This is a genomic window from Roseovarius halotolerans, assembly GCF_900172255.1.
GTDB lineage: Bacteria > Pseudomonadota > Alphaproteobacteria > Rhodobacterales > Rhodobacteraceae > Roseovarius > Roseovarius halotolerans.
Genome location: NZ_FWFU01000001.1, coordinates 619,660 through 841,436, shown reverse-complemented (window position 1 = coordinate 841,436; position 221,777 = coordinate 619,660). Strand labels below are relative to the sequence as shown.

General features: G+C 63.7%; 221 protein-coding genes, 1 tRNA gene and 2 pseudogenes (2 of these 224 only partly in view). 87 read left to right on the top strand and 137 right to left on the bottom strand.

Annotated elements, in window-relative coordinates; translation table 11 throughout:
- The 3 genes in view from ROH8110_RS04130 to ROH8110_RS04120 are tightly spaced (at most 49 nt apart) and all read right to left on the bottom strand, a layout consistent with a single transcriptional unit that may run on beyond the window.
- A protein-coding gene (locus ROH8110_RS04130; RefSeq protein WP_085816441.1) for an MFS transporter crosses the window boundary here: on the bottom strand, positions 1-954 show its 5' portion. Its footprint begins 300 nt before the window's first position; only the first 954 of its 1,254 coding nucleotides appear in the window; the start codon lies at positions 952-954; its stop codon lies off the left edge, out of view.
- A 49-nt stretch (positions 955-1,003) separates the two neighbouring features.
- Entirely contained in the window at positions 1,004-2,056 is a 1,053-nt protein-coding gene (gene queA / locus ROH8110_RS04125; RefSeq protein ID WP_085816440.1) for a tRNA preQ1(34) S-adenosylmethionine ribosyltransferase-isomerase QueA, read from the bottom strand.
- Complete coding sequence (locus ROH8110_RS04120) at positions 2,053-5,403, bottom strand: AsmA family protein (RefSeq protein WP_085816439.1); 3,351 nt, start codon at positions 5,401-5,403, stop codon at positions 2,053-2,055. The genes queA and ROH8110_RS04120 overlap by 4 nt, the downstream gene beginning before the upstream one ends.
- A 108-nt stretch (positions 5,404-5,511) precedes the next feature.
- On the opposite strand from ROH8110_RS04120, the gene ROH8110_RS04115 reads away from it, so the two are divergent.
- The 5 genes from ROH8110_RS04115 (at position 5,512) to ROH8110_RS04095 (ending at position 9,524) form a co-directional block, all read left to right on the top strand.
- Entirely contained in the window at positions 5,512-5,973 is a 462-nt protein-coding gene (locus ROH8110_RS04115) for a peroxiredoxin (RefSeq protein ID WP_085816438.1), read from the top strand.
- Between the two features lie 20 nt (positions 5,974-5,993).
- Positions 5,994-6,797: a ferritin-like domain-containing protein gene (locus ROH8110_RS04110; protein WP_085816437.1), complete on the top strand. Its 804-nt coding sequence runs from the start codon at positions 5,994-5,996 to the stop codon at positions 6,795-6,797.
- Positions 6,798-6,990: 193 nt separating this feature from the next.
- Positions 6,991-8,307, top strand: a complete 1,317-nt coding sequence (locus tag ROH8110_RS04105; protein WP_121143624.1) for a M23 family metallopeptidase — start codon at positions 6,991-6,993, stop codon at positions 8,305-8,307.
- On the top strand, positions 8,297-8,866 hold the full coding sequence (locus ROH8110_RS04100; RefSeq protein WP_085816435.1) for a bactofilin family protein: 570 nt from the start codon (positions 8,297-8,299) through the stop codon (positions 8,864-8,866). Before ROH8110_RS04105 ends, ROH8110_RS04100 begins: the two co-directional genes overlap by 11 nt.
- Positions 8,867-9,116: 250 nt before the next feature.
- Positions 9,117-9,524, top strand: coding sequence for a hypothetical protein (locus tag ROH8110_RS04095; RefSeq protein ID WP_139837381.1), 408 nt, complete (start codon positions 9,117-9,119; stop codon positions 9,522-9,524).
- Positions 9,525-9,535: 11 nt separating this feature from the next.
- On the opposite strand, the gene ROH8110_RS04090 is transcribed toward ROH8110_RS04095, so the two are convergent.
- The 4 genes from ROH8110_RS04090 to ROH8110_RS04075 all read right to left on the bottom strand — a co-directional run bounded on the left by ROH8110_RS04090 (position 9,536) and on the right by ROH8110_RS04075 (position 13,474).
- Positions 9,536-10,219, bottom strand: a complete 684-nt coding sequence (locus tag ROH8110_RS04090) for a dimethylsulfonioproprionate lyase family protein (protein WP_085816433.1) — start codon at positions 10,217-10,219, stop codon at positions 9,536-9,538.
- An 83-nt stretch (positions 10,220-10,302) separates the two neighbouring features.
- Positions 10,303-11,226 (bottom strand): sulfite exporter TauE/SafE family protein, encoded by a 924-nt coding sequence (locus tag ROH8110_RS04085; RefSeq protein WP_085816432.1) that lies wholly within the window; start codon positions 11,224-11,226, stop codon positions 10,303-10,305.
- 238 nt (positions 11,227-11,464) lie between these two features.
- Positions 11,465-12,520 (bottom strand): Hint domain-containing protein, encoded by a 1,056-nt coding sequence (locus ROH8110_RS04080; RefSeq protein WP_085816431.1) that lies wholly within the window; start codon positions 12,518-12,520, stop codon positions 11,465-11,467.
- 369 nt (positions 12,521-12,889) lie between these two features.
- Positions 12,890-13,474 (bottom strand): HNH endonuclease, encoded by a 585-nt coding sequence (locus tag ROH8110_RS04075; RefSeq protein ID WP_085816430.1) that lies wholly within the window; start codon positions 13,472-13,474, stop codon positions 12,890-12,892.
- Positions 13,475-13,699: 225 nt separating this feature from the next.
- On the opposite strand from ROH8110_RS04075, the gene ROH8110_RS04070 reads away from it, so the two are divergent.
- Complete coding sequence (locus tag ROH8110_RS04070) at positions 13,700-14,131, top strand: VOC family protein (RefSeq protein ID WP_085816429.1); 432 nt, start codon at positions 13,700-13,702, stop codon at positions 14,129-14,131.
- Positions 14,132-14,135: 4 nt separating this feature from the next.
- Here the strand turns inward: ROH8110_RS04070 and ROH8110_RS04065 are convergent, their stop codons facing one another.
- From ROH8110_RS04065 to ROH8110_RS04050, 4 genes are read right to left on the bottom strand one after another with little or no spacing between them, the layout of a single operon-like run.
- Positions 14,136-14,801, bottom strand: coding sequence for an alpha/beta hydrolase (locus ROH8110_RS04065; protein ID WP_085816428.1), 666 nt, complete (start codon positions 14,799-14,801; stop codon positions 14,136-14,138).
- Complete coding sequence (locus ROH8110_RS04060) at positions 14,798-15,427, bottom strand: DNA-3-methyladenine glycosylase family protein (RefSeq protein ID WP_085816427.1); 630 nt, start codon at positions 15,425-15,427, stop codon at positions 14,798-14,800. Before ROH8110_RS04060 ends, ROH8110_RS04065 begins: the two co-directional genes overlap by 4 nt.
- On the bottom strand, positions 15,424-16,158 hold the full coding sequence (locus ROH8110_RS04055) for a cobalt-precorrin-6A reductase (protein ID WP_085816426.1): 735 nt from the start codon (positions 16,156-16,158) through the stop codon (positions 15,424-15,426). The genes ROH8110_RS04060 and ROH8110_RS04055 overlap by 4 nt, the downstream gene beginning before the upstream one ends.
- Positions 16,155-17,201, bottom strand: a complete 1,047-nt coding sequence (locus ROH8110_RS04050) for a cobalt-precorrin-5B (C(1))-methyltransferase (protein ID WP_085816425.1) — start codon at positions 17,199-17,201, stop codon at positions 16,155-16,157. Before ROH8110_RS04050 ends, ROH8110_RS04055 begins: the two co-directional genes overlap by 4 nt.
- 136 nt (positions 17,202-17,337) lie before the next feature.
- Here ROH8110_RS04050 and cobA point away from each other — a divergent pair, with 136 nt between their 5' ends.
- The 3 genes from cobA to ROH8110_RS04035 are packed head-to-tail and all read left to right on the top strand — an operon-like array spanning position 17,338 to position 20,726.
- The gene (gene cobA / locus ROH8110_RS04045) at positions 17,338-18,189 is read left to right on the top strand and encodes a uroporphyrinogen-III C-methyltransferase (protein ID WP_085816424.1); all 852 of its coding nucleotides are present in this window, start codon (positions 17,338-17,340) and stop codon (positions 18,187-18,189) included.
- On the top strand, positions 18,186-19,469 hold the full coding sequence (locus tag ROH8110_RS04040; protein ID WP_085816423.1) for a cobyrinic acid a,c-diamide synthase CobB: 1,284 nt from the start codon (positions 18,186-18,188) through the stop codon (positions 19,467-19,469). Before cobA ends, ROH8110_RS04040 begins: the two co-directional genes overlap by 4 nt.
- Before the next feature lie 39 nt (positions 19,470-19,508).
- Entirely contained in the window at positions 19,509-20,726 is a 1,218-nt protein-coding gene (locus ROH8110_RS04035; RefSeq protein ID WP_085816422.1) for an MFS transporter, read from the top strand.
- A gap of 19 nt (positions 20,727-20,745) precedes the next feature.
- On the opposite strand, the gene ROH8110_RS04030 is transcribed toward ROH8110_RS04035, so the two are convergent.
- From ROH8110_RS04030 to cysS, 3 genes are all read right to left on the bottom strand, one after another.
- Positions 20,746-21,531, bottom strand: coding sequence for a phytoene/squalene synthase family protein (locus ROH8110_RS04030; protein ID WP_085816421.1), 786 nt, complete (start codon positions 21,529-21,531; stop codon positions 20,746-20,748).
- Between the two features lie 9 nt (positions 21,532-21,540).
- Positions 21,541-23,172, bottom strand: coding sequence for a citramalate synthase (gene cimA / locus ROH8110_RS04025; protein ID WP_085816420.1), 1,632 nt, complete (start codon positions 23,170-23,172; stop codon positions 21,541-21,543).
- Positions 23,173-23,266: 94 nt separating this feature from the next.
- Positions 23,267-24,673: a cysteine--tRNA ligase gene (gene cysS / locus ROH8110_RS04020; RefSeq protein ID WP_085816419.1), complete on the bottom strand. Its 1,407-nt coding sequence runs from the start codon at positions 24,671-24,673 to the stop codon at positions 23,267-23,269.
- A gap of 307 nt (positions 24,674-24,980) precedes the next feature.
- Between cysS and ROH8110_RS04015 the strand changes: the two genes are divergently transcribed.
- Both ROH8110_RS04015 and ROH8110_RS04010 read left to right on the top strand, forming a co-directional pair.
- On the top strand, positions 24,981-26,153 hold the full coding sequence (locus ROH8110_RS04015; protein ID WP_085816418.1) for a pyridoxal phosphate-dependent aminotransferase: 1,173 nt from the start codon (positions 24,981-24,983) through the stop codon (positions 26,151-26,153).
- A gap of 227 nt (positions 26,154-26,380) precedes the next feature.
- Complete coding sequence (locus ROH8110_RS04010; protein ID WP_085816417.1) at positions 26,381-27,919, top strand: trimethylamine methyltransferase family protein; 1,539 nt, start codon at positions 26,381-26,383, stop codon at positions 27,917-27,919.
- A 5-nt stretch (positions 27,920-27,924) separates the two neighbouring features.
- Here the strand turns inward: ROH8110_RS04010 and ROH8110_RS04005 are convergent, their stop codons facing one another.
- Positions 27,925-29,556 (bottom strand): acyl-CoA dehydrogenase family protein, encoded by a 1,632-nt coding sequence (locus ROH8110_RS04005; RefSeq protein ID WP_085816416.1) that lies wholly within the window; start codon positions 29,554-29,556, stop codon positions 27,925-27,927.
- 137 nt (positions 29,557-29,693) lie between these two features.
- Between ROH8110_RS04005 and ROH8110_RS04000 the strand changes: the two genes are divergently transcribed.
- The 4 genes from ROH8110_RS04000 to ROH8110_RS03985 all read left to right on the top strand — a co-directional run bounded on the left by ROH8110_RS04000 (position 29,694) and on the right by ROH8110_RS03985 (position 33,957).
- Positions 29,694-29,993 carry an FtsB family cell division protein gene (locus ROH8110_RS04000; RefSeq protein WP_085816415.1) on the top strand — a complete coding sequence of 100 codons (300 nt, stop codon included), beginning with the start codon at positions 29,694-29,696 and terminating at the stop codon, positions 29,991-29,993.
- A gap of 158 nt (positions 29,994-30,151) precedes the next feature.
- Positions 30,152-31,162: a pyruvate dehydrogenase (acetyl-transferring) E1 component subunit alpha gene (pdhA, locus tag ROH8110_RS03995; protein WP_085816414.1), complete on the top strand. Its 1,011-nt coding sequence runs from the start codon at positions 30,152-30,154 to the stop codon at positions 31,160-31,162.
- 16 nt (positions 31,163-31,178) lie between these two features.
- On the top strand, positions 31,179-32,582 hold the full coding sequence (locus ROH8110_RS03990) for a pyruvate dehydrogenase complex E1 component subunit beta (RefSeq protein WP_085816413.1): 1,404 nt from the start codon (positions 31,179-31,181) through the stop codon (positions 32,580-32,582).
- A gap of 13 nt (positions 32,583-32,595) precedes the next feature.
- A complete protein-coding gene (locus tag ROH8110_RS03985) occupies positions 32,596-33,957 on the top strand; it encodes a pyruvate dehydrogenase complex dihydrolipoamide acetyltransferase (RefSeq protein ID WP_085816412.1) in 1,362 nt (453 codons plus the stop codon).
- Positions 33,958-34,037: 80 nt separating this feature from the next.
- Here the strand turns inward: ROH8110_RS03985 and cysE are convergent, their stop codons facing one another.
- Positions 34,038-34,862: a serine O-acetyltransferase gene (gene cysE / locus ROH8110_RS03980; protein WP_085816411.1), complete on the bottom strand. Its 825-nt coding sequence runs from the start codon at positions 34,860-34,862 to the stop codon at positions 34,038-34,040.
- An 84-nt stretch (positions 34,863-34,946) separates the two neighbouring features.
- On the opposite strand from cysE, the gene ROH8110_RS03975 reads away from it, so the two are divergent.
- Positions 34,947-35,285: a TraR/DksA family transcriptional regulator gene (locus tag ROH8110_RS03975; protein ID WP_085816410.1), complete on the top strand. Its 339-nt coding sequence runs from the start codon at positions 34,947-34,949 to the stop codon at positions 35,283-35,285.
- A 37-nt stretch (positions 35,286-35,322) separates the two neighbouring features.
- Here ROH8110_RS03975 and ROH8110_RS03970 read toward each other — a convergent pair whose 3' ends face one another.
- The 8 genes from ROH8110_RS03970 to fabD form a co-directional block, all read right to left on the bottom strand.
- Positions 35,323-37,695, bottom strand: a complete 2,373-nt coding sequence (locus tag ROH8110_RS03970) for a baseplate megatron protein TIM-barrel domain-containing protein (protein ID WP_085816409.1) — start codon at positions 37,693-37,695, stop codon at positions 35,323-35,325.
- A 10-nt stretch (positions 37,696-37,705) separates the two neighbouring features.
- The gene (locus tag ROH8110_RS03965) at positions 37,706-38,056 is read right to left on the bottom strand and encodes a hypothetical protein (RefSeq protein WP_085816408.1); all 351 of its coding nucleotides are present in this window, start codon (positions 38,054-38,056) and stop codon (positions 37,706-37,708) included.
- Positions 38,057-38,367: 311 nt separating this feature from the next.
- Entirely contained in the window at positions 38,368-39,522 is a 1,155-nt protein-coding gene (gene mltG / locus ROH8110_RS03960) for an endolytic transglycosylase MltG (RefSeq protein WP_085816989.1), read from the bottom strand.
- Positions 39,522-40,781: a beta-ketoacyl-ACP synthase II gene (gene fabF / locus ROH8110_RS03955; protein WP_085816407.1), complete on the bottom strand. Its 1,260-nt coding sequence runs from the start codon at positions 40,779-40,781 to the stop codon at positions 39,522-39,524. Before fabF ends, mltG begins: the two co-directional genes overlap by 1 nt.
- Positions 40,782-40,900: 119 nt before the next feature.
- A complete protein-coding gene (locus ROH8110_RS03950) occupies positions 40,901-41,644 on the bottom strand; it encodes a 1-(5-phosphoribosyl)-5-[(5-phosphoribosylamino)methylideneamino] imidazole-4-carboxamide isomerase (protein ID WP_085816988.1) in 744 nt (247 codons plus the stop codon).
- A 196-nt stretch (positions 41,645-41,840) separates the two neighbouring features.
- Entirely contained in the window at positions 41,841-42,074 is a 234-nt protein-coding gene (locus tag ROH8110_RS03945; protein WP_085816406.1) for an acyl carrier protein, read from the bottom strand.
- 396 nt (positions 42,075-42,470) lie between these two features.
- A complete protein-coding gene (fabG, locus tag ROH8110_RS03940) occupies positions 42,471-43,208 on the bottom strand; it encodes a 3-oxoacyl-[acyl-carrier-protein] reductase (RefSeq protein ID WP_085816405.1) in 738 nt (245 codons plus the stop codon).
- 76 nt (positions 43,209-43,284) lie between these two features.
- Positions 43,285-44,226 (bottom strand): ACP S-malonyltransferase, encoded by a 942-nt coding sequence (fabD, locus tag ROH8110_RS03935; protein ID WP_085816986.1) that lies wholly within the window; start codon positions 44,224-44,226, stop codon positions 43,285-43,287.
- Positions 44,227-44,395: 169 nt separating this feature from the next.
- Between fabD and ROH8110_RS03930 the strand changes: the two genes are divergently transcribed.
- Positions 44,396-45,631, top strand: a complete 1,236-nt coding sequence (locus ROH8110_RS03930; RefSeq protein WP_085816404.1) for a cytochrome b/b6 domain-containing protein — start codon at positions 44,396-44,398, stop codon at positions 45,629-45,631.
- Positions 45,632-45,770: 139 nt separating this feature from the next.
- Here the strand turns inward: ROH8110_RS03930 and ROH8110_RS03925 are convergent, their stop codons facing one another.
- A complete protein-coding gene (locus ROH8110_RS03925; protein WP_085816403.1) occupies positions 45,771-46,346 on the bottom strand; it encodes a YceI family protein in 576 nt (191 codons plus the stop codon).
- A 163-nt stretch (positions 46,347-46,509) separates the two neighbouring features.
- Positions 46,510-47,001 (bottom strand): hypothetical protein, encoded by a 492-nt coding sequence (locus ROH8110_RS03920; RefSeq protein ID WP_085816402.1) that lies wholly within the window; start codon positions 46,999-47,001, stop codon positions 46,510-46,512.
- A gap of 248 nt (positions 47,002-47,249) precedes the next feature.
- Here ROH8110_RS03920 and rpsF point away from each other — a divergent pair, with 248 nt between their 5' ends.
- The 5 genes from rpsF (at position 47,250) to ROH8110_RS03895 (ending at position 50,399) form a co-directional block, all read left to right on the top strand.
- A complete protein-coding gene (rpsF, locus tag ROH8110_RS03915) occupies positions 47,250-47,603 on the top strand; it encodes a 30S ribosomal protein S6 (RefSeq protein WP_085816401.1) in 354 nt (117 codons plus the stop codon).
- A 28-nt stretch (positions 47,604-47,631) separates the two neighbouring features.
- Positions 47,632-47,859, top strand: a complete 228-nt coding sequence (gene rpsR, locus ROH8110_RS03910; protein WP_058291462.1) for a 30S ribosomal protein S18 — start codon at positions 47,632-47,634, stop codon at positions 47,857-47,859.
- Between the two features lie 12 nt (positions 47,860-47,871).
- Positions 47,872-48,516 carry a 50S ribosomal protein L9 gene (gene rplI / locus ROH8110_RS03905; protein WP_085816400.1) on the top strand — a complete coding sequence of 215 codons (645 nt, stop codon included), beginning with the start codon at positions 47,872-47,874 and terminating at the stop codon, positions 48,514-48,516.
- A 235-nt stretch (positions 48,517-48,751) separates the two neighbouring features.
- Entirely contained in the window at positions 48,752-49,465 is a 714-nt protein-coding gene (locus tag ROH8110_RS03900) for an autoinducer binding domain-containing protein (protein ID WP_306372202.1), read from the top strand.
- A gap of 139 nt (positions 49,466-49,604) precedes the next feature.
- On the top strand, positions 49,605-50,399 hold the full coding sequence (locus ROH8110_RS03895) for an acyl-homoserine-lactone synthase (RefSeq protein ID WP_085816399.1): 795 nt from the start codon (positions 49,605-49,607) through the stop codon (positions 50,397-50,399).
- A gap of 141 nt (positions 50,400-50,540) precedes the next feature.
- Here ROH8110_RS03895 and tig read toward each other — a convergent pair whose 3' ends face one another.
- The 10 genes from tig to ROH8110_RS03850 form a co-directional block, all read right to left on the bottom strand.
- Positions 50,541-51,872 (bottom strand): trigger factor, encoded by a 1,332-nt coding sequence (gene tig / locus ROH8110_RS03890; protein WP_085816398.1) that lies wholly within the window; start codon positions 51,870-51,872, stop codon positions 50,541-50,543.
- A 222-nt stretch (positions 51,873-52,094) separates the two neighbouring features.
- Positions 52,095-52,241 carry a hypothetical protein gene (locus tag ROH8110_RS18640; protein WP_170156445.1) on the bottom strand — a complete coding sequence of 49 codons (147 nt, stop codon included), beginning with the start codon at positions 52,239-52,241 and terminating at the stop codon, positions 52,095-52,097.
- Between the two features lie 86 nt (positions 52,242-52,327).
- Positions 52,328-53,803, bottom strand: coding sequence for an aldehyde dehydrogenase family protein (locus ROH8110_RS03885; RefSeq protein WP_085816397.1), 1,476 nt, complete (start codon positions 53,801-53,803; stop codon positions 52,328-52,330).
- A gap of 14 nt (positions 53,804-53,817) precedes the next feature.
- Positions 53,818-54,531, bottom strand: coding sequence for an ABC transporter ATP-binding protein (locus tag ROH8110_RS03880; protein ID WP_085816396.1), 714 nt, complete (start codon positions 54,529-54,531; stop codon positions 53,818-53,820).
- Positions 54,524-55,294 carry an ABC transporter ATP-binding protein gene (locus ROH8110_RS03875; RefSeq protein WP_085816395.1) on the bottom strand — a complete coding sequence of 257 codons (771 nt, stop codon included), beginning with the start codon at positions 55,292-55,294 and terminating at the stop codon, positions 54,524-54,526. Before ROH8110_RS03875 ends, ROH8110_RS03880 begins: the two co-directional genes overlap by 8 nt.
- Complete coding sequence (locus ROH8110_RS03870; protein ID WP_085816394.1) at positions 55,291-56,262, bottom strand: branched-chain amino acid ABC transporter permease; 972 nt, start codon at positions 56,260-56,262, stop codon at positions 55,291-55,293. The genes ROH8110_RS03875 and ROH8110_RS03870 overlap by 4 nt, the downstream gene beginning before the upstream one ends.
- On the bottom strand, positions 56,259-57,122 hold the full coding sequence (locus ROH8110_RS03865; protein WP_085816393.1) for a branched-chain amino acid ABC transporter permease: 864 nt from the start codon (positions 57,120-57,122) through the stop codon (positions 56,259-56,261). Before ROH8110_RS03865 ends, ROH8110_RS03870 begins: the two co-directional genes overlap by 4 nt.
- A gap of 69 nt (positions 57,123-57,191) precedes the next feature.
- Complete coding sequence (locus ROH8110_RS03860) at positions 57,192-58,358, bottom strand: ABC transporter substrate-binding protein (RefSeq protein WP_085816392.1); 1,167 nt, start codon at positions 58,356-58,358, stop codon at positions 57,192-57,194.
- Positions 58,359-58,376: 18 nt separating this feature from the next.
- Positions 58,377-59,267 carry an alpha/beta fold hydrolase gene (locus ROH8110_RS03855; RefSeq protein ID WP_085816391.1) on the bottom strand — a complete coding sequence of 297 codons (891 nt, stop codon included), beginning with the start codon at positions 59,265-59,267 and terminating at the stop codon, positions 58,377-58,379.
- Complete coding sequence (locus ROH8110_RS03850) at positions 59,264-59,644, bottom strand: hypothetical protein (protein ID WP_085816390.1); 381 nt, start codon at positions 59,642-59,644, stop codon at positions 59,264-59,266. The genes ROH8110_RS03855 and ROH8110_RS03850 overlap by 4 nt, the downstream gene beginning before the upstream one ends.
- Positions 59,645-59,820: 176 nt before the next feature.
- Here ROH8110_RS03850 and ROH8110_RS03845 point away from each other — a divergent pair, with 176 nt between their 5' ends.
- From ROH8110_RS03845 to ROH8110_RS18420, 7 genes are all read left to right on the top strand, one after another.
- Positions 59,821-60,795, top strand: coding sequence for an SMP-30/gluconolactonase/LRE family protein (locus ROH8110_RS03845; protein WP_085816389.1), 975 nt, complete (start codon positions 59,821-59,823; stop codon positions 60,793-60,795).
- Positions 60,792-61,694, top strand: coding sequence for an NAD(P)-dependent oxidoreductase (locus ROH8110_RS03840; protein ID WP_085816388.1), 903 nt, complete (start codon positions 60,792-60,794; stop codon positions 61,692-61,694). Before ROH8110_RS03845 ends, ROH8110_RS03840 begins: the two co-directional genes overlap by 4 nt.
- A complete protein-coding gene (tcuA, locus tag ROH8110_RS03835; protein ID WP_085816387.1) occupies positions 61,691-63,076 on the top strand; it encodes an FAD-dependent tricarballylate dehydrogenase TcuA in 1,386 nt (461 codons plus the stop codon). Before ROH8110_RS03840 ends, tcuA begins: the two co-directional genes overlap by 4 nt.
- Positions 63,066-64,172: a tricarballylate utilization 4Fe-4S protein TcuB gene (gene tcuB, locus ROH8110_RS03830; RefSeq protein ID WP_085816386.1), complete on the top strand. Its 1,107-nt coding sequence runs from the start codon at positions 63,066-63,068 to the stop codon at positions 64,170-64,172. The genes tcuA and tcuB overlap by 11 nt, the downstream gene beginning before the upstream one ends.
- Before the next feature lie 59 nt (positions 64,173-64,231).
- The gene (locus tag ROH8110_RS03825; protein WP_085816385.1) at positions 64,232-64,969 is read left to right on the top strand and encodes an IclR family transcriptional regulator; all 738 of its coding nucleotides are present in this window, start codon (positions 64,232-64,234) and stop codon (positions 64,967-64,969) included.
- 356 nt (positions 64,970-65,325) lie between these two features.
- Positions 65,326-65,700, top strand: coding sequence for a hypothetical protein (locus ROH8110_RS03820; protein WP_085816384.1), 375 nt, complete (start codon positions 65,326-65,328; stop codon positions 65,698-65,700).
- A gap of 9 nt (positions 65,701-65,709) precedes the next feature.
- Positions 65,710-66,087: a hypothetical protein gene (locus tag ROH8110_RS18420; protein WP_139837380.1), complete on the top strand. Its 378-nt coding sequence runs from the start codon at positions 65,710-65,712 to the stop codon at positions 66,085-66,087.
- 214 nt (positions 66,088-66,301) lie between these two features.
- On the opposite strand, the gene ROH8110_RS03810 is transcribed toward ROH8110_RS18420, so the two are convergent.
- Positions 66,302-66,386: transfer RNA gene (locus tag ROH8110_RS03810), tRNA-Leu, on the bottom strand.
- Positions 66,387-66,570: 184 nt separating this feature from the next.
- On the opposite strand from ROH8110_RS03810, the gene ROH8110_RS03805 reads away from it, so the two are divergent.
- Positions 66,571-67,080 (top strand): Hint domain-containing protein, encoded by a 510-nt coding sequence (locus tag ROH8110_RS03805; RefSeq protein WP_085816382.1) that lies wholly within the window; start codon positions 66,571-66,573, stop codon positions 67,078-67,080.
- A gap of 54 nt (positions 67,081-67,134) precedes the next feature.
- Here ROH8110_RS03805 and ROH8110_RS03800 read toward each other — a convergent pair whose 3' ends face one another.
- Complete coding sequence (locus ROH8110_RS03800) at positions 67,135-68,667, bottom strand: NAD(P)H-hydrate dehydratase (protein ID WP_085816381.1); 1,533 nt, start codon at positions 68,665-68,667, stop codon at positions 67,135-67,137.
- A gap of 176 nt (positions 68,668-68,843) precedes the next feature.
- Here ROH8110_RS03800 and ROH8110_RS03795 point away from each other — a divergent pair, with 176 nt between their 5' ends.
- From ROH8110_RS03795 to ROH8110_RS03775, 5 genes are all read left to right on the top strand, one after another.
- Positions 68,844-69,182, top strand: coding sequence for a P-II family nitrogen regulator (locus ROH8110_RS03795; protein WP_085816380.1), 339 nt, complete (start codon positions 68,844-68,846; stop codon positions 69,180-69,182).
- Positions 69,183-69,227: 45 nt separating this feature from the next.
- Entirely contained in the window at positions 69,228-70,634 is a 1,407-nt protein-coding gene (gene glnA / locus ROH8110_RS03790) for a type I glutamate--ammonia ligase (RefSeq protein ID WP_085816379.1), read from the top strand.
- Positions 70,635-70,797: 163 nt separating this feature from the next.
- Positions 70,798-71,784 (top strand): hypothetical protein, encoded by a 987-nt coding sequence (locus ROH8110_RS03785; RefSeq protein WP_139837379.1) that lies wholly within the window; start codon positions 70,798-70,800, stop codon positions 71,782-71,784.
- Positions 71,785-71,895: 111 nt separating this feature from the next.
- On the top strand, positions 71,896-72,735 hold the full coding sequence (locus ROH8110_RS03780; protein WP_085816377.1) for a lytic murein transglycosylase: 840 nt from the start codon (positions 71,896-71,898) through the stop codon (positions 72,733-72,735).
- 102 nt (positions 72,736-72,837) lie between these two features.
- A complete protein-coding gene (locus ROH8110_RS03775) occupies positions 72,838-73,560 on the top strand; it encodes a hypothetical protein (RefSeq protein ID WP_085816376.1) in 723 nt (240 codons plus the stop codon).
- On the opposite strand, the gene ROH8110_RS03770 is transcribed toward ROH8110_RS03775, so the two are convergent.
- Both ROH8110_RS03770 and ROH8110_RS03765 read right to left on the bottom strand, forming a co-directional pair.
- The gene (locus ROH8110_RS03770) at positions 73,521-74,309 is read right to left on the bottom strand and encodes a heme-dependent oxidative N-demethylase family protein (protein ID WP_085816982.1); all 789 of its coding nucleotides are present in this window, start codon (positions 74,307-74,309) and stop codon (positions 73,521-73,523) included. The genes ROH8110_RS03775 and ROH8110_RS03770 overlap by 40 nt on opposite strands.
- Positions 74,310-74,368: 59 nt before the next feature.
- Complete coding sequence (locus ROH8110_RS03765; protein WP_306372201.1) at positions 74,369-74,806, bottom strand: DUF6314 family protein; 438 nt, start codon at positions 74,804-74,806, stop codon at positions 74,369-74,371.
- Positions 74,807-74,897: 91 nt separating this feature from the next.
- Between ROH8110_RS03765 and purB the strand changes: the two genes are divergently transcribed.
- From purB to ROH8110_RS03745, 4 genes are all read left to right on the top strand, one after another.
- Positions 74,898-76,205 (top strand): adenylosuccinate lyase, encoded by a 1,308-nt coding sequence (purB, locus tag ROH8110_RS03760; RefSeq protein WP_085816374.1) that lies wholly within the window; start codon positions 74,898-74,900, stop codon positions 76,203-76,205.
- Between the two features lie 92 nt (positions 76,206-76,297).
- The gene (locus ROH8110_RS03755; protein ID WP_121143657.1) at positions 76,298-76,456 is read left to right on the top strand and encodes a carbohydrate-binding module family 14 protein; all 159 of its coding nucleotides are present in this window, start codon (positions 76,298-76,300) and stop codon (positions 76,454-76,456) included.
- A gap of 121 nt (positions 76,457-76,577) precedes the next feature.
- Positions 76,578-77,699 (top strand): flagellar motor switch protein FliG, encoded by a 1,122-nt coding sequence (locus ROH8110_RS03750; RefSeq protein WP_170156446.1) that lies wholly within the window; start codon positions 76,578-76,580, stop codon positions 77,697-77,699.
- A gap of 71 nt (positions 77,700-77,770) precedes the next feature.
- A complete protein-coding gene (locus ROH8110_RS03745) occupies positions 77,771-78,715 on the top strand; it encodes a lysophospholipid acyltransferase family protein (RefSeq protein WP_085816372.1) in 945 nt (314 codons plus the stop codon).
- Between the two features lie 7 nt (positions 78,716-78,722).
- Here ROH8110_RS03745 and hemF read toward each other — a convergent pair whose 3' ends face one another.
- From hemF to ROH8110_RS03720, 5 genes are all read right to left on the bottom strand, one after another.
- Positions 78,723-79,613 (bottom strand): oxygen-dependent coproporphyrinogen oxidase, encoded by an 891-nt coding sequence (hemF, locus tag ROH8110_RS03740; protein ID WP_085816980.1) that lies wholly within the window; start codon positions 79,611-79,613, stop codon positions 78,723-78,725.
- Positions 79,614-79,647: 34 nt separating this feature from the next.
- Positions 79,648-80,448, bottom strand: a complete 801-nt coding sequence (locus ROH8110_RS03735; protein ID WP_085816371.1) for an SDR family NAD(P)-dependent oxidoreductase — start codon at positions 80,446-80,448, stop codon at positions 79,648-79,650.
- Positions 80,449-80,494: 46 nt separating this feature from the next.
- Complete coding sequence (locus tag ROH8110_RS03730) at positions 80,495-81,490, bottom strand: class I SAM-dependent methyltransferase (protein ID WP_085816370.1); 996 nt, start codon at positions 81,488-81,490, stop codon at positions 80,495-80,497.
- 12 nt (positions 81,491-81,502) lie between these two features.
- On the bottom strand, positions 81,503-81,844 hold the full coding sequence (gene clpS / locus ROH8110_RS03725; protein WP_085816369.1) for an ATP-dependent Clp protease adapter ClpS: 342 nt from the start codon (positions 81,842-81,844) through the stop codon (positions 81,503-81,505).
- Between the two features lie 116 nt (positions 81,845-81,960).
- The gene (locus ROH8110_RS03720) at positions 81,961-82,689 is read right to left on the bottom strand and encodes a DUF1223 domain-containing protein (RefSeq protein WP_245962755.1); all 729 of its coding nucleotides are present in this window, start codon (positions 82,687-82,689) and stop codon (positions 81,961-81,963) included.
- Positions 82,690-82,963: 274 nt separating this feature from the next.
- Between ROH8110_RS03720 and acnA the strand changes: the two genes are divergently transcribed.
- A complete protein-coding gene (gene acnA, locus ROH8110_RS03715) occupies positions 82,964-85,717 on the top strand; it encodes an aconitate hydratase AcnA (RefSeq protein ID WP_085816367.1) in 2,754 nt (917 codons plus the stop codon).
- 208 nt (positions 85,718-85,925) lie between these two features.
- On the opposite strand, the gene ROH8110_RS03710 is transcribed toward acnA, so the two are convergent.
- From ROH8110_RS03710 to yajC, 9 genes are all read right to left on the bottom strand, one after another.
- Positions 85,926-86,459: a DsbE family thiol:disulfide interchange protein gene (locus tag ROH8110_RS03710; RefSeq protein WP_121143627.1), complete on the bottom strand. Its 534-nt coding sequence runs from the start codon at positions 86,457-86,459 to the stop codon at positions 85,926-85,928.
- Positions 86,452-86,610: a heme exporter protein CcmD gene (ccmD, locus tag ROH8110_RS03705; protein WP_176236581.1), complete on the bottom strand. Its 159-nt coding sequence runs from the start codon at positions 86,608-86,610 to the stop codon at positions 86,452-86,454. Before ccmD ends, ROH8110_RS03710 begins: the two co-directional genes overlap by 8 nt.
- Positions 86,607-87,344 (bottom strand): heme ABC transporter permease, encoded by a 738-nt coding sequence (locus ROH8110_RS03700; protein WP_085816366.1) that lies wholly within the window; start codon positions 87,342-87,344, stop codon positions 86,607-86,609. Before ROH8110_RS03700 ends, ccmD begins: the two co-directional genes overlap by 4 nt.
- 16 nt (positions 87,345-87,360) lie before the next feature.
- On the bottom strand, positions 87,361-88,017 hold the full coding sequence (gene ccmB / locus ROH8110_RS03695) for a heme exporter protein CcmB (RefSeq protein ID WP_085816365.1): 657 nt from the start codon (positions 88,015-88,017) through the stop codon (positions 87,361-87,363).
- Positions 88,014-88,631 (bottom strand): heme ABC exporter ATP-binding protein CcmA, encoded by a 618-nt coding sequence (gene ccmA / locus ROH8110_RS03690; protein WP_085816364.1) that lies wholly within the window; start codon positions 88,629-88,631, stop codon positions 88,014-88,016. Before ccmA ends, ccmB begins: the two co-directional genes overlap by 4 nt.
- Positions 88,632-88,692: 61 nt before the next feature.
- Entirely contained in the window at positions 88,693-89,046 is a 354-nt protein-coding gene (locus tag ROH8110_RS03685) for an Mth938-like domain-containing protein (protein WP_085816363.1), read from the bottom strand.
- 11 nt (positions 89,047-89,057) lie between these two features.
- Positions 89,058-89,810 carry a sulfite exporter TauE/SafE family protein gene (locus ROH8110_RS03680; protein ID WP_085816362.1) on the bottom strand — a complete coding sequence of 251 codons (753 nt, stop codon included), beginning with the start codon at positions 89,808-89,810 and terminating at the stop codon, positions 89,058-89,060.
- Complete coding sequence (secD, locus tag ROH8110_RS03675; protein WP_085816361.1) at positions 89,803-92,436, bottom strand: protein translocase subunit SecD; 2,634 nt, start codon at positions 92,434-92,436, stop codon at positions 89,803-89,805. The genes ROH8110_RS03680 and secD overlap by 8 nt, the downstream gene beginning before the upstream one ends.
- 40 nt (positions 92,437-92,476) lie before the next feature.
- The gene (yajC, locus tag ROH8110_RS03670; protein WP_085816976.1) at positions 92,477-92,758 is read right to left on the bottom strand and encodes a preprotein translocase subunit YajC; all 282 of its coding nucleotides are present in this window, start codon (positions 92,756-92,758) and stop codon (positions 92,477-92,479) included.
- Positions 92,759-92,964: 206 nt separating this feature from the next.
- On the opposite strand from yajC, the gene serS reads away from it, so the two are divergent.
- Complete coding sequence (gene serS / locus ROH8110_RS03665; protein ID WP_085816360.1) at positions 92,965-94,257, top strand: serine--tRNA ligase; 1,293 nt, start codon at positions 92,965-92,967, stop codon at positions 94,255-94,257.
- A 68-nt stretch (positions 94,258-94,325) separates the two neighbouring features.
- Here serS and ROH8110_RS03660 read toward each other — a convergent pair whose 3' ends face one another.
- Positions 94,326-94,559 (bottom strand): EF-hand domain-containing protein, encoded by a 234-nt coding sequence (locus ROH8110_RS03660; RefSeq protein ID WP_085816359.1) that lies wholly within the window; start codon positions 94,557-94,559, stop codon positions 94,326-94,328.
- 166 nt (positions 94,560-94,725) lie between these two features.
- Positions 94,726-95,712 (bottom strand): fatty acid desaturase, encoded by a 987-nt coding sequence (locus tag ROH8110_RS03655; protein WP_085816358.1) that lies wholly within the window; start codon positions 95,710-95,712, stop codon positions 94,726-94,728.
- 148 nt (positions 95,713-95,860) lie between these two features.
- Here ROH8110_RS03655 and ROH8110_RS03650 point away from each other — a divergent pair, with 148 nt between their 5' ends.
- The gene (locus tag ROH8110_RS03650; protein ID WP_085816357.1) at positions 95,861-96,574 is read left to right on the top strand and encodes a TspO-related membrane protein; all 714 of its coding nucleotides are present in this window, start codon (positions 95,861-95,863) and stop codon (positions 96,572-96,574) included.
- A gap of 30 nt (positions 96,575-96,604) precedes the next feature.
- Here ROH8110_RS03650 and der read toward each other — a convergent pair whose 3' ends face one another.
- The 3 genes from der to ROH8110_RS03635 form a co-directional block, all read right to left on the bottom strand.
- Positions 96,605-98,089 (bottom strand): ribosome biogenesis GTPase Der, encoded by a 1,485-nt coding sequence (gene der / locus ROH8110_RS03645; RefSeq protein ID WP_085816356.1) that lies wholly within the window; start codon positions 98,087-98,089, stop codon positions 96,605-96,607.
- Between the two features lie 49 nt (positions 98,090-98,138).
- The gene (locus ROH8110_RS03640) at positions 98,139-99,464 is read right to left on the bottom strand and encodes a PQQ-like beta-propeller repeat protein (RefSeq protein WP_245962756.1); all 1,326 of its coding nucleotides are present in this window, start codon (positions 99,462-99,464) and stop codon (positions 98,139-98,141) included.
- 64 nt (positions 99,465-99,528) lie between these two features.
- Positions 99,529-100,194, bottom strand: a complete 666-nt coding sequence (locus ROH8110_RS03635) for a tetratricopeptide repeat protein (protein ID WP_085816355.1) — start codon at positions 100,192-100,194, stop codon at positions 99,529-99,531.
- 197 nt (positions 100,195-100,391) lie between these two features.
- Here ROH8110_RS03635 and ROH8110_RS03630 point away from each other — a divergent pair, with 197 nt between their 5' ends.
- Positions 100,392-101,624, top strand: coding sequence for an efflux RND transporter periplasmic adaptor subunit (locus ROH8110_RS03630; RefSeq protein ID WP_085816974.1), 1,233 nt, complete (start codon positions 100,392-100,394; stop codon positions 101,622-101,624).
- Positions 101,621-105,400, top strand: a complete 3,780-nt coding sequence (locus ROH8110_RS03625) for an efflux RND transporter permease subunit (protein ID WP_085816354.1) — start codon at positions 101,621-101,623, stop codon at positions 105,398-105,400. Before ROH8110_RS03630 ends, ROH8110_RS03625 begins: the two co-directional genes overlap by 4 nt.
- A gap of 22 nt (positions 105,401-105,422) precedes the next feature.
- Here ROH8110_RS03625 and ROH8110_RS03620 read toward each other — a convergent pair whose 3' ends face one another.
- From ROH8110_RS03620 to ROH8110_RS03610, 3 genes are all read right to left on the bottom strand, one after another.
- Positions 105,423-105,797, bottom strand: coding sequence for a hypothetical protein (locus ROH8110_RS03620; RefSeq protein ID WP_085816353.1), 375 nt, complete (start codon positions 105,795-105,797; stop codon positions 105,423-105,425).
- Positions 105,794-107,605, bottom strand: coding sequence for an ABCB family ABC transporter ATP-binding protein/permease (locus ROH8110_RS03615; RefSeq protein ID WP_085816352.1), 1,812 nt, complete (start codon positions 107,603-107,605; stop codon positions 105,794-105,796). The genes ROH8110_RS03620 and ROH8110_RS03615 overlap by 4 nt, the downstream gene beginning before the upstream one ends.
- Before the next feature lie 115 nt (positions 107,606-107,720).
- Positions 107,721-109,124: a LysM peptidoglycan-binding domain-containing protein gene (locus ROH8110_RS03610; protein WP_245962757.1), complete on the bottom strand. Its 1,404-nt coding sequence runs from the start codon at positions 109,122-109,124 to the stop codon at positions 107,721-107,723.
- 101 nt (positions 109,125-109,225) lie between these two features.
- Here ROH8110_RS03610 and ROH8110_RS03605 point away from each other — a divergent pair, with 101 nt between their 5' ends.
- The gene (locus tag ROH8110_RS03605; protein WP_085816351.1) at positions 109,226-109,777 is read left to right on the top strand and encodes an LOG family protein; all 552 of its coding nucleotides are present in this window, start codon (positions 109,226-109,228) and stop codon (positions 109,775-109,777) included.
- On the opposite strand, the gene rarD is transcribed toward ROH8110_RS03605, so the two are convergent.
- From rarD to ROH8110_RS03570, 7 genes are all read right to left on the bottom strand, one after another.
- Positions 109,738-110,634, bottom strand: a complete 897-nt coding sequence (rarD, locus tag ROH8110_RS03600; protein WP_085816350.1) for an EamA family transporter RarD — start codon at positions 110,632-110,634, stop codon at positions 109,738-109,740. The two genes, ROH8110_RS03605 and rarD, sit on opposite strands and share 40 nt — an antisense overlap.
- Before the next feature lie 92 nt (positions 110,635-110,726).
- Positions 110,727-111,185: a host attachment family protein gene (locus tag ROH8110_RS03595; protein WP_085816349.1), complete on the bottom strand. Its 459-nt coding sequence runs from the start codon at positions 111,183-111,185 to the stop codon at positions 110,727-110,729.
- Between the two features lie 157 nt (positions 111,186-111,342).
- Positions 111,343-111,942: a superoxide dismutase gene (locus tag ROH8110_RS03590; RefSeq protein WP_085816348.1), complete on the bottom strand. Its 600-nt coding sequence runs from the start codon at positions 111,940-111,942 to the stop codon at positions 111,343-111,345.
- A 98-nt stretch (positions 111,943-112,040) separates the two neighbouring features.
- Positions 112,041-112,613, bottom strand: a complete 573-nt coding sequence (locus ROH8110_RS03585) for a sarcosine oxidase subunit gamma (protein ID WP_085816347.1) — start codon at positions 112,611-112,613, stop codon at positions 112,041-112,043.
- A complete protein-coding gene (locus tag ROH8110_RS03580) occupies positions 112,606-115,617 on the bottom strand; it encodes a sarcosine oxidase subunit alpha family protein (RefSeq protein ID WP_085816346.1) in 3,012 nt (1,003 codons plus the stop codon). The genes ROH8110_RS03585 and ROH8110_RS03580 overlap by 8 nt, the downstream gene beginning before the upstream one ends.
- Positions 115,614-115,943 carry a sarcosine oxidase subunit delta gene (locus ROH8110_RS03575; protein ID WP_085816345.1) on the bottom strand — a complete coding sequence of 110 codons (330 nt, stop codon included), beginning with the start codon at positions 115,941-115,943 and terminating at the stop codon, positions 115,614-115,616. Before ROH8110_RS03575 ends, ROH8110_RS03580 begins: the two co-directional genes overlap by 4 nt.
- 85 nt (positions 115,944-116,028) lie before the next feature.
- Positions 116,029-117,273 carry a sarcosine oxidase subunit beta family protein gene (locus ROH8110_RS03570; RefSeq protein ID WP_085816344.1) on the bottom strand — a complete coding sequence of 415 codons (1,245 nt, stop codon included), beginning with the start codon at positions 117,271-117,273 and terminating at the stop codon, positions 116,029-116,031.
- 217 nt (positions 117,274-117,490) lie between these two features.
- Here ROH8110_RS03570 and ccmI point away from each other — a divergent pair, with 217 nt between their 5' ends.
- Genes ccmI through ROH8110_RS03555 form a run of 3 tightly spaced genes read left to right on the top strand, consistent with a single transcriptional unit; the run spans position 117,491 to position 119,471 of the window.
- On the top strand, positions 117,491-118,744 hold the full coding sequence (ccmI, locus tag ROH8110_RS03565; RefSeq protein ID WP_085816343.1) for a c-type cytochrome biogenesis protein CcmI: 1,254 nt from the start codon (positions 117,491-117,493) through the stop codon (positions 118,742-118,744).
- Positions 118,741-119,217 (top strand): Holliday junction resolvase RuvX, encoded by a 477-nt coding sequence (gene ruvX / locus ROH8110_RS03560; RefSeq protein ID WP_085816342.1) that lies wholly within the window; start codon positions 118,741-118,743, stop codon positions 119,215-119,217. Before ccmI ends, ruvX begins: the two co-directional genes overlap by 4 nt.
- Entirely contained in the window at positions 119,214-119,471 is a 258-nt protein-coding gene (locus tag ROH8110_RS03555; protein ID WP_085816341.1) for a DUF1289 domain-containing protein, read from the top strand. Before ruvX ends, ROH8110_RS03555 begins: the two co-directional genes overlap by 4 nt.
- Positions 119,472-119,480: 9 nt before the next feature.
- Here the strand turns inward: ROH8110_RS03555 and ROH8110_RS03550 are convergent, their stop codons facing one another.
- The 3 genes from ROH8110_RS03550 to dusA all read right to left on the bottom strand — a co-directional run bounded on the left by ROH8110_RS03550 (position 119,481) and on the right by dusA (position 122,153).
- Entirely contained in the window at positions 119,481-120,269 is a 789-nt protein-coding gene (locus ROH8110_RS03550) for a hypothetical protein (RefSeq protein ID WP_085816340.1), read from the bottom strand.
- Positions 120,263-121,087, bottom strand: a complete 825-nt coding sequence (locus ROH8110_RS03545; protein WP_085816339.1) for a sulfite exporter TauE/SafE family protein — start codon at positions 121,085-121,087, stop codon at positions 120,263-120,265. Before ROH8110_RS03545 ends, ROH8110_RS03550 begins: the two co-directional genes overlap by 7 nt.
- Positions 121,088-121,184: 97 nt before the next feature.
- The gene (gene dusA / locus ROH8110_RS03540) at positions 121,185-122,153 is read right to left on the bottom strand and encodes a tRNA dihydrouridine(20/20a) synthase DusA (protein ID WP_245962758.1); all 969 of its coding nucleotides are present in this window, start codon (positions 122,151-122,153) and stop codon (positions 121,185-121,187) included.
- A gap of 179 nt (positions 122,154-122,332) precedes the next feature.
- Here dusA and ROH8110_RS03535 point away from each other — a divergent pair, with 179 nt between their 5' ends.
- Positions 122,333-123,403, top strand: a complete 1,071-nt coding sequence (locus tag ROH8110_RS03535; RefSeq protein ID WP_043869992.1) for a site-specific integrase — start codon at positions 122,333-122,335, stop codon at positions 123,401-123,403.
- Positions 123,404-123,841: 438 nt separating this feature from the next.
- On the opposite strand, the gene ROH8110_RS03530 is transcribed toward ROH8110_RS03535, so the two are convergent.
- The 4 genes from ROH8110_RS03530 to ROH8110_RS03515 all read right to left on the bottom strand — a co-directional run bounded on the left by ROH8110_RS03530 (position 123,842) and on the right by ROH8110_RS03515 (position 125,780).
- Positions 123,842-124,204, bottom strand: coding sequence for an SPW repeat domain-containing protein (locus ROH8110_RS03530; RefSeq protein WP_052453269.1), 363 nt, complete (start codon positions 124,202-124,204; stop codon positions 123,842-123,844).
- A gap of 30 nt (positions 124,205-124,234) precedes the next feature.
- Positions 124,235-124,474 carry a DNA-directed RNA polymerase subunit omega gene (rpoZ, locus tag ROH8110_RS03525; protein ID WP_052453270.1) on the bottom strand — a complete coding sequence of 80 codons (240 nt, stop codon included), beginning with the start codon at positions 124,472-124,474 and terminating at the stop codon, positions 124,235-124,237.
- Entirely contained in the window at positions 124,471-125,202 is a 732-nt protein-coding gene (locus tag ROH8110_RS03520) for an NADH dehydrogenase ubiquinone Fe-S protein 4 (protein WP_082033237.1), read from the bottom strand. Before ROH8110_RS03520 ends, rpoZ begins: the two co-directional genes overlap by 4 nt.
- Positions 125,203-125,282: 80 nt before the next feature.
- A complete protein-coding gene (locus tag ROH8110_RS03515; protein WP_043869993.1) occupies positions 125,283-125,780 on the bottom strand; it encodes an Hsp20 family protein in 498 nt (165 codons plus the stop codon).
- 212 nt (positions 125,781-125,992) lie between these two features.
- Between ROH8110_RS03515 and ROH8110_RS03510 the strand changes: the two genes are divergently transcribed.
- On the top strand, positions 125,993-126,217 hold the full coding sequence (locus ROH8110_RS03510) for a hypothetical protein (RefSeq protein ID WP_043869994.1): 225 nt from the start codon (positions 125,993-125,995) through the stop codon (positions 126,215-126,217).
- A 42-nt stretch (positions 126,218-126,259) separates the two neighbouring features.
- On the opposite strand, the gene ROH8110_RS03505 is transcribed toward ROH8110_RS03510, so the two are convergent.
- The 6 genes from ROH8110_RS03505 to ftsH (ROH8110_RS03480) all read right to left on the bottom strand — a co-directional run bounded on the left by ROH8110_RS03505 (position 126,260) and on the right by ftsH (ROH8110_RS03480) (position 136,358).
- Entirely contained in the window at positions 126,260-128,464 is a 2,205-nt protein-coding gene (locus ROH8110_RS03505) for an amylo-alpha-1,6-glucosidase (RefSeq protein WP_043869995.1), read from the bottom strand.
- Positions 128,465-128,481: 17 nt separating this feature from the next.
- Positions 128,482-129,582: a glycosyltransferase family 4 protein gene (locus ROH8110_RS03500; protein WP_076705622.1), complete on the bottom strand. Its 1,101-nt coding sequence runs from the start codon at positions 129,580-129,582 to the stop codon at positions 128,482-128,484.
- 324 nt (positions 129,583-129,906) lie between these two features.
- Complete coding sequence (locus tag ROH8110_RS03495; RefSeq protein WP_043869997.1) at positions 129,907-131,052, bottom strand: cation:proton antiporter; 1,146 nt, start codon at positions 131,050-131,052, stop codon at positions 129,907-129,909.
- The gene (locus ROH8110_RS03490) at positions 131,052-131,636 is read right to left on the bottom strand and encodes an NADH dehydrogenase ubiquinone Fe-S protein 4 (protein WP_074743001.1); all 585 of its coding nucleotides are present in this window, start codon (positions 131,634-131,636) and stop codon (positions 131,052-131,054) included. Before ROH8110_RS03490 ends, ROH8110_RS03495 begins: the two co-directional genes overlap by 1 nt.
- 56 nt (positions 131,637-131,692) lie before the next feature.
- Positions 131,693-134,473 (bottom strand): ATP-dependent Clp protease ATP-binding subunit, encoded by a 2,781-nt coding sequence (locus ROH8110_RS03485; protein WP_052453271.1) that lies wholly within the window; start codon positions 134,471-134,473, stop codon positions 131,693-131,695.
- Positions 134,474-134,525: 52 nt separating this feature from the next.
- The gene (gene ftsH / locus ROH8110_RS03480) at positions 134,526-136,358 is read right to left on the bottom strand and encodes an ATP-dependent zinc metalloprotease FtsH (protein ID WP_043869998.1); all 1,833 of its coding nucleotides are present in this window, start codon (positions 136,356-136,358) and stop codon (positions 134,526-134,528) included.
- Between the two features lie 187 nt (positions 136,359-136,545).
- On the opposite strand from ftsH (ROH8110_RS03480), the gene ROH8110_RS03475 reads away from it, so the two are divergent.
- From ROH8110_RS03475 to ROH8110_RS03455, 6 genes and pseudogenes are all read left to right on the top strand, one after another.
- Positions 136,546-137,481: a zinc metalloprotease HtpX gene (locus tag ROH8110_RS03475; RefSeq protein WP_043869999.1), complete on the top strand. Its 936-nt coding sequence runs from the start codon at positions 136,546-136,548 to the stop codon at positions 137,479-137,481.
- A gap of 312 nt (positions 137,482-137,793) precedes the next feature.
- On the top strand, positions 137,794-138,168 hold the full coding sequence (locus tag ROH8110_RS03470) for an Hsp20/alpha crystallin family protein (protein ID WP_237219403.1): 375 nt from the start codon (positions 137,794-137,796) through the stop codon (positions 138,166-138,168).
- A gap of 15 nt (positions 138,169-138,183) precedes the next feature.
- Positions 138,184-138,582, top strand: a complete 399-nt coding sequence (locus tag ROH8110_RS03465; protein ID WP_043870001.1) for an Hsp20/alpha crystallin family protein — start codon at positions 138,184-138,186, stop codon at positions 138,580-138,582.
- A gap of 41 nt (positions 138,583-138,623) precedes the next feature.
- Positions 138,624-139,115, top strand: coding sequence for an Hsp20/alpha crystallin family protein (locus ROH8110_RS03460; RefSeq protein WP_043870002.1), 492 nt, complete (start codon positions 138,624-138,626; stop codon positions 139,113-139,115).
- Positions 139,116-139,380: 265 nt separating this feature from the next.
- Positions 139,381-139,527, top strand: a pseudogene (locus tag ROH8110_RS18855) (LysR family transcriptional regulator); the annotation flags it as partial.
- Positions 139,528-139,644: 117 nt separating this feature from the next.
- Positions 139,645-140,361: a LysR family substrate-binding domain-containing protein gene (locus ROH8110_RS03455; protein ID WP_254903735.1), complete on the top strand. Its 717-nt coding sequence runs from the start codon at positions 139,645-139,647 to the stop codon at positions 140,359-140,361.
- On the opposite strand, the gene ROH8110_RS03450 is transcribed toward ROH8110_RS03455, so the two are convergent.
- Genes ROH8110_RS03450 through trbB form a run of 11 tightly spaced genes read right to left on the bottom strand, consistent with a single transcriptional unit; the run spans position 140,294 to position 149,877 of the window.
- A complete protein-coding gene (locus ROH8110_RS03450) occupies positions 140,294-140,533 on the bottom strand; it encodes a DUF2274 domain-containing protein (protein WP_076705626.1) in 240 nt (79 codons plus the stop codon). The genes ROH8110_RS03455 and ROH8110_RS03450 overlap by 68 nt on opposite strands.
- Positions 140,534-140,535: 2 nt before the next feature.
- Positions 140,536-141,657 carry a TraB/TrbI/VirB10 family type IV secretion system protein gene (locus ROH8110_RS03445; protein ID WP_076705628.1) on the bottom strand — a complete coding sequence of 374 codons (1,122 nt, stop codon included), beginning with the start codon at positions 141,655-141,657 and terminating at the stop codon, positions 140,536-140,538.
- Complete coding sequence (gene trbG / locus ROH8110_RS03440; protein ID WP_076705630.1) at positions 141,654-142,682, bottom strand: P-type conjugative transfer protein TrbG; 1,029 nt, start codon at positions 142,680-142,682, stop codon at positions 141,654-141,656. The genes ROH8110_RS03445 and trbG overlap by 4 nt, the downstream gene beginning before the upstream one ends.
- Complete coding sequence (gene trbF, locus ROH8110_RS03435; RefSeq protein ID WP_076705632.1) at positions 142,679-143,368, bottom strand: conjugal transfer protein TrbF; 690 nt, start codon at positions 143,366-143,368, stop codon at positions 142,679-142,681. The genes trbG and trbF overlap by 4 nt, the downstream gene beginning before the upstream one ends.
- Positions 143,365-144,714, bottom strand: a complete 1,350-nt coding sequence (gene trbL / locus ROH8110_RS03430; protein WP_085816337.1) for a P-type conjugative transfer protein TrbL — start codon at positions 144,712-144,714, stop codon at positions 143,365-143,367. The genes trbF and trbL overlap by 4 nt, the downstream gene beginning before the upstream one ends.
- Before the next feature lie 3 nt (positions 144,715-144,717).
- Positions 144,718-145,005, bottom strand: a complete 288-nt coding sequence (gene trbK-alt / locus ROH8110_RS03425; protein ID WP_076698087.1) for a putative entry exclusion protein TrbK-alt — start codon at positions 145,003-145,005, stop codon at positions 144,718-144,720.
- An 18-nt stretch (positions 145,006-145,023) separates the two neighbouring features.
- A complete protein-coding gene (trbJ, locus tag ROH8110_RS03420; protein WP_085816336.1) occupies positions 145,024-145,806 on the bottom strand; it encodes a P-type conjugative transfer protein TrbJ in 783 nt (260 codons plus the stop codon).
- A complete protein-coding gene (gene trbE / locus ROH8110_RS03415; RefSeq protein WP_085816335.1) occupies positions 145,803-148,313 on the bottom strand; it encodes a conjugal transfer protein TrbE in 2,511 nt (836 codons plus the stop codon). The genes trbJ and trbE overlap by 4 nt, the downstream gene beginning before the upstream one ends.
- Before the next feature lie 6 nt (positions 148,314-148,319).
- Positions 148,320-148,601: a VirB3 family type IV secretion system protein gene (locus ROH8110_RS03410; RefSeq protein ID WP_009573786.1), complete on the bottom strand. Its 282-nt coding sequence runs from the start codon at positions 148,599-148,601 to the stop codon at positions 148,320-148,322.
- Complete coding sequence (locus ROH8110_RS03405) at positions 148,601-148,933, bottom strand: TrbC/VirB2 family type IV secretion system protein (RefSeq protein WP_043870011.1); 333 nt, start codon at positions 148,931-148,933, stop codon at positions 148,601-148,603. Before ROH8110_RS03405 ends, ROH8110_RS03410 begins: the two co-directional genes overlap by 1 nt.
- Positions 148,930-149,877, bottom strand: coding sequence for a P-type conjugative transfer ATPase TrbB (trbB, locus tag ROH8110_RS03400; RefSeq protein ID WP_425466428.1), 948 nt, complete (start codon positions 149,875-149,877; stop codon positions 148,930-148,932). The genes ROH8110_RS03405 and trbB overlap by 4 nt, the downstream gene beginning before the upstream one ends.
- A 510-nt stretch (positions 149,878-150,387) precedes the next feature.
- On the opposite strand from trbB, the gene ROH8110_RS03395 reads away from it, so the two are divergent.
- Entirely contained in the window at positions 150,388-151,644 is a 1,257-nt protein-coding gene (locus ROH8110_RS03395) for an MFS transporter (RefSeq protein WP_052453272.1), read from the top strand.
- 6 nt (positions 151,645-151,650) lie between these two features.
- Here ROH8110_RS03395 and ftsH (ROH8110_RS03390) read toward each other — a convergent pair whose 3' ends face one another.
- Positions 151,651-153,483, bottom strand: coding sequence for an ATP-dependent zinc metalloprotease FtsH (gene ftsH, locus ROH8110_RS03390; RefSeq protein ID WP_043870013.1), 1,833 nt, complete (start codon positions 153,481-153,483; stop codon positions 151,651-151,653).
- 336 nt (positions 153,484-153,819) lie between these two features.
- On the opposite strand from ftsH (ROH8110_RS03390), the gene ROH8110_RS03385 reads away from it, so the two are divergent.
- The 11 genes from ROH8110_RS03385 to ROH8110_RS03335 all read left to right on the top strand — a co-directional run bounded on the left by ROH8110_RS03385 (position 153,820) and on the right by ROH8110_RS03335 (position 164,108).
- Positions 153,820-154,266: an Hsp20/alpha crystallin family protein gene (locus ROH8110_RS03385; protein ID WP_043870014.1), complete on the top strand. Its 447-nt coding sequence runs from the start codon at positions 153,820-153,822 to the stop codon at positions 154,264-154,266.
- Between the two features lie 27 nt (positions 154,267-154,293).
- On the top strand, positions 154,294-154,695 hold the full coding sequence (locus tag ROH8110_RS03380) for an Hsp20/alpha crystallin family protein (RefSeq protein ID WP_043870015.1): 402 nt from the start codon (positions 154,294-154,296) through the stop codon (positions 154,693-154,695).
- Between the two features lie 37 nt (positions 154,696-154,732).
- A complete protein-coding gene (locus ROH8110_RS03375; protein WP_043870016.1) occupies positions 154,733-155,215 on the top strand; it encodes an Hsp20/alpha crystallin family protein in 483 nt (160 codons plus the stop codon).
- A gap of 154 nt (positions 155,216-155,369) precedes the next feature.
- Complete coding sequence (locus ROH8110_RS03370) at positions 155,370-158,213, top strand: ATP-dependent Clp protease ATP-binding subunit (protein ID WP_043870017.1); 2,844 nt, start codon at positions 155,370-155,372, stop codon at positions 158,211-158,213.
- A 16-nt stretch (positions 158,214-158,229) separates the two neighbouring features.
- Entirely contained in the window at positions 158,230-158,850 is a 621-nt protein-coding gene (locus tag ROH8110_RS03365) for an HdeD family acid-resistance protein (RefSeq protein ID WP_043871727.1), read from the top strand.
- A 37-nt stretch (positions 158,851-158,887) separates the two neighbouring features.
- Entirely contained in the window at positions 158,888-159,394 is a 507-nt protein-coding gene (locus ROH8110_RS03360; RefSeq protein ID WP_082033239.1) for an NADH dehydrogenase ubiquinone Fe-S protein 4, read from the top strand.
- A gap of 87 nt (positions 159,395-159,481) precedes the next feature.
- Positions 159,482-160,471, top strand: a complete 990-nt coding sequence (locus tag ROH8110_RS03355) for a YfdX family protein (protein WP_052453273.1) — start codon at positions 159,482-159,484, stop codon at positions 160,469-160,471.
- Positions 160,472-160,560: 89 nt separating this feature from the next.
- A complete protein-coding gene (locus ROH8110_RS03350) occupies positions 160,561-161,964 on the top strand; it encodes a DegQ family serine endoprotease (protein WP_043870018.1) in 1,404 nt (467 codons plus the stop codon).
- A 30-nt stretch (positions 161,965-161,994) separates the two neighbouring features.
- The gene (locus ROH8110_RS03345) at positions 161,995-162,567 is read left to right on the top strand and encodes a nucleotide exchange factor GrpE (RefSeq protein ID WP_052453274.1); all 573 of its coding nucleotides are present in this window, start codon (positions 161,995-161,997) and stop codon (positions 162,565-162,567) included.
- Between the two features lie 3 nt (positions 162,568-162,570).
- Positions 162,571-163,446, top strand: coding sequence for a protease HtpX (gene htpX / locus ROH8110_RS03340; RefSeq protein WP_043870019.1), 876 nt, complete (start codon positions 162,571-162,573; stop codon positions 163,444-163,446).
- Positions 163,443-164,108, top strand: coding sequence for a cation:proton antiporter regulatory subunit (locus ROH8110_RS03335; protein ID WP_074743005.1), 666 nt, complete (start codon positions 163,443-163,445; stop codon positions 164,106-164,108). The genes htpX and ROH8110_RS03335 overlap by 4 nt, the downstream gene beginning before the upstream one ends.
- Before the next feature lie 284 nt (positions 164,109-164,392).
- Here the strand turns inward: ROH8110_RS03335 and ROH8110_RS03330 are convergent, their stop codons facing one another.
- The 13 genes from ROH8110_RS03330 to ROH8110_RS03275 form a co-directional block, all read right to left on the bottom strand.
- A complete protein-coding gene (locus ROH8110_RS03330) occupies positions 164,393-164,824 on the bottom strand; it encodes a hypothetical protein (protein WP_043870020.1) in 432 nt (143 codons plus the stop codon).
- Between the two features lie 2 nt (positions 164,825-164,826).
- Positions 164,827-166,812, bottom strand: coding sequence for a conjugal transfer protein TraG (locus tag ROH8110_RS03325; RefSeq protein WP_085816333.1), 1,986 nt, complete (start codon positions 166,810-166,812; stop codon positions 164,827-164,829).
- A 27-nt stretch (positions 166,813-166,839) separates the two neighbouring features.
- Positions 166,840-168,594, bottom strand: coding sequence for a relaxase/mobilization nuclease domain-containing protein (locus ROH8110_RS03320; protein ID WP_085816332.1), 1,755 nt, complete (start codon positions 168,592-168,594; stop codon positions 166,840-166,842).
- Between the two features lie 243 nt (positions 168,595-168,837).
- Positions 168,838-169,602 carry a lytic transglycosylase domain-containing protein gene (locus ROH8110_RS03315; RefSeq protein ID WP_085816331.1) on the bottom strand — a complete coding sequence of 255 codons (765 nt, stop codon included), beginning with the start codon at positions 169,600-169,602 and terminating at the stop codon, positions 168,838-168,840.
- Positions 169,603-169,604: 2 nt separating this feature from the next.
- Complete coding sequence (locus ROH8110_RS03310) at positions 169,605-169,940, bottom strand: DUF736 domain-containing protein (protein WP_085816330.1); 336 nt, start codon at positions 169,938-169,940, stop codon at positions 169,605-169,607.
- A gap of 66 nt (positions 169,941-170,006) precedes the next feature.
- Positions 170,007-170,549 (bottom strand): S26 family signal peptidase, encoded by a 543-nt coding sequence (locus ROH8110_RS03305; RefSeq protein WP_085816329.1) that lies wholly within the window; start codon positions 170,547-170,549, stop codon positions 170,007-170,009.
- Complete coding sequence (locus tag ROH8110_RS03300) at positions 170,546-171,067, bottom strand: DUF2840 domain-containing protein (RefSeq protein WP_085816328.1); 522 nt, start codon at positions 171,065-171,067, stop codon at positions 170,546-170,548. Before ROH8110_RS03300 ends, ROH8110_RS03305 begins: the two co-directional genes overlap by 4 nt.
- A complete protein-coding gene (locus ROH8110_RS03295) occupies positions 171,067-172,239 on the bottom strand; it encodes a replication initiator protein A (RefSeq protein WP_085816972.1) in 1,173 nt (390 codons plus the stop codon). The genes ROH8110_RS03300 and ROH8110_RS03295 overlap by 1 nt, the downstream gene beginning before the upstream one ends.
- Before the next feature lie 20 nt (positions 172,240-172,259).
- Positions 172,260-172,541, bottom strand: a complete 282-nt coding sequence (locus tag ROH8110_RS03290) for a helix-turn-helix transcriptional regulator (protein ID WP_009573772.1) — start codon at positions 172,539-172,541, stop codon at positions 172,260-172,262.
- Between the two features lie 137 nt (positions 172,542-172,678).
- Positions 172,679-173,242, bottom strand: a complete 564-nt coding sequence (locus ROH8110_RS03285) for a DUF2285 domain-containing protein (RefSeq protein WP_245962759.1) — start codon at positions 173,240-173,242, stop codon at positions 172,679-172,681.
- Positions 173,130-173,453 carry a transcriptional regulator domain-containing protein gene (locus ROH8110_RS19010; protein WP_370738107.1) on the bottom strand — a complete coding sequence of 108 codons (324 nt, stop codon included), beginning with the start codon at positions 173,451-173,453 and terminating at the stop codon, positions 173,130-173,132. Before ROH8110_RS19010 ends, ROH8110_RS03285 begins: the two co-directional genes overlap by 113 nt.
- A 106-nt stretch (positions 173,454-173,559) precedes the next feature.
- Entirely contained in the window at positions 173,560-173,835 is a 276-nt protein-coding gene (locus ROH8110_RS03280; RefSeq protein WP_085816327.1) for a DNA -binding domain-containing protein, read from the bottom strand.
- Positions 173,836-173,928: 93 nt separating this feature from the next.
- Positions 173,929-174,177, bottom strand: a complete 249-nt coding sequence (locus ROH8110_RS03275) for a helix-turn-helix domain-containing protein (protein ID WP_058099626.1) — start codon at positions 174,175-174,177, stop codon at positions 173,929-173,931.
- Positions 174,178-174,331: 154 nt separating this feature from the next.
- Between ROH8110_RS03275 and ROH8110_RS03270 the strand changes: the two genes are divergently transcribed.
- Positions 174,332-174,550, top strand: a complete 219-nt coding sequence (locus tag ROH8110_RS03270; protein WP_085816326.1) for a helix-turn-helix domain-containing protein — start codon at positions 174,332-174,334, stop codon at positions 174,548-174,550.
- Positions 174,551-174,750: 200 nt separating this feature from the next.
- On the opposite strand, the gene ROH8110_RS03265 is transcribed toward ROH8110_RS03270, so the two are convergent.
- Positions 174,751-175,797 carry an IS110 family RNA-guided transposase gene (locus ROH8110_RS03265; protein ID WP_085816325.1) on the bottom strand — a complete coding sequence of 349 codons (1,047 nt, stop codon included), beginning with the start codon at positions 175,795-175,797 and terminating at the stop codon, positions 174,751-174,753.
- A 152-nt stretch (positions 175,798-175,949) separates the two neighbouring features.
- A complete protein-coding gene (locus ROH8110_RS03260; RefSeq protein ID WP_085816324.1) occupies positions 175,950-176,858 on the bottom strand; it encodes a LysR family transcriptional regulator in 909 nt (302 codons plus the stop codon).
- Positions 176,859-176,973: 115 nt separating this feature from the next.
- Here ROH8110_RS03260 and ROH8110_RS03255 point away from each other — a divergent pair, with 115 nt between their 5' ends.
- Positions 176,974-177,837 (top strand): NAD(P)H-binding protein, encoded by an 864-nt coding sequence (locus ROH8110_RS03255; protein WP_085816323.1) that lies wholly within the window; start codon positions 176,974-176,976, stop codon positions 177,835-177,837.
- A 243-nt stretch (positions 177,838-178,080) separates the two neighbouring features.
- Here the strand turns inward: ROH8110_RS03255 and ROH8110_RS19020 are convergent, their stop codons facing one another.
- Positions 178,081-178,659 (bottom strand): DUF736 domain-containing protein, encoded by a 579-nt coding sequence (locus tag ROH8110_RS19020; protein WP_503167788.1) that lies wholly within the window; start codon positions 178,657-178,659, stop codon positions 178,081-178,083.
- A 588-nt stretch (positions 178,660-179,247) separates the two neighbouring features.
- Here ROH8110_RS19020 and ROH8110_RS03240 point away from each other — a divergent pair.
- Positions 179,248-179,775, top strand: a complete 528-nt coding sequence (locus ROH8110_RS03240) for a 2'-5' RNA ligase family protein (RefSeq protein WP_085816321.1) — start codon at positions 179,248-179,250, stop codon at positions 179,773-179,775.
- Between the two features lie 253 nt (positions 179,776-180,028).
- Here ROH8110_RS03240 and ROH8110_RS03235 read toward each other — a convergent pair whose 3' ends face one another.
- Complete coding sequence (locus tag ROH8110_RS03235; RefSeq protein ID WP_085816320.1) at positions 180,029-180,937, bottom strand: LysR family transcriptional regulator; 909 nt, start codon at positions 180,935-180,937, stop codon at positions 180,029-180,031.
- A 156-nt stretch (positions 180,938-181,093) separates the two neighbouring features.
- Between ROH8110_RS03235 and ROH8110_RS03230 the strand changes: the two genes are divergently transcribed.
- From ROH8110_RS03230 to ROH8110_RS03220, 3 genes are all read left to right on the top strand, one after another.
- Positions 181,094-181,423, top strand: a complete 330-nt coding sequence (locus ROH8110_RS03230; RefSeq protein WP_085816319.1) for a nuclear transport factor 2 family protein — start codon at positions 181,094-181,096, stop codon at positions 181,421-181,423.
- Positions 181,420-182,199 carry an SDR family oxidoreductase gene (locus ROH8110_RS03225; RefSeq protein ID WP_085816318.1) on the top strand — a complete coding sequence of 260 codons (780 nt, stop codon included), beginning with the start codon at positions 181,420-181,422 and terminating at the stop codon, positions 182,197-182,199. Before ROH8110_RS03230 ends, ROH8110_RS03225 begins: the two co-directional genes overlap by 4 nt.
- A gap of 61 nt (positions 182,200-182,260) precedes the next feature.
- The gene (locus ROH8110_RS03220; RefSeq protein ID WP_085816317.1) at positions 182,261-182,368 is read left to right on the top strand and encodes an integrase; all 108 of its coding nucleotides are present in this window, start codon (positions 182,261-182,263) and stop codon (positions 182,366-182,368) included.
- A 277-nt stretch (positions 182,369-182,645) separates the two neighbouring features.
- On the opposite strand, the gene ROH8110_RS03215 is transcribed toward ROH8110_RS03220, so the two are convergent.
- The 6 genes from ROH8110_RS03215 to ROH8110_RS03190 form a co-directional block, all read right to left on the bottom strand.
- Positions 182,646-183,197, bottom strand: a complete 552-nt coding sequence (locus tag ROH8110_RS03215; protein ID WP_085816316.1) for a toll/interleukin-1 receptor domain-containing protein — start codon at positions 183,195-183,197, stop codon at positions 182,646-182,648.
- A gap of 134 nt (positions 183,198-183,331) precedes the next feature.
- Complete coding sequence (locus ROH8110_RS03210; RefSeq protein WP_085816315.1) at positions 183,332-183,865, bottom strand: TIR domain-containing protein; 534 nt, start codon at positions 183,863-183,865, stop codon at positions 183,332-183,334.
- Positions 183,866-183,910: 45 nt separating this feature from the next.
- The gene (locus tag ROH8110_RS03205) at positions 183,911-184,651 is read right to left on the bottom strand and encodes a uracil-DNA glycosylase (protein WP_085816314.1); all 741 of its coding nucleotides are present in this window, start codon (positions 184,649-184,651) and stop codon (positions 183,911-183,913) included.
- Positions 184,648-185,802 (bottom strand): nucleoside triphosphate pyrophosphohydrolase family protein, encoded by a 1,155-nt coding sequence (locus ROH8110_RS03200; RefSeq protein ID WP_085816313.1) that lies wholly within the window; start codon positions 185,800-185,802, stop codon positions 184,648-184,650. Before ROH8110_RS03200 ends, ROH8110_RS03205 begins: the two co-directional genes overlap by 4 nt.
- Positions 185,799-186,425 carry an Nmad2 family putative nucleotide modification protein gene (locus ROH8110_RS03195; protein ID WP_085816970.1) on the bottom strand — a complete coding sequence of 209 codons (627 nt, stop codon included), beginning with the start codon at positions 186,423-186,425 and terminating at the stop codon, positions 185,799-185,801. Before ROH8110_RS03195 ends, ROH8110_RS03200 begins: the two co-directional genes overlap by 4 nt.
- A gap of 10 nt (positions 186,426-186,435) precedes the next feature.
- Entirely contained in the window at positions 186,436-186,912 is a 477-nt protein-coding gene (locus ROH8110_RS03190) for a TIR domain-containing protein (protein WP_085816312.1), read from the bottom strand.
- Between the two features lie 106 nt (positions 186,913-187,018).
- Here ROH8110_RS03190 and ROH8110_RS03185 point away from each other — a divergent pair, with 106 nt between their 5' ends.
- Both ROH8110_RS03185 and ROH8110_RS03180 read left to right on the top strand, forming a co-directional pair.
- Positions 187,019-188,272 (top strand): hypothetical protein, encoded by a 1,254-nt coding sequence (locus ROH8110_RS03185; protein ID WP_085816311.1) that lies wholly within the window; start codon positions 187,019-187,021, stop codon positions 188,270-188,272.
- 2 nt (positions 188,273-188,274) lie between these two features.
- Complete coding sequence (locus ROH8110_RS03180) at positions 188,275-189,135, top strand: hypothetical protein (RefSeq protein ID WP_121143628.1); 861 nt, start codon at positions 188,275-188,277, stop codon at positions 189,133-189,135.
- Between the two features lie 242 nt (positions 189,136-189,377).
- Here the strand turns inward: ROH8110_RS03180 and ROH8110_RS03175 are convergent, their stop codons facing one another.
- The 17 genes from ROH8110_RS03175 to ROH8110_RS03095 form a co-directional block, all read right to left on the bottom strand.
- Positions 189,378-190,304, bottom strand: coding sequence for a DUF2493 domain-containing protein (locus ROH8110_RS03175; RefSeq protein WP_085816309.1), 927 nt, complete (start codon positions 190,302-190,304; stop codon positions 189,378-189,380).
- Between the two features lie 307 nt (positions 190,305-190,611).
- Positions 190,612-191,658 (bottom strand): DUF7146 domain-containing protein, encoded by a 1,047-nt coding sequence (locus ROH8110_RS03170; RefSeq protein ID WP_085816308.1) that lies wholly within the window; start codon positions 191,656-191,658, stop codon positions 190,612-190,614.
- Entirely contained in the window at positions 191,658-195,980 is a 4,323-nt protein-coding gene (locus tag ROH8110_RS03165; RefSeq protein WP_085816307.1) for a strawberry notch-like NTP hydrolase domain-containing protein, read from the bottom strand. The genes ROH8110_RS03170 and ROH8110_RS03165 overlap by 1 nt, the downstream gene beginning before the upstream one ends.
- Before the next feature lie 149 nt (positions 195,981-196,129).
- Positions 196,130-196,774 (bottom strand): DUF8835 domain-containing pootine, encoded by a 645-nt coding sequence (locus ROH8110_RS03160; RefSeq protein WP_085816306.1) that lies wholly within the window; start codon positions 196,772-196,774, stop codon positions 196,130-196,132.
- A complete protein-coding gene (locus tag ROH8110_RS03155) occupies positions 196,767-197,183 on the bottom strand; it encodes a hypothetical protein (protein ID WP_085816969.1) in 417 nt (138 codons plus the stop codon). The genes ROH8110_RS03160 and ROH8110_RS03155 overlap by 8 nt, the downstream gene beginning before the upstream one ends.
- A 65-nt stretch (positions 197,184-197,248) precedes the next feature.
- A complete protein-coding gene (locus ROH8110_RS03150; protein ID WP_085816305.1) occupies positions 197,249-197,797 on the bottom strand; it encodes a hypothetical protein in 549 nt (182 codons plus the stop codon).
- Between the two features lie 200 nt (positions 197,798-197,997).
- Positions 197,998-198,162, bottom strand: coding sequence for a hypothetical protein (locus ROH8110_RS03145; RefSeq protein ID WP_009573755.1), 165 nt, complete (start codon positions 198,160-198,162; stop codon positions 197,998-198,000).
- 415 nt (positions 198,163-198,577) lie between these two features.
- Entirely contained in the window at positions 198,578-198,883 is a 306-nt protein-coding gene (locus ROH8110_RS03140; RefSeq protein ID WP_085816303.1) for a hypothetical protein, read from the bottom strand.
- 97 nt (positions 198,884-198,980) lie between these two features.
- Positions 198,981-201,107, bottom strand: coding sequence for a ParB/RepB/Spo0J family partition protein (locus ROH8110_RS03135; protein ID WP_085816302.1), 2,127 nt, complete (start codon positions 201,105-201,107; stop codon positions 198,981-198,983).
- A 116-nt stretch (positions 201,108-201,223) separates the two neighbouring features.
- A complete protein-coding gene (gene radC / locus ROH8110_RS03130) occupies positions 201,224-201,700 on the bottom strand; it encodes a RadC family protein (RefSeq protein ID WP_085816301.1) in 477 nt (158 codons plus the stop codon).
- Between the two features lie 126 nt (positions 201,701-201,826).
- A complete protein-coding gene (locus ROH8110_RS03125; protein WP_085816300.1) occupies positions 201,827-202,222 on the bottom strand; it encodes a DUF2958 domain-containing protein in 396 nt (131 codons plus the stop codon).
- Entirely contained in the window at positions 202,219-202,509 is a 291-nt protein-coding gene (locus ROH8110_RS03120) for a zincin-like metallopeptidase domain-containing protein (RefSeq protein ID WP_085816299.1), read from the bottom strand. Before ROH8110_RS03120 ends, ROH8110_RS03125 begins: the two co-directional genes overlap by 4 nt.
- On the bottom strand, positions 202,506-203,408 hold the full coding sequence (locus tag ROH8110_RS03115) for an ArdC family protein (RefSeq protein WP_085816298.1): 903 nt from the start codon (positions 203,406-203,408) through the stop codon (positions 202,506-202,508). The genes ROH8110_RS03120 and ROH8110_RS03115 overlap by 4 nt, the downstream gene beginning before the upstream one ends.
- 51 nt (positions 203,409-203,459) lie before the next feature.
- Positions 203,460-205,676 carry a site-specific integrase gene (locus ROH8110_RS03110; RefSeq protein ID WP_085816297.1) on the bottom strand — a complete coding sequence of 739 codons (2,217 nt, stop codon included), beginning with the start codon at positions 205,674-205,676 and terminating at the stop codon, positions 203,460-203,462.
- Positions 205,673-207,460: a hypothetical protein gene (locus ROH8110_RS03105; protein ID WP_085816296.1), complete on the bottom strand. Its 1,788-nt coding sequence runs from the start codon at positions 207,458-207,460 to the stop codon at positions 205,673-205,675. Before ROH8110_RS03105 ends, ROH8110_RS03110 begins: the two co-directional genes overlap by 4 nt.
- A complete protein-coding gene (locus ROH8110_RS03100) occupies positions 207,457-208,806 on the bottom strand; it encodes a tyrosine-type recombinase/integrase (protein ID WP_085816295.1) in 1,350 nt (449 codons plus the stop codon). The genes ROH8110_RS03105 and ROH8110_RS03100 overlap by 4 nt, the downstream gene beginning before the upstream one ends.
- A gap of 165 nt (positions 208,807-208,971) precedes the next feature.
- A complete protein-coding gene (locus ROH8110_RS03095; RefSeq protein WP_085816294.1) occupies positions 208,972-209,718 on the bottom strand; it encodes an ArdC family protein in 747 nt (248 codons plus the stop codon).
- 360 nt (positions 209,719-210,078) lie between these two features.
- Between ROH8110_RS03095 and ROH8110_RS03090 the strand changes: the two genes are divergently transcribed.
- From ROH8110_RS03090 to ROH8110_RS03065, 6 genes and pseudogenes are all read left to right on the top strand, one after another.
- On the top strand, positions 210,079-210,396 hold the full coding sequence (locus ROH8110_RS03090; protein ID WP_085816293.1) for an H-NS histone family protein: 318 nt from the start codon (positions 210,079-210,081) through the stop codon (positions 210,394-210,396).
- 15 nt (positions 210,397-210,411) lie between these two features.
- Positions 210,412-211,029, top strand: coding sequence for a plasmid pRiA4b ORF-3 family protein (locus ROH8110_RS03085; RefSeq protein WP_085816292.1), 618 nt, complete (start codon positions 210,412-210,414; stop codon positions 211,027-211,029).
- A 329-nt stretch (positions 211,030-211,358) separates the two neighbouring features.
- Positions 211,359-211,622: a pyocin activator PrtN family protein gene (locus ROH8110_RS03080; protein ID WP_020043354.1), complete on the top strand. Its 264-nt coding sequence runs from the start codon at positions 211,359-211,361 to the stop codon at positions 211,620-211,622.
- A 135-nt stretch (positions 211,623-211,757) separates the two neighbouring features.
- Positions 211,758-212,351 carry a DUF6088 family protein gene (locus ROH8110_RS03075; RefSeq protein WP_085816968.1) on the top strand — a complete coding sequence of 198 codons (594 nt, stop codon included), beginning with the start codon at positions 211,758-211,760 and terminating at the stop codon, positions 212,349-212,351.
- Positions 212,344-213,378 (top strand): nucleotidyl transferase AbiEii/AbiGii toxin family protein, encoded by a 1,035-nt coding sequence (locus tag ROH8110_RS03070; protein WP_085816291.1) that lies wholly within the window; start codon positions 212,344-212,346, stop codon positions 213,376-213,378. The genes ROH8110_RS03075 and ROH8110_RS03070 overlap by 8 nt, the downstream gene beginning before the upstream one ends.
- Positions 213,379-213,390: 12 nt before the next feature.
- Positions 213,391-213,710 (top strand): annotated as a pseudogene (locus tag ROH8110_RS03065) (transposase); the annotation flags it as partial.
- A 53-nt stretch (positions 213,711-213,763) separates the two neighbouring features.
- Here the strand turns inward: ROH8110_RS03065 and ROH8110_RS03060 are convergent.
- Genes ROH8110_RS03060 through ROH8110_RS03050 form a run of 3 tightly spaced genes read right to left on the bottom strand, consistent with a single transcriptional unit; the run spans position 213,764 to position 216,860 of the window.
- Positions 213,764-214,900 carry an SAVED domain-containing protein gene (locus tag ROH8110_RS03060; RefSeq protein ID WP_085816290.1) on the bottom strand — a complete coding sequence of 379 codons (1,137 nt, stop codon included), beginning with the start codon at positions 214,898-214,900 and terminating at the stop codon, positions 213,764-213,766.
- A 9-nt stretch (positions 214,901-214,909) separates the two neighbouring features.
- Positions 214,910-215,632 (bottom strand): hypothetical protein, encoded by a 723-nt coding sequence (locus tag ROH8110_RS03055; protein WP_121143630.1) that lies wholly within the window; start codon positions 215,630-215,632, stop codon positions 214,910-214,912.
- 4 nt (positions 215,633-215,636) lie between these two features.
- Positions 215,637-216,860, bottom strand: coding sequence for a nucleotidyltransferase domain-containing protein (locus tag ROH8110_RS03050; protein WP_085816288.1), 1,224 nt, complete (start codon positions 216,858-216,860; stop codon positions 215,637-215,639).
- A 176-nt stretch (positions 216,861-217,036) separates the two neighbouring features.
- Between ROH8110_RS03050 and ROH8110_RS03045 the strand changes: the two genes are divergently transcribed.
- From ROH8110_RS03045 to ROH8110_RS03025, 5 genes are all read left to right on the top strand, one after another.
- The gene (locus ROH8110_RS03045; protein ID WP_085816287.1) at positions 217,037-217,594 is read left to right on the top strand and encodes a hypothetical protein; all 558 of its coding nucleotides are present in this window, start codon (positions 217,037-217,039) and stop codon (positions 217,592-217,594) included.
- Complete coding sequence (locus ROH8110_RS03040) at positions 217,584-218,000, top strand: nucleotide exchange factor GrpE (protein WP_085816286.1); 417 nt, start codon at positions 217,584-217,586, stop codon at positions 217,998-218,000. Before ROH8110_RS03045 ends, ROH8110_RS03040 begins: the two co-directional genes overlap by 11 nt.
- On the top strand, positions 217,997-218,782 hold the full coding sequence (locus ROH8110_RS03035; RefSeq protein ID WP_085816285.1) for an ImmA/IrrE family metallo-endopeptidase: 786 nt from the start codon (positions 217,997-217,999) through the stop codon (positions 218,780-218,782). The genes ROH8110_RS03040 and ROH8110_RS03035 overlap by 4 nt, the downstream gene beginning before the upstream one ends.
- A gap of 281 nt (positions 218,783-219,063) precedes the next feature.
- A complete protein-coding gene (locus ROH8110_RS03030) occupies positions 219,064-220,224 on the top strand; it encodes a T6SS phospholipase effector Tle1-like catalytic domain-containing protein (RefSeq protein WP_085816284.1) in 1,161 nt (386 codons plus the stop codon).
- 67 nt (positions 220,225-220,291) lie between these two features.
- Positions 220,292-221,777, top strand: the 5' portion of a protein-coding gene (locus ROH8110_RS03025; protein ID WP_211330736.1) for a hypothetical protein. Its footprint extends 383 nt past the window's final position; the window shows 1,486 of its 1,869 coding nt (coding positions 1-1,486); the start codon lies at positions 220,292-220,294; the stop codon falls past the right edge of the window.

The window sequence follows — 221,777 nt, the reverse complement described above, 5'->3', positions numbered from 1 at the left end:
ATGATCCAGGAAATCGTTCGTATAGGCGATCAGCAGCGAATAGAGCGGGTTCGACGTGCCGCCGATGATCACCGCCACCACCAGCAGCATCGCAAAGTAACCGCTGAACAGGAAACCCAGAATCGCGCCCACACCGCACAAAAGCGCCGCGGCAAAGATCAGCACCCGCCGGTCCATCCGGTCCGACAGCCAGCCGATGGGATATTGCAGCACCAGCGCGCCGATATAGAACGTCGCGACAAAGGTCGAAATCTGCGCCACGTTCAGCCCCGCCTCGGCGCCGAACACCGCCGCCATGCCGAACTGCGCGGCAAAGACCCCGCCCAGCAGGAACATGCCCACGCAGCCCAGCGGCGAGATGCGCAGGATTTCGCGCAATGTCATCGGCTTGGTCGATCCGAAAGCCGGTGTCGGGCTGATCGACAACAGAATCGGCGCAAAACTCAGCGACACCAGAACCGATGGAATGATGAACAGGATGAACCCGCCCGGATCGGCCACCAGCAGCAGGAACTGCGCCGCCACGATCCCCGCCATCTGCACGATCATGTAAAGCGACAGCGACTGGCCGCGCGTCTCGTTGGTGGCCGAATTGTTCAGCCAGCTTTCCGCCGTGACATAAACGCCCGAGAAACAGAACCCGATCAGGATGCGCCCCGCCCCCCATGCAAAGGGGTCGGTCAGCGCCGGGTAAAGGATCATCACCGCCGAGATCATCGAGGCCAGCGCCGCAAAGACCCGCACATGGCCGACGCGGCGGATCATCTCGGGCGCCATGCGCGAGCCGAACAGGAAGCCCACGAAATAGCCCGACATCACCAGCGACATCTCGATGGTCGAGAAGCCCTCGATCTGGCCACGGATACCCAAGAGCGTGCCCTGCATGCCATTGCCCACCTGCAACAGCATCATTCCCAGCAATAGCGCCCATGCGCCGTTCAGCACCTGCAACATCGCCCGCGTCCCGTCATGTCATCCTGTTCGCACCCGCCGTGCCAGCAATTCACCCCGGAATCAACAGCGACGCGTCCCCATATGAAAAGAAGCGATAGCGCTGTTCGAGCGCGTGGTCATAGATCGCCCGGATACGCGCCTGCCCCATCAGCGCCGAAACCAGCATCAACAGGGTCGAGCGCGGCAGGTGGAAATTGGTCATCAGCGCGTCGCTCACACGGAAATCGAAACCCGGATAAATGAAGATGTCGGTCTCGCCCCGCCAGGGCGCGATAGCGCCGCTTTCGCGCGCCGCACTTTCGATCAGGCGCAGCGCGGTTGTGCCCACCGGGATCACCCGGCCGCCCGCCGCCTTCGTGGCGGCGATCTCGGCGGCGGCCTTTTCGCTGACCTCGCCCCATTCGGCATGCATCCTGTGGGTGGTCACGTCCTCGACCTTGACCGGCAAGAAGGTGCCCGCCCCCACATGCAGCGTCACATGGCTGAAGGCGATGCCGCGCGCGTGCAGGTCCTTCAGCAACGCCTCGTCGAAATGCAGCGACGCCGTCGGCGCCGCCACCGCGCCCGGCGCACGCGCCCAGACGGTCTGGTAATCGGTCTTGTCCTGCTCGTCGGCAGCGCGGCGCGCGGCGATATAGGGCGGCAGGGGCATCGCCCCGGCCTCTGCGAGCGCGCTGTCGAATGCCTCGCCCTCCAGGTTGAATCGCAGCCTTGCCTGCCCTTCGTCCTTGGCCAGCAACTCGGCCTCCAGCCCGGCCGCGAACTGCACGGCCTCGCCGACGCGCAGCTTCTTGAGCGGTTTCACCAGCGCCGCCCAATCCCCCTCGCGCCCCGGCTCCAGCAGCGTGACCTCGATCCTTGCGCTCGTCTCGCCCTCGGGGCCCGTGCGCCTGCGCGCGCCACTCAGGCGCGCGGGGATCACGGCCGTGTCGTTCAGCACCAGCCGGTCGCCGGGGCGCAGCCAGTCGCCCAGATCGCGCACGCATGAATCATGTATCGCCGCGCCCTCGGCCACCAGCAGGCGCGCCGAACTGCGCGGCCGCGCCGGGCGCGTGGCGATCAAATCTTCTGGCAGCTCGAAATCGAAATCGCTCAGCTTCACTGTCCGGCCTCTCCACCGTCTCTAGGCAAACTCCGGCGTTCGGGCGTTGCCGCGCCTGCCCCGCCACCACCCGGCGGCGGGCGGCGAAACAGATCGCGGAACATCCCCGGCGTGAACACCGACAACGGATTGACGCTGACCCTTGGCTGCGCCACCGGCCCGCGCATGGTATAGTTCATTCCCACCAGCCCCTCACCGCGCCGTGTAAACAGGCCACCGGCCGAATTCACCAGGTAGAACGGCGAAATCACCCCCTGCATGTCCATCATCGTGCTTTCAAGGTCGTAATACCCTTCCATCGACACCCCCATCGACGCCCCCACGGCGCTGCCCGATAACAGCGTCACGCGCCGCGGCGTCAGCAGGAAGCGCGAATTCACCTCGCTGAAATGGATGCCCTCGCCGCGCAGCTGATCGATCAGCCCCACCACGCTTACGGTATTGAGCAGCGCCGCCAGCGCCGGGGCATCGGTCAGACGCACATTCATGACCTCAAGCGAGCCTTCATAGCGCCCCGGCCCCGCGACCGGCACCAGCACCAGGTTCATCTCGCCGTCGCGCGCCTGCTTGAGCATCCCCGCCGCCGCCAGAACCGCGCCCGCATCCTGCGAGCGGATCTGAAAGGCGCTGCGCCCGTCCTTGGGCGCGATCCGCCCGGTCACCGTCGGCCCGCCATTCACCTGCCCGGTAAATCGCCCCGACGCCCCGCCACCCATGTCCAGATCGGCGCGAAAATCCGTCAGCACGATCCCGTCCGATATGATCAGCCGGTCCAGCGCCAGCGATACCGGCCCGCCATCGCGATCACCGCCGTCGCCACCGCCGCCGCTGCCATCCCCCGCCAGCGATGTCTGGCGCAGATCCACCATCCCGCCCGACACCAGCACCTGCGGCGCCAGCTGCGCGCCGCGCCCCAGCAGCTCCACCGGCGCATTGAGCCATGTCCCCATCCGCACGCGCGCGAATTCCGCCCGCGCCAGCGTGCCGTCATCATTCAGCGTGACAGCCCCGCGCGCCTCAAGCCCGCCGGCATCGAGCCTGATCGACTCGATCTCGGGCGGCTCGCCCAGCGTGCCCTCGACCCTCAGATCGCCCGTCGCCTGCGTCCCCAATGCCCATCCCAGCTGCGGCACGCTCAGCCCCACGCCGGCAAGGTCCGAGCGCATCACGAAACGCCCCGGCTCTCCGGGCGGCAAATCGACCTTGATCTCGGCGCGCCCCGCCCCCGACAGGCTGCCCGGCGGCAGACCGATGCGGAATTCGTCGGCGAAGCGCTCCGACAGCTCGATCCAGCCCGTCACCCGGCCGGTGCCGTCGCTTTGCTCGCCAAGCGCCGTGCGCCACTGCCCCTCGACCGGCACCCGCCCGACGCGCCCCGCACCCGACACGCCGATCCCGGCATTGTCGCCCAACAGCTCCAGCTCGGACGCCGCCAGCACCCGCCCCGGCACCAATGTCTCGCTGCGCACGTCGCTCAGGCGCCCATTGACGCTGAACGCCACCTCATCCGGGCTCAGCTCCTTCTTCAGCAGGAAGTCCAGCCGCCCCGTCAGCTGCGCGCGCCCATCCGCCAGCGTCACCGGCAGGTTCGCCTTGCGCATGAAACCGAACGGCCCCTCGTCCAGCAGCGACAGCGCCGCGGTGATGGTGCTGTCGGTCGTCAGTCGCGCTCCCGCCGGGCCACGCTCGATATTCACGTCGGGGATGATGAAACTGGTGCCCGAAATATCGATCCGCCCGCCCTGCGCCGCCGTCACATGGCCCCGGTCCGTGGTGATGACGAAACGGCTGTCGATCAATGAGGCATGCCCCGCCGCCGCCTCGATGGGCGGCACGTCCTTGATGAACACCGTATCCAGGTTCTCGTAATCGAAGCCGAGGAACACATCCGGGTCGTGATCGGGCCGGAACCGCGCGGCGAATTGCAGGTTGCTCAGGTCGGCGCGGGTCACGTTCTTGCCGATCCATTCGCGCGCGCCCTTCGCCAGCCCCTCTGGCCAGAGCGTCAACAGCCGATCGGGCTGAAGCGCGTCCATCGTCGCGTCCAGCGCCAGCGTCCAGCCCTCGGGCCGCGCCTCGAGCGCGCCTTCCATCACAAGGCGGCTCGACTGGTCGCTCATGCTCAGCTGGCCCAGCGTCAGCAGGAACGGATCGATCCGCAACCGCATGTCCATCACCGCCGATTCAACCTCGATCGGTTCGGGATACATGCCGTCCGGGTTGGCGGAGATCCGGCGAAACTGGAACTGCCCCAGCAACTCGCTCGGCCAGCCCGATTCCATCCCCACGAGATAGGCGCGCCCCTCGGCCAGCGCCGACACCCATTTGCTGTCCACCGATATCTCGTCGAAACGCAGCAATTGCTGCGCCGGATCGTAGGAAAAATAGACCCGCGCCTGCGAGAACGCGACCGGCTCGGTCGCCTCGGTCGGCTGCAGCACGCCCTCGGCGATCTGCAGGGTCGCATTCAGAAGCCCCAGCCGCCCGCTTTCGTCCAGCGAGGCCCGGAGCGAACCCGATATCGGCGCATCGAGCGCCCCGAGCCAGGTCATCGCCGCGGATTGCCCGGCAATGTCGCGCGCCGGCATGTCCTCGAACGTGACCCCGAAATCCGCCGCCGTCTCGCCGATCTCGCGGGTATAGTTCATCGCCAGCGTCGTCGCATAGGCCCGCGCGCCCAGCAGCGCGACATCCCCTCGCAGCGTCAGCCGGTCGCCTTCGCGCGTCATCTCGAAGCGCCCGTCATCGACATTCCAGGCCCTGTCCGCGCGCGCATCCTCGTAACGCAGCGTCAGGTTGCTGGCCTCGACCTCGCGCAGCGCCGCGAAATGCGGCCGCTCCAGCACCGCGTCAAGCTGCGCCGCCAGCGCGCCCAGGTTGGCAGCCTCCTCCAGCGGCGGCGCGGTCTCGCCCACGCTCAGCCCCACCGCGCCATCCTTCGAGCGCCGCAATGTCACCCTCGCCCCCGACAGGCTGATCTCCGCGGGCTGCAACGCGCCCTGCAAAAGCGGCCCAAGCGCCACCTTGCTCTGCGCGCGCGACAGGCTGGCCAGCGTCACGCCCGATGCATCGCTCAGGGTCACGTCATGCAGGCTCAGCCTTGGCACCCAGTCGGATTCGATCACCAGCGCGACCTCGCCGAACCGCAGCGACACACCCTCGAGATCGGCGTTTATCTTCTGGCTGATCTTCTCGCGCAGCCACTCCGGCGCAACGAATTCGCGCCCCGCGGCCAGGCTCACCGCCACCGCCAGCATGATGATCACCGCAACCAGCGCCGACACCACCCAGGGCAGCGCCCTGCGGGCGCGCCCGGCGCGCGGCTTAATGTCCTGGGACTCGCTCATTCGTCTTGTTCGCTCGGCCCGGATTTTCCGGCCGCCTGCCTGATGTCTTTATTCCGGCGTCTCCTGCCCTAATATGACCCGGAGTCAAACCCATAACAAGGAAAGCCCATGCCCGATCCCGGCAATATCGCCCCCGACTTCACCCTGCCCCGCGATGGCGGCACCTCCGTCACCCTTTCGGCCCTGCGCCCCGCGCCTGTGGTGCTGTTCTTCTACCCGCGCGACGACACCTCCGGCTGCACCAAGGAGGCACTGGCCTTCACCGCCCTCAAGGACGCCTTCGCCGAGTCCGGGGCCGAGGTCCTGGGGATTTCCAGGGATACCGTCGAAAAGCACCAGAAATTCCGCGACAAGCACGACCTCGGCGTGCCGCTCCTCTCGGATGCCGACTCCGACATCTGCGAGCAATACGGCGTCTGGAAGCAGAAAAGCATGTATGGCAAGACCTTCTGGGGGATCGAGCGCACGACCTTCCTGATCGACGGCGAGGGGCGCATCGCCCGCGTCTGGCCAAAGGTCAAGGTGCCCGGCCACGCCGACGAGGTGCTCGACGCGGTGCGCGCACTGTGAGCGCACAGACCCTGACAGAGATGGCGGTCGAGGTGCTCTCGACAAAGGATGGGCGCGAGAAGACCGCGCTCTCGCGCCGCCATGCGGAAACCTGGTTCGCGGCACGCGCCGCCGGGCGCGACATTCCCGTGGGGCTTGCCGATCCGCCCCTGCGTCCGGCGCGCCCCGACCGCCCCGAACTTCTTGATCCGCGCGACGTGCCCCGCCGCCGCCCCGGCAGCCCGCAAGGGCGGCTCGCCATTCTTCATGCCGTCGCGCATATCGAACTCAACGCGGTCGATCTGCACTGGGACATCATCGCGCGGTTCGGCCATGTGCCGATGCCGGTCGGTTTCTACGATGACTGGGTCAAGTCCGCCGACGAGGAATCAAAACATTTCAACCTGATATGCGACTGCCTTGAAGCCCATGACAGCCATTACGGCGCCCTGCCCGCCCATGCCGGCATGTGGCGCGCCGCCGAGGACACGGCCAGCGACCTGATGGGCCGGCTGGCGGTGGTGCCGATGGTGCTCGAGGCCCGCGGGCTCGATGTCACCCCCGGCATGATCGACATCTTCACCAAGGCCGGGGATACCCGCGCGGTCGAGGCGATGCAGGTTATCTACGCCGAAGAGGTCCATCACGTCGCTTATGGCTCGAAATGGTTCCATTTCCTCTGCGGCCGTCACGATCTTGATCCCAAGGAGGTGTTTCACGACCTTGTGCGGCGCTATTTTCACGGCGCGCTCAAGCCGCCCTTCAACGAGGAAAAGCGCGCCGAGGCCGGTCTGCCGCCCGATTTCTACTGGCCGCTGGCCGATGAACCCACTGCGAAAGGCTAGGCAACCCCTTGCAGATCGGCGATTTTTCGCCGGTCTGGCAACAATCGGCTCAATTCCCGCCCGTCGTTGCCCAAAAACCTTGCCCCACGGAAATCCACTCGCTAAGCCACCTTCGAGCACGCCTGGTCACGAAAGATGACCAATCGTAACGAAGCGTGCCACGACTGGGAAGGGCTACAAGGGACGGGACGACTTGCATAGACGCTTTGCCATCGGGCTGAATGCCCTGCTCGAAAAACACTTCCCGGAACGCCGGGTGTTTCTCAAATCCGATACCGATACGCGCTTCATCCGGCTGCGTCCCCATTCGCAGCTTCTGGCCTTCGCAGGTGCCGCCGCCATCGTCGCCTGGGCGATCATCGCCACCGCAATCCTTCTGATGGACAGCATCGGCTCTGGCAATTTCCGCGAACAGGCCAAGCGCGATCAACGCACTTACGAATACCGCCTCAACGCCCTGTCCGACGAGCGCGACATGCGCGCCGACGAGGCGCTGGCCGCACAGGAACGCTTCAACTCTGCGCTTCAGCAGATCTCGGTGATGCAGACCGAGCTTCTCGCCTCCGAAACCCGCCGCCGCGAATTGGAAACCGGAATCGAGGTGATCCAGAAATCCCTGCGGCGCACGGTCAAGGAACGCGACACCGCCCGCGCCGAGGCGCAGGAACTCGCTAGCGCCCTCGACAACCAGGGCGGCACACCGGGCAATGGCGAAGACAGCACCGGCGACGGCATGCTCGATTTCCTCGCCACCGCGCTGGCCGACACCGCCGTTGAGCGCGACAAGATCAGCAACGACGCCCAGCAGGCCCTGCTCGAAGCCGATGAAATGGCGCTGCGCATCGAACTGATGCGCGACCAGAACGAACAGATCTTCAGCCAGCTCGAAGACGCGATGACGATCTCGGTCGAACCGCTCGACAAGATGTTCCGCGCCGCCGGGATGAACCCCAAGACGCTGCTGGACACGGTGCGCAGGGGCTATTCCGGCCAGGGCGGCCCGCTCACCCCGCTCAGCTTCTCGACCCGCGGTCAGGAACCCTCGAGCGATGCGATGCGCGCCAACCGTATCCTCGACCAGATGGACAAGCTGAACCTCTACCGGATCGCCGCGCAAAAGGCGCCCTTCGCGATCCCGGTCAAGAATTCGTTTCGCTACACCTCCGGTTTCGGCATGCGCTGGGGCCGGATGCATAACGGCACCGATTTCGCCGCGCCCCACGGCACGCCGATCTACGCCACGGCCGATGGCGTCGTCACCCATGCGGGCTGGCTCTCGGGCTATGGCCACCTGGTCAAGATCCGCCACGAGTTCGGCATCGAGACCCGCTATGCCCATATGTCCAAACTTCGCGTGAAGGTTGGCCAAAGGGTCTCGCGCGGGGATCAGATCGGTGATATGGGCAACACTGGACGTTCCACGGGCACCCATCTACACTACGAGGTCCGTGTCGGCGGCAAACCCGTCAACCCCATGACATATATCAAGGCTGCTAACGATGTTTTCTAAGAGCAAAATCAACGACCCCGCACCCAAAGCCGACGACGCGGCCAAGCCCGCCAGCACGGACCGCTCCGGCGACTCGGCCCATTCGGGCTCGACCGGCAGCGAATTCAAGGCCTCGGCCCCCAAGGCCAAGCCCCCCGCATCGGTCCTCTCCTCGGACCTCCATGTCACCGGCAATCTCAAGACCACCGGCGACATCCAGGTTGAAGGCACCGTCGAAGGCGACATCCGCGCGCATCTTCTGACCGTCGGCGAAGGCGCCACCATCAAGGGCGAAGTGATCGCCGATGACGTGGTGGTCAACGGCCGCATCGTTGGCCGCGTGCGTGGCCTCAAGGTGCGCCTGACCTCGACCGCCCGTGTCGAAGGCGACATCATCCACAAGACCATCGCGATCGAATCCGGCGCCCATTTCGAAGGCTCGGTCCAGCGTCAGGACGATCCGCTCAACTCCAAGGGCGCAGCCCAGAAGGCCGCCGCGGCCACGCAGCAGCAGGCGCCCGCCGCCTCCGGCAGCAGCGCCAGCGCCTCTCAGGCAGCCCCCGCCAAATCCGGGTCCTGACCCGCTGAGCGCGACCTGATCGCACGACATCGAAAGGCGCCCTGCTTGACAGCGGCGCCTTTTCTCTTTCCCCTTGCAGCATGTGCCCGCTCTGCCCGGCCCGGTTTCCGGCCCTGCGGTGCGGTTTTTACCGATTTCCCCGTTTTTGACGCATCGACCGTTTGATTCGCATCCCCCGGATGTCGTGCCCTCCGACATGACCGCGCCATCCGCCCATGTTTCGACGTCGCCCGGAGAAGGAGTTTCATTGATGTCTTGCACTGCACGATTTGCGATGGTGGCCGCCGCCCTTTTCCTTGTCCTGCAGGGCGCCACCCCCGGCCTTGCCGGCGGCCAGACCCGCCAGGCGCCCTATGTCTCGGTCTCCGAACAGCGCAGCGCCCTCGTCGCCTGCAAGGACGAGCTCGGTCAGCGCGGCTGGCCGCGCTTTCAGGCCAGTTATGTGGAATATCCCTGGGGCGGCCAGACGATCCTGCGCATCCTGCCGCACCGCAATGTCAGCCCCGACGAGGCCGCATGGATCAACGCCTGCGCCGACAAGGCGCTTGGCCGCCAGACCGGCCCGGTCGTGGTGCTGCGCCGCAAGGCCGTGGTCGCGGGCTGCCCGCGCAAGGCGCCGACGATGTATCGTGGCGCGGGTTACTGCATCCGCCGCTGACCCCCGCGCGCTCAGCCCTGCTCGGAACTGGCCCGGCGCGTCCGCGTCAGCTTCATCTCGGGATTGCTCAGCCGCGCCTCCGGCCCCGCCCAGGCATAGGCCAGCAGACAGGGATCGTGATCGCCGGTCGTGATCCTGTGCTCGTCGCCCGGACGGTTCAGGATCAGCGACCCCGGCGCAAAGACCGCCGCATTGTTCTCCGACCACGCCCCCGAGATCGAGATGTAGCTCTCCTCGATCTCCTTGTGGCTGTGCTGCGGATAGGTGGTGTTGGGCGCGAACAGCACGAACCCCAGGATCAGGTTCTCGCAGTGCACCGGCCCCTGCGGGCCAAGTATCTCGCAATAGGCGTATTTCTGGGCCAGTGACTTGGAAATCCGCTCATAGCCATACTCCCATGTCAGCGCATCCTTGACCTCTCGCAGGGCGCGGGCCATGCCCTGCATCGCCGCCCTCTCGCCCAGGTCGAGCGCGCGCGGCAGATGCGCAGACACCGGCTTTCGCATGCCTTCCCGCTCGATCATCTCGGGATTGCGCGCCATCGCCGCGGACAGCCGGTCACGCACGACTTTGCGGTGCGCCCTGATCGCCGGGCTGCCCCCGGCCGAACCGTGCCGGTACAGCACGTCGAACTCGCGCAAAAGATAAAGCCAGTCCGGGCAATCCTTCAGGCGCAAGGGCGTGGGTGTCGTCATGCTTGTCTCTCCCCTCATTGGCGGCGAGACGCATTAGCAGCGACTCGCGCCCAAGAGTAAAGACGCCTTGATCGCCCCGGCCCTCAGAGCCCGCGCGGACCTGCCAGCGAATAAAGCTCCGGCGGCCGCAACACCAGGTCAAGCCCCAGCTTGAAACAGACCGCAAGCACCAGCAGCGCCAACAGGATGCGAAGCTGCTCGGCCTTCAGCAGCAGGCCGATCCGGCTGCCGATCTGCGCGCCGACAACACCCCCGACGATCAGCAGCACCGCCAGCACCGTATCCACGGTATGACTGTTATAGGCATGCATCATGGTCGTGTAGCCGGATACGAAGATGATCTGGAACAGCGACGTGCCGACCACCACCTTGGTCGGCATGGACAGGATATAGATCATCGCGGGCACCACGACGAACCCGCCGCCGACACCCATGATCGCCGACAGCACGCCAACGAAGAAACCGACCATCAATGGCGGAAAGATCGAGATATACAGACCCGAGGTGCGAAACCGCACCCGCAGCGGCATCGCATGAACCCAGTCGCGCCGCGACCGCCTGCGCCGGGGGCGCGGGCCATGCAGCCTCGCGTTGCGGATCGCGTTCACGCTCTCGATGAACATCAGCACGCCGATCAGGCCCAGGCAGACCACGTAGAACAGGTTGACCAGCAGGTCGACCTGCCCCAGCCCGCGCAGCAGGTTGAAGACGTAGACCCCCACGCTCGATCCGGCCAGCCCCCCGGCCATCAGCGCGAATCCCATCGGGAAATCGACCGTGCGACGGCGCAGATGCGCCAGAATGGCCGAAAAGGACGAGGCGACGATCTGGTTGGCCGATGTCGCCACGGCGACGGCTGGCGGAATGCCGATGAAGAACAGAAGCGGCGTGATCAGGAAACCGCCGCCGACCCCGAACATCCCCGAAAGCATCCCCACAATCAGCCCGACCGACAATAGCAGTGGACCGTTGACCGAGACTTCGGCGATGGGCAGATAGAGTTGCATGGAGCAGGCTTGTGTTCTTCGCGTTGGGTCGCAACTACGCCCATGCGGCAGCGCGCGCAAGGCATGATGCAACATAATCCGCGGCGCGATGCGATCGGAAAACCACGCCGACGCCATCTGGCATCACGCTGTCGACACGATTTTCCGCCGCACTCAGGTGCAACAGACGCCGAGCTTTGCCCGCCCGCGGGGGTGCAGGATCGCGTTGCGTCGCTTCATGCGCACTGGCGCCGCGGGGCTAACCCGGTTCTATCAGGCACTTCCCGTTGCGCTGATGGCGGGCAACAAGCCGGCGCGCGCGCCGCCCCGGCACGAAATTGCGCGCGGCCTCTCGCGATACCGGAGCATCCGGTGCGCCACCGAATATCTGTTCGATTTCGTCCATCGCCTCCTTGCCAAGCGAGCGTTCGCTCTGAGGCCCGAGAAACAGGCTCTCGCAGGGCGCACCGTTGGCCAGCAGGATCTCGTGCCTGTCCAGAAGAAGATGCACATAGGTCACCTTCCAGGTTGCGTGGTCCGTTCTGATCCCGTTCACCCCGACAAGATGCTTGGCGGCAACCAGCACCTCATCGGCGTCGAACATGCGCCGCGCGATACGCGAGCGAAGCAGAATCCGGTGCTGCGGCGAGACATGCAGGTCCCGCTCGGGAACGCCCGGCCCCAACGCGCCCGCCGGGATCACGACCGGCCGCAATCTCGGGTAGCGCAGCATCGTCGGCACCGACAATGCCCTTTGCCCGGCCCAGCGGATGGTCTGAACGCCGCGATCCACGGTTGCCACGCGGTCCCCCGCCTCCAGCTTCTCGACGGCAATCTCGGACCCGTCGCCAAGACCGATCATCGTTCCGGCACAGAAACAGACGATGTTCACCTCGTTGTCCGTCGTCGAAACGAGGGCGGCGTCGCTCCCCCCGACGGGGGTCAAATCACCGGTTCGGATCTGCGTGATATTGAGGTCGCCGTATCCGTCGCTCGGGATAACGAAATACCGCGTTTCGCTCCCGTTGGAAACGGTCAGGAAGATCACGTCCAGACTGCTTTCGCTCTGCGGATCGAAGCTGATATTGGTGCCATTACCAGTGGTGAATCGTCCGCTGCTCGCCGGCTCTTCGATCTCGTCGATCTGGTAGCTCTGGCCATCCAGCGTGAAAACGTCACCCTCATCGAACTCGCCGTCGTCGAACTCCGTGGATACGGCAGCTTCCACCACGCCCAGCAGATTGCCGTTCGCTACTGAATACGTCGTGTGTGAACTGATACTCGTGACTTCTATGAGGTCGAAAATTGTGGCCATGACCGAAACACACTTACTCGGGAGGGGTTAACACTTTCTTTGAGGACAGCTCGCGCAACCCATCCATTTTCCGCCGCGAACCTGTCGAATTTCAGGCCGGAAAATGCTGATCTCGTGGAATTCGATTCAGGGCTTCGTGCCATGTCGCGCCGGTTTCGGAATTCCCGGTTTCGGCGTCGCGCAGATCGGCAGTTTTCAGACGCCTCAGATCCGCCTCGCCCTCCGGCAAGAGCAGGCCACCGCCCCCCGGATCACCGCGCTCGGGGGCTTTTGTACAAATCTTCAGATGCGTCAGCCGATTTCAGTACAGAACCGCCGTACAAAACGGACGATTTGTACCAATCTCGGCGCGCGGAACAGGGTACGGCGTCACGCCTCCAGTTCGGCGTCCCAGTAGAGGAAATCGACCCAGCTTTCATGCAGGTGATTGGGCGGGAATTTCCGCCCCAGATTGCGAAGCTGCTCGGCCCCCGGCATCCTTGGCGGCTTCTTGAGGCTCATACCCGCGCGGCGCAAGCTCTTGGAACCTTTACGCAAATTGCAGCTCGAACAGGCGGCGACCACGTTCTCCCAGCTGGTGATCCCACCCGCGGCGCGCGGCACCACATGGTCAAAGGTCAGATCGCCTTTCGCTCCGCAATACTGGCAGCAGAACTCATCGCGCAGGAACAGGTTGAACCGCGTGAACGCCACCCGTTTCTGCGGCTTCACGAAATCTTTCAGCACGATCACGCTGGGGATCCGGATCTCGATGCTGGGGCTGCGGACAACCTCGTCATATTGTGCAACGATATCAACACGATCAAGGTAAACCGCCTTGACCGCCTCTTGCCAGGGCCAGAGCGATAACGGGTAGTAACATAACGGCCTGTAATCAGCATTCAGGACCAGCGCGGGATGCTGCTTGAGCCCCGCCGGCTCCCTGACGAATTCACTCCTGAAGTCACCGTCCATCTCGCGAAAATCTCCCCGCCCGGATCACCCTGTGTTCGGTTCCGGAGCGGGCCAACCCGCCCCTCTGTGGAAATCACTATATATCGTGTTCCTTCCCAGACAAGCCCCACATATGCGGCATATCTAGCGCAGGTCTACCCCGGCTTCGTAACGCGCCCATGACAGTTATCCACAGGCGTTGCACGACCTTGACGCCCCCATCCCCAGCCCGCAAACTCACGCATCATGACCGATACAGCCCTGCCCCCCGCACCCCCCGTCACGGCCATCCTCGAATCCGGCCTCTATGTCGAAGACCTCCCCGCCGCCCGCGCCTTTTATGGCGGGGTGCTGGGCCTCGAAGAGATCGCACATGTCGAGGGGCGCCATGCCTTCTATCGGGTTGGCGGGGCTATCTTGTTGATATTCAACCCGAATGCGACAGAGAAAGGATCGTCCGGCGGCAAGCTCCCGGTACCCACACATGGCGCGCGCGGCCCCGGACATCTCTGCTTTGCCGCCTCGCGTGAGGAGATGCAGGCCTGGAGCGCGCGCCTGACCGCCGCCGGCCACCCCATCGAATCCGCATTCGAATGGCCCAACGGCGCGTATTCGATCTACTTCCGCGACCCGGCGGGGAACTCGCTCGAATTCGCCGAACCCCGCCTCTGGTTCTGACGCCTCAAAGCCCCAGCTTGTCGCGCATGAAGGCCAGCGCCACCTGCAACCCATCAGGGGCAATGCCATGCGCCGTGCCCTTCATGACATGGGCATAGACGTCCTTCCAGCCCGCCGACTGCAACGCCTCGGCGGCCTCGGGCAGCGATTGGGGCGGCACCACGTCATCGGCATCGCCATGAATCAGCATCACCGGCGGGCGGCTCGCGACCTCGTCCTCCAGCAGCTCTGGACGCAGCAGGCGGCCCGAAAACGCAACGATTCCCGCCACTTCGTCCTCGCGACGCGGTCCCACATGCAGCGCCATCATCGTGCCCTGGCTGAAGCCGAACAGCACCACCTGCTCGGGCAGCACATCCTCGTCGACCATCAGCGCATCGAGAAAGGCGTTCAGATCATCTGCCGCCGCCAGCAACCCGCGCTCCGATTCCTCTTCGCTCGAACCGTCGATCCAAGGGATCGGAAACCATTGCAGCCCGCTCGGCATCATCGGAATCGTCTCGGGCGCATCGGGCGCGACGAACAGCGTGTCGGGCAGATGCTCGCCCAACACATCGGCCAGCCCCAACAGGTCCGCGCCATTCGCGCCGTAACCATGCAGGAACACCACGATAGAGCGGGTGGTGCCGGAATGCGGTTCCTTCCGGCCGGCTTGCAATACGCGTGTCATCTGATCCCTTCCCTTTGTTTCATCTGCGCGTAGTAGGCCCACAACAGCCGCGCGGCAACCGATCTCCACGGGGCCCAGGCCTGCGCCATCTCGCGCAGCGCCCGTTCGCTCGGGCGCTCAGGCAAATCGTAAAGCAGCCGCGCCCCCTCCTGCAAAGCCAGGTCGCCCGGCGCAAACACATCCGCGCGCCCAAGGCTGAACATCGCATAGATTTCCGCCGTCCAGACACCGATTCCGGGCACTTGGGTCAGGTGCCGTATAACCTCGTCGGTCGGGGCGCTGCGCAGGCTGCGATAGTCGATCCGCGCCTCGGCCAGCGCGCGGGCATAGCGGACCTTCTGCCGGCTCAGCCCTGCGGCGCGCAGATCATCATCGCTGGCCCAGATAATCTTGCGCGGCCCGGTCAGACGCGCGGCCTTCATCCGCTGCCAGATCGCATCGGCGGCGGCGACACTGACCTGCTGGCTGACAATGGCGTTCAAGAGCTGTGCGAACCCGTCTGGTCGGCGGCGCAGGGGCAGTGGCGCGGTCTGCTCATGGGCATGGGCCATGCGCGGGCAAAACCCGCTCAGATGCGCCGCGCCCTCCTCGACATCGGCAAGGGTTTCGATTATGCGCCCGCTCACAGCCCTGCCACCCAGTCCAGCGCTTCATTCACGGTTTCGACGCGCTCAACCCCTTCGGGCTGCGCGGGACGTTCCAGCATGATGACCCCGATCCCGAGATCACGCGCCGCCACCAGTTTCGTGCGCGGCGCCTCGCCCCCAGCGTTCTTGACGATAAGCCAGTCGACTTCGAGCCGGGTAAAGGTCTCGACCTCGGCGGCCACGGAAAACGGCGGACTGCCCACAAGAAAGTCGCCATTAGGAAAGGGAAAGGGGCCGTCGGGAGGATCGATCTGACGGCAGATAAGGCGGCATTGGGACAGGTTCGCAAAACGGTTCAGCGTCTGGCGCCCGGTGGCCAGAAAGACTGTGCTGCCATGCGCGATATGGCGCGCGGCCTCTTCCTCGTGCGAAATCATGATCCAGCGGTCGTCCGGTGTGGGCATCCAGGGCGGGCGAAGAAGCTGACAATAGGGCAGATCCAGTTCCCCGCAGACTCGCGCGCTGCGATGCGAGATGCGCTCCGCAAAGGGGTGGGTGGCGTCCAGAATGGCGGTGATCCCGGCGTGCTCCAGATAGGTGCGAAACCCCTCTTCGCCGCCAAAACCCCCGGTCCTTGTCGGCAGGCCTAAAGGCCGCGGCGTACGGGTGGCCCCGGCCAGCGACGCCACAGCCTCCACCTGCCCGCGCGCCGCCAGATCGCGCGCGATCAGCGCCGCCTCGCCGGTGCCTGCCAATAGCAAAAGCGTCATGCTCCCGCCCTCGCCACCACCCGGCCGGCGCGATCGATCACCGCGGTGTCGGCGCGAATCTCCGCAGGAAGCATCGCGCACACCGAGGAAAGCGCATTCTCCGCCACCCAGACAGCCATGTTTTCACCTGATATTTCATAGGCTTGCAACGCAGTATTCACGTGCCGCAATTCATCCCTTTCCAGGGCCTCGGCAAGTCGGTCGAAATCCACCTGGCTGCGCCCCGAATGTAGATCGCGCGCGCCTTGCGCCAGCTTGGTCATCTTGGCGATCCCGCCACCGATGGTGATGCGCTCCACCGGATGCCGCGCGAGGTATTTAAGCAGCCCACCGACGAAATCGCCCATGTCCAGCATCGCCACATCGGGCAGATCATAAAGTGCCTGCACCGCCTTTTCGCTGGTCGCGCCGGTGCAGCCCGCCACATGATCCAGCCCGCTGGCGCGCGCCACGTCGATACCGCGATGAATCGAGGCGATCCAGGCCGCGCAGGAAAACGGGCGCACGATGCCGGTGGTGCCAAGGATCGACAGCCCGCCCTCGATCCCAAGGCGCGGGTTCCATGTCTGCTGCGCCAGCCCCTGTCCACCCGGCACCGAAACCGTGATCTCGATATCGGCCCGCTCGCTCAGGCGCGCCGCCATGTCGCGCACGGTGACGCGCATCATCTCGCGCGGAACCGGGTTTATGGCGGGCTCGCCGGGCGGGATCGGCAGGCCCGGCTTGGTGACGACGCCCACGCCGTCACCGGCCCGAAACAGGATGCCGCCCGCAGACGGTGCGACCCGCGCCACGATCATCGCGCCATGCGTCACATCGGGGTCGTCACCCGCATCCTTGATCACCCCGGCCTCGGCCCAACCCTCGCCCTCCGCATGATGTGCGATCTCGAACTCCGGGGTCTGGCCACCGGGCAGTGCAATGCGCACCGCGCGCGCTCGTCCCTCGCCCCACAGCATCATCAGCGCGGCGCGCGTGGCGGCGGTGGCGCAGGCGCCCGTGGTCCAGCCACGGCGCAATTGCTTGGGGTCCTTGCGGCTCATGTCGGGCGGACTATAGGCGCGTGCTCCAGTCGCGCCAATTGGCAATTTTCCGGCATCTCCCCGATGTCGCACCAACCCATGCTTCGGGTCGTTTGGAACCTTTCGCGCGCCGGGCGATCCGGGCATACAGAGGGGCATGAGCGACTCGATCACCCTCCCCGGCGGCGACTGGCCGACCCTTGAACCCGGCTGGGTCTGGCTTTGCGGCGCGGGTCCGGGCGATCCGGGGCTGCTGACGCTGCATGGCCTCAATGCGCTGCGACAGGCGGATGTGGTGATCTATGACGCGCTGGTGGAAAAGACGATTCTCGACTGGGCGCCAGAGGCCGAGCATGTCTATGCAGGCAAGCGCGGCGGCAAGCCATCGGCGCAGCAGCGCGACATCTCCCTGCATCTGGTGGACCTTGCCCGCGCGGGCAAACGGGTGCTGCGCCTCAAGGGCGGCGATCCCTTCGTTTTCGGGCGTGGCGGCGAAGAGGCGCAGACGCTGGTGCAGCACGGCGTTCCGATCCGCATCATTCCGGGCATCAGCGCCGGGATCGGCGGGCTGGCCTATGCCGGAATTCCGGTGACCCATCGGGACGTGAACCAATCGGTCACCTTCGTCACCGGCCATGACCAGTCGGGCGAGGCGCCCTCATCGCTGAACTGGAATGCCATTGCCCAGGGCAGTCAGGTGATCGTGATCTACATGGGCATGAAACATGTGCAGCGCATCGCCGATGCGCTCATGGCTGCCGGCCGGCCCGCGGACGAGCCCTGCGCCATTGTCTGCTCGGCCACCACCGGCGACCAATCGGTTCTGGAAACCACGCTCGCGCGCATGACCGCCGATATCGCCGAAAGCGGCCTCGAACCCCCGGCGATCCTTTGCGTCGGACGCTCGGTTCTCATGCGCCAGGTGCTTGACTGGCAGGCGATGGCATCCGGCAGCGCCCCGCGCGACCTTGACCCGCTGGGCCGGGGGCGCCCCGCCGAGCGCGCATGAACAACGGATTGATCATCGCCGCCCCCGCCTCCGGCAGCGGCAAGACAACCGTCACGCTGGCGCTGTTGCGCCTGCTGGCGCGTCAGGGGCTTCCGGTGCGCGGCGCCAAATCCGGCCCCGACTTCATCGACCCGCGCTTCCACGAAGCCGCCAGCGGCGCGCCCTGCGTCAATCTCGATGCCTGGGCGATGCACCCGGCGCGGCTTCGCGCGCTGGCAGGCGAGGGCGCGCGGCTGTTGGTGGTCGAAGGCGCGATGGGCCTTTTTGACGGCGCCCCCCCGGACGGGCGCGGCGCCGTCGCCGATCTTGCGCGGGAACTCGATCTGCCAGTGGTGCTGGTGGTCGATGCGGGCCGCATGGCGCAATCGGTCGCGCCGCTTGTGGCGGGGTTTGCGGGCCATGACCCTTCGGTGCGCGTCGCTGGTGTCATCCTCAACAATACAGGCTCTCCGCGCCATGCCGAGATGCTGAGCGACGCGCTGGCGCCGCTCGGTCTGCCGGTTCTGGCCAGCCTGCCGCGTGATAGCGCCCTTGCCTTGCCCTCGCGCCACCTCGGGCTGGTTCAGGCCGGGGAACGCGCCGATCTCGACAGCTTCCTTGACCATGCCGCAGATGCGCTGGAAGCCTCGCTCGATCAAGACGCGCTCCTCGCGATTGCCACACCGCTGCCGCCCGCCGGTTCGGCCGCACGCCTGCCTCCCCCCGGACAGGTGATCGCTGTCGCGCGCGACGCGGCATTTGCCTTTTCCTATCCGCACCTGCTCACCGATTGGCACGCCGCAGGTGCCGAGCTGCGGTTCTTCTCACCGCTCGCGGACGCCCACGTGCCGGATGCCGATTTCATCTATCTTCCCGGCGGCTACCCCGAACTGCACGGCGGACGTATCGCTGCGGCAACAAACTTCATGTCTAGTCTGAAAAATGCCTCACAAGATACTGTTATTTATGGTGAATGCGGCGGATATATGGTTCTTGGAGACGGGCTTATCGATGCAGACGGGACTCGCCACATGATGGCTGGCCTCTTGCGGCTCGAGACCTCCTTCGCCACGCGCCGGATGCATCTCGGCTATCGCCACCTGCGGCCCCTGCAAGGAATCTTCGACACCGCCTTCACGGGCCACGAATTCCACTATGCGACCACGCTCAGCGCCAGGGGCGACCCTCTTTTCGCGGCTCGCGATGCCGGTGGCGCCGCCTTGCCGGACATGGGGCTTGTGGCCGGAAACGTGCAAGGGTCATTCGCCCATGTGATCGACCTGGCCCATTCTCCGCGGTGAACCTTGCGCCCGTTCGAGAATGGGGCTAGCAGAACCCGCATGACAGACGCCGTCCTGATCCACACCGACCGCCGCGCAAAGCGCAATGTCGCCGTTCTTGCCTCCGCGCAGGCGTTTCTGGGTGCGCAGATGGCGATGATCTTCGTCGTTGGCGGCCTTGCCGGACAGACGCTCGCCAGCAATGTCTGCTTCGCGACCCTGCCAATCTCGCTGATCGTGCTTGGTTCGATGCTTGCGGCGAATCCGCTGGCCTGGTTCATGCAGCGCGCCGGGCGCAAGGCGGGCTTCATCTTGGGCGCGGGCGCAGGCGCGACAGGCGCCGCGATCGGCGCCTACGGGCTCTATGTCGCCTCTTTCCAGATTTTCCTGGCGGGCAGCTTCATCACCGGGATCTACATGTCGGCGCAGGGTTTCTACCGCTTTGCCGCCGCCGATACCGCCAGCGATGAGTTCCGCCCCAAGGCGATTTCCTATGTGATGGCGGGCGGACTTGCGAGCGCGATCATCGGCCCGCAGCTCGTCAAGGCCACAAGCCAGGCGATGGTCGTGCCGTTCATGGGAACCTATTTGGCCGTGGTCGCGCTGAACCTCGTGGGCGCGCTGCTGTTCCTGTTCCTCGACATTCCCAAACCCCCGGTGCCTGCGCATGATGCCCCCAAGGGGCGCAGCCGCTGGGAACTCATCAAGACCCCGCGCATCCTTGTGGCGGTGATCTGTGCGATGGTCTCCTATGCGCTGATGAACCTCGTCATGACATCGACACCGCTGGCGGTGGTGGGCTGCGGCCTTTCCGAAGGAAACGCCGCCGATATCGTCACCGGGCATGTGCTGGCCATGTTCCTGCCCTCGTTCTTCACCGGCCATCTGATCGCACGCTTCGGCGTCGAAAAGGTCATCGCCACGGGGCTGTTGATTCTGGCCGGTGCGGGTGCAGTGGCACTTCAGGGTGTTTCGCTCGAGAACTTCTTCATCGCTCTCATCCTGCTTGGTGTGGGCTGGAATTTCGGTTTCATCGGCGCGACCTCGATGCTGGCAGGCGCCCATGAAGCCCATGAGCGGGGCCGCATGCAGGGCATGAACGACCTCCTGGTTTTTGGTGGTGTCACGCTGGCCTCGCTGGCCTCGGGCGGGCTCATGAATTGCGCGGGCGACGGCGGTCAGGCGGGCTGGATATCGGTGAACCTCGCGATGGTGCCGTTCCTCGCGCTGGCTGGCGGTGCGCTGATCTGGCTGATGCTGCGCCCCGACGACGCCTGATCCGTCAGCGCGGATTGCCCTACCAGCGCCCCGCAAGGGCGCACGCCATCAAACCAAAGCGACGTTGCACCGGCGCCAGTTCCAACCGGCCTTCGGCCACCCGGCGGGGATCGCTTGCCGCGCGCTTCAGCACCGGCCCCACCTGCCAGAGCGGCAACAGCGCCGGACGCTGCGCAGCAGGCACCTCGGCGCGTGCCGCGCGCGCTGCACGAAGAGCCTCTAGCCCCTCTTCGGCCAGCGCCCGCACGCCCTCGGGCGTGCCATCCACCAGCGGTATGCGCCCCGCCCGTTCCAGCGCAGGCACTGCCCGCAGCCAGTTGGCAATGCCAAGAGCGCGCCCCGCATGGCGCAGCGGCGTTTCCGGCACCTCTGGCGCGCCTCCCAGGGCGCGTGCAATCGCCAGCATCAGGTTGGACGAGGTATCCTCGATATAGGCGCGAAAATGCGCCATGTCCTCGAACGGGTCGCGGTAGATATCCCAACGGCGCGCCTCGACCAGCCGGTCCAGCAGCCCTGCCCCCTCGCCATCCAGCACATGCGCCAGCGGCGTCACCACCTCGTGACGGCGCACCACACCCCGGGTGCGGATTTCCTCAAGCGCGTCGCGCCACCACTGCAGCCGCATCTCGGCGATCATGCTCTCCTCGGTGACCCAGGGCGCGCGCGACACTTCGATGTTGAAGGCATAGAGCGCGAACAACACGGGACGCGCCGTGACCGGCGCCGCCATGCTGGCGGCGAAACGGTCCGGATCGCCCCGCTCCACCAGCTGCGCACAAGCCACGAGATCGGCGTCGAACTCCATGCTCGACACCTAGGCCGCGCCCCCCGCCGATCCACCGTCGCGCAGCAACTTCCAGGTGATCGCATCCAAGAGCGCCTCGAAACTGGCATCGACTATGTTGGCACTCACCCCCACCGTGGACCAGCGCCGCCCCTGCCCGTCCTCGCTGTCGATGATGACACGGGTCACGGCCTCGGTGCCGCCCTGGGTGATACGCACCTTGAAATCCACCAGCCGCATGTCGTCGATGGCCTGCTGGTAGCTGCCCAGGTCCTTCGCAAGCGCCTTGGCCAGCGCATTGACCGGGCCGCGGTCATTACCCTGACTGTCCATCGATTCCGATACCGACAGCTTCTTCTCACCATCCACCTTCACCACGACAACCGCTTCGGACAGCGACACCATCTGGTCGTACTTGTTCTTGCGCCGCTCGACAGTGACCTTGTAGCGCTTCACCTCGAAGAATTGCGGCAACTGCCCCAGTTCGCGGCGCGCCAACAGCTCGAAACTCGCCTGCGCACTGTCATAGGTATATCCGCGATCCTCGCGCAGCTTGATTTCCTCGAGGATGCGCGCCAGAGCCGGATCGCCCTTGTCCACTGTGATCCCGGCCTCGGCCAGACGCCGGCGCAGGTTCGACTGACCCGCCTGGTTCGACATCGGGATGACGCGCGCATTGCCCACCAGGCCGGGGTCGATATGCTCATATGTCGTGGGATCCTTGAGGATCGCGCTGGCATGCAGCCCCGCCTTGTGCGCAAAGGCCGAGGCGCCCACATAGGGCGCCTGCTTCATCGGCACCCGGTTCAGGATCTCGTCCAGCATCCGGCTGGCCTGGGTCAGCTTCTTGAGCGACGCATGGCTGACCCCGATGCTGTAGCGACTGGCATAGGGTTCCTTCAACAGCAGCGTCGCGATCAGCGTGGTCAGGTTGGCATTGCCACAGCGTTCGCCCAACCCGTTGAGTGTGCCCTGCACCTGCCGCGCGCCCGCCGAAACCGCCGCAAGGCTGCCCGCCACGGCGTTCTCGGTGTCGTTATGGGTGTGAATGCCCAGCCTCTCGCCGGGAATACCCTCGGCGATCACCTCGGCGGTGATGCGCCCCACCTCCTCGGGCAACGTGCCGCCATTGGTGTCGCACAGCACGATCCAGCGTGCCCCCGCGTCATGGGCGGCGCGCAGCGTCTCCAGCGCATAGGCGCGGTTGGCCTTCCACCCATCAAAGAAATGCTCCGCATCGAACAGCGCCTCGCGCCCCTCGGCCACCACATGCGCAACCGATTTCGCGATGTTCTCGACGTTCTCGTCCAGCGTGATGCCCAGCGCTGTCTCGACGTGGAAGTCATATGTCTTGCCCACGAGGCACACCGCCCGCGTACCGGCATTGAGCACCGCCGCCAGAACCTCGTCATTCTGCGCCGAGCGCCCAGCCCGCTTGGTCATGCCGAAAGCCGTGAGCATCGCGCGCGTCTGCGGCGCGTCTTCGAAAAACGCGCTGTCGGTGGGGTTGGCGCCCGGCCAGCCGCCCTCGATGTAATCCACGCCCAGCGCATCCAGCGTCTCGGCGATCTTGCGTTTCTCGGGGGTCGAGAACGACACCCCCTGGGTCTGCTGCCCATCGCGCAAGGTGGTGTCGTAAAGATAGAGACGTTCGCGTGTCATGCCGTCCCTCCCGCATTCATCTGGCGAAAAATACCTCGGGGAGTGTGAGGGGCTGGCCCCTCACCCCGACATTGCCACCCCGTGCACGACATGCTCATGACAGATCCTCGAGCGCGGCAGGGTCGAACCCCGGACCGGGGATCAGCTCCACCCCCGCCTTGCTCATCCGGACCTCGATTCCGGCCGCGACCAGCGCCCCCTTGAACCGGTCGAGCTCGGTGAAATCCTTGCTCTCCATCGCCACCTGCCGCGCCTCGAAAAGCCGCTTTTCATATGCCGACAGATCGACCTCTGGCGCAGCGGCCCATGCCGGAGCGCTGTTGCCCATCAGGCCAAGAAACTGCAGCCCCGCCCGCAGACTTGCCGCATCATCCGCCTGGGAAAGCTGGTGAAGCTCCGTGATTGCCCTCGGCGTATTGAGATCATCCGCCAGCGCTTCGACAACCGTCGCGGGCGGCACAGCGCCTTCCTCTGCCTGCGCCGCCTGGCGATACCATTTGCGCAACGTGGCCCCGGCCTCGCGCGCCTTCTGCGCGGTCCAGTCCATCGGCTTGCGGTAATGGGTCGACAGGAACACGAAGCGGATCACCTCACCCGGCACCGGCGGGGCATCGTCGTGGCCTTCCAGCAGGTCATGCACGGTAAAGAAATTGCCAAGGCTCTTGGACATCTTCTTGCCCTCGACCTGAAGCATCTCGTTATGCATCCAGATGCGCGCGAAATCGCCCTCGGGGTGGGCGCAGCAGCTCTGGGCGATCTCGTTCTCATGGTGCGGGAACATCAGGTCATTGCCGCCACCGTGAATATCGAAGCTCTCGCCCAGCAGGTCATGCGCCATCGCCGAGCATTCGATATGCCAGCCCGGCCGCCCCCGCCCCCAGGGACTGTCCCAACCCGGCAAATCCTGGCTCGAAGGCTTCCACAGAACGAAATCCATCGGGTTGCGTTTGTAGGGCGCCACCTCGACGCGGGCGCCGGCGATCATGTCGTCGACAGACCGCCCCGACAACCTGCCGTAATCACTGTAGCTCTCGACCGCGAACAGCACATGCCCCTCCGCTTCATAGGCATGGCCACCGGCGATCAGGTCCTCGATCATGGCGATCATCTGCGGGATATATTGCGTCGCGCGCGGCATGGCGTCGGGCTCGAGCGCGCCCAGCGCGGCCATGTCCTCAAGAAACCACCGTGTCGTCTCGGCGGTGATACGCGCGATCTCGGCGTTCACATCGCCATCCTTGCCCACATTCTCGATGGCGCGGGCATTGATCTTGTCATCCACGTCGGTGAAGTTGCGCACATAAGTCACATGATCCGGGCCATGCACATGACGCAGCAGCCGGTAGAGCAGATCGAACACGATCACCGGACGCGCATTGCCCAGATGGGCGCGGTCATAGACAGTCGGCCCGCAGACATACATCCGCACATTGCCCGGTTCGAGCGGCTCCAGCACCTCCTTGGCGCGGGTCCTGGTATTGTAGAGCTTGATCGTCGTCATGAAAGTCCTCGCAGGCGCAGGCATCCCGCGGCGGGCTTATCAACTAACGTCTTGATAGGGAATAGATGACGGCCCGCCCGAGATATCTCAGGTGGTAATGCAGCAGATGGTGATGCAGCGGCTCGTCGTCATGCCGGGGACGTTACGCCGCGCGGCGCGGCTTGGCAAGTGGACGACAGCGCGGCGGCCAGCCCGCGTCTGCGCGGGCTTTGGGTCATCTGCTTGACAGCGTGGCGGCGCCCGGGCCAAGTGGCGCTTCACCCGTATATCACCCCCAGACCACAGACCCGACACCAAGGAGCGGCACATGCGACTATCACGCAGGATCACCGGTATTATCCAGGGCGGATCGGATGGTTGGGATGTCTATTACCGAGCCAACCGCCTGTCGGATGAAGGTCTCGACATCACCCATCTCACCATCGGCGAGCACGATATCGGGACCGACCGCTCCATTCTCGACGCGATGCACGAAGCGACGCTGGCGGGACATACCGGCTATTCGGCCTTCAACGGCAAGATCGGCCTGCGTGAACGCGTGGCGCAACGCGTCAGCGAACGCACCGGTCTGCCGACGACACCCGATAACGTGCTCGTGGTGCCCGGTGGCCAGGCGGGGCTTTTCGCCACCCATCACGCGGCCTGTGATGAAGGCGACACCGCGCTCTATATCGACCCCTATTATGCCACCTATCCCGGCACGATCCGCAGCGTCGGCGCGCGCCCCCTGGCGATTCCAGCCCGCCCCGATCGCATGTTCCAGCCCGACCCGGCCGATATCGCGCCCCATGCGGCAGGCGCTTCCAGCCTGCTGATCAACTCGCCCAACAACCCGACCGGCGTGAACTACAGCCGCGACACCCTCATGGGCATCGCGCGCCTCTGCCAGGATCACGGGCTCTGGCTGATCTCGGACGAGGTCTATGACACCCAGCTCTGGCATGGCCAGCATGTCAGCCCGCGCACCCTGCCGGGAATGGAGGCGCAGACGCTGGTGATCGGTTCGCTGTCGAAATCCCATGCCATGACCGGCAGCCGCATCGGCTGGGTCGTCGGCCCCGAAGAGGCAATTGAGCACATGGGCAACCTTGCCACGCACACCACCTATGGCGTCGCCGGTTTTGTGCAGGAAGCGGCCTGTTTCGCGCTAGATCGCGGTCCCGACTTCGAGGCGATGATCGCGGCACCCTTCCGGCGGCGGCGCGATCTCGTCCTAAGGCTTCTTGAGGCCCAGAACACGGTGCGCCCGATCCCGGCGGACGGGGCCATGTATGTGATGCTCGACATCCGCGCCACCGGGCTTTCGGGCGAGGATTTCGCCAACCGGCTGCTCGACACCCACCATGTCGCGGTAATGCCCGGCGAAAGCTTCGGCCAGGCGGCGGCGGGCCATGTCCGCGTCGCCCTCACGGTCGATGACGAGCGCCTTGCCCAGGCTGTCGGCAAGCTGGTCGCGCTGGCACAGGAACTGACCGCCTGACGCCGCTTCATGGCCCGTTTGCGACACGGGTCGCGATTGGGACAGACGCGCATCGCAGAATCGGCTTCACTCCTCCTTACCACGGAGGAGGGCCCGGCCATGACGCCGAGCTGCAAGATCAAGCTGGTGGTCGTGACCATCGGCGCGGCGCGCGGACGCGCGGCACGGGGACGGCCAGACCGGGGCTGAGCCCCGTCAGCTGCCACCCTATCATCAGGACATCACCCATGAATGAAATGACCACTCGCCGCTCCGGCGGGCGCGCCGCCCGTCATGCGCGCCGCTCTGCCCCGCTCGAAGACACATTGCGCCCGATCCGCCCCGGCCTTGCGGGCGGCCAATATCGCCCCCTCAGCCCCGAAGGGGTCGCGCGGATTCACCAGGCCGCGCTAGATGCGCTGGAGCAGATCGGCCTCGCCGATGCACCGCCAAGCGGCATCGCCCACATGACGCGCGCGGGTGCGATACTCGGGGATGACGGGCGGCTCCGCTTTCCCCGGGCGCTGGTCGAGGACATGCTGGCGCGCGCCAACCGCACGATCACCCTGCATGGGCGCGACCCGCGCCACGATCTCGACCTGTCTTCCCAGCGGGTTCATTACGGCACCGCCGGGGCTGCGGTCCATCTGGTCGATCCCGTAACCCGGGAATACCGCGACTCCACGCTGCAAGATCTGCACGACGCCGCGCGCATCGCCGACCGGCTCGACAATATCCACTTCGTGCAGCGCCCGATGGTGGCGCGCGACGTGACCGACAACCGCGAGATGGACCTTAACACCGTCTATGCCTGCTGCGCGGGGACGACCAAGCATGTCGGCACCAGCTTCAGCGAACCGGGTTTCGTCGCCGATGCGCTGGCGCTCCTGCATATGGTCGCGGGCAGCGAAGAGGCATGGCGCGCGCGTCCCTTCGTAAGCAATTCCAACTGCTTTGTCGTGCCGCCGATGAAATTCGCCACCGAATCCTGTCAGGTGATGGAGGCCTGCATCGCCGGTGGCATGCCGGTGCTGCTGCTCTCGGCCGGACAGGCTGGCGCCACCGCGCCGGCATCGATCGCCGGGGCCATCGTGCAATCGGTAGCCGAATGCCTTGCCGGGCTGGTCTATGTGAACGCCGTCGCGCCGGGGCATCCGGCGATCTTCGGCACATGGCCCTTCGTTTCGGACCTGCGCAGCGGCGCGATGTCGGGGGGATCGGGCGAACAGGCGCTGCTCAGCGCCGGTTGCGCGCAGATGCACGCGTTCTACGACCTGCCCGGCGGCGCGGCGGCGGGTTTCGCCGATGCCAAGCTGCCCGACATGCAGGCGGGATGGGAGCAGATGTGCTCGAACGTCCTCGCCGGGCTCTCGGGGCTGAACCTCGTTTACGAGGCCGCGGGCATGCATGCGTCCCTGCTGGGCTTTTGCCTTGAATCCCTGATCCTCGGCGATGACCTGATCGGCCAGGCGATGCGCTGCGTGCGCGGGATCGAGGTGGACGAGGACAGCGTCAGCCTAGAGGTGATGCGCGCCACATGCATCGGCGGGCCGGGGCATTACCTTGGCAGCGACCAGACCCTGCACCTGATGCAGCGCGACTATGTCTATCCCGCGCTGGCCGACCGCAGTTCGCCCAAGGAATGGGTCGAGAAGGGTCAGCCCGACTTGCTGCAGAAGGCAACAGCGCGCAAGGCGGAGATCCTCGCCGAACGTGCCGCCGCCCGCTTTGATGCGATGACCGACGCCACGATCCGGGCCCGCTTCAAGATCCACCTGCCCGCCTGACGCCATCAGGCCGGCGCATCACCGATCCGCGCCAGGATCGCCGCCTCGTCCACCGCGCCGATTGTCCCGGCGCTGCGCCCGCGCGCGCCACTCAGTCTTGTGGCCACGTACGCATCCGCCACGGCCTCGGGCGCATTGCGGATCAGCACCGAGGCGGTCAGCAGCGTGGCAAGGCTTTCGGCATACCAGCGCGCCTCGCGCTCTTCGGGCAGCCGCGGAAAGCGCTCCATATGCGCCTTGAGCGCCGCGTCGTAACGAAGATCCGCACCCGAAGCGGCGGTAAGCTCCGCGCTCAGCGCCTCGCCTGCCACCGGCGACCGGCGCAGCGTGCGCAGGATATCGAGGCAGATCACGTTGCCCGACCCCTCCCAGATCGAATTGAGCGGCGCCTCGCGATAGAGCAGCGGCATCGGCGTATCCTCCACATAGCCCATGCCGCCCATCGCCTCCATCGCCTCATAGACCAGCCCCGGACAGAGCTTGTTGCCAAGGTATTTCGCCAGCGCCACCGCGAGCCGCGCGAAACCGCGCTCCTGCTCGCCGTTGCCGTCAAAGGCGCGCGCCACATGCAGTCCAAGCGCCAGCGCCCCCTCCCAGTCCAGCGCAAGGTCAGCCAGCACCGCGCGCATCAGCGGCTGGTCGATCAGCCGCTTCTGAAACGCATTGCGCCGCCGCGCCCACCAGGTCGCGTGATCCAGCGCCGCGCGCATCAGCCCGGCAGGCGCCATCGCCGTATCAAGCCGCGTATGATGCACCATCTCGATGATCGTGCGCACCCCCGCGCCCTCGTCGCCCAGGCGCCATGCCAGCGCATCGGCATATTCGATCTCCGCCGAGGCATTGGCCCGGTTGCCCAGCTTGTCCTTGAGCCGCTGGATACGGATCCCGTTGCGGCCCTCCTCCAGCCAGCGCGGCACCAGGAAACAGGTCAGCCCGTCGGGTGCCTGCGCCAGCGTCAGGAACCCGTCCGACATTGGCGCCGAACAGAACCATTTATGCCCCTCCAGCCGATAGGCATCGCCGCTGCGCCGCGCGGTAGTGGCATTGCTCCGCACATCCGATCCACCCTGTTTCTCGGTCATCGCCATGCCCATCGTCGCGCCCGGCTTGCGCGCCAGCGGCAATGCCGCGCCATCATAGGCGCGTGCCGTCAGCTTCGGCACCCATTCGCCGAACAGCGCCTCATCGGCGCGCAGCGCAGGCACGGCGGCATAGGTCATGGTCATCGGACAGCAGACGCCCGGCTCGATCTGGCTGGTCAGGTAGACCATCGCGGCATGGGTGGCATGGCCATGCGCCCCGCCCTCCCAGGCGATCGCGGCATAACCTGCGCCGATCCCGGCCTCCATCAACCGGTGATAGGCCGGGTGAAACCGCACCTCGTCAAGCCGCCGCCCGCCGGTGTCGAACAGGGTCAGCTCAGGTGCATGGCGATTGGCCTCGCGCCCCGCCGCCTGCATCGCGGCCGAACCGATCAGCGCGCCATAGCGCTCCAGATGATCGGCCCGCGCCCCGGCGGCATTGCAATGATCCCTGAGCGCCGGGTCACTGCCCCAAAGGTCGATATCCCCGCGCACCGCGGGCTGGTTGGTCACGTCATGCGTGGAAAGATCGCTGCGCGGCGGCAGATATGGCATCTCTCGGTCTCCTTGCGCGGCAAGCCTATCACGCAGAGGCCCCGCGCTGAAAAGGGGATTCACAAAGCGAATCACCTGTGGCATGGTGCACGGGACCGCACGTCAGAGGCGGCGACGTTAGGCAGAGCAGCGAAATCATGTCCATCCGCAAGCGCCCCCCTATGGGGCTGTTCATATATTCCCTCGTTGCCTTCGGGCTGGGTGCCTATTTCACCTTTGCCGCCGTGCAGGGCGATTACGGGCTGTTCCGCGGTGCCGAGGTCAAGGCCGAGACCCGCGCCCTTCAGGCGCAGCTTGACGACCTCTCCTCGCAGGTGGCACGAATGGAGAACCTGACCCGGCGCCTGTCCGACGATTATCTCGATATCGACCTTCTGGACCAGCAGGCGCGCGACGTTCTGGGGCTCCTGCGTTCGGACGAGATTGTCATCCGCTGATCTTGCGATCCTCTTATCCGATCCTTTCCCTGCGACGATCTCGCGCGTCGGCGCGACCGCCGGGACATGCGCTAAATTCATACTCGCAAGACGGGTCGTTTTGTTGTATCAATTAGTTTAACGCTAAACTATCTTTCTGACGGAGGAGGCGGCAGACGATGGCCACTCGAAAAAGCGCAAGGAAACCAAATGTTTCCGCTGACGAGCTGAAATCCTATTACCGTGACATGCTGCTGATCCGGCGATTCGAGGAGAAGGCGGGCCAGCTTTACGGAATGGGTCTGATCGGTGGGTTCTGCCACCTCTATATCGGGCAGGAGGCCGTTGTCGTCGGTCTCGAAGCCAGCGCCGAAGAAGGCGACAAGCGCATCACCACCTATCGCGATCACGGCCACATGCTGGCCTGCGGGATGGACCCCAAGGGCGTCATGGCCGAACTGACCGGCCGCGAGGGTGGCTATTCGCGCGGCAAGGGCGGCTCGATGCACATGTTCTCCAAGGAAAAGCACTTCTACGGCGGTCACGGCATCGTCGGGGCCAACGTGCCGCTGGGGGCCGGTCTGGCCTTTGCCGACAAGTATCTGGAAAACAACCGCGTGACCTATACCTATTTCGGCGATGGCGCGGCCAATCAGGGTCAGGTCTACGAGACCTTCAACATGGCCGCGCTCTGGGATCTGCCGGTGATCTTCGTGATCGAGAACAACCAGTATGCGATGGGCACCTCGCAGAAGCGCTCCACCTCCACCCCCGATATCTATACCCGCGGCGAAGCCTTCGGCATCCCCGGCGAGGCGGTTGACGGGATGGATGTGCTGGCCGTGAAAGAGGCCGGCGACAAGGCCGTCGCGCACTGTCGCTCGGGCAAGGGCCCCTACATCCTTGAAATCAAGACCTATCGCTATCGCGGCCATTCGATGTCGGACCCCGCCAAGTATCGCACCCGCGAAGAAGTGCAGAAAATGCGCGAGGAGAAAGACGCAATCGAGCATGTGCGCGAGCTGCTTCTCTCGGGCAAGCATGCCACCGAAGAAGATCTCAAGGCGATCGACAAGGAGATCAAGGCCATCGTCAACGATGCGGCCGAGTTCTCCAAGGACAGCCCCGAGCCGGACGCCGCCGAGCTCTGGACAGATATTTACGCCGACGTGGCGCCCCAGAACGCCTGAGGAGGAGTAGACGACCATGACGACCGAAATTCTCATGCCCGCCCTCTCCCCCACCATGGAAGAAGGCACGCTGGCCAAGTGGCTGGTCAAGGAAGGCGACACCGTCTCGAGCGGCGACATCATCGCCGAAATCGAAACCGACAAGGCCACGATGGAATTCGAGGCCGTGGACGAAGGCACCATCGGCAAGATCCTGATCGCCGAGGGCAGCGAGGGCGTGAAGGTGAACACCCCCATCGCCGTGCTGCTGGAAGAGGGCGAAAGCGCCGACGACATCGACACCGATGCACAGGCGCCCGCCCCCGCACCGAAGGCGTCGGATGACGATTCCGGCGAAAAGGGCGACGGCGACACCAAGACCGAGAGCGCGCCCGCGAAACCGAAAAGCGCCGATGCGCCCAAGCCCGATACCAGCCCGGACTGGCCCGAAGGCACCGAAACCCGCAAACAGACCGTCCGCGAGGCGCTCAACGCCGCCATCGCCGAGGAAATGCGCAGCGATTCCACCGTTTTCCTGATGGGCGAGGAGGTTGCCGAGTACGAGGGCGCCTACAAGATCACCCAGGGGCTGCTCGATGAATTCGGCGCCAAGCGCGTGATCGACACGCCGATCACCGAGCACGGTTTCGCCGGGATCGGCGTCGGCGCGGCCTTCGGCGGCTTGCGCCCGATCGTCGAATTCATGACCTGGAACTTCGCCATGCAGGCGATCGACCAGATCATCAACTCCGCCGCCAAGACGCTTTACATGTCCGGCGGCCAGATGGGTTGCCCGATCGTGTTCCGCGGCCCCAACGGCGCGGCCGCCCGCGTCGGTGCCCAGCACAGCCAGGATTACGCCGCATGGTATGCGCAGATTCCCGGCCTCAAGGTGGTCCAGCCCTATTCGGCCTCTGATGCCAAGGGTCTGCTGAAAAGCGCCATCCGCGACCCCAACCCGGTCGTGTTCCTCGAAAACGAGATCCTCTATGGCAAGAGCTTCGAGGTGCCGGTGCTCGATGACTTCACCGTGCCCTTCGGCAAGGCCCGCATCTGGCGTGAGGGCAGCGATGTCACCATCGTCAGCTTCGGCATCGGCATGACCTACGCGATGGAAGCCGCCGACAAGCTGGCCGAGGACGGGATCGAGGCCGAGGTGATCGACCTGCGCACCCTGCGCCCGCTGGATTACGACAGCGTGATCGCCAGCGTCATGAAGACCAACCGCTGCGTCACCGTGGAAGAAGGCTGGCCCGTCGCCTCGATCGGCAACCACATCTCCGCCGTGCTGATGGAACGCGCCTTCGACCATCTCGACGCGCCCGTCATCAACTGCACCGGCAAGGACGTCCCGATGCCCTACGCCGCCAATCTCGAAAAGCTGGCGCTGACCTCCACCGACGAGGTGATCGAGGCCGTGCGCGCTGTGACCTACCGTTAAGGAGACACGAGCGATGCCCACCGAAATCCTGATGCCCGCCCTGTCACCGACGATGGAAGAAGGCACCCTTGCGAAATGGCTGGTCAAGGAAGGCGATACCGTCAATTCCGGTGACCTTCTGGCCGAGATCGAAACCGACAAGGCCACGATGGAATTCGAGGCCGTGGACGAAGGCACCATCGGCAAGATCCTGATCGCCGAGGGCAGCGAGGGCGTGAAGGTGAACACCCCCATCGCCGTTCTGCTGGAAGAAGGTGAAAGCGCCGACGACATCGACAGCGCCGCCCCTGCCCCGCAGGCATCCGACTCTGGCAGCGACGGGTCTGATGGCAGCTCGGACAAAGCGGCGGAAAAACCCGCCCCGAAAGACTCCGGTTCAGGCGCCGACTCGGGCGCGGACTCGACGACTGCCGCGCCCGCCGCGCCGCGCAATTCCAGCGGCGAGCGCGTCTTCGCCTCGCCCCTCGCGCGCCGCATCGCCGCCGACAAGGGGATCGACCTCACCGGGGTCAAGGGTTCCGGCCCGCGCGGCCGTATCGTCAAGGCCGATCTGGAAGGCGCCAGCGCCCCTGCCAGCGCCGATAGCGCCAAGACGGATACCGCAGCGCCCGCCGCCGCCCCCGCATCCGCCCAGATGCCCGCCGGTCCCAGTGCCGATGCGGTCGCCGCCATGTATGAGGGGCGCGAGTATCAGGAGATCAAGCTCGACGGGATGCGCAAGACCATCGCCGCGCGCCTGACCGAAGCCAAGCAGACCGTGCCGCATTTCTACCTGCGCCGCGACATCCGCCTTGACCCGCTGCTTAAATTCCGCGGCGAGCTGAACGCCCAGCTTGAATCGCGCGGCGTCAAGCTCAGCGTCAACGATTTCATCATCAAGGCCTGCGCCCTGGCGCTTCAGGCCGTGCCCGCCGCCAATGCGGTCTGGGCCGGGGATCGCGTGCTGCAACTCAAACCCTCGGACGTGGCCGTCGCGGTCGCCATCGAAGGCGGACTCTTCACCCCGGTCCTCAAGGACGCCGACGCGAAATCGCTGAGCACCCTCTCCACCGAGATGAAAGACCTCGCCGCACGCGCGCGCGACCGCAAGCTTGCGCCGGGCGAATACCAGGGCGGCACCTTCGCCATTTCCAATCTCGGCATGTTCGGGATCGACAATTTCGACGCCGTGATCAACCCGCCGCACGGGGCAATCCTGGCCGTTGGCGCGGGCGTCAAGAAGCCCGTGGTCGGCAAGGATGGCGAATTGTCCGTCGCCACCGTCATGTCAGTCACGCTCAGCGTCGATCACCGGGTGATCGACGGCGCGCTCGGGGCTGAACTGCTTCAGCACATCGTCGAGAACCTGGAAAACCCGATGGTGATGCTGGCCTGATCGACGCGGGCCATACCGCACACGATCGATTCAAAAAGCCCCGCCAGGGATCATCCTGGCGGGGCTTTTTCACTCCGGTCTCAGTCCTCTGACGTCGATCCCTTTGTGCCCAACAGCTGGTCCATGCTGACCGAGGGCTGGTCGCAGCCCGCCTCGCCGACGATCTTCGCGGGAACACCCGCCACCGTCTTGCAGGGCGGCACCTCCTGCAACACCACCGAACCCGCCGCGATCCGCGAGCAATTTCCGACCCGGATATTGCCCAGCACCTTGGCCCCGGCGCCGATGAGCACGCCGTCACCGATCTTGGGGTGGCGGTCCTCTTCTTCCTTGCCGGTCCCGCCCAGCGTGACCGAATGCAGCATCGACACATTGTCGCCGACCACCGCCGTTTCGCCGATCACGATGGAATGGGCGTGGTCGATCATGATCCCCTTGCCGATCCGTGCCGCCGGGTGAATGTCGATGCCGAACACCTCAGACGCGCGCATCTGGAAGAACCGCGCCATGTCGCGCCGCCCCTCAAGCCACAGCCAATGCGACACCCGATAGGCCTGCACCGCCTGAAAGCCCTTGAAGAACAGCATCGGCTGGATGAACCGGTCGCAGGCCGGGTCGCGGTCATGCACGGCCACGATATCGGCGCGCGCGGCGATGGAAATGCTACGATCCTCGGCATAGGCCACATCGCAGATTTCGCGCAGGATCTGCTCGGGCATCTCACTCGACGCGAGCTTCAGCGATATCCGGTAGGCCAATGCCGATTCCAGCGTCTTGTGGTGCAGGATCGACGAATGGATGACCCCGCCCAACAGCGGCTCATGGTCGATCGCCTCTCCGGCCTCGGTGCGGATACGCCCCCAGACCGGGTCGAGTTCGGCAAGTTTCGCGCGGGTTTCAGCCATTTGAATTCTCCTGAGTCCGTGTTTGAATATAGCAGACCGGCAAAGCGAGCAAAACGCAAAGCTGTGATTGCAGGGATAACCGGCATGAATGACACGTCAGAGGAACATTATCGCGCATTGATCGAGGCCCGGCTGGGCGACCTTGAACGCGAAGACCGCCTCGGCCAGTCCGGTCAGGCCACGGTCACGCTCGACCAACAGGCGGTGGGTCGGCTCAGCAGGCAGGACGCCTTGCAGAACCAGGCGATGGCCAAGGCCACCCATGCCCGGCGCCAGACCGAGCGCAAGAGGCTGACCGCCGCGCTCGCCCGCATCGACGCGGGCGAGTTCGGCTTCTGCGACAGCTGCGGCGAGGCCATCGCACCGGGCCGCCTTGCGCTTGACCCGGCGGCGACGCGCTGCGTGGAATGCGCCCGCGGCTGACAGGCGCAGCGCCCCCGGCCCGCCTGCCCGCCTGCGTTCAGCCCGCCACGTCGAGCGCCGCGAACACCCCGGTGCCATACAGCGCCGAAACCTGCGCCACCCGCAGCGAAAACGCCCCGTTCAACCCGTCCAGCGCCTGTTGCGCCGCGTCATAGGTCCAGAGCGGCTGCGCGACCATTTCCTCGCGCAGCAACACGCCGCCCTGCATGACCCGCACCACATAGGCCTCGCTTTCCTCGCCCAGCGGCACCTCGGGCGTGTCCCAGCGGTCGCCCCCGATGCGGGTGCGCCGGATCCAGCTCAGGGTCATGTCCTGCCCCGGCGCGCCACTCATGCGCAGATGCACCGGCGACAACGGCCGCAGGCCGATCCCGCGAAATGCCAGTCGCGCACCCTGGTAAGACGGGCCGCCCACCGCCCTGTCCGCCGGGCCGATCCGGTAGTATCTGACCAGCCCGCGCTTGGCCTCGGGCAACGCGATCTGACGCGCGCTGCCGTCCAGCCGCACAACGAAAGAACCCTCGGGCCACGTGCCGGTCATCGCCGCATCGCTGCCAAGCTGGCCGCGCAACCGGTTGCGCAGCTCATAGATGTCCTCACCGACCAGCTCCGCATCGCGGAACTGGAACAGCTCCCAGCCATCCGGCGTGCCATCGCCGATCGCGCAGAGGTTCGCACCCCCGAAGAAGGCGGCATCGCTGACGCTCTCCAGCGCGCCGCTCAGCATCCGCAGGCGAAGCCCCTCGCCCCGGTCGATCAGCCCCGGCTGCGCCGGACCCATGGCGGTTTCGGTGATGCCGACGGGCGTGCGCGCGGCAAGTATCCTGTTGAGCCCATAGCGCGCATCCACATCCGACGCATAAAGCGCCGCCGCCCCCGGCCAGGGCTCCGCCGTCACCGCCAGATGCGGCGCGTGGGGAACCTCGGCGCCACTCATCAGCGGCAAATCGAGGAAAAACGGCGTCACCGTCACCGGCGCGGTAAAGGCGCGCGCCCGCGCCGCCGCCGCCGAAGCCCCCTGCGAGAAGGCAGCGGCGCGATAGGTCTCGGGCTCGATACGCACCGCGTCGATGCGCTGCGCCTGCCCCAGATGTTCGACACGGTCGATGCGAAACAGCCCCTCGCCGCCCTCTTCGGGCAGGGCGATCACGTCGCCCGCCCCCGCCTCCAGCCGCGAAGGCGGCAGGCACAGGCGCACCGCGTCGGTCGCGACGCGCGCCTCCGACAGCCAGCGTTCGGCGGTCTGGCGCCCCTCGGCGCGGGTCATCGCCAGCGCCATTTCCGACCCCGAGACCGCGCGGCTCGTCTCGTCCGGCATGACCGCCTCCTCGGCGATCACCGCGTAATCGCTGTCCGCCTCGACAAAGCGCAGCCGCACGCGCCCCGCCAGTTCCGCCGCGCTGCCCCGGGTTTCCTCGAGGATGCCCTCCATCTCCGGGTGACGCACCAGGCTCTCCGGGTCCAGCCGGTGATCCACACGCCCGTCGCGCAGGCGAAACCGCAAGACTCCGTCGCGCTCCACCGCGTCGAACCCGTATCGCAGCATCAGCGGCTGCAGCGCACCGCGCGCCGCGTCGACCTGATCCACCAGGTAGCCGCGCAGATACCCGTGAAGCCCGCGCGTGTCGCAGCCCGTCAGCCCCGCACGCGCCGTCATCTCCTCGACCACCGAGTCGAGCCGACGCGCCGACATCCGCCCGTTCAGCCAATGCCCGCGCGCATAATTGCTTCCGTCGCTCCACAGCGACCGGTTGTCGGGAAAGAACGGGAACGGGCGCGCATCCCAGGCCCAGGCGCAGGCATGATCCCAATCCACCATCCCGGCCCCGTAAATCGGCGAGACGGGATTGTTGGCAGGATCGGTCCAATAGCCTGCCATCGCGCGCAGATATTGCAGCTGGATCAGATCGTCGCGCTGCCCGTTCGAATGGTAGGGCATCCGCGACTCCGACGATTTCGGATCCAGAAAGACATTCGGCTGGTTCGTCCCCTTGTCGATCGCAGGGCAGCCGTATTCGTCCACCCAGGCCCCGTCGAACTGCGGCCCGCGCAGCGCCTCGGGGTCATGCGCCGAAAACGCCTGCGCCACCGCGCCATTGGGCCAGATCAGCCGCTTGCGCGTCGCCTGCCAGTCCGGCCGCCGGTCGGGCGGCGAACAGGCGAGGATGCCGCTTTCGCCGAACACCATCACCTCGCGCACCTGATCGATGGTCTCGCCCACCAGCGCCATGCGCCGGCAGCGTCCCGGATCGAGCGGCATCGCCCCTTCGACCTGTGCGCGCACCCATTCGGCGCCCGCGCGGGTCTTGCCCGCACCGCGCCCGCCCAGGATCAGCCAGTTGCGCCAGTTGCCCTCGGGGGGCAATTGATGCTCCAGCGCCCAGAACTCGAACAGGTAGGGCAGCGCCATCAGCTCGCCCTCATCCAGACTGTCGAGGAATTCGTCCTGGGCATCTGGCCCTTCTGAGACGATCCAGGCGGCACCGGATCGAAGATCGTGCCTCTCTGAGGTCGAGCGCGTAATCGCGAACGATGCCTTTTTCCTGCTTTCTGCGTTTTTCAAGTTGTGCCTCCGCTTCAATCGCGATCTTCAGCCATTGCCGGATTTCCGACGTGGCGCGGCTCGCGTTCTTCAACTGGTCCAGGTCTCCGCCCCGGATCCGGGAATAGAGCCCCTCCAGATCCTCGCGCATGTCCGACAACTGTCGTTCCAGCGCGTCGATCGAAGTCGAAAGCCCCGTGGGGCCTTCGTCGGGGGTAATCAAAACCATGCCTGCTCATGCCTCTTGCCTTGCGTGTCCGCCCCTCCGGTCCGAGAAAGGCAGGCATGACCCACCCCATCCGGCACCGGACAGGCTGAGGCTCAGGCGTTAATGTCGGTTAAAGAGGCCGCGCGATGGGTGTTGCCCGGCGCGTCGGATCACGCCGCCGCGCGGCGCGCGCCTGTGATCGAGAGGGGGGATAATTCGGGGGGCTCGAAGGCGTCGGAACGCGCTCCGGCAGGGCATTTGTACAAAACGCGCCGCCGGGGCGACGCGTTCGGTACAGAACCGGCGTACAAAACGGACGTTTTGTACGCTGCTCAGTCGGTCTTGCGCTCGGCCTCGATCTCGCGCCAGCGCGCCACGTTGCGGTTATGCTCGTCCAGTGTTCTGGCAAAGGCGTGCCCGCCGGTCCCATCCGCGACGAAAAAGATGAAATCCGTCTCCGCCGGATCGACCGCCGCCTCGATGCTGGCGCGGCCCGGATTGGCGATCGGCGTCGGCGGTAGTCCCTCGATTACGTATGTATTCCAAGGAGTTGCGCGGCGAAGCTCGCTTTGCCGCAGACCCCGGCCCAATACGCCCTCGCCCTTGGTGATGCCATAGATCACGGTCGGGTCGGTCTGTAGCCGCATCCCCGCCCGCAGCCGGTTGATGAAGACGCTCGCCACCTGCCCGCGCTCTTCGGGCACGCCGGTTTCCTTCTCGATGATCGACGCCAGGATCAACAGCTCGTCCGGGCTGTTAACCGGCAGGTCATCGGGCCGCTTCTCCCAGGCCTCGTTCAGGATAGCCTCCTGCTTGGCCTGCATTTTTTCGATGACAGCCGCGCGGCTGTCGCCGGTCCTGACCTCATAGCTGTCGGGCGCAAGGCTGCCTTCGGGCGGGGTCTTGGTAACCTCTCCCGCCAGCACGTCGACGGCTTTCAGTCCCTCGACGATCTGCCAGCTCGTGACCCCCTCGGCCACGGCGATGCGATATCGTGTATCCGCTTGATCGCGCACGGTTTCATAGGCATCCGGGGTCTCTTCCGCACCGGGTTTGAAGGCGGCTTTCTCGACATAGCGGTTGGTCGCCGGGTCCAGTTCGCGCACCTCGATCTCCGAATCGGTCACGCCGATCCGGTAGACAACCTCGGTCCCGCAGGTGCTTGCGCCACCCCGCGTGACAAGGTCGATGATCTCGGACATGCTGGCGCCCTCGGGCACCAGCCAGCTTCCGGCCTTCAACTGACTGTTCTTGTTGGTATAATCCGCGCCTACGCGAAAGATGGTGCCATTGCTGATGGCGCCCTCGTTCTGCAGCTTGCGCGACACTGCGCGCATGTTGCTGCCGCGTTCCACCCTCAGGCAGATCGGCTCCTCAAGCGGCCCGCGGGCATTGTACTCGGACTGCCCCCACAGGATCACCCCACCCAGGAGGAAAACCAGAACAACAAGGAAAGTCAGGACGTTAGAGGCAATATGGCGCCACATCAGCGCGGCGTCCCAAGGCAAAGACAGGCATTGGTGCCACCAAATCCGAAGCTGTTCGAGATCGCCACATCGATCTTGCGTTCCTGCTTGGCATTGGGCGCCAGGTTCAACGCGGTCTCCACCGCCGGGTTATCGAGGTTGATCGTCGGCGGTGCCACGTTATCCCTGATCGCCAGGATCGAGAAGATCGCCTCGATCGCCCCCGCCGCGCCCAACAGGTGCCCGGTCGAGGATTTCGTCGAACTCATCGTCGCCTTGCCAGCCGCATCGCCCAGCAACCGCTCGACCGCCCGCAGCTCGATCGGGTCGGCCATGGTGCTGGTCCCGTGTGCATTGACGTAATCCACCTGGTCGGGCGTGATCCCGGCATGTTTCAGCGCCGACTGCATGGCCCTGAACCCGCCGTCGCCATCTTCCGAAGGGGCGGTGATATGATAGGCGTCGCCCGACAATCCATAGCCCAGAACCTCGGCATAGATCTTGGCGCCGCGCGCCTTGGCGTGCTCGTATTCCTCCAGCACGACAACCCCGGCGCCCTCACCCATGACGAAGCCGTCGCGCTCCTCGTCATAAGGGCGGCTGGCGGACTTGGGGTCGTCCGCCCATTTGGTCGACAGCGCCTTGCAGGCATTGAACCCGGCGATCCCGATCTCGCAGATCGCCGCCTCGGCGCCGCCTGCGACCATCACGTCGGCATCCCCGAACTGGATCAGACGCGAGGCATCCCCGATCGCATGCGCGCCCGTCGAACAGGCGGTGACCACGGAATGGTTGGGGCCCTTGAAACCATAGCGGATGCTGACCTGCCCGCTGATCAGGTTGATCAGCGCGCCGGGGATGAAGAACGGCGACACCCGCCGCACACCCTTGTCGCGGATCACCAGAGTCGTCTCCTCGATCGAGCGCAGCCCGCCGATCCCCGAGCCCAGCATCACGCCGGTGCGCTCGCGGCTCTCGTCATCTTCAGGCGTCCAGCCCGCATCCTTCACCGCCATGTCGGCCGCGGCCACACCATAGAGGATGAAATCATCCACCTTGCGGCGTTCCTTGGGGGCCATGTGATCGTCGGCGTTGAACGTGCCGTCGCTGCCATCGCCAAGCGGCACCTCGCAGGCGTATTTGGTCGCCACGTTGACGGGATCGAAACGGGTGATCGTGCCCGCGCCCGATTGCCCGTCCAGCAGCCTTTTCCAGCTTTCCTCGACGCCAGAGGCCAGAGGCGTGACCAATCCCAGTCCGGTGACAACCACTCGACGCATGCTGCTGCCCTTTCCATGTCGTTTCAAGGGTTGCTCATAACCCGCCTTGCCCCCGGTGGGCAAGAGCACTGCGCCCGGCTCATGTCAGCGTGACACCCTGCCGCCGAAATTCGCGCCCCCTAGCGAAACGCGGCGGTCGGGCCGGGATCGGCTGCTGCCAGCGCCAGTGCCTCGGAAAGATCGACATCGCGCGACAACAGCGCCCGGCCGATCAGCGTGCCTGCGATATTGGGCACGTATTTCAGCCGTGCGACATCATCGGCGCAGCGTACCGTGCCGCGCGCGATTACAGGGTGGCGGGTCTGTGCCGCCAGCCCCGTCAAAACCCCCAGGCTGCCATCGCTGTCCTCTATATCCGCGTCGATATCGGTGACGATGATTCCCGCCAGCGGCACGTCATCGAAGGCCTTCACATAGGCCTCCGGCTCAAAGGCGCTGCGCGATTTCCAGCCTTCGGTCATCACCCAGCCCTTGTGGACATCCACCGCCAGCACGATCTGGTCGGGGTGACGGCGCGCCAGCTCGCGCAGCAATTCGGGATCATGCGCCGCCATCGTCCCGATCACGATCCGCCCCGCGCCCCGATCGATCCATTTCGTCACCCGCTCGCGTGCGCGAAAACCCCCGCCCAACTGCACCGGGATACCCACCGAGCGGATGATCTCCTCGATCAGCTCGTCATTGCCGTCCTCGCCGCTCAGCGCGTCGATATCGGTCAGATGCATCCAGGACGCCCCGGCCGTGGCAAAGCCGCGCGCGGTCGCCACCGGATCGACATGCCAGATCACCGGCTCATCCAGCCGCCCGCGCGTCAGCGACACGCATTTGCCGTTCATCAGTTCGAGTGTGGGATAGATGATCATGACACTGGCGCCCCCGGTTTGCGATGCCCTGCCCGGCTCTGCCCGGACCCTGCACAGCATGAAGGCCATCGCCGAGTCCCGATATCGTCAAATCGGCATGATAGCGCCCGTTCACGTCCCCGCGCCGGGATTCAGCACGAAAAAGGCCCCCGCCATACGGCAGGGGCCTCATGCCCGAAGGCGAATGTCGTCGTCTTTACGACGCGTCGCTGATGAACTTCACCGCATCACCGAATGTCTGGATGGTCTCGGCCGCGTCATCGGGAATCTCGATGCCGAACTCTTCTTCAAAGGCCATGACCAGCTCGACCGTATCAAGGCTGTCCGCCCCCAGATCGTCGATGAACGAAGCGTTCTCGGTCACCTTGTCTTCTTCAACGCCGAGATGCTCGACGACGATCTTCTTCACGCGGTCTGCGATATCGCTCATGTCTTAATCCTCATCTTTCTCCGGGTCTGCCGACCCGCTTTCTGCCCCTGCCCAAGCCGGGAAGCGGCCATGGTGATGCCCCTCTCCGGGCGGCTCGGTGATCCCGTCCTCACGGGCAGCCGGGCACTTCTCCCAGCCGGTCTGCGCCGCCTATAGCACATGGCGCGCCGTAGGCAAATCCTTTCGCAAGGGGTATGAGACGCTCTGCAAAGGATGGCCTGCAGCCCCCGGACAGGGATCATGCAGGGTGGCTAAGCGCTTACACCGCACCGACAATCCGGAGTTGAACGCTGCGGCCACGTATCGCGCATCCAGCCCTGCCTCACCCCATGCCGGGCGGCGTCACCGCCCCGTTCACCCCCGCCCTGCGAAGGATCGTGCAAAGGCGGATGGGAATCAGAGCATCGCCATGCCGCCATTCACATGCAACGTGCTGCCGGTGACATAACCCGCCTCGGGGCTCGCCAGGTAGAGAACCGCCGCCGCAATCTCTTCGGGGGTGCCCATCCGCGCGGCGGGGATCTGGGCGTTGATCTTCTCTTTCTGATCGTCGTTCAGCTTGTCGGTCATGGCCGTGGCGATGAAGCCCGGCGCAACCGCATTGGCGGTGATGCCGCGACTCGCAACCTCATAGGCGATGGATTTGGTCATCCCGATCAACGCCGCCTTCGAGGCCGCGTAATTGGCCTGACCGGGATTGCCCGTCGCGCCGACGATCGAGCTGATATTGATGATCCGCCCCCAGCGGGCCTTCATCATCGGGCGCATGACGCCCCGGCAAAGCCGCATCGCGGATGTCAGGTTCACATCCAGGACCTGCGCCCATTCCTCGTCGGACATGCGCATGAAGATCTGGTCGCGGGTGATCCCGGCATTGTTGACCAGGATATCCAGCCCGCCCATGGCCTCGATCGCCTGCTTGGGCAGCGCCTCGACCGACTCGGCGTCGCCCAGATTGCAGGGCAGCACATGGGCGCGCTCGCCCAACTCGCCCGCCAGCGCTTCCAGCGGCTCGGTCCGCGTGCCGCTCAGCCCGACGCTGGCACCCGCGCCATGCAGCGCCTTGGCGATCGCACCGCCGATCCCGCCCGACGCGCCGGTGACCAGCGCGGTTTTCCCTGTCAGATCAAACATGCTCTTGCATCCTTTCGGTTCTGGCGCCGGACCGCATCCTGGCGACCCGGCCTGAAAATTCGCGCTTCCCGCGGCCTCAGCCGTTCAGCGCCGCGACAGCCGCCGCGACATCCTCGGGCGTGCCGATGGCGCGAGTGGTCAGGTCGCGGTCGATCCGGCGGGCCATGCCACTCAGCGCCTTGCCCGCGCCGATCTCCCAAAGCTCGCTCACACCCTCACCCGCCATGTAAAGCACCGACTCGCGCCAGCGTACCGCGCCGGTGACCTGGCTGACCAGCAGCTTGCGGATCTCCGCCGGATCGCTGACCGGTGCGGCCAGCACATTGGCCACCAGCGGCACCTTGGGCGCGGCCATCTCGACCCCGCTCAGCGCCTCCTGCATCACATCGGCGGCAGGCTGCATCAATGCGCAATGAAAAGGCGCGCTCACAGGCAGCAACATCGCGCGCTTGGCGCCCTTCTCCTTGGCGATCTCCACCGCGCGTTCCACGGCGGATTTCGCGCCCGAGACCACCACCTGTCCGGGGTCGTTGTCATTGGCCGCCTGGCAGACCTCGCCCTGCGCGGCGGCCTCCGCCACCTCGCGCACGGCCTCCAGATCAAGGCCCAGAATGGCCGCCATCGCGCCCTCGCCCACCGGCACGGCCTTCTGCATGGCCTCGCCCCGAATGCGCAGCAGGCGCGCGCAATCGGCGATGCTCAGCGCGCCCGCCGCCGCCAGCGCCGAATATTCGCCCAGCGAATGCCCCGCCACCATCGCGGCCGCATCCACGCCGACGCCCTCGGCCTCCAGCGCACGCATCGCCGCCAGCGAGGTGGCCATCAGCGCGGGCTGGGCGTTCTGCGTAAGGGTCAGCTCGTCCTGCTCGCCCTCCCAGATCAGCGCGCTCAGCTTTTCGCCCAGGGCCTCGTCGACCTCCTCGAACACGGCTTTGGCGGCCGGATAGGCCCCGGCCAGAGCCTGCCCCATTCCGATGGTCTGGGCGCCCTGCCCGGGGAATACGAATGCTCGGCTCATCATGGTCTCCTGCCTCCCGAATAGCTGTGCTGCAACCCGATACCGCGCCTCGTGCACAGAGGCAACGCCCAACACCGACGCACGGCGCCTGTGCGCCCTGCACCATTGCCCCGCCCGCATGCTCCGCTAATGTCGCTACAAAGCCCGCAACCATCAGGAGCCCCGCACGATGCCGCTCAGCAATACCAGCACGACCTATGGCAGCGTCACCAAGACCTTTCACTGGCTGACCGCCCTGCTGATCCTGGCGATGTTCCCCCTCGGGCTGTTGGCCAGCGACCTCGCCCACGACGTGCGCGGTGGCAGCGCCAGCCCCGACGACTCCGCGCTTCAGCTCGCCGCCACGCTCTTCTCGATGCACAAGACCATCGGCGTTGCGCTCTTCTTTGTGGCGCTGGCACGCATAGCCTGGGCCATCGGCCAGCCCAAACCGGCGCTTCTCAATGGCGACAAGCCTGCCGAGGCATGGCTCGCCGAAACCGTGCATTGGCTGCTTTACGGCTCGCTGGTCGCAGTGCCCCTCAGCGGCTGGGTGCACCACGCGGCAAGCTCGGGCTTCGCGCCGATCTGGTGGCCGCTCGGTCAATCCCTGCCCCTCGTGCCCAAGGACGAGCGCCTCGCTGATATCACCGGGACGCTGCATTACCTGCTGCAATGGATGCTGCTCGCGGCCATCGCACTGCATGTGGCGGGCGCGCTCAAGCATCATCTGCTGGACGGTGACGCCACGCTGCGCCGGATGCTGCCCGGCCAGAACCCGGCCCTTCCAACCGAACGCCAACCCGGCCATGTCCTGCCGCTTCTTACCGCGCTGGCGCTCTGGGGCGCGGTACTGGGCGGCGCCGGCTGGCTGGGCTGGTTCACCCCCCGCGACCACGCCGCCGACATCGCCGTACAGGGCGCCCCTCTCGACGCGGTGGAAAGCGAATGGCAGGTAGAGGATGGCAGCCTGCAGATCACCGTCGTTCAGATGGGCTCCGAAGTGACCGGCAGCTTCGCCGACTGGACGGCGTCGATAGACTACAGCGATTCCGCCGATGCCAATGGCCGCCACGGCAGCGTCGACGTGACGATCTCGATCCCCTCCCTGACCCTAGGCTCGGTCACAAGCGAAGCGCTCGGCGCGGATTACTTCAACGCCGAAGCCTTCCCCACCGCCCGCTTCAACGCCGACCTGCTCAGCACCGACGACGGCAAACTTGCGCGCGGCACGCTCACCATCCGCGACCAATCCGTCCCCGTCGAAATGCCCTTCACCCTCGATATCCAGGGCGACAGCGCCACCGCCCAAGGCGGCCTCAGCGTGGACCGGCGCGCCTTCGGCATCGGCGGCGAAAGCACCGGCTCGCTGGCGGCAAGCGTCGAGATCACTTTCGATCTCACCGCCCGACGCGCCGCCCCCTGAATTGCTCGCCCTTCATCTGGCTTGAAATACCTCGGGGGGTCCGGGGGGCTGGCCCCCCGGCACTGGTCCGGAAAGACACCGCAAACGCCAAGGGCCTGCCACATCGATGGCAGGCCCTTTCACAGTCACGCGGCGCGTGTCACTCGGCCTTGCCGGCCTCGATCGAGATCATCACCTCGACTTCATCGCCAACGGCGGGCACGGCGAAATCCATGCCGTATTCCGAGCGTTTGAGCGTTGTGGTTGCATCGAACCCCGCCCATGCCTGGCCGTCCTTCATCGGGTGGCTGTCGCTCTTGTTCAGCTCCGCCGCCAGGACGACCGATTTGGTCACGCCGTTCATCGTCAGATCGCCGGTGATGTTGGCGGTGGTATCGCCCGTCACTTCGATCCCGGTCGAGGAGAACGTCACCATGTCGCCCTCGGCCGCGCCGAAGAACTCGTCCGACATGAAATGGTCAAAGCGCTTTTGCCAGCCGGTCATCATCGAACGCACCGGGATCGACACGTTGACCGAAGAATTGGCCGGGTCGTCCTGATCGAACATGATCTCGCCCTCGAATCCCCCGAACATGCCGTAGGTGGTCGAAAACCCCAGGTGATTATATGAGAATACCACCTGGCTGTGGCTGGGATCGAGTGTGTATTTCTCGGGCGCGGCGAAGGCCCCGGTCGCTCCCATCGTCAGGGCTGCGGCCAATACCATGTACTTCATGTTGCGGTCTCCATGCTTGGATGATCGGTTGAAATCGCAAGCATCTTCGCGTCCGCCGCCGCTTCGGGCAACCCCCCAGAATTCAACATAACGTGTGGAGATCCGAACAGAGTCCGGACGGTTCACGCGCGGCCGATGCGGCCTGCGCGACCTGCAGGCACGTTCAGTTGGCGATATCGAGCGCCGCGCGCAGCGCCGCGCGGGTGCGTGCATCGGTCACCGGCAGCGACAGCAGCTCGCAGCCGCGCGCATCCCTGGCCGACAGGACACCGTTGAACAGCGATACCTCGCTCAACGCCTCGAGTTCATGGCTCGCGGCCAGCCGCGCCGTGCCATCCGCGCCACGTTCGATCAGCCGCAGTTCGCCCCTATCCCGGTCGATCTGGATTTCCGGCGATGGCGCAGGTTCGTTGAGCCCGCTCAGCAACATCAGCCCGACCGCCAGCATCACGGCTGAAATCAGCAGTTTGACGATCAGCATCGGCTCGTCGCCCGCACCCGCCGGAACCATCCAGAGACCGATCGCCGCCATCAGCAGCGCCGCACCGAGGCACATGAGCACCGCCCTGTAGAGCGGCGACGCCGTGCCGGGCGCAGCGTCGCCCGCAAGCTGCGCCTGCCCTGTCTCTTTCTCGTAATCGGGTAGGGAAACCATTCTGCCACCTCCGGACCATTCGCAACAACACTCTGCACTGCCCGATAGAAGCGCCGAATTCGGGCATCAGTGGGGCAATGACGCGAAGAAATCTGGAAGGCCCGGCGGCTCTTGCCCCGGCGTGAAATCCGTCGTATACGCCCCCTTCCTTCCGCAAGACGTTTTGAACCGCGCAGTCTCTCGTGGCGGGGCCGCGGAAGGGAATATGGCCCGCCTTTGAAATGCGCCTTGAAAGAAGTGGAGATCACATGCCGCTCTACGAGCATGTATTTATCGCGCGCCAGGATCTGTCCAACGCGCAGGCTGAAGGCCTCATCGAACATTTCAGCTCGGTCCTGTCCGACAACGGCGGCAAGCTTGTCGACAGCGAGTACTGGGGTGTCAAGACGATGGCCTACAAGATCAACAAGAACCGCAAGGGGCATTACGCCTTCCTGCGCACCGACGCCCCGGCGCCCGCGGTGCAGGAAATGGAGCGCCTGATGCGTCTGCATGACGACGTGATGCGTGTCATGACGATCAAGACCGACGCGCATGAAGAAGGCCCCTCGGTGCAGATGCAAAAGCGCGACGAACGTGACACCCGTCGCGAACGCCGTTGATAACCGCCTGAAGAAAGGACACTAACTTATGGCTGCAAAACCGTTTTTCCGCCGCCGCAAGGTCTGCCCCTTCTCGGGCGACAATGCACCCAAGATCGACTACAAGGACACGAAGCTCCTGCAGCGCTACATTTCCGAGCGTGGCAAGATCGTGCCTTCGCGCATCACCGCCGTCTCGGCCAAGAAGCAGCGTGAACTGTCCCGCGCCATCAAGCGCGCGCGTTTCCTCGCCCTGCTGCCCTACGCCGTGAAGTAAGGAGAGAGCATCATGCAAGTTATCCTTCTCGAACGCGTGGCCAAACTGGGCCAGATGGGCGAAGTGGTCGATGTGAAATCCGGCTACGCCCGCAACTACCTGCTGCCGCAGGGCAAGGCACTGACCGCTTCGGAGGCCAACATCAAGGGCTTCGAAGACCAGAAAGCACAGCTCGAGGCCCGCAACCTCGAAACCCGCAAGGAAGCCGAGAAACTGGCCGGTCAGCTCGATGGACAGCAGTTCATCGTGATTCGCCAGGCGTCGGATTCGGGCGCGCTCTATGGTTCGGTCAGCACCCGCGACGCGGCTGACGCCGCCACCGAAGAAGGCTTCTCGGTCGATCGCAAGCAGGTGGCCCTCAGCCGCCCGATCAAGGAACTGGGCCTGCACGACGTGGTCGTCACCCTGCATCCCGAAGTGATCGTCACCATGCAGCTCAACGTCGCCCGCTCGCCCGAAGAGGCCGAGCTTCAGGCGTCGGGCAAGTCGATCCAAGATGCCGCCGCCGAAGAAGAAGCCGCCGCCGACTTTGAAATCGCGGAACTCTTCGACGATATCGGGGGCGCAGCCTCGGATGACGAGGACCTGGCCGAAGCCGTCGAGGACGTGCTGCCCGAGCAGGACGACTCTGACGAGGACGACAGCACTCAAAGCTGACGCCCGGCGCAAGGCCACCAGACAAAGAAGGGGCCGCGCGACACGCGCGGCCCTTTCCTTATACCGCTGTTTTTACCGGGTTTCGCCCGTTTCCCTCCCGTTTTCCCCCCGTCCGAATTCCCCGCGCAGGGACGCCGCATCGCCTGACTGGTCATGTGGCGGATTGTCGCCTATAGTCCCAGCATCCGGGTGCAGTGCGGAACAGGGGGGATCCCGAACTGATCCAGTCGAAAACATGAACAAGCGCATGGACCTGATCGACCTTGCCAGCACGCCCGATGGCCAGCTGGACTTCGTCGGTCATCTCAACAAGCTCTGCGACAGGCTGGGGGTCGAGCACGCCACCTATTTCTCGGCCAATCCGGTCACCGGCAAGATGCACGGCTTCACCACCTATCCCGAGGAATGGAAGTCGCATTATGTCTCCGAACGGCTGCAGGCGCATGATCCCACGCTGCTCGCCGCGCTGCGCTCGGTGGCGCCGGTGGACTGGCGGCGCCTGGAACACACCGAAGGCTATGACCGCGTGTTCAGGGATTCCCATGATTTCGGCCTGCCCGACCAAGGCGTGACCGTCCCGATCCGGGGCCTCTTCGGCGAGGTCGGGTTGCTCTGTGCCTGTGCCTCGATGTCCCCGCGCGACTGGTCCGGCCTGCGCCGCGAGATCATCGGCAGCCTGCTCAACAACGCCGTCCACCTGCATGACACCGTGATGAATTCCGAACCCCTGATGCGCACCCTGCGCCATCCCCGCCTGTCCTCGCGCGAAATCGAGATCCTGCAATGGATCGCCGCGGGCAAATCGCAGATGGATGTCGGCGCGATCGTCGCCATCTCTCCGCGCACCGTCGAAGTGCACCTGCGCTCGGCACGCGAGAAACTCTGCACCATCAGCACCGCGCAGGCCGTGGGCCGCGCCGTCAGCCTGGGGCTCATTCAACCGGGGTAAGTGATCCCGCAGTTGAACCATTCGCCACAAGCGTGTACATATTCGAATCCCGTTAACTATCTCTACGGGATTCCCCTAATATCGCAAAATCAGCGCTTCGGTATCCTCGTCCCAATGATCATCAATTGGGGAAGAAGCCATGATCCTTGTTATCGATGCGTTGAACAAGCACCGCTTCGGCGGCATTCTGGACGAAATGTACAAGCTGCGGGCGCGGGTGTTCCGCGATCGCATGGGCTGGGACGTGATGGTGCGCAACGGCCGCGAGATCGATCTCTTCGATCAGCTCGATCCGGCCTATATCGTGGCGCTTGACGGCTCTTACAACGTGGTCGGCTGCAACCGGATGCTTCAGACAACCGGCCCGCACATGCTCTCGGACGTGTTCCAGGACATCCTCTGCGGCGAACCGCCACTGCGCAGCGCGACAGTCTGGGAAAACACCCGCTTCTGCATCGACAGCGAGCGCCTCAAGCGCCCCGGCGCGGATCGCACCGTTTCCTATGCGGCTTGCGAACTGATGGCCGGCATCGCCGAATATGCCTTCAACTCCGGCATCAGCGACGTGATCAGCGTCGTCGATCCGGCGATGGACCGGATCCTCAAACGCTGCGACAACGCGCCTTACGGCTATATCGGCAAGACCGTGCAGATGGGCAAGACCAAGGCCCTCGCCGCGCTCAGTGACATCACCGAGGAACGCATCGCGCGCATCCGCGCCTTTGCCGGGATCACCGGCGAGATCTTCCTCGAGGATGACGTGGTCGCCGACGCCCTTGCCGAAAGCACCCCTGTCACGATGCCGGTGGCGCTGCGCGACTATTGCGACGCCCAGATCGCCGGTGCCTGCACCGACTCCGAACGCGAGGCCGCCCTCGCCCTGCAGCGCGAGCTTGCAGGCATGTATCGTTCACAACCCAGCTGCGACGCCTGAAGATCGGCTACCAAGACCGTCGCGGCAATGCGGGACGGTGCGGACAATCTCCCCCGCCCGTCTCCGGGATGTGAATGAAAAAGGGCCGCTCCCGAAACGGGGCGGCCCTTTGATCTGTCAGTCACGCAAGCGCGTCGGCGATCACGCGTCGTCCAGCGCCTCGACGGCCTTTTCAAGATCGTCCTTGCCGACTTCCTTTTCCGTGACCTGCGCCAGTTCGGCGACATAATCGATCACCTTGTCCTCGAAGATCGGCGCGCGCAGCTGCTGGCGCATCTGCGGATTGTTCTGCACGAACTCGAAGAACTGACGCTCCTGGCCCGGATACTGGCGCGCCTGCTCCATGACCGCCTGGGTCATCTCGGCATCGCTCACCTCGACCTCGGCCTTCTGGCCCAGCTCGGCCAGCAGCAGCCCAAGGCGCACCCGGCGCTCGGCCAGCTTGTTGTGCTCATCGGTGGGCTCGATCTCGGGGTGGTCATGGCCCTGAACATCGGGGTTTTCCTCGTGCCACAGCTGATGCGCGATCTGCTTGGCCTCGGCCTCGACCATGCTGGGCGGCAGCTCGAAGCTGACCAGCTTGTCCATCTCGTCCAGCAGGTGCCGCTTCAGCACCGCCCGCGCGGCGCCGGCATATTCGGCCTCCAGGCGTTCCTTGATCTGGTCTTTCAGCGCATCGAGGCTTTCGGCGCCGTATTTGGTGGCCAGTTCGTCATTGATCTCGGCAGCGACGGGTTCCTTCACCTCCTTGACCTTGCATTCGAACACGGCTTCCTTGCCGGCCAGATGCTCGGCCTGGTATTCCTCGGGGAAGGTGACGCTCACGTCCTTCTCCTCGTCGACCTTCACGCCGACAAGCTGCTCCTCGAAACCGGGGATGAAGCTGTTGGAACCCAGCACCAGCGGGTAATCTTCGGCCGCGCCGCCCTCGAAGGGCTCGCCATCGACCTTGCCGACGAAATCGATGACGACCTGATCGCCATCCTTGGATTTCGATCCCTTCTTGCGCGCCTTGAAGTCCTGCGCGTTCTCGGCAAGGCTGCTCAGCGCCTCGTCCACGGCGGCGTCATCGGCCTTCACGACCAGGCGCTCGGCCTTGATCTTCTTCAGGTCGACCTCGGGGATGTCGGGCAATGCCTCATAGGACATTTCGATCTCGACATCGTCGCCCTCTTTCCAGTCCTCGTTGGTCATCTTGACCGAAGGCTCGGCGGCGGGGCGCTCGCCCTTTTCCTCGAAATGGGCCGACATGGCGCCGTCCACGGCTTCCTGCATGGCTTCGCCCATGATCCGCTGACCGAATTGCTTCTTCAGCAGCGCCAGCGGGACCTTGCCCTTGCGAAAGCCCTTCAGCTCCACTTCGGGCTGCGCTTCCTTGAGCTTGTCCATGACCTTGTCATCCAGCTCCTGGGCGGTCAGGATCATCTTGTAGGCGCGTTTAAGGCCTTCATTCTGGGTTTCGGTGACCTGCATTGTCGTCCTCTCATATGCATCGGGCCGCGGAGGCGTCCGCGGCGGTCAAAATCAGCCGCCCTTCTAGGTGCGCCGCGCGCAGGGTGCAAGCAGAGTCTTGGGCGGTGTTGTGGCTGCGGCATCGCTTCGCCGTCGGGCGCGCGGGCATGGCCCGTTTCTAACCTCGCGCCCTTCCGGCACATTTCCACGCGCCACCAACAGAAACACCGCCCGAAGCAGGCGTCACACCAGCGATACGAGCACACGGACAAAGACGCTGCGAATGCGTGCGCCTGCGATGGATGCGGTGAGAAGGATGTAGAGCCAGACGCGGCGACCCGACAGGACGACCCAATTGAACCCACCGACTGCGTCACTTGACTCATTCACTCACTGTCAAATCCTCCTCGCGCGCCGGATGCCTTACAGGTCCAGCGGCGCCTCGGAAAACCAGCTGCGCCTACAGCGCAACGTCTTCACGTTGCCCAATAGAGGCTTTTCACCTGTTGATAGGCGCGCATCCCTTCAAGACCCTTTTCGCGTCCCAACCCCGACAGTTTGAACCCGCCAAAAGGCGCCGCGATCGAAAGCTGCTTATAGGTATTGATCCAGACGGTCCCCGCCTCAAGCGCACGGGCGACCCGCCAAGCGCGACGGTAGTTTTCAGTCCAGATCCCCGCAGCCAGCCCGTAGACGCTGTCATTCGCCGCCGCAATCAAGGCATCTTCGTCTTTGAAGGTCATGAAGCACAGCACCGGACCGAAGATCTCCTCCTGCGCGATGGCGGACGCATTGTCTATCCCGCCTATGATCGTCGGTTGGAAATATGCACCCTCGGCGAATTCACCACCAGCCGGGCGCTGTCCGCCAAACAGGATCTCGCCGCCTGCCTCCACGCCTTTCGCAACGAACGCTTCCACCCGGTCCCTGTGCGCAAAGGATGCCAGCGGTCCGATCATGCTTTCTGGGTCGGCGGGCGGCCCCAGTCGAAGCGCTGCCGCCTGTGCGATCAGACGCTCACGAAACGCATCCGCGACCGACTCTTCGACAAACAGACGCGATCCGGCAACACAGGACTGGCCGGTGCCGCCAAAGATGCCGTTGGCAACGGCACTGGCGGCGGCATCGAGGTCCGCATCGGCAAAGACGATATGCGGCGACTTTCCACCAAGCTCCAGGATCAGCGGCACGAGACGCGCTGCCGCGCCGCGTGCGATGCTCTGGCCGGTGGACGTGCCACCGGTAAAGCTGATGAGGCCGACGCCGGGATCTTCGACCAGTGCAACCGCAGTCTCACGCCCCCCCGCTATCACCGACAGCAACCCTTCCGGCAGGCCAGCCGCGACGACACATTGCCCGAGCGCCAGCGTCACGAATGACGTGGTTTCGGCCGCCTTCAACACCACGGCGTTGCCTGCCGCCAGGGCCGGGGCGATCTTTTGCGCACCCATGGTCAGGGGCGAGTTCCATGGCGTCAGCGCGGCCACCACACCCACGGGTTCGTAGACCTGCATCGTGAAGTAGGCCCCGCGTGCGGGTGGCATCGACTCTTCACTGCATTCGCATACTGCGGCGTAGTAGCGGAATATTCCGGCAGCGGACATTGCCTGCGCTCGGCTCTCCTTGCGGGTCTTGCCGTTCTCGCGCATCTGCAACTCGGCGAGGTGATCCGCCTGACGCTCGATCTCGTCCGCGGCGCGCGACAAGACGCGCGCGCGTTCGTGCGCCGGGCGGTCGGCCCAGCCGCTCTCACGCACGGCCTGCGCCCCGGCCCGGACCGTCGCTGCCACCTGCGCCGGGCTCGAGGTGCCGACACGACCCATAAGCTGCCCGTTGGCCGGATCCACGACGTCAAGCGCGGGACCATCCCCGGCCACCGGGCGACCGGCGATCAGCAGATCCTGGATATGATTGACCGGGGGGATTACGGCCTCCGCTGCAAGAAGCGACATCTTAGGTTCCTTCCTTACGTTCCGAGATAGGCAGCCCGAACCTCCGGGCTTTCCAGAAGCTCGCTTCCGGTGCCTGTCAGCACCACCTTTCCGGTCTCGAGCACGATGCCTGTAGACGCGAGCGACAGCGCCATCTGCGCATTCTGCTCGACAAGCAGCACAGTCATCGACATGTCCCGGCTGATTTCCTCGATGATCTTCGCCAGTTCGGCCACGATGATCGGCGCGATCCCCAAGGATGGCTCATCCAGCAGAAGTACCTTGGGCCGCGCCATCAGCGCGCGACCGATCGCGCACATCTGTTGCTCGCCCCCTGAAAGAGACCCGGCCATCTGGCGTCGCCGCTCCCTGAGCCGCGGGAAATAGCCATAGACGCGCTCCATCATCTCGCGCCGGCTGGCCGCATCGGGCACGGTATAGGCGCCCATCAAGAGGTTTTCCTCGACCGGCAGCCGCCCGAACAGGCGCCGCCCCTCTGGCGACAGGGCGACACCATGGCGCAGCGGGTCGCCCGGCTTGGGCGACATGACCTCTCCGCCGACGACGATCTCGCCCTCGACCGGCTGAAGCAGCCCGCAAATGGCTTTCAGCACCGTGCTCTTGCCCGCTCCGTTGGAGCCGACAAGCGCAGCGATCTGGCCTGCGGGCACATCGAAACTGACCCCGTGCAGGGCGCGGACCGGGCCATAATTGACCACGAGGTCACGAACGGAAACCTCACTATGCATGCTCTGCTCCCAGATAAGCCTCGATCACCTTCGGGTCGTCGCGCACCACATCCGGTGCGCCTTCGGCGATCTTTTCGCCGTGATCGAGAACGATGATTTGATCGCAGATCCGCATGATCAACCGCATGTGATGTTCCACCACCAGAACGGACATGCCGAACCGTGCCTTGATCTCGCCCAGCATGGTCGCAAAGCGGTCCACCTCGTCAGGGTTGAGACCGGCGGCAGGCTCATCCAGCAACAGCAGCGACGGGCGTGTGGCAAGGCCGATCGCCACGCCCAGGCGCTTCTGGTGGCCATAGGCCAAGGTGCCCGCAATCCGCTCGGCATGATCACTCAGATCAAGCGCATCCATCACCTCGTCGACCGTTTGGTTGGCGTCGCGCTCGGCGGCGCGCGCCTTTGCACCGCCAAAGATCGCGGCACCAAGCCCGAGAGGATGACGCAGCAGCGCTCCGCGCAGGATGTTTTCACGCACGGACACATCGGGAAAGGTCGTCGCCGCCTGAAACGTCCGCGCCAGCCCGTGTTCCACGACCTGGTGCGGCGAAAGCCCACCGATATCGCGCCCCTTGAACCGGATCGTCCCGGAGGTGGCCGGCAAGGTTCCGGTGATGAGGTTGAAGCAGGTCGTCTTGCCCGCACCGTTTGGCCCGATCAACCCGGTAATCGCACCTTCCTCAGCAGCAAAACTGACATTCGACAGAGCCGCCAGGCCACCGAACCGCTTGGTCAGGTCGCTGACTTCAAGAACCGCACTCATGGCCTGCCCCCTTTCGCTCGCGCGATCTGCGCCGGCAATCCGGCCAGCCCCTGGGGCAGGAACCGCAACACCGCGATCAGCACGACACCGTAGATGATGTGCTGGTATTCGACTGCCCCGCGCAGGAATTCGGGCAAGGGCGTCAGGAACAGCGCGCCCACAAGCGGCCCCCAAAGCGCCAGCCGGCCGCCGGTGACCAGCATGATCACATAGGATACCGACAGCTGAAATCCGAAGGTCTCGGGCGAAATGAAGCCGATATAATGCGCCAGCAACGCTCCGGCGAACCCGGCAATGGCGCTGCCGATGGTGAAGGCCAGGTTCTGCGTCCGCGCCGTCGGAATCCCCGAGGATTCAGCGAGCGTCAGGTTTTCCTCCACCGCGGCGAAGCGGCGGCCAAGCTGTCCGTTACGGATCAGCACGAGCAGGCCCATGACCAGCACAAGGCAAATCAGCATGAAGGGATACACGTCCTGATGACGGCTGAGCGTCTGTCCGAAGACCGATATCTTGGGAATCCCGACGATGCCGCTCGATCCCCCGGAATACGCGGGGATGTCCAGCATGACGAGGCGGAACAATTCGTTCATCGCGAAGGTGATCAGCACGAAATAGACCCCCCGCAGCCGCAGCAGCGGCGACCCGATGAGAAACGCTACCGTTCCGGCAGCCAATCCGCCGGCAGGCAGGCCCAACAGAACCGGCACATCCAGCCGCGTGACCAGCAGAACCGACGTATAGGCGCCGACCCCGGCAAAGGCCGCATGCGCCAGCGAAAGTTGCCCGACCCACGCGATCACGGCCAGCCCACCCGTTGCCATGGCCGCAATGCAGACCATGATCGCGATGTGGAAGTGAAAGGTGCTGCCGGTGAACCAGGGAATCATCGCCGCGCCGACAAGGGCCAGAAGCCAGAGCAGGTTGGCGGGCCGGGCACGATGTGTGGAAATGGTATCGGCGGTGTTCATGTTTCCGCCCTCCCCAGCAATCCGGCGGGCCTCACCAGAAGCACACCGATGACCAGTGCAAAAGTCACGATATCGGCGGCCGAGGCACTGATGAAGGACGAGGTGAAGCTTTCGATCAGCCCCAGCAGGATCGCGGCCAGCGCCGCACCGGGGATCGATCCGAGTCCGCCGAGGATGACGACGATGAAGGCCTTCAGTAGCGGCGTTCCCCCGATAAACGGCGACACGCCGAACAGCGGCGCCATCAGCCCACCGGCCACCGCGGCCAGCGCGACACCAAGGCCAAGTCCCAGCGGATACATGATCTCGAGCCGCACACCGAAGACCGCCGCGACCTCCTGATCCTGCACCAGGGCGCGCAATGCCCGACCATGCCGCGTATGCATCAGGAACACATAAAAGACGAGCAGGATCACGATACCGATGCCAAGCGCCAGAGCGCGCGATTTCGGCACGATCAGCGCGCCCCAGCGGAACACGCCCGAAACCAGCGAAGGAAATGCCTGCGGGTCCGGTCCAAACAGGATCAGCGCACCATGCTGAAGGATCATCGCCAACCCGAGCGAGGCGATCATTCCCGACAGCTCGTCGGCGCGGAATGGCCGGAACACGAGCCGCTCCACCACAGCCCCCAACAGGATCGCGAAGGCGATCGTCAGGGCCAGCGTGATCGGAAAGGGTAAGCCAAGCCAGGTCACACCGATCAGGGCGCAGAACGCACCGATCATGTAGAATTCGCCGTGCGCGAAATTCACGATCCGCATCACGCCGAAGGCGAGCGTGAACCCGATCGCCATCAATAGGTAGAGTGTGCCCAGGATGACCCCGTTAATCAGGGATTGGGCGATAAGAAAGCTCACGGGAACCGTTCCTTTCGCATGGGGCAGCGCGCGCCGCCACTGGGCGACGCGCAGCCGTTATGGGATGGATTACTCGCAGCCGTCCGAGGTGCAGCGTGCCACGATCACTTCCTCGCCGCCTTCAACGCGGGCGATATAGAACGGGCTGTCGAGCTGGTGGGCGATGCCGTAGCGATCCTCGCCCGTCCAGTTCATCGTGCCGAGAATCCCCTGATAGTCCGAGATGTTCTCCAGCGCCGTCTTGACGGCCTCGGTATCTTCCACAGTGCCTGCGTCGCGCATCGCCTGGAACAGCATTTTCGTGCCATCGTAGAAGAAGGGCGAAAAGCCGTTCATCGGTTCGTTATAGGTCGAGGTGAACCGCTCTTCATAAGCCTTGGCCGACTCGACGCCGGGATCGAATGCCGAATGCACGAACATCCCTTCGGTCGCCGCTTCGCCGGCCACGTTCACGATTTCCTGCGTGGCAGGTCCACCCGTGCGCAGAATGACGCCCTCGAAACCGAGGTCACGCGCCTGCTGCACGATCTGACCCGCCGTCGCCGGAGAGTTACCATCCAGTTCGATCGCATCCACGCCCTGCGCAATGATCCGCGTCAGCAGCGGAATGAAATCCACGCGATCACGCTCGAAGAACTCGGTTGCGGCCAGCGTGGCTCCGGCCTTTTCATAGGCCGCGCTCAGGTCCTTGGCGATGGCCTCGCCGGTCTCGTCCTTCGGGAACAGCGCGCCCACGGTCTTGACCTCCTGGGTCTTCACGATCCAGTCGATCTGCGGTTGCGCAACTTCGGCCGTGGTCGGATTGGGGCGGAAGGTATAGGGCTTCTCGGGCGACAGCGCCTGGCCGGTAAAGCCAAGCGTCATCGTGATGACGCCATTTTCCTCGGTGATCGGCTGGATCGCCAGGATCGGGGCCGACCCCACGGTGCCGATGATGTATTTCACCTCGTCCTCGAAGACGAGCCGGTTCGCCGCCGTAACCGCCTCGTTCGCCTTGTAGGCGTCGTCATAGGCGATGATCTCGACCTTGTATTTCGTACCGTCGACCTCAAGACCGCCGTCTTCATTGACGTCCTCGGCGGCAAGTTCGGCCGCGCGCATCATGCCTTGGCCCCAACTCGCGCCAGCACCGGACAATGTGACCAGTGCGCCGAGCTTGAGTGTCTCCTGCGCCATCGCGCCGCCCGATATCAGGGCGATGGTCGATGCCGCCGCAAGAAGTGTATTGCGTTTCATATTAACGTTCCTCCCGTTTCATGATTGGTGATGCTCCGCCGCGGCGCGATGCGCCGCCGGAGCCGGTCCAGCGATCTCCTCCAGGACCGGGATGAGGCTGCGGGCAAACTGTCCGTAGTTCTCGCTCATTGGAAAATGGCCCAGCCGCTCCATCACGATGGAATGACAGCCGGGAATAGCGTCCGCCGTGGCCTGCATGTCTTCGGGACGACACGAGAAATCATACTCTCCCGCCATCAGCCACAAGGGGCAGCGCCCGGTATCGATCCGCGCGATGGCGTCGCGCAGGTCCCCGTCGACGCGATAGAACCACAGGTCGCCCTTGAACACGCCGGGGCCGCCTTGCATGTAGTGCCAGAGCGTTTCATGGCGGTCGGCCTCTGGCCCCCCGGGTGCGATCAGTCCCGATATCAGCGCGGCACAGACCTCGCCGCCATGAACATCCGGCCGGTGCAGCCAGCCGGTGTCATACCAGGGCTCTTGCCATGCGGCGCCCTGCGCGCCGATCAGGCCCCTGAACTTCTCGGGATGATCCGCCGCAAGCTGCAAGACGATCCTGCCGCCGATCGAACAGCCCAACACGACCGGGCGGTCAAGCTCCAGCGCTTGGGATATCTCCAGTATCATGCCGACATAGGCATCGGTGCTGAGGCGATATTCCTCGTCCTGCCATCCCTCGGGCGGGCTTGATTTGCCATGCCAGGGCATATCAAAGGCGATGACCCGGAACTGCGAGGTCACGCGCTCGTCCAGCATCAGGTCGCGGTATTGCCGCCCATCGGCACCAGCCGTGTGCAGACACAGCAAAGGGATCCCCTCCCCCGCCTCTTCAACATAAAGACGCTGCGGGCGGCCCCCAAGATCGAGACGCAGGTAGCGCCCGATGATCGGATCAAAGCGCGCGCTCATGACTGATGCGCTCGCGGCAGGGCAAGGATATCCTTGATCACCTGCAAATGCCGCATCAGCGGGGTGAAATCGCCCTCGATTCGCATCCGTCCACGCCGAGCCATGCCGAAGATGTCGAACGCGTCGGGTGCCGGGACAGATTGCCAGTGATCCAGCCAAGCTGCGGGCGCGGCGCGCAGCGCCACATGCCACCCTTGCATGGGGCCGTCCATCGGCTGAATGTCGAGCTTCCCACCGCTCAGGCGCATCCGCACGCTTGCCTGCCCGGCCTCAAGAAGCAGAACCGCCTGGGCAGCAGCCGCCCGCCTGAGCAACGAGGGCTGGCGCAAGATGAGACGGGGAAGGCTGTCGAAAATTTCGATGACCTGATCGCTCATGACTCTCCCCCCCAAGTGTTGCGTTCAGCAGAACTATTGGTCTATTTAATAACGAGTCGATTGGCGAAGACGCAACATGAAATTAGGATATTCCGCAAAATTCCTGATTTCCTCGCGCTCCCAAGGCGCGAAACGAGCGGTTAAAACAGAACAGAAGGTTCAGTATTTTGAGAGAGATGCACGAAACGACCCCCCATCCCGACCCAGGCGCCAAACTGTCATTCGCGGATGTCACCCATGTCGGCGACGGGCTTGACCGCCCGGAATCGATTCACGTTTCCCCGGATGGCGGGCTGGTCGTCTCGCATCGTGCGCGCGGTGTCAGCCGTATCAGCAAGGACGGACGCGTCACGACTCATGGTCCTGATCCGGCTTGGGTGAACGGGGCCGAACTGGTGCCCAACGGAATCGCCCCGCAGGCCGACGGCAGCGTTCTGATCGCCAATATCGGCGAAGGTGGTGGCATCTGGCGGCTGACACGGGACGAGAAACTGGAATCCGTTGTCTCCGTGGTGGACGGGGTCGAACTCGCCGCGGCGAATTTCGTGATGAGCGATTCGGAAGGACGGCTCTGGATCACCGTAAGCACCGTGCAGCAGCCGCGTTTCAACGCCTATTCCGACAAGGTTGCGGACGGCCTGATCGTGCTGATCGAGAACGGCAAGCCGCGCATCCTGGCCGACGACATCTGCTTTGCGAATGAATGCCGCCTCACCCCTGACGGCGGCGGCCTCGTGGTGTCCGAAACATTCGCGCGCCGAATCACCCGATTCGACCTCGGCCCGGACGGGTTGTCGAACCGTCAGACGCTGGTCCAGTTCGGTCGCGGCGATTTCCCCGACGGCATCCGCTATGACCGGGCCGGGAATCTCTGGGTCACCTGCATCGTGTCCAACCGGCTTTGGCGGATCGCGCCGGATGGCTCGGCATGCCTGATCCTTGAAGATCGGGATGACGCGCTGATCGACCGTGTCGAAACCGCGCTCAGCACAGGCAGCATGGGGCGCGAGCATTTCTACGACACCGGCCAAAGCCGCCTTGGCAATATCGCCAGCATCGCCTTTTCCGACGACGAAAGCCGCGCCTATCTCGGGTCGCTTTGCGGCACGTCGATCCTGTCCATTCCCGTGCCCCAAGGAGACTCCGCATGACATCCCGAAAAGAAACGCCCCAGACAGACCTGAAAATCGGTTTCGCCGGGCTTGGTGTGATGGGAGAGCCCATCTGTCGCAACATTCTGCAGAAATCCGGCGCGGCAATGCAGGTGTTTGACCTTTCGCCCGCGCCGGTCGCACGCCTGGCGGAACTTGGCGCAACCCCGGCGCCCAACATCGCCGCAATGGTTGCCGAGGTGGATATCCTGTTTCTCTCGCTGCCGGGTGGCAAACAGGTCGACTCCGTCGTGCGCGGCGAAATCCTGCCAGCCGCCCGCGCCGGTTTGCTGGTGGTCGATACATCGACCTCCCCGGTCGGTCTGACCCGCGAGCTGTCCGAGGAACTGGCCGCAAAGGGCGTGCGCTTTGCCGATGCTCCCGTGGCACGCACACGCCAGGCGGCAGAGGATGGCACATTGTCGATCATGGTCGGCGGCTCGTCAGAGGACTTCGCGACGCTGCGCCCCCTCCTCGCCCATGCCGCCACCGACATCACCCATTGCGGGCCGGTCGGCTGCGGGCAGGTCGTCAAGATCCTGAACAACATGGTCCTGTTTGAAACAGTCGTCGCCCTGTCCGAGGCACTGACCCTTGGCCGCGCGGCGGGCGTCGACGCCGAGCTTCTCTTTGATACCCTGTCCAAGGGATCTGCCGACAGTTTCGCACTGCGCAATCACGGCATGAAGGCGATGCTGCCCGACACCTTTCCCGAAGGGGCCTTCCCGACCAACTACGCATTGAAAGACGTCAGCTATGCGCTCGATCTGGCCACCCTGACCGGCTTCAAGGCGCATGGCGCGGAACTGGCCCGATCACGCATGGAAAAAGCCCGCGATGCCGGGCTCGACAACGCCTATTTCCCCGCCCTGATCCGCGTCATGGACCGCGCACAATGACGCAATGGGATGTCCTCGTCGCCGGCGGCGGCAATGCCGCGCTTTGCGCCGCGATTGCAGCGCGCCGGGCGGGTTGTTCGGTTCTGGTGCTTGAGAAAGCGCCGAAATTCTATCGCGGCGGCAACACAAGACACACCCGCAACATGCGCTGCGCTCATGACGCGGCGACCGGCACCCTGACCGGTCCCTATACGGGCGACGAATTCATGGAGGACCTGCTGCGCGTCACCGGCGGAAACACCGATGAAGCCCTCTCGCGGATGATGATCGCACGCTCGTATGACATGCTCGACTGGATTCAGGAACAAGGCGTACGGTTTCAGCCCTCGCTTGGCGGAACGCTCAGCCTGGGTCGGACGAACTCCTTTTTCCTCGGCGGCGGGCGGTCCATGCTGAACGCGCTTTATCGCACGGCCGAAGGCCTGGGCGTCGTGGTCCGCTATGAGCACGAAATCACCGGGGTCGAGATCGAAGGCCATCGCTTTCGTGCCGCCACCGTCCGACACCAGGACGGTGAGAGCCGGATCGAGGCGCAGACCTTCATCGCCGCAAGCGGTGGTTTCCAGGCGGATATCGACTGGCTCAAGGAAGGCTGGGGCGAGCGGGCGGAAAACTTCCTGATACGCGGCACGCCTTACAACAAGGGAAGCCTCACCCGTGCGCTGATCGACAGTGGCGTTCAGCAGATCGGCGATGCCGCGCAATGCCACGCCGTCGCCATCGACGCACGCGCCCCGAAATACGACGGCGGGATCATCACCCGACTCGACTGCGTGGTTTTCGGCATCGTGGTCAACAAGAATGCTGAGCGTTTCTACGACGAGGGCGAGGATATCTGGCCCAAACGTTACGCGATCTGGGGCCGCCTCGTGGCCGCGCAACCCGAACAGATCGCCTACATCGTTTTCGACGCGCCCAACCTGGAGAAATTCATGCCCTCGCTCTTTCCTCCGGTCGAAGCCGACAGCATTGCCGGTCTTGCCGGGAAGCTATCGCTTGATCCCGCGGCGCTTGCGGACACGGTGGATGCATTCAACAATGCCGTGGTCGGCGGTCGCCCCTTCGACCATACGGAGCCGGACGGAAATCGCACGCAGGGCTTGCCGATCGACAAGACCAACTGGGCGCAGCGGATCGAAACACCGCCGTTCTACGCCTATCCCGTGCGCCCCGGCATCACCTTCACCTATCTCGGCGTGCGCGTCGATGCGCATGCCCGCATGGTCATGGCGGACGGTGCCGTCTCGGAGAACATGTTCGCCGCCGGGGAAATCATGGCCGGGAATGTGCTGGGGCAAGGCTACGCTGCCGGGATCGGCATGACCATCGGCGCCGTCTTCGGACGGCTCGCCGGAGAGGAGGCCGCAGCCCATGTCGCATAGCACCCCTGCCCTGACCGAAGCCAACCGCCTGATGACGGTCTGCAATTCCTGCCGCTACTGCGAAGGACTATGCGCTGTCTTTCCGGCGATGGAACTGAAGCGCTCGTTCAGCGACGGCGATCTCAACCACCTCGCCAACCTGTGCCACAATTGCGGCGCCTGCTATCACGATTGCCAGTTCACGCCGCCGCATGAATTCGCCGTGAACGTGCCCGGCACGCTGGCGCAGGTGCGCAGCGAAAGCTACGCGCATTACGCCTGGCCCGCCGCCGCCCGCCCTCTTTTCGCGCGCCACGGAACGGCGCTGGCGATCGGTCTGACCCTGACGGTCGCGCTGTTCATCGCGGGCTTTGTCGCGGCGGGCGATCCCGGTGCGCTGACATCGGCGCATCTGGCCGAAGGGCGGTTCTATGCGCTGATGCCCCATAACGCGATGGTCGCCCTCTTCGGCGCGGCCTTCCTGTGGATGCTGGTCGCTGTATTCATGGGCGCGAGGGCCTTCTGGCGGGACGCCGGCACACCGCAGATCGGCGCGATCGATCATGCGCATGCTGCACATGATGCGGCGCGCCTGCGCTATCTCGATGGCGGGGGCATGGGCTGTTTCAACGACAGCGACCAGCCCGACGACCGCCGCAAGCTCTGGCACCACTTCACCTTCTACGGCTTTCTGCTGTGCTTTGCCGCGACATCGCTCGCCACCCTTTATCACTACATCCTCGGGTGGTCCGCTCCCTATGCATGGCACAGCGGCCCCGCCCTGCTGGGTATCGCGGGCGGCATCGGGCTGACGGTCGGGCCGCTCGGCCTGCTCAGGGCCAAGCAAACCCGCATGAATGAACTTGGCACCCAAGGGTTTCGCGGCATGGAGGTCGGTTTCATCCTGATCCTCCTCATCACCGGCACAAGCGGTCTGGCCCTCCGTCTCCTCGGAGAAACGCCCCTGCTCGGCCCGCTCCTGGCCCTGCACCTCGGCGCGGTGCTCACATTCTTCCTGACGATGCCCTACGGCAAGTTCGTCCACGGTCTCTATCGCTATCTCGCCCTGGCCCGCCATGCGCGCGACATGCGCCGTCACAGTCTGCAAACGGATTAAGTTGCAATGGAACAAAACGCTGTGGCAAAAACAGACAACCCCAAGACGAGGATGTTCAGGTGAGTGACAAGACTGAACAACGCGGCGTCGCCGCTGTAGACCGGGCGCTGGCGATCCTGGCCGCGCTCGAACAATCGACCGTTCCGCGCAATCTCAGCGAGATCGCGCGCGCCACCGGCCTCTACAAAAGCACGATCCTGCGGATTCTCGAGTCCCTTCTCGATGCTGGCTACATCATGCGCGTCGAAGAATCCAAATACGCCCTTGGGCCCATGATCATGCAGCTGGGGCTTGCCTATGAGCGAAGCAATCCTCTGAGGCACATCATCATGCCGGTGATGGAACGGCTGGTCGATCAAGGCACCGAGAGTCCGTCTTTCCATATCCGCCAGACGGCGGACGAGCGGCTCTGCCTGTTCCGGCTCGACTCCCGGCATTCAACGCTCGATCGTGTTCAGGCCGGGGATCGCCTGCCCATACGCCGTGGGGCGGCGGGCAAGGTTCTGCTCGCTTTCAGCGGTGACCTTCCAGATGATCCCAGCCTCCGCCAGATTCATGACGAATGCTTTGCGATTTCCCTGGGGGAACGTGACAAGTTCTGCGCCGGCATCGCAGTTCCGGTCTTTTCAAGTGGTGACAGCCTGATGGGCGCGCTTTCGCTCTCCGGCCCGAAGGAACGGTTCTCGCCCGAGGACGTCGCCAGAATGAAGCAACCGCTGCTAACGGCAGCGCGCGAACTTTCAGAAGCATTGGGCGGGGCATATCCCAAGTCGACCTTGTCCGAGACACTGACCTGAGGGCCACGAACAGTAGTCTCAAACCGGGCGGTCTGCCGCTGCAGCTTGCAGCCATCGGGGCGCGGAGGCGTCCGCGGCGGTCAAAATCAGCCGCCCTTCTAGGTGCGCCGCGCGCAGGAGCAAGCAGAGTCTTGGACGGCGCTGTGGCTGCGGCATCGAAGCCAAGCACTAGCATCAACGTGGTCGAAAAGCACAAGATGTTCTCCTACGGTACTGACGGCGCAAGAACTCTGTACGCGAAGTAATGCTCCCAGTCTCTTGCAGCAACGCCAATTAATAAGAAGTCTGTCTGAAAAGCATGACTTCGATTGGTCTTTTGACGTATCGTTTCTGTAGACCGCATTCGCAGGAGCAACATGGAATTCTTTGAAGCAATCACTGATAATGCAGCACAGCATATAACATGGACGTTAATGTTGATGGGTGGCAGCATTCTGATGGTGATTGGAACATCGCATGTAAGCCCAACAAATTCTAAGCAACGAAGCTTTTATTATCTACTTATCCCGGCATGGATCCTGCTCGCGGCCTCGATGTTCTTCGGTGACAGTGTTCATCGTAGGGTAATCGCCGCTAGGGTTGGCGACCAAGCAACGATCTCCGAAATTATGCCAAAGATTAATTCGGATTTCATTTGCCAGATGAACCTGCTGATAGCGGGAGCGGCGGTCCTAACACTTTGGCTGACATGCTATCTGATATGGTGGATTCATTATCGCAACAACGGATAGGTTGATCGAATGAAGTATCTTGCAAAAGGAATTATTCTGACTTGTATTGCGGCGCTGCCAAACTTTGGACATGCCGCGTCGGGACAAGACAAGAGCCATGTTCCCGGCTGCGAATGTACGATCTTTCCCTTCAAACCCCATCCGCCATGCGCCAACAAGTGTTCCGCTAAATTCATTCAAGAAGTATCCGCTATGGAGCTTGAGGCAAAGCTTGGTATCGACAAAGAGCTACAGTCCAAGATTTTGACATTTCAAATGAATGCCAACTATTGGGCCACAATGGACGAATTTTTCACCACTTCAGACCAATCAGATCTGATGAAAGCCTTGGAAAATGCAGATCGCGAATGGCTGCAAGAAAAGCTTAAGCAAGTGTTTGAAGAGTGAGCAAATCTGTTCACACCTGAAAACTCCGACATACCCCGATAGAAGTTCTGTAGTCAGACATCTCTCCAAATCTCAGCGCCGTAATCACGCCGCAGTATTTTCCTGCGCAAGCGCTTCCCGTGCATTCGTAGCCCCGACCGTGACACGGTTGCACTGAGCTAGAGAAATCGCTCACGACGCCTCTCTCCAGCAAGCGCATATTCAACAGGAGACCTGGTGCGGGTGGAGGGACTTGAACCCCCACGCCTTGCGGCGCCAGAACCTAAATCTGGTGCGTCTACCAATTTCGCCACACCCGCCCGGATCGCGCCACGGCCGATGGATCGGCGGGCGCTGCGGGCGTATCTAGCAAAGCCGCGCGGCCGAGGCGAGTGGAAAATCCGGTCTGGAAACCCACAATGTGGCGCAAAAAAGGCGCGACATTAACCCATTCTTGCCATATTGTGGTGGAAAAACTGAGGCAGTAACAGAGCGAGTAACGCCATGAAACCGAAAACGGTCGGGCGGATCAGCGGCAATGCGACCGCAATGATCCCGAGTGACATTCTCCCCAATTCGGGCCTGATGGCCCAATCCGTCATCCTCACGCTCGAAGGCGAAAAGCCTGTCGGCGACGTGAAACCGGGCGACCGGGTCATCACCCGCGACAGCGGCACCGCGATCGTCACCGCGATCCGTGCGCGCCGCGTTTCGATGCCGGTCGTGCGCATCATGGCCGGCTCGCTGGGCCATACCCGACCCGAACGTGACATGACCCTGCCCGCCGGGCAACAGGTGCTGATCCGCGACTGGCGCGCCAAGGCGCTGTTCGGCCGCGAACAGGCGCTGGTGCCGGTGGAACGGCTGGTGGATGGCGAATTCGTGCGCCACGAACCCAGCCGCGAGGTCACGGTCTGCGATATCGAATTCGCGCGCCCGCATATCCTCTATGTCGACGGCGTCGAAGTGGCCGGCCAGATCGACCCGGCAGCACGGGCCGCCGCGGCCGCCTGATCCCGTCCGACGCGACAGCCGACGCCGCCATATCCTTGGCGGCGGATCCGAGTGTCAGCACCCCAACCTGCGCAGCACCTCCGGGATCGCCTCGGGCAGATCCTCGGCGATGAGGCCCGCGCCCAGGCTGCGCGCGGCCTCCACATGAAGCCATGCCGCGGCCCCGGCCGCCGCCATCGGCGCATGGCCCCGCGCCAGCAGCCCCGCGATCATCCCCGCCAGCACATCGCCCGCCCCCGCCGTTGCCAACCACGGCGCGGCGCGCTCGTAAGCCGCTGCATGCACTGCCGCGGACCCGTCCGGCCCGGCAATCACCGTATCCGCGCCCTTGAACAGCACAACGCATCCGGCCCGCTTCGCCGCCGCCCGCGTCGCGTCCAGCCTGGAAAATGCCGGACCCGTCGTGGCAGGCGCATTCAGCCCTTCCGCAAGATCCGGAAACAGCCGTGCGAATTCCCCGGCATGGGGCGTCAACACGCAGCGATCATGCAGCATCGCGAACAGGCGCTCGGGCGCATCCGTGAAAGCCGACAGCGCATCCGCATCCAGCACCACGCCGGGCGCATGACGCGCAGCGAGCGCCGCACCGGCCAGATCGCGCGCCCGTTCAACCCCCAGCCCCGGCCCAAGGCACAGCCCATTGATCCGCGTATCCTCCAGCACGGCGGCCAGCCCATCGGCGCCATCGACCCGCAGCAGCATCAGCGCGGTGATCTGGCAGGCGACCTCCTGTTGCGCCGAGCCCGGCACGCCCAGCGTGACCAGCCCCGCGCCGATCCGCAGCGCCGCCCGCGCCGCCAGCCGCGCGGCACCCGTCCTGCCCGCACCGCCCGTCAGCACCAGCGCATGACCATGCGTGAACTTGTGCGCCTGCCCCGCCTTGGCGAGCGCCGCGCGATCCGGCGCATCCACAGCCCGCGCCACCCCGTCAGCACCACCGCGCAGCCCGATACCGGCGACCACCGCGTGCCCGCACCGGTCCGGCCCCGCGCCCAGAACATGCCCCAGCTTCAGCGCATGAAACGACACCGTCAGCGCCGCCGCCACCGCCACGCCGCCCAATGCGCGCCCACTGTCGCTGCACAGGCCCGATGGCATATCCACCGCCAATGTCTTCGCACGACACCCCGCATCCGCCGCCTGCGCCAGGGCCCAATCCTTCGCCGCCCCCTCAAGAGGCCGCCCCAGTCCGGTGCCGAACAGCGCATCGACATAAAGATCGGCCCCGTCGGCGCGGCGCGGCGCGTCCTTCAGATCGCCCACCGGCCCCATCTCCCGCCAGCGCGCGCAGTTCACCCCGGCATCGGGCGGCAGCTTTCCGGCATCGCCGTAAAGAAACACCTCCACCTGCCAGCCCCACGCCTTCAGCAGCCGCGCCACGACGAATCCGTCGCCGCCATTGTTCCCCGGCCCGCACAGCACCACGGCCTTGTGCGGCGCGCGGGCCAGGTCCGGCCAATGCGCAAAGATGGCCTCCACCACGCCGCGCCCCGCGCGCTCCATCAGCTCCAGCCCGCTCGCCTCGCCCGACTCGATGGCGGCGCTTTCGATGGCGCGCATCTGCGCCGCGGTCAGCAATTCGGTCATGGCCCCTGCCCTCGCGATTCAATTTCGCCCAACCCGCGGGCGCGTTGCCTAAATTTTGTGCATTTACCTTGACGCATCACCCCGCGCCGTCCCTGCACCATCCTATCCGATTGAGAGCCCCCCTGAGAAGTGGTCTGCAAATCCCCGAGACATTCAAGGCGCGAGGAGGCCCAGCCATGAAGAAGATCGAAGCGATCATCAAACCGTTCAAACTGGACGAGGTGAAAGAGGCGCTGCAAGAGGCCGGCATTCAGGGCCTCAGCGTGCTCGAGGTCAAGGGCTTTGGCCGCCAGAAGGGTCATACCGAACTCTATCGCGGGGCCGAATATGTCGTGGATTTCCTGCCCAAGGTGAAAATCGACGTGGTGATCGACGACGATCAGGTCGATCAGGCCATCGAGGCGATCATCGACGCGGCAAAGACCGACAAGATCGGCGACGGCAAGATCTTCGTCAGCCCGGTTGAACAGGCCATCCGCATCCGCACCGGCGAGACCGGCTCGGACGCGCTCTGACAGACATCCAACGGAATACCCCACCAGAAGAAAGGGACAAGGCCCATGAGCCAGAAAGCAATTCTCCAGCAGATCAAGGAAGAAGACGTCGAGTATGTCGACATCCGCTTCACCGACCCGCGCGGCAAGCTCCAGCACGTCACCGTGATGGCGGACCAGGTCGACGAGGACTTCCTTGAAGAAGGCTTCATGTTCGACGGCTCGTCGATCGCCGGCTGGAAATCGATCGAAGCCTCCGACATGAAGCTGATGCCCGACACCGAGTCGGCCTATATCGACCCGTTCTATGCCGAAAAGACCCTCTGCGTGCATTGCTCGGTGGTCGAGCCCGACACCGGCGAACCCTATAACCGCGACCCGCGCGGCACCGCCGAAAAGGCCGAGGCCTATCTCAAGTCCAGCGGCATCGGCGACGTCGCCTATTTCGGCCCCGAGGCCGAGTTCTTCCTGTTCGACGACGTGCGCTTCTCGAATTCGATCAACAAGGTCTCCTATGAGGTCGACGCGCTCGACGCTTCCTGGAACAGCGACACCGAATACGAGATGGGGAACACGGGCCACCGTCCCGGCGTCAAGGGCGGCTATTTCCCGGTCAACCCGATCGACGACGGTCAGGACATCCGCTCGGAAATGCTCAGCACGATGAAGCGCCTCGGCATGAAGGTCGACAAGCACCACCACGAGGTGGCGTCCTGCCAGCACGAGCTGGGCCTTATCTTCGGCACGCTGACCACGCAGGCCGACGAGCTCCAGAAATACAAGTACGTCATCCATAACGTCGCGCAGGCCTACGGCAAGACCGCGACCTTCATGCCCAAGCCGATCTATGGCGACAACGGCACCGGGATGCACGTGAACATGTCGATCTGGAAAGACGGCAAGCCGCTCTTTGCGGGCGACAAATACGCCGATCTGAGCCAGGAGGCGCTTTACTTCATCGGCGGCATCCTCAAGCACGCCAAGACGCTGAACGCCTTCACCAACCCCTCGACCAACAGCTACAAACGCCTGATTCCGGGCTTTGAAGCACCGGTCCTGCGTGCCTATTCGGCCCGCAACCGCTCGGGCTGCGTGCGTATTCCGTGGACGGAATCGCCCAAGGCCAAGCGCGTCGAGGCCCGCTTCCCCGATCCTTCGGCCAACCCCTATCTCTGCTTCTCGGCGCTGCTGATGGCAGGGCTTGACGGGATCAAGAACAAGATCGATCCGGGCGAGGCGATGGACAAGAACCTCTATGATCTGCCCGCCGAAGAGCTCGAAGGCATCCCCACCGTCTGCGGTTCGCTGCGCGAGGCGCTTGACGCGCTGGCCAACGATCACAGCTTCCTGCTGGCGGGCGATGTGTTCACCAAGGACCAGATCGACGGCTATATCGACCTCAAGATGGAAGAAGTCGAACTCTACGAGCACACGCCCCACCCGGTCGAATTCCAGCTCTATTACAGCTGCTGAACGACCGCTGCGGCAACACGATCCAAAGGCGCCCCCATCCCGGGGCGCCTTTTTTTGGGGCAGTTTCCGCCCGGCAACGGAAACAATCACGCCCCCAACGCACGCATTGCCCAAATGTCTTCGCAATTGAAACAAACCATTTCCGCTATCGCCGTCTAGACAGGTGACACTCGCAACACCCGAAAGACAGGCGAAGAAGATGAACGAACGCATTCACTGGGTGACGGCAGGATTGGTTTTTCTCGGTACGAGAGACATGGACATGGCAGGCTGTGCGCGCCGCGCAGCGGCCGCCATCGAATCCCTTGGCCACAGGGTCACGGGAACCCGTATGCTGTCGGAAGGTGGCGTGCAGATCACCACCTGCTGCCACACGATCCGGCTCGAACTTCAGCGCAATGTCGCCTTTGACGGCATCGAAACGCGCGCGCCGCTCTATCTCGGCCTTTCAATGCCCGAGGGCGCAGGCTCCCGGCGCTGCGAAGGTCAGGATGTGAGCGGGGAAATGGTGCTGACCCATGTGCTCAAGGCGCTGCATTGGCACCTGTCGGCGGATTACGTCCGCTGGGTCGGCGACAGCCGCCTGTTGACGGCCGCCGATTTCGTGCTGATCACCGCCGATCTGCCCGGTATCGCGCCCCAGCCCCATGACATGCCCGCCGCGCTTCAGGGCACGCCCTCGGCGCAACCGGCACGGGCGCGCACCACCGCAGAGGTCGTCTCACCACTCGTGCCATCGGCGTATGACGCGGCGCTTGCGGGCGTGCCCGCCGGCCCCATGAATGGCAGCGCGCAAAGAGGCCACCATCACGACGCCCCGGATGACATCCGCGACGGCACCGGCGAACCCGAGATCGATTCCCTGCGTCAGTTCCTGCGCGAGATCGACGCCAGCGAAACCCGCGACCGCCCCATCTCCGCGCCGATCGCGATCAGCGACCTGCAAAGGCTCGCCGCCTGGCTCATGGCCTATGCGGTCATGCTGTTCGCGCTGCCCGTGGGTCTGGCGCTGCTGGGCGTCAATCTCATCAAGGGCGAGAATCCGCGCCTCGCCTGTCAGGCGGCGGCGCTGACTGGCACGTTTATTGCACTTCAGAGTCACGGGAGCACGGCTCAGGCGATGGCAATCGTCGAGACGCTTCTCTCCTAGGTGCCGTAACGATTGCGCGGCCCATGCCCCTGGCATGGGCCGTTTTTGCTGTTGTCGTGTCGCGCGGCATGGATACACTCAGAAGGGAACGCCGCTCAACCGGAGGCCCTCATGCAAGCTGCCCGCCCTCGCGCTCCCCGTCCGCTCTCTCCCCTCGCCTTCGCCCTATCCCTTGCCTTGGCGCTCGGCGCCGCTCCGGCGGTGCGCGCCGCGCCCTGCGGCAATGATGGCGGCGGTTTCAACGCCTGGAAAGCCGCATTCGCCTCCGAGGCCGCGCGCGCAGGCGTCGGCGACCGCGGCCTGCAGGCGCTGGCCGAAGCACGCTATGCCACCGCCACCATTTCGGCCGACCGCAACCAGAAAAGCTTTCGCTACAGCCTCGACAAGTTCATGCAGGTGCGCGGCGCGGCGACCATCGTCGCGCAGGGGCGCCAACGGCGCGCGCAGAACGCCACCTTCTACAACGCCCTTGAATCGCGCTACGGCGTGCCCGCGGGCGTGCTGATCGCCATTCACGGCATGGAAACGGGTTTCGGCAATTTCATGGGCGACAGCGCGGTCGTCTCGGCGATCACCACGCTGGCCTACGATTGCCGGCGCAGCGATTTCTTCACCCCCCACGCCATCGGCGCGCTCAAACTGGTGGATCGCGGCGCGATCACCGGCGCTACGCGCGGCGCACGCCACGGCGAACTGGGCCACACCCAGTTCCTGCCGGGCAATGCGCTCACCTATGGCGTCGATGGCAATGGCGACGGGCGCGTCGATTTCTACAACCTGACCGACGCGCTCGCCTCGACCGCCAATTTCCTGCGCCAGAAAGGCTGGCGGCCCGGCCAGGGCTACCAGCAGGGCCAGCCCAATTTCGCTGTCATCCAGCAATGGAACGCGGCCACCGTCTATCAACAGGCCATCGCCATCATGGCCGCCAAGATCGACGGCGGAGGCTGAGCGCCACGGATAAGCCGCAATTCCTTCAACTTCGCTTCAAATTCATGTGGTCTGACTCGGGGTAACCGAAAACACCAATGCGGGCACTGAGAGGATTTTCTCATGCAGACCCAAGGCTTTGTTGTCGGTTTCGAGTATCGCGCATGTCCGCGCATGGAATTCAGCGACATTGTCGAGGAATTCGATCTCGCGTTTCGCTTCGTCGATGCGCAGACCCGCGCGTTGATCTGGGATTGCGATGACATCGCCCTGATCGACCGCGAATATGTGCGCGTCGCCCTTGGCTGGCTGCCGCCCGACGATGAGGGCGGCGCATGGTATCTCGTGGCCGCTGTCGGCCCGATCAAAGGCCCCAACAGCGCCCGCATCAACCCCGAAGCCTTTCGTTTCGTCGCCGATCAGATCGAGCAGCGCACGCAGGATTTCCTGCCCGCCGATTCCGTCCTGCGCGGCGACGCGCATCAGCCGGTCGGCCCCGAACTGATCGATTCGGTCTTCGACCTGCTGCGCGAAAGCGCGAAATCCAGATGTGACACCACCGCGCCCCGGCCCGACCCCGCCCCCGATCCCTACGCCGGTTTTTCCGAGGCGATGGACCCGCGCGAGACCATCGGCGACGACGATCAGGACATCATCGACGCCGTGCCGGTCCTGCCGCGCGCCGCCGCCGTGCAGCGTTGGCTCTCCGAGCGGGCCGAGCCGACCAAACCCATGCGCCTGACCATTCACACGCTGGCGCTGACGATGATGCTATACGTGCCCCCCGTCGGCGCCTTCATGTTCGCCTATACGATGCTGCGCGACGTCGTGCCGCTTTCGACCTGACACGGGGCGCGGATCACGTAACTATGGATCGAAAAGACGCAGGCCCGCGTTTCGGGCAGGCGCAGTACGCATTGCCGCTCCGAGCGCAGATAAGGCACCGCATCGCCCCCCTCCGCATCCAGCCTGTCCTCATATAGCGGGGCGACGCGCGGGCACGGCTGGAAAAGGTCCGGCTCTGCGTAACGCAGCGCGTTGAACCGCCACAAGGGCCGCCCCACCTGCACGCCGTCGAACAACCGCTGCACCCGGCGCGCCAGCCCCTCATCATATTCCGGCACCGGCACATGGATCGCGGTCAGCGGCCGACCGATCTTGTCGCCAAGACGCCAGCTTGCCGGGAAGCACAGCACCGCCGCGCTCAGCACATGCTCGTCGCCGCGCTTTTCCATCAGGCACAGATCTTCCTGAACCAGATGCCCCAGCGTGAACATCGGATCGTCGCGCCTGAGCGCCACGCGCACACCGTCCGGGCGCACCACCTCATCCTCGCCGATGTCATAGCCCTCGCCATGACGCGCCAGCCAATCGAGCACGAAAACCAGCAGTTCATCCGCCGCCGCCCGACCCTCGGGCGTGACCGCCAGCACCTCGTCGCGCCGCTCTTTCAAAAGGTGCGCGCGCTCGGCCATCTGTGCGCCGAACACCTCGTCCACCACCAGCCATTCCGCCGGGTCCAGCGGCGCGATCCCCGGCAAGGGGCGCGGCGCATGGGCATCATGCGGGATGGATTGCTGCAATATCTCTGTCATGACGCCATGCTTAGCCAGCCCCGCCGGCCGATGCATCCCGAAAATGCACCACGCCTGGCCTATCCCTTCAGCGGCCCGATCCAACTGTAATCCGTCACCATGCGGTAATCCTTGCGCGGCCCGCGCACCTGCCAGATACAGCGCCACTCCGGCCATCGGCTGAAATCGTATTGGCCGTCATACTGATCGGGATCGCACCAATGCGCACATGCCCCGCCCCGCGCGGGAACGATATGGAAAAAGCGCCCGTCATCGAACCACACCGACAGGTCATCGCGCCACATGTATCGCCTCTGCGCCTGCATCGGCGGCTGGCCCTCGACGCAAAGCTCCCCCGCCTCCTCGCACAGCAACCCTTCTTCGACCCGCCGCCAGACCGCCTCGCCCGTCAGTCCCGCCCGCGTGCCGTCGCCCTGTACGATCCGGCGCGTCATCCGCCAGCGCCCCTCGAAATCGTCCAGCACCCGCGCTTTCATGTCATCGTCGCATCCGGTCAAAGCGTCCCATCCCGGCGCCATCCGCTTGCCGCGCGGCGCCCATCCGTCTAAACCCGCGCCAACCGTTACAGGACAGGCAGAGGCTCGTCACATGATTCCACGCTATTCCCGCCCCGACATGGTCGCCATCTGGGACCCCGCCACCAAGTTTCGCATCTGGTTCGAGATCGAGGCACATGCCTGCGATGCCATGGCGGATCTGGGCGTGATCCCGCGCGAAAACGCCGATGCCGTCTGGAAGGCGAAGGACGTGGAATTCGATGTCGCCCGCATCGACGAGATCGAAGCCGAGACCAAGCATGACGTGATCGCCTTCCTGACGCATCTGGCCGAGCATGTCGGCAGTGACGAGGCGCGCTTCGTGCATCAGGGCATGACCTCTTCGGACGTGCTCGATACCTGCCTCAACGTGCAGCTGACCCGCGCCGCCGATATCCTTCTGGCGGATATGGATGGGCTTCTGGCCGCGCTCAAGCGCCGCGCGCTTGAGCACAAGGACACGGTGCGCGTCGGGCGCAGCCACGGCATCCATGCCGAACCCACCACGATGGGCCTGACCTTCGCGCGCTTTTACGCCGAGATGGACCGCAACCGCGCCCGCCTTCGCGCCGCGCGCGATGAAATCGCCACCGGCGCCATTTCGGGCGCGGTCGGCACCTTCGCCAATATCGACCCGCGCGTCGAGGAACATGTCTGCGCTGAATTGGGTCTCAAGCCCGAACCGATCAGCACGCAGGTCATCCCGCGCGACCGCCACGCCATGTTCTTCGCCACCCTTGGCGTGATCGCCAGCAGCATCGAGAACGTCGCCATCGAGGTGCGCCACATGCAGCGCACCGAGGTTCTGGAAGGGGCGGAATTCTTCTCGATGGGGCAAAAGGGCTCCTCGGCGATGCCGCACAAGAAGAACCCGGTGCTCACCGAGAACCTGACCGGCCTTGCGCGGCTCGTGCGCTCGGCGGTGATCCCGGCGATGGAAAACGTGGCGCTCTGGCACGAACGCGACATCTCGCATTCCTCGGTCGAACGCGCGATCGGGCCGGATGCGACCATCACGCTCGATTTCGCTCTGGCGCGCCTGACGGGCGTGATCGACAAGATGCTGATCTATCCCGACAACATGATGGAAAACATGAACAAGTTTCCCGGCCTCGTGATGTCGCAGCGCGTTCTTCTTGCCCTGACCCAGGCTGGCGTCAGCCGCGAGAACGCCTATGCGATGGTGCAGCGCAACGCGCTCAAGGTGTGGGAGGAACGCCGCGACTTCCGCCAGGAACTTCTGGCCGACCCCGAAGTGGTGGCCGCCCTTGGCGAGGATGGGATCAACGCGAAATTCGACATGGACTACCACACGAAACACGTCGACACGATCTTCGCACGGGTATTCGGCGAGGGCTGAACAGGCGGGATGCGGCGGCTTTTCGCAAATCCGGTTTGGAGCAATCCGCGCGTCATGCTATGATTCTCGCGCTTCAACAGGAGAGATTTGTGATGACCTTCAAGACCCTTCTGACAGCTGCGGCCTTCACCGTCACATCGGCCCTGGCGTCCCATGCCTGCCCGGCGCATGAACAACACACGATGTCCTGCGCCGAAGGCACCGCCTGGGATGCCGACGCCAAGACCTGCGTGCCGCAAACCACCAGCTGACGCGTCTGCACGACAAGACCCTGAAGCCGCGGGGCGCCATCGGGCGCCCCGTTGGCATTTTAGACATTTCTTCACTCCTGCGGTCCTATCATGCAGCCTGATGGCCTGAACGAGGACCGCGATGATGCCGCCCACACAGCTTGCCCGCCTCACGCCCGTGGGGTCCCCCTCGCCGCGCGACGCGCCGCACAGCGCCGCCGCCGCCCGCCTGACCCGCCGCCAGAAGGCGGCGATCATCGTGCGCTTCCTTCTGAAGGAAGGGGCCGACCTGCCACTTGGCGACCTGCCTGATCCGCTTCAGGCCAGCCTCACCACCCAGATGGGCGCGATGCGCTATGTGGACCGCGCCACGCTGGCCGATGTCGTGGCCGAATTCGCCTCCGAGCTCGAGGCGATGGGCCTCACCTTTCCGCGCGGGGTGGCCGGGGCGCTTTCGGCGCTTGACGGACGCATCAGCGCCCAGACCGCCGCGCGCCTGCGCAAGGAGGCCGGTGTGCGCCAGTTCGGCGACCCCTGGGAACAGGTATGCGCCGCGAAACCGGATGCGCTTCTGGGGATCCTCATGCGCGAAAGCACCGAGGTGGCCGCGGTGATGCTCTCGAAACTCGCGACCGAACGCGCCGCCGAACTGCTGGGCCGCCTGCCCGGCGACCGGGCGCGGCGCATCACCTACGCGGTGTCGCGCACCGGCGCGGTCACGCCCGAGGCGGTGGATCGCATCGGCCTCGCGCTCGCGGGGGAACTGCATGACGTGCCCGAAACCGCGTTTGACGCCGGGCCGGTCGAACGTGTCGGCGCAATCCTCAATTCCTCCGCCGCCGCCACCCGCGACGCGGTGCTGAGCGGCCTTGACGAAACCGATGGCGATTTCGCGCGCCTCGTGCGCAAGGCGATCTTCACCTTCGTCCACATCCCCGCGCGCCTCGCACCGCTCGATGTGCCCCGCATCACCCGCGAGGTGGATCAACCCGTGCTGGTCACCGCGCTGGCGGGCGCCACCGCCGCCGGGCTGGGCGATGCGGTGGACTTCATTCTTGCCAACATGTCGCGTCGCATGGCCGACGCCCTGCGCGAGGAGATCGGCGAGCTGGGCGAGGTCAGCCTGACCGACGGCGAAGCCGCCATGAGCCAGGTGGTCAACGCCATCCGCCGGCTCGAGGCCGCGGGCGACATCACCCTCATCGCCGCCCCCGACCCCGATGACACCGCCGACACGGCAGCGCGATCCGATCGCGCGGGCTGATCGCCCAAGGCTTGTGGAAACGCCCCGCGCCGCGTATGTCTGCCTCAAAAATCAGCAGGCGCGACTTGACGATGAGCGACACCAGCACCCCTCCCCTTTCCGACCGGCTGCGCGACACCGCGCTCGGTTTCGCCATGTATGCCCCGATCGCAATGGCGCGGCTGCTGCCCTATCGCTGGCGGGTGCCCTTCATGGGCTGGGTCACCTCGCGCATCATCGCGCCGGTGGCGGGCTATGACGCGCGGGTGCGCGACAACCTCGCCCATGTCCTGCCCGACCTCCCCGAATCCGAAGTCCGCCGCCTGATCCGCGCCGTGCCCGACAATGCCGGGCGCAACATGATCGAACTCTACTCGCCCGACGCCTTCATCGCCCGCGCCCGCAAGGCCCCGGTCGAAGGCCCCGGCCTCGACGTGATCCGCGCCGCGCGCCAGGAGGGACGCCCGGTGATCTTCGTCACCGGCCATTTCGGCAATTTCAACGCCGCGCGCGTGGCCATGATCGAACAGGGCTTCGAGATGGGCGTGTTCTACCGCCCGATGGCCAATGACTTCTTCAACCTGCGCTATACCCGCGCCATGGGAACCATCAGCCAGCCGATGTTCGAACAGGGACGGCGCGGCATGATGCAGATGGTCAAGCACCTGCGCTCGGGCGGCGTTCTGGCGATCCTGACCGATCTCAATTCGCTCGACGGGGTGCCGCTCAACTTTTTCGGCAAACCTGCGCTCTCGCCGCTGGCCACCGCCGAACTGGCGCTCAAATACGATGCGCCGCTGGTGCCGGTCTGGGGCATCCGCGACCCGGACGGGCTCAATTTCCATATCCATGTCGAAAGCCCCGTGCCCGTCAGCGACCCGGTCACGATGACGCAAGAGGTCAATGACCGTCTCGAAGCGCAGGTGCGCGCCCGCATGGATCAATGGTTCTGGATTCACCGCCGCTGGAAAGACGGCACCGGCCCGCTGGCCGAACGCGGCGAGAAACAGCTCGCCGCCTATCGCGACAAGACCTGATTCACCCTCAGATCCACTTCGCCAGCGGCGGCAGGCTCATCAGCACCGCGTTGGCGTCATGCCCCGTGGCCAGCCCAAAGCGCGTGCCCCGGTCATAAACAAGGTTGTATTCCGCATAGAGCCCGCGATGGACAAGCTGCACATCCTTGTCCGCCTCGTTCCAGTCCTGCACCCGGCGCTTTTCCACAAGCGGCACGAAGGCGGGCAGAAAGGCGCGCCCGATATCCTGCGTCAGCGCGAAATCCGCCGCCCAGTCGCCTGAATTGCGGTCATCCATGAAGATCCCGCCGACGCCCCGCGCCCGCTTGCGATGCGGGATATAGAAATACTCGTCCGCCCATTCCTTGAGATGCGGATGAATATCCGCGCCATGCGGGTCCAGATACGCCTTCTGTGTGGCGTGGAAATGCGCGGTATCCTCGTCATACTGAATACAGGGGTTCAGGTCCGACCCACCCCCGAACCACCAGGCGCCCGGCGTCCAGAACATGCGCGTATTCATGTGCACGGCGGGAACATGCGGGTTCTGCATATGCGCCACGAGGCTGATCCCGGACGCCCAGAACCGCGGGTTCTCCGCGATCCCCGGCACGCCGCGCGCCGCCATCGCCTTTTGCGCCGCCTCGCCCAGGGTGCCATAGACCTCGGATACATTGACCCCGACCTTCTCGAACACCCGGCCGCCGCGCATCACGCTCATCAGGCCCCCGCCCGCATCCGAGCCGTCATCGCTGGTGCGGGTGGTCTCGCTCACCTCGAAACGCCCCGGCGCGGACTCGCTCAGAGGGCCGTCGTCATGGCTGTCCTCCAGCGCCTCGAACGTCGCGACGATCTCGTCGCGCAGGGCGCGGAACCACTCGGCCGCCCGGGCCTTCTCTTCGATCATGTCACCGCTCATCGCGCCTCTGGCCTCCCCCTTCGTGTCGTGATCGTCAATGGGCCGGGGCCGCGACCGGATCGAGCAGGCAGCGCCCGCCATCCACCGTCATGATCTGGCCGGTCATGAAACACGACCCGTCACAGGCCAGGTATTGCACCGCCTCGGCCAGTTCCGTGGGCGATGCGATCCGCCCCAGCGGCGTGTGCTCTTCGATATCGGCGCGAAAATCACGGTTCTCGCGCAGCGCATCCTTGAGCGACGCGCTCATCACCGAACCGAACGCCAGCGCATTGACCCGGATGCGGTAGGGCGCCAGCGCCACCGCCATGCTTCGCGTCATCTGGTCCAGCGCGGCGGTCGACACCGAATAGGCCATCAGATCGGGATGAGTGCGCCGGGCCGCGATCGACGACAGGTTCACGATCGTGCCCGCACTGCCCTCTTCCTGGCCTTCGGATTGCTTGATCATGCGCTTGGCGACCATCTGGCTCAGCCTGAGCGACGTCATCAGGTTCTGCTGCAAAAGCTGCTCCATCGCGTCGTCGTCGGGATTGAGCGCATCCGACGGCATCACCTGGCGCGAGGCATTGACCAGGATATCCACCTGGTCAAAGGCGTCGATCGTCGCCGAGAGCAGGTTCGCCAGCGTCAGCCGCTCGCGCAGGTCGCCCGCGAAATAGCGGATATTCTCCGCGTCTTCATTCGCGCCCAGCTCCTTGACCAGACGGTCCTCGTCCATGTCCGCGAACATGACATTGGCGCCCTTGTCGGCAAAATGCCGGCCAATGGCCAGCCCGATGCCGTTGGCACCGCCGGTCACGATGGCGGTCTTGCCGGAGATGGAAAAAGACATGTGCAGACCTCTCTGATGATTCCGCCGCGCGCCACTCTAGGGCAGATCACCGCCCTTTACGAGATGGCCCCCGCCCGTGCAGGATCTTGAAGCGCGTGTCCCCTGCCGCTTCCTCGACACGGGTGAAATGGCGTTCCATCTCCGCCTCGTAAGGCAAATGCCGGTTCGCCACCAGCCACAACTGGCCACCCGGTTTCAGGCAGGCCGCGGCGGCGCGGATAAAGGCACGGCCCAGTTCCGGGTCGGCCTCGCGCCCGGTGTGAAAGGGCGGGTTGGTGATGACACAATCCAGCGCCGTGTCCGGGCGCCAGCGCGTGGCGTCCTCCCAATGCAGCAAGACGCGTGCATCGGGCAGGTTCTGGCGCGCGCAGCCAAGCGCGGCGTGATCGGCCTCGATCAGGTGCAGCGCCTCGATCTCGTCGCGCCCCTCCAGCGCCCGCGCGCTCAGATAGCCCCAGCCGCCGCCGAGATCCGCCAGCGTCTTGCCCAGCTTCGCGGGCAGGTGATCGGCCAGGAACCGCGAGGCCGGGTCGATCCCGTCGGCCGAAAAGACCCCCGGCGCGGTGACGAAACCGCCCTCGATCGTATCGGGGCCATGCGCCGCCCAATCCTCGAATCCCGGCCCGGCGGGAAAGCTGAACAGCTTGCCATGCGCCTTGTTGACCGGCCCGGTGACGATGGCGCGCTTGCGGCACTCCTTGAGCACCGATTCGACGCCGTCGGTCTTGGCGCCGTCCACGATCACCGGCCCGTCCGTGACCGCCACCGCCTCGGCGATCAGCGCCCGCGCGCGCGCCTTGGCGCGCGGCAGGCAGACCAGCGCCGCGCCGTAACGCCCCTCGGGCGCGACCGCGCAGGCATATCCCAGCCCCGCGAAATAGTCGTGATCGGGGCGAAATCCTGTGATGACGTGACAGAACGCCTTGGGCAGCGGCGAGAGGTCATCGCCCTCGCGCGGCGCGAACACGGCGATCCGCGCCGCCTCGGGCAGGACCAGATCGCCCGCCTCGAGGGCCAGCGACAGGCGTATGGGGCTGCGCATGGCGGTGCCTACCTATTCTTTTTCCATGGTGCATTGCAGGGGGTGCTGATAGCGGCGCGCGAAATCCATCACCTGCGCGACCTTCGTCTCGGCGATCTCGTGGCTGAACACGCCCACCACCGCAACGCCCTTCTTGTGGACCGTCAGCATCACCTCGAAGGCCTGCGCGTGGTTCATGCCGAAAAACCGCTCCAGCACCGCGACCACGAATTCCATCGGCGTGTAATCGTCATTCAGCAGCAGGACCTTGTAAAGCGGCGGACGCTTGGTGCGGCCACGCGTCTTGACGACGACCGAGGTATCGCCCTCGTCCCCGCCATCATCGCCGGCCCTCCATTGATCGAATTCGGTCATGATCTTCCATGCGCTGCTTGGTCTCGCGTCGTGACGACAGAATATAACTTGTCTCACCGGCGAGAAAAGGGGCAGCGGCACCGCAACCCCGAAAGATTTCGCTCAGCAGGCCGGGTTCATTTCAGTTCGGCGACCGCCGCGATCGGGCCGTGGCCCGCGTGCTGCAAAAGCACCACCACCGGCAAACTGCCCTCGATGGGCATTTCCATCGCCAGCGGCGCGGCGGTATCCCATTCGCCCGCGATGCGCCAGTCGGTCACGATATTGGAGTAATCCAGGTCCCGCCCGGCATTCTCGCCGCTTCTCACCTCGACCGTCTCGCGCGGCAGATAGCGCACCACCTGGACCAGCAGCTTCCCCTTGATCGGCTCGGGCGCCTGCGCCGAGATCGTCAGCTGCCCGTCATGGCGCGTCACCGCCAGCGCCACCTCTGGCGTTTGCGCACGCTGGGTGGCAATGAGGTCGGCGATCTTCATCTCCTTGGTGCCGACCACCTCGTGCTCGCCGCCGATCACCATCTGGGGCGTATAGACCATGTGCTTGCCATGTGCATAGGCATAGGCCTTCTGGCGGGCGGTAAAGGCGGGGCTGGCGAAACTGTCCTTCCAGCCGATGTAATCCCAGTAATCCACATGCAGCGCCAATGCGACCACGTCGTCGCGCTCGGCCAGCTCGCGCAGCAGCGCATCGGCGGGCGGACAGGAGGAACACCCCTGCGAGGTGAACAGCTCCACCACCACCCGGCGATCCTCGCCCGCCTGCGCGCCCGGTGCGGCGACCATGGCCATGAAAGCGGCCAGCAAGAGGATCGGGATCGGGATCGCCCGGCGTCTCGGCATTGTCATCTTGGTGCTCTTTCGCGGGGCTCTGGGTGCCTGGGTCATAGGAACTCGCTTCATCATCCTTCCTATCTAGTCCGGCCTGAAATGACCAATCAAGGTTTTGCGAGACCCGGTGATCTCCGGGGGGACCGGCCCCGCGGCTGACGTAACGGCACGAATCCACCGATTTTCTGTGTGCAATAGTATACAAATTGCACCCGACCCCCTTGATCGGTCTTTTCAAATAGGTCAGAAGCAAGCCAGCGAATTCCTGCCTTGAGAGTGAAAGGAAGGCCAGATGCCCATCACCGTCGGACATGACACCGCCAAGACACGCAAGACCCTCAGCGTGAATGGCAAAAGCTACGCCTATTATTCCATCAAGGCCGCCGAACAGGCCGGCCTCGGCGATTTCTCCCGCCTGCCCGCCGCCCTGCGCGTCGTGCTCGAGAACATGCTGCGCTTCGAGGACGGCAAGACCGTCACCACCGATGACATCAAGGCGTTCTCGGACTGGGCCGACAATGGCGGCAAGGGCAACCGCGAACTCGCCTATCGCCCGGCCCGCGTCCTGATGCAGGATTTCACCGGCGTGCCCGCCGTGGTCGACCTTGCCGCGATGCGCGACGGGATCAAGGCGCTTGGCGGCGACCCCCAGCAGATCAACCCGCTGAACCCCGTCGACCTCGTGATCGACCACTCGGTCATGATCGACGAATTCGGCAATCCCCGCGCCTTCCAGATGAACGTGGACCGCGAATACGAGCGCAACATGGAACGCTACCAGTTCCTGAAATGGGGCCAGGGCGCGTTCAACAATTTCCGCGTGGTGCCGCCGGGCACCGGCATCTGCCACCAGGTCAATCTTGAATATCTCGCGCAGACCGTCTGGACCGACAAGGACCAGAACGGCGACGAAGTCGCCTATCCCGACACGCTGGTCGGCACCGACAGCCACACCACCATGGTCAACGGCGCCGCCGTTCTGGGTTGGGGCGTCGGCGGGATCGAGGCCGAGGCCGCGATGCTGGGCCAGCCGATCTCGATGCTGATCCCCGAAGTGGTCGGTTTCGAGCTGACCGGCGCCATGATCGAAGGCACCACCGGCACCGACCTCGTGCTGAAGGTCGTCGAAATGCTGCGCAAGAAGGGCGTTGTCGGCAAGTTCGTCGAATTCTACGGCGACGGGCTTGATAACCTGCCGCTGGCGGACCGCGCCACCATCGCCAACATGGCCCCCGAATACGGCGCAACCTGCGGTTTCTTCCCGATCGACGACGAAACCCTGCGCTACCTGCGCAACACCGGACGCGACGAGGACCGGCTTGCACTGGTCGAAGCCTATGCCAAGGAAAACGGCTTCTGGCGCGATGCCAGCTACGCGCCGGTCTATACCGATACGCTCAGCCTCGACATGGGCACCATCGTGCCCGCCATCTCCGGGCCGAAACGTCCGCAGGATTACGTTGCGCTCGATCAGGCCGCATCGAACTTCTTCGACGTGGTCGCCGATTACCGCGGCGAGGACGAAGGCCGCGCCGCCAATGACATGGCCGCTGAAGGCCCCGCGCCCGACGCCATGATCGACCCGCGCAAGACCGCCGAGGTCGAGGGCGAGGATTACACCCTGCGCGACGGCTCGGTGGTGATCGCCTCGATCACCTCCTGCACCAACACCTCGAACCCCTATGTCATGATCGGCGCCGGGCTGGTGGCGCGCAAGGCGCGCGAACTGGGGCTGAACCGCAAGCCCTGGGTCAAGACCTCGCTCGCCCCGGGCAGCCAGGTGGTGTCGCATTACCTCGAGGCCGCCGGCCTGCAAGAGGATCTCGACGCCATCGGGTTCAACCTCGTGGGGTATGGTTGCACCACCTGCATTGGCAACTCCGGCCCGCTGCAGGAGGAAATCTCGAAGGCGGTCAACGACAACGACCTGATCGCGACCTCGGTTCTCTCGGGCAACCGCAACTTCGAGGGGCGGATTTCGCCCGACGTGCGCGCCAACTACCTGGCCTCGCCGCCGCTGGTCGTGGTCTATGCCATCGCAGGCGACATGAATATCGACCTCACCAACGACCCGATCGGCACCGACAAGGACGGCAAGGATGTCTATATGAAGGACATCTGGCCGACCCAGGCGGAAATCGCCGAACTGGTCGAGCGCACCGTCACCCGCGAGGCGTTCCAGTCGAAATATGCCGACGTCTTCAAGGGCGACGACAAATGGCAGTCGGTCGAAACCTCCGACGCCGAAACCTATGACTGGCCGCCGCAATCGACCTATGTGCAGAACCCGCCCTACTTCCAGGGCATGTCGAAAGAGGCCGGGACCATCTCGGACATCAAGGGCGCGCGGATCCTGGCGCTGCTGGGCGACATGGTCACCACCGACCACATCTCGCCCGCAGGCAGCTTCAAACCCTCAACGCCCGCCGGTGAATACCTGACCGAACGCCAGGTGCCGGTGCGCGAGTTCAACTCCTACGGTTCGCGGCGCGGCAATCACGAGGTGATGATGCGCGGCACCTTCGCCAATATCCGCATCCGCAACGAGATGCTGGACGGGGTCGAAGGCGGCTATACGCTCGGACCGGACGGCGAGCAGACCTCGATCTTCGACGCCGCGATGGCGTGGCAGGAACAGGACGTGCCGCTGGTCATCGTCGCGGGCGAGCAATACGGCGCCGGCTCCAGCCGTGACTGGGCCGCCAAAGGCACAAGCCTGCTGGGCGTGAAGGCCGTGATCGCCGAAAGCTACGAACGCATCCACCGCTCGAACCTGGTGGGCATGGGCGTCGTTCCCTTTGAGTTCACCGGCGGCGACACCCGCAAGACGCTCGGGCTCAAGGGTGACGAGAGCTTCGACATCACCGGCCTCGAGGGCGACATGAAACCCCAGGCCGAGATCCCCTGCACCATCACCTATGGCGACGGCACGACAAAGGAGATCACCCTGAAGTCGCGCATCGATACGGCGGTGGAAAAGGAATATGTCGAGAACGGCGGCGTGCTGCACTACGTGCTGCGCAATCTCGCCCGCTCCGCCGCCTGATTGCGGCACGACGGCATCGGTATCAGGGGCGGCCTTCGGGCCGCCCTTTTCGTTTCTGCAGGCCAAGGCCGGGGGGCCAGCCCCCCGGCCCCCCCGAGGTATTTTCAGCCAGATGAAGGGATGGGTTCGGAGTTCTGTACCGATCTCTCCGGCACTTCGGCGATTTGAGTACAAAACCGGCGTACAAAACGGACGTTTCGTACAGAACTCAGCGTGCCTTTTCGATGGCAGGCAGGATCTGGTTTTGCATCACGCGATCGGTGATCGGCCCGGCAAAGCGCAGAATGATTTTTCCTTTTCCGTCAATGACATAGGTTTCCGGCACGCCGTAGACACCCCAGTCAAGCGCCATGCGCCCGCCTGAATCGGCACCGATTGCGGTGTAAGGGTCTCCCAGATCATTCAGGAATTTCAATGCCTTGGCAGGCTTGTCCTTGTAATTCACGCCGTAAATCGTGACGCCCTGCGCGGCAAGTTCTTCAAGATTGGGATGTTCCACCCGGCACGGCGCGCACCAACTGGCCCAGTAATTCACAAGCTTCACCTCGCCGTCGCGCAAGTCACTGTCATTAAACAGTTTCTTGTCCCCCAGCTGCGTCACCTGAACCGCCGGGGCGGATTTCCCCTCAAGCGCCGAGGGCAACTCGTCGGGGTTCTCGCGCAGCATGCCGACGTAGAAAAGCACCGCCAATCCCGCGAAAATGACCGGCGGCAGGATCATCAGGGGCGACAGTTTAGCCATCTCTTTTCGCTTTCGATTCAATGTCTTCAAGCTGTTTCTTGACGCGCCTTGCGCGCCGAAGGCTGGCCCAGACCAGCACCACCAGCAATGCGATCGACACGCCGTAAGAGGACAGCACCGCCTCGGCATATTTCCCCAGATCCGGCATCATCCCATCCGCTCCCGCGCCAACAATGCCCGCGTGCGGCGCGCGCGGATTTCGGTCTGTGTTCGCAGGAACACCAAGGCTATGAAAAGTAACACAAATCCGGCGATGCAGACCAGCAGCGGATAGTAGAAGACATCCGCCACGTTCTCTTCCTTGTCGAGGCTCAGCGAGGCGCCCTGGTGTAATCCCTGGTTCCAGAAATTCACCGCATAGCGGCTGAGCAGCGCAAAGACCGACCCCACCAGGCAAAGAATGCTGGTCAGATCCGCCGCCGTGTCGTCATCCTCGATCGCCGCCCAAAGGGCCATGTATCCGAGATAAAACAGAAAAAGGATGAGGAACGAGGTCAGGCGCGGATCCCAGGCCCACCATGTGCCCCACATCGGCTGCCCCCAGATCGCCCCGGTCGCCAGCGCGATCACCGTCATCACCGCCCCTACCGGCGCCGCCGCCCGCGCCGCCAGCGCGCTGACATGATGACGCCGCACGATCCAGACCAATGACGTGACCAGCATCATCAACCATGCATTGATCGCCATGAGGGCGCTAGGCACATGAATATAAATGATTTTTACAGTCGACCCCTGACGGTAATCCTCAGGCGTGAAAAAGAACCCCCAGACCAGCCCGACAACCAGCGACACGATCGCCAGGATCGAAATCCAGGGCAGAACCCGGTCGGTCGCCTGGATGAACTTCTTGGGGTTCGCATAGGCCCAGAGAGCGTTGAGGTTCATTCCGATTCCCGTTTCCTTAGCGCAGGTTGACCTTCAATACCGCAGCCGACGCGAAAGGCAAAAGTGCAATCGTGCCGCAGGTGATCCCCGCCAGCATCAGCAGCGGCGTCGTGATGTCCAAGCCCTCGACCCCGCGCCGCGCCATCTCGGCGCCAAAGATCAACGTGGGCACATAGAGCGGCAGAACCAGTAGGCTCAACAGCAAACCGCCGCGCTTCAGTCCGACGGTCAGCGCGGCGCCGAAGGTCCCGATGACACTGAGCGCCGGGGTGCCCAGCAGGAGCGACAGCACGAGTGGCATGTAACCCGGCTCGGGCAGGCTCAGCAGCAACCCGAACACCGGCGCGAACAGCACCAGCGGCAAACCCGTGGTCAGCCAGTGTGCCAAGGCCTTGATGGAGACGATGGCTTCCATCGGCAAGGGCGCTGTGGCCAGCAGATCAAGGCTGCCATCCTCCCAGTCGAGAGCAAGTATTCGGTCCAGCGACAGAAGGCATGCCAACAGCGCACCGAGCCACAGGATGCCGGAAGCGATACGCGCCAGCAGTTCGCTTTGCGGACCGACCCCGAAGGGCACCAGCGTGACCACGATCAGGAAAAAGGCGAGCCCGAGGCCGAAGCCCCCGCCCGCGCGCATCGCAAGCCTCAGATCACGGACCAGGAGCGCGATCACAGGAAGGCCTCGTCGAAATCGTCGATTTCAGCGGCGCGGGCGCGGAAGGGGCCGACCTCCAGCACCTTCGCTTCGGGGAGGCCGAGGTCGATATGGGTAGCGATCAAGGTCGAGCCGCCGCGCGCGAGATGCGCACGCACTGCGCTTGCAAACATCGCCACTGCATCGGTATCGAGCGACACTGTCGGCTCGTCGAGGATCCAGACCGGTCGGCCGGTGACAAGCAGCCGGGCAAGCCCCAGGCGACGCTTTTGTCCGGCCGAAAGCAATCCTGCCGGGCGGTTGACCAGCCGCCCCAACTCGAAGCTGTCGATGGCCTGTGAAATCTCTTTTTTTCCAAAGACCTGCGCCCAGAACATCAGGTTTTCTTCGACCGTCAGGGTCGCCTTGAGACCATCCGAATGCCCGGCATAGACAAGGCTGTCGGGGTCGGCGTCGACCCGCCCGGCGAGAGGCGGTTGCAACCCGGCGATGGTGCGCAGGAGCGTGGTTTTGCCGATTCCGTTTGGGCCGCGCAGCACGATCGCGCCACCGGACTCAAGCTCGAAGGACACCCCTTCGAGCACCTTGATCCCGCCGCGCGCTATCGTCAGATCTGAAACCTTCAACACCATGAATGTGTCGTTAACCCAAAGCAGGACCTGCGGAAAGGGGCTGGATCAAGTCGCGGCCAATTCACACAGGAAGCAGGGCCGCGGCAACACGCCGCCCTTCCGAAAGAAGGACGTTATAGGTCCGGCAGGCGGCAGCAGAATGCATTACCTCGACGCCAAGCCCGGCCTCTTCGAGACGGGTGCGCAGATCGGCGGGGATATGCGCGGTTTCTGCTCCGGTGCCGATGAACAGCACATCGGCAATGCCCGCCAGCGCAAGAAGCGGGGCGTCATCTGCGTAGCCCTCCCAGGCACGCGCCTGTTCGGGTTGAACGATCACCGCGCCTTGGAACACTTCGCCGCCGACACGGAAGAAGCCGGGGCCATAGCCGTTGATGGGAGTGGTTTCGCGGAAGGTGACTTCGTGAATCTGCATGGGTCGGCCTCCTATTCCCAGATCGGCAACCCGCTGACGACCGCCAGCGCGATCACCGAATAGGCAGCCCATCGGTACGTGCGCTCATGGCGCGGGTCAAACAGAGACTGACCGATCAGCGTGGTGATGAAATAGGGCACCGCAAGCGCCAGCGCCAGGATCACCGTGCTCCAAGCCACGGCGCCGCGCAGCAGAAGGTTGGCCACGATCACCACATCCAGTGCCCCGAGGAACAGGATCGTGTTGGCGCGCACCGACTGCACAGCGGCCTGTCCGGCCAGGTAGAACAGGATCACGGCCGGTCCCGTGAGGCCGGTCAATCCACCGAGAACACCTGCCACGCCGCCGATCCCGACCAGCCCGGGCCGCGAGACCTGACCCGAGAACCGCCAGCCCGTCACCAGCGCAAGCAGCGTGAGACCCGCCACCGCGGCGACGATCCAGCGCACCATCTGTGCATCCAACCGCGCCATGAGCCAGAGGCCAATTGGAACCGTCAAGAGTGCTGCAAAGGCCAGAAGCCCGACCTCGCGCCGGTCGGCCTGGCCCCACGCACGTGGGATCAACGCACCAGAGCTCGCAAGGCCGGTCAGCATCATCACGGCGACGATCACCGCCGGCGGAAGAAAGATGCCCGCGACCGGGACAAAAATCAGCGCCGTCCCGAAACCTGTGAAGCCCCGCACAATCCCTGCGGCGCCGATCGCGATCATCAACCAGATCAGACCGGGAGTCGCCCCGAGTTGGAGCAGCGCATCAGGCATCCACGTTTGCGAACTGGTTGCCCTGATTGGCATCCGGTTTGGACCAGTCGCGCTTGACGCCCAGCCACAACAGGACCGTGCTGGCGACGAAGATCGACGAATAGGTGCCCACGATGACGCCCCAGATCATTGCGAAGACGAAGCCACGGATCACATCGCCGCCCAGGAAGTAAAGCGCCAGCAGCGCCAGCAGCGTCGTGACCGAGGTCATCATCGTGCGGCTCAGCGTCTCGTTGATCGACAGGTTCAGCACTTCGGCAAGCGACTTCTTCTTGTACTTGCGCAGGTTCTCGCGCACCCGGTCGAAGACGACCACCGTATCGTTGAGGGAATAACCCACGATCGTCAGAAGCGCCGCGATAATCGCCAGGTCGAACTGTATCTGCAATTCCGAGAAGATGCCGATGGTCAGCACCACGTCATGCACCAGCGCGACCACGGCGCCCAATGCGAACTGCCATTCAAAGCGCAGCCAGATATAGACAAGCACCGCGCCTATCGCCAGCGCGACCGCCAGGATCGCGGTCTGGATCAGCTCTCCCGAGACCTTGGGTCCGACGCTTTCGACCGAGGTGAACTTGAGGTCCGGCGCGACGCTCTGCAAGGCGGATTCGACGCCAGCGATCACCTCGGCGGGAACGCTTTCCGTGTCGTCCTGCGCCTGGATACGGATCATGGCGACGTTCTGGTCATCGCCAAAGGTGGGGTCGAAGACCTCTGTGATCGTCACATCACCCAGTTGCATCGACTGGATCGCGTCGCGGTAGGCGCCGATATCCACCGGTTGCGCGGACTCGGTGCGGATCGTCGTGCCGCCGCGGAAGTCGATCCCGTAGTTCAGCCCCTGGACCAGGAACGAAGCCGACGCGACAACGATCAGCACCGCGGAAATGCCGAGCGACAGGCGCCAGCGGCGGAAGAAATCCCACTTGGTATCACTTGGCACCAGCCGCAGCGATCGGCCCTGAAGCACTGTCTTGGGGCGTTTGCGCTCGAACCACATGACCACGATCAGGCGGGTGACGAAGATCGCCGTAAAGACCGACGTGATGATCCCCAGCCCCAGCGTGATCGCGAAACCACGCACCGGTCCCGATCCCATCGAATAGAGGATCAGCGCGGTGATGAATGTCGTGATATTGGCGTCGGTGATCGCGCTCAGTGCCTTTTCATAGCCCAGTTCGATCGCCCGCGCCGGGCCCTTGGCGGTTTTCATTTCTTCGCGGATACGCTCGAAAACCAGCACGTTCGCATCGACCGCCATGCCGATGGTCAACACGATGCCCGCGATACCCGGCAAGGTCAGCGTAGCTCCGATCAAGCTCAGCAGACCGAAGATCAGCCCGACATTGATGATCAGGGCGATATTGGCGAACAGCCCGAACGTTCCGTAGCTGACCACCATGAACACCAGAACCAGGATGAAGGCGACGGCGCAGGCGATCTTGCCCGCCTCGATGCTGTCCGCGCCCAGTTCCGGGCCGATGGTGCGTTCTTCGAGAAAATCGAGACCTGCCGGCAAGGCGCCCGCCCGCAGAAGCACCGCCAGATGCGTGCTTTCCTCGACGGTGAAATTGCCGGTGATAATGCCCGAGCCGCCGGGAATGTGGCTCTGGATCACCGGCGCGCTGATCACCTCGTTGTCCAGAACGATGGCGAAGGGGCTGCCGATATTGGCGGCGGTATAGTCGCCGAATTTGCGCGCGCCTGTCGGATCGAACCGGAAGGACACCGCCGGCCGGCCATTCTGATCGAAGTCAGGCTGCGCGTCGACCAGTTCGTCACCCGTAACAACCGGCGCGCGTTCAAGAATGTAATAGGTGTCATCCTGATCCATTGCAGGCAGCACTTCATTGCCTGCGCCAGGCGACTCCTCGGCATTCTGGGTGCGCCCGACAACTGGCTGGAAGGTCAGCTGCGCAGTCGTGCCGATGATCTGCTTGAGCTCGGCAGCGCTGCCCACGCCGGGCACCTGGATCAGGATCCGGTCCGATCCCTGACGCTGGATCGTGGGCTCGCGCGTGCCGACCTCGTCGATCCGTCGGCGGATGATCTCAAGCGCCTGACGCACGGTGCGTTCGTCGGTCGCCCGCTGTTCGGCTTCGCTCAGGCGAATGACGATCTCGTCCCCCTCGGTCGTGACCTCGATATCCGAGGCCCCTGCGCCAGTGAGACTGCTGACCGGTCTTGCCAGGCCACGCACCAGGCTGGCCGCATGTTCCGCTTCGTCGGGCTTTTCAAGCAGGCGCACGCGCAGTTCGGCGCTTTGGGTGGGCTGCAGGCGGATCGGACCGACACGGTCGCGTTCTTCGCGCAGCAGGTCACGCACCTCGGGCCACATGCTCTCGATACGCGACTGGTAGACATCCTCGACCTGCACTTCGGCCAGCAGATGCGCACCGCCCCGCAAATCGAGCCCCAGGTTGACCAGCCCCGAAGGCATCCAATCGGGCCAAAGCCCCGCCTGATCGACGAGTTCGCTATCCGAAGCGCCGGTTTCCAACGCCTTCACGGCATCGTTATGGCTCTCCACCCTTGGATAGAAGGCATTCGGCAGTGCAAGCAGCAATCCCAAGGCGACAACGCCCCAGATAACGATGCGTTTCCACAGGTCGATTTGCAGCATTGTCGCGCCTTTTCAAGGGTTTAAGTAAATTCTGCCGGGCTCAGCCCTCGGCGGGTTCGGTCTTGCTCAGAACCTGTGCGATTGTCGATTTGACGACGCGGACACGCACGCCTTCGGACAGATCCACCTCGACCTCGTCGCCATCCTTGACCTTGGCAACCTTGCCGATCAGGCCGCCTTGCGTGACGATCTGGTCGCCACGACGCAGGGCTTCGACCATGGCCTTGTGTTCCTTGAGCTTTTTCTGCTGAGGACGGATGAGCAGAAAGTACATGATCGCGAAGATCAGAATAAGGGGAATGAACTGTCCAAGGGCTTCCATCGGGTGTGTTTCCTCTGTCTTGAGCGGCCCGCAGGCCCTTTTCTCTGAATTGCGCCGGAACCTATGGCCCGCGCCAGACATTTGCAAGGCGCGAAAGGTGCCCTCGCGACGCATTGAACGCCAGCGGTCAAAACGCCGCCCTACACCCGGCCCGAATTCTGTTGCATAAGGCGTGCGACGACTCATTCAGGCCAAGGACCAGACCCATGCACGACATCCGCGCGATCCGTGAAAACCCCGATGCCTTCGACGCCGCTCTGGCACGGCGTGGGATGGAAAACGCCTCGGCACCCATCCTTGAACTGGACGAGGCGCGCCGGGCGCGCATCCATGCCGCCGAAACCGCGCAAGCCGAACAGAACCAGGCCTCCAAGCAGGTGGGCGCCGCCAAGGCCAAGGGCGATGACGCCGAGTTCGAGCGCCTGCGCGCATTGGTCGGCGACAAGAAGGCCGAGGTCGCCAAGATGCAGACCGAGGCCAAGGAGCTTGACCGCAAGCTGACCGAGCTTCTTTCCAGCCTGCCAAACGTGCCGATGGATGACGTGCCCGATGGCGCCGACGAGGATGACAATGTAGAGATCAAGCGCTGGGGAAGCCCGGCCAGTTTAGATTTCCAGCCCGCCGAGCATTTCGATATCGCGGGCGTGAAGCCCGGCATGGATTTCGAGTCGGCCGCGAAACTGAGCGGTTCCCGCTTCGTGGTGCTGCAAGGCGCGGTGGCGCGCATCCATCGGGCGCTGGCCCAGTTCATGATCGACACCCATGTCGAGGAAAACGGCCTGCTGGAAACCTGGACGCCGGTTCTGGTGCGTGACGACATGATGTATGGCACCGGGCAATTGCCCAAATTCGGCGAAGACAGCTACCAGACCACCAATGGCTGGTGGCTGGTGCCGACCGCCGAAGTGCCGTTGACCAATCTCGTCAACGGAGACACGATCGACGAAACCACCCTGCCCCGGCGCTACGCGGCGCATACGCAATGCTTCCGCTCCGAGGCGGGCAGTGCCGGAAAGGATACAGCCGGGATGCTGCGTCAGCACCAGTTCGAAAAAGTCGAGATGGTGTCGATCACCCATCCTGATCGCTCGCGCGACGAACTCGACCGGATGACCGGTTGCGCCGAAGGTATCCTTGAGAAACTGAACCTGCCCTACCGCACCATCGTGCTTTGCACCGGCGACATGGGTTTTGGCGCACGTCGCACCCATGACATCGAGGTCTGGCTGCCGGGCCAGAATACCTATCGCGAGATCAGCTCGGTCTCGGTATGCGGCGATTTTCAAGCGCGGCGCATGAACGCACGCTTCAAACCCGCCGATGGCGGCAAGCCGCAATTCGTTCATACGCTCAATGGCTCGGGCCTTGCGGTGGGCCGCTGCCTGATCGCGGTGCTGGAAAACGGACAACAGGCCGACGGTTCGGTCAGACTGCCCGAAGCGCTGCACCCCTACCTGCGCGGAAAGACGATGCTGCAGGCGGACGGGACGCTCGCCTGACAGGCCCCAAACGCGTTGCCCCCCGGCGGCAGAAACCACCGGGGAGCATGTCATAACCTGATGCGGATTTATTGGGCGAGCGCGCCGCTCTCGACGGCTGCTGCCAATTCCTCTGGGCTGATTTCGCCCGACTCGTCAGTGTCGATATCGGCGAATGCCTCTTCCCCCATATCGGGATAGGCCGCGGCCATTTCTTCCATGGAATAGCTGCCATTACCGTCGGCATCTGCGACAGTGGCGGCGGATGCCTGAACTGCGGTCAGCGCCATCACGGCAGCAAGGAACAGAACATGCGTTTTCATGTAGGGGATACTCCAGATGCGGACTCTGCCGCAAAGCGAAGGCTCAATGCCAACAGGTGAAATCTTGCAAATTTCACGGCGTTTGCAAGGGGCTTCAACAGGCGTCTGAAGCACCATCGGCCAATTTGCGCCGAGGCCGATTTTCTACTCTGTTCCAAGTGCTTGCTTACTCGGCGGGAAGGGCCGCGCGACCGGTCGGAACGGGAAAGGACACCAGCTTCTGCTGCCCCTCATCCCAGAGCTTGAGACGGAAACTGGCGATGGCTTCGGGCCAGCGGATCACGCCATGGCATTTCAGATCCTCGGGCAGGTCGCGCTGACATTGGCGCAGCCGATACGACGGGATACCGGGGTTGAAATGATGCAGGTCGTGATAGGCGATATTGCCGGTTCCCAGATCCCACAACCAGCCGAGGTCAAGCGAACTTGACCCCTCCAGCGTGGCGCGCCGGAAATCGAGATCCGGTTTGCGATCCCAGTAGGTGTCCTCGAAATTATGCTGGAGATAAACGAGGAACACCCCGATCATCCCCGCCAGCACGGCGCTCAGCGCCCAGATTGTCAGCCCGGCCCAGCCAAGCCCCCACCAGATCGCACCAAGAAACCCCAACAGAGCGATATTATGTGCCACCACCCCCCAAGGCCCCACCTTCATCGTGTTGCGTGGCCAGCGATAGGCCAAGAAATAGGCATAAATGCCCCCAAGCGACAGCATGATCGCCGGATTGCGATAGAGCCGGTACCACAGCCGTGTCCACCAGCGCGCCTGCTCCCACTCTGACAGGGTCATGGTGTAGACCTCGGTGGTTTCGCGGTGATCGAGATTGCCCAAATACGCATGATGCAGATTGTGATTGTATTGCATGACCCGGTAAGGCGTCATCGAAGGCACCGACAGCAGATGCCCCGCAGCGTCGTTGATCCGCTTCGACGTGAAAAGGGCGTGATGCCCGCAATCATGCTGCAATACGTAAAGGCGCACCGATGCGAACGCGAGAACCACCACCAGCGCCGCGCAGATCAGCGGGTGGTCGCTCTGGCCGGCGGCAAGGATCAGCGCCGTCAGATAGATGATCACCGTTCCCAGCAGGGACAGCGCCCCAAGGCGGTCGCTCTTGGCGCTGTAGGCGCGTGTGTGCTCTCGAATCGTCATGGCTGACCTCCCGCCGCATGCCCACTTCAGATGGGCCGATCTGATGTCACCGACAATATGGAATGATGTGAACTTTCGAAGACATCTGGCAAGCGCGATGCTTGTGCCAAGGTATTGAACCGGCGGCATTCCGCCCCAGATCATCTCTATGACCCGTATGAAAGCCATCCTGATCCTGACCGCCGCCCTGGCCTTTGCCCTGTCGCCACTTCTGAACGACGGCTTCAACGGCTTTGCGCCGAACCAGTTCCCCATCCCTCAGGACGATCCGCCTGCCCAGCCTGCGGGCTATGCCTTTGCGATCTGGGGCGTGATCTATGTCTGGTTGATCGCGGGGGCGGGCTTCGGGCTTCTGCAGCGCGCCGAAGCGCAGGGTTGGGACCAAAGCCGATGGCCGCTCTTGGTCAGCCTGACCGTCGGCGCTGCATGGATACCGGTGGCGCAGATGTCGCCGGTCTGGGCCACGGTGCTGATCTGGGTGATGCTGATCTCGGCGCTGATCGCGCTGTTGCTGGCCGGACGTGAGGACAGGATCTGGCTGCGCACACCGATCGCGCTTTATGCCGGCTGGCTGACGGCGGCGTCCTGCGTGGCGCTCGCCCTCGTTCTGGCCGGGCACGGGATCTTGAGTGGACAAGTGGCGGCTCTATTGAGCATCGGGCTCGCGCTGGTGCTTGCAATGGCCGTGCTGATCCGGCGGGCCGATACGCCGGAATATGCGTTGGCGGTGGTCTGGGCTTTGACCGGCATCATCGTCGCCAATATCACGCCGCCCAATATCGCGGTGCTTTCGCTCTGCGGCGCGGGCATCGCGGCGCTGACCCTGACCTTGCGCCGCGCGCGGGACCACGCCGCACCCTGACGTCTTGGCCCGCCGCCTGCGCCCTTCGCATCACTTCGGAGGGTTGTTCTTGCCGTGAATATGCTTGCGCAGCCGCGAGGGCGTTGACTTTTTCTTGCTCTTGTAAGGGTTCTTGTCGGATTGCGAGCGCATATGCAGGCGGATCGGCGTACCGGGCATGTCGAAATCCTCGCGCAGACCGTTGACCAGGTAGCGCGAATAGCTTTCAGGCAGCTTGTCGGGATGTGAGCACATCACCACGAAATGCGGCGGGCGCGTCTTGGCTTGCGTCATGTAGCGCAGCTTGATGCGGCGTCCGCCGGGCGCAGGCGGCGGGTGCGCCTCGACCATCCCGGCCAGCCAGCGATTGAGCTGCGCCGTGGGCACGCGGCGGTTCCACATTTCATAGGCCTTCTCGACGGCGGCACGCAGCCGGTCCAGCCCCTTGCCGGTCTTGGCCGAAACCGTGACCAACGGCGCGCCGCGAAGCTGCGGCAACAGGCGCTCAAAGGCCTCACGCATATCGCGCAGCTTTTGCTGCTTTTCGGATTCGATGTCCCATTTATTGACCGCCACCACCACCGCGCGGCCCTCGCGCTCGGCCAGATCGGCGATGCGCAGATCCTGGCTCTCAAACGGAATCGCGGCATCCAGCAGAACCACTACCACTTCCGAGAACTTGACCGCGCGCAGCCCATCGGAGACCGACAGCTTCTCGAGCTTGTCCTGAACGCGCGATTTCTTGCGCATTCCGGCGGTATCGAACACCCTTACCGGCAGCCCGTCCCAATCCAGTTGAAGCGAGATAGCATCGCGGGTGATCCCGGCTTCCGGGCCGGTCAACAGGCGGTCTTCGCCCAGAATGGTGTTGATCAGAGTGGATTTGCCCGCATTCGGGCGCCCGACCACGGCCATCTGCAAGGGGCGCTCGGGTGTCGGTGTGCGCGATGCGATCGCCTCGCCCTCGCCTTCGGCATCCTCGCCATCCTCGTCGAGAACGACCTCGGTCTCGGGGGCCTCGGCGCGGGCGCGCTCCTCGTATTCATCTGCCAGCGGCATCAGCTGGGCATACAGGTCGTTGAGCCCCTCGCCATGCTCAGCCGACAGGCGCACCGGCTCGCCAAGGCCAAGCCCGTAGGATTCATAGATGCCCGCATCGGCGGCCGAACCTTCGGCCTTGTTGGCGCCCAGGATCACGTGATCGGCGCGTTTGCGCAGGATGTCGGCAAAGACCTCATCGGTCGGCGTGACTCCGGCCCGCGCGTCGATCAGGAACAGGCACACATCTGCCATATCCACCGCCCGCTCCGTCAGCTTGCGCATCCGGCCCTGCAACGACTCGTCCGTGGCCTCCTCGAGGCCTGCGGTATCGATCACGGTAAAGCGCAGATCGCCCAACCGTGCGATGCCCTCGCGCAGGTCGCGGGTCACGCCCGGCTGGTCGTCAACCAGCGCCAGACGCTTACCGACAAGGCGGTTGAACAGCGTGGACTTGCCCACATTGGGGCGCCCCACGATGGCTAGGGTGAAACTCATGTCTCAGGCTCCGGGTCGGATCAAGCCGCCCTGATACAGTATCGCGGGCCTAACGGAAAGCGTGCAATTGACCGTTCGACGAGACCACGTAAAGCGTCCCGCCAGCCACCACCGGGTTGGTCGTCGCGCCGCCCGGCAACTCGACGGTGCGCAGCAGCGCCCCCGAGACCGGATCGAAGAACCGCAACAGCCCGTCACCCGAGGCCACGATCAGCTGACCACCGGCGATGATCGGCCCGTGATGGGCAAATATCTCGGATTGGCGGCGCGGCTTCGTTTTGGTGAAGAACGGCATCTTGACCGCCCAGACCTGCGCGCCATCTTCCGCCTGCAAGCGGACCAGCTCGTTGCGATCCGACACCATGAAGATCGAATCACCCGCCGGCCAGACCGGGTTGAGCGGCCCCTGATGCGCGGTCCACAGCCGCTCGCCGTTGGCCAGGCCAAGCGCGACCATGCGGCCCGAATGACTGCCAACAAAGACCCGCTCGTTCCAGACCACGGGATCGCCGGTGATATCGCCCACGCGTGCATGGGCATACCCCCGCCGCTGACCGGCAATCTGCGAATCCCACAGCCGCAGCCCACCCTGACGGAAGGCCCCCTGGACCTCGCCAGAGCCGAAGGCGAAGATTGCATATTTGCTCGTTACGGCAGGTGCAGGCCCGCCCATCACGTTGTTGATGTCGGGCGTTGCCGACAGCTGCCAGCGGATACGGCCATTCTCGGTGTCCAGCGCCCAGGCGATGTCGTCTCCCGCGACGAGATAGACCAGATCGCCCGATACGGTCGGGCTGCCCGAACCCGTGGCGCGCAGGTTCTGCTGCCAGATCTCTGCGCCGGTTTCCGGGTCCAGCGCGGTCATCAGGCCGAAGCCCGAAGACACGAACAACTTGCCCGCGCCATAGGCGAGCCCGCCGCCGGTGGCGTCGCTCGCCGACTCGCCCGGTGGCACCAGGCTGTGGGTCCAGAGCACCTCGCCGCCGGTTGAAACCGCGCTGACCTTGGCACTTGCGTCGAGCGTGAAGATACGTCCGCCCGCGACAACCGGATCGGCGGTGATGCGCACCTTGCGCCCGTCGCCGGACCCGATCGAGGTGGACCATATACGCTGGGGCGCAGCCGAAAGCGCCGGATGCGCAACGCGCGTCTCGGGGCTGCTGATCGCCTGCGTCCATGACGCGTTGGTCTGCTGCGCGGGCAGCGTCAGGGGCTGGCTGCGGTTCTCTTGGGCGATCACATCGGGGGCCGCGACGCTGTCTTCGGCAACCTCGCGGATCACTTCGCGCTCACCCTGCAGGATCGCCTCTTCCTTGGAACAGGCGGAGACGGCCAGGATGGCAGCAAGCCCCAGAAAAATCCCGTGTCGTTTCAAAGCCGAAGCCCCCTCACTTGTCCCATGCCGTGCGAGCCGTTCTGGCCCGGTGGCGGCGCCTTCTCTATTCGCCCTGGCCGCTGCCAGGCAGTTCGCCGCCCAAGGCTACAATCACTTGTGACGCCCTTCGACGCAAGCCCGGCGTCGCCTGTGCGTCGACAACGATGGCCTGAAGGCCCTCGATCGCGGCCTCGGTGTCGCCGGTTTCAACATCAATCAGGGCCAACTGCTCTTGCGCAAGAAGCCGCGCCAGCCCGTCGCCGAGCGACAATCCCTCTAGCCGGGCGCGCCGCTCCTCGGGCGACAGACCGGCACCCGGCATCGCAACCGCCTTCAGGATTGCGATCTGGCGGTAGACCGGATCGGCACCATCACTGTCGGCCAGGGCCAACAGGCGGCTCGCGGCCTCCTGCGGGGTGACTGACATGGACTCGGCAGCGGCCAGCAGGTCACGGATCGCGGCGCCCCCCGGATTGGGCGCCTCGACCGACGAGAGCGCCGCGGCGCGTGCATCGCTTTCGCCAGAACCAAGACCCGCCATCAGCGCATCACCAAAGCTCTGTGCGGTCTCGCGTGCCTGCAGCTTGCGCCATTCGTTCCAGGCGGTTCCCCCGACGATCAGCAGCACGACGACGACCGCAATCCAGCCATAGCGTCGCATCAGCGCGAACAGGCGGTCCCGGCGGACCTCTTCGGTGACCTCGTCGATGAAACTGTCTGTGTCGCTCACGCCCGGATCCTCTTGCGTTTGAGGCCCCTCTTAGCGCGTCCACCCGGCCCTGCCAAGGGGCGCGAACCGACCGTCTTGCAGCAGCTAGCCTAAAGGTTTAATCTGAACAACATAGTTTAGAGTAAGCTGATCGGATGAACCCGGTTCGATCCGACTTTTTTCTGCGCGGCCGCAGGGCCGACGAGAAGGGACCAAAGATGCGACTTTTCCCGATTCTGGCCGCAATCCTGGTCACCGGGTTGATTTACGTGTTCGTTTTCGAGCGCGATCGCCTGACCGGGTCACCTTCCGAATCCGAACAACCCCAAGCGGCACAGGATAGCGCGGCAGCGACCGACGAGTCGGCCGACGACGCCCCTGTGGTCGGCGTCGTCGCGGTCAAGTCGACTGCGCGCGGCATCGACAGCGCGGTGATCCTGCGCGGTCAGACCGAGGCCTACCGGCAGGTCGATCTGCGTGCAGAAACCTCGGGACAGGTGATCTCGGAACCGCTGCGCAAAGGCAATTTCGTCGACGAAGGCCAGGTGCTTTGCAAATTGGATCCCGGCACGCGCGAAGCCGCCCTGACCGAGGCGAAATCGCGCCTGAACGCCGCCCGCGCCAGCGTGCCAGAGGCGCGCGCCCGCGTCGAGGAGGCGCGCTCGCGTCTTGAAGAGGCGCGGATCAACGAGAACGCCGCCGCGCGACTGTCCGAGGACGGCTTCGCGTCGCAGACCCGGCTGGCCTCAACGCGCGCAACCCTGCGCTCCGCTGAAGCCGCTGTAGAAACCGCGCGCAGCGGCCTTGAGGGCGCCAGCGCCCAGATCGAGGCCGCACAGGCCGCTGTCGCCGCCGCGCAAAAGGAAATCGAGCGCCTTACCATTAGCGCTCCCTTTGGCGGCCTTCTGGAAAGCGACTCCGCCGAGTTGGGAAGCCTGCTGCAACCCGGCGCGCTCTGCGCCACGGTGATACAGCTCGATCCGGCGATCCTTGTCGGGTTCGTGCCCGAAACCGAGGTCGACCGGATCAATCTCGGCGCACCTGCCGAAGCCGAGCTTGCATCAGGCGGAACCGTTCGCGGCAAGGTCACCTTCCTGTCCCGGCAAGCCGATCAGACCACGCGCACATTCCGGGTCGAGATTCGCGTCGACAATCCCGATTTGGCGCTGCGCGACGGGCAAACCGCCGAGATCGTCATCTCCGCCGATGGCACCCCTGCGCATCTGCTGCCCCAATCGGCGCTGACCCTCAACGACGAGGGCGCGCTTGGCGTGCGCCTTGTCACCGACGAAAGCGAAGCCGTCTTCACCCCGGTCAAACTGATGCGAGATACCGCCAACGGCGTCTGGGTCACCGGCCTGCCCGATCAGGCAAATGTCATCGTGATCGGTCAGGAATACGTGAATGACGGGGTCAAGGTGAACCCAAGCTACGAGGAGTTGGGCCAGTGACCGGCATCGTCGACTGGGCCGCCGCGCGAGCCCGCATGGTGATCGCCTTCGTCGTGCTTTCGGTTCTGGCGGGCACGTTTGCCTATATCGGCCTGCCCAAGGAAGGCGAGCCCGACATCGAGATTCCGGCTCTCTTCGTCTCGGTGCCCTTCCCCGGCATCTCCGCTGAGGACAGCGAGAAACTGCTGGTCAAGGTGATGGAGACCGAACTGAGCGATCTCGACGGGCTCAAGACCATGAGCAGCACTGCCGCCGAGAACTATGCCGGCGTGGCGCTCGAGTTCGAGTTCGGCTGGGACAAGACCAAGATCATGGCCGATATGCGCGACTCGATGAACGCGGCCGAGGCCAAATTTCCCGAAGGCGCTGAGAAATACTCGATCTACGAGATCAATTTCAGCGAATTCCCGATCATCATCGTCAATCTCAGCGGCGACGTGCCTGAACGCACCATGGCGCGGTTGGCCAAGGATCTTCAGGATCGTCTCGAGGGTCTTGAAGCGGTGCTCGAGGCCGGGATCGCGGGCAACCGAGACGAGATGGTCGAGGTCATCATCGACCCGTTGCGCCTTGAGGCCTACAACGTCACCGCAAATGAGCTCATCAACGTGGTGCGCAACAACAACCTGCTGATCGCCGCCGGTGAAATCGAGACCGATTCCGGCGCGTTCTCGGTCAAGATCCCGTCCTCCTTCGGAAGCACCCGCGACATCTATCGCCTGCCCGTCAAGATCAATGGCGATCGCGTCGTGACGCTCGGCGATCTGGCCGAGATCAACCTGACCTTCGAGGATCGACAGGGAACGGCGCGGTTCAACGGCGAAAAGACCGTCGCGCTGCAGGTGGTCAAGCGCAAGGGCTTCAACATCATCGAAACATCCGACCTTGTGCGCGAGACGGTCGACAAAGCCAGCGCCGAATGGCCCGACGAACTGCATGCCGCGATCAATGTCGGAACCTCGAACGACCAGTCGCGCACGGTGGAATCAATGGTCAAGCAGCTGGAAGGCTCGGTGCTGACCGCCATCGCGCTGGTCATGATCGTGACTCTGGCCGCGCTTGGTCTCAGGCCCTCGCTGCTGGTCGGTTTTGCCATTCCCACATCGTTTCTGCTGTGTTTCGCGATCCTTGCGGTGATGGGCGTGACGATCTCGAATATCGTGATGTTCGGGCTCATTCTTTCGGTCGGCATGCTGGTGGACGGGGCCATCGTGGTGGTCGAATACGCCGACAAGCGCATTAGCGAGGGCGAAGGCCCGATGCATGCCTATGTCGCCTCAGCCAAGCGCATGTTCTGGCCTGTGGTCAGTTCTACCGCCACGACGCTCTGCGCCTTCCTGCCGATGCTGTTCTGGCCCGGCGTGCCGGGCGAGTTCATGGGGATGCTCCCGGTCACGCTGATCTTCGTGCTTTCCGCGTCGCTCCTGGTTGCCCTGGTTTACCTGCCAGTCATGGGCGGTGTGACCGGGCGAACGGAGCGCTGGTTCAACATAAGGATCAATCAGATCGCAGACGGCTTCTGGCTCTGGCATCTGCTGCTTTTCCCGGCGGCGGTGGTGGCGATGATGCTGGCGGGCTGGCTGCTGCCGGTGCTGCTGAACGGCGTGACCGCGGCGTTCGAGGCGATGGATTCCGCGCATGTCTTCACCTCGGTCATACCGCTGCTGGGCATGGTCTTTTCGCTCTTGGTCGGTGCGGTCGCTCTGTTGGCGGCCGGGGTCGCGGGCGTCGTCGCGACACTGTTGGGGCTGATGGCCATCGCGCGGCGCATGCGGAACCGCGCCGGTGGTCTTGGCCGCCGCCTCTTTCCGCGCCGTGAGGCCCGTATCTCCGCTGGTTACCGTCGCACGCCCTTCGGGCGGGTGATCCATTTCATCTCCGGCAACCCGGTGATGCCTCTGGTCACCTTCGGCATGGTCTTCGTGCTGGTCGGCACTGTCCTGATCTTCTACATCAACAACAACCGCGGCACCGAGTTCTTCGTCGAATCCGAACCCGAGCAAGCCATCGTATATGTTCGCGGGCGCGGGAACCTGTCGATCGAACAGAAAGACCGCCTTGTCGCCCAGGCTGAACGCGTCGTCGCGCAGCACCCCGGCGTCGAGACTGTCTTCGCCTTCGCCGGCGAAGGCGGGCTCTCCAACAATACCGGTGGCGCCGAGGCCCCGCTCGATACGATCGGGCAGGTTCAGTTTGAAACGATCCCCTGGGACGAGCGCCCTCAATCGCGTGAAACCTGGTTCACCATCCCGGTGCTCGGCTACGAGGTGACGCGCGCCATCAGCGCCGAGGCCTATGACGGCGATACGATCATCGACGAGTTGACCGCCGACCTCGAAAAGCTTCCCGGCATCAAGATCGAGATCCTCGCCCAGGCACGCGGTCCGGCCTCGGCCAAGCCGGTACATCTGCGCCTCAAGGGCGACGACTGGCAAGCATTGCAACAGGCCACCCGAATGGCGCGCGAGAAATTCGACACGACGACCGGGTTGCGCCAGATTGAGGATTCCCTGCCCCTGCCCGGCATCGACTGGCAGATCGACGTCGATGTCGAAAAGGCGGGGCGCTATGGCGCCGATGTGGCCACGGTGGGAGCGATGGTGCAGCTCGTAACCCGCGGCATCCTGCTCGATACGATGCGCGTCCCTTCATCGGACGAGGAAATCGACATTCGTGTGCGCCTGCCGAAGGAAGACCGCGTGCTCAGCACTCTCGATTCGCTCAAGGTGCGCACCTCGGACGGGCTGGTGCCGCTATCGAATTTCATCACCCGAAAGCCGGTTCAGAAACTGGCCCAGATCGACCGCGTCGACCAGACCCGCTATTTCGACATCAAGGCTGCGGTGGCTCCCGGCCTGACCCGGCCCGCCGATGCCGATGGCACCGGGGACGTGCCGATCAACGCCAACGAACGCATCGCGCATCTTACGGAATGGCTCGACAGCGGCGTGCTGCCTGCCGGGATCAGCTATGAATGGACCGGCGATCAGGAGGATCAGGCCGAATCCGGCGCCTTCCTGCAAAAAGCCTTCGCCGGGGCGCTCGGACTGATGTTCATCATCCTGCTGGCCCAGTTCAACAGCGTCTACAATGCGGTTCTCGTGCTGCTGGCGGTGGTGTTGTCCACGACCGGCGTCTTGATCGGCATGCTGGTGATGAACCAGCCCTTCTCGATCATCATGACGGGCACGGGCATCGTGGCGCTGGCCGGGATCGTCGTAAACAACAATATCGTGCTGATCGACACCTATCAGGAATTCAGCCGATACATGCCCCGGATCGAGGCGATCACCCGCACCGCCGAGGCACGTATCCGCCCGGTTCTGCTGACGACCATCACCACGATGGCAGGACTTGCGCCGATGGTGATCGGACTCAGCCTCGATTTCGTCAATGGCGGCTACTCGTTCAATTCGCCAACCGCCCTGTGGTGGAAACAGCTGGCCACCGCTGTGGTGTTCGGGCTTGGCATCGCGACGATGCTGACGCTGGTCTTCACACCCTCGATGCTGGCGCTTCGGATCTGGGCCAGCACCTATGTCGGCTGGGCTGCGCGGGCGCTGGCGGCGATGTCGATGGGCCGCGCCAGCCGCGCGGCGCGCGATTGGGCGCTTCATTCCGCCGCGCGCCGGGTGCGGGCTCCTGAACTCCTCTGGCCCGATGAACGCGCGGGGGATTACGTTGACGAGGATGCCGAAGGCCCCCGCCCCGACGACATCAAGCGCGTGGTCGGACAGCGCGATTCCGACGGCAAGCCCCTGCGAGCCGCCGAATAGCCTCCTGACTGACCCGCCCGGCTTATCGAGGCCCGGCGCTCTCGTCGGCCTTGCCTTCGCCTGCAGCGCGCTGCCTTGGCGTCAAGCCTGTCCACCAATCGGCATAGCGGCTGTTTGCCGGGTGCTTTCGGCCTTCGTCGGGTGCGCCATCATCCCACCAGACCGGACCGCGTTCTCCGAGGCGGCGCTTGGCTGCGTCCACCTCGTCGCGCGCGGCGCGCGTTTCGGCCTCGGTCGCGGCAAGCTTCACGGCGCGGCGTGCCTGCATCAATGCCCTGACGGCCGCGCGGCGCGTGCTCTTGTCAAGCGAGGGATCGCTCTTGCGCCAAAGCCTTCCCTTGGCGACGAAATAGCGCCCGTCCGGGGTTTGCGGATAGGCCTTGTCGCGCCGCGTCATGCAGCCTCTTCGGCCTGCTGACGCTGCCACAGGCTGGCATAGCGGCCCTTGCGTGCCAGAAGGTCCGCATGGCTGCCCTCTTCGACGATTACGCCATCCTCCAGCACCACAATCCGGTCGGCATCGGCCACGGTCGACAGGCGATGCGCGATCGTGATCACCGTGCGCCCCTGCCCCGCGCGCTTGAGCGCACCCTGAATGTCGCGCTCGGTCTCGGTATCAAGTGCGCTGGTGGCCTCGTCGAGCAACAGGATCGGCGGATCCTTCAGAAGCGTGCGGGCAATTCCCACGCGCTGCTTTTCGCCACCCGAAAGTTTCAGCCCCCGCTCGCCGACCTGCGTGTCGTAACCCTCGGGCAGCCCGATGATGAAATCATGGATCTGCGCGGCCTTCGCCGCCTCTTCGACATCCGCCTGGTTCGCTCCGGCGCGGCCATAGGCGATGTTGTAACCAATCGAGTCGTTGAAGAGCACCGTATCCTGCGGCACGACCCCGATCGCCAGATGCAGACTGTCCAGTGTGAGATCGCGCAGATCCTGACCGTCGATCGTGACCGCGCCCCTCTGGACATCGTAGAAGCGGAACAACAGGCGCCCGATGGTGGATTTACCCGACCCCGACGGGCCGACCACGGCCACGGTGCGCCCTGCGGGCACATCGAGCGTGATCCCCTTGAGGATCGGACGCGCCGCGTCATAACCGAACACAACATCGCTGAACCGCACCGAGGCCCCGGCGACCTTCAGATCACGCGCATCGGGTTTCTCGCGGATATCCGGTTCCTGTTCCAGCAGGCCGAACATCTCCGCCATGTCGACCAGCGCCTGCCGGATTTCGCGATAGACCGTGCCGAGGAAATTCAAGGGCATGGTGATCTGGATCATGTAGGCGTTGACCATGACGAAATCGCCGACGGACATGCTGCCGCCCTGCACCCCGATTGCGGCCATCACCATAACTACAACCAGCCCTCCGGTGATCAGGAGCGACTGCCCGAAATTCAGGAAGGCCAGCGAATAGGATGTCTGCAGGGCCGCGCGCTCATAGCCCTGCATGGCCGCGTCATAGCGTTCCGCCTCGCGCGTCTCGGCGCCGAAATACTTCACCGTCTCGAAATTCAGCAGGCTGTCGATCGCCTTCTGGTTGGCGTCGGTGTCCTGATCGTTCATCTCCTTGCGCTGCTTGACGCGCCATTCGGTAACCTTGAACGTAAAGGCCACATAGGCCGCGATCACCACCACCACCACGGCCAGATACCAGATGTCAAAGAGCGTCCACAGCACCACCCCGATCATCAGCAGTTCCAGCACCAGCGGCCCGATCGAGAACAGCAGGAAGCGCAGCAGGAATTCCACGCCCTTGACCCCGCGCTCGATGATCCGGCTCAGCCCGCCGGTCTTGCGGGTGATGTGATATCGCAGCGACATCTGATGGATGTGGGTGAAGGTCTCGAGTGCCAGACGACGCAGCGCGCGTTGCGCAACCGGGGCGAACAACACGTCGCGCAACTGCTGGAAGCCGACATTCATCAGCCTTGCACCGCCATAGGCCACCGTCAGCCCGACCGCGCCGAAGGCCAGCATCCAGGCATCGCCGCTGCTTTCGCCCGCCAGCGCATCGACCGCCGCCTTGTAGAAAAAGGGCGTGCCCACGGCGACCAGCTTGGCCAGCACCAGCGCAATCAGCGCCAGCACGACGCGCCGTTTTACCCATGCCTGCCCGTCGGGCCAGAGATAGGGTGAGACCCGGCGGATCGTGGTCCAGCCATTGGCCGGCATTTCCGTGGTGGTCAGGGTGGTTCGGCGCATCGTTCAGCCTGCTCGATCTGTGCCGCGCGACCCTATGCGCCGGGGCGGCGAATGGCCAGCCCCGCCGCTCTTTGGTGTTGCGCGTCCGGGATGGAATTGGCGCGCGCGGCAGCGTTCAGTCGGCAGCGGGCGGCACGGTAAAGACCTGTCCGGGATAGATCAGGTCCGGGTCGCGTATCCGGTCGCGATTGGCCTCGAAGATGCGCACATACATCAGCCCCTCGCCGTAGTTGCGCCGAGAAATCGCCCAGAGCGTATTGCCCGGCTGAACCGTTACCGCCCGGACCTGCGTCGCGCTCTCTTCGCTTTGCGATTCATGCTCGGCCAGCACCGCCTGATCTTCGCGCTTGAACGGGGTTTCTACGCGCGAGGTCACAGTGCCATCACCGTCCAGCTCGTCGACCCGCAGCGTATAGACACCGCTGGCGACATCCGGCAGGTCCATCCGCCACTGACCATCCTGCGCGATCTGCGCGGCACCCTGTGCGCGGTTGTCCAGATATGCGCGCACAAAGCCCAGCCCCTTGCCGCGTCCCGACAGCACGACGTCGCCCTGATCCGAGTAGGTGATCGCGTCGATCGCCACACTCGACATCGCTTCGGGCGGTGCGCCCTGCGGCTCGGGCGCCTGCAGGACCCGCACGCCGCTTTCGTCCGACAACAGCACGGCCTGCCCGGTCGACGCCTGCGCAGCGGGCTGGGCTGCGGTTGGCTCGGGCGTATCATCCTGCGCTTGCGCCGCATCGGGCGCGTCAGGGACATCGGGCGCCGGAAGGGCGGCAATCTCTGGCGCCGCATCCCCCTGCCCCTGCTCCGACATGGGCCTCTGCTCGTCTGCTGCCTCAGCGGCAACATTGTCCTGTGCGGTCGACATGCGCTCCTGAGCGGGCTCTGCTGCCGTTCCCGCCTCCGCGGCCGCGGTGCCGACGTCGCCAACGGATTCAGACTGCGCAGCGGCGGGTTGACGCGGGGTGATGATGATCTGGTCGCGCGATGCGATCTCTTCGCCGGTCTCGGGCGAACGCATGGCCAGGCTCAGAACGCGCGGCTGATCGCTGTCCTCGAGCGAGAAGAACTCGACGAATTCGCCCGCGCCCCCTGCAGTGAGGGTGCCAAGGCTCTCACCGTCCAGCAGCACCGACGTATCCCAGCCCGGCTCAGTGCGGCCTGCAACCAGCATGCTGCCATCGGGATCAAGCCGGAACGTACTGATACGCGGCGGTTCTGGCAGGTCGGGCGTGGCTTGCGGCGTGGGCTCCTCGGTCGTTTCAGCCTTCTTGGCCGGATCGCTTTCCGATTTGGTGTCAGAGGCTTGCGGATCGCTCTTCACCTCATTCGTCTCGGCCTGACCGGCTTCGGCCTTGGCCTCGGCCTCGGGTTCGGATCGCTGCACAGCGGGATCGGCCGCCTGCGGTGGCGCGAGGACTCCGGCGAGATGAAGCGCGGTACTGGTGGCCACAACGGCCACAACGGTCACCGCAATGTAGGGCCAGCTGCTCCCCGCCAGTATCTTGCTCATGCCATTCCCCTCAGGCGCGCCCCCGCCATACGCGGTTGCCGGACCATAGCAACAGGGCTATCAGTGGTCAAAACAACCCTTTGATCAGTAGGAAGAAACCGATGCCGACTGCCTCTGTCTGTGTCTTTTGCGGCTCACGCACCGGGGCGCGCCCGGCCTATCAGGCCGCCGCCAAGGACCTGGGCCATGCGCTGGCAGCGGGTGGCTGGCAACTGGTCTATGGCGCTGGCGATGTGGGGCTTATGGGCGCAGTCGCACGCGCCGCCCAGGCAGCGGGCGGCGAGACCTTCGGCGTGATCCCGGTGCATCTGCTGCAGGCCGAGGCGGGTAAACATGACCTGACCAGCTTTGTCGTCACCGAAACCATGCATGAGCGCAAGAAGGTCATGTTCATGAACTCGCATGCCATCGTCGTGCTGCCCGGCGGTGCCGGTTCGCTCGACGAATTTTTCGAGGTCCTGACATGGCGACAGCTCGGCCTGCATGGAAAGCCGATTTTTCTTCTGAATACCGAAGGTTACTGGGATCCTCTGATCGCGCTCATCGACCATGTGATCGCCGAGGGTTTCGCCGATGACAGTTTGCACGGCTTCATTCAGGTGATCGACAGCGTTCAGGAGCTTTCCAAGGCCCTGCGCGCCGCCCTGTCCTGACGCCAGGCCGCCGAGGTATAGATCGCCAGTGCTGTCCAGATCATCGCGAAGGCGATCGCGTGCCAGAAGCTGAACAGCTCCTGAAAGATGAAGGTCGCCACCAGGAACTGCAGGGTCGGGTTCAGGTATTGCACCAGCCCGACCGTCGCCATCGTGACGCGCCGCGCCGCATAGCTGAACAGGATCAGCGGCGTGCCGGTCAGAGGCCCGGAAAAGGCCAGCATCGCGCTGTCGCTCCAACTGCGCCCGAACGCGCCCTGCCCCCCGGCATGGGTGCTCCAAAGGATCGCCAGCGCAATCGGCGACAACAGGATCACTTCGGCCGTGACCGAGACGACCGGCCCCACGCTCAATCCCTTTTTCGCCAGACCGTAAAGCCCGAAGGACAGCGCCAGCCCCATCGATATCCAGGGCGCAACCCCCAGCCCGAGTGTCAGCGTGATCACCGCCACCGCTGCGAGCCCCACGGCAAGCAGTTGCGCGCGCGCCAGCCGTTCACGATAGGCAATCGCACCCAGCGCCACCGAGACCAGCGGGAAGATGTAGTAGCCAAGCGACGCCTCCATCGCCTTGCCGATCTGGATCGAAGTGATGAACAGGAACCAGTTCATGGAAATGGCGATGGCGGCAACAATGATCACCAGCAATGAGCGCCGCGCGCCAAGCGCCTGCCTCAAAAGGGAAATCCGCCCCTGAATCAACAGGACACATGCGAAGAAAACACAGGACCACAGCGTTCGGTGGGCCAGAACTTCAATCGGCGGAACATGAGCGAGTAGCTTGTAATATATGCTCGACAGCCCCCAGACGGTGCAGGCGGCCACCATCGCCGCTACGCCCTTTGCTGCCTCGTTCATGCCGTCTCCGCCGTGCTGTTCGTGCGCCAGTGCTGGCGCAGCATGCGGCGGAAGGCAAGCGGGAAATGCCCCGCCCGCCCTCTTGCGGGCTGTCAGCTTCCGCGTGCCAGCTCGGCCTTCAGCAGGCTTTCGATCTTGCCAATCGGGTGGTTGGTCATGTCCTTGTCGATCTCCGCGACGACCCGCGCGCTGACCTCCTTGTGCAGCTTGTCGCGCAGCGTTCCCAAGGTTCGCGGCGGCGCCACCAGAACGATCTGGTCGAACGCATTGCGGTGCGCCAGGCGGTAGAGAATATCCGACATCTCGGCCGCAAAGCGATCCTTCGCCAGCATGTGCCAGTCCGCCTCCTCCATCGAGGAACGCTGGCCAACGCCGCTATCGGCCATCCGGCCCGGCTTGTCGCTGACCTGTTCGCCCATCGGGGGATTATCCTGGCTTTCCATACGCACGACCTTGAGGAACGGGTCCTGCCCGTCGGTCACGTTTTCCAGGAACAGCGCCTTTTCCCCGTCTGCCACAAGAACCCATGCGCCATGTGCAAGCTCGGTCATGAAATCCCTCCTTCTCGTTTGGGTCTCAAATGACATAAGCATCGGAAATGCGCGGCAAAAGACCATGACGACGGTCAATCACCCGGATACGCAAAACCCCGCGCCAATATCATGGCGCGGGGCGGAATCTTGCTGATATCGTTGATATCGCAGTCGCTTACATGCGGCCGGCGACGTTTTCCCAGTTCACCAGGTTGTCGAGGAAATTCTGAAGGTAAGCCGGGCGCTTGTTGCGAAAATCGATGTAGTAGGAATGCTCCCACACGTCGCAAGCCAGCAGCGGGGTCTGATCGAAACACAGCGGGTTCACGCCGTTCTCGGTCTTGGTGACCTTCAGGCTGCCATCGGTATCCTTGACCAGCCATGCCCAGCCCGAGCCGAACTGGCCCGCGCCCGCGGCGGCGAATTCTTCCTTGAACTTGTCCACCGAACCGAAGGCTTCGGTCAGGGCCTTTTCCAGTTCACCGGGCATGCCGGTGCCGCCGGGCGCCATCATTTCCCAGAACTGGTTGTGGTTCCAGTATTGCGAGGCGTTATTGAAGATACCGCTCTGCGCAACTGCCTTGGGATCATAAGTGCCCTTGATGATCTCTTCGACGGATTTGCCTTCCCACTCGGTCCCGGCAACGGCCTTGTTGCCATTGTCCACATAGGCCTTGTGGTGAATGTCGTGGTGGTATTCCAGCGTTTCGCGCGACATGCCGTGATCGGCCAGCGCGTCATGCGAATAAGGAAGATCGGGAAGTTCAAAAGCCATTTTGGGCCCCCTGTTCGTTATTGGAATGCGTGTGGCTCTACATGGTGACCTTGGCGCTGTAAGGTCAAGGGGCAGGCGGGAATTTTCCGCGCCAGCCCTCAGATGAACAACCCCGTCTCGCTGCCGGGTGCGGCGGCGTTCCTCAGAAGATTGAAGGCGTATTCCGCGACCGACCGGAAGCAGATAACCTGCACGCTTTGCTCGTCGGGCATCCAGATCGCCGCCGGGATCTGCGCCATGCGGGTACGGCGGAACTGGCCGGGCCCAAATGCCTCGGCCGCCATATCCACCGGACAGAGCTTGGCGATGACCTCACGCACGCCCGTCCCGCCCGAAACGCGCAACAATGCACGCGCGTCCGACACGTCGGCCACCAGCGCATGTTCGCCCGCGAGGCCCTTTTCCAGCGTCTCGCGCAGTGTCCCTGCCTCGCTGTAAGGGCCAAGGATCAGCAACTCGTCGGGCGACATCCAGGCCACCGACCTGTCATCCGCCACCGCGATCCGGCGCTGCTCGGGCATATCGAGCCCGGTCGCGCCCTTCACCGCCTTGCGCAGCTTGGCCGAAGCCAGATCGCCGCGCAGCGTGATCATGGCCCGCAGGCCCATATCCTCGGCGCGGACGAAACCCTCATGGGATGCACCGCCGAGGGCGCTCACGGACTCAGACATTCTGCTTCTCCCCGTCCTTGTCGTAGAAAACCGGCTCGACGATCTTGGCGCGCATCACGGTGCCGTCGACCTTCGGGAATTCCAGCACCTCACCCATCCGGTCCGGTCCGTTCAGTACCAGCCCCATGGCGATGCCCCGCCCAAGGGTCGGCGAATGATAGGTCGATGTCACGCGCCCCTGCACATTGCGCTGGCCATTGGCGTTGTTGCCCTCGGCGGTGGCATAGGCCCCGTCCGGCAGGGTCGCCCCGTCCAGCGTTTCCAGTCCCACCAGCTTCCAGCGGGTCGGGTCGCTCATGTGGCGGCGCTCCTGCGCGCGTTTCCCTAGGAAATCGGTCTTCTTCTTCGAGATTGCCCAATCGAGGCCCAGGTCCTGCGGGATCACCGTGCCGTCGGTCTCGTCACCGATCATGATGAAGCCCTTCTCGGCGCGCATGATGTGCAGCGCTTCCGTTCCGTATGTGGTCACGCCGAATTCCGCGCCCGCCTGCAACACCATGTCCCAGAACGCGCGGCCCTGACTGGCGGGAACGGCGATTTCATAGCTCAGCTCGCCCGAGAACGAGATGCGGAACACCCGCGCCCGGATCGCGCCGAATGTCACATCCGTCCAACCCATGAATGTCAGCGCCTCGGCACTGATATCGTCATCGGTCAGCTTCTCCAGCACCTTGCGCGCCTTCGGTCCGACCACGGCGACCTGCGCGAACTGCTCAGTCACGTTGGCCGTGTAGACCTTCCAGTCCCACCATTCGGTCTGAAGCCACTCTTCCATATGCGCATGGATCGACTCGGCGCCGCCCGTCGTGGTGTGACAGAGGAATGTTTCCTCATCGAGACGCGCGACCACGCCGTCATCCATCAGGAAACCGTTCTCGTTGCACATCAGACCGTAGCGGCAGCGCCCCGGCTTCAGCGTCGACATCATGTTCGTGTAAAGCATGTCGAGGAACCGCCCCGCATCGGGCCCCTTGACGATGATCTTGCCCAGCGTCGACGCATCCAGAAGACCAAGGCTGTCGCGCGTGGCCTTGACCTCGCGCTGAACGGCATCTTCGATGCTCTCACCCGGTTTCGGGAAACAATAGGGTCGCCGCCAGGCGCCCACGGGTTCCCAATAGGCACCGTTTTCGGCGTGCCAGCCATGCATCGGCGTCTTGCGCAGCGGCTGGAACGTCTCATCGCGCGCCTCGCCCGCGATCGACGCAAGCGAGATCGGCGTATAGGGCGGTCGGAAGGTGGTCGTGCCCGTCTGCGGAATGGGTTGACCCAATGCATCCGAAAGGATCGCAAGCCCGTTGATATTGCTCAGCTTGCCTTGGTCGGTGGCCATGCCAAGCGTCGTGTAACGCTTGGCGTGCTCGACCGATTCAAAGCCCTCGCGCGCCGCCAGCTGAACATCGCTGACCTTGACGTCGTTCTGGTAATCCAGCCACGCCTTCATCCGCAGCTTGACGCCCGCGCCTTGCGGCATCAGCCAGACCGGCTCGATTCCGGCCTCTCGCGGATTGTCCCCGACCGGCGTCTTGCTGCGCTTGGGCGTGTGACCCGTCGCACCGGCCGCCGCCTTGCCCGCCGCATCGGCGCTTTTCAGCACGTCATCCAGATCCAGATGCCCCTCGGCCGTCCCGGCGCAGCGCACGAAGCCCTCGCCACCGGCACCGGTCGGCGCGTTATCCACATCCGGGCGGAACATGGCTTTTTCATCATCCCACAACAGCTTACCGCCGCAATGGGACCAAAGATGCACGACCGGCGACCAGCCTCCCGACATGGCGACCGCGTCGCATTTGATCGTCTCCAGCGCAGCACCTTCACCGGCCTGCACGCAGATTTCCACGGCCTCGACCCGCTTATTGCCCTTGACGCGGGCAATGCCCTTGCCGTTCTCGACCCGAATCCCCAGCTCGATCGCCTCGCCCGCCAGAGCGCCGCCGCCACCGGCGCGGGCGTCGATGATGGCCGGAATCTCCAGCCCCAGATTTTTAAGGGTGATCGCGGTGCGATAGGCATCGTCGTTATTGGTCACGACCACGGTGCGATCCCCGACCGACACCCCGTAATCGACCGCATAATCGCGCACCGCAGAGGCCAGCATGACCCCCGGCACATCGTTCCCCGAGAAACAGATAGGCCGCTCGATCGCGCCCGTCGCGGTCACCACCTGCCCGGCGCGAATACGCCACAGCCGGTGACGCGGCCCGATCGAGTCCGGGCGATGGTCTTTCACCCGCTCGTAGCCCAGAACATAGCCGTGATCGTAAACCCCAGCCCCCATCATGCGGCGGCGCAGGGTGACATTCTCCATCGTTTCCAATTTGGAAACGATTTCGTCCACGAACTTATCCACAGGCTGCCCGTCCACCGTGCCGCCATCGACCGGCGCGCGCCCGCCCCAATGGGGGGTCTGCTCCATCAACAGCACCTTGGCACCCGCTTCGCCCGCCGCCTTGGCGGCCTGAAGCCCGGCAACACCGCCACCGATGACGACGACATCGAAGAAGGCATAGAAATGCTCGTAGCTGTCCTGATCGCGGTCGCGCGGCGCGCGGCCCAGACCCGCCGACTGGCGGATGATCGGTTCATAGACATGCTTCCAGAATGAGCGCGGGAACATGAAGGTCTTGTAATAGAAACCCGCGGGCAGGAAGCGCGACAGTTTCGCGTTGATCGCGCCCACGTCGAATTCAAGGCTCGGCCAGTGGTTCTGGCTCGCACAGGTCAGCCCGTCGAAAAGCTCGGTGGTGGTGACCCGCTGGTTGGGCTCGAACCGGGCGTCCTCGCCCAGACCCACCAGCGCGTTGGGCTCTTCGGAACCGCTCGACACGATCCCGCGCGGGCGGTGATACTTGAACGAGCGCCCAACCAGCATCTGGTCATTGGCCAGCAGCGCCGAGGCCAGCGTATCGCCCTCGACCCCCTTCAGGCGCTTGCCGTTGAAGGTGAATTCCAGCGGCTGCGCCTTGTTCAGAAGGCGGCCGCCATTGGCCAGACGTGTGCTCATGCGAACTCTCTCCAGCTCCAGCCCGGCCGCTTGGCCGAGATCTTGTCCTTGATATCCTGCGGCGGCTCGGTGGTCTGCGCGCTATAGGTGCCGAATACCTCGAGCGTGACGGTGCAGCGCGCGGCGTGAAACCACTTGCCGCAGCCATTGGCATGGCGCCAGCGCTCGAAATGCACACCCTTGGGGTTCACCTTCTCGAACAGGTAGCCGTGGAACTCGTCATCGCTCGAACCGGGGCCGTAGCGCTTGATATGCGCCTCGCCGCCGCCATGAAATTCGGTCTCTTCCGCGGTCACACCGCAGCAGGGGCAGGTCAGGATCAGCATGTCGTGCCTCCGGTGATCTGATAGCCAGGGCGCGTCTGACGGCCCCGGCGAAATGCGTCTGTCGATCTTGCGAATGAACCGGCCATCAATGCGCCACCCCCGCGGCGACGCTTTCGTCGATGAAGCGGCCTTCGCGGAAGCGTTCCAGCCCGAATTCCGATGTCAGCGGCGAATGCCCCTTGGCCATCAGTTCCGCGAACCCCCAGCCAGAGCCGGGAATCGCCTTGAACCCGCCGGTGCCCCAGCCGCAATTGATGAACACGCCCTCGACAGGCGTTTTCGACAGGATCGGCGAGCGATCCCCGGTCATGTCCACGATGCCGCCCCACTGGCGCAACATCTTGAGGCGGCTGATCATCGGGAAGGTCTCGACCAGGGCGCGCACGGTTTCCTCGATATGGTGGAACGATCCGCGCTGCGTGAAGTTGTTGTATCCATCCGCGCCGCCGCCGATCACCATCTCGCCCTTGTCGGACTGGCTCATGTAGCCATGCACGGTGTTGGCCATCACGACCACGTCCATGCAGGGCTTGATCGGCTCGCTGACCAGCGCCTGCAGGGCCACGGATTCGATCGGCAGGCGGAAGCCCGCCATGTCCGCCAGATGGCCCGAATGGCCCGCAACGACGATGCCCAGTTTGTCACAGGCGATGTCGCCCCGGTTGGTGCTGACGCCCGTCACGCGCCCGCCGTCGCGGCTGATGCCGGTGACCTCGCATTTCTGGATGATATCCATGCCCATGGCGCTGCACGCCCGCGCATAGCCCCAGGCCACCGCGTCATGGCGCGCCGTGCCCGCGCGCGCCTGCCAGAGCGCTCCCAGAACCGGATAGCGCGGCCCCTCGAGGTTGATGATCGGCACCAGTTCCTTGACCCGTGCGGGCGATATGAACTCGGTCGTCACGCCCTGCAGCGCATTGGCATGGGCGGTGCGCTCATAACCGCGCACCTCGTGCTGGGTCTGCGCCAGCATCATAACGCCCCGCGGGCTGTACATGATGTTGTAGTTCAGGTCCTGGCTCAGCGTCTCATAGAGGCTGCGCGACTTCTCGTAGATCGCCGCCGAGGCATCCTGTAGGTAATTCGAGCGGATGATCGTGGTGTTGCGCCCCGTGTTGCCACCACCGAGCCAGCCCTTTTCCAGCACCGCGACATTGGTGATGCCGAAATTCTTGCCCAGGTAATAGGCCGTCGCCAGACCATGCCCCCCGGCGCCCACGATGATCACATCGTATTTCTTCTTGGGCTCGGGCGAGGCCCAGGCCCGCTCCCAGCCCATATGGTTGCGCAGGGCTTCGCGGGCGACGGCAAAGGCGGAGTAACGTTTCATGCGCGCTCTCTGAAGAGTGTTGGAATCGCAGGACATCCTGCCATGCCAGCGTAATGCGACAGAACCCTGATTCAAAGGATACCCGGCGCGGCATAAAACGCCCAATTCGCGACATTGAGACATCACGCCGCGATCCACCCGTTGCCCTGCGCGCCTTTGCCTCTTTTTTCCACGGGCGCGGGTCGCTACATGGAGGGACGGATTTGGCGGAGTAAGCATGGTTTTCTGGATCGTCAGTGGCGCGCTTGCGCTTGTGGTCAGCATCATTCTGGGGCTGACCCTTCTTCGGGGTCGTGTCGGCGACAAGCCGCCTGCGGCCTATGACCTGCAGGTCTATCGCGACCAGCTCAAGGAGGTGGATCGCGACCTTGCGCGCGGGGTTGTCGGCCCCGAGGATGCCGAACGCACACGCGCGGAAATCTCTCGCCGGGTTCTGAGCGCCGATGCGCAGCTGCGCGAGGGCGGCGACAGCGGCGGTCAACCCAGTCGCGGCGGCCGCGTGGCGGCCCTCTTGCTGGTGCTGGTGCTGGCGGCGGGGTCGGTCGGGCTTTACAGCCAGCTTGGCGCGCCCGGCTATTCCGACCTGCCGCTCAAGTCGCGCGTCGCGCAATCGGACGCGGCCCGCGCGAACCGTCTTGCCCAGGCCGAGATCGAGGCGCAGATGCCTGCCGCCGATCTCAACCCCGAGGCCACGCCGCAGTTCCTCGAGCTGATGGAGCGCCTGCGTGACACTGTCGAAAAGCGCCCCGATGATCTTCGCGGTTTGACCCTTCTGGCGCGCAACGAAGCCGCACTTGGCGACTACAAGGCGGCTTACGCGGCGCAGCAGCGCATCATCGACGTGAAATCCGCGGATGCCAGCGCCTCCGACTACACCTACCTGGCCGAGCTGATGGTCAGCGCCGCGGGGGGCTATGTCTCGAAGGATGCCGAGGAGGCGCTGCGCAGCGCACTCGAACGCGACCCGCGCAACGCGCCCGCGCGCTATTACCTCGGGCTTTACCTGATGCAGGTCGACCGCCCCGACGCCGCGTTTCGCACCTGGGACGCGTTGCTGCGCGAAAGCAATCCGAACGCGCCCTGGGTCGCTCCGATCCGCCAGCATATCGAGGAGGTCGCATGGCGCGCAGGTGAGACCGACTACAGCCTGCCGCCGCTGCCCGATGCGCCCGCCGCCGCAACCGGCACCGCCCCCGGCCCCAGTGCCGAGGATATCGAAGCCGCAAGTGAAATGAGCACCGAAGAGCGCGATCAGATGATCCGCTCGATGGTGCAGGGTCTTTCAGAGCGCCTCGCTACCGAAGGCGGCAACGCCAGCGAATGGGCTCGCCTGATCGGTGCGCTCGGCGTGCTTGGCGACACCGAACAGGCACGCGACATCTGGACCGAGGCCCAGGGGATTTTCGCGGCGGACCAACAGGCGATGGAGATGCTCCGACAGGCGGCGCAATCCGCCGGCGTGGCCGAATGATCTGCGAGGCGGTCGAGGATTTCGCCGCCGCCCTCCCGGCGGGCCGGGCGCTCCTGGGGCTGGACCTCGGCACCAAGACCATCGGCGTCGCGTTATCCGACCGGCTCCTGTCGGCGGCGACGCCGCTTGAAACCGTGAAACGGCGGAAATTCAGCCTCGACGCCGCCCGGCTGCTCGAAATCACCACCGCGCGCGAGGTCGGCGGCATCGTTCTCGGCCTGCCGCGCAACATGGACGGTTCCGAAGGGCCGCGCTGCCAATCGACCCGCGCCTTCGCCCGCAATCTCGAGAAGCTGACCGACCTGCCGATCGCCTTCTGGGACGAGCGCCTGTCCACCGTTGCCGCCGAACGCGCCCTGCTGGAGGCGGATACGACCCGAAAGCGTCGCGCCGAAGTGATCGACAATGTCGCTGCCTCCTATATCCTTCAGGGTATATTGGACCGTTTGAGTCACATGAGAGCAGGCAGATGAAGGACGAGCAGCGCGATAACGACCGGGTCTGGACCCGCGACGAGGTCGAAAGCCCCTGTGTCCGGCTCTGCGTGGTGCATCCCGAGGCGCGGATCTGCACCGGCTGTTACCGCAGCATCGACGAGATCGCCCGCTGGTCTCGGATGGAACCGCAAGAGCGGCGCGATATCATGGCCGCCCTGCCGGACCGTGCCCCGCTTCTGGCTAAGCGCCGTGGCGGTCGCGCGGCCCGCCTCAAGCGCAGCCAAGGCTAACGCGGCCCGCTAGGCCAGTTCCAGCCAATCACGCGTGCCCGCCGGAAGCTCGGGACGGAAATAGGCAATCATCCGGCCCTCGGGCGGCGCCTTGGCGTCCTTGCCCCATGGCGCAACACCGTGCAGCGCGTGGCGATGCAGGAGATACGCCTCGCCCGGCTGGGCAGCGATCTCGACACGCTGGCAGGTTTCAAAGACCTCGCGCCGCGCCGCCTGATAGCGCGCGGTCAGGTCGATCCCGCCCCAGTCGCTTTCCGGATGCGCCTCCAGTGCCTCGGCGAACATGTCGCGCATGATCCGGTGACTGCCCTCCCAGACCACCATCGGGCTCGCCGTGGCGTTGCACGGCGTCAGCGGCAAGCCAAGAATATAGGCATGTCGCTCCATCAGCATTCGCTGACGCGCCGGACCAACCGGCAGCAGCCCGTCCACATGCGCCGCGTCCCGCTTCAGCCTGTAACGCGCCGCCGCCTCGTTTTCGCCCGCACGGGGACGCGGATAGCCGGGATATATCACCGAAACCTGACCGCGATGCAGCGGCAACACCCCATAAAGATCGCAGGCGGCGCGAAAGGCCGCCCCGGATAGCGGCCCCGCCTGCCCCACTGCGCCATCCGGCCCGTTGGGCAGCGTGTCGACGCCGACAAACCAGGTGCCCTCGCATTGCAGCCACTTGGCCTGCGCCTCGGGATCGCGAATATGACGCAAGGCCACCGCGCGCGCCTCTTCCGCCCATGCCGCGACCTTGGCTTCGGACGGAAACAGCGCCCAGCCCTTGTCGTGCAACTCCGCTACCATCCCAGCGATTTGCGCAGCATGTTCAACGCGACCAGCGTGATGAACACCGCGAAGATCCGCTTCAGCGGCTTGGGGTCGGTTGCGTGCGCCAGCCGCACACCCAACGGGGCCGTGATCAGGGTCATCGCGATCACCGTGACGAATGCCACCAGATTCACCGCGCCGAATGTCAGTGGCGGGCGGTTTTCAGGCGCAATCTCGAGGAACAGGAAACCGATCACCGACGGCAATGCGATCGTCACGCCGAACCCTGCCGCCGTCGCCACGGCCCGATGGATCGGCACGCCGTAAAGGCTCATGATCGGCACACCGAAACTGCCTCCGCCTATCCCCATCAACACCGAAAGGAACCCCAGCACCGGCGACATGACCGCCCGCGTGATCCCGGTCGGCATCTGCGGTCCCAGCCGCCAATGCGCGCGCCCGAACCCAAGGTAAAGCCCCACGATGATACCCAGCACACCGAACACCCCTTGCAGTGTGCTCGACCGCAGACTTGCCGCCACTAGCACGCCGATCACCGCGCCAACCGCGATCCCCGGCGCCCATGTGCGCAGGATCGACCATTCCACCGCGCCCTTCTTGTTATGGCTCAGAACCGAACGCACCGAGGTCACGATGATTGTCGCCAGCGATGTCGCCAGGCAGATTTGCATCAATTGCGGGCCGCCATAGCCAAGCGTCTGAAACGCATAGAAAAACGCCGGCACCAGCACGATGCCGCCGCCGACACCCAACAGGCCGGCCAGCACCCCGGCAAAGGCGCCGATCACCAAAAGCATCACCAGCATCTCGATCAGCAGCATCGTATCGGGCATATCCGCGCCTTTCCTCTGTCCTCGCGCAGCAGGCTTACACCTGCGCTCCGCCAAGGGAAAGGCCGCGCATCGCGCGCTTTCTCTCGCCGCTCGAACGTCAGACCCGCACGCGGGCGTCCGTCATCGCAGGCTCGATCTGCGCCAGCGCCTCTTCTACCAGCTCAGGGCCCGCGCCGGGGCGGCTTGCACCCTCGGACAGGACTCGCCGCCAGGCCCGCGCGCCGGGCCGCCCGGCGAAAAGGCCCAGCATGTGTCGCGTCACCTGGTGCAGCCGCCCGCCCGAATCCATGTGGCGCGCGATATAGGGCAGCATCGCGCGCACCGCGTCCTCGGCTGTGCTGTCCCGGCCATCCTCTCCGAATATCACCCGGTCCGCCGCGCAGAGAATATCGGCGGGCTGGTGATAGGCCGCGCGCCCGACCATCACGCCGTCAAGCCCGGCCTCCAGGAAGCCACGGGCCTGTTCAAGCGACCCGATCCCGCCATTGACCGACAGATGCAGCCCCGGAAACAGCGCCTTCATACGTAGCACCAAATCATAATCGAGCGGCGGAATATCGCGGTTCTCCTTGGGCGAAAGCCCCTGAAGCCACGCCTTTCGCGCATGGATCGCGAAACGCTCCACCCCTGCCGCGCCGACCCGCGACAGGAACTCTGGCAACACCGTCTCCGGATCCTGCTCATCGACACCGATGCGGCATTTCACCGTGACCTCGACAGGTTGCACCTCGATCATCGCGGCACAGCATTCGGCGACAAGGCCCGGATCCTTCATCAGCACGGCGCCGAACGTGCCCGATTGAACCCGGTCGCTGGGGCAGCCGACATTGAGGTTTATCTCGTCATATCCCGCCTCTGCCCCAAGCCGCGCCGCCTGCGCCAGTTCCTCGGGGTCCGATCCGCCCAGCTGCAACGCGACAGGATGTTCTTCGGGGCCGTATTCCAGCAGATGCACCGCCCCCCCGCGCACCAGCGCCGGAGCGGTCACCATCTCGGTATAAAGCAACACGCGCCGCGACATGAGCCGGTGCAGGTATCGGCAATGCCGGTCGGTCCAATCCATCATGGGCGCGACGGACAGACGGGAAGCCGTTGATATCTCCTTTTTTCTTTTTTTCTCAGCCACTTCGGCGCACCTTCAGCTCGTCTCGTTTCCGCTCATTATGGACCAAATCAGTCGATTTTGACACTGGATTTGGTCCTGTGGACCAAATACAGTTCCATGGACCAAATGGGGAGACCATCATGGGCTCGATCACCACGCGCAAACGCAAGGATGGACATAACAGCTACAGGGCACGTGTACGAGTGATGCGCGAGGGCACCGTCTATCATGAGACGAAGACTTTTGACAGACGTCCAGCTGCGACCGCCTGGATAAAGAAACGCGAGAAAGAGCTAGCAAGACCTGGTGCGCTGGAAGAGTTGAACGCATCCGATCCCCCGCTGTCCAAAGCGATCGAGCGCTATACCGAGGAAGCCGTGAAGGACATCGGCCGCACGAAAGCGCAGGTCCTCAGGACCATCACCACCTACCCGATCGCCGATCTGCCCTGCTCCACCATCAAGGCGAAGGATATCATCGAGTTCCTTCAGTCACTGCCTGGACAACCGCAAACCGTCGGGAACTACGCGAGCCATCTCGCCTCCATTTTCGCCATAGCCCGACCGATGTGGGACTTTCGACTGGATGACCGGGAGATGAGAGACGCGATCACCGTCGCGCGCCGCATGGGGATCATCTCCCGTTCTGCGCAGCGGAACCGCAGGCCCACCCTTGATGAACTCGACCGGCTGCTGGCCCACTTCATTGATCGGCGCCAGAGAACGCCTCAAGCCATGCCCATGCACAAGGTGATCGTTTTCGCTCTCTTCTCGACGCGCCGACAGGCAGAGATCACCCGGCTCACCTGGGATGACTTTCAGAAGGAGCACAAGCGCATCCTGGTCCGCGACATGAAGCATCCCGGCGAAAAACTCGGAAACGATACCTGGGTCGATCTGCCTGAGGAGGCCATTCGGGTCATCGACAGTATGCGCAAGAGCAAGGCTGAGATCTTCCCCTACTCCCCGGACGCGATCACGACCAACTTCACACGCGCTTGCAAGCTACTCGGGATCGAGGATCTGCACTTCCACGATCTGCGCCACGAAGGCATTTCCCGGTTGTTCGAGATGGGTTGGAACATCCCCCATGTCGCGGCGGTCAGCGGACACAGGTCTTGGGTTAGCCTGAAACGCTATACGCACATCCGAGAAACAGGCGACAAATATGCAAACTGGCCGGGAATGCAGGTCGCAATCGACAGAGCCTGAGCTCAGCCCGCCTTGCCGAAGGTTCCCCAGCCTGAAACTTTGAAGGAAGCTCAAATAGGCCACACTCCAAGCGATCTGCCTTCAAATTATCGAAGTATCGTTGGTTGCGGGGGCAGGATCTGATCACAACTTGCGCCCCGAGCAAGTAAAGATGGTTGCGGGAGGGCGCACCCATCATAACTTGCCACTGGACGGTCGGCCCATGGGGCCAGATGATGTTAGAGATGTATCTAAGAAAATTGCGATGGTTGTGGGGATTTCCCGCGGTCTGGAATTGCTATTTCGAGCGGTAGCTTAGCCTTGGCGGAAACGCGACAGCACTCTTGAGCGCTGCCCTCCGAAGGTGGAGGTTTAAATCCCGATAACGCGTCACTACTTCGTTGGTCTTTCAAACAACGTAAGAAACTACCGGCCCCGTTCGCGGGGCCGGTAGCCAAATTAGGCTGTCAGAGCAGAATTCCCACCGTCGTTCTTCCAGCGCCGCCAGGCGGGAAAGGCCAGCGCGAGCACGCCGAGGGCCACATGGGCAAGCGCGATACTGAGCGTGAAGCCGGCTACGAGAGCCCATGGGCTGATCGCAGCCCAGACACCCGCAACCATACGCGCCCAGTCAAGCCCTTCATGCGGTCGCCAAAGCGCAATTGCGGCAAGCACTGCGATCAGTCCTCCTGTCAGTAGGGCGCTCCAGAAGGCAATATCGGTCATCGTGACGACGAAGGGCAACCCAGCGAGGGCTAGGCCCGCGAGAAGGCTGATGCCGTCGCCAAGCTTGTCATAGTTCGTGGTCCAGGTCTTGCTCATGGTGTTACCTCCTTTCTCTTCACCAGGGATTCAATGCGGCCGAGCCAGCCGCTTGGGCGCCGGCGCAGGCAGGAAGGGCAACAGCTCCTCCTGCGAAATCGCACCGGTCGCGATCTCTTCCAAGGCAAGCTCTTCGGTTGCTTGCCGTTTAGGTTCGACCCGCGGTTCTGCCCCGGCCCTCAGCGCCCGGCTGCGGGCGCTCGCGGCGAGGACCAGTGCGAAACGATCGGGCACCGCCTGCTGGGCATCAATTGCAACGAAGGGATTCATGCCGCCCTCCCTTCCTCAACGGATGGATACAATCCGTCGGCGGCCACCGCCGCTTCAAGCGCCAACAGCGCTCGTTCAACCTCGGCAAACTGCGATGCACGCTGGTTTTCCGGCATGCCTTCGGTGCTGGCGACATCCTGAAGATACTCCGTGTAGGCCCAGTTCATCAGGATAGAACGGCGAGCCTCCAACGACAGGCTGGCGTCCGAAGCAACTTCAATGGGAGAACGCCCATCATCGCCGCCTTTCGGATCGCCCCGCCGTTTTGCGCCGGCCATCGCGTCACGATAGGTTTGCCGCATCTCGGACAGTCCGAGCCGAGAGAGCGTGGCATCGGACCACAGCCCGGCCTGCCTGTCCCGTGCCCGGGCGGCACGGCGCGCGGCTTCGCCTGCCGGCAGATGCACCTCGTAAGCCACCCCCAGACGCTTTGCATGGCGAATAGCGGCTTCCAGCGTCGGAAAGCTAAGGTCTATCTGCTGGATCGTGTCGTCGCCACCCGTCCAGCCCATCAAAGGCTCGAGCCAAGGACCGGTCCGGCGTGGAAAGCTCATCTTCCAGCCCTTCGTACGCGTGCGCCCCGAGGTCATCGCCGATTTCGACGGTTTCCATATCCGGGCGACCGCATCGTCCGGCAGAGAAGAGTCCCAGTCTGGTCGCGAACCGGCCTGACTCAGAATGGGTGATACATGTGATTGTCCTGTGAAATCTCCGCTGATCACGTTCATCTCTTAGCCTCCAGATTGCAGGAAGGGCGTCCGGCCGCCACCCGAGCGGCCGGAACGTCCCGTTCTGGGTCCAAGCTGGTTCAGGCCGCGACCGGTTCCGGCTCTGGAGCTGTCTCGAGCTGCCTGGTCTCGAGACCCTCGGTCGCCTCAGCCGACGCGATCTCGATCCGACGCGGTTTGAGTTCCTCGGGGATCTCGCGCTTGAGCTCGACGGTCAGCAAGCCGTTCGACAGCGTGGCCGCTTCGACCCGGACGTGATCGGCCAGTTCGAACCGACGTTCAAACGACCGGCCGGCGATGCCACGATAGAGATAGCTGACACCGCCGTCACCTTCGGGCGTCTCCTTGCGGCCCGACACGATCAGCATGTTCTTGTCTTGGGTCAGGGTCAGATCGTCTTCGGCAAAGCCCGCCACCGCCATGTCGATGCGATAGTCGTCCTCGCCGGTCTTGACGATGTCATAAGGCGGCCAGTTGTCGAGCGTCTCCACTCGACGGGCTGTCTCGAGCGCGTCGAGCATACGGTCGAAGCCAACGCTCGAACGGAACAGAGGTGCAAAATCAAGTGTCGTTGCCATAGCCATATCCTCCTTTGAGCAACATGGGTACAGACATCGGGAGCACCGCAGGAGCGATGTCCCGCTTTATGGCCGATCCCCATCTGGGCGATCTGCATAAAGTGATTTGGAACAGCACCTTACGGTTTCAAGAGGATGCTCGGAAACTTTTTTCTACGAACAGCTCTCCTATATTTCTCTTGCTTCCTTGTAGCATTCGAAAGGAGGAGATCATGACCGAAAACGACGTGAAAAGCATCCTGGGTCCCGGCACGGACCCCACGCTTCTGTCTGATATTCTGCGCACCGGCGCCGACGCCTCCGAACTTGCCTGTGCCAAGGCCTGGGTCGAGGCGGACGAGGCGCAGGTCGATGCCCATAGCCCCTTCCCATCGGGCCGGGTCGCCCGGCTGGTCGAATTGCTCGAAGCCGATCAGGAAGAAGATGATCTGCAGTAGCAGAAATCGGGCTGGCGCAGACGATGGCGCCAGCCCGTCCCTTCAGGTGGTCACAATAACCCGAACCGGTCCGTCGCGACGCAGAACATCGGCAACCACGTGGGTGCCAGACCGGCGCAGAGCCACATCGACGGATCCACCATCAAGGCGGAGATTGCGCAGCACGACCTCTCCCAGAAACTCCGGAAGGATCGGTTGCTCGAAGATCACCTGCCGCGCCTCGGCGTCGAAGCGCAGCCCGAGACAGGCCTGAAGCAGCAAAAGCGGCGCTCCCGCCGCCCAGGCCTGCGGCGTACAGGCCACCGGATAGAAGGTGGGGCCTTGCGTCTCGCGGCGCGGGAAGCCGCAGAACAACTCCGGCAACCGTCGCAGGTCGATATAGGTGGCCGCAGAGAAGATGCCCTCGAAAATCCGTGCGGCCTCTTCACGGAACCCGTAGCGCGCCAACCCCGCCCCGATCAGCGCATTGTCATGGGGCCAGACCGACCCGTTGTGATAGCTCATCGGATTGTACCGTGCCTGACCCGCGGCAATGGTCCGCACTCCCCATCCGCAGAAAGACGACGGCCCCATCAGGGCTCGAACGACCGTTTCGGCGCGCTCCTCCGGGACGATTCCCGTCCAGAGCAGATGGCCCGCGTTCGAACTGCGTACTCGGCAGGGCCGTTTGTCACCATCGAGGGCGAGCACATAGGTTCCAAGCTCATCGTCCCAGAACGCCGCGTCAAAACGGGACTTCAATTCCGAGGCCTTTTGCGCCTGTTCCTCCGCGATCCCGTCATGACCGAGTTCCCGTGCGATCTCGGACGCAGCCAGCCGGGCAGCATAGACGTAGCCCTGTACCTCGCATAGCGCGATCGGCCCCTTGGCCAGCGTCCCATCGGCGTGAAACACCGCATCATGACTGTCCTTCCACCCCTGGTTGGCGAGCCCCTTGTCGCTGCGCCTCCCGTATTCCACGAAACCGTCGCCGTCCCGATCGCCATAGGTCTCGATCCAGTCGAGCGCCGCACAGACATGCGGCCAGAGTGTTTCCAGCACCACCCGATTGCCGGTGCGTTCGAAATACGCCCCGGCGAGCATCACGAACAGCGGTGTCGAATCCACGCTGCCGTAATAGCGCCGGAACGGAACTTCGCCGGTTTCCGCCATTTCGCCATAACGCACTTCATGAAGGATCTTGCCTGGCTCGGCATCGGTATCCGGATCGAATTCCGTCGCCTGGTTGGCCGCAAGATGCAGTAAAACGCCCCGCGCGACCGCCGGGTCGAGCCAGAGCATTTCCCAGGCGGTGATCAGAGCATCGCGCCCGAACACGGTGCTGAACCAGGGCACGCCCGCATAGGGATAGGGCCCCTCCTCCGTATCGGTCATGAGCATGTAGAGGTCCGAGACCGAACGGCGCATGGTCTCGTTGAATATCTCGTTGGAGCTTTGCACCGTGGCTGCGCGGGAAGAAGAACGTCTGAGTGCGCGGCGCGCGTCCCGCAACGAGCGGAAAAACAGGCGCGACGGAGGATCCTCAGCCCCATTCACGTCGCAGCCGATCTCGATAAAGAGCGAACGCGTTTCGCCGGGGGCGAGGCTCAGACGATAGACGGCTTTCCCCGGCTCAAGCTGCGCAGGCGCAGGATCAAAACGCAGAGCGGTGCTACGTGGATTGTGGTCGAGCCCCCGGTACGACAAGAGCACGTGCGAGCCATCCACCTCCGGCAAGAGCGACGTTCCCCGGCGGGCCCGCACCCGGCCACGGACCTCAAAAATATCCGCAAAATCGGCCTCAAAGGCGATTTCCAAGGTAATCTCATGTGGGGCCTCGTCGAAATTGCGTACCGCCAGCCGCTCATAACACGTGCCCTGCCAGAGAAACCGCGTCCGGCGCATGTGGATGCGATCATGCGCAATCAGACAGCGACCGGTTTCGTCATAAAGATCGGGATTCGTCAGATCGCAGGTCAGCGTGGCGTTATCGTCGCGCAATGTGGACGAGAGCAGCATGGGCCGCTCTCCCCCGATGGTCAGATAGTAATGCGAGAGATACCTGGTGTCGCGATGGAACAGGCCCTCGGGGCTGCCTGGCCCCGAGAGCACATCGCCATTGTGATCGAACACGGCGAAGGTATCGCCGTGCTTCAGGGTTCGTGGCCGCCGCTCCTGCAAGGAGGCTGCCGCCGGGATGAAGAATTGCGCCGGCGGCGCGACCAGTTGCGACGCACGCAAGGCCGTCTGTTGCAGCGCCTCGGTCATCTTACTCTCCTTCGCACTCATTCCGCTGCATGCAGGACATGGGCCCCATGGCCGCCGAGCATATGCGGGAGCGGCATCGTAACAGCCTCGACGCCCGGCAGCCCGCGATAGATTTCGACATAGTCGCGCGCCATGCGATCTGCGGTGAAGCGTTCTTCGAACGTCTCGCGCACGATTCCTCTGCTGATACGGTCCAGCTTGCTGACGGCCGCGACAGCGTCCTCCAGCGAGTGCACGACATAGCCGGTCAGCCCTGGCTCCACGATCTCGGGCACTGAGCCATTCGCCCATGCGATTACAGGCGTGCCGCAGGCCATGGCCTCGATCATCACCAAGCCGAAAGGTTCGGGCCAGTCGACCGGGAAGAGCAGCGCCCGCGCGTTCCCGAGAAATTCGGCCTTTTGCTTCTCGTTGATCTCTCCGATGAACTCGACATTGTCGTGGGCGTCGACCATAGGCGCGATGATCTCTTCCCAATACTTGCGATCCGCATCGCCTATCTTGGCGGCGATTTTCAGTGGCATCCCCGCCCGCGCCGCAATTTCGATGGCGCGGTCCGGGCGTTTCTCCGGCGAAATCCGTCCGAGGAAAGCAAGATAGTCGCCGTTCGGGCGTTCGGTGAAGGGCAGCAGAGTCTTGGGAAGACCGTGATAAACTGTTCCTGCCCAGTTCACGAAGGGCACCGGACGGCGCTGGTCGTCCGAGATCGAAACGAGCGGATAGTTCGGGAAGGTCGCATAGAAGGGACGAAGATCAGGCCCGTCGAGCCGGCCGTGCATGGTCGTCACCATGCGATCGGCGAATGCGCGCGCCATGGGATAGTGCAGGAAGTCGATGTGAAAATGCAGCACGTCGAATTCATCGGCCCGCAAGCGGACTTCCTCCAGCATGGCGACATGCCAAGGCAGCGAGTTCTTCACGTTCGGATCGAGCCGGAGCGCTTCCTTGCTGCACGGAACCAGGTGGGCCTTGGTCCGGCTGTCGCCGCTGGCGAACAGCGTGACTTCATGGCCCTGCCTGACCAGTTCTTCGGTGAGATAGGAGACGATCCTTTCTGTTCCCCCATAGAGACGCGGCGGGCAACTTTCTTCCAGCGGTGCGATCTGTGCGATCTTCATCGGCAAAACCTCCTCTTCTGAGCGAAGCCTCAACAATGGATGCGAGAAGGTCGTCTACGATCACCCCGCCTGGGCATGACCGCCGGATGTGGCATCTCGAATTCGGACAGTCGTGATACAAGATCACTGCCATCCGCCGGACCATGGTTCCGGAACGCGAGATGGCCTTGCCCGGCAAAACCTCCTGCGCAAAACAGCGATGTCAGATAGCAGGGAACCCCTGCGAAAAGTTCAGTTAGAAATCGACTTTGGAGTTTCAACCCCCTCCCGCGCGCAAAAAATATGGCGCGAAGCAGGCAGGTGCTGAGTGTGCGTTGGCCGCATTCACGCTGCGCGACGAACCACAACCGCTCCAATCAGCATGCTCAGCCCCAACGCAAGGAACAGAGGGTCGGCGATCTTGGCTTGCAACAGGCCGGAGGCAGTCGTGACAGAGATGAGCATCAAGCTGAATTCGCCGCCATGGGCCAGGATGGCGCCCGCGCGAAGCGCAGTCTCGAGCTGTTCTCCGAACATGCGGGTCAGGGCAACAACAAGCGCGAGTTTCACCACCATGAGCACAAAAAGCCATGCCAACACCATTGGCCATGTCGACCAAAGCGCACCTATATGGAGTTGAGCTCCGATACCGATGAAGAACACCCCGACGAACAGATCCCGGAACGGCCTGATTTCCCGTTCAACGAATTGGCGGGCGTCGCCCTCAGCGATCATCATGCCGGCAGCGAAGGCACCGAGCGCCGGCGAAAGACCCGCAACCTGCGCAATAATGGCCGCGAGCAAGGCAACGGTCAGGGCCAGAAGCTGTGCGAGTTCAGCCTCGCCCTGGGTTGCGACCCATCCGGCAAGCCGCTGAAGCATTGACCGGGCGATGAAGAGCGCCCCGACGAGCACGCCCATGCCCTCGACCATCTTCAGGACGTCGTGCCCGCTTTCCACGACTCCTGCCGCGGCGATGACATCGTGAAAGGCCAGAAAGCCGACGGCCGCCAGATCCTGAAACAGCAGAACAGCGATCGCGACCCGTCCCTGGGGCGTCCCGAGCGCATCGCCGCCCGCCAGGACCTTAAGGCAAAGCGCGGTCGACGACATCGCGACCGCGCCAGCGATCAGAACCGCCGCCGCCGGCGCGATCTCGGTAAAGACGAGCAGCCCTGCGGTGACCGACCCTCCGGTTACGAGCACCTGTGTCAGACCGAGTCCGAAGATCAGCCGCCGGAGCGACACGAGCTTGTCGAGGGAGAATTCCAGACCAAGCGCAAAGAGAAGCAGGATCACCCCGACCTCACCTATAAGCGTCAGTGTGGCACCCTCGGCGATGAGCCCCAGACCGGACGGCCCGATCACAATGCCGGACAGCAGGAAACCGACCAGTGCGGGGATGCCAAGCCATGCGCAGATCGCGACATGGCAAAAAGCCATCATGGCGAGCAACGCGGCGGCCTCCAACAGCCCCTGGTCGGCGTGCATCAACGTCGCCCGCTTCCATAGACAGTTGCCCCGATCCACGCCGGTGGGTCGGACGCGGGGAAGGATTCAGCACTCGCTTCACAGACCGGGTCTGCAGCCGTCGCGAGTTCCGCTGATAGATCACGAACGCTGGCCGCGTCGATGCCTCGGTGAAGCCGGTGCCGGGAACTCGGTCGGTGGCCGGTCTCGATGCGGTGGGCGCCAGGAGCATCGGCTCCCTTGCTGGTTGGCGCTGTCTCCCACCAGAAGCGGCGCGGTGGCACGGATCGACGTTTGTCCGGCTCGTGGCGCACGATATACTGCCAGTCGTTTCGTTCCGCGAAGGCGATGGCGCTGTCGAGATCAGGGAATGTCAGGCGGATCGGACGATAGGGATCTTTGGTTGCGGTCCAGCCCATAAGAGGCTCGATGACCGGCGCCCGGGCCGTCTCAAACTCGAGTATCCAATGCTGCCGCCTGATTGGAGCGGAGGTGTGAGACGAGCGAGCTGGCCTGTAGATCAACGCTGTCGGCACGTCTGGAGATGTCAGGTCAGTTCCGGGGATCTTCGGTCGAAACGGTGGGCGGTTGTGTCCTTTCAGCATGATTTACCTCTCTTCGGATTGCGGCACCGGCGGCGTCACCGCCGGTGCGCGGGCCATCATTCAGAGGCGGGCTCAGCCTCTTCGCTATCGGCTTTGCCCGGCACTTCGGGGGTCTCGGTTTCTCCTGCGCTCTCCAGCTTTTGGAACGTGATCTTCTGATCATCCGCGGTCCAGGCGACGCGCACCTTGTCGCCGTCCTCGATCCGACCGGAAAGCATCTCGCGGGCGAGCTCAGTCTCCAGTTCCGAACGGATTAGCCGTCGCAACTCGCGGGCGCCGAACTCTGGCCGGAAACCCACTGCTCCGAAATGCTCCGCAACGCTTCCGTCATAGTCGAGCTCGACCCCCTGGGTCAGCGCCGTGCGGGCGACACGGGCCAGCTGCAGCTCGACGATCTGCCGGATTTCCGACTGGTTCAGAGAATGGAAGACGATGATTTCGTCGATCCGGTTGATGAACTCGGGCCGGAAATGGGCACGCAACACGTCCATCAGTTCGGCCTTCTGCCCTGCCTCGTCGAACTCCTTGGTTCCGCGCTTGCGAAGGTTGCGCTGGATGATATCGGAGCCGAGGTTCGACGTGGCGATAATGATGGTGTTGGTGAAATCCACCACGCGGCCCTTGCCGTCGGTCAGGCGGCCATCGTCGAAGACCTGCAGCAGGATGTTATAGACATCTGCATGCGCCTTCTCGATCTCGTCGAGCAGCACGACAGAATAGGGCCGGCGCCGGACCCGTTCCGTCAGCTGGCCGCCTTCGTCGTAACCGACATAGCCCGGCGGGGCGCCAACCAGCCGCGCGACCGCGTGACGTTCGCCATATTCGGACATGTCGATGCGGATCATCGCATCCTGATCACCGAAGATCGTCTCCGCCAGAGTCTTGGCCAGCTCGGTCTTGCCGACGCCGGTCGGGCCGAGGAACAGGAAGGTCGCGGTCGGGCCGGAGCCCTCGCGCAGCCCGGCGCGCGCCAGTCGCACGGCATCGGCAACGGCATGGATGGCCTCTTCCTGGCCGATTACCCGCTCATGCAACTTGTCCTCGAGTTTCAGCAGCTTTTCGCGCTCTTCTGTCGTCAGTTCGCTCACCGGCACGCCGGTCAGTTTCGAGACGATCTGCGCCACGTGGTCGGCGCGCACTTCAGCCGTCGCAGAGGCCCGGTCGCGCTTCCAGGTTTCCATCAACTCGTCAAGCTCGACCTGTTTGGCTTCAAGCTCTTTCTTGAGTTCAGCAGCACGGTCGAACTGCTTCCTCCCCGCAGCGTAGTCCTGCTCGCGCCGGATCTGGGCGACCTCAGCCTCGAGCTCCTGGACATCGACGGGACGCGCGGTAGCGCTGATCTTCACGCGCGCGGCAGCCTGGTCGATCAGGTCGATGGCCTTATCGGGCATGAAGCGGCCGGTGACGTAGCGGTCGGAAAGCTCGGCCGCCGCGACGATGGCCTCGTCGGTGATCGTCACCTTGTGGTGGCTTTCCAGCGTGTCGCGCAGTCCGCGCAGGATCATGATCGTCTGCGCCACCGTCGGCTCATCGACATAGACCGGCTGGAAGCGGCGCTCCAGCGCGGCGTCCTTCTCGATGTATTTCTGGTACTCGTTCAGGGTGGTCGCGCCGATCAGGTTCAGCTCGCCGCGGGCCAGCGCCGGCTTGAACGTATTGGCGATGTCGAGCCCGCCTTCGCCGCCGCCCTGTCCGGCTCCGACGATGGTGTGGATCTCGTCGATGAACAGGATCATGTCGGCCTTGTTGGCCTCGATCTCCTTGAGGATCTTCTGGACCCGCTCCTCGAACTCACCGCGATATTTCGATCCGGCCACCATCGAATTGATGTTGAGTTCGACCAGCCGTTTGTCGCGCAGCGCCTCGGGCACCTCGCCCGCGACGATGCGCTGCGCCAGCCCCTCGATGATCGCGGTCTTGCCGACACCCGGTTCGCCGATCAGCACCGGGTTGTTCTTCTTGCGCCGCGCCAGAACCTCGATCGTCGTCTCGATTTCACGCGCCCGGCCGATCACCGGGTCGAGCCTGCCCTCGCGCGCCAGCTTGGTCAAATCGCGGCTGTATTCATCCAGATCAGGCGTGCTCGACGGGGTTTCGACGCGGCCTTCCTCGGCCCCCTGACCGACGACCTTTGTCACCTGCTGGCGTAGCGCCTGCGGCGTCAGGCCCAGCCGGTTCAAGATGCTCGACGCCACGCCCTCGCCCTCTTCGGCGAGACCGATCAGAAGGTGTTCGGGGCCGACATAGGAATGGCCCAGCTCGTTCGAGGCGATGAAGGCGCGGTTCAGCGCATCCTTCACCCGCGGGCTGACGCCGATCTCACGGTCCTCCCCCGTTGCGTCGCCCTTCTTCGCTTCGCTCTCGATCTGGCGGCGCAGATCGTCGGCGTCGATCTTGACCTGCCCCAGCACCGTGCGGACAACATCCGAGCCGGTAAGCGCCAGCAGAAGGTGTTCCGTATCAACCTCGGTCCGGCCGAATTCATGCGCCTTCTGGCCCGCCTCCTGCAAAAGCCGGTTGGCCTGTTCGCTCAGGCGGTCAGCGATATTGATGCCGCCGCGCCGCGCGGTGCGCCCCGCCTGTCGGATAGGGACGGGTTGCCCCTGATCTTCGCCAAGCCGATCGAAAAGGCCACCGGCATCGCCAAAGAATTCATCGAAGAGCGAGCGCCCTCCGAAAAGCGATTCCAGTGGCGATGCGCTACGCCCTTGCCGTCGGGCGATCCTGCGGTAGTCCTCGTCGCAAAGCTCCATCACCTTGCGTTCACCGTTGACAGAGACCTGCGCACGAAAGCTGGCAGGTCGGGATTTGCAGATATCACAGATGCCGTTTGCCATTTTTCACCTCCGTCATGCTCCCAGCCGGAACGTCCGGACTGGGTCTCTGTGTTCAGGCCGCCTCGACCTCCTGAGTGCGGACCTTTTCTGCGATGGCCCGAAGGTCGGGCTCGTCCAGCGTCTCGCGGTAGAGCAGATCGCGGGACGTTTCCTCCAGCAGCGCCCGGTTCGCGTCGAGAAGCGCGACCGTACGCGCGAAGATGTCGTCGATGATCGCCTTGACAGCGGTATCCATCCGCTCGGCCGTTGCCTCGCTGTGGCGGCGGTTGAGCCAGGCGGATTGATCCCCCGTGCCAAGGAAGCCGGGCCGCTCGGTGTCATAGCTGACATGGCCCAGATCGGGGTCCATGCCGTAGCGCGCGACCATGGCCCTGGCGATGTCGGTTGCCTTCACCAGGTCGTCGGCGGCACCGGTCGAAAGGTGATCGTATATGAGCTTCTCGGCCGCACGCCCGCCCAGAAGAACGGCGATCTTGTTCTCCAGTTCCTCGCGGGTCATCAGGAAGCGGTCCTCGGTCGGGCGCTGGATCGTATAGCCGAGCGCACCGATCCCGCGCGGGATGATCGAGACTTTGTGCACCGGATCGACCCCCGGCAGCGCCATCGCGACCAGCGCGTGCCCCATTTCGTGATGCGCCACGATTTCCCGCTCGCGCGCGTTCAGAACACGGTTGCGCTTCTCCAGCCCGGCGACGATACGCTCTACTGCGTTGTTGAAGTCTTCCATGGTCACCGCATCGGCCTTTCGGCGGGTTGCCAATAGCGCCGCCTCATTGACCAGATTTGCCAGGTCCGCTCCGGAAAAGCCCGGGGTCAGCCCGGCGACCTTCTCCGCATCCACGTCCGGTGCGAGCGTCACCTTCTTCATGTGTACCCCGAGGATCTGGATGCGGCCCTTCTTGTCGGGCTTGTCCACCAGCACCTGCCGGTCGAAGCGCCCGGCCCTGAGCAGCGCCGGGTCGAGGATTTCCGGCCGGTTGGTGGCCGCCAGCAGCACGATCCCCGACGACGGGTCGAACCCGTCCAGCTCAGTGAGAAGCTGGTTCAGCGTCTGTTCGCGCTCGTCATGCCCGCCGGCCATCTGACCGGAGGCGCGGGCGCGGCCGAGCGCGTCGAGCTCGTCGATGAAGATGATCGCCGGTGCGTTCTTGCGGGCCTGCTCGAACAGGTCGCGCACCCGGGCCGCACCGACGCCCACGAACATCTCGACGAATTCCGAGCCCGAGATCGAGAAGAAGGTCACGCCCGCCTCGCCCGCCACGGCCCGCGCCAGAAGCGTCTTGCCGGTACCCGGCGGGCCGACCAGCAGGATGCCTTTCGGGATCCGGGCGCCGAGCTTGCCGTAATCCTCAGGCGTCTTCAGGAAATCGACCACTTCCTCCAGCTCGGCCTTGGCCTCGTCGACCCCGGCCACATCGGCAAAGCTGACGCCCGTTTCCTTCTCCATGTAGACCTTGGCCTTGCTCTTGCCGACCTGCAGGAAACCGCCAAAACCCTGACGCTCGGCGAACTTGCGAAAGACGAACATCCAGAGACCGAAGAAGACCACTGCAGGCACCACCCAGGAGAGAAGCACCCCGATCCAGGTGTTTTGCGGAACGCCGGTGATCTCGACATCCGCGTCGTCCAGCCGTTCAAGAATTGCGGGATCGACGATCGTGGTGACGAAGCCAGAGCGGCCGTCGATGGGAGTCTCGAAGGTGCCGGTGATCGTATCGGACCCGACCGAAACCGAAGCGATGTCGCCGTCGGCGAGATACTGTTCGAATTGGCTGTAGCTGATCGGCGCGATGCTGCGGTAGCTGGCGATCAGATCCTGAATAAAGATCACCGCAAAAAATGCGACGATCCAGTACCAGATGTTAAATTCGGTTCTCTTTTCCATCCCCTTCTCTCCTCGGCGCCAACCCGTAGAGATGTTGCTGATTTGTCACATCCGGCCAGATTGGTATTGCTTGAGCCGAGTTCAAGAGGGATCCGACATGAAGATCGAAGCTGGCAACGATGCCCAAAATTCTTACATCCCGTGGCGTGCCACTTCCCGTTAGCCGCGAGTGAAATTTATTGCGATCATGACTGCGACGCCGCGCCACCAATTCCTGAACCTGCTCCAATCCATACTGCTTTTGGCGGGTATGGCGGTTATCGCCTGGTTCATCGTTTCGGCGATTGCGGGACAGGGCTTGGCGATTGCGATCGTCATCGGATCCTTGCTGGGATTGCTGCTGTCACCCGGCATCCCGAAACGCCTTTTGCTGAACGCCTACGGCGCACGCAGGCTCAGCGGGCGGGAATTTCCAGAGGGCATGGCGATACTGGCCGAACTCGCACGCCGCGCCGGGCTGCCGCGTGTACCGGAACTCTACTATGTACCGAGCCAGATGCCGAACGCCTTCGCTATGGGCTCTCCGGATGAAAGCGCCGTCTGCGTCAGTGATGGTCTTCTGCGATTGATGAACCAGCGCGAACTGGCCGGGGTCCTGGCGCATGAGGTCGCTCACATCGCCAACCGCGATCTCTGGATCATGGGTCTGGCCGACGCGATGTCGCGCGCAGTGTCGCTCGCGTCCTGGGTTGGGCAACTCATCCTGCTGCTGAACCTGCCGCTCATCCTGGCCGGCGCGGCTTATGTGCCCTGGCAGGTACCGCTTGTCCTGATCTTTTCACCCACGATCATGGCCCTTCTTCAGCTCGCGCTGTCGCGGGCCCGGGAATACGATGCCGACAGGGGTGGCGCCGAGCTGACCGGCGATCCCGATGGCCTCGCTTCGGCCCTCCTCAAGCTGGAACGTCGCGTCGGGCGCGTCTGGGAAGACATGTTCCTGCCCGGACGCCGCATCCCCGAACCCTCGCTCCTGCGCACGCACCCGCCCACCGCCGATCGAGTCCGGCGGCTGCGCGCACTTTCCGGACCCCGCCGACCGGTCCCACCGTCCGTTCCCCTGAACGCACCGCGGGCTGTGCGCGTTTCCACGCCGCGTTACGGGCCTGGGGGCGTCTATCGATGAGAACATTTTTTGCGTCGAGGTCTTGAAGTTGCAAATAGGCAACACTTTATCCGCAGCGGAACGCCCAGTTGGGGTTTCACGGATACGCGACAGGTTCGGCTGATTCAGCGGACCGCCTGGCGTTCGCCCGAGGGGGAGCGCATGGCAGACGCGAATGCTCTAGACCGCCGCCAAAATGGCGAACCTTGAAGCATGTCCGTTCTCCGCGGGCGTTCAGTGGCGTGGTGACAAATCCACGCCGTCAACTGAAACGACGGAGGCGAAACATGCTCTATCCCACCTACACACGTCGCAGCGATCCGTTTGCGCTCGATGCTGCGCGATTTTGACGGGACCTCTCCTAGCCGCGTAACCCAGCCCGTTTTCCCCGCCGTAAACGTCTGGCAGGGCGACGAGGCGGTCGCGATCACTGCAGAACTCCCTGGCGTGGATCCGGCCGACATCGACATTTCCGTGAAGGAGAATGTCCTGACGCTCTCTGGCGAGCGCAAGGCGCCCGAAATTCCGGAAGGCGCCCGCTGGCACCGCAACGAACGCGGCTTTGGCAAGTTCGCTCGTTCGGTTCGGCTACCCTTCGTGGCCGCGGAGGACAAGGTCGAGGCGCGGATGACCAACGGTGTGCTCCGCATCGTGATCGGCCGCCCCGAAGAGGACAAGCCGCGGAGAATCGAGATCAAGGCTGCGTAAAAGGAGGACCAATATATGACCAACGATGTAACACATACTGCCGACAAGACCCCGGCCGAGACACCGGAAACCACCACCGGCCGTCGTATCTATAGGCCGCTGACCGACATCGTCGAAACGGCTGACGGGGTGACACTGACACTCGAGATGCCGGGCGTCGCCGCCGAAGACGTGGATATCACGCTCGAAAAGCGCGTGTTGACGATCAGAGGTAAGGTCCATGCCACGCAGCCCGAGAAGCTGCAACTGGCCTATGCCGAATACGGCGAGGGCGATTTCGAGCGAGCCTTTACCATGTCCGACGATTTCGACCCCGACAAGATCGGCGCGCAGGTCTCTAATGGTGTGCTGACCCTGACGCTGCCGCGCGCAGCGGAAGCCCAACCCAAAAAGATCACGGTAACGGCGTCGTAAGCCGGGCACGTCGCACCAAAAAAGAAGAAAGGAGAACTCACATGCAGATCAAGGACCTGATCCCCTGGGCGCGGAAGGATCATGCGCCCGACCCGAAAAGTGATGACCAGAACCCCATCGCCACCCTTCAACGCGACATGAACCGTGTGTTCGAAGGCTTCTGGAACCGCGTCGGCGATTTCGACTGGCCCTGGGGAGGCGGCGAGGCGAAATCCGACGTGGTCGAGACCGAAGATCACGTGGAGGTATCGATCGAACTGCCCGGGATGGAAATGAAGGACATCGAGGTCACCGTGACCGATGACATCCTGACCATCAAGGGCGAGAAGAAGATCGAGCGGCAGGAGGAGAAGAAGGGCTATTATCTCTCCGAACGCAGCTATGGCGCGATCTATCGCACGATCCCGCTACCGCCGGGAGTCGACGGTGAGAAGGCCGATGCCAGCTTCAAGAACGGCGTGCTGACGATCAAGCTGCCGCAGACCCCGGAGGCGCAGGCCAAGGTCAAGCGCATCGAGGTGAAAAACGCCTGATACCAATGTCGTGCCGACAGTACCGTGCTGTCGGCACGACGATCTACACTTCTCCTGTCTTGGACGCTTAAATCCAATCGGGAGAGAGCCATGCAGGTCGGGTTGGAACTTCAGGCGGTTGCCCGGGACAGGTCTTCCGCAAAAGTACTTCCGAGTAGTTCACATAGCTAAAATGGACGAACGATCTCGTCACAAGCACAGCACCAGAACCCTGCACGATTGAGTGCGAGACTCACCTATGGGGGCATCGAGCGGATGACACACGATGAAAAGGAGAGCACGTGACATTGAGTTTCGGCACCTGCGGTGCTTCGTTAATGCAGCCGATCATGGCAGTTTCCGAAAGGCTGGAAGCACGATGGGTGTCCAGCAGTCATCAATCAGTCGATGCATCTGCGATCTCGAGGATCGCCTCGGAACATCCTTGTTCCACCGTCATCGAAGCGGTGTGACCCTAAACCGCGCCGGGCAACAATTTCTACCTCGCGCACGTCAGATAATTCGCGGGCTTGATGAGAGCTTGCACGCGATGGCGGCACTTGGCAGATCGGAAAACGGCAGTATAAGAGTCGGCATTTATTCATCGATTGCCTCGGGCTTTCTGGCCGAATTGCTGTGCTCCTTCGGGGATCAGCACAATCATGTGCAGATCGAATTGATCGATGGAAACCCGGAAGAACACGTCGCTGCCATCCGTCGGCTCAAACTCGACGTCGCTTTCCTAACTGGAACCCGGACCTGGCAAGAATGTGACAGCGCATTAATGTGGTCAGAAGGTGTTTTCGTTGTCCTGCCTGAACGTCATGAGTTAGCCATCCGGACAGCAGTCGACTGGCGCGAGCTTAGCGGCGAGGCTTTCATGGTCAGCAAAACAGCGCCGGGCCAAGAGATCTATGACTATCTGGTGAGGAAGCTGGCAGACCTCAGTTGGCACCCTGACATACATGTGCAATCCGTAAGTCGAGATAACCTGCTGTCATTGGTTGCCATTGGGCGAGGTTTGACCGTGGTCAGCGAGGCGATGACGGTGACGAACCACCCGGGAGTGGTCTTTCGACCGATCAAGGGCGAGCGCCTTCCATTTTCTGCAATCTGGTCGCCGAATAACGACAACCCCGCGTTCAGGCGTCTTCTGAGCATGGCGAGGACAAAAGCAGGGTCGGAAAGAAGCGCGGCTATCAGTGAGCATCTCTGTGGATTTGAGCCGCACGCCTCGCCTTCGCAAACCCGCGATCTGTCGCAATAAACCTCTGGAGCATCGGTACAATCAGCCGGACTGCGTCGGCAACAGGTTGCCCCGTCTCCCGCCCCAGCACCTCGGCATAGGCGACCAGATCGCGATGAACAGATGCTGGCAATTCCACTGTCACCTTCACCGGCTTGTCGTCGGGCAGAGGTCCAAGCTTGAGTTTCGACATGATCAACCTCCTGCGGGTTCGAATACCAGATCGCGGGTGACGATGATCCTGACCGGGAACCCCGGGCGGATGGTCAGCGTCGGCGCGACCTGCAGCTGACGCTGGACGATCTGCTGGCCGGCCTGGTTAATCGTGTCCACAGCGCCATCGCGGATCGCCTGGACCAGGCGGTCCTCGTCATCGGTGGCGAGGTCCGCACCAATCGCGAGCAGCGTGGACAGACCCGCCGCGCGCATCAGATCCCACCAGTGATAGTCAACGCCATCCTCGAGGCCGGCATAGCCGCTCGCATCCGCCCCCGGCAGACGTTCGAGAACAATGGATTGACCGCCGGGAAGGATCAGGCGGTTCCAGACCAGCAGCACGCGGCGTTGGCCGAACGTCACGCCGTCATCGTATTGGCCGATGATGCGGGTTCCTTGTGGGATCAGCAGCAGCGACCCGGTCGGGCTGTCATAGACATTCTCGGTGACCTGCGCGGTGATCTGCCCCGGGAGATCGGAGCGAATGCCGGTGATGAGCGCGGCCGGGATCACCGCTCCCGCCTGAAGGATGTTCGGCGAGGCTGGCGGCTGAATGCGATCCGATGCGACGGTCTGCCGGTCCACCGGACCGTTGAGGAAAGCCGTATGCCGGCTCCCCTCAGGTTGCCCGGAGCCCCCCAGGCCCGGAAGGTTCACTCCGCCCCCGGCCGTCGTTGCCCTGCCAGACGCCGTCTGGAAGAAGACACCGCTCAGACGCGCGGTTTCCTCCTCTGCCCTGCGGCGCTCAGCCTCCGGATCGACGGTCGGGCTCGCAATCGGCGGAGGGCTCACGGGCAAACCCCGCTCCTGCGCGTCAAGGATCGGCCGCCCGAGGTCGCCGGGCAGTGCGGGTCCCAGAACCGGTCCGGTATAGTCGGACGGCAACCCTTCCAGGCCGTCCGCGGCCGGTCGGTTGTCGATGGAATAGAGTTCCCCACCTCCCGGCCCAGCCTCACGGGTCTGGAGCGCATAGATCAGCGCACCCCCGATGCCGAACAGCGCGACCGCTCCGACACCGGCCAGAACCTTACGCGACAGCCGGGTCACACGGGGCGGATCGGGGCGCAGACGCATCGGTGCTGCAAGATCGGTGTCAGTCATGATGCCCCTCCCCTTCGCGCATCCCCCTCCGTCCGCGCATCCGCCTCGCGCTCCTCCATGCGCACGATCCGGACGACCTGCTGGCGGTCTCCTGCGCCCAGCCGAAGCTCGGCGGCGCCGAAGAGGCGATCCACGATCAGAACGTTCCGGTGAATACGGCTGTTCACGATCTGCGGCTCTCCGTCCGAACCGAGCACGAAGAGCGGCGGCATCTCGCCCTGGGCGATGCCAGGAGGGAAGACGACATAAACACGACGGCCATCGTCGAAGACAGAAACCGGACGCCAGGGCGGGCTTTCCCCCTGGATCTGCAAGCCGTAGCGATGATTGCGGGCAGAGGGCGCCGGAATGGTCGGCGCGGTTGCCACAGCCTGTCGACCGCCAGGCGGCGCTGCCGGATAGGCCCAGGCGACCGACGGCATGTAGAGCGCCTCGCGGGCACGCAGCTCGATCGTGTACACCCGCCGGTCAGTGCTGATCACCAGGTTGGTCGAGATGTCGTCCCGCGTCGGTTTGACGAGGATGTGGACGCGGGCAGTGGATCCGGACCCGCTCTCCGTGTCGCCGATGATCCAGCGCGTGGTATCCCCTGCGGCGATCGGACCCGCGCCGGTCAGACGTTCGCCCGGCTCGAGTGCGATGTTGGTGATCTGACCGGGAGCGGCATAGACCTGATAGAGGGCACCTTCCGACCAGGGATAGATCTGGATCGCATTGTAATAGCCCTCGCGGCGCGGTTCGACCCGGGCGGCGGCATTGGCGTTTTCGATACGTCCGGTCGGTGTGCCCGCCGCCGCTCCGCCATGCGCCACTGTCCAGACCGGCGGCGTATGCAAGGGACGAGGGTGTTCCTCGTCATCCGAGGCGGGCGGAGTGGGCAGCGGCGGCACGGACTCGTCGTAACTGAATTCCGGCACCCGGTTGCTGGCGCACCCCGCCAGCACGGATGCGGATAGCAGCAAGGCCACCAAGGTGGGCTTATTGAAGCCGGGAGACCTGGTTGCATGAAGATGCTGTTTAGTCATTGGCTCATCTCCCGCGACCAGGAGATCGCATTGACGTAGATTCCGAGGGGGTTGGCGCGCAGGCGGTCGGCGCTGCGCGGGGTCTGGATCACGACGGTCAGGATCGCCGTCCAGCGCTCGGTCGTGGAAAGCTGACCGTTCTCGTAATGACGCTCGGTCCAGGCTATGCGGAACGATCCCGGCGAGGCCCGGATGACGGAGGACACCTCGACGGCGATCTGCTGACGGCCGACGCGGGTGAACGGGTCGTTCGCACGAGCGAAATCGTTCAGAGCGGCCGCGCCACGGTCCGTGGTGAACTCATAGGCGCGCAGCCAGTTCTGCCGCACGATGATCGGGTCGGCGGGGATGGAACGAACCTGTTCGATGAAACGGCCAAGATGGAAGGCGATCTGCGGATCGGTCGGCTCGTAGTCGGCGGAAGCCGGAGCGACAGCCTGGGCCTCGCCGAGCGCGTCGACCTGAACGACCCAGGGCACTACCGTGCCACGTGCGGATTGCCAGACCAGGGCGCCGGCAAAACCCGCCGCGAGGATCAGGCTGCCGAAGGCCATGTAGCGCCAGTTGCGAGCCTGAACGCGGGCGGAGCCGATGCGCTCGTCCCAGACCTGCGCAGCCCTCTGGTAAGGCGTCTCTGGTTGAGGTGTCTTGCCATAATGCGTGGCGGAACGCCTGAAGAGGTTCATGAGCGGTCCCTTTCGGAGAGATTGACGGAGGTGCCCGAGCCGTGGCTGTCGCCCGACCGGACGGCATGGGCGGCAGCGCGGACGCCATGGCTCACGGCCTGGTTATGGCGCATGCGCTTTGCCCAGGCTGGCGGGCCATCGGAGGCGGACGGGCCGGAAGAAGGCTCGGGTGCCGCTCCGCCAACCGTGCCCATCGAGGTGGTTCCGCCCGTCGCCACCACACCGCCCTTGACGCCCTCGGCGTAGCTGGACTGGATCCCGCCCGCCGCGCGAGAAGACGCCTTCTTGAGCGGTGATGCCGCGGAAGCGGCCCCGGCGCGCGTTACACCAGCCATCCCCCCGGAGAAACCACCTCCGCCCATCGAGCCGAGCGTGTAGGCGCTCGAGGCAGCGCCCGCCGCGGCTGCGCCGCCGCGTGCGAGGGCGGCACCACCAGAGAGCGCGGACCCCGTCCCGCGCGCTGCGAGCATGGTCGCCCCTCCGGCCCCGATCGCAGCGCCACCGACGGCAAGGCCTGTACCTATGGCCGCCCCCGCGCTGAGTTGGGGCCCGCCGGACACCAGACCCGAGGCGATACCGGGGCCGAAGATACCGAGGCCCAGCAGAGACAGGGCAGCCAGAACAATCGCCATGGCGTCATCGATGGTCGGCGTCACGCCTCCGAAGCCCGCGGTGAACTGGCCGAAGAGCGTCGATCCGATGCCGATGATCACGGCCAGCACCAAAACCTTGATGCCGGAGGAAATCACGTTGCCCAGCACGCGCTCGGCCATGAAGGCGGTCTTGCCGAAGAGGCCGAAGGGGATCAGCACGAAGCCCGCGAGGGTCGTGAGCTTGAACTCGATCAGGGTGACGAAGAGCTGCACCGCGAGGATGAAGAAGGCGAGGATCACCAGCGCCCAGGCAAAGAACAGGCAGAGGATCTGGACGAGATTCTCGAAGACCGCGACCCAGCCCATCAGATCGGAAATGCTTTCGAGCAGCGGTCGTCCGGCCTCGAGCCCGGTCTGGGCGACACGGCCGGGGCGCAGAAGATCGGCGGCGGAAAACCCGGTGCCCGAGGCCATCAGACCAAGGCCCGCGAAGCTCTCGAAGACGATCCGGGCGAGGTTGTTCCAGTTGGAAATGATATAGGCGAAGACCCCGACGAAGAGTGTCTTCTTCACCAGCCGGGCGATGATGTCGTCATCGGCGCCCCAGGCCCAGAACAAGGCCGCCAGCGTCACGTCGATCACGATCAGCGTGGTAGCGATGAAGGCCACCTCACCCCCGAGCAGCCCAAACCCGCTGTCGATATAGCTGGTGAAGATGCCCAGGAAGTTGTCGATGACGCCGGTTCCACCCATGGCTCACTGATCTCCCGGACGCTGCGGCGCGTCGGGTGCAGGCGTCCGACCGAGGAACCAGTCACGGCTCTCGGCCCATGCGGCGAGGCAATCGGCATCGCTGGAAGCGGCCTCGCCAAGCTGCTGGCACCGGCGCAGCGTAGCGCGGAGAGGATCGGCAGACGGCTGGAGCGCGGGCGCGGTGCTGGCCGGCACGGGAGCCTCCTTGCGTGTCATCTCGATCACCGTGGCTGCGATCGCGATCGCCACGAACACGATGGCCGCGATCCGGGCCAGCACCTTCCCCTCCATCGTCTCCCCCTCCCGGCCTCAGTTGAACATCTGCGCGTTACCGGGCTGGTAGCCCGAACCCGGCGTCAGGAAGCGCTCGCGCTGGATGCGGCCCTGTTCCGCAGCAGTGGCGCGCTCGGCCTCGGTCAGCGCATTGGCGCGGCCGTTTGCCGAGATCACCGCGATCAGGTCCGAGAGCTGCTGCGATTGCAGTGCGAGGAGCTGGTTGCCCGCCTGTGTGGCCTGAAGAGCACCGACCGCGTTCTGGCTCTGCCCTACAAGTGCAGACATCTCTGCGCGGTTGGCATCGATATTGCCGACGACACCTGCCTGCACGCGCATCGCATCCTGGAGGCCACCGACGGTGTTCTCCCAACGGGACCGGGCCTCGGCGATCAGTTGCTGGTCGGTCGCCGTCAGGGAAAGGTTGCCATAATCCTGCTGGAACATCTGGTCGATGCTCTGCACGTCGAAGGCGATGTTCTGCGCCTGCGCCAGGAGTTGCTGTGTGCGGCTGACGTTCTGCTGGATCTGCTGGAGCGCGGAATACGGCAGGTTGGCGAGATTGCGCGCCTGGTTGATCAGCATCTGCGCTTCGTTCTGGAGCTGTGCGATCTGGTTGTTGATCTGCTCCAGAGCGCGCGCCGCGGTCAGGAGATTTTCGGCGTGGTTGGTCGGATCGTAGACGATGAAAGGCCCCCCGCCGATGCCGAAGAGCGCCTGCGCAGGCGGCGCTGCGATGGGCGACATGGCCATGGGCATCGCCAGCGCGAGGGCGAGCAGCGAAGTGCCCGCGGACCGAAACGTAATCTTGCGTGTCATGGTGTGACTTCCTTTTCTTCAAGGTCGATGTCGGCGTCCTCAACAACAGCGGAGGCCGGAGATGCCCCCTCTGCGTCGATGGCGAGATTGGTGAGGTCGGGGATCAGGTCGGCGGCCCAATCGAGGCCATGCGCCTTCAGCCAGGCGGCGAGGAAGCCGTCTTGGCCGTGCCCGGCGCAGATCTCGGCAATCAGCGCCTGATCCGATTTGGACGATGCCGCGCAGAGTGCCAGTCCGACATCGCTGAGACCCAGCTCGAACAGCCGGTTGCCGCGCCGCGACTGGCAGTAGTAGTCGCGTTTGGGCGTGGCCCGCGCGAGGATCTCGATCTGCCGGTCATTTAGGCCGAAGCGGCGATAGATGGCCGTAATCTGCGGCTCGATGGCCCGCTCGTTGGGCAACAGGAGCCGTGTCGGGCAGCTTTCGATGATCGCAGGCGCGATGGTACTGCCATCAATGTCGCTAAGGCTCTGCGTCGCGAAGATCACCGAGGCGTTCTTCTTCCTCAGCGTCTTCAGCCATTCGCGGAGCTGCTCCGCGAAGGCATCGTCATCGAGCGCGAGCCAGCCCTCGTCGATGATGAGCAGCGTGGGGCGTCCATCGAGCTGATCGCCGATCCGGTGGAACAGGTATGAGAGGACGGCGGGCGCCGCGCCGGTTCCCACCAGCCCCTCGATCTCGAAGGCCTGCACATCCGCCGATCCCAGTTGTTCGGTCTCGGCATCGAGCAGCCGGCCATAGGGCCCCCCGACGCAATATGCGCGCAGCGCCTGCTTCAGATTGTTGGACTGCAGCAGGACCGCGAGGCCGGTCATGGTCCGCTCCGCGACAGGGGCCGAGGCCAGCGAGGTCAGTGCCGTCCAGATATGTTCCTTCACATCGGGGGTAATCTGGATGTTCTCACGCGTCAGGATGGCGACGATCCAGTCGGCCGCCCAGGCGCGCTCCGACGTCTCGTGAATGCGGGCCAGCGGCTGTAGTGAGACGGAACTCTCGGCCGCGTCGGTCAGTTCTCCGCCGAGGTCATGCCAGTCGCCGCCCATGGCGAGCGAAGCGGCGCGGATCGAGCCGCCGAAGTCGAAGGCGAAGATCTGGCTGCGCGAGTACCGCCGGAACTGAAGCGCCATCAGCGCCAGCAACACGGACTTGCCGGCGCCGGTCGGGCCGACGACGAGCGTGTGACCGACATCCCCGACATGCAGAGAAAACCGGAACGGAGTGGAGCCTTCGGTCCTGGCGTAGAGCAACGGAGCGTCGCCGAAATGCTCATCCTGCGCCTCGCCCGCCCAGACCGCCGAGAGCGGGATCATATGGGCGAGATTCAATGTGCTGATCGGAGGCTGCCGGACATTGGCATAGGCATGCCCGGGCAGACTTCCGAGCCAGGCATCGACGGCGTTGACCGTCTCGGCCATGACGCTGAAATCGCGGGACTGGACGATCTTCTCGACCAGCCGCAGCTTCTCGTCGGCGCGGCGAACGTCCTCGTCCCAGACCGTGATCGTGGCCGAGACATAGGCCATGCCAGCCAGATCAGCGCCGAGTTCCTGCAGGGCGATATCTGCGTCAGCGGCCTTGTTCGCGGCATCGGTATCGACCAGCGCGGATTGCTCGTTGGTCATCACCTCCTTGAGGATCGCGGCGATGCTCTTACGCTTGGCAAACCACTGACGGCGTATCCGGGTCAGCAGCTTCGTCGCATCCAGCTTGTCCATGAGGATGGCCCGGGTCGACCAGCGATAGGGAAAGGCCAGCCGGTTCAACTCGTCGAGCAGGCCCGGGGTCGTGGCGCCGGGAAAGCCGGTGATCGTCAGGACACGGAGATGATGATCGCCCAGACGCGGCTCCAGCCCACCGGCCAGCGGCTGGTCGGGCAAGAGCGCGTCGAGATAGACCGGCACCTCGGGCACGCGCACGCGATGCCGGTTGGTCGAAATCGTCGAATGCAGGTAGGTCAGCGTAGCGGCGTCATCGAGCCAGTGGCAGTCCGGCATGAAGCCGTCGAGCAGCGCCAGTACGCGATCAGTACGGTCGATGAAGCCGCGCACCTGTTCCCAGGGGTTCACACCCGAGGTTTCGTGGCCCTCATAGAGCCAGGATTCTGAACGTGCTGCATCCTCGGCGGGCGGGAGCCAGAGGAGGGTCAGGAAATAGCCGGATACGAAGTGGCTCCCCTCCTCTTCGAAATCGGCCTTGCGCTCGGCATCGACCAGCGCCGATGCCGCATCCGGGAAGATGCTTGCCGGATAGGTGGCAGCCTCAGAGCGCTGTGCTTCAACAAAAATCGCCCACCCGGAACCGAGCCGGCGGAAGGCGTTGTTCAGCCGTCCCGCCACCGCGACCAGTTCGGCCGCGACGGCGCTGTCGAGATCGGGACCCCGAAACTTCGCTGTCCTCTGAAACGAGCCGTCCTTGTTGAGGACCACGCCCTCCCCGACCAGCGCCACCCAGGGCAGGTAGTCGGCAAGACGCGACGCGGTGCGGCGGTATTCTGCGAGTTTCATCATGGGAGTTCACACCGAGAGATGACCGGGAATGCGCAAATGGCGGCGGGCGACCTCGACGAAGAGCGGATCGCGCCTGGCCGCCCAGACAGCAGCGATGTGGCCGACGGCCCAGATCAGGATCCCTACAAGCCAGAGCTGAAGCCCGAGGCCGACCGCACCGGCGAGCGTGCCATTCAGAATGGCAACCGAGCGCGGTGCGCCGCCGAGCAGGATCGGCTCGGTCAGCGCACGGTGAACCGGCACGCTGAACCCCGGCACCGCGTCGAGGGCCTCAAAACTCACCGCCATCAGATCAGCGCTCCGCCACCGAAGCTGAAGAAGCTCAGGAAGAAGGACGAGGCCGCAAAGGCGATGGAAATCCCGAATACGATCTGGATCAGCCGCCGGAAGCCACCGCCGGTATCGCCGAAGGCCAGCGTCAGACCGGTGACGATGATGATGATCACCGCCACGATCTTGGCCACCGGCCCCTCGACGGAGTCGAGGATGGATTGCAGAGGCGCTTCCCAGGGCATGGAAGAACCGGAGGCATGAGCGGCCGGGGCGATGAACAGGCTGACATAGGTGGCGGTGGCCGCAGTGGCGATGTGGCGCCGAATGCGCAGGGTGTGACGGATCATTCGAGGTCTCCTGGTTCGTGAGTAGTGGGTTCTGAAATGACAGGTGAAATCCGGTAGTCGCCGTCCGGCCCGAGGCCCTTGACGCGGGCGAGTTCAGCCAGACGCCGTGCGGACCCTCGACCGGCCAATACAGCGACGAAGTCGATGGTCTCCGCGATCATGGCGCGGGGCACGGTGACGACGGCTTCCTGGATGAGCTGTTCGAGACGACGCAGCGCGCCGATCCCGGTACCGGCATGGACGGTGCCAATGCCGCCGGGATGTCCCGTGCCCCAGGCCTTGAGAAGGTCCAGCGCCTCGGCGCCACGCACCTCACCGATCGGAATACGATCGGGGCGCAGACGCAGCGAGGAGCGCACCAGGTCGGACAGGCTGGCAACACCGTCCTTGGTACGCATCGCCACGAGGTTCGGCGCGGCGCATTGCAGTTCTCGGGTGTCCTCGATGATCACGACGCGATCAGAGGTCTTGGCCACCTCGGCGAGCAGCGCATTGGTCAGCGTGGTCTTGCCGGTCGAGGTCCCACCAGCCACCAGGATATTGGCACGGGTCGCAACTGCTTGGCGCAGCGCCTCGGCCTGCGTCGGGGTCATGATCCCAGCAGAGACATAGTCGTCGAGCGTGAACACAGCGACAGCGGGCTTGCGGATGGCGAAGGCCGGGGCTGCGACGACGGGTGGCAGGAGCCCCTCGAAACGCTCGCCTGTTTCCGGAAGCTCCGCAGAGACTCGCGGGGACTGGCTATGAACTTCGACGCCAACATGATGGGCGACCAGCCGAACGATGCGCTCGCCATCGGCTGCGCTGAGCGTCTTGCCGCTGTCTGCCAGCCCCTCGGAAAGTCGGTCGATCCAGAGCCGCCCATCGGGGTTGAGCATCACCTCGACGATCATGGGGTCGTCCAGAAACCCGGCGATCGCCGGCCCGAGCGCGGTGCGCAGCATCCGCGCGCCTCTCCGGATCACCTCTGGTCTCTGATCGTTCTTTGCCATGCCGGCCCCGTTCCCTTACGGGCGCCTCCAACAGGCGGCCCTGGATCGGGGTCGATTAAGAAAGTCGTAAATGCCTACGGCTCAACAGGTTTCCGCGGGGCGTAGTAGCGTGGCGTGCAAAGACAGGAAAACGGCGGAATGATCCTCAGATCCACTCTAGGAGGAAGGCGTCGCGGCCACCGTCATGAGAACATGGCGGTTTCGGGCGAAGACCGGCCGTTCTCCGCACCTGCGAACCGAGATGGACGTTTTGTTGATAGCGGCCATTCCACCGGACGATAAAACCGGGGCGTTGCCGCATCTCCGCATGACCGCTCGGAGCCCATTTCGACCGATGCTGCGATCGGCACGAATGTCAGCTCATTTTTTGCGACCACAAGCGGAGACCAAACAGGCTATGCTAGCTACAGCGAGATGCGTTCGTCTTCGTACAGTTGCCGCTATGTGAAATAGATATTGGAAATGCTTCGGATTCCTCTTAGATATCTCTCGATCCTCGTCAGCGTCGCCCTGCTGGTTATCGGTAACGGCCTTCAACAGACGCTGGTCGGTCTGCGCGCGGGCATCGAAGGATATGCCGAAGAAACGGTCGGCGTGATGATGTCGGCCTATTTCGTCGGGTTTGTATTCGCCTCGATTCAGGCGCCGCGGGTGATCCAGCGGGTCGGGCATATCCGCGCCTTCGCTGCTTTCGCTTCGGCCGCGTCTGCCTTTGCGCTTTGCTTTGCGATCTTCGTCTCGCCGCCGGTCTGGATCGCGCTCAGGGTTGCACAGGGTGCTTGTTGGGCCGGGCTGATCATCATCGTGGAAAGCTGGCTCAATGCCTCAGCGGAACGCAGTTGGCGCGGACGTGTGCTCGCGATCTATTCCATCGTGATGTACGCGGCCTGGGCGGCGAGCCAGCCGATGGTCGGACTGGCGCCGACATCGGGCTTCGTTCTTTTCGCCGTCGTGTCGATCTGCCTGTCACTGGCACTGGTCCCGATCACGCTCAGCCGCGCGGGCGGTCCGGGCGTCGTGCTTGCAACGCGCCTGGAACTGAAGCGCCTCTTCGCGATCTCGCCGACGGCCCTTGCTGGGGCCTTTGTATTGGGCGCAACGGTCGCGGCCTTTTTCGGGATGGCGCCGGTGGCGAGCCAGCAGGCCGGCTTCACAGATACTCAGACCGGCACAATCCTCTCGGCGGCCCTGATCGGGGCTCTGGTCTTGCAATGGCCTTTGGGCTGGCTGTCGGACAAGGCCGATCGCCGTCTCATCATCCTCTGCAGCAGCCTCGCCGGTCTTCTCGCCGCACTTCTGCTCGGCCTGCTCCTGTCGAGTGCTGCGCAGATAGTTGCGGTTGTATTGTCCTTCGTTCTAGGCGGCACGCTTCTGCCGCTTTATTCGGTCTGTCTGGCCGAGGTGAACGACCGGATCGACGAGGGCGAGCTGATTGCCGCGGCGAGCGGCTTTGTGTTGGTTTACGGGGTCGGCTCCGCCGCCGGACCGTTCGCGGCAAGCGTGACGATGGGATGGGTGGGACCGTCCGGCCTGTTCTACTTCATCGTTGCGATCCTGGGCCTGTTCGCAGCCTACGGCACCTTGCGTATCCGGCTTCGGGAAAAGACCGTCATCGCGGACAAGCAGCCCTACGTCGCCACGCCCAGCACCAGCCACGCGGCATTGCCATTGCATCCGGACGCGCAGGATCGGGCCACAGGAGAACCCGCGCCGCGGTGATCTGTTTCACGCTGCCTCGGCCGGCTGTTTGACGCCGTCGGCGATCCGCTTCAGATCCGCGTCTTCCAGCGTCTCGCGCTCCAGCAGTTCGGCCGAAGAGCTTTCCAGCAACGCGCGGTTCTCGTCCAGAAGCGCGAGTGTGCGCTCGAAAATGCTGTCGATCACGTCCTTTACCGCCTGATCCATGCGTTCGGCAGTGGCGTCGCTGTAGCGACGATTCAGCCACGAGCCCTGGTCGCCCTGACCCAGGAAATTGCCACGTTCGGTGTCGTAGGCCACGTGGCCCAGTTCGTCGTCCATGCCGTAGCGCGCCACCATCGACCGCGCGATGTCGGTGGCGCGGGCGAGATCGTCGGAGGCGCCGGTCGAAAGGTGGCCATAGATGATCTTTTCCGCCGCGCGGCCGCCCAGCAGGACGGCGATCTTGTTCTCCAGCTCCTCGCGGGTCATCAGGTAACGGTCCTCGGTCGGCCGCTGGATCGTGTAGCCGAGTGCGCCGATGCCGCGCGGGATGATGGAGACCTTGTGCACTTCGTCCACGCCCGGCAGGGCCATGCCGACGATGGCGTGCCCCATCTCGTGATGGGCGACGATCTCGCGCTCCTTCTCATTCAGCCGACGGTTCTTCTTTTCCAGCCCGGCGACGATGCGCTCTACCGCTTGCGTGAAATCCTGCATCTCGACGTGGGTAGCCCGGCGCCGTGTCGCCATCAGTGCGGCCTCGTTCACCAGGTTTGCTAGGTCCGCGCCGGAAAACCCCGTGGTCAGCGCCGCGATCTGGTCCGGGTCGACGCCATCGGCCACCTTGATCTTCTTCATGTGCACTTCGAGAATCTGCACCCGCCCGGCGCGGTCGGGGCGGTCCACCAGCACCTGCCGGTCGAAACGGCCCGCGCGCAGCAACGCCGGGTCGAGGATTTCGGGCCGGTTCGTTGCGGCCAGCAGAACGACGCCCTCGGTCGGATCGAAACCGTCGAGTTCGGTCAGAAGCTGGTTCAACGTCTGCTCGCGTTCGTCATGGCCCCCGCCGGGATGCTGGCCCGCGGCGCGGGACCGGCCAAGCGCGTCCAATTCGTCCACGAAAATGATGGCCGGCGCTGCCTTCCTCGCCTGCTCGAAGAGGTCGCGTACCCGCGCGGCGCCGACGCCCACGAACATCTCCACGAATTCCGAGCCGGATATCGAGTAGAAAGGCACGCCCGCCTCGCCGGCAACGGCCTTGGCCAGCAACGTCTTGCCGGTGCCGGGCGGGCCGACGAGAAGCACGCCCTTGGGCATCCGCGCGCCCAGGCCGCCGTAATGCTCGGGGTCCTTCAGGAACTCGACGATCTCTTCAAGTTCCTGCTTGGCCTCGTCCACGCCCGCCACATCGTCGAAACCGACCTTGGTGTCGCTCTCGACATAGATCTTGGCCTTGCTCTTGCCGATCGACATGAAGCCGCCCATCCCCTGCCGCTCGGCGAACTTGCGGATGAAGAAAATCCAGATGCCGACGAAGACAAGCGCCGGCAGCACCCAGGATAGCAGCGTTGTGAGCCAGGTGTTCTCGACCGCCCCGGTATAGGTGATATCGGCCTCTTCAAGACGCTCGATCATGTCGGCGGGCACGGTGGTGGCGACAAAACCGGTCTTGCCGTCCTGCGGCTCGCTGAACGTGCCGCGGATCGTATCGCTGCCGATCACGACTTCCTCGATGACACCCTCACCGAGATAATCCTCGAACTGGCTGTAGGGGATTGCGGCAATGGTCTGGGACTGCACCCAGAGATCGCGAAGCAGAACGACCCCGAAGATCGCGAGCAGGACATACCAGAAATTGATCTGTGTTTTCTTGTCCATTGGCGGCAATCCTCCTTTCTTGATGCTGCCAAACATAATTCCTGACACACCCTCTTGACAAGATTTTACACCCTTCCCAAATGCTTGAGTGCGGGATGCCGCTGAATGGGTCCCGGAGATGTTGGTGAGATACGAGGCGTGTGCATGATGCAACGCTTCGGTCCCGTCATCGGCCGCGAGGTGCATCTGTTGGCCTTGCGTATCGAAACACGTGGTCGCCATGCGTCTTCGTGCAGGCTCGCAACCGGGCCCCTCCCTTCGCGACAGTCCCGCAACGTGAAACGCGGTCCGCCCGCTGCGGACCCCCGATGTTGTGACCAGGAAGAGGAGGATACGATGCTGAACTACGGACTGTCCCAGGCGCAATGGGATCCCTTCGCGGAACTGCGCCAGCTTCAATCGCAGATGAACCGCATGTTCGAAGGCGGCGGGCGTAGCCAGCGTGCAAGCGATGGCAACTGGCCCCCGGTCAACATGTGGCTGGGCGACGAAAGCGTGGTCGTCACCGCCGAGATGCCCGGTGTGGGCAAGGACGACATCGACCTGACGGTGCGCGAGAACACCCTGATCATTTCGGGCAAGCGCAATCCGTCCACCGATGACGAAGATGCCGCATGGCATCGTCGCGAGCGCCCGCATGGCGAGTTCTCACGTTCCGTCCGCCTGCCGCTGCGCGTTGATCCCGACAAGGTCGAGGCACGCGCGAAGAACGGCGTGCTGGAGATCGAGATGGGCCGCCCCGATGCGGAACGGCCGCGCAAGATCAAGGTCAAGGCAAGCTGACAGCTGAAACGAGAGGAGGAAAGAACCATGGCAAACGAAATGCAGAAAACCGGCGGCGATGTGGCCCGGTCCGAAGCGGAAGAAACCCGCGATACCGGCCCGACTTTCCGTCCCGCCACGGACATCTTCGAGAAGGACGATGTGGTGACGCTGACCATCGACATGCCGGGCGTTGTCCCGGACAGCGTCGATGTCTCGGTCGAGAACCGCTCGCTCACGGTGCGGGGCACGATCGAGGCGCCCGTGCCCGAAGGCTATCGGCGCATCTATGCAGAATACGCGCCCGGCACCTTCGAGCGGGCCTTCAGCCTGCCCGACACCATCGACGCCGATAAGATCGACGCCACCCATCGTGACGGCGTCCTCACGCTCACCCTGAAGAAGAGCGAGGCCGCCAAGCCGAAACAGATCAAGGTCAAGGCCGCCTGAGGCGACCCGGACCGAAACAGGAAAGGAGGAAATGACAATGGCATTCAGCGATCTCATTCCCTGGGGCCGCGACCGCAACCAGCCGTCCGGCCGACGCAATGAAGACGACAACCCCTTGATGTCGCTCCAGCGCGACCTCAACCGCGTGTTCGAGGATTTCTGGAGCCGGTTCGACAGCCCATTCGGCAGCATGGCCACCAATGGGCCGCGCACCGACATCTCGGAAACCGACGAGGCGATGCTGGTCTCGGTCGATCTGCCCGGCCTCGACGACAAGGATGTCGAGGTGAACGTCACCGACGACATGCTTACGATCCGCGGCGAGCGCGAGGAGAAGGCCGAGAAGGATGGCTTCACCTCGCAGTCCCGGCGCAGCTTCCACCGGATGATCCCGGTGCCGCCGGGCGTGGACGCCGAAAAGGCCGAGGCGGAGTTCAAGCGCGGCGTGCTGACCGTGACCCTGCCCAAGACCGAGGAGGCCAAGGCGCGCGTCAAGCGGATCGACGTCAAGTCCGGCTGACTTGGCTAGGGGCGCGGGGATTTGTCCGCGCCCTGACTCGCCCCATTTCACTGCTCGGCGTGTCGCTAACCGCCACATTTTGATGCCGGTCAAGGCAAGGCTCCACAACTTTGAATAAAATTGCGCCATAGCAAATAGTCAGGAGGAAGACAGGATGGCAAACGGAATCTGTGACATCTGCAAGCGCCGCCCGGCCTCGTTCCGGGCGCAGGTATCGGTCAATGGCGAACGCCAGGTAATGGAGCTTTGTGACGATGATTACCGCAAGCTCGCACGCCAGCAGCGGCGGTCGTCCTCGCCGCTGGAATCGCTCTTCGGCGGCGGATCGCTCTTCGACGAATTCTTCGGTGACAGCCCGCTTGGCGGGATGGACCGGCGTATCGGCGACGAAAGCGAAGGTCAGCGCATTCCCGTAAATCGTGGCAGTCGGCGCGGCCAGGGCGGGGCGAGCATCGCCGATCGTCTTAGCGAACAGGGCAACAAGCTCTTGCAGGAGGCCGCGCAGAAAGCAGGGGAACTCGGCCGCTCCGAGGTCGATACCGAACATCTGCTCTTCGCGCTGAGTCACAGCGATGTGGTCAGGACGCTGCTGGAGCAATTCAAGATCGACGTGGACGACCTGCGCCGCCAGATCGACAAAGAGGCCCCTCGCGGCGAAGACAAACAGGATGGCGAGATCGGCGTCAGCCCGCGTCTGAAGGATGCGCTGAACCGCGCCTTCGTCGCCTCGAACGAGCTGGGCCATTCCTATGTCGGCCCGGAACACCTGCTGATCGGACTCGCCGAAGAAGGCGATGGCCTGGCCGCCGACATCCTTCGCAAGCTCGGCCTGACGCCGCAGTCGCTGCGCCAGCAGGTCACGAAGGTTGTGGGCCAGGGGGCCGAGGAGGGTCGGGTCGAGACGCCCTCGAACACGCCCGACCTCGATGAATTTTCTCGCGACCTCACGAAACTGGCTCGCGACGGCAAGCTCGACCCCGTTATCGGCCGCGCCCGCGAGATCGAGACCACGATCGAGGTTCTGGCGCGGCGCAAGAAGAACAACCCCGTGCTGATCGGCGAGCCCGGCGTCGGCAAGACCGCGATCATCGAGGGCCTGGCACAACGGATCGTGGCTGGCGAGGTGCCCGAAGCTCTGCGCGACAAGCGGTTGGTCGAGCTGAACATCAACTCGATGGTCGCCGGATCGAAATATCGCGGCGAATTCGAGGAACGCATCCAGAAAGTGCTGAAGGAGATCGAGGCCAACAAGGACGATCTCGTGCTCTTTATCGACGAATTGCACACGATCATGGGCGCGGGCCAGGGCGGCGGCGAAGGCGGGCTCGATGTGGCCAATACCTTCAAGCCGGCGCTGGCACGGGGCGAGTTGAACCTGATTGGTGCCACCACACTCAATGAATACCAGAAGCACATCGAGAAGGACGCGGCACTGGAGCGGCGTTTCCAGCCGGTCTATGTCGATGAACCCACGGTGGCGCAGACCATCATGATCCTGCGCGGCCTGCGCGACACGCTGGAGTCTCACCACAAGGTGACGATCACCGACGAGGCCATCGTCGCCGCGGCCGAATTGTCCGATCGCTATGTCACCGGCCGCTTCATGCCCGACAAGGCCATCGACCTGATCGACCAGGCCGCTGCGCGCGTGAAAATCAGCGCCACCGCACGGCCGGTGGACGTGCAGGAGCTGGAAGCGGAGACGAAGCAAATCCAGCGCGAACAGGATTACGCCGCCGCCCGCAAGCAATTCGACCGTGCAGGCGAACTGAAGAAGGAACTGGAGGAAAAGCAGACCGAACTGGATGCCCTGCTGGAAACCTGGAAACGCGACCGTGCCTCGGCCAGCGCCGAGGTGCGCACCGACCACATCGCGCAGATCGTCTCCAAGCTGACCGGCATCCCCGTCACCGACCTGACGACCGAGGAGCGCGAGAAGCTGCTGAAGCTGGAGGACCAGTTGCACGAGCGCGTCATCGGCCAGGATCAGGCGATCGGTGCGGTGGCCGACGCGGTGCGGCTGGCGCGCGCGGGGTTGCGCGAAGGGTCCGCCCCCACGGCGACATTCATGTTCCTCGGGCCCACCGGCGTCGGCAAGACCGAACTCGCCAAGGCGCTGGCCGAGACCGTCTATGGCGACGAGGATGCGATGATCCGCATCGACATGTCGGAATACGGCGAGCGCCACGCCGTCGCGCGGCTGGTGGGCGCCCCGCCGGGTTACGTGGGCTATGACGAGGGCGGCCAGCTGACCGAGCGCGTGCGCCGCCGCCCCTATTCGGTGGTTCTGCTGGACGAGATCGAAAAGGCCCACGCGGATGTCTACAACATCCTGTTGCAGGTCTTCGACGACGGGCGGCTGACCGACGGCAAGGGCCGGGTGGTGGATTTCACCAACACCATCATCATCGCCACCTCGAACCTCGGCTCGGACATCATCCAGCGCAACCTCAAGAAGCGCGGCACGAAGGAGTTCGACGAGGGCAAGCAACGGGGTGAGTTGATGGAGGTGCTACGGCAGCATTTCCGCCCCGAGTTCATCAACCGGATCGACGAGATCATCGTCTTCCATTCGCTCAACCGCCCGGAAATCCGCCGGATCGTGGAGTTGCAGCTCGACCGCGTGGCGCGCACCGCGCTTGGTCAGGGCGTCGAGATGGCGTTCGATGAAAGCGTGACCGATCATTTCGCCGCCGTGGGCTTCCAGCCCGAATTCGGTGCCCGCGAATTGCGCCGCCTGATCCGGTCGGAACTGGAAACCGAACTGGCCCGCGCAATGCTCTCCGGCTCGGTCGAGGATGGCGACAAGGTCCGCGCCGCCTGGTCGGCGGAGGAGCAGAAGATCACCTTCGAGAAACAGGAGGTCGCGGAGGAGGACAGCGCCGAACCGGAAGACAAACCGGCTGACACGTCCGGCACCGCCGATGGCGATGAAGACAGTGAAGCCACGGACGCAAAAGGGGAGTCCGATGCGTCCGAGGAGGCTTCCGCGAAGTAACTGGAGGGTTTTGAAGATGACACATGAAACCAACCCGATCCCCGGCTTCTGTTCCCTGTCGAAGAACTGGTGGGCCTTCGTGCTGCGCGGTGTGCTGGCGCTTGTCATCTCCGTGCTGGCCTGGTTCATGCCGGCCGAGGCGGTGCTGACGCTCACGCTGGTCTTCGGTGCCTTCGCCTTTGCCGATGGCGTCTTCGGCCTGATCGCGGCCGTGCGCCAGATGCGCGAGGGCGAACGCTGGGGCTGGCTCGCCTTCAGCGGCATCCTCGGCATCCTGACCGGCATCGTCGTGATCGTCTCGCCCTTCGTGGCGACTCTGGTTCTGGCCGTATTCCTCTGGGCCAGCATCGCCTTCTGGTCGGTCTTTTCGGGTCTGCTCGAGATCGTCACTGCGATCCGTCTGCGCAAGGAGATCGAGGGCGAGGTCTGGCTCGGGCTGAGCGGCATCGTGTCGGTCCTGCTGGGCGTCCTGATCGTCTGGTTCCTGGCAACAAGCCCCGTTGAAACCCTGCTGGCCCTCGGCTGGCTGCTGGCGATCTATGCCGCGATCTTCGGCGTGACGATCATTCTGCTGGGCTTGAAGCTGCGAAAATCCGGCGGCGGGGCCGACCATACCGCATCGGCGGAAACGGCCTGAGACATCTGAAAGCAACCTGTTCTGAAAGGAGGTCACGATGTTCAGCATGAGAGGTCATAACCGGCCGATGTCCCGGCCGACGATCCCCGGAACCGACCTGTCGTCGCCGGACGTGCCCACGGCGATCATCTATCGCCCGTCGCGCAGCGCGACCCAGTCGGGGCCGCGCCCGCGGCACTGGATACTGGAGTTCGAGCCCGCCGCATCCCCGGAGATCGAGCCGCTGATGGGCTGGACCGCCACGCGCGATCCCTACCGGCCGATCCGGCTCAGCTTTCCGGATCGTGAAAGCGCCATCGACTACGCCGAACGGCAGAACTGGGATTACATTGTGCGGGACGAAAGCCAGCGCCGCCGCGGCCCCCGGCGGGAACCGATCTTCCGGCCCCTTGAAAGGTTGGACGGGCCGCAACCGCGCGTCCGGACCGAAGACCGCAAACCGCCCGCCGAGGACGAGACCGATCCAGTGACCCTGGCCGCGCTGGAATCCTTCCCGGCCTCCGACCCGCCGGCCTGGACGGGAACGACCCTGGGGGGCCGCTGACGTATTGGACGTGCGAAAACCGGCCCGCCGCATGTTCACATCACGATGAAGGACCGGACAACAGGAAACCGCAAAAAGGAGATGCCCATGTTCATTCGCAAGACACTCGCCTCGTCCGTCAGTGCCCTGGCGCTGACATCCATGCTGGCCCTTTCGCCAGCCTTTGCCCAGGAGACATCGCAGCCCCCGACCGCCCAGACCAATGAGGCGGTAAGCGAAGCGGTGCAGGATGAAGCGTCCGCACAGGTCGACGAGAAACGGAAGAAACTTCTCAATGACGCAACTAGGGCACTTGCGGAAACGGAGACCGCTCTCAAGGCTCTCGATGAAGGAGACAGCGAGGCTGCGCTCGAAGCGCTGGCAGTCGCAACCGGCAAGCTTCAAAGCGTCGTCGCCCGCGATCCCGACCTCGCTCTTGCGCCTGTCGATGTCCAGCTGCTCCAACGTGATTTGTTGGGTGACGTGGAAACGATCGACGCGGCCCGCGAGGCAATCGAAAATCTGGTGGACGAAGGCAACCTCCAGGAGGCCCGCCCCCTGATGCGCGATTTTGCCAGCGAAATCGTGGTGGAGACCACCAATCTGCCGCTTGCCACCTACCCCGACGCGCTTCTGCGCGCGACCTCCCAGATTGATGCAGGCGATGTGGAGACCGCGAAACAGACGCTTGCGACCGCGCTTGGAACCGTGGTCGTGACCGAGGAAGTGATCGCGCTTCCGGTTCTGAGGGCGCAACTCCTGATCGACGCTGCGGAAAATGCGCTTGGCGACGGTGAAAGCATGACTGCGGATACCGAAGCCGGGGAATCCGCGGCGGCCGAGACCGAGGATGCCGACGCCGCCGTCGATGCGGAACCGCTTTCGCCCGGCGAATATGTCGAGGCTGCGCGTAACCAACTCAGGATTGCCGAAGCGCTCGGCTACGGCAACGAGGACGATTTCGAGGAACTGCACGAAAACCTCGATGAACTCGACGAGAAGATCGACGCCGCGCACGATACCGGCGGCATCTTCGACAAGATCGGCGACAGCTTCATCCGTCTCAAGCAGAGGCTGTTCGGAACGGATTCGGAATGATGCGCTGCCCTTCCACAATCAACTGCCTTGCAACACCGGTGGCCGGATACCTCCGGCCACCTTTTCCACCGGCTTGAAGGAGATCGAAGATGCCCGCACTTGTTTCTCGTCTTGGCCACATTCTGGTGGCTCTTTGCATCGTTTCGCTGACATTCGCGGCGCCGGTCGCGTCGCAGACGGCCGACCGTCCGCTATTTCGAAGCGACAGCGGACTGCCCACTCTGGCACCCCTTCTGGCCGAGGTCACTCCGGCCGTGGTCAATATATCCGTCGAAAGCCGCCAGACAGCGGAGATGAACCCGCTCTTCAACGACCCGTTCTTCCGGCGGTTCTTCGATATGCCGCCCGTGCCGCAGCAGCCCACGCCGCGCCAGCAGATGAGCGCCGGGTCGGGTGTGATCATCGATTCCGAAGAAGGCTATGTCCTTACCAATCACCACGTGATCGAAAACGGCGACCGGATCGTGGTCACGCTCAAGGATAGACGACAGTTCGATGCTGAACTCATCGGCAGTGACCCCGGAACCGACATCGCATTATTGCAGATCGAAGCCGAGGATATCTCCGCGCTGGAGCTTGGGGACAGCGACAGCCTGCTTGTCGGGGACTATGTGCTCGCTATCGGAAACCCTTTCGGCCTCGGACAGACGGTGACTTCCGGTATCGTCAGTGCATTGGGGCGCAGCGGCCTCAATGTCGACGGCTACGAGGATTTCATCCAGACCGACGCGTCGATCAACCCCGGAAACTCGGGCGGCGCGCTGATCACCCTCGACGGGCGATTGGTCGGCATCAACACCGCGATCATCGCGCCGTCCGGCGGCAATGTCGGAATAGGATTCGCTGTGCCCGCCAACATGGCCAGCGCGGTCATGGATCAGCTGATCGAGTATGGCGAAGTGCGCAGAGGCCAGCTTGGTGTGATGATTCAGGATTTCACGCCCGATCTTGCCGACGCATTGGGCATCGAAGCGGGCGTCGGCGCAGTGGTCACACAGGTCGAGCCCGACAGCGCGGCCGAGGAAGCCGGCTTGCAACCCGGCGACCTGATCGTCGCCGTCGATGGCCGCCCCGTAGCGGGCTCCGCCGATCTTCGCAGTCAGATCGGGCTGAAACGGATCGACAGCGATGTCGAGTTGCAGGTCATTCGCGACGGCGAGGAACTGACTTTAAGTGCGACCCTGCGTGAAGGCGGGCTGGTCGCCGCCGCAACCGGCGAGCGCGCGTTCGACCGGCTTTCGGGAGCGGAGCTTCGCGACCTTCAACCGGGCGACCCGTTCTATGGCAACCTTTCCGGCGTCGTGGTTGCGCGGCTCGATCCGGGAAGCCGGGCGGCGCGTTCGGGATTGGAAGCGGGTGACATCATCCTCGCTGTCAACCGCGTGTCGGTCGCTTCGGTTGCGGATTTGCGCCAGCAACTGGCGCAGGTCGATGGGGCGCTCGCCCTCACCATTCAGCGAGGCGCGGCCCGCATCTTTCTGGTCATGCGCTGAACCTTGGTGGATATCGAAGAGGAGGGTTCCATGTCCGAGACTGAAAAGAAACCCGAAGCCGTAGCGATCACCGATGACATTGGCCAAGACGCTAAGGGCCTTGGAACGATGCCGAAGGCGGAGGACAAAAGCCCGGAGGTCGACATCGCGCGTCTGACCGACAAGTGGAAGCGCGCGCTCGCTGATGCCGAAAACACCCGCAAGAGGGCAGACGCGTCGTACGCGGAGGGGCGTGAACACGGTATCGCCTTGGCCGTCGAGGCTCTCGCGCCTGCCCTTGACGCCCTGGCGCTCGGGATCGAGGCCGCGCGAGCAAATCCGGATGCCGAAGATCCCAGGATCGTTTCGCATCTTGAGGGTCTGTGCAATGCCCGGACGGCCTTCGAGACCGGACTGAAAGCACTCGGCGTGAGAACCATCGCGCCCGAGAACGCGCCTTTCGACGCAGCCCTGCACGAAGCGATGCAGATGCAGGAAACAGACAAAGTCAAACCCGGACAGGTCATGGTCTTGCATCGCCCCGGCTATGCCATCGGCCAGCGCCTGATCCGGCCTGCCCGCGTCACTGTGAGCGCCGCACCAGCCAAAGCGGCGGAGGCATAAGTAATGCTGCGACTTGCGCTCTATCTCGGTGCGAACTTCGCGATCCTCGCGGTGCTGTCGGTGGCGTTCCGCCTGTTCGGCATCGACAGCCTGTTGCAGGCAAACGGCGTCGATCTGAACCTGACGGCGCTGCTGATCTTCGCCGGGGTGCTGGGCTTTGCCGGATCGCTGATCTCGCTCATTCTGTCCAAGAGCATGGCAAAGGCCGCGATGCGCGTGCAGGTCATCACCACTCCACGCAGTGCGGTCGAGCGCTGGCTGATCGAAACCGTCCACGCCCAGGCGGATCGCGCCGGGATCGGGCGGCCCGAAGTCGGCATCTTCGATCACCCCTCGCCCAACGCCTTTGCCACCGGCTGGAATAGCAATGACGCACTGATCGCCGTCAGCACCGGCCTGTTGCATCATATGGACCGGGGCGAGGTCGAGGCGGTGCTAGCCCATGAGGTCAGTCATGCCGCCAATGGCGACATGGTGACGCTCGCGCTGATCCAGGGCGTGGTGAACACCTTCGTCATCTTCCTGTCACGCATTGCCGGACTGCTGTTCGATCGGCTGATCCTGCGGATCGAGCGTGGCTATGGGCCGGGCTTCTGGATCGTGTCGCTGATCATGGAAATGGTCTTGGGCGTGCTGGCCATGGCCATCGTCATGTGGTTTTCGCGCTGGCGCGAGTACCGGGCCGATGCAGGCGGCGCGGCACTGGCAGGACGGCGCAACATGATCGCGGCGCTCGAACGGTTGCGGCAGGCGCAGAACGCACCGCCACTGCCCGAGGAAATGCGCGCCTTTGCCATCAGCGCTGGCCGCGTTCAGGCGCTCTTTGCCAGCCATCCCCCGCTGGAGAAACGCATCGCCGCGCTGAGGCAGGGTGTATGATCGCGATCTTCTCGCTCCTGCTTGTCATCGCCTTGTCACTGCTGATCGTTCGTATCGGCACCATCGCGTTGACGATGACCGGCCTGACCGAAGAGGTTGCGAAGTTTCAGGCGCTCTCTGCCTTTTCCGGCGCGGGCTTCACCACCGACGAGGCCGAACACGTGGTCTCCGGGCCGGCACGCCGCCGCATCATCGGCCTGTTGATCCGGGCCGGCTCGGTGGGGATCGTGACCGCGATCTCGACGCTGATGCTGTCGATGATCGGGGCGGAGCGGCAGGCGACCGCGGATCGGTTGATCATACTCTTGCTCGGTGTGGCCCTCATCTTCGCTCTCGCCCGCTCTGAGCGGCTCGAACGGTGGGCCACCCCGTTGATCCGCCACGCCCTTCAGAAATCGACGGACCTCGATCTGCGGGACTATGCCCATGTGCTTCACCTGCGGGAGAATTTCGCGGTCGGGCGCGTCGAGGGGGCAGAAGGATCGGACTGGTCCGGGAAAACACTGAAAAGCCTGAACCTGCCCTCGCTCGGGATCAATGTTTTGGGGATCGAGCGTATGGATGGAAGCTATGTCGGCGTGCCCGACGGGGAAACGGCACTCAAGGCTGGGGACCGGGTGGTGCTATTCGGAGATCGGGACGAAATGGATCGTCTGGGGTAAGAGCGGGTCGTTCATAGAGAGCCGTTGATCGAACCAGGCTAGAACGCCCCTCTGTAACTACTCGCTTCCGATAGCTGCCATTGGCGCAACGGTAGCGAAGTGCACTTTGTCCGCATAGCGCACGTTAGCCTCATCGGGACCTTCGCAGCCGCCGCGAATGGCCGTTGTCGCGAACGCAGCAGCAATTCGAGGTGATCACGGAGGTCCGCTCAGGGGCGAGCAACCCGGACATGCTGATCACGGCTACAGTTCCCACGTCTGCGGCGGCGGCAGGTGACATCTTTTCAGCTACCTGCCCCGCCATCAACATCCTCGGACACCTCTTGCCGCAGCTTCGGCCCCTGGGCCAGGCGTCTACCGAGAGCCGAGATGAATGCCTCGTAACGCTCCCCTGCCTTGGCCCGAGCCGCCTTGGCTGCGGGTTCCGGCAGAGCCGGTGTTGTTGCCAGCCAGAAACGTATGAATACCGCCAGGCTTTCGATGGAGATCCCGACATCGCGTTCCAGCCGGGTGATCCGCCTGTCGATCTGATCCAGGCGTCGGGCCAGAACCGCCTCGCGGCGCTCTCCGTCATCCGGAGAGAGGAAGGATGCGATCGCGGCCTCGGCCACCATCGACTGGGATCGATCACGCCGGGCGGCGAAGTCTGCCAGCATCTGCATTACCTCGGGATCGAGGTAGACCGAGATCTTCGTCTTCTTGCGGCTGGTGGTCATGATCAAAGCTCCATGCCGTCGTCGGGATTGAGGGAGACCTGCCGCGCGACACCGCGCATCTGCTGCATGATGCGGCGATTGCGAATGGCACCGTCCTCCTCATCCTCGGGTGGGTCGAATTCAAACTCGTTCTCAATGGGGGACTGCCTGTCGACCGGCCGAGGCTGCGCCAGCTCCGGCTGAAGACGGCGCTCTGACGCAGTCGGGTCCTCATCCTCCGATCCCGTCTCGGATACTGGCTCCAACTCGTCGTTCTGCGTTGGGACTGCCAGACTGCTCCAGTCATCCTTCCCCGAAGCGCCCACATTCCCCAAATCGGGTGGCGGCAAGACCCGCTCGGTGAACCGCGCATCTTTGTAATACCGTGCTTTTGTCGCCCGGATCGGCGGTGTGCCGGCCACCATGACGATCTCATCGGACGGCGGCAGTTGCATGATTTCTCCGGGGGTGAGCAACGCCCGCGCGGTCTCCGATCGGGACACCATGAGATGGCTGAGCCACGGCGCCAGACGGTGCCCGGCATAGTTCTTCATCGCCTTCATCTCGGTAGCGGTGCCGAGAGCGTCGGATACCCGCTTCGCCGTGCGCTCATCATTGGTCGCGAAGCTCACCCGGACGTGGCAATTGTCGAGGATCGAGTTGTTTGGGCCGTAGGCCTTTTCGATCTGGTTCAGCGACTGGGCGATGAGGAAGCTCTTCAGCCCGTAGCCCGCCATGAAGGCCAGCGCGCTCTCGAAGAAATCCAACCGGCCAAGCGCCGGGAACTCATCGAGCATCAGAAGCAGCCGATGACGGTCATCCTTACCCTGTAGGTCTTCGGTCAGGCGTCGGCCGACCTGGTTGAGGATCAGCCGGATGAGCGGCTTGGTGCGATTGATGTCAGAGGGCGGCACCACGAGATACAGCGTGACGGGGCGCACTCCCCCGACAATGTCACCGATCCGCCAGTCGCAGCGGCGCGTGACCTGCGCGACCACGGGGTCGCGATAGAGGCCAAGGAAAGACATCGCCGTCGAAAGCACACCGGAGCGTTCATTCTCGGACTTGTTGAGCAACTCGCGGGCGGCGCTGGCGACCACGGGATGCGGCCCCGCCTCGCCCAGGTGCGGCGTCCGCATCATCGCGCGGAGTGTGGCCTCCACGGGGCGCCGCGGGTCGGACAGGAAGTTGGCGACACCGGCCAGCGTCTTGTCCTTCTCGGCATAGAGCACATGCAGGATCGCACCGACGAGCAAGCTGTGGCTGGTCTTCTCCCAGTGGTTTCGCCTCTCCAGGCTCCCCTCGGGGTCGACGAGGATGTCGGCGATGTTCTGGACATCGCGAACCTCCCACTCCCCACGGCGCACTTCCAGCAAGGGGTTGTAGGCCGAGGAGTTCGGATTGGTCGGATCGAAGAGGAGGACCCGACCGTGCCGGGCGCGGAACCCTGCGGTCAGTTGCCAGTTCTCGCCCTTGATGTCATGAACGATGGCCGAGCCGGGCCAGGTGAGAAGCGAGGGTACGACAAGCCCTACCCCCTTGCCGGATCGCGTCGGCGCGAAGCAGAGTACATGCTCCGGCCCATCGTGGCGCAGGTATTCCCGCTCATAGCGGCCGAGGACCACTCCATCCGGGTCCAGCAATCCAGCCGCCTTCACCTCGCCCTTCTCGGCCCATCGGGCTGATCCATAGGTCGCAACGTTGCGGGCCTCGCGGGCACGCCAGACCGACATGGCGATGGCCACACCGATGGCGATGAAGCCCCCAGAGGCGGCGATGATCCCGCCTGTCGCGAAAATCGGCGGCGCATAGGCCTCGTAGAAATACCACCACCAGAAGATGGCGGGAGGATAGTAGACGGGCGTCCCGAACAGCTCGAACCAGGGCGGTCCCAGCTGTGCCTGATAGCCGAGGCTCGCGGCCACGTATTGCGTCGCGCCCCAGGTGGTGGCCAGAATGATGAGGAAGACGATAGAGATTTGCCCCCAGAGGATCTTGGTCGCGGACATGACTGTCGCTCCTTTCCGGTGTGTTGATCAAAGGCCAAGACCGCGCTTGCGGCCAAAGTCCCAGTCCACTCCGCTGTCCCCGCGCGCGACGCCGGTGACATCCCGGCCGAGGTGCTTTTCGAGAGACGGAGACCAGGGCACCAACTGGAAGCCGAGCGCGCCGTCAGCTCCAAAGCCCTCGATCATGGCAAAACGGCCCGAAGCCAGCACGAGACGCTGGCGATAGATGCCGCTGACGTAGTCACCCGGATCAGCCTTGTTGAACGGCAAACCGGTTTGCCCCGAGAGCTGCGCGCCAACCGCCTGCAGCTCGCGGTCGCGCAAGGTTCCGAGCAGGCGCCGGGCAAAGACCACCCTGCCGTCCCGCCGCTCTCCTAGCCCTTCCGTGACCAGGTGCTCGGCCCGGGCTTCCAGGGCCTCCCGGACCTCGGCACCGAAGCCCTGGTCCGACAAGGCGAGCGGGGCGCGCGCGATTGCCTGCCGGTCGAGCCAGGTGGCCCCGGACGCGGTGACCTGAGTAGCAAGTTCCAGGTCGGACCGAGGTGCCAGTGCGACACGACGCTGGCCGCGCGCATCGTCATAGGTGCGGAGTTCCACGATAGAGCCGGGGGCGCTGTCGCCGGCGGCGTCGAGATGGGGCAGACGGATATGGTGGCTCCGGCCATCGACACCATCGACGACGGCATAGGCTGTCCCCTTCAGCTCGTCATCGAGGCCCCGCTGGACCAGACAACCGATGACAGGAACATCGAGGCTCTCTGCGGCAAGGACGAAACTCGAGGACCCGCGCTCGATCCCGCGTTCCGTCAGCGCCCGATGCATCCGCTTGATGATGTCGCCACGCTCCCCCATCTCCCGCAGGACTGCCTCTGCATCATCCCTGATGTGCCATTGCGACTGTCCGATCTGGTCGGCGACGCCGAGCACTTCCAGCCGGCGCAACCGCCCGACCTTCAGCGCGTGAAACGCATCCGGCTGCCGATCCGCATCCGGCGCCATGTCGAGGATGCGGGAACGCCCGGCATCCCGGAGCAACTGACGATCGAGCTGCGTCCAGCGCTCGGCCCCGATCTGACGTTCAAGCGTGCGGCGGATGTCGAGATCGCTGCGTGGGCCCAGTTCCTGGGTGATGAGATCCCGTGCCCTGTCCCGCATGCCCTCCTTGATGTAGTCCCGCGAGATCACGAGATCCTGGCCGTCGTCGCGTACGCCCCGAACGATCAGGTGGACGTGCGGATGCGCGGTGTTCCAGTGATCGACGCCGACCCAGTCAAGCGACGTGCCGAGATCCTGCTCCATCCGCCCGACGAGATCGCGGGTGAAGGATTGCAGGTCGGACATGTCCGGCGCGTCGTCGGGTGAGACGATGAACCGGAAATGATGACGGTCATCGCGACACCGCTCGGCAAAGGCCCGGCCATCGGCATCCTCCGTTCCCGGCCCGAAGAGCCTGGCCTTCTCCCCCTCCCGGGTCACGCCGTCCCGGCGCAGGTAATCCAGGTGGGACCCGAGGGGCGCGGATTTCCCGCTGTGCCGGACCACACGCGCCTTGACCACCGCGCCGCGTGTGCGGGCGGTGATGAGGCGGTTGGCCTGAATACTGGCGCGTTGACCGCGCCCGAAGCGGGACCGATTGCCCGTGGTGACGCGCCCGGCCCGCGAGACGCCACCGCCGGCCTTTTTCGCGGCAGCCAGAGCTTGTGCGATGAAGGGCCGGGCCTGCTGCGCCTTTGTCGAACGGATACGCCCCGGGCGGATGCGGAACTCGCGATCATCGGGCATATGAAATCCCCGCACAGTGCGAAACAACGCAAAAGATCAGAGTGTTAGGCACATCTCGCACGGTGCAGGCACGCGCCACACGGTGCGGAGCGCGGCAAAAACATGAACAAAAACAACCGCCCAACCGCCGCGCACCGTGCGCCCTTTTATCCTGCCATCCTTCGGTCGTGGTGCCCGCCACCACCGCCTGCCCCCTCAAAAGCACGCCAGAGTACGTCGGAATGCGAAGTGTGATCTCCCGGGTCATGGCCGGGCCTCAGCAGTCTCTCGCCGGACGAAGAGGCCCTCGGGCTGCGGGGTGAGGCCCGCCAGCGGCACCGCCGGGTCGGGTGAAGAAACGCCGCCGACGGTCCGGTGAGGCGACACAGGATCGGTCGCAGAGGTCCCGTCTTCGCGGCTGATGAAGATTGCCGCCTCACGCCAATCGAGCGGCTGGGCTGCAGCAACAGTGCCGTCCGGCGGCTGCTCGCCTAGCAACACAGGCGCAAGCGCAGCGACATAGGCGCGCGTCTCGGCCGGCAACGGACGATCCGCTAGGCGGTATTCGTCGTAGCGGGCGGGACCGGCGTTATAGGCCGCCAGCATCGCCGCGACATTGCCATAGCGGTCCCACATCTCGCGCAGATAGGCCGTGCCCGCGAGGATGTTGTCACGCGGATCGAAGGGATCATGGCCGAGACCATGACGGATGCGCAGCCCGGCCCAGGTGTCGGGCATGACCTGCATCAGCCCCATCGCACCGGCCGACGACAGCGCGCGCAGATCGCCCGCGCTTTCCGCCCGCATCACGGCCATGATCCATGTCGTCGGAATGCCGAAGCGCTGCGATGCCTCGGTGACCTGGGCGGCGTAGGGATGCACGGCAATTGCGTGATCGGGCGCATCGGTTTGCGCCAGAAGCGGCTGGGTGGCGGTGACCGGAAGGAAGAGGCCGGAAAGAAGAAGGAGGAGCATGCGGCGGCGGGCGCCGCATCTCCCCGAAGCGGGACGGGTGCAGGACATTGTCATTTTCAGTCCTGCTCATCGCGCTTCTTCGGGCGGGTCCAGTGCAGCCCCCATGCCCTGCCCTCCTCATCCGACTGGAACAGGCGGGCGCGGATCGGATGCTGGAAAACCGGATCATCGAGCAGGACCGAAACGAAAGCCCCTGCGGTTTCGCCGGTGTGTTTCCAGCCCGCGCCAACCTCCGGACCATCCTCGTCACCGAGATGAATGCGATAGGCAGGAGCCTTCTCGGTATCGACGTTATCGGTTGGAACAAAGGTCAGTTCCAGGTCGAGCGAGAGCGTGCGAAGCTGTCCGGAATAGCCGGACGGGGTGCGTGTGAATTGGCCGATCTGTGGCATTGGAAGCTCCTTCCTCTTGCGGTGAATGGGAGGCAGGCCGCTGGCACGTCCCGCCATAAGCGCGCGTCACCGCTCCGGCGCGTGCCAGACGAGGCGGCCATCGCCACCCTCATCGGTGAACAGTGGACTGGCCCGGCCGATCACTGCCGAGGCGGGGAACGGACCGAAGTAGCGGCCATCGAAGCTGTCAGAGACCGCCGGGTTCATCAGGAAGACCTCGCCCTCTACGATGGTGCGGCAGCCCTGCCAGACAGGAAGATCACGGCCCTGGCTGTCGCGCTCTCGCGCCTCCCCCAGGTGTCTGCCATCGACGGTGATCGCGGCCCCGTCACGGCAGACCCGTTGTCCCGGCAGCCCGATGACGTGCTTTAAGATCGGCACATCGCGACCGACATAGCCGCGCGCGACCATGAAACCTGCAAAGGGTTCAGGCGGCATGACCACGACCAGATCTGGCACCGCGAGCCGGTCCACCGGCGCGATGGTATAGAAGCCAATCGGCACGCTGGCCGAGGCGTTCCAGACCAGCCGTGGCGCAGCCGGAATGCTGCCGGCGATGACGGCGGCAAGCGCCGCAACCGTCACCATGGTGTAGCGGGCACGAGTCATTTTCCGATCTCCCGACGCCGGAGCCATGCGGCATGGCGTTCCGCCGTATAGGGTCGCGACGCTTCGCCCGCCTTCATCCAGTGGGCGACATGGCGCCAGTGATCGGGATCGACGTCGGCAGGATCGATGCCGAGACCCTCGATGGCATCGACATGGCGGAGGACGTTCTCGACCTTGGGCCAGCCTTCGATCTTCAACAAAATCTCGCCACCAGGGAGCACGAAGGGCAGCGTCTGACAGGCGCTGCCAGGCGCGATCGTGCGCACTATGTCGATGCGCGAGAAGACGGTTCCATAGTCATTCGCCGCCCAGCGGACGAAGGCGAAGACAGAGCCCGGTATGAAGAAGACCACACGTCGGCTGCGGTCCAGGACCTGCTCCCCTGCCCCGTTGCCGAACCGGATCCAGAACTCGGTCCGCTTCTCCAGCCAGATCAATTCGACGCGGGTCATACCGTCGAAGCTGAGCGAGGAAGCCTCAGTCGCGGATGATTTGCCGGGTCTCAGAATGACACTCATCACCGATCTCCCGGTAGATCGAGTGGAAGGCGTGCCAAGACGGGGCGACGGACCGTGTCGGAGGCGGGGCTGTCCGGGAGCGATCCGGCAGCGCCAGGCATGCTTGATGCGTCCGGTTTCTCAGCCTTTCGAAGGCTCCCGGCTGCGCTGCGGATGATGTTCTCCACACCATCCGCGCGCTCTTCAAAGTTAGAGTCTTCGTTAGACTCTAAGTTAAGGGAGCGATTTCCGCTTTTGCTTCCGTACGTTACACCCTGTTTGGGTTCCTGATAGCACGAGCCACCGGTTCCTGATGGCACGATAGTCGGGGTTCCCGATAGCACGAGCGCATTCACAGGTTTTCCACAGCCCGGCGCAGGCTCGAAGGCCAGCAGCTTGCGGCCACCAACCTCAGTCTCCAGAAAGAGTGTGTAACCCGGCAGCGGCTGCCGCCGGATGATGTCGCGAAGCTCGAAGGCAAACCGCTTGAAGGGCGACAGTGTCCCGGACTTCTGGTGAAGATGATGGAAGTCGAAACGCCAGCCATCGCGCTGGCGGCCACCGTGCTTGCGCACCAGGCGATAGAGCCAACGGTCGAGCCCGCCGGTCAGGTCGAAATACGCCCGGTCAATGGTGAGGATGAGCGCATTGTCGAGCACGGCCTGGTAGAACCAGTCGGGCACAATCAGCTCGATGCCGTCCGGACGCCCGTCCCTGTCGCTGCGCTCCTGCCATTCGTTGATCCAGGAGAAGCGGTGGCGGCGTCCTTCCGCCGGCTGGCGGATAGAGGTGGAGATCGTCGTCGACTGCAGACGATCCAGCGCCGCCTTCAGGCGCTGGTAATCCCGCGAACTGGTGCCGCGGCCGACATAGGTGAGGATCTCATATGGGGTGGCGGCCATCAGCCGGGAGGTGCGCAGACCCGCGTCACGCGCCTCGACGATCTGGCTCGCCGCCCAGATCAGGATGTCGGCATCCCAGATCGTGGCCATACCGTGATCAGGAACAGCCTCGACCCGGATGCTGACGCTGCCAGCGGCAAAGTCGATCGGTGCGACCCGTTTGGATTTGGCGAGGGAGAAGAAGGGATAGGCCATGAGGTCTTGCGCATCTCTTGGGGCGAAATCCCCGGGCAGCGCGCGGAACAGATCGAGCTGTCCACGCTCGGAACGGGGTCTGCGTCCATCGGTCATGAAGGTGTCGCCCCCCAAGGTCAGCGCACGAAGCGGCCGGGCTGCGGGAGGTTCGGGAGCGTGTGGCGTTTCGCCGGCAGCACCTGTCCGCGCGGGTCGGAGGTCGACGTGACAGCGCCCCGTCCAACCCAGGCCTGCAGGTCCTCGATCGCATAGACCACACGCCCGCCCAGCTTGTGGTAGGCGGGACCGGTGCCATAGGTCCTGTGCTTCTCCAGCGTCCGAGCCGACAGGCTCAGGAACTGCGCGGCTTCCTTGGTGCGCAGATAGCGCGGGGGAAGTTCGGTTGAGATGGCGGACATCGGGCGTCTCCCTGCTGTGTGTGACCAGTGCCGCGAAACAGCGGCTGATGACGGTCACGATGGCGAAGCGCGTCCGGTCAGATGCAGTGGGGAGTTGGCAGAGGAAAATTCGCACACCGCGACGCGGGATCGCGGACCTAGAGGCGGCGCTGGTGACGAAGGAGCTTACGATAGCCGCCGGCGATCAGGTCACGCCCCTCACGAAGGAGACTGGAGACGGCAAAACGGGCGGAGGAGACCTGCCATTCATCGCGGTCCAGGTGACCGGTACGGAACAGGACCTCGGCGATCTGCTTCTGGGTTGCGCCGTCGAAGGCGGCGTCGGAGGCCTGGAGGACACGGCGCAAGCGCGTTTTCTGCTGCGCGGTCAGGCGGGTGTCGCGTGGGATTGAACGACGTCGATGCTGATCCGCCAACAGCCGCTGGATCGCCTCGATGCGATCAAGGCCCTCGGGGCCGAGAGGAACAGTAGCAACAAGCCGACCACGGTCTTTCCGAGGAGCGACGAGATGCAGGTATGTTCCGTCCGGCAGCATGTGGCGCAGGTGCTTGCCAATCGGGGATGCCCTGCCCTTCGGGGCAACTATCTCATCGCCGGGCGCGCCAGTCACTCCTGCGAGTACCTCGGGGGCGACCGCGAAGATCACGGCGCTGGTATCGATTTCGGGGCGCCAGAAAATCTCGGCGACATTCGCGGTCAAACCGGGCCGTATCGGGAAAGCACAGCCCCCATCGACGGCCCACCTGATCCCTCAGGTCAGCCCTCTCAGGTGGTCCCCCTGCAAGTTCTGCATAGTCATCTTGATATTCGGGATTGCGGCGCAGGCATTCCCAGCCGAGTTCCGGCGCGGCCAGATCATCGAGATAGTCATAGGCGGCCTGGTCACGCCAATTCGAACGGTCGGGTTGCATGGCATCGCCCCTCCCCTGGGTTGATCTCAGGAAAGGATTCCGAGAGATCAATCATTTGGGAAGTCCGCCCTAAGGCATCAGGTGATGCGTGGCACGCATCACCTTCTCAGCCGGTGCGCCCCGCCGCCAACTGCCGATAGCCCTCGGAACTCAGCCAGCGCGCGCGTTCAAGATGGGTATCGTGGACCAGGCGCGCCCGCTCAGGCTCTTTCTGCGTATCAAGGCCCAGGATGATCCGCGCCGCCTCCTGCCAGCTCGCGCCCTCGCCTGCAGCATCGAGCAAACGCATATACTGCGTCATGTGGCGACGGTCATAATCCGTCACCACGGCCCCTTGCGGCGGTACATCCTGCAATTCGCCTCTTCTCACGCGCAACCCCATTGCGGTTTGCCAGCATGTTTAGCACGGTTGTTCGATCTTCTTGTGAGCATGGCGACGGCGGGCGTCCCTCTTCGAGGAGACGTGCCGGAAAACTCAGCCCTTCGGGACGGCCTTCGCCTGAACATGCATCACTCCAATCCCCTGGTCAGAGTTCAGGAGCAGAATGCCATTCGCTTCAAAAGCCCGTCGAACCTGATCGCGCGTGGTCTCATAGACCTCGAGTCCGCTTTCGGATTCGAGGCGCTTGAGCGCGGTCAAAGATACCCGGGCCTCATCCGCAAGCTGCTCCTGTGTCCATCCAAGAAGCGCCCGCGCGGCCCGCGATTGTCGGGCGGTGATCATGCAGATCACCTCCCATCCGGCCCGGCGCGCACGCCAGAACTACGACTTCTCTATTCGGACCAACCGGATAGCGGGGAATCCCTCACTCCCCAGCGGCTCATTTACATACTATAGTTGATAAACTTAAAGTATGTAAATCGCGATCTTCCTGCGCATGGATATGCGCAAATTGGTCGGCCGGAATTTCGCCCGCCTGCGTCGGGAGAAGGGCCTGACGCAGGAAGAGGTCGAAGCGCGTTCCGGCTTCAGCCAACAATATCTCAGCAGCCTCGAACGCGGCCGGAGGAACCCAACCGTGATCACGTTGTTTGAACTCGCCCAGGCTCTCGGCGTCAGCCATGTGGATCTGGTCGAGCCCGACGACGAGGTTTGAGCGGCACGCCCGCGAGGATCATGCTTCTCTTCGTGGTCGGTACAAGACCGCCACAGGATGGGATCAGAGGAGCCGGCGGGACAATCTATTTTGCGACGTCACCTCGGCATCGGCCTTGGCGGTCAAGTCGTATTTGCGCGCTCGCCGTTCCCCGTCCCCTCGCGGGGATGTGCCTCGACCGGACTGTGCCCGGTCGAACCTTAAACAGATGACGCAGCGGTTTCCGGCCGCTTGCCCCAGTCGAATTCCGATCCGTCGATCCACATGCGATGAAGGATCACAGCGATCTTGCGCGCCAGCGCGATGATCGCTTTCTTGTGGCCTCGGCGTCGCGAAATCTGTGCGCCCCAAGCCTTGAGCGCTGACCAACGTTTCACCCGTGTCAACAGCACCTGCGCCGCTTCGTAAAGAAGGCTTCGCATCATCTCATCGCCCCATCTCGAGATGCGTCCGTTGCGGTCGACTTCACCGGATTGCTGCTTGCGAGGTGTCAGTCCGAAGTGGGCGCCGACTGTGCGCGAGCGCGTAAAACGCGACGGAACATCGACCGTTGCCCGAAAGGTCAGTGCGACAAGTGGGCCGACGCCGGGAACCGTCATGAAGCGTCGCGTCACCTCGTCATGCTTCGCCAATCGAACGAGCATATCGTCCAACCGGCCGAATTGCTCTCGCAAGGAGCGTCTTGCCAACAGGAGAGCGTCGGCCACGGCGTGCAGGTCGGTATCGGCGATCAGTTCCCGCACCCGTGGTTCGAAGTCGCGCGCCGTCACCTTTCCGAGGTGATAGCCGAAGTTGCGGATGAGGCCGCGGATTTCGTTCTCGACATCCTGAAGCTTGTTCCGCAGAAGTTGCCGTGCGGTCAGGATCGTGCGCAGGCGTTGGCTGTTCGGCGTCTTGACGTGGACCGGTTTGAACAATCCGACGCGCATCATCTGGGCGATCCCGCGCGCGTCGTGCCGGTCGGTCTTGTTGAGCTGAGCGGCGAGCGCCGCTTTCATGTGCCGGGTCTCGACGCAGACGACCGGGATACCGGCTTCAGCCAACCGCCCATAGATGTGTTGCGATAGCATTCCGGCCTCGAGGCCGACACGAACAATCGGAAACCGAAGTGACAGGATATGCTGTGCAATCTCCTCCGGATCCGAGGAGAGCTTGCGTTCGTGTACCACTTGGCCATCGTGATCGACGATGCAGAGATTGACGGTGCGGGCCGAGACATCCAGCCCTATATAGTGCCTTTGGGACATGCCGATTCCCCTTTCGAATTAAGGACCGGCACTTCTCCTAACCAATCTTCAAACGGTTTTGTAAACTACGACTATTTCAGTCGTCCTTTGCTGAGAGGCAGCAGCGCGGCGGACAAATCATTTCTTCCCGGTAGTAGTTAGAGCTTAGCTGTTCAGACCCTGTCGCTGCCGCAGCGGCAAATTTCAATGAAGGCGCGGAGCGGCGCGGTTGTAAAACGGCTTGGATAGTAGAGACGCGGGCCGTTCCGAGAAGGCCACATATTCGGCAGAACGGGAACGAGCGTTCCGGCGGCGAAGTCTTCCTCCAACCAATTACGGAAAGTCCCAATGATGCCGATCCCGGTCCTGGCGTAGCGAAGTCCCGAGTCGAGAGCGTTCACGCTCAGGATCAGGCGTGTCGCAGGCTGGACGGTGACCGTTCGAAAATCATCGACGAGGCTCCACGGCAGCAGAGGACCATCCGCCAGGCGATAGCGGATCGCATCGTGCCGGGTCAGTTCTTCGGGGCCCCGGGGCGTACCTCGTGCCTCCAGGTAAGCCGGTGACGCTGCAAGGGCACTCTGCTGGGTCCGGGGGCCGATCGGGATAGACACCATATCCTTTTCGAGGGCGTCGTCATAGCGGATGCCCGCATCGCAGCCCGCCTTGACGATATCGACGAGACCGTTCTCGACCACGATTTCGACCTCGACGTCGGGATGACGGGCGTGGAATTTCGACAGGAGCGGCGGAAGGATGTCCGGCATCACTGCCCCGGGTACGTTAAGCGTCAGCCGGCCCCGCACGCGGCCCGCCGTGTCGGCGGCCTCGGCGCAGGCTTCCTCGAGCCCGGCGAACAAAGGGGCGATCCGGTCCGCCAGTGCCTGACCTGCGTCTGTCGTGGCCACGCTGCGGGTCGTGCGACGCAGGAGTGGCACGCCGAGGCTAGCCTCCATCCGCGAGATCGTCGTGCTGACCTTCGAAGGAGCGATCCCGAGGCGTCTGGACGCTGCCCTGAACCCGCCTTCGCGAACCACCACGAGAAAAATGGCCAGATCATCATTCGAGACATTGTTCTGCATAGAGAACAAGGTATTCGAAAATACGCGAATTGTCTCAGAGAAAGAGAACAATCAATCTCTCTCCATCAGCCCGCGATCACTTACCGCGCAGCGGACCCACCGAGGAGATTGAGACATGCTTATTGTGACAGGCGCGACCGGCCAACTCGGCCGCAGGATCGTCGAACACCTTCTGCAACATGTGCCTGCCGAACGCATCGGCGTCAGCGTTCGCGACCCGGATCGCGCGGGCGACCTCATGCGGGCCGGCGTGCGGGTGCGCCGGGGCGATTACGACGATCCCGACAGCCTGCGTCATGCGTGGAACGGGGCCGAGCGGATTTTATTGGTCTCGTCGAATGCGGCGGCAAAGGGGGGAGATCCGTTGAAGCAGCATAGGGCCGCGATCGGAGTGGCGCGCGAACTGGGCGTCGGCCGCGTGCTTTATACCAGCCAGGTCTCCTGCGCGCTCGACTCGCACTTCCCGCCAGGGCGGGATCACGCTGCGACCGAGAAGATGTTGGCGGACTCGGGCCTGCCCTGGACGTCCTTACGCCACGGCTTCTACGCGGCGAGCGCCGTTGCCATGAACGCGAACGGACTCGAGGCTGGGACGCTGACCGGCCCCGAGGACGGAAAGGTAGCCTGGACGACCCACGACGATCTTGCCGCCGCCGATGCCATCCTGCTGGCGCGCGGCGAGACGTTCGACGGTCCGACACCGCCGCTGACTGGCAGCGAGGCCCTCGACCTCGCCGACCTCGCGCGGCTGGCAACGGACGTCCTGGGACGGCCCATCGCGCGAGAAATCGTCGAGGAAGATTCCATGGAACGCCATGCTCGGGAGAATGGCATACCTGAGGGTGCTATCGCCGTCATGCTGGGATACTTCCGTGCAGCCCGAGCGGGCGAGTTTGATCGGGTCGATCCGACGCTCGCTCAGTTGCTGGGACGTGCGCCGACGCGGATGCGAGAGTTTCTGGCGACGGTGCAGGGATGACCACTGCGCTAGCGTTAGCGAGCCAAGACCATCGCGTTTTCGCGTGGCGAGTAAGGGCTCGAAGCCGTCGCGCGGGAACGACCGAATACTCCATCTATTATAGTCGTATCTGCATGAATCTCTACCGGAATTCTTCTGCGTTTTTATCGCGTTTTCGTCTTGGTACCGCCGAACCGGGAAACTGATTCGGTTGCCCGGTTTGGCGGGCGGGCCCCGGCCTTTCGGCCGGGGCCCAGGGCGCCGTTACTCGCTGCGGCGACCGTTGGGGCGGGACCAGATCAGCGCGTAGCTCTCGCCGTCCTCCTCATCGAAGAGATTGGCGTAGATCGGGGCGGTGAAGCTCGGATCGTCGAGCTTGAGGCCCAGGTAGTCGCGGCCCTCGCCCGAGCGCTTGGACCAGGCGGCGCCGATCTCGGCGCGGCCCACCAGGACCCGGTGGCTGGGGGCGTTATCGCCGGTGGCGCGGGTGTCAGGAACGATCCGTACGCCCTTGGCCTGGACGCTGAGTGTGACGATTTCGCCGGTGAATTCGTTCGAGCCGGTCTTCTTGAAGGTGCCGATGGTCGCCATGTTAAGTCTCCGTTTTCCGTTTCCGGGTCCGCACCATTGCGGCCCGATGGCGATCGACAGGCCAAAGACGACCGGCGGCGCACCCCCGGCGTGCCGGGGGCCGGACAGCACAGGCAGAACTTTCTTGTTTCGCGCGGAATGGGCGCAGCCTAGGGGAAGAAAGTTATGGCGGCGCTGTTGCGCCAAGCCGGTCGAGGCGGAGCCGGTCTTCGGCCAGATCAGGCCATTGAAGGGGCCGTATGGAGCGGACATGGACGGGTCAGAACGGAGACGATGGCGATCGCGGATGCCCGTCAACCTGACCGGCGTTTTCACCGGCGGGTTCGCTCACCCACGACAGGCCATGCGCGTCGTTCTCCATGCGCCCCGGCCGGTGTGTCCCGCCCGATCGCAGGTGCGATTTGCCGCTCGAACGGTCCGCCCCCCTCCACCGCACGGCCACGGACCGCGACGTAGGCCACATGCCGATCCGCACACCGCCCCATACCGGCATCCTGACGATCGGGATGGCATTCCAGCGCTGATCCGGTCCCGCCTCATCGGATCGTCGGCAGTGTCAGGCGCCCACGGGAGATCCGTCCGAAGAGTCGGCGGCCATACCGGCAATGCGGAGGAAGGCGGAAACACCAACGGCGCCAGCGCCGATGACGGCGAAGATCATCTGCCATGTCTCCGAGGGCATCATGGTCCTGGTGATCCCGAGGGTCGCGTAGAACCCAGCCAAGACTGCGGGTACGACGAAGATCAGCGCGCCTTTGGGCGGGACACAAGGCGACCTGTCCCCCCTGAGGGGATCACGCGATCGTTGACCAATGGTGCAGATTTCCCCACCATGTCGTGATGATTTACGTCTTGGCATATCCACAGTTTGAGCCGAGTGTCGCCGAACGCATTCGTCGGTTTCGGACCGAGAACGAGCCGTCCAGAGCCAAGCTCGTCCCCCCGCACGTAACTCTCGTGTTCGGGCTGATGAATATCCACCCTCATGAGTTCCTGGCGCACTGCGAGACGATAGCCGGCAGGTCATCGCAGTTTGAGGTGTCTTTCGTTTCTGAAGAGATTACACACGACCCCTTTGAAAAGACCCATAAACTGCTACTCGTCAGTTCGACCGGAAGTTCGCAGTTGGCGGCACTGCATGACCAGCTCTACGAAGGTGTTCAGAAGGCGGAGCGAAAAGACGATATCCCCTACCGTCCACACATGACGGTCGCGACGAACACTGATCGAACGATTATCAAGAATTTGGACACTTCTTCCCTCGGAGGCTTCCCGCTCTTGGGAACCATCCGGGCCCTGGAGGTGGTTAAGCTTGAGAACGGGAGGCTACACCACCTTCGCACCATCCCGTTCGGAAAGTCGGGTTAGCGCTCGAAGACGGCTTGCGGAAGCGCGGCAGCCGGTGGTGCTTGATCCGCGCCGCGCTCCTTCACTTCCGGCCCACAGGCGACATTCGCCAGGTGGTCATCGCTGCAACGCAGCTTCCCCGGACCAGCCTTTCGGCACATTGCGCGGCACAATCGGATGCGCGAAGGTCAGAGGTGAGAGGCCTCTCAATCGTTCGCTGCATTGATGTTGGGCTCCCACTGCGTGCTTTTGCGACGGGATGAGCAAGACGCCTTCAACTCGGTCTCAAGAAACGCGCGAGTTCCCGTGCCAGGTCGACGAAGGCCTTGAAGGCCGCCGGCGGATTGCGCCGACTGGGATAGTATAGGCAAAGCGGCGCCAGCGGCGGCGTCCAGGCGTCGAGAATACGCACCAGCCGTCCCGTCTCGATATCCTCTCGCACGTCCGACTCCATGAAGAACCCGATCCCGAGACCATCGAGCACGGCAATGCGCGCGAGGCTGGCTTCGTCCAGCGTAATCGGCCCTTCGACATCGACATGAACCGGCCGGCCCTCGGCTTCGAACTGCCAGCGAAATAGCCCACCGTTTGGCAGGCGTGTCCGAATGCAGGCATGCGCCATCAGATCGGAAGGCACCTTAGGCGGTTCCCGGCTTTCGAAATAGGCGGGTGTCGCGACGACCGCGTAGCGCCGGGCGGGTCCGAGCGGGATGGCGATCATATCGGTCGGCACAAGGTTCTGGCTGCGCACCCCAAAATCGAAACCGTCCGCCACGATGTCGATGAGGTTGCCTTCGGTCACGAGGTCGATCTGCACCCTCGGGAACCGCCGTAGGTATTCGAGGACGAGTGGCGACAGGATCTCCCGGCCCGCCGTGGCGAAGGTGTTGATGCGCAGAATACCGGTGGGAGTCTCCTGCTGCGAGCGGACCGTGTCGATCGCGCCGTGAATGTCCTTGAGCGCCGGCTTGACTTGATCGACGAAGCGCTGCCCGGCGGCGGTCAGCGACACGCTGCGGGTGGTGCGATTGAAAAGCCGCACGCCGAGTTGCTCCTCGAGCTTCGCAACCGCGCTGCTGAGCGCGCTCGTGGACATCCCCACGTCCAGCGCGGCGGCCCGGAACGATCCCCTGCGGGCAATCGCAAGGACCGCGTCGAAATCGGACAGCTTGTAGGTTCCCATTATCCCGAAAATTCAAACTCCACATCCGGATTTGTCCTGCTTATCCGCATTATGTCAAACCCTTAAATTCTGGCTCGTGGCACCGGTCCCGATCCGAGAGGTCAAGCGGCGAGACCGGTCGCTGCCACCGATCCTTACCCAGACAGGAGAGCCATCATGAGTATCGAACTGCCAGACGCGATTGAGGCGTATTTCTCGGCCGACAAGAAGGGCAACGCGCAGGCCATCGCCGAGGTCTTCACGCAGGACGCCACGGTTATCGACGAAGGCAATACCTACACGGGCCGCGACGCGATCCGGCAGTGGATGGCCAATGCCTCCACGCTATACACCTACACGGTAGAGCCGTTCGAAATCGCGGAAGACGGCCAGCGCACGATCGTCACCAGCCACCTTGTCGGCAACTTCCCCGGAAGCCCGGTCGACCTGCGCTATTTCTTCGTCCTTCGCGGGAACAAGATCGCCGAACTGGAGATCGTGTCATGAGCCCCTTCCTGACCTTCGAGGGAAAGCGGGCTCTAGTCACCTCCGGCACGCGCGGTGCCGGAGGGGCGACCGTGGCCCTGTTCAAGGAGCTTGGCGCCGACGTCCTGACGACGGCGCGGACAAGGCCGCCGGAGATGCCGGAAGGCCGGTTCGTGGAGGCGGACCTGACCCGGGCCGAGGGTTGCGTCAAGGTGGTCGAAGCCGTGCGCGAAAGGCTGGGTGGTGTCGACATCATCGTCCACATGCTCGGCGGCTCCTCGGCGCCCGCGGGCGGCTACAGGGCGCTTGGCGACGACGAATGGTGGCGCGAGCTCGACCTGAACCTGATGCCGGCGGTCCGCCTCGACCGTGCGCTTGTTCCGGAGATGGAGGCGAGGGGCAGCGGCGTCGTGATCCACGTCACATCCATCCAGCGCGAACTGCCGCTGCCAGAGGCGACGACGGCCTATGCCGCCGCAAAGGCGGCCCTGTCCACCTACAGCAAGAGCCTGTCGAAACAGGTCTCGCCAAAGGGTGTGCGGGTTGTCCGCGTCTCTCCGGGCTGGATCGAAACTGAGTCCTCCGTCGAGCTGGCCAAACGCCTCGCGACGGAGCACGGAGTTGACGTGGAAGCGGGTAAGCGCATGATCATGGACTCGCTGGGCGGGGTGCCGATTGGGCGTCCGTCAAAACCTGGCGAAATCGCGAACCTGGTCGCCTTCCTCGCTTCCGACCGCGCCGGGACCATAACAGGCACCGAATACGTGATCGATGGCGGCACCGTGCCGACAGCGTGATCACCCTTATCGCCGCCCCCGGCTCCTGCACCTTTCAAAAGGCCCTTCTAGTAGACCAAGGATGCTGAGGTCAGCGGTGCTCGACCACACGAAGATGGAGAGGATTGTGCGCCACCTCGGCGTCCAGCTCGAAGATGCGCTCGCCATCGCGGAAGCGCTGGAACTCTAAGAAGTCGGGCCGGTCGGTAGCGGTCGGCCCATAGCTGCCGTTCGGACGCCTCGAGGCCGACGTCCTCTTCGCGCCCCGACCTCAGTCGCTTGACCCCTCCGGAGTGGCACCCGTAAGCAGCCGTTCGCCACGGCGAGCAAGAACGGTCAAACCGGGCGGGAAACAACGGTTGGCTGCGGCTGGTCGGCCGACCGCAATGCGCAGAACGTGACTGGGCCGCATCGCTGCCGTGCCGAGGGAAGAGTAGCCGTGGAGCAACTAGTTCGTGGCTCCCTGCTCAACCGTTGAGCCACCTAGAAAGTGGGATGGCTGTGTTTCTCGTTTCGTCAAGAACCATCCAAAGGCGTTTCTCGTAGCCTTCAAGGTCACCCCAAACGATCCGATGATACAGCCCCATATACTCCCACGTGGTCCATGAATTATCATACCGCTCATTAACGGCAGGGAAAAGAGCTATCCTACTTAGCCCTTTCTTACCGTCCGCAATGCCCAATTCCCACGGCACCCACTTGCTTTCTTTGCTATTCTCAGTAGCGAGAAGGACAAACTTTCTAGTCTGCTCGATCCGCCTTTTCAATGTTAGGGCCGTTTGTTCAGAAGTGTAAGGCGGCAGCTCCGGATCCTTCTTGTCTATGTAAACGGTGGCGCCATGGTTTTCTAAGACGCGGATGGCCCCCACGACCAGATCCTCGTCTTTACTCGAGCGCGACAGAAATGTTGCTCCCTCCGGGGAACGCGCTTGGGCTCTTTTGCGCAGCTCCGTTCTCTCGTTGAGAGGCAACTCATTCGAAAATTGTCGGAATTCTTCCTTTGTTGTATAGACAATCAATCAGCTATCCAGCCTTTCCGCGAACCTACTTATTGAGCGTCATTTGGCATTTTTTGGGAAACTATTGACGGCTAGAGTATCTGAAGAAAACAGATCGCCCGCGATTTTCTGTGCCGGTTGCGTCGGATTAGTCATCAACACTGCCGGTTGTAGCTCATTCGGTCTCGGGGGTTTACGATTAGATGGTCATGAGTTGTCCGGCGCGCATAGGCCGCCTCGATTGCGTCGGAAAGGGCTTGGGTCGAAGTCGGATAGTCCATGTGGCGAGCATAGCAGTCCACCCTCGGCCAATCCGATGACAAATTGTTTTCAAAACGTGGAGGAAAGCTCGTGAACGAACGCAACTTGATACCGAGCAGGCCATTCGGCGTTATGGTCTGCCCTCGGCGCAGTGACGATTGGATCTCCCAATCGACGTAACGCCTAGACCAGGTGCAGCCGCCCATCAAGACTATTGTTACCGTTGAATCTGAGAGGAAGCGCTCTCGAATCTTCGACATTACATAATCGGTGTTAGTGCTTTGGATCACGTCACCGGGCATTTCTTCGCCCAGCCCTCGCGCGATAAAGCAGTCATGAGTGTGGTCAAAGTCACGAATGAATTGATTAACTGCCGCTTGATCCGCGTGGTGATAAGAAATGAAACACTTTCTTCGAACTTGCTCCATCAATTTCCCTCCGCCTTCGGTGAGAGGCGCTCCGCATTTATCGCCTTAAAGGCAATCCCAAGAAAACTCTGAAGTGGGCTCGCCTCTACTCGGACACTCGAGCTGGTCATTGGATACGCTCACAGAAAAGAGGTCGGGCTCCGTTTCAATCAGTGTGTCTGCGTATAGGACCCGCATGGTTTCCAAGAACTCGTTTTGTCCACCGTAACTCGGATGACGAACCTTGAAGACTTTCTCGTCGGGAAGCGCATCGGAAAGAACATTGAAGGCATCGTTTCCGACCGCAACGAGCCGTTGCGGCTTAAGGTAGTCCACGATGCTAATCAGGATATCGGTTCCGGCCTTACGTTCACGGGCGTTGTGCGCACGATTCGAGAACGGATCGCCACTCTCGTAGGGGTGAAGCGGAAAGACGTTCCACAAGAAAACCGGCACCCTGACCCGCATCAAGATATCCCAAATCGCCGCTGCCGTTCTTTCGGCCACTGGCGCGCCAAAGGTGGGTCTTTTCGGCTCGAGGTCCCACCGGACCAGGTGATTGGAAAAGTGGATGTCATCAGTCAGGGCAAGGCCGGTCCTCCGGCCACCGCGATACCCGAGATCGCGCCCCACCCAAATCGCATCTAGGTTGCTCGACGCCGCCCGTTCAAGCATTTCAAGGAGATAGTAACTCCGCAGTTCGGGAGCCTCCGCCGCATCATGGACCGGGCACCGGTCAAAATAGGGATTAAAGGTGTTCTCGAAATCAAGCTGTCCTAATGCACTAAGAATGTCCTTTGCGCTCACGTTCTTTCTCCCCCCAGTTGCTTATACCGAATTGTTCTTTCATCTCTGTTGCCGATGACGATACCGCCATTATTCAGGCGCATTTGCCGGAACACTTCGAATCCCTGCAAGATAGCCTTCTCCCAGAGATTGAGGGGGCATTGCTCCACCTCATAGCCGCGCACGAAGTTCTGGATCGCCTTTAGCAAATCGAAAGATACTGAATTTTGACCTTCAAAGAAATTCAGCGTCTTGGCATGCGAGAAGATGTATGCGGACACGCCCTCATCCACGACAATGGCGCGACCGCTATCCTGGGCCTCATCGACCTCTGGCTTGCTCTTGCGCTTGTGCTTGATGAGCGCGCGGAACGTTGGAGACCAGTGCAGGATTGCAGCATTGGCAAAATGAAATACATCGTGAAAACGGTAACCGTCGGGATCGGCGATGTTGTCAGACAGAGGGTCGCCGATGAAGACCCCGTGCCAACGCAGGTAGCTGCGCCCGTTCGGGCGTTGAGTGATTTGGATCTCGAACGTTCGCGGCAATTGCTCTTCCGAAGGGAACGTGGAGTCGAAGTCGGGTAGGTCTTCGGCCGCAGGTTTCAGAAAGCGCCCGGTCACCTTGGTGATATTTCCCCCAAGAACAGTCGAAAAGGGCACGCCGGATGCCTGCAACGCTTCAATGTAAACCGCTATGAAGTCCAGCAAGAGCGGTTTCGCCGTCTTGGCCTCCATCTCTACGCCTAGCAGTCTGGCCGAGCGTTCGCCCAATCTCAGCAGGACCGTATCGAGCGGGGCAAGGTCACTTGCACTTATGACCTGTGCGACAGGGTGGCGCGGATCAGAATTGGCGGCAATGTGGACTGCGTAGTTCCCGCTTCCGAGAACCTCCGCGAACAAATCGGCAAGGCTCAGTTTGAGCCGCCTGCACAAGGCTGCGACATACCAGAGCGTGTCACCAAGTTCCTCTTCGACATCGCGCATATAGCCGCCAGCAAATGCGCCCTTTTCCCTGTGAAGTTTTTTGGACGTGCTCATGACGCTGCCAACTTCCCCGAACAGCCCGAGCAAGATCGGGGTCACATCGGTGTCAAGGAAGCGATCCGTCGGGGCTACGGCTTTTTCGTATTCTGATAGCAACACGTGGGGGCTCTTACCTGCACCGGTCATTTTCGTTTTCGCGCCTCCACAACCATGTCGAATGGCCGACCTTGGTATCCGACTACGCCAAGGTCGTCCAGCCATGCTTCAAAGGCTGCGATCTTGGCTGTTTCCGTGATTTTCCGGCGGCCCCTACCTGCCAGTACCAGACCGGCATCCCTGAGTGCCTCCGGCACTTCCGGCCCTTCGGCGCCGAAGTAGACGAAGTCCTGGCTGACGAGCACCCTGTCTACCGAAGTGTCGCGGTTGATGTGCTTTTGAAACGGCGAACCGTCGTTGCGGCTATGGTAGGAATTGAGTTGGTTCCAGCCACCTTCCGCAAGATTAGGGCTGTAGATATTGTCACCGCAAGCCATACGGTAACTTCCCCCAAGGTTGGGTTTCTTGCGGGCAAAGCGCGGATCGCTCCAGTATTCGGCGAAGGTCAGTGCTTCTTGTACGCGCATGGCGTAAACCAGAAACCCGCCTCGGCGCACGCCTACCCGGTCGCTGCCAGTCCCGATGATCCAGTCGCCGAGGGCAGCATGTTTCCTAATGTCCGGCTTGCAGGTGGCGAGCGTGCAAAAACCGTTGAATGGGTTGGGGGCAAACCCACTGTCATAGGCCACGATGTAGCTGTGAAGGATGGGCATGCCAACCTCTTCAACCACAGGGATGGCGGTGTATCGCTCGCTGCGGCGACGGCATACCGTCGGGGCCTTCGAAGCCCTCGTAGTCGCCGTTAATCGCGTCGATGATCTTGTCGGCGTTCCAGCCAACGATGGCATGACCGTATTCGTCCAATGCCTCCGGAACCTCGCACCCGTTGGCACCGCGCTCCCACACCCCGACGATGGTCTTGTCCTGCTTGTGCGCCCTTTCGATTTCCCAGTTCACCCACTCGCTGTCTTTGGTTTCGGGAGAGATGTACACGATCATGCAACCGGACCAATCTATGCGCGGGCCGAGAATTGCCGACTTGATGTACTCTGGGGAATTCGCGTTGTTCGGCTTGTCATTGGTGATCGAGCTGTCCCTGACGTTCATACCCTTGCTTTTGAGCAGGTTCTTGAGATCGGTAAGGCCCGCGTCGTCTTTGTGGACGTGGCTGATAAATACATTTTTGATCTGATCTGGCATCGGTGCTATCCTCTCGGGCAAGCGATATACAGTGTGCCCATTGGTAGGATATACCACATCTGCGAGTTGTGCGAGCGCGAATCGCCCTTTGCGAGAAAGGACACACATGCTGCCACCGATCCTAGAAATCTACGTTGTCTGGCACCCCGGCGACCGGCAAGGCGCCGCCACGGCCAAGGCCATCTTCGAGCATTTCATGCAGGGCCCGACCTTCTCTGGGGTGATCGGCGGCGGTGTCCAGGTTTCGTTTCGCAGTGCAGCATGGGATGGTCCAGGGAGGCCGCCGAGACCGGTCTACTCGGAGGCTAGCCCCGCCCCGAACGGGATCCGACCGGCTAGGTTCGTTGCAGTTGTCCCGTTACTCGGAACTGAACTCGCGGCAAGCGTCGAAGACACGAACTCGGCCTGGCATGCTTACATCGCCACCGTAAGGGCAACCGAGGAGGCCGGGCCGGAGCAGTTTGGGGTCTTCCCGTACCTGCTCTCGAACGGAGCAACGAACGGCACCCAGCTGGGCGGTATCTTAGGCAAATATCAGTTCGTGGCAGCCGGAGAACCGGAGCAGCATGGCGAGGATGTTCAGAGCATGCTCTGCCGCGACTTGACGCAAGGCATCGCACAGTTGATTTCGCCGGACGAGATGGACAGGCTGACCGCTTTCATCAGCCACACCAAACGGCACAGTTATGTCGAAGGGGAAGATGTGGATGCACTCGTTGGCCTCGTCCGCGACGTTATCGGCAGCACGCGCCTGAAAGAGTATTTCGACGCGAGCGACCTACAACCCGGCACGGATTGGGACGCTGCACTTACGCAAAATGCCGGAACAAGCGCCATGCTCGCGATCCGAACTGATCTTTACTCCAGCCGGACTTGGTGCCAACGGGAAGTGGCGATTGCCAAAACGCATGGCATGCCGGTCATCATGATGGACGCTATAGGCTTCGGGGAAGAGCGGGGCTCGTTCCTCATGGATCACGTGGCGCGCGTCGCCGTCCGAAAACTGGACGGGCAGTGGCAGAAGAGAGACGTGTATCGGGCGCTCAATCTGCTTGTGGATGAGTGCCTCAAGCGAGCTCTGTGGATGCACCAGAGAGACCTTGCTCGCGAACGACCTGAGTTGGACGTGGCTTGGTGGGCTCCGCATGCGCCGGAACCCCTGACCCTATCGCACTGGATCAACGCCCGAATTGCGCAGGGGATCGATGCCGGAGAGGAAGACGACCTCCGCATCCTTCACCCCGATCCGCCGCTCGGCCCGGATGAGAGGGAGGTTTTGATTAATTACGCACAGACAACACGGTTGGGACGTGGGATCGATATTATGACTCCGCGCCAGCTGGCGACCAGAGGGGGATAGCCGTGAACGGAGAGGCCCCGCGTACTGAACTGCTTCCTGCCGATGCGCTTAAGGGCAAACGGCTGGGTATTTCGGTTTCGGACAGTCCGGACCTCGACCGTTTGGGGCTGACAGAGACGCATTTCAGGATGACTCTGGGTGAACTTGCTCGAACGGTCGTGATCGCGGGTGGCGATCTTTACTACGGGGGCCACCTGCAACCGGAAGGCATAACAGCGTTCCTCATTGATGAACTGCACCGCTATGGGCGGCGCGACAGACCACTAAAGGTGTGTCTGGCGTGGACAGTGCACCGACGGATGAGTGCCGAACAATTAGCCGAGCAGAACGAGTTTCTAGGGCTGTTCGGTGAAATCCACTTCCTCGCGCCGAATGGCATACGTCTTGACGGGCCGGTGGAAGGTGCGCCGCGGGAAGACTTCCCTGCGGAAGAGCGAGCCGCAGCGCTCACCGGTCTTCGCGAACATATGACGGGCAACACAGACGCACGCATCGTCGTCGGCGGGAAGCGGGCAGGCTTCGAAGGGAGAATGCCGGGGATCGTGGAAGAAGTCCTTCTGTCTCTGGAGCGGCGACAGCCCGTATACCTTGCTGGCGGTTTTGGTGGCGCGACACTGGATATTATCCGTACTCTTCGTCCCGAATTTACTGAATGGCTGCCCCCACAGGCGGGTGCACCCGAAGCCGATGCGCGCCTTACAGAAGTTCTAAGACGCATCAACCAAGTTGCCGTTGAGAAGGGTTGGGACGGCTTCGCAAACGGTCTATCCGATGATGAGAACCGGTTGCTCGTGGCTTCTTACCGTCCAAGCGAGATTTCCGCCCTGGTCGGGAGAGGCCTAGGGAAACGGTTGCCCGAGTAATCACTACGACCATAACCTGAGGCCGTCCTCCACCTCCCGACCGCCGAAAGTCGTCAATGCGCCGCTCGCCACCCTGCGCGCCACCTCTACAAATGTCCGGTTCCGTCGGGCAGGTAGCTGGAACCGGACATTCCGCAGCCGGCCCCGAAGCGGCCGTTCATTAACTCTGCAGCGAACTTCCGGAATCCGCCCACCGCAACGGATGCAGGAAGCTGCGCGGCCATTTCGTGGAAGTGCAGCGCTCAGGCGCTGCCCTCCGCGAGGCGGTATACCGGGATGCCCATTTTGCGGGCCTTGTCAGCGAGGTTTTCCTGAATGCCGGTTCCGGGGAAGACGATGACCCCGATCGGCATCGCTTCAAGGATCCGGTCGTTGCGCTTGAACGGCGCGGCCTTGGAATGTTTGGCCCAGTCCGGCTTGAAGGCGACCTGCGGCACCTTGCGATCGTCCGCCCAAGTGGCCGCGATGCGTTCCGCGCCTTTCGGCGATCCTCCATGCAGGAGCACCATGTCGGGGTGTTTGGCATGAACCTGGTCTAACCTGTCCCAGATCAGCCGGTGATCGGTGGTGTCCCCGCCCGAGAAGGCAATCTTCGGCCCGGCCGGCAAAAGCACCTCGTTGTCGGCCCTGCGCTTTGCGGCGATGAAGTCACGGCTGTCGATCATGGCCGAGGTCAGCTGGCGATGGTTGACCCGCGAGCCGGAGCGCGGCGACCAGGGCGTGCCTGTGCTGCGCAGGTAGAGGTCGGCGGCAGTGTCGCGGAAAGTCTCCATGCTGTCGCGGCGCTCGATCAGATTTTGTCCGATGCCAATCAGGGTCTCCAATTGGACGGATTTCACCTCGCTTCCGTCCTGTTCGCGCTGAAGGCGCTTCTGGGCCTGCTCGTTGTCGTCGAGTTTGCGGTCGATCCGCTTGACGGCGCGGTGGAAGGTATTGACGGTGGACCACATGATCTCGTCGAGGTCGAAATCGAGGCTGGTGTCGGCCATGGTGGAGATCAGCGCGTCGAAGATGTCGGAGACAGCTCCCTGGATGGCGGTGTCCTCGGGCGTGATCCGGGGATCGGCCTCGCCCTCGGCGGGATGGTAGCCATAGAGCTCGAGCGCTTCGATGACATGGCCGGTGGGAGACGTGCTGTGATCGGGTTCGAATTCGTCATGGGCATACATGGGATGTGTCCTTCGGCTGGACCGCGACCGTCGCGGCCTTCATGGCGACGACAAGCCCACGGGCGTTCCGGCCGGGCAGCCCGAGCCCTTTGCGAGGGCCTTGATGGCAAAGCCCGGCTGATTTGCTTCGCGCTGTAAAGGCGGGCCTGCCCGCCGACGGAAATCAGTCGGGCGCCGCCATTGCCGGGCCGGAGCGCTTGTGGGCCGCTCGCCCTCTCAAGAAGGCCAAGGCGCGGTCCCCTTGCCGAGGTGCCGCAACCCCTTGCCCATGGCGGGATCGTTTGTCCCAGATCACGGCCCTCTCTGGCTATGGCGCGCACGACATGAAACGGCTGACGTCCTCAGGGGCAATCTGCACCCGGATCTGCGCCCGAAGCGCCTCCAGGCCGAAGCTGACGAGATCGTCGTTGAAATCTCCCAGCATGGGCGAAAGCGTGATCGCCTCGATCCCGGCTCCAATGGCCCGGTCCACCAGGTTGTCCCGCGCGGCGTTACCTGCCGGATCGTTGTCGCGGACGATATAGAGCCTGCGCAGATGCGGGGAGAACTGGATGGCGGAGAGATGCCCGGCTGAAAGTGCGGAGGCCATCGGCAGGAACGGCAATGCCTGCCGCAGCGAGAGGATGGTTTCGATCCCCTCGCCTGCCGCCATGACATCCTGCGCCTCGCCAAACCGGACGGCGTTTCCGAGCAGGTCTCCCATCGCCTTTCTCGGCGGATCGATCGGCGCTTTCCCGGAGCCGTCACGTTGAAGCCAGGTGCGATGCGCACCGGTGATCCTGCCGTCGAGGTCGGTGACGGCGGCGATCATGGCCGGCCAGGTTTCGGTTGGGCCGTCGCCTTCCGGCTGCCAGTAGCAGGTCGGATGGAAGCGCAGATTTGCTCTTCCGCGTAAATCCGCAATGCTACGTTGCCGTAAGTACGTCTCTGCGAGACTGCCCGCGAGCGGCTGCGTCATGCGCAAGAGGCGACGGGCCGCTTCGGACGATCCGGATGGTGCTGGCGGTGTTCGGGATCGGTGGGACTTTGGCTCCAGTTCGGGATGCGGCAGGCTGAGAAAGCGGCGGGCTTCTTCGGCGACATCCGCGAAGTCGATGAGGCCAAGGCTTTCACCGATCACGTCGAGCAGATCGCCATGCTCGCCGCTCTGGGCATCGGTCCATTTTCCAGCCGCACCCTTACCGGCCTCTGGCCCGGTCAGACGGACGAACATCGAACGACCGGGCGTGTTTCGCACATCCCCGACCTGCCAGTAATTGCCCTGCTTGCGCCCGTTCGTGAGGTAGTGGCGGCACACCGCCTCGGCCTGTCGGCCCAGACGCTTCGCCAGTTCGGAAGCGTTGAGACGCGCCATCACGCAGCCACCCGCTCGGAGATGCGCTCGACGGGGAAGCGGTCGAGCAGTTTGCCGATGATCTCCGGCCCCGATGCGTCCACCGGCACAAAGAAGCGCAGTTTCCAGGAGATGATCTCGCTGAAGAGCCCATAGGCCCGCAGGTGTTCGCGCATCGTGTCAGTGAAGCCTGTGAGTTCAATCCGGTTCGCGCCCATGACCCGGACGCGGCGCAGTTGCAGCCCCTGGGTGAGATCAAGGATCGTGCGACCCGCGATCAGCGCGGCATAGGCCTCGTCCGGGGTGATGCTGGTCGCAACCCCGCTAGCGGCGGCATTGGTCGCCCAAGCGGGTGAGACACGACGGCCGATGACGCGTTCGCCCTCATCGGTCTGAAGCCGGTAGACCCGGGAGGACTCCTGCGGCAGGCGCTTCCAGATCGGCAGCAGGAGCCCGGTCACCATGTGCAGGATGCTGTCGGTGAACTCCGGCACTTCGTACAACTCGGCCTGCCATGCTGAGGCGAAGGCAGCGCGCTCGGCCTCGACCCAGTGGGTCTCGCCCATTGCCCGCACGGGCATGTTCATCGCATCCATCGGCCGGATCAGCCGCACGCGGCGTTCGATCTCGCCGTCATCGAGCATGACGCTGGTGGTCGGGACCAGCACAGCAGCCCGTCCGGATCGCTCGTTGATGAGCAATCTTGCGCGGGGATCATCCTGTTCAGCCAAGGCCGCATCCAGCGTGATGGGCTGATTGCGCTTACGCTCGGTCAGAGTCAGGAGCCGGGTTTCCGCGCCTGTGCCTGGATGGGTGTGGATGACCTGCCGGTCCGTGACGATGAAGCTTTCGGCCTTCAGTGTCTCCAGCCCCATATCATAGGTGCCGGATGCAATCGACCCGTCGATCCGCGCCTGCAGAAGCTGTTCGAAGGCCGAGAACAGGATGCCCTGCAACTCGATGGTCAGCGCCAGAAGACGGTTCAGGAAGGTGGTGATCGGCGGCAGGTCGTCCTTGATGCCGTTCGCATCCATCAGCTTCAGTCCGGTGGCGGATTCAAACCTCTCCAGCGAGCAGCCCTCGACCTTGCCGCGCACAATCAGCAGATAGAGCTGGCGCAGCGCATCGCGGGCATAGGCGGATTCCAGATTATCCTCGGGCCGGAACAGGCCTTGGCCGCCGGTCTGGCGCTGCCCGCGCGTGATCGCACCCAGCGTGTCGAGACGACGGGCGATCGTGCTGAGGAACCGCTTCTCGGCCTTCACATCCGTGGCGATGGGCCGGAAGAGCGGTGGTTGCGCCTGATTGGTGCGGTTGGTGCGCCCGAGCCCCTGAATGGCGGCATCGGCCTTCCAGCCCGGCTCCAGCAGGTAGTGCACCCGCAGGCGCTGGTTCCGCGCCAAAAGGTCCGCATGATAGCTGCGCCCGGTGCCCCCCGCATCCGAAAAGACCAGAATGCGCTTCTGGTCATCCATGAAGGCCGAAGTCTCGGCAAGGTTGGCGGAGGGCGCGCGGTTCTCGACGACCAGGCGGGCCGATGCGCCTTCGCCCTTTCGGACGATGCGCCGGGACCGCCCCGTGACCTCCGCCACCACATCCGTGCCGAAGCGCTGGACGATCTGGTCGAGCGCGCCTGGAACCGGCGGCAACGAGCCGAGCTGTTCGAGCATCTCGTCGCGCCGGGCCACGGCTTCGCGACTCTCGACCGGCTGACCATCCCGGAACACCGGCCGCGACGATAGATTGCCCTCGCCATCGGTGAAGGGCTCATAGAGCTGCACCGGGAAGGAATGCTGCAAATACGAGCCGACATATTCCCGCGGCGTGACATCGACAGAAATATCGTTCCATTCCTCGGTGGGTATCTCGGCCAGCCGCCGTTCCATCAGCGCCTCGCCGGTGGAGACGATCTGGATGACGGCCGCATGGCCCGCCTCGAGATCGGCGTCGATCGAACGGATCAGCGTCGGGGTTTTCATCGAGGTCAGCAAGTGGCCGAAGAAGCGCTGCTTGGTGCTTTCAAAGGCCGAACGGGCTGCCGACTTCGCCTGCCGGTTCAGCGTGCCTTCACTGCCGGTGATATTGGCGGCCTGCATTGCGGCATCGAGATTGTTGTGAATGACGGCGAAAGCTCCGGCATAGGCATCATAGATGCGCCGCTGTTCATCGGTGAGCTGGTGCTCGATCAGCTCGTATTCCACCCCATCATAGGAGAGCGAGCGAGCCGTATAGAGGCCCAGGGATCGCAGATCGCGGGCCAGCACCTCCATGGCCGCCACACCGCCAGCCTCGATCGCCTCGACAAATTCAGTTCGGATCTGAAACGGAAAATCCTCGCCGCCCCAAAGACCGAGCCGTTGTGCATAGGCGAGATTGTGAACCGTGGTGGCCCCGGTCGCAGAGACATAGACCACGCGGGCATCCGGCAGCGCGTGCTGGAGTCGCAGGCCTGCGCGTCCCTGCTGCGAGGCGGCGATATCGCCACGGTCTCCTTTGCCGCCTCCGGCATTCTGCATAGCATGGCTTTCGTCGAAGATGATGACCCCATCGAAGTCCCAGCCCAACCATTCGACGATCTGCTTCACGCGCGAAACCTTCTCGCCGCGGTCATCGGAGCGCAGCGTGGCATAGGTGGTAAACAGGATGCCTTCCGAGAGCATGATCTTTGCGCCTTGAGGAAAGCGCGATAGCGGCGTGACCAGCAGCCTCTCCATGCCGAGCGCCGACCAGTCGCGTTGCGCGTCCTCGATCAGTTTGTCGGATTTGGAGATCCAGACCGCCTTGCGGCGCCCGCGCAGCCAGTTGTCGAGGATGATGCCGGCAGACTGGCGCCCCTTGCCCGCACCGGTGCCGTCACCGAGCATGAAGCCCCGGCGGAAGCGGATAGCGCCAGCGGCATCCTCGGGCGCGGCGCTCACGTTGTCGAAATGCTCGTCCACGGCCCAGGCACCGGCGAGATGATCGGCGTGGGCGTCCCCGGCATAGATCACCGTCTCCAACTGCGCGTCGGAAAGCCGGGTGCGGATGTCGGACGGCAGAATGGGCCGGTAGGACGGCTTTGGCGGCGCGACCGAGGCCATGGCAGCGGATTGCACCAGCCTGGTCGGGTGCGGCTCGGCGCCGGGGATGCGCAGCGATTGCAGCGCATATTCCTCATAGATCGCGTCCGACAAGCGCGCGCCCTCGGGCGGCGCCCAGTCCACGGTCTCATACTCGAGCTCCACCCCCTCGGGATCGGACGCTGGTGCAGCGGCGGGTCGGGACGCTGTGGCGCGAGCAAGATATCCGCGCACGGTCTTCGGGGCAGCCGCCGGCACGGGAGAAGCGACTTTCGGCAGCGACACCGGCAAACGCAGCGGAAGCTGGCTTTCGATCCAGCCGAGCAGCGTGACAACGTCGGGTGCGGTTCCTGCCGAGGCCGGGAAGACTGACGGATCGTCGGCGGGCAGCTTGTCGATCACCGTCAGCCGCGTGTCGATGCTGGTGCCATGCCTGGCGAAGACCGCTCCGTCGATGGCCGCGGTGAAGACCACGCGGCCGCGGTCCTGCAGGCGTATGAAGGCGTCGCGCCAAGCCTTGGCTTCCGGTCCGAAATTCGCGCCGGTGATCGTGACCAACCGTCCACCGGGGGTGAGACGGGCCAGCGCCGAGGCGACATGACGATATGCAGCATCCGCCATCCGTCCCTGGACATTGGCCATGACCGAGAAAGGTGGGTTCATCAGAACCACGGACGGCATGGCGTCCGTGGTCAGATAGTCGTCGATCTGGGTGGCGTCGAACCGGGTGACGGGAAAGGCCGGAAAGAGGGACGAGAGAAGATCGGCGCGGGTCTCGGCAAGCTCGTTGAGGATCAGCGAGCCGCCGGCAGCCTGTGCCAGGATCGCCATCAGGCCGGTGCCGGCCGAGGGCTCCAGTACCACATCGTCCGGCGTGATCGCGGCCGCCGCCAACGCGGCAAGGCCGAGTGGCAGAGGCGTGCTGAACTGCTGGAAGCTCTGACTTTCTTCGGAGCGGCGGGTCTGCGTCGGTAGTAACCCCGCGATCTTCGCCAGAGGACCGAGCCGGGACGCCGGAGAGGCGGCTTTGCGGAACAGCGCCTTTCCGTATTTGCGCAGGAACAGAACCGTGGCGACCTCGCAGGCCTCATAGGCGAGCTTCCAGTCCCAGGCGCCGGTGGCGTCGGACGCGCCGAAAGCGGTCTCCATGGCGCTTCGCAGGGCCGCGGTATCGACGCGCTGGCCGCGTTCGAGATGGGGAAGGAGGAGATTGGCGGCGGCCAGGATCGCGGGTGCGGCGCCGAGCGGCGTGACCGGATCGATCACGGGAGACGAGATGTTCATGTCGGAGATCCTCGGAGAGCTGGAGGGACAAGCCCGGACGGCGCTCTCTCTCGACCACCCGGACTCAACCCGTCCCGGCACCTCTCTGACTCTGGAAACGACGACATGAACAAAGCGCCCCGACCGGATGGTGGGGGCGCTTGTCAGGATCAGCCGAACCTGCGTCCGGCTTCGGTGAAGGTGTAACCGTTGGCGATGATGGCCTCATCGACGACCTCATCCGAGGACAGATAGTCGTATTCGCGCTCGAGCTGGCGGTAGAGCCAGCGGGCCAGATCGCGCAACGCCTCGATAACCACCTCCTCGGCGTCGGCGGTCAAGTCCTGCCAACTCGGACTGTCACGCTGGACCGAAATCGCCATGCAATACTCATGGTAATAATGGCCGTGATGACGGACATCGGCGCGAAGCTGATAGAAATTACGCCGCTGGATCACCTGCAGGGCATCGGCGATGCGATGCAGCTCGGTGCCCTGCGGCGCGTATTCCCTGATCCGGCGCGGCGCGCCCTTGCGGTAGGCATAGAAGGTTTCGAAGCATGCGCCATCCCCCTGGCTCCAGAAGCCCCGGAACCAGATGCAGGGTTCCTGCTGTGTGCCGCCGCCCATCAACCGGACGGTTCGGGTCTTGAGGTTCAACCCGAGGATTTCGGTGACGCGCTGGAAATCCTCATAGACGGCATCGTACCAGTCATCGTCGAAGCCACCTTCGCGATACCAGGCGCGGGCTTTGTCCCTGGCTGCATCGGAAAGCTCTTCGAGGCGATAGACAGTGATCTCGATGACCTCACTCATAGGGATTGCCTCCCTCCAGAACGGTGGAAAGCCAACCATCGGTATTGATCCAGTCCACCGTCTCGCCGGTAGCGAGATCGAGGACGTGCGCCCCGCCGCCGAACCCGTCGATCCTCGGGCGTGAGCAGCTATTGGCGTATTGCATCCCCCATAGGCCGGTCAGGCCGAACTCCTTCGCGCAGCGTTTGACGAACTGGACGACATGCTCGGGATCGCCCGTGACGTCATCACGCATCCAGAGCTGAGTGCCACCATGTTCTGGCTGGATGGAGAGCACGAAGCCATCCGATGGCGGATCTTCGGCGGCATTGTCATCCGCCAGAGCGTTGTAGAGATCGAGTGCGCGTGCAGCGTTTTCGGGGGTGCCCACGTCAAGCAAGCAAGAAAAGTGCGTGAAATAGTCGGCCATGATGGTCTCCGGGCATGACATGGCCCGGCGTGACACCGAGCCGAATGGGATGGAAAGGGTGAAGCTCAGGCGGCCCGTGGCAGGCGGAGCAGATCGGCCGCGGTCTCGCGCCAGAAGGGATCGACCAACCGTGCCTCCAGCGCAGCGGCGCGGTAACGCAGCCGTCTCGCATCACCGGGCTCGGAGGCTCGGAATGCCATACCGCGCAGTCGGCTGGCCTCGGTCACAATCCTGCGTGCCTCGGCATCGGATGCGACCGGCTGTTGCCAGAGGATAATGCCGGCGCGGATTTCGCCGGCGAGGACCAGGCGCTGATCGCGGTCCTGAATGAGCATGATGCGCGGTTGGAAATACGGAAAGCTATTCGGCCGCGTGCAAATATCACCGCGCGACACGCGCAAGGCTGCGGCCTGGATGGCCTCCTCCGGTGACGGGCATTCCCCAAGCGGGATCACGCGGTCAAAGCTATTCGCCGCTTCACTGGCGTCATGGCTGGCGACGCCGAGGCAAGAGATGCGCAGCGGCAGCTTATGCGACCGATAAAGCGCGGGCAGAACATCGGCCGCCAGAATCTGGCCGATGGAGCGGAAGGTTTCGGAACGGGCAAAGGTCATCGGGATCACTCCATGACGGGCGCCGGCGAGCCTCTCTCTCCAGCCCTCAACCCGTCACGGCCGAACGGCCCGCACTCTTCCTCTCTGACCGGGCTTGTTCCCGGTTCCGCTGCCGACGATGGGGGACCATTGTGAGGCACTGAAGGCCCGAAGCGTGGGTCTTCGCGCTCGGGCCGTTTGGGGTGAGGCGCTTTCGCGCCTTACTCCCATGGATCCAGTTCCAGCTTCACCATGTCTTCGTCGCCGTCGAACTCGTCGGCGGGCATGGCGCCGTGGGTTCCGTCCCCGGCCTGGAACACGACGATTACGACCATCAGAGTGGTGGCGAGGCTGGCGGCGAAAGCGGTGGCATCTGCATAGGACATCGGGATTGGCTCCTGTCTTTGGAGGCGGGGGACCATCCCCCGCGCGACAGGCGCCCGACGTGTCTGACCGGATCTGCACTCACCCTCGGGCGTTCGGACTTTTTCCGAATCCCCGAGGGCGGCACGTATGCGTAAGCCGACCCCTACGGGGTTGAATGTCAAAGAGACGGATCAGACCAAGGTTAGCGAATGGAAGCGGGGGTGGTGTCTTGCATCCGACAGGCGCCGGATCCCCCCTTGCAGATGTTTCGCCCGGCCAGCCTTGCCACCACGCTGGCATCAGGAATGTGGTCGAGGACGGGGGCGGACACTGATGCCGAACATGATCAGCGGCACAGTGGTGAAGCTGGAATTGGTGCCATACAGGCCGACGACACGACGACCGCGGTGGCTATCGTCAGACGTGAACTGCCCTTCAGTCCCAGAGCCCATCGGCAATCTCGCGGGCGATCATCGCGCGCGCTTTCATCATCACATCGTCACCGCTGGTGTCGATATGACCGTAGAACCGGGCATGACCGCCGTTCGCGGTCCAATCGGCGTAGCGGCAATATTCGCGGGCTTCGAGACGGAAGGCGCGCATGTCGTCCGCCCAATGCGGCTTCGGCTCCACCACCACCGTGATGCCGTCGCAGGTTTCCTCCCAGGGCAGCGTGCGTTCGGATGGCGGACTGGCGCGGTTCTCACGGAATATTCGGTCGATATCGATCGTTGCAGGCATCTGGGTTCTCCAAAGAAAAAGCTTGGTCACGACGACCGGGCAAGTTGCGGAAGCGGAAGGGATGTGGCGGGGCGGCAAAGGCCACCCCGCCTGAGCATCATTCGGCGGCGACCATGGACTGCTCCTCGTCCTCCGTGGCGTCTTCATTCTCGCCGTCCCCGGCAAGGAATTCAGGCAGATCATCCGCCTCGGTGTCGACCCCGGCGTCCATAGCGATATCGGCATCGCGCTCCACCATGCGCAGCGGCTCCGGCAACCAGCCGGTTTCGGCCAGCAGGCGCTCGGCCTCCTTCGCCATATCCCCTTTCTTCAGATGGTCGATGAGCTGGGCCGCCCGCTCGCCGGCACCTTCGCGTACCGCCTCGATGATCCGCGGCTTGGTCACGCGACCGAGATAGTTGCCGACGGTCGGCCGCCAACCCACGGCCACCATGTCGAGGCCCGTCGCCCGCGCCAGCCGGTCGGCCTGGGACAGGCGCACGTCGAGCCCGTGCTGGCTGACGCCCATACCGCCATAGGGGTTGGGCTTCTCGTACAAGGCGTTGACGCCGAAGCTGATGCAATGGGCGAGCAACTCCATGCGGGTGTCGTCGTCCTGATCGGCCAGCCAGTCCCAGAGCGCCGCATCGTCGGCCGGGATATGATCACCCCAGTGTTCGTGGCGGTCGGCGATGGCGCGCGCCGAGGCGCTCTCCCCCAGGTCATCGGCTTGTGCCGGGAAATGAACTTCCCGGACATGAGCCTCGAGGCACCCCCTGGTGGAATGCGGCAGGAAGCAATCGGTGACCAGCCGATGCAGCAGCGCCGTCATCGCCACATGCGGGTTTATCGCCACGGCGTCGCGGAGCGCCAGCGTGCGATGCGCAGTCAACTCGCTGACGAGGCGATCGGGCAGAGGCCGGATGGTTTCGACCTCATCGTCCTCCTCGGGTTCGGTCGCCGTGCTACCCACCATGATGACCGCGCGCTGCACACCACCGGACTCGTCGCCCTCGGGAGAACAACCATCGGCACCCTGCCCTTCCTGACCTTCCATCGCCTCGTCGCCGGCACGGACATAGCCGCGCTCGACGGCGAGCTGGCCGTCATGGCGGATGCTGACGAAGACACCGGCCCTCGCCATCTGGTCCGCGTCATAGCACATCGGCCGGGCCTCGAAGGCTTCCAGCGCCTCCTCGATCTCCCCGAGCCGTGCGTCCACCTCGTCGGGCAATTCGTCTGCCTCGGCATATTCCACCTCCAGTGCGTCGAACTCGTCCCGCAGCTTCTCACGCTCGGCACGTTCGTCGTCGCTCAGGTCGATGGTGGTGCCGGCCAGACGGCGCATGCCACTGTTATGGCCATAGGGGAAGTCCACGGCGACCTCGATCCACTTCCAGCCCTCGGCGGCGATGGACTCCGCCTCGGCCTGCAGCTTCTCGCCGGCCAGCCGGTCGAGCAGCACCGGGTCCTGGAGCCAGCCGCCATCGTCCTGCTGGAAGAGATCGCGCAGCACATAGCCGCCCGCCGCCTCATAGGCCTCGATGCCGACGAAGAGCGCCCGCTTGTCGGAGGCCCGCACCGTGGTCTCGGTCAGCATGCGACGGATGGTATAGGGCTCCTTCTGCCAGCTATCCTTGATCGCCTCCCAGACCTGTTCCTGCCGGGCATGGTCGTCGGAGACGGTGAAGGCCATGAGCTGTTCCAGCGTCATGCCATCCTCGGCATAGGTCTCGAGCAGCGCCGGTGAGACCGAGACCAGGCGCAGACGCTGTTTCACCACCTTGGCGTCGACGAAAAAGGCGGCGGCGATTTCCTCTTCGCTCATGCCCTTCTCGCGCAGCACCTGGAAGGCACGGAACTGATCGAGCGGATGCAGCGGCGCGCGCTCGATGTTCTCCGCCAGCGACACCTCGTCGATCAGGATATCGTCTCCGGCCTCCGAGACCACACAGGGCACCGGCGCGGTCTTGTTGAGGCGCTTCTGCTTCACCAGCAATTCCAGAGCACGATAGCGGCGGCCGCCAGCCGGCACCTCGAAGAAGCCGGTCTCCTTGCCCTCCGCGTCGAGCTCGGGCCGGACATGCAGGGACTGGATCAGCCCGCGGCGGGCGATGGACTCGGCCAGTTCCTCGACCGAGATGCCGGCCCTCACGCGCCGGACGTTGGACTGGCTGAGCACCAGCTTGTTGAAGGGGATGTCGCGCGAGGACGACAGGGTGATCTTCTGAGTGGCAATGGCCATGTCAGGGTCTCCATGACGGACGCCGGGGAGCCTCTCTCTCCGGCAACCAGCCCGTCACGAAACCCCCACCCTCCTTTCCCTCTCATGGCCGAGCCGCGGATGAACGCGCATACGCATCAGAGCTCGCCGCGGGCACGCAGACTGGTCTCCCGGCCAGCACCGGTGATGATGTGGTCGTGCAGCACTACCCCAAGGGACGCACAGGCGTTTCGGATTTCCTTGGTCATCGCGAGGTCGGCGGCCGAGGGCTCGGGATCTCCGGCCGGATGATTGTGGACGATGATCAGCGCCGAGGCATTGAGTGTCAGGCAGCGCCGCAGCACCTCCCGGGGATAGACCGGGACGTGATCGATGGTGCCGATGGCGAGGCACTCGTCTGAGATCAGCCGGTTCCTGCGGTCGAGATAGAGAACATGGAAGCGCTCCACATCGCCCCTGATGGTGAGGGCGCAATAGTCGAGCACCGCCTGCCAGGACGTCAGGACAGGGTTCTGATTGAGGTGGCGCAGCAGGATCTGCCGGGCCTCGTAGACTACGGCCTGCTCCTGGGCGGAGAACCGGAGCGGCTGTGCTTCGATGGCAGATGTTCTCATGTTTCGTGTCATGGTGCTGTTCTCCGACGGGCAGCCGGCCGGGCGCCGAACTTTCACCGCGTCACGAGGAGAAGCGCCGCCCTCTTCCTGCGAAGAGAGCGGCGCCGAACCTGCAGAGCCTGGATCTCAGGAACGTGGGGGCTCCGCATCTGGGCGTGTCCCGTTTGACAGGCGGCCCGAGCGATAAAGCAACCGCTCGGCATCGCGAATGCTGCCGGCTTCGCGGGCGGCCTGGGCCCAGACCGAGATCGGGAAATCCCCCGTGAACAGCAGATCCCGCTCAATGCCCATGCCGAAAGGCAGCCGGATCGAGCGCAGTTCGTTGAGGCTCCAGGAGCCAAGCTCCGGGTAGCCAATGTCGGCCAGGCCAAACATGGTGTCGCCGTCCTCGTCGAGCTCGGTCGCAAGCCAGACACCGGCGCCAAAGGGATTGAAGAACTTCACGACCGGAATGTGATCCTGATCGCGATCGTGGCCATTCGCCAGCAAACGGTCACGCTGTGTGTCGGTCAGGAGGATCATGCCGCGGCCATCCCTTCCGTCGGGGTCTGCCGCTCAACATCGGTGCTGTCGTCGGGCAGATGGGCCAGCAGCCAGTCGGCCGCCTTGCTGGCCTGCGAGGCGGCACGCACGATGGCCCGCGAATCCTCGCGCATCACCTCCAGCCAAGAGCCCAAGTAATCGGCGTGGCGCACCGTCGGGATAATCCCGAGCGAGGCGCAGCAGAACGCACTCGAAATCTCGGCCACATATCCTGACAGTCCAGCCCCATTCTGAAATTTTTCGGCAATGAGAACGGTTTTGGTCATGCCGCTACCTCCTCTGCATGGGGCTGCTGCGCATGCATCCAGTCGGCCGCCTGCTGCGCCTTGCTGGCGGCGGTGAAGATGGCCTTGGGGTCGTCTTTCAGGACCTTGAGCCACGAGGCAATATAGGCGGCATGATCGGGGCGCGGATGGTGGGCGACCCCGAGGTCTGCCAGGACCAGCCCGCTGAGAATTTCCACGCAGCATTCTTCGGCGGCATAGGCGGCCGAACCAAAGCGACCGGAAAGGTCGCGGTCGAGCCTGTGCTTTGCGCCACTGGCGTGACCATTCTCGTGTAGCCAGACACCGTAGAATGAGGCGGCATCGCGAAACGAAGTGAACGGCGGCATGAACACGGTGTCGGCCGACGGGCGGTAATAGGCTTCCGATCCACCGAACTCCGTCTTGACGCCCAAGTTTGCGATGAACGCTTCCGCATGGGCAAGGCGTTCAGCCTCGGGCAGCACAGGGGTCGCCGGGCGCTCGTACCCGTCCACCTGAGCGATATTGAAGACAGAAAATGCGCGGGCGAACATCCGTCGATACCCGTCATCATCGTCTTCGTCGTCGGCCTGCTGGGAAACCTTGATCTCCCTCCACAAGACGACCGTGGTGGAGCGTTCTCCTTTACGCACCTGCGCGCCAGCATCCTGCCATTGCTTGTACGTTCCCCAGATACCGTCGCCATATCCGGCGGCAAAGCCCGTGGCCCAGAGCGCCAACGTGTTTATGCCGCGATAGCGCTGGCCGGATGAAACGTTGGTCGGACGCGCGATGCTGCTCCCGTTGTGGAACCAGGGCGCACGCCAGTCGCCGGCGCCGGCCTCGATGGCAGCGATGATCTCGGAGGTGATACGGTTATAAACATCGGCGCGCCCGGCCGATGAGGAAGATCGGGACATGACAGGTCTCCAGGACGGGCGGAGCAGGCCTCTCCCGCTCTCCTCATCCCGTCACTCACCCCGATCCCAAGCTTCCTCTCCCTTTACCGCCGCCCGAACGGGCGGCGCCGCGCCCTCAGGCGCGATCCGGGCCAGCACGCCCTCGATCCGGTCAACCTCCTGCTGGAGCGCGGTCCGCTGCAATCCGGGCAGCCGCTTCTCGCGCAGCAACATGCGTGCCTCATCGGCACTCCGCTCCCAGACGGGCCTGTGATGTTCCGCGATGCAGGCGTTCGGGCAGCGGGTCGGTTCACAAAGTGCTGTCAGCGGGCGGTCTGCCGCGGCATCTGTCACGCGCTTGAGGCACAGGGCGGTTGCCGGATCGAAGAAGCAATCGGCAAGCGGTCCGACATGCAGGGTGCGGGCCAGACTGGCGAGCATGGTGCGCAGACGGGACCGGTCGGCGATCATCGGCGGCAATGGCCCAAGCTCGGTGGCTGTCTCGTCGAGGCTACGCGCGACACGAGGACCGGCCGGCCCACCAAGGTCGGCCCCGCCGCGCCGCCTGTCGAAATACTCGAGCAGATCATCGATCTGGCTGAGCCGGCGTTGCGCCTCGACCTCGGCGCGGAAACCCGAGGCGCTGCTACCCGCGTAGCCTTCGAACGCGGCGACGGATGCATGCTTGTACTGGATCATGCCGGCCACCGTTCCGAAGGGGCGGTTGGAGATGTGCCATGCGATCGTGCGACGAAACTGGCGGGTCGTGATCCGCCAGGGCTTGCCGTCCGGCCCGGGCGGTATGGCGGGCGCCTCTTCCGTCCCGAACAGCCTGTTCAGGTGGTCACGATAGGCGTTGATCTGGCGCACGATCTCGGCGGAGACGTGCGGTTTGCTACTTCGCGTCACTGACAGCACAGGCCAGAGCGTATCGAGACCATGGGCAACAGCCGCGCGCCGGGTCAACTGTTCGAGCACCCCGATCGCATCGGCGACGGGCTCGATGGTCACCCACTCTGCCGGCGCTCCCCGGGCCCCCTTTCCCTTGTAGGCGGTGGAACGGACGCGGTGTCGTGACACGGTGCCGTCCTCGCTGTGCGCAAGCGTCAGGCATCCCCGGCGCATCGCCTGCACCTCGCAATCGCGCATACCGGTCAGATAGGCGCAGACCACATAAGCCGCTGCCTGCAGCATGCGCTCTTCCAGGACGAGGGATTTGGCATCGAAGCGGAGCCGCCATTGCCGGCCGAGATCGGCATCAACCGAGATCGGCGTATCCATGCCGCCGGGTTCGATCCCGATATCCGCGATGGCGGCAGCGATGAGATCGGACGCGCCGCCGGCGAGAGCGAGATGCATCGCCGGCTCCCTGGCGGCATCGACCCCTACGTGAAGATGCAGAAGCTGCACGTTGACGACGGGCAGAAGCTCCCCGCTTACCGGATCGACGGATGCGGAACCGTTGGGCGGGCTTGCCCAGACCGGCACGCCCCGACCCTGCCGCGCGCGGGACCGGAAATAGCGCGCCAGTCGCTGCCGTTGCCGACGGCGGCGCTCCGCATGCGGCAATCCCTGTTCCGCACCGAAAAGCCGGTCGCGGCGCGCTTCGAGCCGGGAAAGCTCACGCCGGGCGGCGAGAATGTCCCCTGCGAATACCGTGATGTAGCGCAGCGACCATGCCAGAAGCGGCGCAATGATCGGCTCGGGGATGCGCGGGGTCCGGTTCTCGGGAACATGACGATAGCCCGCGACGCGTGCGGGTGGCCGCCCGTCCCACGGTTCGAACGACAAGCCGCCGCCGGGAAGGTGCTCGCGGTAGAGATAGAAGTCGATGACGACCTCGAGAAGCTGCCCGACAATGACGGGCCGCCTCGCCGGGTCCTCTCGGAGATGCCGCGCATAGGCGTCGATCAGCGGAGGATCAATGCGGGCAAGGTCCAGCGCGCCCAATCGTTCGCGGACGAAGGCGAAGAAGCGCCGCGCCCGGTTGAACGCCTGCCGCACACAGCTGGGCGGCAGCTTCGGACGATGGCCGGGAAGGTCGACATTGAGACGCGCATAGAGATAGGCGCGCATCATTGCCTGCACATCGGCATCTTCCAGCACGTCGAAATGCACGGTGACGTGGCAGCGCCGGGCGTTCTCGCGGAAGACGGCCGGACCCAGATCCCAGCTTGGATCGCCGACGCGCGACAGGTCCTCGCGGGCATGGCCCGGCTTGAGCGGCGCGCACGCCAGCACGGGCCGATCGTCGAACGCGGGAGCGCGGGCAAGGGCGGGCGCGGTCATGCGCGCGCCTCGGGAGGCAGATAGAGGCGCTCCTCCCCGGCGCGTAACCGCGCTTCGGCGACAACGGCATCGGAAAACGCGGGCAAGATCTGATGGACGATCCGGGCATGAACCTGCCCGAACTTGACCATCCAGTCGGGACCGGGAAGCCCCTGCCGCTGGTCTTCGACGAAGGACAGGAAGGCCATGATCGCGGGGAGCTTGCGGGCGGTGATGACGGCGTTGGGGCAATGGAGGCATCCCCAGAACGGCTGTTGGCATGGCGAGCCGGCCTCGGCGAAGGGGCTGCTATGGAACCCCGCGCAGGCGGCGAGCCAGAGATCCTGCTCCCCATCGAGAATGGAACCGACCGCATCCGGCGGCATCAGCGGCCCGGCCTGTTCGGGCGCTTCGCGCAGCGTCTTCTCGGCTGCTGGCGCGAGGATGGTCGGCATCGCGGCGACGACAGCGTCGCGGAAGGCATCGGCGACGGTGGCCTCGTGCAGGGGCCGCAGCGATGGCAGATCGGCGTAGTGGCGCGCCGCGACCTCGGGCGTGTGGCCAACCGCGAAGCGGGCGATGTACCCCTCGGTTTTGGTGTACCACAGCGCCTTGTGGGTTTTGCGAAGCCGGGACAGCAGAAGATGGAGCGGCTTGCCGTCCTCATCGACAATCCGGTGCCGTGCCACCCAGGCGTCGAGGCGTTCGCGCGGATGACGGATGCCGGCATGGAGACCGCCGACGTTGTGGTAAACCCAGAGACAATCGGTGGGCAGATGCTGACGGGCGACGGTCGTGATCTCGATCAGCCGGCGGAGAAGGCCACCCGGCGTGCCGAGGCCGCCGTCGCGCACGCGCATGCTCTTGTGCCCGGCGGCGCCGGCGCGTCGCTTCAGGTATCGCAGTTCGACGGTTCCGGCGGAGGGATTGGCCAGGCAATCGACCGTCAGCGCCTTCAGGCATTCCGGCTCGAGGCCGGTATCGAGAGCAAGCAGCACGAGCAATGGCGGCAGATCGGTGACGTGCAGATGATGCCGACGATGCAGGTCGTCGATCAGCGTGCTGATCGGCAAACCGCGCCGCAAGCGCATGAAATAGAGACGGCGCAGCTCGACGCTCTCGGTCCGAACGGCTCCATCGCGCGCGATGAGAGCTTCGACATCGGCCCGCGCTCCGGCAATGATCGGATCGCCCTCATCGGTCCGATCCTCGGTGCCGATCCGGCGGAATATCGCTTCCACGTCCGTACGGGCCGCGTCGCGCAGCGCACGGGCGACGAAGGGGCTGTAGGCATCACGCGGGGTCGAGCGTCCCGCCGAGGTCGCCATTGTATAGCGCAACCGCTCATGGAGGTCGGGCGTGATACTGTCGGGCCGATCCGCCTCTATCGCACGCAGCGTATTGACGATCTTGCTGACCGTCACATGCCGGTAGATCGCGCCCATTCCCCCGCGTTCGAGTGCCGATGCGAAACCGTCGACATGGGCTGCGCGCATGTCTTCCGGCCCGTCCACCTCCCCCGCCTCATCGGAAAGCCAGGTGAAGAAACGGCGATAGGAGTTTACATACTGTTTGATGACGCTGGCTGCGCCGATCGGGCCGCCGAGCGCGGCCGACCGGCGCAACGCGCTGGCAAAGGCGATAGCGAGCGGACGAGGATCGAGATTGGTCATGTCAACCAGGACGGTCCCGCCATGCCGCGCCTCGATGACGAACCTGAGGCCGAGCACCGGATCGGGCTTGGCTCGCTCCGGCGTGACGGGCGCGAAAGCGACGGGCCTGCCCTTGCGGGGACGCCCGCTCATGCGCCCTGCGGTCCCGGCAGCAGGGCCAGCAACTCCTCGACCGCCGAATCCACCGTATCGGCGCGGGTCGCGATATGGTCGAGATAGATATAGGTGGTGGCGAGGCTCGCGTGGCCGAGCAGGCGTTGCACCTGCTGCAGCGGGTCGCCCAGAATCAGCCGGTAGCTCTCCATCGACCCCGCCGGCAATGCGGCTTCGCGCAGACGCTCCTGGATCAGCAAAGCGAGCATATGGACCGCGAAGGTGTGGCGCAGCTGGTGCGGGCTGATCGACAACGAGAAACCATAGTCTCTACTGCGCTTGCAGGCGCGGGCGAAGATCACCTCCCAGGAATTGGGTCGAACGGGCTGTCCGACCTCGGTCAGCCATAGCGCCGCGGGCTCGCGCGGCGTTCCGTTCTCGTTGCACAGGATCAGACGGCATCGTTCCTCTGGCGTGCAGACATCGCGCATGCGGTCGAGACCGGCGTCGGTGATATGGATCGGCCGGTCAAAGCGCACCGCGCCATTGCGCGCGACGAATTTGGCCGCGCCTGCCGCGCGCTCGACATCGATATAGGCCGCGATCTGACGAAGCAGCCGGCGTGGGACCAGAACACTTCGTCCGCGATCGCCCTTGGTGAGCGGCGGCGGCAGGCGCAACCAGAGCTGCCGGTTCTCATCGCCGTCCGGAACAATGACCGCGAGATCACCGGCGAGCAGACCTGAGGCTTCTTCCAGTCGCAAACCTGTCGTGACGAGCAGATCGGCGAAGAGCGCGTTGCGCAATCCGTTCCGATCACGTGCGCCGGGGCGTTCGCTGCCGTCAGGCGCGAGGCCGCGCAGACCGACCTCGCGGAAGATGCGGTAGTCGTCCATCGTGACGAACCGGACATCCGACCGCTTCGCAACACGTTCATAGGCGTCGTTGCGCGCGGCGATCATTCCGCGACGTCCACCCTGCGCCGGTCGCCACACGGCACGACGGTTGAACGGTGCCTCGGCGATCAGCCCTTGCCGCTCGCCCCAGCGATAGAGGCGATCAAGGCTGGCGACGGCCCTGTTCCAGCTTGCCGCCGTGATCCGCTGACCAGCATCGCCGCGCCGACGCGCACGATGATAAGCCTCGACATCGTCGCGGGTCGCAGCCCATACGGTCTTGCCGCAAGCATCGAGAAAGCGAAGCCAGACTGTCACATCATAGGCCTGGGCGCGAAGCGAATGCCGCGATCGAATCCCCGATAGCGGCAGGTCGAGAAAGAAGCGATCCAGATCGGGGTCGTAGAGCGCGTCGCCGCGCAGGATCAACGGCACATGCGCGTCGAGACCCCCGGCCTCGCGACGCTCGCAAACAGAAATAATCGACACCAGCGCAAAACCCTCCCCATGCCCCCACCCGGTGCACGCTTCGGCCCGGCAGTTCTCAGGCTGGCCGCCGCCAGCTCTTTGGTAAGCGCGGCGGCCAGCCTGAAAACTGCCTACCGTCGACGCCAGTCACCCATCCTAGGGCAAGGCGACATGCGGTGCAGACTGTCAAGATAAGGCGATCAGCTCTTCGAAGGCATATTTCTTCGTGCCGAAACCGCCCGAGAAGTCCCGCCCCAACCTTGAGGCATGTCCTGTCGCGTGCCCCATCTCGTGCAGGGCGGTCCGGTGCCAGTTAATCGGCTCGAAATAGGCTTGCGGAGGTGGGACCTGTACATAGTCCTCCGAGGGGACATAGAAGGCGCGGTTGCCGCCGATCCGGAAATCGATGCCGGTCGCCTCGATCAGTGCTTCGACCCGCGGCTCGATCAGCCCGGGCGGTGGTGGCGGCGCCTCGACGGCTATGTCGTCGGGCAAACCCTCGCATTGCGCCGCGTTAAACACGGTAAAACGCTTCAGGAACGGGATGCTATTGGCGTCTTCCCCGGTCTCCCGGGCGCGGCGCTTCTCGTCTTCAGGCGTGAAACGGTCGGCATAGACGACGGTTGTGCCCCGCTCACCCTTGCGGACATTGCCGCCGAGCGACAGCGCCTGGCGGAAGGTCAGCCAGTGCTGGGTTGGGTAGCCCTGCTGGATCACGGCGCCCCAGAGGATCAGGACATTGATCCCGGAATACTGCCGACCCGTGCCGGCGTTGCGCGGCATGGCGAGCGGCGCCTGCACCGCCGCCGTCCCCCAGGGCTGGACCCAGGGCAGCCGGCCGTCCTCCAGCTCGGCGATGATCTTGTCGGTGATGTCGTCATAAAGGTTCGTGCGCGGACCGCTCTTGCGGGCCGCGCGATGCTCTCTGGCCATCGGGATGATCTCCGCGACGGGCGCCGGAGGCCTCTCCTCCAGCCCTCAACCCGTCACGGAAAACCCGCCCGCACTTTCACTCTCAGGGGGCGTTGCGGGGTCTCCCCGCTGATGGGGGTGTGTCGGCAACGCCAGTGCCGACCAGGGGGAAGGCTTTCCCCCAGACAATCCTCGCATTCAGCCGAGTCAGGCGTAAAAAGGCAAAAGCCAACACCCGCGAGCCCCAATCCCCGACGTGTTGTAATCCCCAGGATATCTGCGCTTATCTGACACGCAATCGCGGTGCCTGCTTTCCAGCGCCGGACGCCTTCCTTCCCGAAAGCTCGGGATCAAAGCCAACGGGCAACAAAAGAGGACCAGATGACGGATATCGATCTTAACGCCTTGTCGCTCGCCGAGTTGAAGCAGTTGCAAAAGAATGTTGCGAAAGCCATCGCGAGTTTCGAGGCCCGTCGCAAGGCCGAGGCCCGCGCCAAGGTTGACGAATTGGCCCGCGAACTCGGTTTCAGTTTCGACGAGCTTGCGGAAGCTGCTCCCATCCGGAAACGGGCGGCGTCTGCGCCCAAGTACCGCCATCCGGAAAACGCCGAAATCACCTGGTCCGGCCGTGGGCGCAAACCGGCATGGATCGCCGAGGCGCTGGCTTCGGGAAAATCGCTCGAGGATTTTGCGATCTGATCAGGGAGACCTGCCTTGTACCAGCCCGCGAATGCCGTCCGCCTGCATGTCTCTCTGGCGGAGATTGACCCGCCGATCTGGCGGCGACTTGTCGTGCCGTCGGACTGGACGCTCGACAGGCTGCATCTGGTGCTGCAGGCCGCGTTCAGCTGGACCGACAGCCATCTGCATGAGTTCCGGATCGGAGGGCTGCGCTATGGCGACCCCGATCAACTTGAGGATGGCTTCGGCGGGCCGCAGACCTTCGACTACACCGGGGTCAGGCTGGCGGATTTCTCCGGCCAGGATCTGACCTTCACTTACCTCTACGACTTTGGCGATGACTGGACCCATTTGATCCGGATAGAGGAATGGCTGTCCCTCGATCCCCTGCCCCGCCACGCAGAATGCACCGAAGGGGCCCGTGCCCGGCCGCCCGAGGGTGTCGGCGGCCCCTGGTCTTATGCGGATTTCCTCGAAACCATCCGCGACCCGAACCACGAGGACCACAGCTCCAACCTTCGCTGGGCCGGCGGGCATTTCGACCCGGACTGGTTCGACATCCAGCTGATCAACAAGGATCTCCGCAACACCTTCCGCAAGAACACCAGCCGACGCCTGCATCAGCCCAAGCCAAAGCCTTCTGGTCGGTGAGCGCAGAGGGCTCGGCCCTCAGGGCGGTGCCCCGGGCCTGGATGACCCTCCTCCTGCCGACATCGTCAGAGTGGTAGCGCCTCCAGCGGGATATCGGGCTGTCTGCACAGCAAATGGTGCACTGATGTCGCGTCCTTCCCAATAGCGTTGCTTGGCGTCGAGGCTCCCGAGCGACTTAGTCAGGCACGGATTCCCTACCCCTTCAGACGCTTCAGATAATCTCCCCGATCCAACGCCCCCCTCCGATTTGCGCGCCATGCTATCCGCTTCCCCGCCAACCCGCTGCGCGCCCTTCTCCCAGCGATGCCATCGTGCTTCATTCCGGGATCATGAACACGGCGTTTCTCTTGATAGCAATGTATTCCGGGCGACCGATCATTCCCGCTGAGGATGTCGCCAGGGATTTTTTCGGTCTGAGTACCGACAAGTTCATCCGCAAAGTCTCGGCTGGTTCCATCGCCCTCCCCCTCGTCCGCATGGAAGCATCCCAGAAATGCGCCAAAGGCGTCCATATCGACGATTTGGCCGAGTACCTAGACAAGCGGCGGGCTGCAGCCGTCAAGGAATGCCTGCAACTGCAGGGCCTTCGATAAGCATGTTCCCCTCTGAAACTCGTCGAAGGCCAGCCTGCTGCCCATGGCACGAAGCTACCACCCTCCTCACCTCGCCCGACAGCACGGATTGAATTCTGTCAGAAAACTGCGTATATTTCTGACAGGAGAACGATGATGCAGCACCTTGCAGAACAGATATTGACCCATGCAGAGGGACTTCCGGAAGGAGCGCCACTTGCCGCAAAGGGCCTGCTGCACCTCGGCAGCCGTGCCGGTGTGGATCAGGCCTTGTCGCGCCTTGCCGAGCGCGGCCAATTGATCCGTGCCGGGCGCGGGGTTTACCTGCGACCGATCAAAAGCCGGTTTGGAACGCGCGCTCCGTCCGTGGAACAGGCCGTCGAGGCCCTCGCGGCGCAACGTGGCGAAGTCATCGTTCCAACCGGCGCCGCCGAAGCGAATGCACTCGGCCTGACCACGCAAGTGCCTGTTCGCTCCGTGTACCTGACCTCGGGTCGCAGCCGCACGCTCTCATTGGGCAAACAACTCGTGGAACTGCGCCACGCCCCCCGATGGCAACTCGCCCTCGGGAAGAGGCCGGCTGGCAGTGCTGTTCGCGCCCTGGCCTGGCTCGGGCCGGAACAGGCAGAGACAGCTCTTAGATCGCTGAAGCAGAAACTGCCCGCAGCGGCGTTTGACGAATTGGTAACCGCAGCACCGCAGTTCCCGACCTGGCTTGCACGCAGTGTCGGAAAGGTGGCGCATGTCTGAACCCTACCTGTCTTTGCCGCCTGCAGACCGCAAGGAAGCCCTGGCCGTAGCTGCAGATCGCTCCGGGCGGCCCGCGCACCTGCTCGAAAAGGACGTCTGGGTTGTCTGGGCCCTTCAGACCCTCTTCAGTTCCGAGCTTGGTGAGCACCTCGTTTTCAAGGGCGGAACATCCCTTTCCAAAGCCTATGGGGTGATCAAGCGCTTCTCTGAAGATGTTGATCTGACCTATGACATTCGGGCAATCGCGCCTGATCTGGTAGGCGAACGCGCCGAACCCCTACCAACCACACGCAGTGAGGAAAAACGCTGGTCGAAAGCTGTTCGGGATCGATTGCCGAAATGGGTCGTCGAAACGACGCAGCCCTTGATCCGGGACGCCATTGCAGCGCAAGGGCTGTCAGCCTCGACACGGGCAGATGGCGACAGGCTTTTCATCGATTACGAGGCCGCCTCTTCCGGTTCCGGCTATGTCGCCCCAAGCGTCATGTTGGAATTCGGCGCGAGATCGACGGGCGAACCGGCGAGCCTGCGTGACGTCACCTGCGACGCGAACGGGCTGATCGAGGGCGTGACCTTTCCGACCGCGACCCCGCGCGTGATGCATGCCGAACGAACCTTTTGGGAGAAGGCCACGGCGATCCATGTCTTCTGCGTACAGGGACGTCTCCGTGGGGAGCGCTTCGCGCGCCATTGGCATGATCTGGTACGCCTCGACGATGCAGGCATCGCGGATGTGGCTATTTCAGACCGAGACATCGCCTCAGCAGTGGCGCGGCACAAGCGCATGTTCTTCCCGGAGAAGACGGCCGACGGAACGCCCGTGGACTATGAAGCCGTGGTTCACGGCCATCTGCATCTGGTCCCAAACGGAGAGGCTCGCACCGCGCTCGCGGCTGACTACACGCATATGGTCGACGACGGCCTCCTGCTTGAAGACGCTGAGCGTTTCGACGAGCTCATCGAGCGTTGCGCGGCGATTGCAGAGCGCGCAACGCTCGTAGCAAACAATCAACACATGCGCACCTGAGCAGGTGGACCTAGGGTCAGCGATTACATCGGCGCGCACGCATTGCTCAGCGGCCTACCAAACGTCAAATGGCTGCTCGGGGATCGTGGATATGACGCTGACTGGTTCAGAGAAGCGTTGCAGGACGAGGGGAGACGCGCCTGCATCTCAGGCCGAAGAAGCGCGAGACACAGGTCAAATGCGACAAGCGCAGATACAAGCGGCGCAACCGCATCGAGATCATGTTCGGAAGACTCAAGGACTGGAGGCGTGTGGCCACCCGCTATGACCGGTGCCCGAAGGTCTTCCTTTCGGCCATCGCCCTCGCCGCCCTTGTCATCTACTGGTTATGAAGCCTGACCCTAGGCGGCAGGGGAGAAATCGAAGGAAGACGAATTATGCGGCCTCATGGCTCGATACGCAAACGGCGGAGGAACCCCTTCTCCGGGACCCTGTCATAGACATCGAAGCTCGGCTGCGCCTTCGGTTGCCATACCCGACCGAACTCCACTGAGCAGGACAACGGAGTGGCCGGAAAGACAGACAGATCGACGTCGTGCCCATGCTGGTTCTGGATCTCGTCGAGGGTGCGACGCGCGATCTCCCGGAACCGGCTGAGGTCGTCCTTGTGCCTGATGATGCCCGCGCGGTGAACGTCGCTGCTGATCTCCCAGATTGAGACGTCGGCTCCGAGCGCCTTCGCCACGGCATCATCGCCGACTTCGTTGGTGATGGATAGCTTCAGGGCAACCTTCTTACCGCCCGGTGCCCCGCGGTGTAGCGCGAACTGGACCTCCTCGCGGTCCTCCGGCCAAGACCATTGTGTGGGCTCCCGTTGCAACTCGAAGACGTCGGCGACCGAGATGTCTGATAGCAATCGCCCCAGCTCCATCAGTAACGGGATCGGGGCGAGACCGAACACCGAAAGATGACGGATGTCACCTGCCTCGAAGCGGCCGCGCACCTTGCTGGCAAAATCGGCGCGAAGCACATCGAGTTGCACCTGCCAATAGGTCGAGTCCGTATCCTTGTAATGCATCCCCTTGACCTTGATCTCGATGGGCCTGGCCTCCGCCGGCGTGCGATGCGGCAGGATAGCCGTCACACAATCATCGAAAGGAACGGCGGTTTCGTTCGGGCCGATCGGCGCGCTGAACTGGAGAATGTGAGAGCGGCGGTTCGGGCCGGTCGACAGCACCATATCGACCCACGCCTCGTGATCCCGTTTCATCTGTCGAAGGCGCTCGGGCGGATAGGCGTCCGGGTTCTCGCGGTCGACCTCGCGATGACAGGGATCGCAGAGGAGCATGACGTTTGTATGGTCATTGGCGAGACGCGGTGAGAGCTTCTCATCGCCCCTGGGTCCATTGACGCTGTCGGCAATGATGTGGGCGACGTAGCCCTTGTTCGCGCCGGAGTTTCCCGACACCAGGTGGCCGATCAGCGGCTCGTTACAGTTCTGGAACTGACATCGTCCGGCGGACTTCGCCCATACGATGCGCCTGGTCTTGTCATTTAGATTTCGGGTTCCACTCTTGCCCATATCTCGTCCTCACTGCACCCGCCTGAAGGGGCGGTTTCTATGGATTCTTCGCTGCACTTCTCGGGGCGACAGCTTCGGGGTCAGGTCGACCAACCGCCCAAGCCACGCCTCCGCCGTTTCCGCGCTCACCTGCATCCAGAAATCCTGGAGCGGGGTGCCGCAGCACTCCTCCGCTGACAGTCGGCCTCCGCAGGGGCACCCGGCCTCCATGTCCAGAGGGTCATCGTCGCGCCGGCGTTCCAGAACATTCCGAACCTCGGTCTTTCTCGGGCGGCACCCAATGAGTTCGGCCACCGCATCGATCCAGCCATCGATTCCATGACCCCATTCGTCGAACGGCCAGTCCCTGCCCTCCCGCCGGAGTAGCTGGCTCAGGAAGAAGTTCCTGAGCGGCCCCTCCAGGAAGGCCCCGATCGACGGGTCCTTCTGGGTCACCACCCATGTCTCGAACACGGTGACGCAGCAGACACCCGCGGACGAACAATGGAAGCTGTCATGCTTGGGAATGCTTTCATCCAGCATCGTGACCCTCGGCTCTGTCGCCGGATAGTCGGCTGGAATCTCGATCTTGATGCGATGCTCCGCCAAGGGACCACGATCCCGGTAGGCAGGCAGCTTCGCCAACAGCAGGTAGGTGCCCTCCACGACGACCGCCTCATCCCGGCCCGCAATCTCCAGGTAAGGCTGGTCGACGTAGAGGGCATCCCGGACGTCTCGCAGGAGTGTCTTCACCGCGTCATTCACCCGGGAACCAGGGCTTCGTCGTGGCCCCCGAGGCTTTTACCGCGGCGGCCTCTTCGGCGGCCACGGCCGCGCTGGCAGCCACTGCGGCCGTAGTCAGGGACATCAGGGGCGCGACCTTGCGGATCGTTTCAGCCGTCATGCTATCCCGGAACGCGGGCGGGATGGCGTCGAACCGGCTGCCGGCCAGGTAGGCGAGGACGTCCTGGCGGGCGCGTGCGATCCAACGCTCGAAATTCCTGCGCTTGACCGGTTTGTCCTCCCACTTGTCGGCGAAATTCTCCGCCGGGTAGGACGGGTTCGGGATCACAGCGACGGGTCCGAGGTCCTCGATCGCACGCTGCATCTTAGGCAGGATGTTCCGGAGTGTTTCCGAGATCGTCGCCTCGCCGTTGTAGGAGGCTGCCGCCAGGGTAGAGATGATGATCGAGATCGGCTTGTGTTCATCTCCGTCGAACATCACGTCCCGGTGCCGCTTCAGCAGCTTGATGGCGTCCTGGAGAGGCGTTTGGACCTCGTGGTTCGGAAAGTCCTCGACCGAGGCAATGACACGGCCAGCGGCGTTCATCTGGGCACGCTTCTCCTCGAGCACCTGGCGCTGACGGCCGCGGAACCAGCGGAGATAACCCTTCGGGTTACTGACGAGCCAGGTCACGCCGCGCTCATGATAGCCTTCATGCTTCTTGTCGGTGATGCCGATCGCCGTGCTGGTGTAGGAGCGAACCCCCTCGAGATCGTAGCCGGCGGCGACGAGCGACGCCACGTAGCCGCCTGTCCCGGGGATGCTCGGAAGGATGTCCATGTGGAAGTCCGCCTCGTCGGCATATTCCATCGTCCAGCAGCGCCGACAATCTTGCGGCGCCTGTTTCATCTGATGCCTCGTGGCATAGGCCTTGATCTCCAGGCCTACCAAGCTCTTGAGTTCGGCCTGCGACATCCGCGTGTGGTCGCTCTTTTCAAGCTCGCACACCACGTCGACATCGTAGGCGTCGCCGTCGCCGACGGGGCGGATCACGGTTCCCTGGGCGAACGAGCCCTGAGCCGAGATCTTCGGCTTCAGGTGATGAACTTTCGAGTCCGGGCGGTCGAGCCATTCGCCGATGGACCGATACCGGCCACGCGCCTTCTCGTCATAGGTCTGCGGAATAGTGATCTCCCGGACGATGGCCCGGAGGGTACCTTCCTTGGAAGTGATCTGTCTGTCTTTCGGAACGTTCATGCGATTTCTTTCTCTGCTCGGTGATGCGTCACCATATTATTGGGAAGGGCTGCCAGCGGGCCCTTGTTATGGTATGCGCACCAGAGCGAGAGTTCCGGACACACGGAGCTAAAAAAAATCTGTCCGGCGTCATGGTTCTCGGGCGCAGACACTAATAGCGGCAACGAGGGCGGCCCATGCAGCAGGCGAAAACCGAAGACCAGTTCCACACCGTTGACGAGTTCAAGGCTGCGCTTTCTTTCGGGGAAGCAGAATGGACCTACCTCCGGCGCCTCGCGCGAAACCGATGCCGGGTCCGCCGACCGGGCGAAGAAGATGAGGTCATCCAGGAGGCGATCTGCAGAGCGATCGAGGGCAAGCGCCGGTGGCCGAAGGGGCTGAACCTCTTCGCCTTCCTCTCTGGCGTGATGAAGAGCATCGTGTCCGAGAACCCGAAAATCGGGTTCCGGCGTAACATTGACCGGGACATAGATGCGGCGGCCGATGCGATTTCAGAGGACACCAGCGCGGCCGATCTGGTGCTCGAAACCGAGGTCGTGACCTATGTCATGGCACTTTTCGAAGACGACGCAGAAGCCGAGGCCCTGGCTGAAGGCATCATGGAGGGCTGGGAGAAGGACGATCTCCTTGGCCTCTTCAATGGCGACGTGACCCGCTACGAGACTGTGCGCAAGCGGTTCAGACGTAAGGTAAATGCGCACCCGGAACTCAAGAGTATGATCCATGGTGAATGACAAGATGTCGAAGCTCGATCGTCTCGAGGAAGCGATCAATGAGGACATCCTGGCGATGACGCCAGAGGAAATTCTCGAAGAAGCCAAGGCTGAAGGCGAAGACACGGCTGCTTTTGCCAAGTCGATGGATGCGTGGCTGCAAGGTGCGATCGCTCAAGCTGACTCGACGCGCCTGAAGGATGCTCGCGCAGCTCTTGAACGCGACCGAAATCGGTCGAAGGCCAATGTTGTCCCGATGAGAAAGCGCGAGGCCAAGTCACGCCCTGAGGGCTTCACTCCTGACACCATGGCTGCGCGAAATGGCAAGGAATTGTCCGAGCGCGACAAGGCGGCCCTCGATGAGGATTTCGATGAGCTGTTCGACGATGACGCATGGGGAGATGATCAGGACGAACCCGATAAATGACCCATCAATCTCGGACCGCGGCAAGGCTTCTTGAATCTCTTTCGATCAACGAGCCCGAAGGGATCGACCTGGAAGCCATTGCGTGGCTGAGCGGCGCGAAAGTCAAGTATCGCGAACTGGACGGTTGTGATGCCTGCATTGCCGGCAGGGCCGATGTTGGTCGAGCGATAATCTCGATCGACAACCGTAGCCTTCCCCGCCGACAGCGGTTTTCCTTGGCGCACGAAATAGGACACTGGGAATGGCACCGCGGGCATCAGCTTCTGTGCAGCAAGGATGATATCAGGGGCAGCGGGATCAAGCTGAAAGGCCTCTCACGAGAAGCCGCGGCCAACCGGTTTGCCGCGGAATTGCTGATGCCTGGCTTCATGCTTAAGAACGCGATGCGTGACTTCAATCGCCTCGACATGAAAACCGTGAGGGAGCTGGCGGCGCGTTTCGATGTCAGCCTGACTGCGATGGCTTATCGTCTGGTCGAGAGCGATGTGCACCCCTCTCTGCTCGTCGCATACGGCAAAGACGGACGTCACTGGTTCGTTCGGTCGAAGAGCATCGCCGAGATATGGTTTCCGAAGGATCGCCTGGACGAAGAGAGCGGAGCCTACGATATCCTGTACGGCGCCGCTCAGGATGACCGCTTCATGTCGACTGTCGAGGGCGACACATGGTTCGATGTCGAGTGGGCTGACCAGATCGAACTGGGTGAACAATCGTTCAGAACTCAAGAGAACGAGGTTGTCTCGCTACTGGTGGCGCGAAGCAAGAGGATGCTCGCCGACTGAGGACAGGCCGTCATTTCTCGGCTATGAACGTCATGAGACCGCAGGCGCGTTGACGGTCATCCCGAGATTGGAGTCAGCTATGTATGCCGTTTTACACACCGGCTGTTCTTGCCAAAAAAGGTGCTGGTAATGCGCGCCTGACCTGCTCTCCGTAGCGTCCGCGTTCTTTAGTTCGCTCTGTTCAGGCTTTGGTCTTCTACTGACCGTTGGTGATGCGCGATTGAGTTGAAGCCCCGCCATACCGTGGTAGGTTCTTTATGCATAGCTAGAGGAGATACTTGATGCCGAAGAAAATTGTCGTTTGCTGTGACGGAACGGGCAATGAAATCGGCGTCAACATGTCGAATATTCTTAAGCTTTATCGTATTTTAGAGAAGAACGAAAATCAGGTCGTGTATTATGACCCCGGCGTCGGGACCTTGGGCCAAAGAAAGACTTGGGGAAGACTTAGCCAGAACGTAAGAGGTATCCTGGGCTTGGCCACCGGCTATGGGCTGGACGACGATGTCCTCGGCGCTTATCGGTTCCTAGCTGACAACTATGATGATGGCGACCAAATCTTTCTCTTCGGGTTCAGTCGAGGGGCCTACAGCGTCCGCGTCCTTGCCGGCTTCATGCATCTCCTCGGACTGCTGCGCCCGGACCAATTGAATTACGTCGGCTACGCATTTGCTGCCTACAAGCGCGCCGCGATGGATGGGGAGGATCTGTCTGTCGCCTGGCATTTCCGTAGAATCGTAGGCGGGCGAACGATACCGATCAAATTTCTTGGCGTATGGGATACGGTTGCATCGGTCATCGTGCCACGCCCAGACCGTTTCTATTTCCCTAGCCTGGAGACGCTGCCCTACACGCTGCAGAACCCCAGCGTTGAAGTTTTTCGTCAAGCGATCGCTATCGATGAATTTCGCCGGATGTTCCGTTTGCGGCCTTGGAAAGATGAACAGGAGTTCAAACCCAACCGCTTCTCGACGTCAGAGCCTCGAAAGCAAGACAGCCGGCAGGTCTGGTTCTCGGGTTGCCATTCCGACATCGGAGGTGGCTATCCCGAAGCTGAGAGCGGCTTGTCAAAGTTTCCACTCCATTGGATGATCCGACAAGCACAGGCACACGGGTTGAATGCGAACACGTCGATGTTCAATCATCTTGTGGAAGGTAAGGCGAGACGTGAAAGCCAACATGAATACGTAGAACCTAGCGCGGGTGCAGAGTTGCATAAATCTGCAACCGGTGCCTGGCGGATTCTCGAGTGGCTACCCAAGAAAGTAAAATGGCGAGAGTGGCCAGCACGCAAAGCCAAGTTCGGATTGTATCTGCCGCACTACGAGCCGCGCATGATTCCGGAAAATGCTCTTATCCACGATTCGGTGTTTCAGCGGAAAAATACCTTTCCAGCCTACCAGCCGCAGAATCTACCAAAATCATTTGAGATTGAGGCGTGAGCGCGCGGAGAAACTGATCAGACCCCTACTGGTCACCCACCCAAGACCGGCAAGCTGAGAGATCCCAATGGCAATATCCAGCGATCAATGCACACCGTACCTGTCTGTTGCGCTTTACCGTGCAACAAATGATCAGGCGGTTGGCCCGAGCGATTTGATCACTGCGATCCGCGATTTTGCCAAGGAAAATGCGGAAAAGAAGGACAAGGAAAAACCTAGATTTCCGACTGTTCTGGACCCCTGGATCGAAGTTGAGGGAACGACGATCGCCCTGGCGCACTATGTCGAAAAGAGAGTTCCGAGTTGGTTCGCTGGAGAAGGTATTACAGACACACTAAATCAGCTGATCATCGTCGCCAGACGCGGAAGTCTGTACGCCTTACTGTTCTCCGACAATGGCCTTCGAAGCTCGGTTTCAAAGAAGGTCCTACGAGCCGCCGACGGACCCTTTGCGAGCATCACGCGGCTCAGCTCAAGCCAGATCAACAAGGCATTTGTCGAGAGCGAGGTTCGGACGCTTTGGCTCAGCGGGACACACCGTCGAACCGCAATCAAGCCTGACTCCAAGATTCTCTCGGGACTCGAATTGGAGACCTCCCTAGATCCGCTTGGGGACCAGACCTATTACTTCAGCTCGGTCCGCAGTACGATGTCGCTATCAGACGACTTGACGGGTGCGGTCGTCGGTGCGAGCCCGTCGGGAGGCCGTATCTGGATTGGCCCCACCCGGTCCTGGAACGAATTCACCAGATCCATCGGCATCATTCTCGACCGAGCGGCGACCTGCATGAACGATGCTGCGCGGCCGGACAAACCTCTCCCAATTCTCGCCTCGACGATCTCTACTCTAGACGGAATTGAGCAGCCCTACGACCTCGCGTTCATTGTACCCGAACAGGTGCACGATGGCGACGGCGAGGCAGATGAGGGCGAACTTCGATGGCTCCAGCAGTTTGGCGATGCAGCTCGGTTTGAGGTCACAGCCGTCGCCGGAAGCGCAAACTTTGAGGCTGACGTATACTGGGCAACAGACAGGCTTGGGCGACTGGCCTACGACTTCGAGCAATCCACAGGCGCAGATATCCGACTCAAAATTCGGCAGGTGGACGGTTTCAACAACAATGACCGGGATCCTGAAATTCTTACGATCTGCCGGGACCCAGGAAACCTCACGGTCTATTTCGACACGGGCCATACGTACTCGCGCGGTCATTTCTACGAAACCCGCTTCAGAGACGCCAGGTTCTCCGACTGGCAGTGGGTTTCGATGGCACACGATGAAACTGACTTTTGGCAAGAGAAGCCATTGGACGGCAAACGGTTTGCGGTTGAGAACACCGGCAATGCCGAAGACAAATCCCTTTTTGGCATGGTTGCAAGGCACTGGCCAAATCTGGCGGAACGAGGTCCGCAGACCGGCTGGCTCGTGTGCGACGACGGAGCCATGGAGTCGGCCGATTTCATCCATATCGACGACGCGAGTAACCCGCCTGAACTGACATTGATCCACGTGAAAGGAAGCGGGTCTGACAAAAACAACCGCGGGCTGTCCG

What these genes read in the sequence shown, in the direction of transcription:
- ROH8110_RS04120 (WP_085816439.1), bottom strand. Translation starts at nt 5,403, where the DNA reads ATGAGCGAGTCCCAGGACATTAAGCCGCGCGCCGGGCGCGCCCGCAGG.
- ROH8110_RS04115 (WP_085816438.1), top strand. Translation starts at nt 5,512, where the DNA reads ATGCCCGATCCCGGCAATATCGCCCCCGACTTCACCCTGCCCCGCGAT.
- ROH8110_RS04110 (WP_085816437.1), top strand. Translation starts at nt 5,994, where the DNA reads ATGGCGGTCGAGGTGCTCTCGACAAAGGATGGGCGCGAGAAGACCGCG.
- ROH8110_RS04100 (WP_085816435.1), top strand. Translation starts at nt 8,297, where the DNA reads ATGTTTTCTAAGAGCAAAATCAACGACCCCGCACCCAAAGCCGACGAC.
- ROH8110_RS04095 (WP_139837381.1), top strand. Translation starts at nt 9,117, where the DNA reads ATGTCTTGCACTGCACGATTTGCGATGGTGGCCGCCGCCCTTTTCCTT.
- ROH8110_RS04090 (WP_085816433.1), bottom strand. Translation starts at nt 10,219, where the DNA reads ATGACGACACCCACGCCCTTGCGCCTGAAGGATTGCCCGGACTGGCTT.
- ROH8110_RS04085 (WP_085816432.1), bottom strand. Translation starts at nt 11,226, where the DNA reads ATGCAACTCTATCTGCCCATCGCCGAAGTCTCGGTCAACGGTCCACTG.
- ROH8110_RS04080 (WP_085816431.1), bottom strand. Translation starts at nt 12,520, where the DNA reads ATGGCCACAATTTTCGACCTCATAGAAGTCACGAGTATCAGTTCACAC.
- ROH8110_RS04075 (WP_085816430.1), bottom strand. Translation starts at nt 13,474, where the DNA reads ATGGACGGTGACTTCAGGAGTGAATTCGTCAGGGAGCCGGCGGGGCTC.
- ROH8110_RS04070 (WP_085816429.1), top strand. Translation starts at nt 13,700, where the DNA reads ATGACCGATACAGCCCTGCCCCCCGCACCCCCCGTCACGGCCATCCTC.
- ROH8110_RS04065 (WP_085816428.1), bottom strand. Translation starts at nt 14,801, where the DNA reads ATGACACGCGTATTGCAAGCCGGCCGGAAGGAACCGCATTCCGGCACC.
- ROH8110_RS04055 (WP_085816426.1), bottom strand. Translation starts at nt 16,158, where the DNA reads ATGACGCTTTTGCTATTGGCAGGCACCGGCGAGGCGGCGCTGATCGCG.
- ROH8110_RS04050 (WP_085816425.1), bottom strand. Translation starts at nt 17,201, where the DNA reads ATGAGCCGCAAGGACCCCAAGCAATTGCGCCGTGGCTGGACCACGGGC.
- cobA (WP_085816424.1), top strand. Translation starts at nt 17,338, where the DNA reads ATGAGCGACTCGATCACCCTCCCCGGCGGCGACTGGCCGACCCTTGAA.
- ROH8110_RS04040 (WP_085816423.1), top strand. Translation starts at nt 18,186, where the DNA reads ATGAACAACGGATTGATCATCGCCGCCCCCGCCTCCGGCAGCGGCAAG.
- ROH8110_RS04035 (WP_085816422.1), top strand. Translation starts at nt 19,509, where the DNA reads ATGACAGACGCCGTCCTGATCCACACCGACCGCCGCGCAAAGCGCAAT.
- ROH8110_RS04030 (WP_085816421.1), bottom strand. Translation starts at nt 21,531, where the DNA reads ATGGAGTTCGACGCCGATCTCGTGGCTTGTGCGCAGCTGGTGGAGCGG.
- cimA (WP_085816420.1), bottom strand. Translation starts at nt 23,172, where the DNA reads ATGACACGCGAACGTCTCTATCTTTACGACACCACCTTGCGCGATGGG.
- cysS (WP_085816419.1), bottom strand. Translation starts at nt 24,673, where the DNA reads ATGACGACGATCAAGCTCTACAATACCAGGACCCGCGCCAAGGAGGTG.
- ROH8110_RS04015 (WP_085816418.1), top strand. Translation starts at nt 24,981, where the DNA reads ATGCGACTATCACGCAGGATCACCGGTATTATCCAGGGCGGATCGGAT.
- ROH8110_RS04010 (WP_085816417.1), top strand. Translation starts at nt 26,381, where the DNA reads ATGAATGAAATGACCACTCGCCGCTCCGGCGGGCGCGCCGCCCGTCAT.
- ROH8110_RS04005 (WP_085816416.1), bottom strand. Translation starts at nt 29,556, where the DNA reads ATGCCATATCTGCCGCCGCGCAGCGATCTTTCCACGCATGACGTGACC.
- ROH8110_RS04000 (WP_085816415.1), top strand. Translation starts at nt 29,694, where the DNA reads ATGTCCATCCGCAAGCGCCCCCCTATGGGGCTGTTCATATATTCCCTC.
- pdhA (WP_085816414.1), top strand. Translation starts at nt 30,152, where the DNA reads ATGGCCACTCGAAAAAGCGCAAGGAAACCAAATGTTTCCGCTGACGAG.
- ROH8110_RS03990 (WP_085816413.1), top strand. Translation starts at nt 31,179, where the DNA reads ATGACGACCGAAATTCTCATGCCCGCCCTCTCCCCCACCATGGAAGAA.
- ROH8110_RS03985 (WP_085816412.1), top strand. Translation starts at nt 32,596, where the DNA reads ATGCCCACCGAAATCCTGATGCCCGCCCTGTCACCGACGATGGAAGAA.
- cysE (WP_085816411.1), bottom strand. Translation starts at nt 34,862, where the DNA reads ATGGCTGAAACCCGCGCGAAACTTGCCGAACTCGACCCGGTCTGGGGG.
- ROH8110_RS03975 (WP_085816410.1), top strand. Translation starts at nt 34,947, where the DNA reads ATGAATGACACGTCAGAGGAACATTATCGCGCATTGATCGAGGCCCGG.
- ROH8110_RS03970 (WP_085816409.1), bottom strand. Translation starts at nt 37,695, where the DNA reads ATGGCGCTGCCCTACCTGTTCGAGTTCTGGGCGCTGGAGCATCAATTG.
- ROH8110_RS03965 (WP_085816408.1), bottom strand. Translation starts at nt 38,056, where the DNA reads ATGGTTTTGATTACCCCCGACGAAGGCCCCACGGGGCTTTCGACTTCG.
- mltG (WP_085816989.1), bottom strand. Translation starts at nt 39,522, where the DNA reads ATGTGGCGCCATATTGCCTCTAACGTCCTGACTTTCCTTGTTGTTCTG.
- fabF (WP_085816407.1), bottom strand. Translation starts at nt 40,781, where the DNA reads ATGCGTCGAGTGGTTGTCACCGGACTGGGATTGGTCACGCCTCTGGCC.
- ROH8110_RS03950 (WP_085816988.1), bottom strand. Translation starts at nt 41,644, where the DNA reads ATGATCATCTATCCCACACTCGAACTGATGAACGGCAAATGCGTGTCG.
- ROH8110_RS03945 (WP_085816406.1), bottom strand. Translation starts at nt 42,074, where the DNA reads ATGAGCGATATCGCAGACCGCGTGAAGAAGATCGTCGTCGAGCATCTC.
- fabG (WP_085816405.1), bottom strand. Translation starts at nt 43,208, where the DNA reads ATGTTTGATCTGACAGGGAAAACCGCGCTGGTCACCGGCGCGTCGGGC.
- fabD (WP_085816986.1), bottom strand. Translation starts at nt 44,226, where the DNA reads ATGAGCCGAGCATTCGTATTCCCCGGGCAGGGCGCCCAGACCATCGGA.
- ROH8110_RS03930 (WP_085816404.1), top strand. Translation starts at nt 44,396, where the DNA reads ATGCCGCTCAGCAATACCAGCACGACCTATGGCAGCGTCACCAAGACC.
- ROH8110_RS03925 (WP_085816403.1), bottom strand. Translation starts at nt 46,346, where the DNA reads ATGAAGTACATGGTATTGGCCGCAGCCCTGACGATGGGAGCGACCGGG.
- ROH8110_RS03920 (WP_085816402.1), bottom strand. Translation starts at nt 47,001, where the DNA reads ATGGTTTCCCTACCCGATTACGAGAAAGAGACAGGGCAGGCGCAGCTT.
- rpsF (WP_085816401.1), top strand. Translation starts at nt 47,250, where the DNA reads ATGCCGCTCTACGAGCATGTATTTATCGCGCGCCAGGATCTGTCCAAC.
- rpsR (WP_058291462.1), top strand. Translation starts at nt 47,632, where the DNA reads ATGGCTGCAAAACCGTTTTTCCGCCGCCGCAAGGTCTGCCCCTTCTCG.
- rplI (WP_085816400.1), top strand. Translation starts at nt 47,872, where the DNA reads ATGCAAGTTATCCTTCTCGAACGCGTGGCCAAACTGGGCCAGATGGGC.
- ROH8110_RS03900 (WP_306372202.1), top strand. Translation starts at nt 48,752, where the DNA reads ATGAACAAGCGCATGGACCTGATCGACCTTGCCAGCACGCCCGATGGC.
- ROH8110_RS03895 (WP_085816399.1), top strand. Translation starts at nt 49,605, where the DNA reads ATGATCCTTGTTATCGATGCGTTGAACAAGCACCGCTTCGGCGGCATT.
- tig (WP_085816398.1), bottom strand. Translation starts at nt 51,872, where the DNA reads ATGCAGGTCACCGAAACCCAGAATGAAGGCCTTAAACGCGCCTACAAG.
- ROH8110_RS03885 (WP_085816397.1), bottom strand. Translation starts at nt 53,803, where the DNA reads ATGTCGCTTCTTGCAGCGGAGGCCGTAATCCCCCCGGTCAATCATATC.
- ROH8110_RS03880 (WP_085816396.1), bottom strand. Translation starts at nt 54,531, where the DNA reads ATGCATAGTGAGGTTTCCGTTCGTGACCTCGTGGTCAATTATGGCCCG.
- ROH8110_RS03875 (WP_085816395.1), bottom strand. Translation starts at nt 55,294, where the DNA reads ATGAGTGCGGTTCTTGAAGTCAGCGACCTGACCAAGCGGTTCGGTGGC.
- ROH8110_RS03870 (WP_085816394.1), bottom strand. Translation starts at nt 56,262, where the DNA reads ATGAACACCGCCGATACCATTTCCACACATCGTGCCCGGCCCGCCAAC.
- ROH8110_RS03860 (WP_085816392.1), bottom strand. Translation starts at nt 58,358, where the DNA reads ATGAAACGCAATACACTTCTTGCGGCGGCATCGACCATCGCCCTGATA.
- ROH8110_RS03855 (WP_085816391.1), bottom strand. Translation starts at nt 59,267, where the DNA reads ATGAGCGCGCGCTTTGATCCGATCATCGGGCGCTACCTGCGTCTCGAT.
- ROH8110_RS03850 (WP_085816390.1), bottom strand. Translation starts at nt 59,644, where the DNA reads ATGAGCGATCAGGTCATCGAAATTTTCGACAGCCTTCCCCGTCTCATC.
- ROH8110_RS03845 (WP_085816389.1), top strand. Translation starts at nt 59,821, where the DNA reads ATGCACGAAACGACCCCCCATCCCGACCCAGGCGCCAAACTGTCATTC.
- ROH8110_RS03840 (WP_085816388.1), top strand. Translation starts at nt 60,792, where the DNA reads ATGACATCCCGAAAAGAAACGCCCCAGACAGACCTGAAAATCGGTTTC.
- tcuA (WP_085816387.1), top strand. Translation starts at nt 61,691, where the DNA reads ATGACGCAATGGGATGTCCTCGTCGCCGGCGGCGGCAATGCCGCGCTT.
- tcuB (WP_085816386.1), top strand. Translation starts at nt 63,066, where the DNA reads ATGTCGCATAGCACCCCTGCCCTGACCGAAGCCAACCGCCTGATGACG.
- ROH8110_RS03820 (WP_085816384.1), top strand. Translation starts at nt 65,326, where the DNA reads ATGGAATTCTTTGAAGCAATCACTGATAATGCAGCACAGCATATAACA.
- ROH8110_RS18420 (WP_139837380.1), top strand. Translation starts at nt 65,710, where the DNA reads ATGAAGTATCTTGCAAAAGGAATTATTCTGACTTGTATTGCGGCGCTG.
- ROH8110_RS03805 (WP_085816382.1), top strand. Translation starts at nt 66,571, where the DNA reads ATGAAACCGAAAACGGTCGGGCGGATCAGCGGCAATGCGACCGCAATG.
- ROH8110_RS03800 (WP_085816381.1), bottom strand. Translation starts at nt 68,667, where the DNA reads ATGACCGAATTGCTGACCGCGGCGCAGATGCGCGCCATCGAAAGCGCC.
- ROH8110_RS03795 (WP_085816380.1), top strand. Translation starts at nt 68,844, where the DNA reads ATGAAGAAGATCGAAGCGATCATCAAACCGTTCAAACTGGACGAGGTG.
- glnA (WP_085816379.1), top strand. Translation starts at nt 69,228, where the DNA reads ATGAGCCAGAAAGCAATTCTCCAGCAGATCAAGGAAGAAGACGTCGAG.
- ROH8110_RS03780 (WP_085816377.1), top strand. Translation starts at nt 71,896, where the DNA reads ATGCAAGCTGCCCGCCCTCGCGCTCCCCGTCCGCTCTCTCCCCTCGCC.
- ROH8110_RS03775 (WP_085816376.1), top strand. Translation starts at nt 72,838, where the DNA reads ATGCAGACCCAAGGCTTTGTTGTCGGTTTCGAGTATCGCGCATGTCCG.
- ROH8110_RS03770 (WP_085816982.1), bottom strand. Translation starts at nt 74,309, where the DNA reads ATGACAGAGATATTGCAGCAATCCATCCCGCATGATGCCCATGCGCCG.
- purB (WP_085816374.1), top strand. Translation starts at nt 74,898, where the DNA reads ATGATTCCACGCTATTCCCGCCCCGACATGGTCGCCATCTGGGACCCC.
- ROH8110_RS03755 (WP_121143657.1), top strand. Translation starts at nt 76,298, where the DNA reads ATGACCTTCAAGACCCTTCTGACAGCTGCGGCCTTCACCGTCACATCG.
- ROH8110_RS03750 (WP_170156446.1), top strand. Translation starts at nt 76,578, where the DNA reads ATGATGCCGCCCACACAGCTTGCCCGCCTCACGCCCGTGGGGTCCCCC.
- ROH8110_RS03745 (WP_085816372.1), top strand. Translation starts at nt 77,771, where the DNA reads ATGAGCGACACCAGCACCCCTCCCCTTTCCGACCGGCTGCGCGACACC.
- hemF (WP_085816980.1), bottom strand. Translation starts at nt 79,613, where the DNA reads ATGAGCGGTGACATGATCGAAGAGAAGGCCCGGGCGGCCGAGTGGTTC.
- ROH8110_RS03735 (WP_085816371.1), bottom strand. Translation starts at nt 80,448, where the DNA reads ATGTCTTTTTCCATCTCCGGCAAGACCGCCATCGTGACCGGCGGTGCC.
- ROH8110_RS03730 (WP_085816370.1), bottom strand. Translation starts at nt 81,490, where the DNA reads ATGCGCAGCCCCATACGCCTGTCGCTGGCCCTCGAGGCGGGCGATCTG.
- clpS (WP_085816369.1), bottom strand. Translation starts at nt 81,844, where the DNA reads ATGACCGAATTCGATCAATGGAGGGCCGGCGATGATGGCGGGGACGAG.
- ROH8110_RS03720 (WP_245962755.1), bottom strand. Translation starts at nt 82,689, where the DNA reads ATGACAATGCCGAGACGCCGGGCGATCCCGATCCCGATCCTCTTGCTG.
- acnA (WP_085816367.1), top strand. Translation starts at nt 82,964, where the DNA reads ATGCCCATCACCGTCGGACATGACACCGCCAAGACACGCAAGACCCTC.
- ROH8110_RS03710 (WP_121143627.1), bottom strand. Translation starts at nt 86,459, where the DNA reads ATGGCTAAACTGTCGCCCCTGATGATCCTGCCGCCGGTCATTTTCGCG.
- ccmD (WP_176236581.1), bottom strand. Translation starts at nt 86,610, where the DNA reads ATGATGCCGGATCTGGGGAAATATGCCGAGGCGGTGCTGTCCTCTTAC.
- ROH8110_RS03700 (WP_085816366.1), bottom strand. Translation starts at nt 87,344, where the DNA reads ATGAACCTCAACGCTCTCTGGGCCTATGCGAACCCCAAGAAGTTCATC.
- ccmA (WP_085816364.1), bottom strand. Translation starts at nt 88,631, where the DNA reads ATGGTGTTGAAGGTTTCAGATCTGACGATAGCGCGCGGCGGGATCAAG.
- ROH8110_RS03685 (WP_085816363.1), bottom strand. Translation starts at nt 89,046, where the DNA reads ATGCAGATTCACGAAGTCACCTTCCGCGAAACCACTCCCATCAACGGC.
- ROH8110_RS03680 (WP_085816362.1), bottom strand. Translation starts at nt 89,810, where the DNA reads ATGCCTGATGCGCTGCTCCAACTCGGGGCGACTCCCGGTCTGATCTGG.
- secD (WP_085816361.1), bottom strand. Translation starts at nt 92,436, where the DNA reads ATGCTGCAAATCGACCTGTGGAAACGCATCGTTATCTGGGGCGTTGTC.
- yajC (WP_085816976.1), bottom strand. Translation starts at nt 92,758, where the DNA reads ATGGAAGCCCTTGGACAGTTCATTCCCCTTATTCTGATCTTCGCGATC.
- serS (WP_085816360.1), top strand. Translation starts at nt 92,965, where the DNA reads ATGCACGACATCCGCGCGATCCGTGAAAACCCCGATGCCTTCGACGCC.
- ROH8110_RS03660 (WP_085816359.1), bottom strand. Translation starts at nt 94,559, where the DNA reads ATGAAAACGCATGTTCTGTTCCTTGCTGCCGTGATGGCGCTGACCGCA.
- ROH8110_RS03655 (WP_085816358.1), bottom strand. Translation starts at nt 95,712, where the DNA reads ATGACGATTCGAGAGCACACACGCGCCTACAGCGCCAAGAGCGACCGC.
- ROH8110_RS03650 (WP_085816357.1), top strand. Translation starts at nt 95,861, where the DNA reads ATGACCCGTATGAAAGCCATCCTGATCCTGACCGCCGCCCTGGCCTTT.
- der (WP_085816356.1), bottom strand. Translation starts at nt 98,089, where the DNA reads ATGAGTTTCACCCTAGCCATCGTGGGGCGCCCCAATGTGGGCAAGTCC.
- ROH8110_RS03630 (WP_085816974.1), top strand. Translation starts at nt 100,392, where the DNA reads ATGCGACTTTTCCCGATTCTGGCCGCAATCCTGGTCACCGGGTTGATT.
- ROH8110_RS03620 (WP_085816353.1), bottom strand. Translation starts at nt 105,797, where the DNA reads ATGACGCGGCGCGACAAGGCCTATCCGCAAACCCCGGACGGGCGCTAT.
- ROH8110_RS03615 (WP_085816352.1), bottom strand. Translation starts at nt 107,605, where the DNA reads ATGCGCCGAACCACCCTGACCACCACGGAAATGCCGGCCAATGGCTGG.
- ROH8110_RS03610 (WP_245962757.1), bottom strand. Translation starts at nt 109,124, where the DNA reads ATGAGCAAGATACTGGCGGGGAGCAGCTGGCCCTACATTGCGGTGACC.
- ROH8110_RS03605 (WP_085816351.1), top strand. Translation starts at nt 109,226, where the DNA reads ATGCCGACTGCCTCTGTCTGTGTCTTTTGCGGCTCACGCACCGGGGCG.
- rarD (WP_085816350.1), bottom strand. Translation starts at nt 110,634, where the DNA reads ATGAACGAGGCAGCAAAGGGCGTAGCGGCGATGGTGGCCGCCTGCACC.
- ROH8110_RS03595 (WP_085816349.1), bottom strand. Translation starts at nt 111,185, where the DNA reads ATGACCGAGCTTGCACATGGCGCATGGGTTCTTGTGGCAGACGGGGAA.
- ROH8110_RS03590 (WP_085816348.1), bottom strand. Translation starts at nt 111,942, where the DNA reads ATGGCTTTTGAACTTCCCGATCTTCCTTATTCGCATGACGCGCTGGCC.
- ROH8110_RS03585 (WP_085816347.1), bottom strand. Translation starts at nt 112,613, where the DNA reads ATGTCTGAGTCCGTGAGCGCCCTCGGCGGTGCATCCCATGAGGGTTTC.
- ROH8110_RS03580 (WP_085816346.1), bottom strand. Translation starts at nt 115,617, where the DNA reads ATGAGCACACGTCTGGCCAATGGCGGCCGCCTTCTGAACAAGGCGCAG.
- ROH8110_RS03575 (WP_085816345.1), bottom strand. Translation starts at nt 115,943, where the DNA reads ATGCTGATCCTGACCTGCCCCTGCTGCGGTGTGACCGCGGAAGAGACC.
- ROH8110_RS03570 (WP_085816344.1), bottom strand. Translation starts at nt 117,273, where the DNA reads ATGAAACGTTACTCCGCCTTTGCCGTCGCCCGCGAAGCCCTGCGCAAC.
- ccmI (WP_085816343.1), top strand. Translation starts at nt 117,491, where the DNA reads ATGGTTTTCTGGATCGTCAGTGGCGCGCTTGCGCTTGTGGTCAGCATC.
- ruvX (WP_085816342.1), top strand. Translation starts at nt 118,741, where the DNA reads ATGATCTGCGAGGCGGTCGAGGATTTCGCCGCCGCCCTCCCGGCGGGC.
- ROH8110_RS03555 (WP_085816341.1), top strand. Translation starts at nt 119,214, where the DNA reads ATGAAGGACGAGCAGCGCGATAACGACCGGGTCTGGACCCGCGACGAG.
- ROH8110_RS03550 (WP_085816340.1), bottom strand. Translation starts at nt 120,269, where the DNA reads ATGGTAGCGGAGTTGCACGACAAGGGCTGGGCGCTGTTTCCGTCCGAA.
- ROH8110_RS03545 (WP_085816339.1), bottom strand. Translation starts at nt 121,087, where the DNA reads ATGCCCGATACGATGCTGCTGATCGAGATGCTGGTGATGCTTTTGGTG.
- dusA (WP_245962758.1), bottom strand. Translation starts at nt 122,153, where the DNA reads ATGATGGATTGGACCGACCGGCATTGCCGATACCTGCACCGGCTCATG.
- ROH8110_RS03535 (WP_043869992.1), top strand. Translation starts at nt 122,333, where the DNA reads ATGGGCTCGATCACCACGCGCAAACGCAAGGATGGACATAACAGCTAC.
- ROH8110_RS03530 (WP_052453269.1), bottom strand. Translation starts at nt 124,204, where the DNA reads ATGAGCAAGACCTGGACCACGAACTATGACAAGCTTGGCGACGGCATC.
- rpoZ (WP_052453270.1), bottom strand. Translation starts at nt 124,474, where the DNA reads ATGAATCCCTTCGTTGCAATTGATGCCCAGCAGGCGGTGCCCGATCGT.
- ROH8110_RS03520 (WP_082033237.1), bottom strand. Translation starts at nt 125,202, where the DNA reads ATGAACGTGATCAGCGGAGATTTCACAGGACAATCACATGTATCACCC.
- ROH8110_RS03515 (WP_043869993.1), bottom strand. Translation starts at nt 125,780, where the DNA reads ATGGCAACGACACTTGATTTTGCACCTCTGTTCCGTTCGAGCGTTGGC.
- ROH8110_RS03510 (WP_043869994.1), top strand. Translation starts at nt 125,993, where the DNA reads ATGACCGAAAACGACGTGAAAAGCATCCTGGGTCCCGGCACGGACCCC.
- ROH8110_RS03505 (WP_043869995.1), bottom strand. Translation starts at nt 128,464, where the DNA reads ATGACCGAGGCGCTGCAACAGACGGCCTTGCGTGCGTCGCAACTGGTC.
- ROH8110_RS03500 (WP_076705622.1), bottom strand. Translation starts at nt 129,582, where the DNA reads ATGAAGATCGCACAGATCGCACCGCTGGAAGAAAGTTGCCCGCCGCGT.
- ROH8110_RS03495 (WP_043869997.1), bottom strand. Translation starts at nt 131,052, where the DNA reads ATGCACGCCGACCAGGGGCTGTTGGAGGCCGCCGCGTTGCTCGCCATG.
- ROH8110_RS03490 (WP_074743001.1), bottom strand. Translation starts at nt 131,636, where the DNA reads ATGCTGAAAGGACACAACCGCCCACCGTTTCGACCGAAGATCCCCGGA.
- ROH8110_RS03485 (WP_052453271.1), bottom strand. Translation starts at nt 134,473, where the DNA reads ATGGCAAACGGCATCTGTGATATCTGCAAATCCCGACCTGCCAGCTTT.
- ftsH (WP_043869998.1), bottom strand. Translation starts at nt 136,358, where the DNA reads ATGGAAAAGAGAACCGAATTTAACATCTGGTACTGGATCGTCGCATTT.
- ROH8110_RS03475 (WP_043869999.1), top strand. Translation starts at nt 136,546, where the DNA reads ATGACTGCGACGCCGCGCCACCAATTCCTGAACCTGCTCCAATCCATA.
- ROH8110_RS03470 (WP_237219403.1), top strand. Translation starts at nt 137,794, where the DNA reads ATGCTGCGCGATTTTGACGGGACCTCTCCTAGCCGCGTAACCCAGCCC.
- ROH8110_RS03465 (WP_043870001.1), top strand. Translation starts at nt 138,184, where the DNA reads ATGACCAACGATGTAACACATACTGCCGACAAGACCCCGGCCGAGACA.
- ROH8110_RS03460 (WP_043870002.1), top strand. Translation starts at nt 138,624, where the DNA reads ATGCAGATCAAGGACCTGATCCCCTGGGCGCGGAAGGATCATGCGCCC.
- ROH8110_RS03455 (WP_254903735.1), top strand. Translation starts at nt 139,645, where the DNA reads ATGGCGGCACTTGGCAGATCGGAAAACGGCAGTATAAGAGTCGGCATT.
- ROH8110_RS03450 (WP_076705626.1), bottom strand. Translation starts at nt 140,533, where the DNA reads ATGTCGAAACTCAAGCTTGGACCTCTGCCCGACGACAAGCCGGTGAAG.
- ROH8110_RS03445 (WP_076705628.1), bottom strand. Translation starts at nt 141,657, where the DNA reads ATGACTGACACCGATCTTGCAGCACCGATGCGTCTGCGCCCCGATCCG.
- trbG (WP_076705630.1), bottom strand. Translation starts at nt 142,682, where the DNA reads ATGACTAAACAGCATCTTCATGCAACCAGGTCTCCCGGCTTCAATAAG.
- trbF (WP_076705632.1), bottom strand. Translation starts at nt 143,368, where the DNA reads ATGAACCTCTTCAGGCGTTCCGCCACGCATTATGGCAAGACACCTCAA.
- trbL (WP_085816337.1), bottom strand. Translation starts at nt 144,714, where the DNA reads ATGGGTGGAACCGGCGTCATCGACAACTTCCTGGGCATCTTCACCAGC.
- trbK-alt (WP_076698087.1), bottom strand. Translation starts at nt 145,005, where the DNA reads ATGGAGGGGAAGGTGCTGGCCCGGATCGCGGCCATCGTGTTCGTGGCG.
- trbJ (WP_085816336.1), bottom strand. Translation starts at nt 145,806, where the DNA reads ATGACACGCAAGATTACGTTTCGGTCCGCGGGCACTTCGCTGCTCGCC.
- trbE (WP_085816335.1), bottom strand. Translation starts at nt 148,313, where the DNA reads ATGATGAAACTCGCAGAATACCGCCGCACCGCGTCGCGTCTTGCCGAC.
- ROH8110_RS03410 (WP_009573786.1), bottom strand. Translation starts at nt 148,601, where the DNA reads ATGGCGGTGAGTTTTGAGGCCCTCGACGCGGTGCCGGGGTTCAGCGTG.
- ROH8110_RS03405 (WP_043870011.1), bottom strand. Translation starts at nt 148,933, where the DNA reads ATGATCCGTCACACCCTGCGCATTCGGCGCCACATCGCCACTGCGGCC.
- trbB (WP_425466428.1), bottom strand. Translation starts at nt 149,877, where the DNA reads ATGCTGCGCACCGCGCTCGGGCCGGCGATCGCCGGGTTTCTGGACGAC.
- ROH8110_RS03395 (WP_052453272.1), top strand. Translation starts at nt 150,388, where the DNA reads ATGCTTCGGATTCCTCTTAGATATCTCTCGATCCTCGTCAGCGTCGCC.
- ftsH (WP_043870013.1), bottom strand. Translation starts at nt 153,483, where the DNA reads ATGGACAAGAAAACACAGATCAATTTCTGGTATGTCCTGCTCGCGATC.
- ROH8110_RS03385 (WP_043870014.1), top strand. Translation starts at nt 153,820, where the DNA reads ATGCTGAACTACGGACTGTCCCAGGCGCAATGGGATCCCTTCGCGGAA.
- ROH8110_RS03380 (WP_043870015.1), top strand. Translation starts at nt 154,294, where the DNA reads ATGGCAAACGAAATGCAGAAAACCGGCGGCGATGTGGCCCGGTCCGAA.
- ROH8110_RS03375 (WP_043870016.1), top strand. Translation starts at nt 154,733, where the DNA reads ATGGCATTCAGCGATCTCATTCCCTGGGGCCGCGACCGCAACCAGCCG.
- ROH8110_RS03370 (WP_043870017.1), top strand. Translation starts at nt 155,370, where the DNA reads ATGGCAAACGGAATCTGTGACATCTGCAAGCGCCGCCCGGCCTCGTTC.
- ROH8110_RS03365 (WP_043871727.1), top strand. Translation starts at nt 158,230, where the DNA reads ATGACACATGAAACCAACCCGATCCCCGGCTTCTGTTCCCTGTCGAAG.
- ROH8110_RS03360 (WP_082033239.1), top strand. Translation starts at nt 158,888, where the DNA reads ATGTTCAGCATGAGAGGTCATAACCGGCCGATGTCCCGGCCGACGATC.
- ROH8110_RS03355 (WP_052453273.1), top strand. Translation starts at nt 159,482, where the DNA reads ATGTTCATTCGCAAGACACTCGCCTCGTCCGTCAGTGCCCTGGCGCTG.
- ROH8110_RS03350 (WP_043870018.1), top strand. Translation starts at nt 160,561, where the DNA reads ATGCCCGCACTTGTTTCTCGTCTTGGCCACATTCTGGTGGCTCTTTGC.
- ROH8110_RS03345 (WP_052453274.1), top strand. Translation starts at nt 161,995, where the DNA reads ATGTCCGAGACTGAAAAGAAACCCGAAGCCGTAGCGATCACCGATGAC.
- htpX (WP_043870019.1), top strand. Translation starts at nt 162,571, where the DNA reads ATGCTGCGACTTGCGCTCTATCTCGGTGCGAACTTCGCGATCCTCGCG.
- ROH8110_RS03335 (WP_074743005.1), top strand. Translation starts at nt 163,443, where the DNA reads ATGATCGCGATCTTCTCGCTCCTGCTTGTCATCGCCTTGTCACTGCTG.
- ROH8110_RS03330 (WP_043870020.1), bottom strand. Translation starts at nt 164,824, where the DNA reads ATGACCACCAGCCGCAAGAAGACGAAGATCTCGGTCTACCTCGATCCC.
- ROH8110_RS03325 (WP_085816333.1), bottom strand. Translation starts at nt 166,812, where the DNA reads ATGTCCGCGACCAAGATCCTCTGGGGGCAAATCTCTATCGTCTTCCTC.
- ROH8110_RS03320 (WP_085816332.1), bottom strand. Translation starts at nt 168,594, where the DNA reads ATGCCCGATGATCGCGAGTTCCGCATCCGCCCGGGGCGTATCCGTTCG.
- ROH8110_RS03315 (WP_085816331.1), bottom strand. Translation starts at nt 169,602, where the DNA reads ATGACAATGTCCTGCACCCGTCCCGCTTCGGGGAGATGCGGCGCCCGC.
- ROH8110_RS03310 (WP_085816330.1), bottom strand. Translation starts at nt 169,940, where the DNA reads ATGCCACAGATCGGCCAATTCACACGCACCCCGTCCGGCTATTCCGGA.
- ROH8110_RS03305 (WP_085816329.1), bottom strand. Translation starts at nt 170,549, where the DNA reads ATGACTCGTGCCCGCTACACCATGGTGACGGTTGCGGCGCTTGCCGCC.
- ROH8110_RS03300 (WP_085816328.1), bottom strand. Translation starts at nt 171,067, where the DNA reads ATGAGTGTCATTCTGAGACCCGGCAAATCATCCGCGACTGAGGCTTCC.
- ROH8110_RS03295 (WP_085816972.1), bottom strand. Translation starts at nt 172,239, where the DNA reads ATGACCGATGGACGCAGACCCCGTTCCGAGCGTGGACAGCTCGATCTG.
- ROH8110_RS03290 (WP_009573772.1), bottom strand. Translation starts at nt 172,541, where the DNA reads ATGTCCGCCATCTCAACCGAACTTCCCCCGCGCTATCTGCGCACCAAG.
- ROH8110_RS19010 (WP_370738107.1), bottom strand. Translation starts at nt 173,453, where the DNA reads ATGCAACCCGACCGTTCGAATTGGCGTGACCAGGCCGCCTATGACTAT.
- ROH8110_RS03280 (WP_085816327.1), bottom strand. Translation starts at nt 173,835, where the DNA reads ATGGGGTTGCGCGTGAGAAGAGGCGAATTGCAGGATGTACCGCCGCAA.
- ROH8110_RS03275 (WP_058099626.1), bottom strand. Translation starts at nt 174,177, where the DNA reads ATGATCACCGCCCGACAATCGCGGGCCGCGCGGGCGCTTCTTGGATGG.
- ROH8110_RS03270 (WP_085816326.1), top strand. Translation starts at nt 174,332, where the DNA reads ATGGATATGCGCAAATTGGTCGGCCGGAATTTCGCCCGCCTGCGTCGG.
- ROH8110_RS03265 (WP_085816325.1), bottom strand. Translation starts at nt 175,797, where the DNA reads ATGTCCCAAAGGCACTATATAGGGCTGGATGTCTCGGCCCGCACCGTC.
- ROH8110_RS03260 (WP_085816324.1), bottom strand. Translation starts at nt 176,858, where the DNA reads ATGCAGAACAATGTCTCGAATGATGATCTGGCCATTTTTCTCGTGGTG.
- ROH8110_RS03255 (WP_085816323.1), top strand. Translation starts at nt 176,974, where the DNA reads ATGCTTATTGTGACAGGCGCGACCGGCCAACTCGGCCGCAGGATCGTC.
- ROH8110_RS19020 (WP_503167788.1), bottom strand. Translation starts at nt 178,659, where the DNA reads ATGTCCGCTCCATACGGCCCCTTCAATGGCCTGATCTGGCCGAAGACC.
- ROH8110_RS03240 (WP_085816321.1), top strand. Translation starts at nt 179,248, where the DNA reads ATGATTTACGTCTTGGCATATCCACAGTTTGAGCCGAGTGTCGCCGAA.
- ROH8110_RS03235 (WP_085816320.1), bottom strand. Translation starts at nt 180,937, where the DNA reads ATGGGAACCTACAAGCTGTCCGATTTCGACGCGGTCCTTGCGATTGCC.
- ROH8110_RS03230 (WP_085816319.1), top strand. Translation starts at nt 181,094, where the DNA reads ATGAGTATCGAACTGCCAGACGCGATTGAGGCGTATTTCTCGGCCGAC.
- ROH8110_RS03225 (WP_085816318.1), top strand. Translation starts at nt 181,420, where the DNA reads ATGAGCCCCTTCCTGACCTTCGAGGGAAAGCGGGCTCTAGTCACCTCC.
- ROH8110_RS03220 (WP_085816317.1), top strand. Translation starts at nt 182,261, where the DNA reads ATGCTGAGGTCAGCGGTGCTCGACCACACGAAGATGGAGAGGATTGTG.
- ROH8110_RS03210 (WP_085816315.1), bottom strand. Translation starts at nt 183,865, where the DNA reads ATGGAGCAAGTTCGAAGAAAGTGTTTCATTTCTTATCACCACGCGGAT.
- ROH8110_RS03200 (WP_085816313.1), bottom strand. Translation starts at nt 185,802, where the DNA reads ATGACCGGTGCAGGTAAGAGCCCCCACGTGTTGCTATCAGAATACGAA.
- ROH8110_RS03195 (WP_085816970.1), bottom strand. Translation starts at nt 186,425, where the DNA reads ATGCCCATCCTTCACAGCTACATCGTGGCCTATGACAGTGGGTTTGCC.
- ROH8110_RS03190 (WP_085816312.1), bottom strand. Translation starts at nt 186,912, where the DNA reads ATGCCAGATCAGATCAAAAATGTATTTATCAGCCACGTCCACAAAGAC.
- ROH8110_RS03185 (WP_085816311.1), top strand. Translation starts at nt 187,019, where the DNA reads ATGCTGCCACCGATCCTAGAAATCTACGTTGTCTGGCACCCCGGCGAC.
- ROH8110_RS03175 (WP_085816309.1), bottom strand. Translation starts at nt 190,304, where the DNA reads ATGTATGCCCATGACGAATTCGAACCCGATCACAGCACGTCTCCCACC.
- ROH8110_RS03170 (WP_085816308.1), bottom strand. Translation starts at nt 191,658, where the DNA reads ATGGCGCGTCTCAACGCTTCCGAACTGGCGAAGCGTCTGGGCCGACAG.
- ROH8110_RS03165 (WP_085816307.1), bottom strand. Translation starts at nt 195,980, where the DNA reads ATGAACATCTCGTCTCCCGTGATCGATCCGGTCACGCCGCTCGGCGCC.
- ROH8110_RS03160 (WP_085816306.1), bottom strand. Translation starts at nt 196,774, where the DNA reads ATGAGTGAGGTCATCGAGATCACTGTCTATCGCCTCGAAGAGCTTTCC.
- ROH8110_RS03155 (WP_085816969.1), bottom strand. Translation starts at nt 197,183, where the DNA reads ATGGCCGACTATTTCACGCACTTTTCTTGCTTGCTTGACGTGGGCACC.
- ROH8110_RS03150 (WP_085816305.1), bottom strand. Translation starts at nt 197,797, where the DNA reads ATGACCTTTGCCCGTTCCGAAACCTTCCGCTCCATCGGCCAGATTCTG.
- ROH8110_RS03145 (WP_009573755.1), bottom strand. Translation starts at nt 198,162, where the DNA reads ATGTCCTATGCAGATGCCACCGCTTTCGCCGCCAGCCTCGCCACCACT.
- ROH8110_RS03140 (WP_085816303.1), bottom strand. Translation starts at nt 198,883, where the DNA reads ATGCCTGCAACGATCGATATCGACCGAATATTCCGTGAGAACCGCGCC.
- ROH8110_RS03135 (WP_085816302.1), bottom strand. Translation starts at nt 201,107, where the DNA reads ATGGCCATTGCCACTCAGAAGATCACCCTGTCGTCCTCGCGCGACATC.
- radC (WP_085816301.1), bottom strand. Translation starts at nt 201,700, where the DNA reads ATGAGAACATCTGCCATCGAAGCACAGCCGCTCCGGTTCTCCGCCCAG.
- ROH8110_RS03125 (WP_085816300.1), bottom strand. Translation starts at nt 202,222, where the DNA reads ATGATCCTCCTGACCGACACACAGCGTGACCGTTTGCTGGCGAATGGC.
- ROH8110_RS03120 (WP_085816299.1), bottom strand. Translation starts at nt 202,509, where the DNA reads ATGACCAAAACCGTTCTCATTGCCGAAAAATTTCAGAATGGGGCTGGA.
- ROH8110_RS03115 (WP_085816298.1), bottom strand. Translation starts at nt 203,408, where the DNA reads ATGTCCCGATCTTCCTCATCGGCCGGGCGCGCCGATGTTTATAACCGT.
- ROH8110_RS03110 (WP_085816297.1), bottom strand. Translation starts at nt 205,676, where the DNA reads ATGACCGCGCCCGCCCTTGCCCGCGCTCCCGCGTTCGACGATCGGCCC.
- ROH8110_RS03105 (WP_085816296.1), bottom strand. Translation starts at nt 207,460, where the DNA reads ATGAGCGGGCGTCCCCGCAAGGGCAGGCCCGTCGCTTTCGCGCCCGTC.
- ROH8110_RS03095 (WP_085816294.1), bottom strand. Translation starts at nt 209,718, where the DNA reads ATGGCCAGAGAGCATCGCGCGGCCCGCAAGAGCGGTCCGCGCACGAAC.
- ROH8110_RS03090 (WP_085816293.1), top strand. Translation starts at nt 210,079, where the DNA reads ATGACGGATATCGATCTTAACGCCTTGTCGCTCGCCGAGTTGAAGCAG.
- ROH8110_RS03080 (WP_020043354.1), top strand. Translation starts at nt 211,359, where the DNA reads ATGAACACGGCGTTTCTCTTGATAGCAATGTATTCCGGGCGACCGATC.
- ROH8110_RS03075 (WP_085816968.1), top strand. Translation starts at nt 211,758, where the DNA reads ATGCAGCACCTTGCAGAACAGATATTGACCCATGCAGAGGGACTTCCG.
- ROH8110_RS03070 (WP_085816291.1), top strand. Translation starts at nt 212,344, where the DNA reads ATGTCTGAACCCTACCTGTCTTTGCCGCCTGCAGACCGCAAGGAAGCC.
- ROH8110_RS03060 (WP_085816290.1), bottom strand. Translation starts at nt 214,900, where the DNA reads ATGGGCAAGAGTGGAACCCGAAATCTAAATGACAAGACCAGGCGCATC.
- ROH8110_RS03050 (WP_085816288.1), bottom strand. Translation starts at nt 216,860, where the DNA reads ATGAACGTTCCGAAAGACAGACAGATCACTTCCAAGGAAGGTACCCTC.
- ROH8110_RS03045 (WP_085816287.1), top strand. Translation starts at nt 217,037, where the DNA reads ATGCAGCAGGCGAAAACCGAAGACCAGTTCCACACCGTTGACGAGTTC.
- ROH8110_RS03040 (WP_085816286.1), top strand. Translation starts at nt 217,584, where the DNA reads ATGGTGAATGACAAGATGTCGAAGCTCGATCGTCTCGAGGAAGCGATC.
- ROH8110_RS03035 (WP_085816285.1), top strand. Translation starts at nt 217,997, where the DNA reads ATGACCCATCAATCTCGGACCGCGGCAAGGCTTCTTGAATCTCTTTCG.
- ROH8110_RS03030 (WP_085816284.1), top strand. Translation starts at nt 219,064, where the DNA reads ATGCCGAAGAAAATTGTCGTTTGCTGTGACGGAACGGGCAATGAAATC.